This is a genomic window from Heyndrickxia sp. FSL K6-6286 (assembly GCF_038630395.1).
Taxonomy (GTDB): domain Bacteria; phylum Bacillota; class Bacilli; order Bacillales; family Bacillaceae_C; genus Heyndrickxia; species Heyndrickxia oleronia.
In genome coordinates this window covers 3,692,384-3,923,069 of record NZ_CP152029.1, presented here as the reverse complement: position 1 = coordinate 3,923,069, position 230,686 = coordinate 3,692,384, and the positions used below count along the sequence as shown (strand labels likewise).

Genomic DNA, 230,686 nt, shown 5'->3' with positions numbered 1-230,686 from the left:
AGTGCCTAAAACCAATATAATATATGCAATGTAAGCACTCTAAAGGGTCTTCTTTGTCATATATGTAGAAATATTTATAATATCCTGTTCTATTTGTTAGTTTTTTCTGTAAAAAAACCTTAGCATGATATAGTTAAATATTACCTGTTTTTAACTGTGCTTTAATATCACCTTGAATATTTTAGAATTCAAATTCATATAGATCAATAACTAGAAAGGTTAGTAGTTTTTAGATGATTAAACTGATTTTTCCCACAACTAAAGAAATAACCATTGCAGAGATTTTTTCACTATTTCTGAAGATTGTTGGATTTTTTTTACATTCACCAGTGCATAGTGCAAAAACATCTATCTAATCTTCAAGATAGATAGATGTTTTGTTAATCCAGAACCAATAAATATATTTATAAATCTTAAGCCTGTGAATAAAGGTGCCGATCCCATTCTCCAAATATCTTAAGAGAAGAATCATGCTATAAAATAAGAAAATAGTAATAGTAGAGGAGAATTAAGAATAGACCATTCTTTCAAAAAGGGATGGTCTGTTTTTAATTCTATTTAGAGTTTGCAAAGAGTCAACAAATTGTCAGAAACCTATATTTAACAAGTGAAGTTTAATTTATGCTTCGAACGTTATTCAATTTTTATAAATAGGAATTAGGTCCTATTCACATATTTTTGGGAAAAATATACATTAATAGTAATAGAACATTTTAAATTATCTGAGTAATGCGAAAGACGTTGTTTGTATTTGTGTAATTATATAATAAATTTTTTCATAGGATGATTTCTCCTGTTGTTACGAAACTTCATTATTCGTTTTACATTAAATAAGATTTAATACTAGAAAAAGATTTTGTACTTAAAGATACGTTAGATTCCCACTGCTACAAACATAAGATTTTCAAGAACTTACTACATTACATTAAGACTTCTATTTAATATCGAATAGTGAAGGTATATTAAGTTCGTATGAATTAGCTAATGTTTGAAAATCTATGTGAAATCTTAGATGGACTACTTTAATAACATTTAGTTATATATGGATATTTTAACTTAAAAATACGCCATTGGTTACTTATGTCTATTAAATGGTATTTATTTGATATTAAGGGATTTTAAGGGAGGTGACGATAATGTGATAAATTAAACCAACATCAAATAAGAAAATTATTTGAATCAAGGAAACTGTTCAAAGTTACAAAGGTTTCGCAATGGACTTTTCAAAGGCTATTAGGTAATTGGATTAAAAGAATATGAAAGTCATTGGTTGGAACGCTCTATAATGGACCCAAGAAACTAGACACGAAATGAGGAGATGTTAAAGTAGGTTTATGAAAAGAAATCGATACACACCAGAGTTTAAAGCTCAAATCGTGCTAGAGGTCCTAAAGGAAGAAAAGACCATGAATGAAATCGCTTCATCTCATGGAATTCACGTCAATCAAATTAGACAATGGAGGAATGCATTTCTTGATCAAATGCCTTCGATCTTCGCTAAAGAAAATAAAAAAGCGGATCAAATGAAGGCGGAATATGAAAATCAAATTGAAAACCTCTACGCTGAGGTTGGCCGTTTAACCACGCAATTGTCGTGGCTTAAAAAAAAATCTGGAATCAAGGAGTAGGGCCGAGCGTATTCAAATGATTGATTGGGATGATAAAGAGCTGCCAATCACTACCCAGGCTCAGCTGCTTGGGCTCAATCGTACTAGCTTGTATTATAAGCCAGTCGAGCCTTCTCCTGAGGAAATATTTATCAAGCACAAGATTGATGAAATTTATACCAAGCATCCCTATTTTGGGTCTAGGCGAATTACTGTTGTTCTAAACAACAATGGAATAAATATTAATCGCAAGGCTGTACAACGTCATATGCGGGAAATGGGCATTGCAGGGATTTCTCCCGGCCCTAACCTTAGTAAACGCAATCTTGAGCACCGGATCTATCCGTATCTTCTTAGAAATTTGGCCATTAGCCACCCTAACCACGTCTGGGGAATCGATATTACCTACATTCGCCTCCAACGAGGCTGGATGTATCTTGTAGCTCTGATAGACTGGTATTCTCGCTTTGTCGTTAGCTGGGAGCTAGACCAAACACTAGAGATTGACTTTGTCTTGGAGGCAGTGAAACGGGCTCTGTCGGTAGGACAGCCAGAGATCTTAAATAGTGATCAGGGTAGCCATTTTACCAGTCCCCAATATACCGGATTACTGCTGGATAAGGACATCCGAATTAGCATGGACGGCAAAGGAAGAGCCCTTGATAATATTGTTACAGAGAGGTTATGGAGAACGATTAAATATGAGGAGGTTTACTTAAAAGATTACGAGAGTCCAAGAGAAGCAAGGAAAGAGATTAACAATTTTATCCACTTCTATAACTATGAACGCCCTCACCAATCGATTGGCTATAAACCCCCCGCCTCCGTTTATGGCCTCGGAGTGATTCATCCATAAGGGATGATACTTCTCAGGGAAGAACCTGTCAAGGGTATGGCTAGCCCTCGCTCCGCTCGCCCTTGACAGAACCTCCCCTGAGAAGGAAAAATAGAGTAGGATGAATCACTCGCAAAAAAATGTGCACCTACCACCCCCCTAGCCCCAGTGAGCACCTCTAGCTCCTATAAAGCAGATATCCATAATGGATTCTGACCCACCTTAAAAAATTTAAATTAGTGTCTTGACGAAGGGGTCCACTTTACTCTCCTAGAATTATCATTTGTTTAAGTGATGACAGTAGTAGCTTTGTGGGTGTAGGTACTGTTAAGGAAAAATATTTCAACCATCATAGAATTTAAAGATCAGGAGCTAAAAATTGATTTATATCAATACTAATTGGCATCAGTATTTATTCACCCTAAAGTAATTTTAAGGAGGTGAAAAAATGGCCGAAATTAACAAACCACCATCAACTAAGAAATTATTTGAATCAATAGATGCAATTCAAAATGAACAAAAGTTTGGTAATGGAGTTTTCACAGGCTATCAAGAAGTTGGGTTAAATGGAGATGATGGACATTGGTGGGACGACATAATAATCCTTCTTTGCACAAAAGTTGGTAGTAGTAGCTCTGGGGGTGGAGGCGCTGCTCAGGCGGAAAAGGTCACTCAATATGGAAATTGAAAGAACAAAAAAATAGAAATTGAATTGAAATCATTACAAATTGATAATTGGTTTCTGTAACCGTAATTACTTTTTTAGGAGGTTAATTTATGGCTGAAATTAATAAACCACCATCAACAAAGAAATTATATGAATCAATGGATACAGTTCAAAATGAACAAAAGTTTGGCAATGGAGTTTTCACAGGTTATCAAGAAATTGGACTAAAAGATGAAGATGGGCCTTGGTGGGAACACCTACCCGGAATTATTGTTTGTATAAGTGTTGGTAGTAGTAGCTGTGGGAGTGGAGGTTCTGCTCAGGCAGAAAAGTTAATGAACTAGGAAATATAAGCACAAGAATTAGAAATTTGATTGATTTCATTATTAATTGGTAAATGGGGATATTCGTCCTAAAGTACTTGAGGAGGTGAGAAAATGGCCGAAATTAACAAACCGCCATCAACTAAGAAATTATTTGAATCTATGGATACAATTCAAAATGAACAAAAGTTTGGCAATGGAGTTTTCACAGGCTATCAAGAAATTGGACTAAAAGAAGATAATTGGTGGGAAGACATTCCTATAATCCTTCTTTGTGCAAAAATTGGTAGTAGTAGCTCTGGGGGTGGAGGTGCTGCTCAGGTGGAGAAAGTAAAGGGTGCATAGTACTCAAGTATGGTAAGTTGGTAAGTTACAAGATAACTTACCATACTTAATTAATAATTCTATTGATATATTAACCTTAAAAAAATTTACTTGTTAGAAAGTAATACTTTATGGTGGGAGGCGATTGTGTTGTTAACTATAAAAAAGGAAGAAACATATGTAGTTGAAAATTTTATTTTTCATAAAATTGACTCTGATTCAGTGATAGTACAAAATAAGCACGGAATTGTAAAAATTACCCAAAAAAGTATGATTCACCTTATTGAATTACTCGATAAATTATATAATGTGCAATTGGATGAATCTTACTTCTCAAACTTTTTTAATGAAGATACGGAGGATGCTATCAAGTTTCTATTGAATTACAAGATTATAAGTAAAGTTAAGGAAATGAATTTTAATGTAACAAAAATAAAATTTTACTCAAATCATAAAGGTTTAACTGAAAGTGTTCAATACTTATTAAAAGAAAATTCAAAACAGATAGAAGTAGTTATGCAAATAGATGAAGTTGAATTTGATGAAAGTGATTTGGTAATGGTTTTTCTTAATCCATACGATAAAAAATTAGCTCAGTATATTGTGGATAAAATTAAGAATTCTAATTCTATTTTAATGATGAGTTATGTATATCATAATAAGTTTTTTGTAGATTCATTATATCGAAAAAGTTGGAGAAATCCATGTCATTTTTGCCATATTGGTCATATCGAGTCACAGTTAAGGGTTGATGAAACAGGCAAGTTGACATACCAACACTTAATTGATCTAATCTATCAAGAAGATTCTAGCTTTAAGGTGGAAACACCACTTGGACCAATAGAAATTGTAAATATTTTATCAGTTATTTTAAATCAATTAGATAGATTTATTATTCGAGAAAGCGGTATGGTTTTATTTAGTAATGAATCATTACAAGATATTAATAACTGTATCATGATGGATCTTATTACTAGGCAGAAATCAAATGATACAGGAATTTTTTGGGAGTTGTGTGATTGCTATGAGTAAAATAAAGACTGATAAATCTGTTCATTGGGATCGCTATTTAGATAATATTTTAGATGAAAACGTGTTAAATAAGGTGCTTAGATTCCATCAAAGTGCATCAATTATTACTAATGGTAGCAAACTTATGCCATATAACAGAGAAATATTTGCTTGGTTAGATAATATAGAATATACAGATATTATTCCTAATTTTTATTTGGATGAAATTAAAGTAGATGTAGAAAAAGTAAAATTTCAACATAGTTATTCTTCCTTTAATATAGATAGGAAAATGTCAAAGGAGTTGCTTCTAAAAATTATATACCTTGCTTACGGCCGCAGTGTGGATAGTGGTTCTAAAAGATACCCTTCAGCTGGAGCAATTTATCCTGTTATGCCGGTTATCTATATTTTGGATAACAATATTGTAGAAGGATTGGATAATTCAAGGGGATGCTATGTTTTTGATACCTATAAAATGTCCTTAAAAAGAATTAAAAGGTGGGAAGATGACGAGTTTGAAGAATTTTTGTCAGTTGTAAATTCAACAAGTTCTGATATTAAATCTAACTTCCTGATTGGTTATGCAATTAACATAAAAAGGGCTATTGCGAAATATAAGGAAAGAGGCTACAGACATGCTTTAATTGAGATTGGGTTGATGGTACAGTCGTTAAGAGAGACGTTAATTGATATGAATGAAGATCTGGGAGAACTATGTTGGTCTTCCTTTGATGATAATGCGTCAGCTTATCTATCTGGGTTGAATCCAAAAAACTTTCCTATTGGCTTATTCCAATGGTTTGGCTATATTGAGGATCAGATAAATGATGCATATTGAAAGGAAGTCTTTATTATTTAACATACCGGTCAGTAATTTTAATATTGATCAAATCTATAGCAGTTATGCCTATATTGGAAATTTTAAAATAGGGAATAAAATTGGACCGAGCGGTACAAATGCAATTAGCAATAATAAAAATATTTCATTAAAAAAATGCTTTTCAGAATCACTTGAAAGACGAGCGCTAATGCTTGGGGGAAAAAGAGATAACGGAACGAATATAGTTAAAACATTTGACTTAATATCTGGAGAAATAAGTCAATTACCATATGAATATACAACGTATAGGATCGACAAACCGTACTGTATAGATACTACTGGAACAGCAGCACATATTGATAATAGATATGCAACTAAAAAAGCTTTATTAGAACTTATTGAAAAAAATTCGTTGTTTCTATTCTGGTACGGACGAAGAGGCTATTTATTGGAAGAAATCTTTTACAAAAAACATACCATTTATCAAAGACTTATAAAAGAAGATTTGGATGTTAGGATTTTTATTAATACAGATTTTTATCCCATTAAAGTTATTATAGCGGTTGTAATTAAGGATGGCCTCATTTTATCTGGTGGCGTTGGTTCAAGTTTACATATTTATGAATGTATTAATTCTGCACTGGAAGAGGCATATTTGTTGAAATGGCAAAATATTTATGTTGATTTTATTCATCAAAACCATAAATATAAAAGAAATTTAGACATGAATTATCATCGTTTATGTCTAGACCACTTGAATTCTATACAAGAATATTATAGTTTCTCAGATTTAGATAAAAATATAAATATAAATGCAGATGAAATAGAAATGAAAACTATCTTATCTGGAATACCGGAGTGGATAAAAAGTATACATGTTATATATTTAGACAGCAATTTTAAAAGAATAAAAATAGTAAAAGTCTTTTCAAAATATCTTAATAATCACATACCAATAAAAAGTAGAATTGATTTATCGATTCCAATAAATGTGAATTTTCTAGGTTTAACGGAAAAAGATATTAATAATATCCCTGACTGTATCATTGTTTAGGGAAGGAGGGTTATTAATGATTTTAAAAAACTATCCTAAAGGAGTACCATTTTTAGGAAAAATGTTCATTGTAGATCGTTCAGATTATTTAGAACAGGGAACGCAATCATGTTTAAATTCACCTAACTACCCAAATGAAACAGGACATAATTTTCATTATAATTTAGATAATGTTATAAAATCTTCAATTGGTGAATGGATTGAAAGAAGTTCACTATACCGTTTAGATAAAAAGGGTTCAAAAACCAGTGCTTTTAGTTTGATTGATGGTTCGGAAATAGAAGTAGAAAGCGAAAAAATTTATTTTGCTAATTTAGATTTGTTTAATGATACTTGTGGAATTGCCTCTCACACTATTTCAGATAATGCAATATATAATGCATATATGGAGTTCTATGAAAGACAGTGTTTAACTTTTACATGGTTAACTAAAAGTTGCGGAAGGAATATCGAGGTCAAACATATTTCCGACCCGATATTGAGAAAGCTATTATCTAAAATATATTACTTTGTTGATGACATATATTTAATCGATATTTCATTACATTCTGACATACATACTATAATTGGGATAGGAATTGGAAAATATTATAAAACCATTGGCCTAAAAGCTGACTTTGATATAAATAATGCTTTGGTTGGAGCTTTAACAGAGATGATACAAGGATTTGGAAACAGTTGGACTAAATATAATTTGGATAAAAGAGAAACAAACGCAGATAATTCTAATAGTAAAATAGGTGATATTTATAGTGATTTTTATAACTCTTTCACTCCAACTGATTTTTTTAATGAATGGTCTTTCTTATTATTGACGGATGGAATTTCAGTTAATATAAATGATAAACACCATTCAAAGAAGAACCTATCATTTTCTGAAAAAATTACCATTATTAGTAGGGATTTAAACTTAGAACCGTATTGCGCTATGATTCCTTGTTTTTATGATGGTTTTCATACAAAAATTGTAAAGGTCTTTGCACTAAACGGATATCCGCATATGTTTCCTGTTTTATATGCAGAGGAACAAACTTGTCTAAAATTTAACACAGATGTATCCGAATTTCCAAATGCCTATAGACAAATTCCATTTCCATAGTCCTAATTATTTTTATAATTTTTTTTAACATAGGAGGGGATTAAAACGAAAAAGGTATTTTTAAGCAATGGAATCAGGGTAATCTTGGATCCAGTTGAAAGTGTAAAAACTACATCGATAGGAGTTTTCTTTTCAATGGGTTCAAAATTTGAAGAATATAGTCAAAATGGAATTTCACATTTTATTGAGCACATGCTATTTAGAACAAATAAATTTTATGAGAGTTCACAAGCTGTAGAAATAGTTGAAAGTATTGGTGGGAAAATAAATGCATTTACCACCAAGGAATATGTATGTGTTTATTCAAAAGTTCTTTCTGAAAATACAGGAAAATTAATTCAAGTATTATTTAATTTAATTATGTATCCAAGCTTTGAGGATCGAGATATTGAATCTGAGAAAAAAATTATCACTAATGAGATTCATTATTATGAAGATAGATATAATGAAAGATGTCAAAATAATCTAATTGAAGCTTCTTGGAAAGGTCATCCTCTTTCTCAACGTATTCTAGGTACAGTTGAATCTATTGGTGACTTTAATAACAAGACCCTAGCAGAATATTATAATTCAAATCTCTGTGGAGATAGAATAGTTATTTCTATTTCAGGTCTAATAGAAAAGAATTTATTAAATAGTTTGGAAAAATACTTTTCAAGAATTTGCTCAAAAGCAAAGTATGAACAGAAGGAAATTGAAAAAATAAGTTTTAAACCAAAATATATTAAGGAATCAAAAAGTCTGAAACAACACTATTTATCTATTGGATATCAATGTTTCTCTTATTCGAGTAAAAAAATAGTCCCGTTTTTAATTTTGCATACTATATTTGGTTCAGGGTTTTCATCGATTTTGTATAAAGCTCTAAGAAAGGATAAGGAATTGATATATTCCGTTGGAACATTGCCATTAATATATAAAGAGGGGGGGATATTTTTAATTAATACCTCAAGTCCTTCATTACATTCGATTCATATGTTAATAGGGGAAATTAAAAAAGTGATTGAAGAGCTCAAAAAAAATGGTATTAATTTAAATGAACTGCTAAAAGCAAAATCAATGATTAAAAGTCAATATGCTTTTAGCTTGGAAAGCATTGATTCAAGGATGATGGAATTAGGAAAAATCGAAGTGTTGGATATCTCTAAGAACAATGATTTTTACAAAACCCCCAATCAAATTGACGACATATTCCAGTTAATTGAGAAAATTACAGTAGATAATATTAATGAAGTCCTTTTTGAACTTTTTTCAAAAGAACCATCCGTTTCAATAATTGAGGGAATAACATAATTTTATTTAAACTACGTAATATTCTATGGATTGAAAGGATGAAATTATGAAAAAGACATACGGTTTTTTTATACTATATTTGAAAATACTAATGTCGGAAAAGTTGGCTTTGGTTTGGTCAATTATACTTCCGGTTGTGATCGCTGTTTTATATCAAAAAAGTATGCTGGATTCAGTATCTACGAATGAAGATTTAATACAATATTTTAGCAGGTTTTGGGTGTTTATATTATTTAGTTGTTTTGTTAATGGAATTGGACTTCAACTTGCAAGATTACGAGAACAAGGACTGCTAAAAACTTATACATTTATTGCTGGTAATAAATATCCAATTGTTTTTGGAACAATTCTTACTCAAATTGTATTTTGCTTAGTCAGTTTATTAATTTTTACTATTATTATTTTAATTATTTATGGTGTATTTGAATGGAAAATTTTCCTTTTACCAATAATTCTTCTTCTTGTATCTCTACCCTTTAGTTTATTGGTACTATTTTTGGCGAATTTACCTTTTCAATATAACAATTTTTCTGTCATAGTTAACTTCCTGACATACCCCTTGTTTATATTGTCAATAATCTCACAAGGTGGTTCCTTAATTGAATTACTAAATCCTTTTTATGTGCTTTTTGAATGGCTTTCGTATATTAGTGGGTTATTGAATGTAACAGAATATAAAAATATTAATTATAATGCAGTTATTACGTTAGGGATATATACATTAGTTGGTTATTTTTCTTTGAAGAAATTAAATCTTTTATCTGTTGTTCAAAGGTAAGTACTATACTGAAAAGGGAGGTATTATATGGAAGTCAAGAACCTCAAATATAAATATAATAAGTCAAATAAATATACATTAGAAGATGTTTCTTTTACTTTAAAAAAGGATAAATTAAACGTTCTTGTTGGCTTAAATGGGAGCGGTAAAACAACACTTTTTGATTGTATTACTGGAGTATTAAAGCCAGAAAGTGGTATTATTACTCTTCCTGACGTAAATAATATTATGTATTTGACGCAAACAATATTCTTTTCGTTTCTTATCAAAGGAAAGGATTTGGCATCTTTTATTCTACAATTGGATGTAAGACCATTAACCAATAGTAAAGATTTTTTCTATAAAGATCTATCTGAGAGAGAAAAGGAACTGTTTGATCATTTGTGGGATATGAAATTGGGTAAAATGTCATTTGGGGAGAGAAAATGGCTCTTTATTACTTTACTAAGTATTATTGATCGCAAAGTCTATATCTTTGATGAACCAACTAGTGGGGTGGATCCATCATCTAGAAGAAAGATATTTAGGAAGATTAAGAGATTGATTGATGATGGAAAAGTTTGTATTATCTCTACACATCAATTACAAGATTTAATGCATATTGATTGCCATTTAATTATGCTTCATTGCGGTAGAATTGTTTTTGAAGGAGATTATAAGGAATGGCTTAAAAGTTATAATACTACTGATCCTGATGAAGTCTTCGAATTAATGATATCAGAAATTCCCGATAAAGTTCCTTCGGTTTATCCGCAGAAATAGACATTTTTTGTGAAATTCAAATACTTCAATGGAGTTTAATATTTTTAAATAATGTTAGGGTTGATATGAACTTTATGGCATTAAGCGACTTTCAGGGAGGAATGGAATTAACATCGTTATAAAAAATAGCTCTTGATGTTTATAGAACACTACCGGTAACTATCAAATTATTCTTGATATAAAACGGAACCAGTTATTAACATTGGCCATATGGTGTGGATTCTTACAATAACTATAGAGAATGGATGTGATATGCTCGTTAGAAATAGTTCCAAATCTAAACAACCCTTGTTATTCTATATTAAATGATGAACAAAGGAGCTACTAAGTCACTTGAGGCTAGGACAAAACTAGCTTCAAATAGTAATAAAGGTTAATTTGAGAGAATGATATGCTCCCAATAAGGTAGACAGATGAAATAATTAAAATCTGTTTTACTTTATAGGGGTTTTTTTATGGCTAAGAAGGAGACTTATTCTGCCCAAGAAAAATATGAACTTATTTTAGCTTTTGATTCTAGGAAGTTACCTGCACGTGATTTTAAGCTTCATCATGGTGTAGCCCCATTTACTGTTTATAAATGGAAATATCAATATGAAACATATGGAATAGAAGGGTTTCAAAAAGCCAAGGGCTGGAAACATTACTCGGAAGAACTTAAATTGGCAGCTATTCAAGATTACCTTTCAGGGAATTACTCGTTAATGGAAGTCATTCGTAAGTATGAAATATCAAATGACTCAGTATTAGAAAATTGGATAAAGATTTATAATTGTCATAGAGAATTTAAAGGGACGAGGAAAAGGACGGAAAACTCTATGACCAAAGGTAGATCCACAAAACTAGAAGAAAGAATCGAAATCGTAAAGCACTGTATCGAAAATGGAAAAGATTATAATCAGACTGCTCAAAAGTTTAACGTGTATTACCAACAGATGTATCAGTGGGTAAAAAAGTACATGGAAAATGGACAAGACGGTCTTGAGGATAAGCGTGGCCGTCGTTAGGAAGAAAAAGAGCTTACTCCTGAAGAAAAAATCCAACGGAACATGAAACAATTAGAACAAGAAAATGAACGTTTACGCGCGGAGATTTCGTTCTTAAAAAAGTTAGAGTAACTCGAAAGGAGGCGTCGTCATTAAACCAAGTACGCTTAACAGAAACTTACACCGTTATTCAAGAACTTCATCAAGAAGAGAATTTCTCCGTTTTACTATTATGCGAGATTGCTAGAGTTTCAAGATCTGCGTATTATAAATGGCTTCATCGTCTTCCCTCTCAAAACGAAAAGCTAAATGAAAACATCCTGACAGAGATGAAAAGACTACACGAGGAGTTAAAGGGGATTCTGGGATATCGTCGAATGACTTTGCATATTAGATGATTATTTGATATGCAAATTAATCGAAAACGAATTTATCGGCTTATGAAAGTAGCTGGCATAGAATCGGTTATTCGATGAAAGCGCAAAAAGTATGTACGTTCCATACCCCAGCACATAGCTGAGAACGTACTGAATCGTGAATTCCAAGCTGAAAAGCCTAACGAGAAATTGGGTTACCGATGTTACCGAAATGAAATACTGCACGTCGCAGAAAGGCTATTTAAGTGCAATTTTAGACTTGTATGACGGTTCCATTGTGAGTTTTGTGTTAGGAAATTCCAACAGTAATCCCCTAGTAATGAAAACATTGGATCAGGCAATTGATAAATCAGCTGGGGCTACTCCATTAATTCATAGTGATCGTGGTTTTCAATATACATCACATGAGTTTAGAAGAAAAACAAAGAAAGCAAAGATGAAACAAAGCATGTCGAGAGTGGGGAAATGTATTGATAACGGTCCTATGGAATCTTTTTGGGGAACATTGAAGTGTGAGAAGTATTACTTAGGTAAATATGAAACATTTGAAGAACTTGAAAAAGCGATTAATGAATACATACATTTTTATAATCATGAGCGTTTACAAAAACGGCTAAACGGCCTAAGCTCTCTAGAATACAGGGCTAAAGCCGCTTAGTAGCTTTTATTTATTTCCACTGTCTACTTGACAGGGGGCAGTAAAGAACTCAAATTAACCTTTTTCTATTTTTCCGTATAGATTCTTCTATTACCTTAGTTGTTGGCCGTGAATTTTCTTAAATTCACGGCCATTAAAACGAGGCCCATTTCGTTTTCCAACTTCAATTTTCCACGTACAGAAAATAGAGTGGAACGCAAATTAGCCTTCAAAAATGCAAAATCTGGTTCCACATCGATTCTGCGTTTTCGCTTATTGCTTTCTTTAGCTCTTGTACATGATGAACGGATTGGACATCCCGAACAGTCTAGCACTCGCAAATCTTGAACCTCCGTTGGAAAAATGTACGGTTAGTTCGAACAGAATAATATTGAAATTCAAGACGTTTCTGATTAGGGCATATATATTTTTTTCTTCATAATACTGCCAGTTATCGGACGTGTATCTGTTGGGTTTGAAAATAAACTATAGGCAAGCTTGAATCGCCCTTGCGTTGCGATTTGTACATTGTAGCCAGCTTTCAATTGTCCCTTTTGCATATAATAATCTTTCATTCTCATAAATGTCTCATCCAGGAATGTTTTAGAATAGGTATTACGAGTGCTACAGATTTCAAAGTACTACGGGTATTTGTGCTACTTCTTAAGGCTCTTCACTCTGGAACGATAAATCAAATATATGAATTATTTTAACAGAACCAACGTACAAGCTCTCATTCCACTAAATAACTATGGTTTGAGCAAAAAGTTTGGATGGCATAATGATCATCTAAATCTTCTATTTAATTTCTTGCTAGACACACATAGTTTCAACAAATACGTTAAAACACCCCATTCTCGTTAGGGCTATCCTCTGGTACTGCTTGTCCTACATCCCACATTTCAACGATTTGGTTATCTTGGAAACGGAAAATATGGATAATAGCCCATCCAAGGTCATCAGGATTTTGTCTCACATGGGAGTGAACGGCAACGGTATCTGCCTCTTCAATGGCCCGTTTGACCTCAAGAATTTTTTGTGGATTATTGGTAGCATCCTCTTCCATCGCGTTCATGAGGGAATCGGCATCGCCACTGAAAAAAGGGTTGTGGTGTAGAAAATTAGGACCTATGTATTTTTGATAGGCTTCGCGAACTTGCCCAGATGCGACAAGTTGTAGAAAATCCACTGCTTTCTCCTTAAAAGTGTAAGTCGGTGTATCGTGCTGTTCAATACTCAATTCAATCATCCTTTCCTTTTATTAATAAATTAAGTAAAGCTTAAAGGATTTATCTTACTATGTAAATTGTTGATATACATTTTAGATAAGTTTTAGACAGGAATATTGAGAACGTTAGAATTTACTTTATAAGAATCGCCGAATCTTTTACTAAGCAACAAACTATACGAAAACAGCTGTTATAAAAGCAGGAGTAATAAATTTTAATGTAGAAATACATACTGAAAGATTGTAGGTACACCAAATTTGGAGGAAATATAGGAGGATGTTATGGGGAGACTAGTTCATTTCGAAATTCATGTGGATGATATGGAACGGGCGAAGAAGTTTTATGGAGAGGTTTTTGGTTGGAGATTTGAAGATTGGAGCGAGTATGCAGGAATGCCTTATTTCGGGGCTGTGACTGGTGAAGATCATGAGCTTGGCATTAACGGAGCATTGATGAAACGTCAGGGTCCTCCTCCGGAAGCGAACCAGCCTTTAAATGGTTTTGCTTGTACAATGGGAGTGAAGGATTACGATGCTACTGAAGCAAAAATTATGAGTAATGGTGGCAAAGTTGCCATGCCAAAATATGCGTTACCTGGAATGGCATGGCAGGGCTATTATATTGATACGGAAGGGAATATCTTTGGCATCCATCAACCGGATGAGAATGCAAAGTAGTATTCTATAAGAACTAGGTATCCAGTCGTTTTAAATTTAGGGATGTGGAATCAATCTCCATATCCCTTTAGTCTTTTGTATAGCAGAATCTAGACTGGAAAAGTCGGTCGGACAATGGGTCTATATGACCGATGTTTTGCTATCTTATTTGGATTATCCAAATCACAAAACAATCTCCATCACCCTACCTTGGTTTAAATCCGTCACTTTCATAGAGCCATATACCCCTAAATAAAGTCTAGTTTGATCCATATTCGTTCCCAAACTAACATAATAGGCTGACTCTGAACCAAAGTCATAATCGGTTTCAATCACACTAAAATCATTTCCCCTCGTATAGGCTAGAACCCCTTTAACTGGAGGTCGTGCTTCTTCTTTTCGGGCAAGATCAGTGAACACAACGCTTCCTTTTAAATGTGGGATTCCATCTCCCATATAGGCTTGCACACCTGTAAGTGCAGTTCCTGCAAACTTATCGGGGCGAGGATCTTTATGAAAATAACTAGTTAGAGGCTGAAGGCGACTCACTGAGGTATTTACTGCTTCATCGTAATAAGCAATCGTTTTCTCCTTCAAAGTCGGGTCTGTAGAGCAATTCCTTATCGTTGAAGTTGGTAAAACACCTTCCCATCCCCGCCAGCCGAAGTTAATAAATCCTTCATGGTTAAGGGGAGATTTCGTTAAAGCAGCTTGAATGAGGTGAGTAACTGGTATAGGTTTATAATGGACGAAAGAAAAAATCGACTCGACCAAATCCTGTCCGACATTTCCCACATATTTGATATACTGATTCCCAAATCTTTGAAATGATATCCCTGGTATATTGCGAACTCCTTTGGCGATTACGGTAAGGGTTTCTTGAATGGGTACCGGCAGCTCATCAAAGCGTGTGACGACGGGTGGGGTATGGATATTTGTATCCTTATTAACATCGATTTCGATGATTTTACCGAATATCTCCATATCATCCTGACTTAAATTAAATGGATCATAGCCTGCTCCACCATCTCCGTTTGTGAAAACAAGCTTTCCTGTTTCAGGCGAAAAGTTCAAGCTATTCACACCATTATGATTAAAAAACGGTCTTCTCAAGTTCAGCAATGTCCGTCGTTTTTGAGGCTGACGATTTCGTTGCAACACCCATTCTTCTACTGTATCAATATGCTCATACTGGGTCTCTCTATTTATCCACTTTAGGTTTAACGTTCTGGGATCACACGGGTCAGGCTTAAAGGGTTTAGGAAGAGCACCCGGTCCTTGTGTGCCTGCTACCGAATAATGTAGATAAAACAAACCGTTATAATAAAAATGTGGATGAAACGCCAGTCCCAGCAATCCCCGTTCATCATAGCCACGACCTGAAACACCTGGTTCAGAGGAACCTAGTTTGATAACTTGAGGGCGAATATCTAAAAAAGTCCGAATATCGCCGTTTCCTATGTAAAAGATCTCTCCTACCTGGGTTGCGATAAATAATCTTTCCATTGAGTCACCTGGAAGTATAGTCGTTTTCAAAACAGTGGGCAAATTAATCTTACTAATAAGGGGCCGTAAACGAACCTTTACTTTGATCAACTCATTCACATCCTTTCTTATTTCTTTTTTATAAGAATATGATGAGAACGGTTCGACTAGTCAATAAATCATAAAGTTGAAAATATCTTTATTCAGTATTTTGAGTGATTGTTAGAGGAAAATTAAACAAGTGGACGATCACTAGTTTTTAAATCTAGTAACCGTCCACTGGATCCATTATTTATTATGTTGATGGAATCTGAGACTAATCGATAATCTGATGAAGAAATAACAGTCGAGTAACAAAATTTTTATTCCAGGTAGGTGGAGAAGGGTGGTACCTCGTCCTGTATTGGTGTATGGTGAAGCGTAAAATTAACCCGCTGCTCGACACTAATCAGCCACGTTGACACCCATCGCATAATGACTGTTCGGTAAATAGTAAACAACCAGTCTTTTTCCCTTCATATTTTTTTCAAAATAATCTTGGCGTATCCATAGATGGGTAGCTTGAATGGTTACATCTTCAAACATAATTTCATACACCACTCTCGGTCCAGACTCTGGGTTATCATACTCCACCTCTGTCGGGATGCCAACGATCTTTTCAAATTGCTTGTTTTCATAAGCGGCCTTATCTTTATAGATCATTTTCACATTTACCATGAGTTGAGTGGAAGCATAGAAAAAAGCGATGGTGATAAAAACACCTAACAGTTTCCAAATCCAATTGCGGGTCATGAAAATTAATGTGATAAAGATCGAACAGAAAACAAATGTTAAACAAACACCACTAATCAGCTGAATGATCTCATGAACGATCCAATCATTTTTGAAGAAAAATGAAATTCCAAAAATGATAAGCGTCAACATGAAAAATATGAGGCACAGGATCATAAAGAACATGCCAATCCGTTCCCCTAAGGTCTTTACATTATTTATGGTGAACAATCGATTGATAAACTTTGGTTTCATCGCTTTCACCCTTTCATTGAAAAACTAGATAGCAATTATACGTTCCATTTGCAAAAAGGTTTTAAACAATTCACGATGATGGTCCAAGCTTTTTTAAATCCTTCTAACTAATCCAAAGAAGCAGAAGAAACGTCCCCTACCACGTTTTGCCGCTTTCTTTTCTGAGTTTCCACATTCTATCTGTCCATTCTTTTACCTTTTTATCGATTTCACTGGCTCTGTCATTGATTTCGGTATATTTTTCTTGAGATAGTTGGGAAGCAATATTTCGTAGTTGTTCGTTTCTTTCCGATTTCCAATCTCGGAGGGTGGAGGATGTTTCCGAATCGATCCACTGGTTTTCCTCCATTAACTGGATGGCTTGCGTAAACCTATCATTTTCTCGTGATATCACATTTTTCAAAGGTTCACTTAGCGTATCAACTCGTTTTTGTTCGCTAAAATTTCCCATGGACCAGGAGCCTTTGTAAATGACCATGCAAGATCACCCGCGGAAGGTAGCCATTGTGTTTCTATTGTTTTGCTTAAGTCATTGGGATTATTAGCAGAATAATACTTGCCGTTTCCTGCTTCTGCGACTTTCTTTAATTGATCTTCTGATTTTGAATCTACATCAAAGCCGATAATGTTTACTTTATACTCACTATTTTCAGATGCGAATGCTTCCGCTTCTTTGACCGGATTTCCTTCACAAGTTTCTGCACCGTCACTGACGATATAAATGGTCGTATCAGCATCATAGGCCTTAGACATTTCCTTCGCTTTCTTTATCGCACCTGCAAGTGGTGTCCAGCCTTTCGCTTGAAAGGAATTTACTGCTGTGAAAAACGTTTTTTCGTCGTATTTTCCCATCGTATATTTCTCTTCAATTGCACTGCATGATTTTTTCATATCTTTATCAGCTGAACTCCCAACATGACCATATACAATGAGAGAAACTTCACTGGATTGACCAATAGTTTTCGCAAAACGTTTGACTGCATCTTTAGCAATTTCCATCTTCATTTTGCCGCCAACCTGTTGCAGCATACTTGAGCTCGCATCCAGTAATATGATTGCTTTTGAGCTTTTCGTTTCCCCAGCTTCTGTATTAATCGTCTTCTCTGGTTCCGGCAAATCCGGATATTCAAAGTTAGGTGTAAATGCTTCTACCGGTTCAATAACATCCTTATAATAGGGACTTCCAAGTAAATAGATCAGCCCTTTTTTTAGCATTTCCGGGTCCTTCGTTTCTTTAGTTAATAACTTTAATTGGTCGGTCAGCTTCTCCTTTTGTTCACTGTCCATTTCGGTCGGGAACAATGCCGTTTCTTTTGTTTCTTGTTCCTTCGTCGTATCCTTTACTAAGATTCCAGCTTTCTGCTCCTTTAAAGCCGCTATTGTCGAGTCCAACTGAATATCGTTTAGGTTTGATTGCCAATTATTTTCCTCTTTCTTTTGTGTCGCTGATGCCTTTTCTGTCTTTTTGGAATCAGTGTTTTCTTTATTGGCGACTTTTTCACCCTGGCAGCCAACAAGCAGCAAAAGAACGATGATTAAAATTCCTAACAGCTTTTTCATATCCCCACTCCTCTGTAAGCAAAAAGTATTAGATTGTAGCCCTAATAATTTGTGGATTATACTATATCTTCCAATTATAACGAATTACTTTTCCTATTTTTTCTTATAATTAAAAATTCCAACTTAATACCTATGAGACTAGTAAGAAGGTACTGTTTGAGTCGTAGAGAAAACATATGTGAAACGAAATCCCAATCTAATCTTGTATACAAAACGAGTGGTGGAAATTTAATATCTGGCGGGACAGAACAAGACTAAAATATTTGGATCATTTTCGTATTACGTGAAGGAAAAAATTCTTGTGAGGTGGAAAACAGTAGAGAGGATTATGAAAGTAATATCGATTCCCTAAGATCTTTACATTATTTATGGTAAACAATCGATTGATATACTTTGGTTTCATCGCTCTCACTCTTCCTATGAAAAACTAGATAATATTTATCCGTTCCATTTACAAAAGGTTTTAGTATTCACGATGGTGGTCAAAGCTTTTTTACATCCTTGCAACGAATCCAAAGAAGCAGAAGAACCGTCCCCATGCTTGCAATTCCAAATCCACTATTGGTATGATTATTTTTCCCAAGTCGAGCGTTTGAATATTTAATTTATAAAGGAGAGGATTGAATGAAGCAGGAATTTATTGAGTTAATTAATGCAAGGGAAAACAATTTGAAAAATATCGATGTGCAGATTCCTAAAGGGAAAATTACTATTTTTACAGGAGTATCTGGTTCAGGAAAGTCATCGATTGTTTTTGATACGATTGCTCAAGAAGCAGGGCGTCAATTAAATGAGACTTTTAGTAGCTTTGCACGTCAGTTTCTACCCAAATACAGTAGGCCAGAGGTTGATGAAATCAATAATCTCTCTACTGCGATTGTAGTTGATCAAAAACGTCTAGGTGGAAATGCGCGGTCTACACTTGGAACGGCGACAGATATTAATTCCTTGATGAGATTGCTTTTTTCCCGTTTTGCCGAACCAGCTATCGGGTATGCAAATGCCTATTCTTTTAATGATCCTAGTGGTATGTGTCCGAAATGCGAAGGAATTGGAAAAATTATTACATTAAACACGGATGCTGCGCTGGATATGGAAAAGTCTCTAAACGAAGGAGCCATTCTACTATCGGGTTTTGCACCGGGTACTTGGCAATGGAAAGCTTATGCTGAATCTGGCTTTTTCGACAAAGATAAAAAATTAAAAGACTATACAAAAGAAGAATTCGATCAATTGGTCTATGCAGAGCCACAAAAAGTAAAGTTAAATTACATGGGTAATGAAATGAACGCAACTTACCAGGGCATAGCAGTAAAATTTATGCAGCAAAATGTAAATAGAGAAAAAGAGACAACGAAAGCTGCCGCGAAGAAACTGAAAGATTATGCAATCACCTGTACATGTCCCTCCTGTGAAGGCACTCGATATAACGAGAAAGTGATGTCTTCGAAAATAAATGGCTATTCCATATATGATCTAACAGCCATGCAGTTGGATGAGTTAATGAAGATTCTACTAGAGATAGATGAACCTAATGCTAAACCGATTATAGCTGGTATTGTAGAACGGTTAAAAAGCCTGTGTGATATCGGATTAAGTTATTTGACTCTCATTAGGGAAACGCCAACCTTATCTGGTGGTGAGTCGCAAAGGGGAAAAATGGTGAAATATTTGTCTAGCAACTTAACAGGGTTAATGTACATATTTGATGAACCAAGCACAGGACTTCACCCACGCGATGTTTATCGATTAAATGAATTGCTTGTCAAGTTACGTGACAAGGGCAATACCGTTTTAGTTGTGGAGCATGACCCGGATGTTATACAAATTGCAGACTATATCATTGATGTAGGACCGAACGCGGGCTCTGGTGGAGGCAATATTATGTATAGTGGCAGTTACCAGGGTTTACTGTCTTCTGATACATTAACAGCCAAGTATTTAAGCAGCAAAACGGAAATCAATGCAAAACCAAGATCGGTTTCTGATTTTCTGGAAAGTAGAAAAAGCAGCCTTCATAATTTGAAAAACGTCAGCCTTCGCATCCCAAAAGGGGTTTTCACTGCTGTTACTGGAGTAGCGGGATCTGGTAAAAGTACGCTTGTCAATGAAGTCTTTGCGAAAGATTTTCCAGAGGCCATTCGCATTGACCAAAGCCCGGTCCATGCTAATATTCGCTCGAATCCAGCAACCTTTTCCGGCATTATGGATGCCATACGCAAGGCATTTTCAGATGCCAATAATGTAGAAAGCGGATTATTTAGCTATAATTCAAAGGGTGCCTGTGAAACTTGTGGGGGAACTGGAACTGTACAGCTCAATCTATCCTTTATGGATGTCATGGAAGTAGAATGCAGCGATTGTAATGGCAGCCGTTTCAAGCAGGATGTGCTCCAATACTTATATAAGGGGAAGAATATTGTAGAAATCATGGAGATGTCCGTCGCTGAAGCTTTAGATTTCTTCGAAGTAAAAAGCATTCAAACCAAGCTGAAAAGCATGAACACAGTGGGTCTAGGATATCTGTCATTAGGACAGCCACTCAACACATTATCCGGTGGTGAATGTCAAAGACTGAAACTAGCAAAGGAACTGAACACAAAGGGGAACATATATATACTTGATGAACCAACTACAGGATTGCATATGTCAGATGTCTCTAACATTCTGCGTATTATTAATAAACTAGTTGATAAAGGGAATACAGTGGTAGTCATTGAACATCATCTAGACGTCATCCGCAATTGTGATTGGATCATAGATTTAGGTCCAGATGGTGGTACGGCTGGTGGAGAAATCCTATACGAAGGTCCACCAATGGGCATCCTGGATTGTGAGAGATCAGTAACGTCGAAGTATCTATAAGAAGTAATTGGACGGGTTCTTGTCCTTCCATTATGGAAGCAAGAATGCCGTCTGTTTTGCTTAGAGTTTATTAGATAAGAGTGACACATCAAAATAAACATAGATCTCTGAAAACACCCATAATTTCTCTATGCCCCTACGTATGAAAGTATTTTCAAACTCCTCAAGAAAGAAATGTTCTTAATAATTAAGAAGGAATCATAGGCAAAAAGCACTCAATTTTTAAATGAGTGTTTTTTGCATACTAGTTGGTAATAAATGAACTTAATAAATACCTACCTTCCTTTTGTGAAAACTGAAAAACGATTTCAGAATTGTTTTGGGCGAACCCGACTGTTATAACATCATCTTCTAAATGATGAAACCTGTATTCAAAATGATCGTAATCAATAGATTGTAAGAAAGCTTGTTCATGAGCATCATCAAATATAAAAGTGTTCCTCTTCTGATTAATAGTCACATTCGAGTTCTTTATTGTTTCAAGATAGTTATAGTCTTTATTTATCATAGCTTGTATGATTTTAAAAGAGAGATTCATCGTTTCTCTCAATTGTTCAGAAGTAAGAGCTGGTCTTTCCTCTAGTTGTTTTTTTAGTTCTTTATTTTCTTGAGCTAATACCTCTGAGTTACTTTCAATAGGACTATTGGTTGGTTGGGGGGCATTCCCTTCAACAGCGTCCTTATTAGAGCAACCTACTAAAACGAATAATAGAGTAAAAGCAATGATTATTTGTTTCACGATACACTTCCCTCCTTAAAAGGGATTTTAACATAATGAATATTTAAAATCTTCAATATTTTTTCAAAGAAACAGAAATAAACATAAAGGCATAACTGATATTATGCTTCAACTATCCACTTTGATTAGAGATAGACCTTAATGAAATTTTGTTTTTTCCATAGGCTAATCCACTAATTTTTTTGAAGCAAATGATAATCAATTAGATCTATTCCGCAGAAGAATGTGGATAGGTCTTTTTTACGTCCTTCCTCATGTAGAAAAGTTATTTAAGCTTATGAAGCGATGAAACTAGTGTTTTAAATTTGATTGAACTAAATGCTCTATTTTTTGCTATATTAAATATAGAATACTGGGAGGGACAAACAGATGAACGAAACAAATAAAGATTTGGATTTTTTAACTGAGGTATAGAAAAGAATTTCAGAGAGATCGAAAATTTCTTCCGCAATTTCACCCGAGGAAGTTATTGATTTATTTCATGATACGTTAGAAGGTTTAACGGATGTCAAAATTATTGAAACCCCTGTTTTTCTTCCATTCAATATAGAAAGAGAAGATGAACTTTTTGTTGCACGATGCCATGCATATAAGTTATATAGAGGTCAAGGGCTTACAGAAGAGGAAGCTATTCAAAATTTAAAGGATGAAATTGAAAATTACTACAGAGTTGTTTTAAGATCTGAGAAGATGTCAAAAATTGAAGAGATGATTAAAAACGTTTTTCCAAAAGATAATTTTTAGGTGGTAGGGCTGACTGCCATAGTTCAAAAAGTCAATATTAATTTTACATCTCTAGTCAAAAGGACAGTTGGGACTCTTTTGTCATCTTTCTATGAAACTAGCAGTTAAGCTCGCATCTACATTAGAAATAATAAACCACCTAATGCATTTTTTTTGCTGATCACGAGACTATTTGGTTATTGCTGAAAAAAGCAAACCCTTCTTTCATTAAGATTCGCGTGAATATCGACTAACAACAATTTATATTTATGCTTAATTTTTTTGTGGTAATCGTATTTCTAACTTCCTTAATCCCATATATTAACGGAGTTCAAGAACGCGCATCACTTCCTGAAAGCAAAGGTTTCTGAAGAATTAGTTATTACACTATCGGTCTGAAAATTAATGAGCAATTAAAATTATTTGATTATGATAGGAAATTATCTTTTTAAGATAAAAGGAGTTATAGATGATGTTAGCGAAAATAAAAAAAATAAAGTTAAATAAAGAAGGAAAAAATCCTGTATATAAAGTAATTCTTGAATGCCCTGCGGGAAAAGAGCTATACATACACTTTGATTATTCATATTCTACAAATAATTATTGGCCGTTAGAAGTAAATTATGATGGTAAGCATAAAGGTGCCAAATTAGCATGGTATACACAAGATGTTGAACATACAACCGTTGAAAAATTTCTAGAAACAATAGCCAGAAAAATAAATAAAAAATATGGATTCGAATTGAAAAAGTAGCCTAGTATAAACAACCGCTATTAACTAGGAGGTATATAGATGCAGACTGACGTGGGTGAATATATTGTAGGTGCCTATTTAAAAAGTATAAAAAAATGTGATTTTGTTGACTATAATATACGTATTCCTGGTGGAGGGCTAAAAGGCTTATCGGAGCTCGATGTAGTAGGTCTAAATTATAATACGAAAACAGCCTATCTATGTGAAGTAACTACACATATTAGAGGATTACTCTATGGAGATAATAAGAAAACTGTACAAAAAATTAGGCAAAAACATGAAGTACAAAAGGAATATGCATACACTATATTAAAAGATTTTCATAACATAGTATTTATGTTATGGTCACCATATGTACCAAATGGCTATATAACAGACCATTTGAAGGAAATAGAGACATTAGAATTGGTTATTAATAAAGATTATACCGCCTGTATTAACGAGATGAGAGTTATAGCTTCAAAGAATACAAATGATTTAGGTAATCCGTTTCTAAGAACTTTACAAATTTTAGAACATTTAAGGTGAAAAAGTTTAAATGCTCACAAACCCAGTTAAAACTATGGTCCGTGAGCATTTTTTATATTCAAGGTAATAACCAACCAAAACAAAACAAATCCTATCTACTAAACAACCCCAAAATCAACTTCTCAACCAACACAGGAGTCCGCACAAACACACTTTCCTTATGCAATCTCTCAGATAATTTATATGCTTCCTTACTAAAAGCTCCCACATTAAAAACCTGCGCTCTAAGTTTTTTCATGTCCTCAAAGGGAATAAAGTATCCATCTCCCCAAATCGGTGTGTTTTTCTCGTAACTTGTCCATCCATCGTTTTGGTCAGTATAGTTGACATAGCTAAGATCACATATTCCATTAAAATAGTTAACGGGCTTTAGTGGAATATTCATTTGCTCGGTCATTTCTGACAACAATTGAAACTTGAAGTAGTGCTCATCACTTGAATAATAATAGAATCCGGATATTGATTAAATACATTAGAAAACAAAAAAATATATGAACTATATGGTAAAATAGGTACATGAAATAAATTTCTGATAATTTAGTCATTTTGTAATCAGCCTATCGTTAAATAATTAAAAAATTGAGTTGAAGAAATGGTTATTACAATGAAATCATTATAGCCAAGTCAAAACTAAATAGGGTAGTTAAGAATTTCTTTATAAGAATAATTTCAAGGCGGGGAGTTCATATGAAATTAGTCCTTAGCAGAAAAGGGTTTGATTCCGGTAGTGGAGGATGTTTCTCTCCATATAACCACGACACAGGAAAATATATATGGTTTCCAATACCGGAAAAGGTAAATAGTTATTCAAATCAAATTCGATATACGGATATACTCGTAAAAAGTGAATATATTGATGGTTTTGGAGGTTCGAATCTAAGTGAAGTTTATAGCAGTTTAAAAGGAACGGACCATGTAAAGCTACGGAAAAATGAGTATGCTTCCATTTACGATGGTGAATTATTTGCTCATTTCGATCCAATGTTGGGATTACCACCTTGGATCGAAAAGAGTGAAAATTGTAAAATCGGTAAAGGATTTGGACAATTTAATGCTGCACCTCACTTAGAGAAGCAAAATGTTAAGGAAGGATCTATTTTTTTATTCTTTGGTGGTTTTCAGTCAACATCAAATAAAAAAATATCCGGGCATTATATATATGGCTGGTTAAAAATAAAGAAGAGAATAGAAAGTTATAAGGAATGTAAAGAAATAATTGAAGAATATAACTTGCAACACCATCCTCACATCACTGAGGCTGCTTTTGAAAGAAATCAGAAAAATTTCATTTTTATACCAGATCAATGGTTATTTGAGGATTTAGGGATACCAGGCTGTGGTTACTTTGCAACTCTTAACGATCATTTATTACTTTCCAATAGTAAAGAAATGAACGTGGCCACCTGGAAACTGCCAAATTTCTATTATAAAAATCTTACACAGGTTCATCAAAATACTTGGAATTACTTACCGGATGGATCATGTACAGTGAAAACAGGGATTGGGCAAGAATTTGTTACACCGCTGTCAGAAAAAGGAGAAGTCTGGTTGAGAGAACTTTTCCTGAAAAATCAAAATAATATTTTCCCCAATGAAACGCTTGGTGCAAATGGGAGGATAAATAAATTAGATTTTCAAGAATATTTAACACAGAAACATATGCTTAAAATAGGAGAGAAGAAGTTAAAGCCTATTTCAGTAAAACAATATATAAATAGACTAGAAAATATGCGTAGACTTGGAATATATAATGAGGAACAACAGATTGATTCTACTTTAGAAACAAAGATTAAAGAACAGTATAAGGATTGGAAAACATATGTGAAGACGATTGAGCATTATTTATCTTTTAAATCTATTAGTCAATAAGAAAACAAAATAGGGGAGAGAAAAATGGCTAAATTCTTTATTCCATCTCGAGGTCCTCTTTCGTGGAGAGACTCTCTTGCAGATCCAGACAAACAATGGAAAAAGGGGTATTCAGCTTATGAATTAGCTCATTGTTGGGAAGAAGCTACTAATCTTCCTTCTTGCGTGGATACGATTTTTAAACAGTGCGAGTTTCCTTTGTTCCACGATGTGGAAGTATTATTAGCATTCCCTGAGTATAAGGTACCTTTACCTGGTGGAAATGCAAGCTCGCAAAATGATCTTTATGTACTTGCGAAGTCTAAAAATGAATTATTAACGATTATGGTGGAAGGAAAAGTTTCAGAGCCCTTTGGGAAAACTGTTGAAAATTGGTTAGGTAAGAATCCTAGTGATGGTAAACAAAAAAGATTAGAATCCTTACTTAATATACTGGGGTTACATAAAGAAAGTGTAGGTAATATAAGATACCAATTACTACATAGAGCATCATCAACAGTGCTTGAAGCAAGGAAAGTAAATGCTCGTCAATCTCTTATGCTTGTTCATTCATTTAGCGAAACTAGAAAATGGTTTGAAGACTATATAAACTTTGTAAAACTGTTTAATTTTTCGCCGAATAAGGATGGAATTGTTGGTCCAGTAGAATTGAATGAAGTAAATTTGTATTTTGGATGGGTAACAGGTGAAAAAACAAAAAAAAGAATGGAAGCATTTTTAGAATAAGTACCCATTAAAAGATTTCTATTATTATTTATGTTTATGCTTCACATAAAGTAAAAAAATTAGAGAAAATGTGTTAAAAGTATAGTGTTTGAAACACATTATAAGAGAATAGTAGAGAAAATGTGTCTCAAGTATAGTGTTTGAAACACATAAAGTGAGAATATCGGAGAAAATGTGTCTCAAGTATAGTGTTTGAAACACATAAAGTGAGTATATCGGAGAAAATGTGTTTCAAGTATAGTGATTGAAACACATTATAAGAGAATAGTAGAGAAAATGTGTTTCAAGTATAGTGTTTGAAACACATTATAAGAGAATAATAGAGAAAATGTGTCTCAAGGATAGTGTTTGAAACACGTAAAGTGAGAATATCGGAGAAAATGTGTCTCAAGTATAGCGATTGAAACACATAAAGCGAAAATATCGGAGAAAATGTGTCTCAGGTATAGCGGTTGAAACACATAAAGCGAAAATATTGAAGAAAATGTGTTTCAGGTATAGTGATTGAAACGAAAAATACAAAAAATTGCAGAAATCCTTTTCTAAGAACTTTACAAATTCTAAAACATTTAATTTGAAAAAGTTTAAATGCTCACAAACCAAAACCAAGGCCTGTGAGCATTTTTTATTTCCATCCAAATCCTAACTACCAAACAACCCCAAAATCAATTTCTCAACCAACACAGGAGTCCGCACAAACGCACTTTCCTTATGCAATCTCTCAGATAATTGATGTGCATCCTTACCAAAAGCACCCACATTAAGCACTGGCGCTCTAAGCTTTTTCATGTCCTCAAAGGGAATAAAGTATCCATCTCCCCAAATCGGTGTGTTTTTCTCGTAACTTGTCCATCCATCGTTTTGGTCAGTATAGTTGACATAGCTAAGATCACATATTCCATTAAAATAGTTAACGGGCTTTAGTGGAATATTCATTTGCTCGGTCATTTCTGATAACAATTGAACGGCTTTTTGAATCAATGGGTCGTCTGATGAATTAACCGCTGGGTAATACGGTGGCGTGAATAAGAGTATGACCGCTGGTGCTAATTCCTGACAATTGTGCATGAGTTGATCGGCAACAAAGAAGGATTGATCCCGTTCATCTAACTCATCCATTTGTAAAGCTTTCGAATGAATGGCATCAACAAATGAATCGCCAAACTTATCGCGGGCATAGGATTCAAGCTGTTCAAAACGCAATACACGCACATCACCAATCCCTTGGATGTTTTCTTGCTTACAAAGGGCACGGTAGTTTTCATTGCAGCGGGCGACCGCATCTTTGGCTATCTGCTCAAACCGATCCATAATGTCCTTCGCTGAGCGCTGCATCATAAAGACATTATAGAGTGCTTGGGCACGGGCTGGGGTTTGCGTAGAGTATGATAGTTTTAAATCCTTTTGTTGTAGTGAGACAGGCAGTGGTGTTTTTTCACCTAAATGCTCTTCCTGGAATAGGGGGTTCCATTCCATTTGTTGATTGAAATAAGCGGCAATATAGTTGGCAGTCATGCCTTTTAATGGTTCACCGACATGTGTTTCCTTGCCGTAAAATAAGGCGGACGGCATGATTTTTCCGATGGTTCCTGTATAAATATAATAGTTCTCATCCTCTGGATTTTGGGAAAAGGAGGATTCACTATTTAAGAATAACTGATAGACAAGACCGTGTTCTTCACTTAGATTCACCAATTTTTTTACGGCAGCACGCATACCTGATGAATTGACTTCTTCGTCAGGAACCGTAACGAGCAAGAGATTTATCGGCCATTCCTCGGCAATGGCTTTTTCGATCAGTCCCATATGAATGGCTAGACCAATTTTCATATCCATCGTTCCACGCCCAAATACATACTCACCTGATTCTAAATCCTTCACGGCATTTTTGGATAAGCGATCCTTATTCAGCTTGAGTGCTTCCGTCAATTGAAGAGGCTTCCGACAAATCGGCTGTAGTTGCCCATATTCTTCTGTTTCAACGGTATCAAAATGACTAATAAGAACCACCGTATCTGAAGCATGTTCATGTTTATAAAGGGCAGTTAAAAAAGAGCGTCCTTTATCAATCGGATCTAATGTTAGATAATCAGCGTGTTCGCTGAAATATGGCAGATGACTCATCTTTTCATGCAATTTTATCGAGAAGTTTTTTTCACCTTCTGACAAGGTTTCACTTTCCCAACCGACAAGCTCATAAAGCAAGCTTTCTAAATCTATTGGTGAGTTCCATAATAATTTGCTCATGGGAATCTCCTTTCTGCTAGATTACTAGTTAAAATCGTAAGGATAGGCAGCTTAACCCGCCATTTTTTTATAGAATTTAATCATTCGTAATATAAAAATCATTCTGAATATATTCATCTTACCAAGAACTTGTAAATAAATAAATATGCTTGAAGATCCCTTTATTCACGCTTGCTAACAAAACTGAAAAAATATCAAGTATTACTATTTTCTCGTCTGACCAGTATAATCAGGGATGGGAGATGAGATTAATGAATAAAAAAGACATCACAAGTATCCGAAATCAATTTAAATTAAATAGTAGATATATCAATATTCGAGAAATATTTAATGTATATGTAAAGAAAGAAACCGGAGAGATTTATCATCAGGTTTGCCAGCCATTTGAAATGCTAGAGCAGGAAGAACAAGAGTTATTTTTAACCAACTTTAAGAAGGTTTTGACTGGTGGACTTGACTCCAAGCTGTTTGAACTGAAATTTCGCCGAGATGAGGAAGAGAGCACACAAATGACTCTTTTCAATGGATTGCATGCTACATCTACGGATGAATGGAACGAAAAAATGCTCCAAATCGTAGAGAAAATGTTTGCCCATGCCAAGTATGAATTTGATACGGTAGTAACGTTTATCCGCGGTGAGTATCAAAAGGCAACAAGGAAGCGAAATATGGAATCAGAGGAAGGCGGGGATGACGAGGTATATTCCAGTCAGTTTGTCCTTTGCAGTCTCAATAAAACCGATCAGCCGAAAAAAGCGTTGCTTTTTGACTATATTGAAAAAGAATTTAAAGCCAATAATGCTGTGGATCCGATTATTAATTTAGCTGCTCCATTAGCTGGTTTTCTGTTTCCTGCCTTTAATGATAATTCAGCTGATGTGAATCATATTCTTTATAATGGTGGAAAAGCGAATCAACCGAGTGAAATTTTTATCGTGGATGTTCTCCAATGTGAAGAGATCATTACAGCGGTTGAAGAAAAGGACAGCTTCGACCAAATTTTAAAGATAGTAGTAGGAGACGAAGTGGATTCTAAGGTCATTTCGAATGTCTATGAGGAAATTGATAAGATCGTACAGGAAAGTCAAGAAAATGAAGAAAATGAAGAAAGTGAACCTCCTAAACTGGATTCCAAGGGCATCGAACGAATTTTAGAGGCTAGCGGTGTTGAAAATGTAAGCTCAGACAAAGTCGAGCATGCCTTCAAAAGTGTTGTATTTGATGAAAAACACGAAATCAAAGCAAGCAGCGTCATTCCAAAATCAATTAAAATTGAAACGAAAATTGCCAACGTAACCATTAACCCGAAAGACCTCAAAAATCTTAAGTATATTACCTATAATGGAAAGAAGTGCTTAGTATTAGAGGTTGATGAAGAAGTCGTTGTCGAAGGATTTCGATTGGAATCTGGAGAGCTTTAAGGGGACGGTTCTTCTGCTTCCTTCACTTTTTTTAAAAGAAAACTGTTAATAATATTTGCGAAAATAAGACCGGCGACGATCACCGGGTTCCAATCGAAGGTGAACTTAGTGATAGATGAATTGATGTTATATTTAAAAATGTAAATAGTATAGGATAGAACAATAATATACTTATAGTATAGTAATATGCTATATCATAGGGGGCATATGATGAAGCAGCTCTATATAAAGCAAAAGGTATTCAGTTTAAGTGGGAAATTTACAGTAAAGGATGAGCAGGAAAAGGACGTTTATTACGTGGAGGGAAGTTTTATGAAAGTTCCTAAGACTTTCTCCATTTTCAATACAACAAAAGATGAAATTGCGCTCATTACGAAAAAGGTGTTTAGCTTCTTGCCAAAGTTTTTTGTTGAGGTGAATGGTCAAGAGGTGTTAACGATTAAGAAGGAGCTTTCTTTCCTTAAAGCACGCTATACGATTGATTCTACAGGCATTGAAGTACTTGGTAATTGGTGGGAAATGGATTTCCAGGTTTTACAGCATGGTGAACTGGTCGGTAAAGTAAGCAAGGAATGGTTTACTTGGGGCGATAGCTACAAAGTGCAAATATTGAATGATGAGATGGAAGCCATCATGATTGCCCTCGTTGTCGCAATTGATTGTGTGAAGGCTGATGATAATGCCGCTTCCTCGGTAATTACGCCTTAATGTAGGGATGAATGATATCTCATAATTAAAATTACTTCAGAAAAGCAGGGAAATGATGAACGGATTCCCTGCTTTTTATTATCTGTTTCCTGTGTAGCCTATTTAACTCATCGTGCCTTAAAAGGCTATTTTCACATAATTTTCAACAGAGGATTAGAACGATTTTTCATGGCCGTCCTTCAAAGTGTTGTTTCATTAAGGGTATTTTGAATAATTAAACATTAAGGTGTCGAAAAAAAGATGGACTTTATACCCATCCTTCTTTTTTATTTATTTGCTAGAATATACTTCATGGAGTTTTACTTTAATCAACTAAAGTGAAATTAGATAAAATAATGAAGGTGAAAACATGGATACTCGCACATTAGAAAATTGGATTTTTTCCTTTAATTATAAGAGCTTAATCATTATTGCAGCAGTTGTAATTGGAATGTTACTATTGCGATGGATTATTCTTACGATTCTCAAAAGGCTTCCCAAACATCATGCTGTATTGAGAAGTATAGTAAATTGGTTTACCTTTTATGGAACCTTGGTATTTTTGCTCCTTTACTTTTCAAAAGCAAAATGGATGTTTGCCGTGATATTTAAATTCGGTAAAGTGGATGTAACGCTATTCTTAATTATTGTGGCCGTTTTAATTATTACTTTGGCTAGTCGACTTTCAAAAATTTCTACAAATGTTTTATTGCCGGGAATATACAATCGATACCATTTAGATAAAGGTACGAGATATACATTTGACCGAGTTGTGCATTATTCCATTATGATTATTGCCATTATTGTCAGCTTAACGACAGTTGGGATCAATCTAAGTGCATTAACTGTGTTTGCAGGCATGATCAGTGTTGGAATTGGGTTTGGACTTCAAAACCCTCCAACTTTATCTCTGGGGTTATTATCTTGTTTGAACGACCTATAAAAGTCGGGGATCGCGTTCTTATCGATAACATTATAGGAGACGTTGAAAAAATTAATATGCGGGCGACAGTTATTAAAACAGGGACCAATGAACATATTATTGTACCGAATTCATACTTTTTAGGAGAAAAGGTGGTTAATCGTTCGTTTAGTGATCCAAAAATTCGACTAACCATACCGTTTAATGTTGCATACGGAACAGATGTAGAAAAATTAAGAGATATGCTCATGGAGATTGCAAGAGAGGAAAGCTTAGTGTCACCGGCAGTTTTAATGGATCCGGAACCATCTGTGAGTTTTGTAGGCTTTGGAGATTTCTGTCTGAATTTCGAATTATCGATAATGATATCTGATTATAATCAGCTTGGGACAATAAAAAGTAATATAAACTTTAGAATAAATAAGCTGTTTATGGAAAGGAAAATAGAATTTCCATACCCGCAACAGAATTTGCATATAAAAAGTATCGATAGAGAGATAGAGAACAATTACATTTTTTAATAAAAAATACTATTAAAGACTTGTGGATTTTTGAATCATTGAAATTGGTGAGGCAAAAGTCAAAGAAAGCATCAAAACAATAAAATTGCCGAATGATGGATCTTATGAGCCCACCTCGTAATAGTATAAAAAAATGAAAAAGTATGCCCCTTGGTAAAATTTAATCGCCTAACGGGACATACTTTTTCTTATGAGAAAAAGGAAGCGGGAGAACCGTCCCCATGCTTAAATGGAAAAACAAAGGACATACTAAGATTATCTTTTTTAGTGGGAGGATATTAAGATGAGTACAAATGAGAATATCTTATCTATCTTCGCCTTAGGTGGCTTGAATGAAATCGGAAAAAACATGTATGCAATTGAATATGCAGACGATATTGTAATTATCGATTGTGGCAACAAGTTTCCCGATGAGAGTTTATTAGGAATTGATTTGATTATTCCTGATCTGTCTTACTTAATCGAAAATAAAGATAGGGTAAAGGCTTTACTTGTCACACATGGTCATGAAGATCATATCGGAGGAATTCCGTTCTTCCTGAAAAAATTAAATGTACCTGTTTATGCAACACGCTTCACGCTAGGATTAATTGAACTCAAATTAAAAGAACATAAAATTTTAAGAGAAAGCAAACTGGTAGAAATCAACGCAAGCTCGAAATTGGAATTCGGAAATATAAGTGTGGAATTTTTTAAAGTGACTCATAGTATTCCTGATTGCTTAGGCATCATCTTTCACACACCAGAGGGGAATATTGTACATACCGGTGACTTTAAGTTTGATTTAACACCTGAGAAAAGTGATGAGCGTTCAGATATTCATAGGATGGCTGAAATCGGTAATGAGGGAGTATTGCTTTTATTGTCCGAGAGTACAAATGCTGAACGTCCCGGCTTAACTCCATCTGAACAAATGGTATCGGATCATGTGGAGGCAGCTTTCATAAAAGCGGAACGGAAGATTATTATTTCTACATTTGCTTCCAATGTTAGTCGTGTTCAACAGGTTATAAATGCCGCCTATAAAACCAATCGAAAACTTGCGTTGCTCGGAAGAAGTATGGTGAATGTAGTAGATATTGCGATGAAACGAGGGTACTTAACCGTTCCGGATGGAATGTTAATCGACCAAAATGAAATAAATGAACTGCCTCCTGAAAAGGTCGCTATTTTATGCACGGGAAGCCAAGGGGAACCATTGGCTGCACTTGCCCGTTTGTCGACGGGGAATTTTCGCGGTGTCGAAGTGTTGCCAAAAGATACGGTGATTCTTGCTGCCGGCCCAATCCCTGGGAATGAAAAAGGGATAACAAGTATTGTAGATAATTTTTATGCAATAGGAGCTAGGGTGATTTATGGATCAGGAAGTACATCTGGTATGCATGTTTCCGGTCATGGATATCAAGAAGATTTAAAATTAATGCTGACATTAATGAAACCAAAATATTTTATCCCGATTCATGGTGAACTTAGAATGCTGCACCATCACCGTTTATTAGCTGAATCCGTTGGTGTCGAACAGGGAAACACATTTATCATTAATAATGGCGATGTTGTTGATATTGAAAATGGTGTACCGCGCCAAACCCGCCAAATACCCGTTGGCAACACATATGTTGACGGTGGAGATGTTGGGAATGTAGGAGATTTTGTGCTGCGAGACCGTAAGCAGTTTGCAGAGGACGGCATGCTCATCGTCGTTTTAACGATAAGCAAAGCAGACGGAAAACTGCTATCCGAACCAGAAACAATCTCCCGTGGATTTATGGACGGTGGTTTCTCAGAACTCCGAAAAAAAGTGAATCAACTTACTACCAAAACGGTGAATGAGCTACAAGCAGAAAACCGCAACGAACGAAAAGTAATGAAAAGAGAGCTGAAAAAATCCATTCAGCAACATATATTCAACCAATTGAAGAAAAAACCAATGGTTGTTCCAATTATTATTGAAATATAAGGGGATAGTTACCGAGGATGGAGCCTGGGTGGGATTCGGTAAGCAAAGAGTTGGAAAGGTTACCGAGGGAGGATCGGTGACGAGGTTCGGGTAACGAAAGCCCCGGTAGGGTTACCGAAGTAGGCTCTGTGATGAGATCCGGGTAACCAAAACCCCGGAAAGGTTACCGAAGTAGGCTCCGTGGCTAGATCCAGGTAACGAAAGCTCTAGAATAGTTACCGAGGAAGGAGCCGCGACGAGATCCGGGTAACGAAAGCTCCGGAAAGGTTACCGAAGTGGGCTCTGTGACGAGATCCGGGTAACCAAAGCTCTGGAAAGGTTACCGAGAAGGGAGCCGCGATAAGATCTGGGTAACCAAAACCCCTGAAAGGTTACCGAAATTAGATCTGTGATGAGATCCAGGTAACCAAAGCCCTGGAAAGGTTACCGAAGTAGACTCTGTGATGAGATCCGGGTAACCAAAACCCCGAAAAGGTTACCGAGCAGGGATCCGAAACGAGATCCAGGTAACCAAAGCTCTAGAATAGTTACCGATGTAGGATCCACGACGAGATCCGGGTAACCAAATCCCTGGAATAGTTACCCAAATAGGGTTCCCAGCCTCAACCCGGTAATCATTGCTCCCGAATAGTTCCCCCAAAAAACCAAAAAGGGTAACAAAACTCTTATTGCGTATTTTTGTTTTTTCTAACATAATGGGCCGATCTACCGTGACCCTGGAGAGTATAGTTTTCAGTAAGGATCCTGCGAATCATTTTTTTAGAGTGGATGATTTCACACCATTCGTAAATGCCATTAGTGGTAATTTTACGATCGGAAAAAAGCAATTGGAATTCGTCAATGCTACGTAAGATGGCCATTTCAGACCCCTCCTTTGTACCACATTTTTCACAAGTTAATTCCTTTAAGTTTAGTGCCTTCATAAAAGACGAGCACTTAATACAAGTTATGCCCTTTTTCAACTGTTCAAATGTGTATTCGGGAATATGATGAAAGGTAGTTTCCTCTATATGAAGGGATAGGAGCTTTTTTGCAATGTTTTCATGTCTATCAGTTAGTTTCAAAGATTTTGCCTTAAGATCATCAATAAAATGTTTAAGCTGTGGGTGGAAAATAATAGGTACTTTCATAGGAGCTTGATATAGAAAGAAATGGGGGTTAACAAAAACGAGATACGCTTTGATTGGCAGTTGAAAACCGAGAGATTGCAATAGTCGTCGAAGCAGAGATTCACTTCTTTTTAGTTGGAGAAGTGGATTTTTAATTTCCTTACCTGATAGTAAGTACCAATTATCGTCTTTAAAATAATGATCTCTCTCATTGTTTTTTATTTCAAATAAATAAATTTCCTCTTTTGCAATGACTAGTGAGTCAATTTGAAAAGTAGTATTTTGATATTCAAAAAGTAGATCTGGAATGATGAGGAGGTATTCAGAAGATTTCCCTATCATCGCATCAAATTTTTTCTCCCCTTCAAACCCTTTTTCAAGATAATGATAATTATTCTTGTCCTTTGCTGATAAAGAAGTTCTTGAGTTTAAAAGTTTTAACATCTTTAATTCAGTCGGTTCTTTACGGATTTTAATGATAAATCCCTCCATCCTAATAGTTATTTAATACGATTTTATGAAATATTTCCTTTACTGACAATAGAAAAATGAATATTTTGATTTTTTACTACATAAGAACTTTTAGGATTTTAAGTATGAATGGACGCTTTTTCAAAAAAGGAAAGCGTCCATTTTTTTTACAGGTAAATATATTAACGATGATTGACCCCTTTCAATCATTATCAAGGTCACGGTCAAGAAATGAACTCTTTTTATGTTCCTTTATCCCTAATTTCTCCTTTATTTCAGCTAATTCTCTGACGATAATTTGAGTATTTAACCAGGCTGCAATGGAAGCAAAAACAGCCACAATAATAGCAATAATAAATATAGTATTCATGATCAAATTTCAGTCACCTCACCTACGATCTCTCTATTCATCTTACCATGGGTTCCCACTTAATATCCTATCACTTTGTTAAAGTTCATAAAGGTATTTCCGTCGTGTGCGAAGAAGAACTAGTTTGATAAAACTTTTAAAAATATCTTGTAACTTTTCCATCATCTCAAACGATAAATAGATGAAAACAACAGAAATTGAGGGGGGAACGATTTGTTTGATCATGAAAATGTCGAGGAACAGATTGATAAGATCTATAATCTCCATTATTTGGATGTGTATCGATTTCTTATATGTTTTTCAGGAAACCAGAATGATGCAGAGGATTTAACACAGGAAGTGTTTATTCGTGTCCTAAATAATTTATCGAACAAGGTCCGAATTACCAACCTAAAAACATGGATATTTTCAATTGCCAAGTATGTTGCGATTGACCATTATCGAAAAAAAAGATTTTCTTCTCTCTTTACCGATGGATTTTTTAAACAAATCGCCTCAACCGAAAAGGACCCCCATCAAATAATTGAACAAAATGAAACGAAACAGCTTGTTCACACAGCCATTTCAAGCTTAAAACCAAACTATCGAGCGATAGTCATACTAAGAGGGATTAACGAATGTTCAATAAAAGAGACAGCTGAAATTTTGCAATGTAGTGAGTCGAAGGTAAAAGTCGATTACCACCGTGCATTGAAGGAACTAAGGAAAAAATTAAACATGGATGCAGAGGAGGTTATGGGCAATGCAAACTGATAAAGATCTATTCGAACTAATAAAAGAAACATATCCACTCAATCCTAGAGAGGAATTTGTTTCAGCTACTTCAAAAAAACTCAGACAAAGCGCAAGAATGCAAAATAATAAACGAAGGATGAAACTATTTTCATATGTTTCAAGTAGTATTGCAATATGTGCAATTGCTCTTACATGTTTCTTTATTTATGGAGGTAAAGATACCGAGCAAGAGGGAATATTCTCCTCTATAGCTACGAAAAAAGACCCTATAATTTATATCTATCAAACACATAATTTTGAATCCTTTTTCACTAAATCGAATAGGAATGATCCGGCCGATGCCTTACACGAAACGGACAATATCACATTAGTAGGTGAAAAATTAAGCCAGTCCTTAATAAAGAAGGGGATTCCAACGATCCATGATAAAACAAATATTATGGGTATTCTCAAAGAAAAAGGCTTATCCTTTAATGACTCGTACACCATCTCAAGAGAGCCATTAAAATCTAACTTGGAAAAAAATAAAAGCTTGAAAATGGTTTTTGATATACACAGAGATTCACGAAAACGAAATGAAACGACGATTGAAATTAACGGAAAAGAATACGCTAAAACAGTGCTTGTTGTATCCCGCTCAAGTGCTAAATATGAGGAGAATTTAAAATTTGCTCAACTTCTCGATGAAAAAATTAATGGGAAATTTCCTGATTTATCAAGAGGAGTGGTTGTAAAAGACATTGCAACAAGCCAGAATACGTATAACCAGGACCTCTTTGGAAACTCCGTATTACTAGAAATAGGAGGAGTGGAAAACACATTGCAGGAGGAATATAGAACAGTGGATGTTCTCGCGGAAGTAATTGAAGAGCTTCTTAAGGAAAAAGAAATATAATTAACTCTAAAGCGCAAACCTGAATAGTGCGACTAATATTCAGGTTTTTTCACAATGAATAGCTTTTTTAATTATTCCCCATTTGTTATGATAAACAAGGAATATTTTGTAAATAGAGAAAATTTGAGAGAAGTGAACAAATTGAACAGACCCAATTTATTTAACTATGCAACGAGCGAACTTTCACAGGATGCTTTTTTGTGCTGGCTGTTGGAATGGGGCAATCCACAATATAAAGATGTGGATGAAAAGTTGCATTTGACTGCGTTACAATTTATTACTGAAATTTTTACAAAGCATGGGATGCAGATGGTGGAAATTGATCGTATCGAAATCATTAGACAGCAATCTAAGATTGATGTGCTAGCCGTAATTAATCATGAGATTTATATTTTAATAGAAGATAAAACATATACAAAAGAACATTCCGATCAACTAAATCGTTATCGAAAGACATTATATGATGAAGGAAAAGATAAACAGCTACCTATTTATTATAAAATAGGAAACCAAGGAAATTATGAAATAGTAAAAAATGCGGGATTCGAATTATTCGGAAGAAAAGAAATGCTAACTATATTGGAAACCGGGATTCAAGGTGGGACGAGTAATCCGATATTGGTCGATTATTATGAGCACCTTAAAAATATTGATGCTCAGCATGAAAGTTATCAAAAACAACCGCTAGCTACATGGGGATTTTTATCATGGCATGGCTTTTACTCCAAATTACAAGAAGAAGGGATTCATGGTCATTGGGATTACGTTGCAAATCCACGGGGTGGCTTTAATGGATTTTGGTGGCATTGGAAGGATGCTGATTCATGCAGAGTTTATTTACAGCTTGAAAATGAAAAGCTATGCTGCAAGATTCAAGTCAAAGATAAAAGTAAGCGCTCAGAACTAAGATCCTTCTGGTCTAAAATCATTTTAGAGCATTGCAATAAATTGGAGCTCTCTTTTATTAAACCAGAACGTTTCGGTAATGGAGAATTCATGACGGTTGCTATTTTAGATGAATACAGAACAATTGATAAGAATGGAATGATTGATTTACAGCAAACATTGGCAACCTTAAAGAAAGCTGAAACAATGTTGGATGACATCGTCAGTCATTCGTCCATGTTGGTGGTAAATAAATAGAATTTCAAAAATAAAGAGCTGTCCTTCATCTTCATGACAGCTCTTTTCCTTAATAATTTGTCACAGAATGCCCTTGAGAACGAAATCGGGGTAATCAAAGCCGTAAAATGGTTACCAAGAGAGGCCCTAATTCGTAATCCGGGTAACTAAAGTCGTGTAATAGTTACCGAGAGAAGCCCCAAGTCATGATCCGGGAAACCAAAGCCCAGTAAAGGTAACCGAGAGAGGCCCAAATCGTGATTCGGGTAACCAAAGCCGTGTAAAGGTAACCGAGAGAGGCCCCAAGTCATAATCTGGGTAACCAAGCCCAGTAAAGGTAACCGAGAAAGGCCCCAAGTCGCGATTCAGGTAACCAAAACCCTATAAAGGTTACCGAAGAGGAAGCCCCGACGAGAGTAGGGTAACCAAAGCCTAGTAAAGGTAACCGAAAGAGGCCCCAAGTCATAATCTGGGTAACCAAAGCCCAGTAAAGGTAACCGAAAGAGACTCCACGCCGCGATCCAGGTAACCAAAGCCGTGTGAAGGTAACCGAGAGAGGCCCCAAGTCATAATCTGGGTAACCAAAGCCCAGTAAAGGTAACCGAAAGAGACTCCACGCCGCGATCCAGGTAACTAAAACCTAGTAAAGGTAACCGAGAAAGGCCCCAAGTCATGATCCAGGTAACCAAAACCCAGTAAAGGTAACCGAAAGAGACTCCATGCCGCGATCCAGGTAACCAAAACCCAGTAAAGGTTACCGAAAGAGACTCCATGCCGCGATCCAGGTAACCAAAACCGTGTAATAGTTACCGAGAGAAGCACCAAATCATGATCCGGGAAACCAAAGCCCAGTAAAGGTAACCAAGAGAGGCCCCAAGTCATAATCTGGGTAACCAAAGCCCAGTAAAGGTTACCGAAAGAGGCACCAATTCGTGATTCAGGTAACCAAAACCCCGCAATGATTACCGAGAACACAACCTAAACACAATCCCGCTAATCATAGCTCTAATATAGTTACACCACTCATCCCCCAGCAAGCAACAAGTCACTTTTTACGTTCCGTCAGCAAATGAATAAAGTTTTCAGCGGCGCTTGAAAGATAATGATTTTTCAACCAGATGAGGCCAGTGGAGGTATTGAAATTGTCGTCCACAATTTTGGTCGCTTGGATATGGTTGTTTTTATTTAGCTTAATGACGGTTTCCGGAACAATCGATGCACCGAAATCAGCAGCGACTTGGTCTAATAAAAGCGAGATGTCTGAGCATTCGGAGACAATTTTCGGATGGAGCTGATTCCTAGAAAAGGCCTCCAAAATCAAATAATGTACACCCAATCCTTCTGTACTAGGTAAAATGAGTGGGAAATTTACCACTTCTTCAAGTGTCACTTCATGCTTGAATGTCTTCTGTTTTGTTGATGTAATCAAGTAAAAGGGCTCTGTATCAAGATGAAAAACGGTGAAGTCATCTAACTCAAGCGGTAATCGGATGATTGCCAATTCGACTGACCGATCCCTTACTAATTTACACAGATGAGAGGATTCATTCTGTTGAATTTTATAGGTCACCTTTGGATATAGTTGTTGGAAATCTTGCAGAATAGTAGATAAACCAACATAGGAAAAGGTATTTATCCCTAAGGTTAGTCTTCCGTTTACACCATTTCCCACTTCCTTTACTTCCATTTTTGCTTCTTCCATTAATTGAGTGACCTGTAAGGCATACTTATATAAGGCTTTGCCAGCCTCAGTGACTTCTAAATATTTTCCGCTGCGTTCCACTAATTTAGATCCGAGCTCTTCCTCCATGGCTTTTAAATGTTGACTTAAAGGAGGTTGGGAAATATGGAGTCTTACTGCAGCAGCTGAAATTTTCCTTTCCTCTACAATCGCTATAAAATAACGCAGCTGTCTGATATCCACTTCATAAAACACTCCTTCTATTATATGAAAAACTTAAGTAAAATTAATTTTTTTTATATTTTTAATATAGATATTCCCATGTTAGCATATTTGTATAGGAGGAAAAAGGATAATGAGATATTATCGATTCTTGGTTCTTTTAATGGTAGTTTTACTTGCAGCCTGTCATTCGATACCCGATTCCCCACAAAGTCAACAGAAAAAAACGGTGTTGAAAAAGGAGGAGATTCCATTGAATCAGCAACTCATTGCATCAGCTGAGAAGGGGGAAACAGAAAAAATTCTTAGATTGCTAGAGGACGGTGCGGATATTAATGCAATTGATGAGCGTGGGCGTACAGCTGTAGTTGCAGCAACTTATAACAATCGCATTGAAACGGTAAAGGCACTGATTCAAAAAAAGGCGGATATCAATATTCGTGACAATCAGTTAAATAATGTGCTTCTTTATGCTGGGGCAGAAGGCATGCTTGACATTGTAAAGCTAGCATTAGAGGCTGGAGCGGATACAAAACTGACGAATCGATATGGAGGGACGGCTCTTATCCCTGCTTCTGAACGGGGGCATGTTGATGTGGTGGAGGAGCTACTGACTCACTCGGATATTGATGTTAACCATATCAACAATTTGCATTGGACAGCACTATTGGAAGCAGTCATTTTAGGGGATGGCGGCGAAAAACATCAAAAAATTGTACAGCTATTAGTTGAACATGGGGCAGATGTGAAGATTGGTGATCGCGAGGGAATAACAGCTTTGGAACATGCTCAAAATAGAGGGTTTCATAAAATAGCAAAGTTATTGCAGGACGTGGAAGCATAGTAAGCGAAGTATTCTTAATTTATAGAAAAATATTCATCTAGATAAAAACAGAAAGCTAATTTTGAGGTGATAAAAATGGATTTTGTTAAACATACAATTGATTTAGCACGTAAAAATGTAGAAGAGGGTGGGAGACCATTCGCCACAGTCATCGTACGAGATGGGGAAATTATTGCAGAAAGTCCCAACTTAGTTGCGCAAACACATGATCCGACGGCACACGCTGAAATACTACGATTAGAGAAGCATGTAGGAAATTAGAAACTGAGCATCTAGTTGATTGTGATATTTATATTCTAGCAAGCCCATGTCCGATGTGCTTAGGTTCTCTCTACTACTGTAGTCCTAAACAAGTAATCTATATAACAACACGTGAGGATTATGCTCCTTATTATAAGGATGATCGTAAATACTTTGAATTAGAAACCTTCTATGATGAGTACGCCAAACCTATCGAAGAACGTAGATTACCAATGATTCAACAAAAAGATGATGAGAGTATTAAAGTGTATCAACGGTGGAGCGAATTAAATAATAAATAATTGGTCATTGTGATTGGACCGAATAGCGAAGGGGGAAAGAGAATGGCAGCTTTAGAGTTTTGGTTATCAAATGTGAAATTAGAAACAGGTTACTATTTTGAAAATGGTACAGTGACAGGAACAGAAACAGCAGATTTCCATATAAAAGTTGAAGACGGAAAAATAAAGGAAATGATTTTAGCCGAAAAACCATTGGTAACTAATTTACCAATATATGACGCCAATCATTATTTGATGCTTCCATCTTTTAGGGACATGCATATCCATATTGATAAGACATACTATGGTGGTCCATGGAAAGCGCCAAGTATTCCAACAAAGGGGATTATAACTAGATTGGAGGAAGAGCAGGAATTACTTCCTCGTTTATTGCCTGTTGCAAAGGAAAGGGCAGAAAAGCTACTCGATTTACTTTTACATTCTGGATCAACCTATGTCCGTACTCATTGTAATATTGATCCTGTCATTGGGTTGAAAAATTTAGAAGCAACCTTACAAGCGATAGAAACGTTTAAAGGTAAGGCTGATGTTGAAATTGTAGCTTTTCCACAGCATGGATTATTGCGAAGCAAGTCTGTATCGCTAGTAAGAGAAGCATTGCGGAGCGGGGCCTCCTTAGTTGGTGGCGTAGATCCTGCATCGATTGATGAGAATATTGAAAAATCATTACATACGGTAATGGATCTTGCTGTAGAGGCAAATGCCAATATTGATCTTCATATCCATGATCCGGGACATCTCGGTATTTTTACGTTTAAGCGATTAGCCGCTTTGACGGAGGAAGCAGGATGGCAAGGAAGAGTGACTATTAGTCATGCATTAGCAATCGCCGATATTTCCATTAAAGAAGCAACTGAAATGGCGGAAATCCTCGCACAACAAGGAATTTCAATTACATCGTCTGTTCCAATTGGTAGAACGATTCCAATCCCGCTTTTGCATGAAAAGGGTGTAGATATTTCTCTTGGTGATGATAGTATTACCGATCATTGGTCCCCTTTTGGAAAAGGAGATAGTTTAGAAAAGGCTGGAACCTTAGCTCAGCGTTTTGGTTTAAGTGACGAACGGTCACTTGGACAAACTCTTACCTATATTACAGGGGGCAAAACTCCTTTGAATAAAAGTGGGGAACGCATTTGGCCGAATATTGGTGATGAAGCTGATCTTGTGTTCGTTGATGCAAGCTGTTTAGCTGAGGCAGTTGCTAGGAGAGCGAAGAGAATCGCCGTTTTAAATAAAGGTAATCTCGTTGCAGGTGAACTTTCAACTTTGAAATAGAGAGGAATGATGATGAATGAGTTCGACTTTTTGGCTAACTAATGTCCGATTAGAAAGTGGGTACGATGTCGACCAAGGTGTCATAACAGGGACAAAAACTGAATGTAATCATCTATTAATCAAAGAAGGGAAAATTGCAAAAATCCTTCCTTCAACTGAAGTGATAACAGACAATTTGCCGAAAAAAGATGTGAAGCAGCAATTGGTATTGCCTTCATTTATCGAAAAGCATTGTCACCTAGATAAAACATTGCTTAGTGATCGTTGGCGAGCAGTCACACCAGTAAAAAATATTTTTGAACGATTAGAAATTGAAAAAACTACACTTCCAAACTTGGAAACGACTACTCAAGAACGTGCAGAATCCTTATTGAATATCTACCAGCAGTCTGGAGTAACGCATGTGCGCACACATGTAGATATTTATCCTGAGGTGGGGTTGAAAAATTTAGAAGAGGTTCAGAAGGCCTTGCAATCGTTTGAAGGCAAGCTCAGCTATGAAATTGTTGCATTTCCACAGCATGGTTTATTAAGAACAAAGGCAAAAGACTTAGTCCGGGAAGCGGTACGACAAGGAGCAAGCTTAGTCGGTGGTGTAGATCCCGCGACGGTTGATGGTGATATTGAAGCCTCTTTACAAGAAATGGTGGAGATCGCTGTTGAAGGCAATGCGGGCATCGACTTGCATTTGCACGATGCCGACCATTTAGGTATCTTTACGATGAAAAGATTAGCCCAATTAACGAAAGAAGCTGGTTTACAAGGGAAAGTATCGATAAGTCATGCATTTGGACTCGGGGATATTTCAGTAGCTCAGGCAGAAGCGATGGCTGACATCTTATCTGATGCAGGGATCACGATTATTACGAGTGTCCCACTCGGTAGAAAGTTTCCTCCTGTTCAATTATTGCACAGGAAAGGGGTAGAGGTTGCTGTCGGATGTGATAATATTTTCGATGTTTGGTCCCCATTTGGAAATGGAGATATTTTAGAACGAGCAAGCCGTCTAGCGGAAATCTCAGGATGGGTAAATGAACAATCCTTAGCACAAACACTTTCTTTTATCACAGGTGGGAAAACACAGCTTAATGATCAAGGTGAACAAATTTGGCCGAAGATAGGAGACGATGCTGATCTAGTCGTCGTTGATGCTACATGTTCTGCTGAAACCATTGCGAGACGATCGAAGCGAGTAGCAACGATATTCCAAGGAGAAATCGTATCCGGAACTTTGTGATAAAGGAAGATTAACGATTTGAGCGAAAAACTGAAGATGATATCATCTTCAGTTTTTTTTTAGGATGGCACAACAAAGACTTTATGCAGGACAAAAACTAAATATGAGGATATTGTTAAAGAAGAGGTGGAAATACCATTGTTCGTATATGGGCTGTTAGGAAATACCATTAATGACGTGGTATAATAATTGTACAGCTATACGGCAGGGTGGCAGTGGCAATCCCCAATGAAAGGGGGTGCTGCTGTTGATTACTATAAAAGACGCACTAGAGCTTATGATTGCATTCGCTTCTTTAATCGTCGCAGTGATCATGGTTACACAAAAAAAGTAACCCACCCTCGCCTGGCAAAGTGAGATAGTGAGTTACTTTTATTTCTTACATTCTTACACGATGCCACTGCACTTCTTGCAGTATGCTGTGCGAAAGGTACTGGTTGCAGCCAGTGCCTTTTTATTATTTTTATTTATACTTATATTATACCTATTTTTAAAAAGATTAACAATAAAGACTACGAACCCTTTATGGTTTTTATGTGAAATAGGTTAACAGGAATGAACAAAATTTTTTTAATTAGAAAATATACAAAATGCCATACTTCTATTAAAATATGCACAGCACCTAAAGGAATGGGGAAGATGAATAATATACTTGGAAAGTCTCGAAAAGAATGCTTGAGAAAACTTTCATGATCTTTCGCTCTCAACCCAGAATGAAAATGGGTTCTCTGTCCCATAATGTAGATACCACAAACAGTGAGTATATGACGTAGCTCTTATTGGTGGTCTTACCCTGTTGAGAAAACTGTTGGAATGAATTTGGTGCACAACCCATTGTTAGCTCTCTCAATTTCGAGAGATGACTACGAACAGAAAAATGTTTAATTTCAAATTCATTCCACTGTTTGTGGAATATTTTCAGAAGGTGGAGTGAAATGGAAACATTGCACAAACGATGTGCAGGCCTAGATGTTCATTCGGAAACAATAGTTGCCTGTGTCATTCTTGGAGAATCAGAAACTGACTTGATTAAGGAGACCGAAACATTTCCTACTTTGACGAAGGATCTGTTTCATCTTCTTAAATGGCTTGAGGAGAAGGAAGTAACCCACATCGCAATGGAAAGTACAGGCGTCTACTGGAAACCTGTATACAATATCTTGGAGGATTTCTTTGATATTACTTTGGCAAATGCTCAAAGGATTAAAAATGTCCCTGGAAGGAAAACAGATGTTTCGGATGCTGAATGGATTGCTAAATTATTAAGACATGGCTTAATAGAGAAAAGTTTTGTCCCTCCCGAAGACTTTCGAAATTTGAGAGATTTGACTCGCCTCAGAAAAAAATGGATTGGACACATGACATCCGAAAAAAACCGAATCCAAAAGGTACTAGAGTCCTCAAACATCAAATTAAGCACAGTTATTTCAGATATATTTGGAGTATCAGGACGAAAACTATTGGAACAACTGATGAATGAAGGTTATATCGATCAAGAAGATGTCGAACAAAAGATACATGGAAGAATGGCCCATAAAAAGCAATTGATTACCGACTCACTATTTGGAACATTAAATGATCACCAGCTATTTCTTATTAAGCAATCTTGGATGCACATTGTTAATTTAGAAGAATTAATATTAGATATCGAGAAAAGAATCGACGTCATTTTATCCAACTATCAGGAGGAAGTACAGCTTCTGGTTACAATGCCGGGAATTAAGAAAGACACGGCAGCTGTTATCATTGCGGAAATAGGAGTAGATATGGGACAATTTCCAACCTCCAAACATCTTGCATCATGGGCAGGATTGTCGCCCGGAAATCACGAAAGTGCTGGAAGGAAAAAAAACACTAAAACGGTTAAAGGAAATCCTCATATTAAATCTGCATTGTGTGAGGCTGCGTGGGCTGTTTCAAGAAGTCGGAATCAAAGATTAGGAATCAAATATTGGTCACTAGCTGCAAGAAGGGGAAAGAAAAAAGCACTCGTTGCCATCGGACATCGAATGCTAACTATTGTCTATCATATGCTTCAGAATAAGGAACCCTACCATGAGTCAACTTAAATTAGCATTATAGACAAACAACAGAAAAGTTAAACGAGAAACCGAAAAATTCGGTAGCTCTGCTTTCCTATTGCCCAAATTAAATTATTTATAGCTTGCACAATTTTAATCAAGTTTAAACTTAATAAATTATTCTTAAAGGCGGAGTTTTATTTTCACAGAAAAGAGCCTACCGAAGAAATTAAGATTTTGAAAGGGAAACGTATTTAGATGGGAAATATTATAGCTTATTTAATTGGTGCTTTTTTTATCATTTTAGGCTTAACATACAGTAAAACATACCATGAAAATAAATTATCTAAGGAAATTGGACAGATAAATAGCTCTTCTGGCTCTGTTATTGGTGATATTATAGCCAGTATTGGATTATTTTTAATAGGTTTATTACCTTGGTTCATATTTAAAGGGATTTTCATTATAATAGGGATAATAATAATAGTATTTGGCTATTTAAGTGCTTAATTTTTCTAGGTGAGATCTAGACTGTTGAGTAATACTCTGCAGTCTTTTCTAATTTTAACGTAAATAGTAGGGTCCTAATAAAGAACTGTACTAACAATTAATAAACTAGAGAGAGAAGAAGGGATATTGTGAAAGAAGTTTTTGCAGGTATATTTGTATTTATTGTAGGTATAGCCTTACTATGGTTCGGAATTTTTTATGTTAATACTAAGAACTATAAAGAACCAGATGACGGTATGAATTATTTACTGAAACTAACTCCACTACCGAAAATAATAAATTATTGGCTTGCAAAATTTTTAATTTTACTTGCTGGATTTTTGCTTGTTTTTTCTTGTATCTATGGAGTGATTCAAAATTTTTAATACTAGTTTTTGTATCAACTCGCAATGCGTTAATATGTATTTAGTTGATTTTTTAATTTTGAAAAGGATTTGAGAATTTTGATTGATTTTTTATATGACTTTACCGGAATATTGATGTCAATTTTGTTTTTATATATACTCACAAATATATTTGATAAACTATTAGGATTACAATATATAACTTCTACACTTGGATTGTTTAAACTAAATAATGCGGAAGTTAAATTATTATCCAAAGCTTTATCCAGTAGGAGATATAGAAAACATACTAGGGATATAGAGTATATGTTGGGAATAAGATATATACAATTGCGAATGCCACATAAAGCAATAGAACATCTTAATAAAGCATTTTTGAATTACGAAAAAAATTTTATTTTTAATAAAAATTTCGAATTAGTTTTAGATCTCTACATTGATTTAAATAAGATTGAAGAGGGTAAAAAGATCTACCAAATATTTAAAAATCAAATTAGTTATGATAGGAAATTTATTCCTTTAATAGAAAAATACTCTTTGATTTTTGATGATAATCAAATTCAATCATAATATATTCCCAGATAATTATAATTATCGTTGATGAATATTACTTATGAATGCCAAAATAATTGATATTACGAATAATATAAAAAATATTATAAATTATATTAAAAAGTTATAAAATTGTATTACGGAAACTAACCTAGTTAGTTTATAAAATGTGCTGTGTTTTAGTATTAAATTATCAATTTTTCCGTTTATACTTAATACAAATAAATAACAACGAGAACAGGGGATAGACTATGATTATTAGAAAGGTAAAAAAAGAGGACTTATCACAAATACTTGATATCTATAATCAAGGGATACAAGATCGAATTGCAACTCTTGAGGTGGATCCGAAGGACCAAGAGTATATTCAAATCTGGTATGAAAATCATCAAGGAAGATATATAGCTATAGTTGCTGAGAATCATCAAAGTGAAATTACAGGATGGGCATGTATAAGTTCTTATAATAGTAGAAAAGCGTATTATGGGGTAGGGGAAATATCGGTGTATATACATAAAGATTATAGAGGACAAAAAATTGGGCAACAACTTTTAAAAGAACTTGAAATCCAAGCAATAAATAATAAATTTCATAAACTAGTATTATTTACTTTTCCATTTAATGTTCTTGGCCAAGGTCTTTATCATAAAATGGGATATCGTGAAGTAGGAGTTTTTAGAAACCAAGGAATAATCGATGGGCATTTTGTAGATGTTATGGCTATGGAAAAACTGATAAATTGAATTTTTTAACTTAAATAATAAATCAAATTTTTTTGTTTAATATTCTTGACTCACAAAAATTTAAAAGATATGATTATTACATCAAATAAAATTGATTTAAGAAGGGGAAGAGATGGATAAAGAAATTTTAATAAAAGATATATCAATGGAACGTGTTTTTGAAAAATATGAATCAAAGTTTAAAGCACTTGCTGATAAAAAGCGACTTCAAATTATGAATATTTTAACTCAAAAAGGCGAAATGTGTGTGTGTGATCTAGCGCCCTTAATGGAAATGACGCAATCAAAACTTTCCTATCATTTAAAAATATTATTAGATGCTCAACTTATTTTGAAGGAAACTAGAGGAACCTGGAGCTTTTATCAATTAAATATAGATGAAGTTAATGCTTTACTTTCGCCAGAATTATGTTGCTTATTCCGTCCAACTTGTTGATGTAATATTACTTACATCATTTTTGTTTAAATAATACATCAAAAAAATTTGATTATAGGAGATGAATGGAAAATGATAATTGATATTGAATTGCTTGCAAGGTTAAAAATAGAAGAATATGAAAGAATGGTTCAACACAAAAGAAATGATTTAGTTGAAGGTAATAAGAGTAAGGGCTTTTTAACTTATTTTTTTAATAAAAGACAAACAAATAATGATCAAAATTATTGCTGTGCTTAATTATGTATAATAAATCAAAAAAAATTGATTAATAAACAAAATAGGAGGGTTATTTAAATGAAAACCATTGAGATTAAAGTTAAATCAAATTGTTGTCAAACAAACACTAACAAATCATTAGAAGAGAAAAAGGATACCACTCACCTACCAATTGCTATAATTGGAGCCGGTCCAGTCGGTCTTGCTGCTGCAGCACATCTTACAAAATATAATCAGCCTTTCATTATACTTGAGTCTGGTCCACAAGTTGGTGAAAATATTACTACATGGGGACATGTCCGTTTATTTTCTCCTTGGGAATACAATATTGATAAAGTTGCTAAAGGACTACTTGTTAATAATGGATGGAGCGAACCTAAATTAAATGAATTGCCTACTGGAAATGAGTTGGTAGAAAAATATTTAAAACCTTTATCTAATACTCCAGAAATTAAAGATGTGCTACACCTTAATACTCGAGTTTTATCTATTAGTCGAAAAAATATTGATAAAATGAAAACAGCTAATCGGAATAGTCTCCCTTTTGTTCTATACACTGAGCAAAATGGTACGTTCAAATTATTTGAAGCACGCGCGATTATTGATGCTTCTGGGACCTGGGGAAATCCTAATCCAGCAAATTCTAGTGGGGTATGGTTAAAGGATGAAGAAGCGATTCATGAACAAATTTTTTATGGCATTCCTGATATTCTAGGGAAAGATAAAAATCGTTACTTAAGTAAGCGAATCGCTGTTATTGGAAGTGGTCACTCAGCAATCAATTCATTACTTGAACTGGCTACACTTAAAGAACAAAATTCAGAAATAGAAATTTTATGGGTTATGCGAAAACAACGTGTTGAGGATGCTTATGGTGGAGAAAATTTAGATGCACTTGAGGCTAGAGGTAAACTAGGAAGTAGAATACATCGATTAGTCGATTCTGAGGTAGTCAAAGTTATTACACCTTTTAGAACTCAATATATAAAAGGAGATAATGGGAAGATCAATTTGATTGGGGATAAAAATGGTGAAATGGACACTATTTCAAATATAGATGAATTAATTGTCAATACAGGTAACCGTCCAGACTTTTCAATTTTAAGTGAAGTACGAACAGATATTGATACTGCAACAGAAAGTATCTCTGCACTTGCTCCACTCATCGATCCTAATATCCATAGTTGTGGAACTGTACGTCCTCATGGAGAGAAAGAATTACGTCAACCAGAGAAGGATTTTTACATTGTTGGTGCAAAGAGTTATGGTCGAGCTCCAACCTTCTTGATGGCGACAGGATATGAACAAGTACGATCAGTAGTAGCTTATCTTGCAGGGGATATTGCAGCATCCGAAAAAGTAGAATTAAAATTACCAGAAACAGGTGTATGTAGTACAAATGTAAATACTAGTGATACATGCAGTACTGGAGGATGTTGCTCATAAATTTATAGCCGGAATGATTACCCGCTTTACACTAGTAAAAATAAAAGAAAGACAGTCCTATGAAAAAGTGTTCATCCCTAAAATTAGTCCGATTACCTTAATCGCATTGTTATTTACGATTATTGTGATGTTCTCCTTAAAAGGAGATATGATTGTTGCTTTACCTTAAATGTAAAAATAAGGTGCAGGTTTGATTGAAGAAGGGAGATAAGGAATAAGTATTGAAATATATTTATATAGAATGGTTATAGGGAGGGTAAATAATTGATTACATTTGCACCAATAATGATTTTGCTTATATATCTTTTGATTTTTGGTTTTATAGCCTATTTTTTAATCAACGTATTGCAATTCATGAGAAGGAAGAACCACAATGATGGATTACTTCTTCAAAAGATTGATGATCTCTCAAAAAAAATAGATGAACTAAAAAAGAATTAATAATTTAATAACACTATACAACAATCAGGCGCTTATCTTTAACAAAAAGGCGTCTTTTTGCGTGTATGACAGATTTAAGCTTTTGATTAACATGTTAAAGTTCTATCAAATCTAAAATAATATATCGGGTACAACTTTAATGTTTTCACCTTGGGTAAACCCCCTTAATTCCATTAAAAAGAGTCGCTCGTATGATAAGATCAAACCAAAAATATCTGGCTAACCTTATAATCGAACGGGGGCAGTAACCTAATAAGAAATAAAATAATAAATTTAAAATTTCCTATCCTCACTTTTTCTAATAAAGAGTGAGGAATTTTATTTTCAAAATGCTCTTCAACACCCTGAGAATAAGCTTTGAACACTAGAAAAATGGCAACCTACAGAAGATTGTGCTTAGTCTATCCCGCAGTCTGAAATCGTCCATTCAATTTTTTTTTTAGCGTGCCTCTAAACAGTATCATTTTTTGACATGATTAGAAGTTATTCTATAACCATCAAGTGATGAAGAAAAGTCATTTGAAAAAATTTAAAAAAGAGGATGGTTTTGAAGATGACAAATTATACGCTAGAAGAAAAAGATAGCTTTACCGTTACGGGTTTTGGTACAGAGCTTAAGAGCGATTATACTGACTTTGTTGGTATTAACAAGGAAAAATCAGACTTTTGGCAGACTGTCAGTCAAGATGGAACGCTTGACAGTTTAAAAGCCGTAGCCACCAATGACTACATTTTTGCGGTGAACGAAGCAGTGAACAACAAGATGATGTATTATGCTGGCGTCATGACAGAGGATTCGGTTCCCGAAGCTTCGAGAGTTATCCAATTTCCTAAGGGGGAATACCTAGTTGTGAAAGGGGAGGGAAGGACAGCTGAAGAATTGAATAATATGCTTGTTGGGATTGCCTTTGGTCAGGTCTTGCCGGAAGCAAAGAACTTTGCCTATGTTGGTGGGCCAAATGCAACGGTTGAGATGGGGCAGAAAAACGGCTTAGTTATTGGTGAAATGTGGATTCCTGTTGTTAGGAAATAAGAGATAGAAGGAGAGATGGAAATGTCTTATACCGTTGATTTTAAAAATGTGTCTACAGTTGGTTTAGAGTCTTCACCTGTTGCAGAAACGCTCGCTGGTTTACGTGCGAATGAAGCCCGTTACTTTATGAACAAATATAAGCATGAATTTACCGTTGTACCAGGAAGTGAAAGCGAGGAGACCCTTGATTATGTGAACCGAATTTTGAAGGAAGAACGTGATATTGAATTTGCGGCCAAACCATTAGAAACATCGCGTTTTCAAGTAGAAAATATCCAATTTACCTACGTCATTTATGAGGATGGTCTTGTCCTAAATGTCATGTACACAGTAAATGATCCTAAGAAGCGGGCCGTTGGTTTTAAGCTTTCTGAGGGGATGGAGGTACCAAAGGAATTAGAAGGGAAATTTAAGTTTGCTAGGCAGAAGTCTAAATTAGCTGGAACAATTCGAGGTTCGTTTTTTGTGATCAAAGGAGAATATTAAAGAAGGCATAAGTCGTGTAGGAAGAGTCTAGCATTTTTTGTATTAAATCATCCAATATCATCATTGAACTTAGTGAAAGCTATTTTCTCTATAGGTAAAAAATTGCTTTCATTAGCTTGCAAACCCAATAGATGCGGCTATTTTCCTTAGTTACTTCTACTCTGCTAATGGGGGGTAACCCCTTTTCTACTATCTGAAGAGTAAATGATAACAATAGATCGATCAGGTCAAATTGAAGAATAGCTTTGCAAAATAGGAAAAGACGTGTAAGAACAAATGGTATTTCATTTTAAAATCAATGATTAAAGGAAGGGATCAAAGGATGAAAACAAAAGGAAAAATGATTGCTTATTGGACAGTTACTTCACTACTTGTATTTGCTATTATGCTAAGTGGTATCGGGCAACTCATGCAATTTGGGGGAAACGTCGAGTTAGTGACGAATCTAGGTTACCCATTATACATTTTGACTATTCTCGGGATATGGAAAGTACTCGGTGCCATCGCACTCCTCATGCCTGGTTTTCCTCGTCTGAAAGAATGGGCTCACGCTGGTATCTTCTTTTTAATGACTGGTGCAGCTCTATCACATGTGTTAGCTAATGATTATGGTGATTACGGTTTTAATATTATTCTTCCTCTTTCATATGCCGCACTCAACATCGCTTCATGGCTACTGAGACCACAAGGCCGAATTTTAGGAAGTTTGCATGGAAATACTGAAAAACATGCAAAAATGCAACGTTTAGCATTCAAAAAAATTAATGCATAGAGAGTATTATCGATTAGAAATTGAGTGAATACGTTACAGCATGATTTCGCATCTAAAACTATTGAAAGATAGAATCTATATAACAGCTTTATGGTACTCCTCCTATACATCATTTCATATCGAAGTAAAGGAAATATTCATGTTAGAATAAATGGTGAAAAGATAATTTTGTGAAGATTTTCACTAAAAATCGGGCGTTAATTAATAGGGATTAACGCCTTTTTATCGAATAAAAAAGAGCCCCACATATATTAAGCGAATGATTTAGCATGTTGAAACTTTTTGCACCAAGAACTATTGATCAGTAGAAATCTTTTTGCCACTACTGTAAATAAGACAGGAAACTTCAATTAGTCATTCATTTAGTAGAATAAAATAAAATCCATAGTTACCCCCTCTTATCTTGTGTGGTTTTTGAACAATTTCAATTCCTTCCTCCACTAAGTGATTATATATTTTTTTACTTCATTAGAAGATTCCACCAAGAATCTCATAGGCCCCTTTTACAAAAACAGCCTTCCTAAAATACGCTTGACACTTCATGTGTATGAACCATATAATACATACAGCAAGTGTATTAACTGGATAATACATATATTCTTGTCATTCATGTAAAAATGAACCAATACTGCATCCATAGAAGATCATTTAATAAAATTTATCAGTTTATGATTAGGGCAGACGTTCCATCGTTTTGTACGATGAAAATCTAAATAAATAATCGAAGGAGCTAATAAACAAAAATGATGAGTGCTAAATTAAGAAAACTTATCTTTGCAGGAACCATTTTATATACCATTCTAATTTTATATTTTCTTTTTCTCGCTTTTAATAGATTAGAACATGCAACCAATTATGGATATGAATTCTTACTAATTCCAGAATCTCCACCACTTACTTTTCCAAGACTATCTTTTGGATGGATATACGACTTAGGAAATATTGCTGCTTTTATTCCTTTCGGAGTTTTCATTCCTCTATTATATCGTGTAAGTTTTAAGAAATTCATTTCCATTTTTGTCTTGATTATTCTCGTCCTGGAAACACTACAGTCCTTAACTTTTCTTGGTACCTTTGATGTAGATGATGTAATTTCTAATACATTAGGTGCAGCGATAGGATTTTTTGCCTATAAAGTAGGATTTTCTTCTAAAGTTACTTTAAAAAAACTCATGCTTTCAATATTATCTATATGTGTATTTCTCATTGGAATAATGGTCATCTCTGAAACGATCAACTTTGCTTTAAAGAAAAGAGAAAGCCCCATTCAAGCATTAAATGATGTGAAAGAAATGACAGGAAATCTACCTATGATTGAAAATCTTCAAAGTTTCACTGTTGCAGGAAAAATAATCGAACCTAAAATGAACGTATATACCAGTAAAGGTAAAAATAACACCAAATATTTCTATATCTTGGGAAACAAAAAGGATGTAACCTTATATTCCTATTTCGGATTTTCAGATAATGACGATCCCAATGGTGAAGTGACGATAATCGCGGACGGAAACGTGAGAGCTCAATATGATGGGGAAAATTTCAAAACAGAAGTTACGCTAATCATACCATTTGAAAAGGTAAATAAGATTACGATTATCGTATCCGGAAACGCTAAACTGTGGGATGTTGGTTTCAGTGAAATGAAGCATTGGTGGGAATAAAGGGCAAACCGTTTACAAGGATTCTATGTATCTTCCAAAATAGGGTGGGACACGGGGCCTGACCCCGTGTCCCACCCGTGTGAAACCTAAAGCTCTTGTTAATCGTATTATCAATAATACATAGTTCTATATTCAATCATAGATGTTTTGCTAGTTTGCTTGAAACACAGCAGAGAGTAGAAAGTAGGAGGATCAATGATTATTAATAAGGTAGTAAACAATCAGTTTCATTCGGTTATTTCACATGTGAAAAATACTTCTACGATTTTAGATTGTTCAGGTTCAAGTATGATGATCATTCATAAGGATCAGATTGTAGCGGAGGAATATTGGGGGAGTCATTCTACATCACGTCATGCACGTCCGATTCAAGAGGATTCACAATTTCATGTGGCATCTGTGCGGAAAAGTTATATTGGTTTTGCTGTAGCTTATGCTGTCCAGAATGGGTATATTAAATCGATTGATGATGCGGTAACTACCTATTTAAAAGACATCAATCCTGAACTTTTAGGAGAAACAACGATTCGACATTTACTCACCCATACACATGGTTTGACGACGAATGATGGGAAAATCCTACGAGAATTTGCTCCGGGACAAAGCTGGGCCTATCGCGATATTAATATCGATTTCTTAACACAAATTGTAAAAATAACAACGGGAAAAACGGTCGCTCAGATATTAGACGAACAGGTATTTACCTCATTAGGATTTAAGGAAACGGGATGGCATGACGAACCGAAGGAGCAGTTAGTAGAGGTCATGCGACAAGCAAATGATAAATTTTGGTCGACGATTAAGGGAACGGATGGAGATCAAAAGAATATGTATGTCTCCACGAGAGAGCTTGCTTATTGGGGATATGTACATTTGAAACAAGGGTTCATTAATGGAAAACAAGTCGTACCAGCGGATATCCTAAAGCTTGCTACTACGCTCCAAAGTCCAATATTACTCGATAAGGATCTTCCTCAAAACGGATTTTTATGGTTTGTGAAGGAGTTGCCTGCTGCGAAAACAGAAATTGGCCATCTTGTACCAAAGGGCTCTTATCAAATATTAGGTTATACGAATGTAGCATTATTAGTCATTCCAGAACATGATGTAGTGGCCGTTCGAATGTTTAATCGTTACGGTTCAACACCGACCTATGATTATTTATCTGACATTCGAGCATTTGGCGATACGGTGATGGGCTGTTTATAGAAGCTTCAAATAATATGAGATTACAAGTGAGGTACGGTTAATACGATGAATACATATGAATATAAAACGATTAAAATTGAGAGTAAAGGATTTTTCAAAACGACCATGGAAAATGATCAATTATTGAATGAATATGGTGCAGAAGGATGGATGATCGTTTCATCGTTTGCGGAGCAAATTAATGGTATTACCAGTGCTGTCTATTATACATTCATGAGAGAGAAAGAGGCCAATTAAGTCTGGTTCTTTTTTACGATATAAAAAACATATAAAAGGAGAGTTATTCACGAAAAATAACTCTCTTTTTATATATCCTAATCAAAATAAAACAAATCCTCGAATTTCTTATCCAGTGCAATACATAGGATTAATGCCAACTTTGCTGTAGGACTGAATTGACCAGTTTCGATGGCACTAATCGTTTGCCGAGAAACACCGACCAGTTTAGCTAAATCTCCTTGTGATAGGCTTTTTTCTGCTCTGGCAACTTTTAATCTATTCTTTAATATTAACTTTTCATCCATCTCTTTAAATCACACCAATCACATAGGCTGTGGCGAATCCAATTGTTGCGACTGCTCCCACAATCGCATTAATAAGGAAGAATTTTTTATTTGGTATTCTTTTATATTTATAAAATGATATGACTGTAAGATTGGCTGTCAAAATAGAAAGCATATCTGTTACGGGTTGATTCATAAACATTTTGAAGAAGAGATAGATAAATACTACTACAAGTATCCCTATCATTCCTTGATAAGCAGAATCATCATCTATTTTCCGTTCTCTTTCGTCCATATTTTCATTTTCAAGTCGGCTTTTCATTAAAATTTCCTCTTTTTTCAATTAAAGCAACTCCTTTCCTTATATAAGGAGAATATCATATACATTTCCATATGTAAAGAAAACTTGTCATTTTATATATAAAACTTTACACAATTTCTATAAAACTTGTCGATTATAATAAGAAAAACCGAATGTAAAAGAATTACATTCGGTTTTTATCTGTTATCTATTATTAAATGCGTAACAATTCTATTTCCGTTTTCAAACGAACCATCTCTACGACAATCGATCTTCCTATTTTGCCTGAAGCATTTGTTTTCCCTTATGAAGGCAAATCTGTATTCATTTCCTTCGTCTCTTGCTTTTGACTCATTTTCCGATAAACAAGTGCAAGCATCATTGCTGGAACGGTACAAACAATCATGCCGATAAAGGCGTATCTTGGCTCGATTTCATATAAATAGCCACCGAAGATTGTAAATACGGCAGTACTCCAGCTTAGAGCGAGAGCGGAATAAATCCCTTGTGCCTTCGTAATCTGTTCATGTGGAATATTCTTGATTAAGTATTTCATAAATGCATAATGCCCCATTGCAAATGAGCAGGCATGTAATGTTTGCGCAAGACAAAAGACAATGACGTTTGGAAAGGCAAATAATAAGATCCAGCGGATGGTTGAACCGAGTGCAGCCAAGGCCAGTAAGGAGCTGACTGAAAGCTTATGAAACGCTTTATCTGCTCTTGAAAAGAAAATAATTTCTGCGATAACCGCGATATTAATAATGACACCAATTAAATATTTGGGTGCATGGAGTTCCTGTAAATATATATAGCCATAATTATAATAAGAGGCATGGGCAGCTTGTAATAAAATAACGACTAAAAGTACTAAAGCAAAATGTTTGATCGTAAATAATTTCAGCATGCCACCTTGATTCGTTTTATCCACTTTTGGTTTTACTGTCAGCACATCAGGTGCACGCAATAAGCTGAGATACACTAACACCATTGTACCAAGTAACATCATCCATAAAATCACTTGATCCCCAAGTGCCCCAGTAAAGACAGTTAAAATCAAGCCCGCTATGACAAACCCAATCGATCCCCAAGAACGACTCTTTCCATAATGTTTCAATTGATTATGTTGAACAAGAATCCCTGCTGCACTATCTAATGCAGGCATCAGAGCAGGGTAACAAAAATGGAAGAGTAGGGTGATCACAAGTAAACTAGTAAAGGAATTGGCTGGGATATAACATAGAATCGAAATTAATGTTGCAATTCCCATTCCATTTAATAAGGTTTTACTACTAAATTTCCCTGATAAATAAGGAAATGCTAGTAGAGTAGAAAGGCCTCTTGCTAACAGTCCCAGGCTCATAATCAAGCTGGCTTGTGATACTGTCATCCCTTTGGCATTAATCAACCAACCTGTCCAGTAAGGTAGAAAAATCCCCCATGTCATAAAGAAAGTAAAAAACTGTCGACTCATCCAGCGTTGTATATTCATTCTTTTTCCCTCCGTTGATTGCATGATATCATGAAGAACCGTACAATAATGTGAGAAATCTCATATTTTAGAGGTGGATCATGGAAATTTATAAACAGGAAAAAAGACAGCATTATATTGAAACCTATTCGATTGCCCATCTATTTTCTTTTCCCATTGCTGAATATATACAAGTCCATGAATACAAGCGTGGCGAATGGATTATTAAAGAAGGAACGCGTCCTGATTATTTATTTTATGTCATTGAGGGAAAAGCAAAAATTTATGTAACCCATCAAAATGGCAAGACTTCCTTACTTAATTTTATCAATGTCCATGATTTTATTGGGGAAATGGAGCTTTTAAATGAGGTGTACTATTCAAAAGGAATTCAAACCTCTACAACGACCATTTGCTTTGCCATTCCTTTTCAAAGCTGTCGCACAAAGCTATTAGAAGATGTGACTTTTCTTCGCGAACTTTCTATGTTTTTAAGTGCAAAGGCAACCCGAATCGCGGCAAAGTATTCACATAGCCTCGCTTTTCCATTGGAAAATCGGCTGGCAGATTTCATTTTGCAAACGGCAGATCATGATGTATATAAGGAAAAGCATGTGACTGTATGTGATTTTTTAGGCGTATCCTATCGCCATTTATTGTATGTTTTTGCACAATTTTGTGAGAAAGGATTTTTAAAAAAGGAAGGAACGAGCTACCGGATAAAACGGCAGGATGAACTAAGTAGACTTGCTGAAATGCTAAAAAATGAGTAGAAATAGGATAAAAAATAGCCTAGGTCACATGAATAGGACATAGGCGAAAGTGAAGAGGGATTAAATAATCGTATAATATGGTTCATAGCGCGGGTTTGTATAATAAGGTGGTCTATTGCCAATCATCGGCAGTAACCATGAGTGATCCATATAGTGCATTGTGACTTTCTCATTCGATTGATTGATCAGAAGATCCTTTACTTGCATATGAAATTCAAATTGCAATGGTTTCCCCTCCTTTTTTTTATACGTATGATTTTTAGAATGGTTTTGAGCAAGTCTTTTCTCGAGGTACTAGACATGCACATGTATATTAGCCTATTCATACTGTATCGAAGAAGAAGTTCATGTAGGAGGTTGTCAATTTGAATCAGGAAGAAAAGCCAAATGAGGAGAGAAATCAACAGGAAATTGATGGAAAACTCGCAGAAATGAGAGCATTACAGCAATGGTTTAAAGAGAATCAAATTACTTATCCATACCCCTTGTATCCGAATTATGGGAAAATCACTCGCTATGAAGAGGTACCATTGAGTAATCCTGAACAACGTCAGCTTCGTCAGCCTGGTCTCGAGGATCTTATGGTGCCAAAACCAATTATTGAGAATCCTAATTACAAAGGCAGCGGTAAATTGAAGGGGAAGGTAGCTCTAATCACTGGAGGGGATAGTGGAATCGGAGCGGCAGCAGCCATCGCCTTTGCAAAAGAAGGGGCAAACGTCGCTATTGCATACTTAGAAGAACATGAGGATGCGAATCGAACACGAGCAAGAATTGAACAATTAGGTCAGCAATGTTTACTTTTGCCTGGAGATGTAAAAGAAAAAGCGCATTGTGTAGAAATCGTCGAGAAAACAGTTCAGACCTTTGGCGGGCTCGATATTCTTTGTAATAATGTTGGGATTCAATTTCAGCAAAATCATTTATTGGATATTACAGATGAACAGTTTGATGAGACCTTTAAAGTAAATTTCTACTCGCATTTTTATACAACTAAAGCTGCTCTGCCACATCTTAAACCTGGAAGTTCAATTATTGGTACAACTTCTGTCGTCACTTATGCTGGCGAACCACTTTTAATCGATTATTCCGCGACAAAAGGAGCAATTGTCGGCTGGACACGATCCCTTGCGAAAAGTCTTGCTGATCAAGGAATACGGGTCAATGCGGTTGCACCGGGGAGAATTTGGACACCTTTGATTCCTGCAAGCTTCTCATCGGATATGAACGCTTTACACGGGAATAATCTGTTCAAACGGATTGGCCAGCCATTCGAATTAGCTCCAACCTATGTATATCTTGCCTCAGATGACTCACGTTTGGTGACGGGGCAGGTGCTGCATGTTGATGGTGGGGAATCGACTCATTCATAAATAGGATGTTAAAATTATTGGAATTTTGTTATAATTATTGGAATAGAACTGTAGAAAAAGTCCTTTTTGAAGGGCTTATTTTTTTAACTAGAAGGGAGGAGGAATAAAATTTGGATTGGAAAAAATATGCTATTATTGTTCCACCGGCTGTTCTTCTAACAATTATTTTAGCCTTTAGTTTACCTCTTGGTTTGAAACCGTACACACTTGCTATCCCTTTGATCTCTTGGGGAATTTATTATACTTGGATTCACATTGAGAAGCAGAGAAAAAGTGAGGATACTGGAGGTAAATAAAATAGATAATATATTTTTTTAGAAGCATATCATGTACTTTTTTAAGTCTCATTCTTTATTCACTCGAGACTTATTTTTAAGTGTTTTAGTTTACAGAATTTCCATCACCTTTGTCCTAATATCTTTTTATAATGGAAGAACGCTGATCCAAAAGTAGATGGAATCAGCGTTTTTAGCTCCTATTCTAAAGGTATCTTGATCTCTTGTTCTTTTAATACTTTTAGTTTAGGAGGGATACGTGTTACTATGGTCAATGGTTCATTTTTATCTATTGCATTAAACTCTTGTACATACTTATTTTGCTTGATTCGTTCTGGGTATCCTTTCTTTTCACTTGTTAAGTTAGTCCCTGCTTTATCTTCCAACCATAAACCGTTGTTTTGGAAATGGCCGTCATACGGAAAATCACTTACTACTTCGAAGAATAATAATGTTTTATCCTCAGAGTATTTTACATCTGTAATTATAATTTTGCCCATTTCACCTTGATCCAGTGTTATTGGTAAATGATCTAGATGTAAGGATTCTTTAATCCATTCCGGTTCTTTATTTGTAATTGGAAAAAGATAGGGACTAATCGTTAGATATTTCGAACGCTCCTCTAAAGGTGAAAAGCGATATTCCATATGCATCACGAATTTTCCATCCTTATCATTACCTGAACCAGACGCGCTCAATTGGGTAAGTGATTCCCCTTTATCATTTAATAAATTAAATTGTAGGAGACTATTATCAATCATTTGTGGATCTTCTCCTGTGGGTATCGTCCGATCAATTGATACTTTTATTCCTGCAGGGCCAAGTTTAATCGTTTTCACCGTTATTTTTGTATATTTATATTCTTTCGTTTGATTTGATTTAATTGTTTTTACTTTTTCTTTAGATTTGGTTACTGGTATTTCAAAATTCCAATTGCCTTTTACCTCGCCAATATTGTGCAACCTCATTCCTAAATTAAATGAATCTGGTAGATCATCCATTCCTTCAATATTAATGACCCCTGCGTATTGATTACTTGATATAAATTCTCCACTTCGATTATCTGCAAAATTGACCTTTTCTCCGTTAACCTTTAATTCAAATTCTCCAAGCTCATCTCTTTTCTCAGGGAATTCTTGTATATAGCTTATTGACAAGCGTGTGCCATCAAAAAAGATATCTTTTAAGGTTATACTTATATTTTGATCTGTAACTGTCTTTTCGATTTTCTCAGATAAGCCTTTTTTGCTTGCAATGTTAAGTCCTTTATCACCTATAAATTCAAATACAGAATTTAATACAGGAATAGATGAGAGTACCTTCGCCATAGCTGGTGAGACAAAAGCAGAACTAATAAGTAAACAAATGGAAAATACAGCAATTCCAATGAAAGGGTATATTTTTTTGATTTTCTTTTTTTTCTTCTGTTGTGCTTTTTTTATAGCAGCATCAATTGTTAGATTAAGCTTATCATGAGGGACGTTAATTTCATCAATCGAGTCTTTTATATTTGGAATATGATTATTCATTAATGCATTCCTCCTTTAGCAGGACCTTCAATTGGTTGATTGCTCGATGAATATTGGTTTTCACCGTTCCTTCAGGGCATTCCAGAAATTCAGAAATTTGTTTAACTGATAGATCTTTATAGTATCTAAGAATAAGAACGGTCTTATATTTTTCATTCATCTGATGAATAGCGTGGAGTAAATCTAATTTATCAGAGGAATCTAATTTCTGAGTGGATTCAATTTTCTCTAGTGTGTCCTGCTCAATTGGGATGATTTTATTTTTATACTTGATGTAATCTAAAGCTGTATTGATTAAAATTCTTGTAATCCATGTTGGGAAATAGGAAGGTTCTTTTACTTTATTAATTGAAATATAAGCTTTATAAATTGTTTCTTGAACAATGTCCAAGGCATCATTTTCATTTTTTACATAAGTGAAAGCTATTCGATACAGTTTTTCTTTTTCTTTATGAAGAAGATTTAAAAATGCTTGTTCATCGCCTTTTTGTGCCTTTTTTACTAAATTGAACTGGAACATATTCACACTCCTTTCCTTCATTCATTAGTTAGACTGACCGCTCTGTCATTTCGTTTCAAAGAAAACCGCAAAAATAAGTTATTGCCTTTGCTTTTATACTTTGCTTCTATTTATGAATGAAAAAAATATATAATTTAACAAAGGAACATAAAAAAGTTTTTGATAACTAATGAAATTTTTGCAAACGAATTATAAATGTTTTGTGAACATCATACCTTTCCATTAATTAGGTATTTACAACAGCATTTTAGAGGTGTTATGTTATTGCTTGTCGACCGAAAGTAAAACTGAAATAAGGTGGGATTTTCTAATGGCACTCCTTGAAGAAATGAGTACGTTAACCACAACAAATACTGAATTCATTTGGAAGAAAAATAAAATAGTAATTGAGAATGGTTATTTAACAACAAGTGGTGTGATAAATAATATCCGTGTTCCATTGAACGCGATTGAGACCGTTGTATGGTCTATAAATCCTGCGAAGCCGACACTTTCCCCTTGCTTAAAAATCATTGGTAAAGGGATTGTACTTGCTGAAATTCAAATTGGAATTGATATTATCAATGATGTTCAAGATTGGATTTTAACAAAAAGTAACGGTTAAGGAAATGACATTCGCGTACTTCGCGAATAGCAAGAGGCTGTCTCAATTGAACGTGTTAGACACTTTCGAGACAGCCTCTGATGGAAGCATGAGGTCTTTTATTCATCCTTATGATTTATTTTCTTTTTTACTCGTCGCCATACAATATAACTAATGCCTCCTATAAGTGCTAAGATAGCGAGAATCGGAATATTCCCAATGATCAGGATAAATAAGCCTGAAAAGAAAGCAGCGATATAATTTATACTGTTCATAAATTGCTTTTTCGTTTGATCCCATGTATTTTGCTTATCATTATCAAATCCTGGAACGACGACTGTTTTCTCAAATAGATTAATGGTAACTGTAGATAAGCTTGTTTGATTTTCTAAATACTTCATTTGACCTTGAATCGTTTCGATTTCCTCTTGGACTTTAGCTAATTCATTTGAGATTTCCAATAATGTTTTGGTGTCCTTCGCCTCATTCATAAATGTGGTTAATCGTTTTTCTACTAATTGCTTTGCTTTTAATCGTGATGTTAAATCTACATATTCCTCGGTTACATCCTGTCCAGAAATGTTTTGATTCTCTGTTTTTACTCCTAGCTTTTTCACTTTATTTAAAAAGGAATGAAATTGTTCCTGGGGGATTCTAATGGTTAAAGAGCTATCTTTACGTTCCTCGGTGTTTTGACTCATATTTTGTTCAACAATATACCCACCCAATTGTTTCACCATTTGCGTAATTTGTTCCTGTACTTGAGTGATTTTTTTTACTTCCATATCAAGAGTGGCATTATAAATGACCATCCTTGATTGTGAACTGGCAGTAGCTTGCTTATCTTCCGTCGTTTCTTCAATTTTGCCCTCCTCTGTAGAATGATTGAGGGTCATTTTTTCAGTAGCCTCATAGTTTGCTGAGTCACTACTCTTGGATGATTCACTATTACTACTACATGCAGCTAAAAAAATCATTGCCAAGAAAAGTAGAACCATTCCCTTCCATAATCGTTTCATCTTATCACATCCTTATAAAATACTGATTCGTTACTTTATTTGACGTATATATGACAAATAAGTTACATATATGAAATCCCAAAAATTTGGGGTGATAAGTTTCATTTCATTCCCTGCTTTGCTATTCTGTAAATAATAAATATGGGAAGGAATGGATAAATGAACAAAAAACTCATTACTTTCATTTCAATCGTATCAGTCATTTCAGCGTTTATTTGTCTATTAGGAATTGGTTGGGTATTGCAGGATCAATGGTCTGAAGCGAAAAACATCGACACGGCCAATCAAATCCCAACGAAAAGCGTTCCGGAAGCAAAAGATAATCAGCATCTAAATATCACCGCATTAGGAGATTCCTTAACAAGGGGAACAGGGGATCCAGAAGGCAAAGGATATATTGGGTATATGATTGATGAATTGAAGGATAAAACAAAGCAAAAAATCCTTCTGACAAATAGTGCGATCAAAGGCCAAACTTCCTCACAACTCCTGAACCAACTTGGGCAAACTGAAATTCAACGTCAAATTAAGAATGCAGATCTTATCCTATTGACTATAGGAGGAAATGACCTTTTTCAAGGGGGAGAGGCATTATTAGAATTAAATGGCGAAATGGATGTGCAATCGGAAAAGCCCTATCTCAAAAATCTAAAACAAATCTATACTAAGCTACGTTCATTAAATAAACATGCGACGATTTTTCATATAGGTCTATATAATCCATTTATTGAGATGGAGGAATCAAAGCAAACTTCTGAGTATGTCCGACAGTGGAATTTTGCTAGTGCGGAATTTGCGGCCAATTATCAAAAAATTGTGTATGTACCAACATTTGATCTCTTCGAATTGAATGTCAATGATTATTTATTTAGCGATAAATTTCATCCCAATGCAGCGGGTTATCAATTAATAGGTGAACGAGTTGCGAGCTTGATTAATTTTAGTGAGGGGAAATCAAAATGAAACAGGTTCCTGCCCTTCAGGTGAAGGATTTACGTAAAACGATAGGAAAGAAAGCGATTATTAAAGGTTTAAGCTTTGATGTATGGCCCGGCGAGGTGTTTGGTTTCCTCGGTCCAAATGGAGCAGGTAAGACAACGACTATTCGTATGTTAGTCGGTTTAATTAAACCTACTTCCGGATCGATCTATATTTCTGGAAGGAGTGTTCAATCAGATTTTAAGCATGCGATGAAAAACTTAGGCTGCATTGTTGAAAATCCTGAATTATATCCTTATTTATCTGGTTGGGAAAACCTCGAATATTTTGCAAGAATGGACCCTTCGATTCCAATCGAACGTTTACATAGGGTAACAGAGATGGTAGGTCTAACTAATCGAATTCATGATAGGGTGAAAACCTATTCTCTTGGAATGCGCCAACGATTAGGGATTGCTCAAGCTTTACTTGGAAATCCTAAATTATTAATTTTGGACGAGCCAACGAATGGGCTAGATCCAGCAGGGATTAGGGAGATGAGAGAATTCATTCGCTTTCTTGCCGAAGAAGAGGGACTAAGTGTCCTCGTATCCTCCCATTTATTGAGTGAAATTCAATTATTATGTGATCGGGTAGCGATTATTACAAGTGGAGAAATTATCCGAATTGATACCGTAGAAGCACTGCTTTCGGAAAAGGAACGGGTCATTTGGAAGGTAGAACCACGTGAGAGAGCTAAAATGCTACTAGAGGAAGAGACAACCGTGAAGGAAGGAAGCGAGGATCAATTAGTTACTCCCCTGAACGAAGAGAAAATTGCTGATTGGAATCGAAAGCTGGTCGAGGCAGGGGTTCAAGTAATGGAAATGAAAACAGTCCTTCCTGCTTTGGAGGATCTATTCCTAGAATTGACGGGGGGAAACTCGATTGATTAATTTAATTTTCAATGAGCAATTAAAGCTCTTTCGTAAAAAACGTCTCTTTGTGATTATTTTAATTGTTGCGTGTCTCGTCCCGATTTTTACCTATGCACAATATAAAGATGTAAAAACGGCACAAAAAAAGATGGGGACTAGCGATTGGCGGGTTCAACTGCAACAAGAAATCGTGGATATCCAAAATCGTCTTACCTCAAGTAGACTGCCAGAGGATTATGAAAAGTATTTCAAAATTAGACTGGCTCAGCAACAATATTATCTGGATCACAATATAAATCCCAATGCACCAGGGGCACCATCCTTTATGCGTGTTTTTGTAGATAATGCGATTGGTCTTCTGCTTCCATTATTAGTTATGGTCATCGCTGCTGATCTAGTTTCTTCTGAAGCAAGCGGGGGAACGATTAAATTACTGCTGACACGGCCAGTGAAACGATGGCAAATCTTATTGAGTAAATATATTGCGTTAATTTATTCTATCTCCTTTATCATTCTTTGTGTGGCACTGCTTACCTATCTGATGTCAGGAGTGGTCTTTGGCTATAGTGGCTGGAACATGCCGATGTTAACAGGGTTTTCTACAAACGGTTCCGAGTTGACGACCACAAATGTCCATACCATCCCGCAATGGAAATATATCATTATGGAATTTGGTTTAGCATGGTTTGTCAGTATTGTTGTTGGCAGCTTAACCTTTATGTTATCCGTTCTTTTACGGAGTACAGCGGCTGTGATGGGGATTATGTTATCTGCACTTATTGCCGGGGCAATCTTAGTTAATATGGTTTCATCATGGGAAAGTGCGAAATATTTATTTATGGTTAATCTTCAATTAACGAATTATGTAAATGGTTCAAGTCCACCAATCGAGGGGATGACATTAGGATTTTCCATGGCTGTTTTATTAGTATGGTTGATCCTATCATTAATTACTTCGTTTGTTGTTTTTACGAAAAGAGATGTATATTAGTATAGTGAAAAAACAAAATGTAGATTGGATGAAAAAATGAAAAAAGAACTGACTATTAAAGTGAAATCGAAATTTGTGAATAAATACAAAAATGGCTATCCCTTAATTATGAAGGACGCCTTAATCAATCAAAATGAACTGGATGAAGAAGGAACGATCATTAAGCTTGTGGACGACAAGAACAGGTTTATTGCCAAAGGGTATTATGGTAGACAAAATAAAGGGTATGGTTGGATTTTGAGTCAAAAAGAAAATGCCCAGTTTGATCAGCGCTTTTTCGAAAACAAGCTGAAAATGGCCATTCAGAGAAGAGAGGCGTATTATAACAGCTCCGATACAACCGCTTTCCGAGTATTTAATGGGGAAGGGGATGGCATAGGCGGAATAACGATTGAAAATTTTGATGGGTATTATTTAATCAATTGGTATAGCAAAGGGATCTACCAATTTCGTGAAGAAATCATCCAATCACTAACGAATTTAGTTGACTATAAAGGAATTTATCAAAAGAAAAGATTCGATACGAAGGGAAAATATATTGAAGAGGATGATTTTGTAACCGGTGAACGAGGACAATTTCCAATTCTCGTTAAGGAAAATGGTGTGCAATTTGCCATCTATTTAAATGAGAGCGCCATGGTCGGTGTCTTTTTGGATCAAAGAGAGGTAAGGAAAACCATTCGAGATAAGTATGCTGAAGGGAAGAAAGTATTAAATACCTTCTCCTATACAGGTGCTTTTTCGGTCTTTGCTGCATTAGGTGGAGCCACAAAGACGACAAGTGTCGACTTAGCCAATCGCAGCTTAAATAAAACCATCGAACAATTTAGTATCAATGGAATTGACCATGAGGCACAAGATATCATTGTAGAAGATGTCTTTAACTATTTTAAATACGCTGTAAGAAAGCAGCTCTCATTCGATATGGTCATCCTTGACCCACCAAGCTTTGCTCGATCAAAGAAATATGTATTTAGTGCGGAAAAAGATTATAAGAACCTATTAAAAGAGGCGATTGCGATCACAGAAGATCATGGAATTATTGTTGCTTCTACCAATTGCAGCACCTTCGGAATGGGCAAATTTAAAGGATTTATCGACACAGCCTTTAAAGAATCAGGAAAGAAATATAAATTGATGGAGGAATTCTCCCTTCCTGATGATTTCCGAACAATCAAGGAATTCCCAGAAGGCGATTACCTTAAAGTGGTATTTATTAAAAAGCTTCCTTAATTAGGCTTAAAGAAGAAAGGCGGTTTATTAGGTGAGAAATTACTTAGTAGACCGCCTTCTTTCTATGTGAACTTCAGTTATTAGTACATATTTATTGTCTACAGTATCTTGAAAGAAAATCACCATTTTCAGTTTCCTCACGTTGGCCATGCTCCACCAATAAAAGAAACAATTTTCTATGTAAATCCTTATATGAACTTTTTTCTTTCACATGAAAATACACAATAGAGCATTGGTATGCAAATTGTTTCTTTTTAGGAAGGTTTAGAAGTTTTGTACTGAAAAACAAAAAAATGAAATTAAATGAAAAAAATATTGTAAAAATGATAATAAAAGTATTAATATGAAAATAAATAATATTGAATTATAAAAATATTAAAAGAATTAATACATAGAAGGGATGCGGGATTGATGAATTTTAAAGGATACGATAAAAACTTTAGCCTGGTCGACAAAGTAGCGATAGTTACGGGTGGTGCAAATGGAATTGGAAAAGCTGTTTCGGAATTATATTTAGAAAAAGGGGCAAAAGTTGCTGTTTTTGATTTGAATCCCAATGTGGAGAAAATTGCAAGGGAAATGAGTACACAACATGCAATTGGTGTGCAATGTGATGTTACGGAAAATGAAAGTATGGAAAGTGCGATTCAGAAGGTAAAAGATCATTTTAAAAAGATTGATATTTTAGTTAACTGTGCAGGTATCGCATTACTAGATGATGCGGAAAACATATCTGATGAATACTGGCAAAAAACAATCGATCTTAATTTAACAGGTTCATTTAAAATGTGTCAAAAAGTTGGTAGGGTAATGATCGAGCAAGATAGTGGAGGAAAGATTATCAATCTAGCATCTCAAGCAGCTCTTATTGCATTAGACAATCATGTCGCATATGCAGCAAGTAAGGCGGGAATTCTAGGGATGACTAAAGTTCTCGCTTATGAATGGGCACAATATAACATTAATGTTAATGCGATTTCACCAACTGTAATATTAACTGAATTAGGGAAAAAAGCCTGGGCTGGTGAGAAAGGAGAAAAAGCAAAAAAAGAAATCCCTCTCGGACGTTTCGGATATCCTGAGGAAGTTGCTGCCATTGCCTTATTTTTGGCAAGTGATGCAACAAATTTAATTACAGGAGAAAATATTGTTATAGACGGAGGTAATACGATTAAATAGTATGAGTTAGTAAAATGGCTGCTAGCTAGACTAGCAGTCATTTTTTTTAAAAGGTTTACAAGTTTAAACATTAAAATTAAAAGATATTACTTAAAGATTGTAATGAAATTTAATCTGCAACAACGATTTCTATATTGTATGCTTCTAATTTTTTTGAAAAATCTTCACTGACTGGTTTATCAGTTATTAATTTATCAATTTGATTTAATTTAGCTAATACAGCACTTGAAGATTTCTCAATTTTGGATGAATCAACAATAGCAATTACTTTTGCTGCACGTTTCACTATTTCTTTTTTTAGTTCTACTTCATACAAATTAAAATCTTCTAATCCTTTTTCTGCAGTAAATCCATTTGCAGAGGTAAACATAATATCGATATTAATATTATCTAAAATATTGATACCTAATGTTCCTTCAATGGAAGTGGATTTTGCTGTTACTACGCCACCGATAACAATTACCGTTATATCCGGGTTATCCTTAAGCTCTAGTGCTGCTTGAAGCCCAGTAGTGACAATAGTTAAGCGAATGGGTTTATGTTTAATAAAACGCGCTAATTCTAATGCTGTCGAGCTTGCATCAAGCAAAATACATTGCTTTTCTTCTATTAATTCAAACGCTTTTTCTGCGATTTTTATTTTTTCTTGTTTATTTTTCTTTTCACGTACCGAAAAACTAGTTTCATTCTCTATTTCTTCATTAAGGACAGCACCGCCATGCGTTCTAGCTAATAGCCCGTCTTTCTCCATCTTACTAAGATCTGTTCGTAAGGTTGCCTCAGAAACCCCTATGTCATTGGCTAATTCCTTTACTGATATTCTTTTTTTATCACGTAGAATTTCAATGATTTTGCTTCTTCTTTCATAAGCAAACATTTTCATAACCATGCTTTTTCTCCTTACTATATAGTACTATTATTAATCTTATTTCATTTATAATTTTTTAGCAATAATTATTCTATTTCTTTCATTTGTTGTCGTTTTTCGTGCGATAAACACATATAAATAATTAAAAATGAAAAATATTGATAATCTTATTGACAAAACACAAGAAAACGATAAAATAATAATAAATATTGAAAACGATTTCAAAAAAAGGGGTACATCTTTAAGGAAATTAATATACAAGTAATCGTTTTTAAGTAGATTTGTTAATTTTATAGATACAAAAGTATGAAGAAAATAGAAAAGGAGAATTGAAAAATGACTAAAACAATTGAAATGGATCATGTACAATCACAAGCTGTTCCTGAAACAATGAAGGCGGTAGTTGCATATGCACCAGAAGATTATAGATTTGAAGTAGTTCAAACTCCTGTACTAGAAAATGATAAGGAAATAATTATTAAAGTTGAAGCATGTGGAATTTGTGCGGGAGATGTGAAAGCTTATTATGGAGCTCCTAGTTTTTGGGGAGATGATAAGCAACCAGCTTATATCAAAGCCCCTATGATTCCTGGTCACGAATTTATTGGAAGAATTGTTCAAAAGGGTGATGCTGTAACCGATTTTGAAATTGGTGATCGTGTTATCTCGGAGCAAATAGTTCCTTGTTGGGAATGCCGTTTCTGCAAGAGAGGTCAATATTGGATGTGTGAAAAACATGATCTTTATGGCTTCCAAAATAATGTCAATGGTGGAATGGCTGAATATATGAAATTTACAAAAGAAGCAATTAATTTTAAAGTCCCTGAGGAGTTACCGATTGAAAAAGCTATATTAATAGAGCCTTATGCATGTAGCCTTCATGCTGTTCAACGTGCGCAAGTCCAACTAGGGGATGTCGTCGTATTGTCGGGTGCTGGAACATTAGGATTAGGTATGATTGGCGCACTGAAAAAATCTGGACCTGCCAAGTTAGTGGTATTGGATTTAAAAGAAGATCGTTTAGAGCTTGCAAAACAGTTTGGAGCGGATATTGTTCTGAACCCAAGTAAGGTAGATGTTGTAAAAGAAATTAAAGAAATGACGGATGGATACGGCTGTGATATCTATATTGAAGCAACAGGTCATCCTAAATCAGTAGAGCAAGGGCTTCATGCAATCAGAAAGCTTGGTCGATTTATTGAATTTAGCGTCTTTGGTGAACCAGTCACAGTTGATTGGAGCATTATTAGTGATCGCAAGGAGTTAGATTTACTAGGCTCCCATTTAGGACCTTACTGCTATCCTTTAGTTATAGAAGGAATTTCAAACGGAGATTTTCCAACAGAAGGTGTAGTTACTCACCAATTAAGCCTAGAAGAATATCAAAAAGGATTTGAACTGATGAAAAAAGGTGATAAATCCTTAAAAGTCATATTAAAACCGTAATCCTCGAAAACAAAGGGAAGGGATGGGAGTATATGTCGGATTTAACTAAAGGGAATAGTTTTTTGGATAAGGTAGGAATGCCTTCACATTTAATTTGGGGCTATGTTGGTGTTCTTATCTTTATGATGGGAGATGGCTTAGAGTTAGCATGGATTAGTCCTTATCTCGTTGACCAAGGCATGACCGTTCAGCAAACGGCATTACTTACAACTGCTTATGGTGTAACGATTGCAATCGCCGCATGGTTTTCAGGGGTCTTGGTTGAGGCGATTGGACCGAGAAGAACAATGCTGATAGGGACAGTTCTATATATTATCGGTCAAATTCTATTTGTCGGAATTGCTATACCACAGCTTCATTATGGATTGATGATTCCTACCTATGCATTAAGAGGGTTTGGTTATCCTTTATTTGCTTATTCATTTCTAGTTTGGATTACATATCGAACACCTCAACATCAATTAGGGAAAGCCGTTGGATGGTTCTGGTTTGTTTTTACTGGTGGATTAAGTGTACTTGGATCCTATTTCTCAAGTTGGTCCATAAAAGCAGTTGGCTATATTCCAACACTATGGTTTGCTATTGTTTGGGTAGCTTTAGGGGCATTTTTGGCGATTGTTGTGAATCGCGATAAAATAAGCATAGAAGAAAAGATCAATCAAACCTCAAAGGGTTCTAAATACAAAGAATTATTAAATGGAATTACCATTGTTAAAAGAGAACCTAAAGTTGGGATTGCAGGGATTGTGCGTGTAATCAATCAAGCATCACAATACGCATTTCCATTATTTTTACCACTTTATTTACAAGATCAAGGTATTAGTATTACCGTGTGGTTAAATATTTGGGGAACGATTTTTATTTCAAATATTGCTTTTAATCTCATCTTTGGTTTTGTTGGTGACAAGTTTGGCTGGAGAAATACAGTTACTTGGTTTGGTGCAGTAGGATGTGGTGTTTTCACCTTAATGTTATTTTACACCCCACAACTATTTTCAGGAAATGTGTTTTTAGTTGGTATGATCGGTATGCTATGGGGTGCTTGCTTAGCAGGTTTTGTTCCACTTTCAGCTTTAACACCTTCTCTAGTTGGTGAAGGAGATAAAGGGGCAGCAATGTCTATCTTAAATCTTGGTGCTGGATTATGTGTGTTTGTAGGTCCTGCATTAGTTGCTCTTTTCTTTGACGCAGTCAATACCAAAGGAATTATTTGGATACTGAGTGGTTTATATTTAATAGCTGCAATATTAACTAGATTTTTAAAGCTTCCTGAAGAAAAGAAAGAAAATATGGAGCAAGTAACAAAAGAATCAATTGTTTAATAAATCTATGATTTAGTAGAAAAAAGGCAAATAAACGTTCTTTTGGGATAGCGTTTACATGCTATGTTAAGATGGTATCATTCATCAAAAAAAACCTAAAAGGAGTAAAAATAAGAATGAAAAAACTTATTAATAATCCAAATAATGTTGTTGAAGAAATGATTGAAGGATATGTTAAGGCTCATTCAGATTATATCTGTCAATTACCTGAAAATAAAAGAGCTCTAGTTACTAATAGAAAAACGAGAGATGGAAAGGTTGGCATCTTAATCGGTGGAGGATCAGGACATGAACCAGGTTTTATGGGGTATGTAGGTGAAGGAATGGCCGATGGTGTTGCAGTTGGTAATATCTTTGCTTCACCTTCACCTGACCCAATCTTGGCAGTCACCAAAGCAATTGATAAAGGGGCAGGAGTGGTTTATTTATATGGAAATTACGCCGGTGATGTGATGAATTTTGGAATGGCTGCAGAAATGGCGGATTTAGAGGAAGATATTCAAGTAGGAGTGGCTTTAGCATCAGATGATGTTGCATCCGCACCAAAAGAGGAAAAAGAAAAACGACGTGGGATTGCAGGTGAATTTTTTATCTATAAAGTTGCTGGAGCAGCGGCAGACTTTGGTTATAATTTAGAAGAAGTTGTACGAATTGCAAAAAAAGCGAATGAAAATACACGTTCCATGGGAGTGGGGCTGACTCCTTGTTCCTTACCTCAAACTGGGAAACCCAGCTTTGAAATTGGGGAAAATGAAATGGAAATTGGATTAGGACATCACGGAGAGCCAGGAATTGAAAAAGGTCCACTTGAAACCGCGGATAAAGTTGCAGAACGTCTAGTAAATGATATTTTATCAGATATTGAGATTAATAAAGGTGACCAAGTGGCTGTTCTTGTAAATGGTCTAGGATCTACACCAAGAATGGAACTATATATTGTATATAGAAAAGTTGAACAGATGTTAAGTGAAAAAGGAATTGGAATTTATCGTTCATATGTAGGAGATTACATTACTTCACTTGAAATGGGTGGCTGTTCAGTAACTTTATTAAAGCTTGATGATGAGTTGAAAAAAACAATTGATCATCCTGTTGACTGCCCAATGTTTGTGCAACGTTAGGAGTGAAACAATGAGAATTTCAGCGAAAGAATTAATAGAATATTTTAAAATTGTGGTTGTGACAATGGAAAGAGAAAAGGATTATCTTTGTGAGCTTGACCGTAAGCTAGGCGATGGCGATCATGGGGTAACGATGTCAATTGGTTGGCAAGCAGTAAATGAAAAGTTGGAAAATGAGTTAGCAGATGAGGAAGACTGTTCAAAAATAAGTTTAGTCGTTGGAAAAACTTTTCTAAGTGCTGTGGGGTCATCGGTTGGCCCCTTGTATGCAACAGGGTTCTTGAGAGGTGCTAAGGCTGTTAAAAATAAAACTGTTCTTAATCATCAGGATTTAGCAGAATATTGGATTGCTTTTGCTAAAGGAATTAAAGAGCGTGGCCAAGCAGAAGTGGGAGATAAAACAATGGTGGATACCCTTGAACCATTCGTACAAGTGTTGGAAGCTAAATTTAAACAAACTCAGGATTTATTAAGCTCTTTTGCAGAAGCTGTTTCCAAAGCTAAAGAAGGGATGAAATCTACAAAAGAACTTGTTTCTAAAAGGGGACGTTCTAGCCGACTGGGAAATAGATCTGTTGGTGCACAAGATCCTGGTGCAACATCAGCTTATTTGATTTTATCAACTTTTCTGGGTTATATTGAAGATCTTTCTTCAAAAGCAAGTTAAGAGTAATCGGAATGAATGGAAATTAAAAAAATAATAAGGAATCAGAGAGAATTATTTTCTGATTTCTTTTTTTTACTCAAAATAAAAATAAATGAAAAATAATAAAAATAAACGAAAATAAAAGTTGAAAAACAATAATTAGTGTATTAAAATGAAAGCGTGATTAATAGGAGGAATCGGTTGTATGAAAATCGGAATCGGTAGTGATCATAATGGCTATGAGTTTAAAGAGGCGATTAAACAGTTTTTAGAGGGATCAGAACATGAAATTGTGGACTATGGTTGTCATTCTTGTGAAGCAGTTGACTATCCGGATGTTGCGTTTGAAGTTTCACAGGCAATTAGTGAGCAAAAGATTGACCGTGGAATATTAATTTGTGGTACAGGTATTGGCGTATGTATTGCAGCAAATAAATATCCTGGTATCCGAGCAGCACTAGCTCATGATGTGTATTCAGCAGAAAGAGCGCAATTAAGTAATAATGCACAAATTATTACGATGGGTGCTCAAATCATTGGGGTAGAAGTTGGAAAAAAAGTTGTTAATGCCTATATACATTCGAATTGGGCTGAAGGATCAAAGCGAAAAGTGGATAAAATTATTGCAAAAGAGCAACAATTTATAAACCAAAATTATAAGGATGTTGTAGATGGAGTAAAGTGTGATTGTTAAAACTAAAGGGGTGGTATTATGCATTCTTTGTTATTAGATTTTCTCAAAGTAACAGAAGAGGCTGCTATTTCAGCAATCCCATGGATTGGTAGTGGAGATAAAATTGCAGCTGATGGAGCTGCTACAAATACGATGAGACAGCGTTTAAATCAAATGATGATGCATGGAACAATTGTTATTGGTGAAGGAGAAATTGATGAGGCTCCGATGCTGTATATTGGTGAAACAGTTGGTAAAGGAGCTGGACCTGAAATTGATATCGCTGTTGATCCAATAGAGGGAACGACCCCAACAGTAAATGGACAAAGTAATGCGATAACAGTCATTGCAGCTGGACCTAAAGGATCATTGCTTCATGCACCAGATATGTATATGAAAAAGCTGGTAGTAGGGCCAAAAGCAAAAGGACAAATAGATATTGAAGCACCGCTGCAAGATAATTTAAATGCAGTTGCAAAAGCGAATGAGAAAAAAATAACTGAATTAAACATTCTTGTTCAGGATAGACCTAGACACCAGGAAATGATTGATGAAATTAGAAAGATTGGCGCAAAAGTACATCTGTTTCGTGATGGAGACGTAATTTACACTGCAGGCGCCTGTTTACAAGAGTTAAATATTGATATGTTTTTAGGCATCGGCGGAGCTCCAGAAGGAGTACTAGGAGCAGTAGCCGTTCAATGTTTAGGTGGTGAAATGCAGGCAAAGTTGTTACCACGTAGTGAGGTAGAAGTTAAAAGATGTATAGAGATGGGGTTAACTAATCCGGAGATACCGCTCAGACATGAACAAATCGTTCGTTCCAATGATTGTATGTTTGTTGCTACAGGGATCACAGATAATCTATTTTTAAATGGGATAAAAAAAGAAAAAGGAAAATATATCACCCATTCTATTTTAATGCATGGAAAAGATAGGCAACTAAGATATATAGAAAGTCGTTATGATGCTCCTGTTTCAGAAGTGATTTGATACATTAATAGGGAGGAATTAAATTGGAATTTTTCTTAGACACAGCCAATATTGATGAGATCAAACGTATTATTCGTTTGGGGCTAGTAGATGGTATCACAACGAATCCAACCATTATAGCGAAGGAAAATAGAGATTTTGAAGAAGTAATTAAAGAGATTTGTAGTCTAGTAGCTGGTCCTGTTAGTGCAGAAGTGATAGGACTTACAGTATCAGAGATGGTAAAAGAGGCACGGGAAGTAGCAACATGGGCCCCGAATGTTGTTGTAAAAATTCCAATGACAGAAGCAGGAATAGAGGCAGTGCATATTTTATCAAAAGAAGGAATTAAAACAAATGTAACGTTAATCTTCTCTGTTGCACAAGGATTAATGGCAGCAAAGGCGGGGGCAACATACATCAGTCCATTTGTAGGAAGAATCGATGATATGGGTGAAGATGGCATTGTTTTAATTCAAAAGTTAAAACAGGCCTTAAATAACTATCATTATGAATCTAAGATAATAACAGCAAGTATACGAACAATCGGTCATTTAGAAAAAGCAGCAATCGCTGGAGCTGATATTGCTACTATTCCTGGTACACTTTTACCAAAGTTATGGGAACACCCTTTGACAGATAAAGGAATCAAACAATTTCTTGATGATTGGAAAAAGGTTCCGAAGAAAAATCAAGCATTAGACGAAGGGGGACTGTAAAAATTGGTCACAACTGCTACTTCAATCGAACTACTATCAATTAATACTATTCGTACATTGGCAATTGACGCAATTGAAAAAGCAAATTCAGGTCATCCAGGTTTACCAATGGGTGCTGCCCCGATGGCTTATACTTTATGGACGGAATTTTTGAAACATAATCCAACACATTCGAAATGGTTTAATCGCGATCGATTTGTTTTGTCTGCGGGGCATGGATCAATGCTGTTATATAGTTTACTTCATTTATCTGGTTATCAAGTGACATTAGATGACTTAAAGAATTTCCGTCAATGGGGTTCTAATACTCCAGGCCATCCAGAAGTACATCATACCGATGGAGTTGAAACTACGACAGGACCTCTTGGTCAAGGAATTGCTACAGCAGTTGGGATGGCAATAGCTGAAGTTCATTTAGCTGCTATGTTCAATAAGAAGTCTTATCCTATAATTGATCACTATACCTACGCATTAGTAGGCGACGGGGATTTAATGGAAGGAATTTCACATGAAACGGCTTCACTTGCGGGACATCTTGGATTAGGAAAATTAATTGTGTTATATGATTCAAATGATATCTCACTCGATGGTGATTTGAATATGTCCTTCTCAGAAGATATTGATCAACGCTTTCAAGCCTATGGGTGGCAAGTATTGCGTGTTGAAGATGGTAATGATGTCCTAGCTTTAAAAGAAGCCATAAAGGAAGCAAAGCAAAATATTGAACAACCAACATTAATTGAAGTGAAAACGATTATTGGTTATGGTTCACCGAATAAATCCAATTCATCCGCTTCTCATGGAGCCCCACTCGGAGAAAATGAAGTAAATTTAACTAAACAATATTATGATTGGCCGTATGAGCCTTTCCATGTACCTGAAGAAGTTTATGAAGATTTTAACCAAAAGGTGATCAAAAAAGGAGTACAAGAAGAAGAAGAGTGGAATAAGCTTTTTGCGGAATATAAGGAAGTCTATCCGAAAGATGCGAATGAATTAGAAATAGCAATCAATGGGGAGCTACCTTCAAACTGGAATAAAAACCTTCCTTTATATAGCCCTGGAGAAACCCTAGCTACTCGTGATTCCTCTGGGCAAGTATTAAATGCAATTGCAAAGGCGTTTCCAAAGAATTTTTTTGGTGGAAGTGCAGATTTAGCTGGCTCAAATAAAACGACAATAACAAACAGTACAGATTTTTCACGTATGAACTATCAAGGGAAAAATATTTGGTTTGGTGTTAGAGAATTTGCCATGGCGGCAGCTTTAAATGGGATGGCATTGCATGGTGGATTAAAAGTATTCGGGGGAACATTTTTCGTTTTTAGCGATTATTTGCGCCCCGCTATCAGATTATCTGCTCTAATGAAATTACCTGTTACTTATGTTCTGACTCATGATTCAATCGCAGTAGGAGAAGATGGTCCAACACATGAACCTGTTGAGCACTTAGCATCATTTCGCTGTATGCCTGACTTAAGTTTAATACGTCCTGCCGATGCAAATGAAACGCAAGCTGCATGGAGATTAGCTATAGAATCAACTAATAAACCAACATTGTTAGTTTTAACGAGACAAGGGCTACCTACATTAGAAGAAACAAAGGAAAATGCGTATGAAGGTGTAAAAAAAGGAGCCTATATTGTAAAAGAAAGTGAAAAAGAAATTCCGGATGCATTGATTCTTGCAACCGGATCTGAGGTACAGCTGGCTATTCGAGCACAACAAGAATTACGTAATAAGGAGATAGACGTTCGTATTATTAGTATGCCATCATGGGATCGCTTTGAGGAGCAGGATCAAACCTATAAAGACCAGGTACTTTCTCCAAAAGTAAAAAAACGATTAGCAATTGAAATGGGATCTTCCTTTGGATGGGAACGTTATGTAGGAGACGAAGGAAAAATACTAGGAATCAATACATTTGGTGCCTCAGGAAATGGTGATAAGTTAATAGAAGAATTTGGATTTACCGTAAGCAATGTAGTAAAGATGGTTGAAGAACTAGTATAAGTATTTGGAGTTGGTAAACTGCATCTCTATATGAGAGGTGCAGTTTTTTAGTAACAATGAATAATTTATCAAAACGATTAAGATAAATACCGATTATTTAAGTGATTAATGATATTACTTTACTATATAATCTTTCTGCCTCATTCCCCGCTTTCATTTGAAGAGTAGTAATATTTGTAAGTAATTTAATGGAGTGATTGTCTATAGTATCTGACTCAATGATAGAGCTTGATGCCAGTTTCATTAGCTTCGGTACTTCCCAATTGCTGTGTAAAGCAAATGATGTACAAAATCCGTATCTAGGTAATACAATATCCCCTTTCCAACCAGTATCCTGAAGTCCTTCAATATAGTTGGTAAATAGGAGGTCTTGAAAATATTCTGCTTTTTCAATCGGAATATCTTGTTGGCTTAAGGCAATTCCATATAATTTTCCCAAATCCTCTCCTAATCCAGAAATACTCAGAAACTGCCAGTCTATTAAAGTTAAACCTCTGTGAATGAATATGTTTTGTTTACTTAAATCTTGGTGTGCAAGAACACGAGGTAATTTATTAATGGCATGAAGATGCTTATGTATATTTTCATTTAAGTGTAGATAAGAATGATAGATGTTTCGAAGACTAGCAAATCCTTGAATGGTTGGATAATAGGTCATTGGATTAATCGAATACTTTTTACAACTATTCACCTAAGAATGTAACCAATTACGGCATATCCATGAATATTCAGGAAGTGTTTTACTAGAAAAATATGCTCCATTAAACATCCCTAAATGTCGTGCAATAAAAGCGAGATTTTCTTCAGACCATATTTTGTTATTCTCTTCTTTTATTTCTTCCATCCAAATCCAAATAGAACCATTCGCTTTTTCCTCAACTTTATAGCATTGAGGGGTATAAATAAAATCAGGAAGATGGGATAACAATTGTGACTGGTTAACCAATGCCTCTCTTTTCCAATAGTTATGATGTTGTGGATCATCTTTATCTGAATGCTCAGTTCTTATTATCTTTAGAATGAGTGACCAAGGGATACTGCTTCCTTGATCATTGAATGTCCCATAAATACGAAAAATACCTTCCGTTGTAAAATTAAGTGAAACAGATTGAATCGATTCAATTTTCCAATCATGCAGGTTATTAACTTGTTTATTTATCATTTGTGAAACACATTCATGTAGTGTATGTAAGTTTAGTGCTGATTGAATTTCTGAAAATAATTGGCTCATTAGACACCTCGATATTAAAAAGTTCGAATGTATACCTTCTTCTATGATTTTGGTTATTTTTCCTTCACATAATTATTATGAGGGGATAAAAAGAGTGCATTAATCCTTACGAGATTAATGCACCCTATCACTAACATAAATATACAATATCATTTCTCCTGTCGATAAAACGCAACCGTAGCTTCAGCCATCCTAAGAATCTGTTGATGCAGCTCTTTAGGTTCAATCACTTTCATTTGATCGGAGAATCCTAGTATATATCCTTTAGCATCCTCTTCAGTATGGAATGAAAGTTCGACAGGGATCCATCCATTTTTATTTTTATTGTTCATCTTTATAAGTTGAACGAAGCGGTCTGTAAATTGTAGCCTTGGTAGGATTGATGGTGTAACTTCTACCACTACAGTATATGTTGGTAGGTTTTCAACAAAAGCCTTTGTTGAAGATTTCCAGTAATGGGCAAGATCGAAATCCGTTGGTCTTTTAAATTTTTCGTTAATAGGCATCGCAGCTTTTATTCGTGAAACCCTATAGTTTCGAATTTCATTATTTTCTTTAGCCGCTATAAAGTACCAGCGACTTCCCTTGGCAACAAGTCCTAATGGATGGACAATTCGTTCGTTTGTTATTCCGTCTGCACGTTCATATTCCATCAATAATTTATTTTCTTCCCATATCGCTTTTTTCAGGACTTCGAAGGTCACCATTTTTTCCTTCCGCTCTCGCCATGTACTTGTATCAATATGAATGCGGTTCCATATGTCTTTAGCATTTTTTCGATAACTTTCTGGAAGAGAGGCTAGTAGTTTATTTCTCGCTTCCTCTGAAGTGCGATGTAAACCGAGGTCTTCGAGAAATTGATGCGAAGGAGAGAGAAATAATGCGCGAATTTCTGCTTCCTTTAGCCCTGTTAAATTTGTTCGATAGCCCTCTAGTAATGACCATCCACCATTTTTTCCTCGTTCTGCAAACACCGGTATTCCTGTACTGCTTAAGGCTTCCATATCGCGATAGATGGTTCGCTCCGAAACCTCTAATTTCTCAGATAGTTCTTTAGCTGTCATTTGCACATGCGTTTGTAACAGCAAAAGAATGGATATTAATCGATCTCCTCTCATCCCAACTCACCTTTTTTTAAGATTTATTATGTTTTATTTAAGGAAATATGACAAAGGTTGTCAAGAATGAACCTTTATAATGAGGACATCTAGTTAAGAAAGGAATGGGAAATATGAATAATTTAAAAGGTAAAGTTGCGCTTGTAACGGGAGGCAGTAGGGGAGCTGGACGGGGGATTGCAATTGAATTAGGAAAGGCTGGAGCAACAGTTTATGTGACAGGGCGTAGTACGCAAGGTAATTCGACAAATGCATGGCCAGGAACCATTGATGACACCGTTTCAGAAATAGAGGCTCATGGGGGAACAGGAATCGCGATTCGCTGTGATCATACAAATGATACGGAAACTGAATCAGTCATCAACCAAATACGCAAGGAACAAGGGAAATTAGATATTTTGATTAATAATGTATGGGGAGCACATGATCTAGGGGTAGATGCTAAGCCATTTTGGGAGCTGCCGTTGAAACATTGGGATACGATGTTTACTGCTGGTGTGCGTGCACAGTTAGCCACTAATCATTTCGCCATCCCATTGCTCCGTGAGAATCGACAAGCCCTTATCGTCCACACTACATTTTGGGACGATCATAAATATACGGGACAGTTTTATTACGATTTAGCTAAAAATTCATTAGTTCGCATGGCTTATGGACTGTCAATAGAATTAAAACAAGACAATATTGCTGTTCTCGCAGTCTCACCTGGATTCATGAGAACAGAGCTTGTGTTAAAACATCATCATGTAGCTGAGGAAAATTGGCAGGAATCTGAGGAATTAAAGGATTCAGAAACCCCTCATTATATTGGCCGTGCAATTACCCATTTAGCTAGTGATACCAATGTAATAGAAAAGAGCGGAAACGTTTATAGAGTGGGAGATTTAGCAAAGGAATATAATTTTACAGATATCGACGGTCGCTTTATCCCGCCATTTAAATTATAGAAGGTACTCGTTTTATATAACATAAAGGGAATCGCTTTAAATGTGGGCGTTTCCCTTATTCATTTTGTTCTACCAATGGTTTTCTGTTTTTTTTTAAAACAATGACACCGATTATTGAAAGGATTAAAAGGATCGTTCCTAAAATGAAAAAGAGTAGCGATAAAACATGCCTTTCTCCCCAATGATTGTATGCTTGTAAATAACTGTTAAGGATCGTAAGGAAAGAGATTGTTAGATAGAATTTGGATGTATTTTTAAACAAGTGAAAAACTCCCTTCTTACATAATTTTACCATAAATAAACATTCAATCATTGTGATTATTGCGAAAAATTATCTTGACCTTCAAGTTACTTTAACGTTTATCTTAAAGAAAGGGAGGATTAATCATGGAGGAATTAATGACAATACAAGCATTCTCTGAAAGGACAGGAATCTCTAAAAGTGCTTTACGTTACTATGAAACGCAGCATTTATTATCACCTAAAAGAAAACTTGAAAATGGATATCGCTATTATTCGGAAGACCAGATTGAAGTGGTCAAGTTTATTTCTAGCTTAAGGCTAGTTGGAATTTCTATAAAGGAAATTCAGCTTTATATTAGTGGGAATGAGGAGAAGCGCCAACAAATGATGACGAGGTGGATTCAGTCATTAAAGCAAAAGCAGGAATTACTAAATGTCAGTCTACGCTATTTAGAAGGCCAACATGAAAATGAAGCTGTTTATTTAATAGAAAGAAAGGAAGAAATGATTGTTTGGTTTGGTGCAGAATCAGAGGTTGGTCAGTTTGGCACATATTTTCGAGAACGAGGCAAAGAACTATCAAAGAATAATATACGATTCAAAAGTGGCTATCTTCGTTATTTATCAGGGATGAATTCCATTAAGGCAGAAATTGGCTTTGGTTTATCAAAAGCGATCAGTCTATCTGTTTTGCCTGAAGGGGCACAAATTGAACATATGCCACCCTGTCTTTGTATTGCTCAAAGCTTTAACTCATCGATTTCACAAATTAAAGAGGGGTATAGAAATTTAATCAGATTTGCAGTTGACCATAACTGGATACCAACAGGTCCCATATTAGAATGGTATCGCGGTGAGGAGCTAAACGATCTTGATTTAATTATGCCAGTTACAAAATTCAAAGGAGGATAAAGGATGAATGAACCAAAGGAGTTAGTCGTTAAAATTGTAGAGCTAACGGGGAGTAACTATGAAATAGGAAGATTACAGGGTCAGCAATTGAAGCAGGAATTAAACTGGAATGGAACAACTCAAAACATGACGAAAAATCCGGACTTCAATTGTTTCCAGGCAAGGGAAAAGTTAAATAAAGTACATCCAAACATACTTGAAGAAATATACGGATTGGCCGATGGGCTGGGTATCGATAGAAATACAGCAATAGAATGGTATAGTGGCTATAATGTCATATTTCCTGAGATGGGTTGTACTACATTAGTATCTGATTCCTTTTACGTCCGTAACTATGATTTCAATGATCAATTGTACGATGCGCGGCTTGTCCTAATGAATCCTATTAAAGGGTATGCAAGTATAGGCTTTAGTCAACAAATCATTGGCCGATTAGACGGTATGAATGAAAAAGGGCTTGTGATAGGCTTACATTTTGTTAATCAAATGTATAAAGAAGAAGGATTTATCGCTACAACCATCGTTCGAATGATATTAGACCAATGCGCAACAACTGATGAAGCGATTCAATTAATCAAAGATATTCCGCATGGATATTGTTACAACTATTCGATTACAGATAAACAGGGGAAAAGTGCAATTGTTGAGGCTTCACCACAGAAACAAATAGTGAAGTTTGCTACCCCTCTGGTTTGTACGAATCATTTTGAGTCAGAAACATTAAAGGAAAAAAATAGGGAGACCATCCAAGGTTCACTTGATCGAAAAGATTACCTACTAAAATTAATTAAACAGAGGTTAACGCCTTTATCAGCCTACCATTCTTTTAACGGTAACCATTCAAAATTATTTTTCCATCATTATAAAGAATATTTTGGAACACTGCATACCGTTGTGTATTTACCAAACAAATTAGAGGTAATCGTCGGAATTGGTTGCGATTCCGACCCACTGACAATCTCTTTAAAGGATTGGATGGCCGGAAAAACAATGGTTCCTAAAGCAATAAAGGGGAATATTTATACAAATTAATCGTGTTATTTTTTGTTTGCAGTAGGATTTTCTTTGTAAAGGACGAAGCTTGTAAATGTTATGCCAATCTCGGTTAAAAAGAGTAGGAATATTCCGAAACCATTTCGATCCTTAATCGTCTAATTGAAAAGAGATAAAAATGAGGTGGGGAAATTTTGATAGAGGAAATAAATGAGGAGTCCGATTTTTTGACCTCTTTAATGCTGACGTATGGAGAGGAGATAAAGAGATTAGTTTATTCTTATTTAAAAGATTGGGTGCTAACAGAGGATGTAACGCAAGATGTATTTGTCACCATCTATTTAAAGCTGGATTCCTTTCAAGGAAACTCGGATATAAAGACATGGATATATCGAATTGCGATTAATAAATGCAAGGATAAGCTTAAATCTTGGAAGTATAAAAAACTCTTTTTAACGAATCAATTCTTCTCATTAATTGAAACAAAAACTCCTGAATTTTATGTAATCGATGGTCAGCAAAAGGATAAAGTTGTTCAAACCATTTTTAATTTGCCGATCAAATATCGAGAAGTAATCATTTTATACTATTATAAAGAATTAAAAATAAATGAAATTAGCAGCTTACTAGGCCTCTCTCCCTCAGGTGTAAAAACAAGATTATTAAGGGCAAAGAAAACATTAGAAAAGGAATTTGGAGGGCTGTGGGATGAGAAGTGAAGAATTAAAAGAGCAAATTGATAAATATATTAGTACAGAATCAGTCTTTACTGAAAAAGATCGGGCTCAAGTGTATCAAAAAATCCAAAGGAATAAAAAGCCAAGCAAAAAGATTAGGTTGCTGCCCGCTTTTACGATTTTACTGCTTATTAGTTTCGGCGCAATTAGTTTCTCTTTAATGAATCACGAGTCTCCACGCGTTGCGATGGAAGAAAAGAAAAAACCTCCTGTTATTAAAGAGGAATTTACTCTATCTAATGAAGAAAATATTGCTTATCAATTGTTTCTTAAGGATTTGAATGAGGTTCATTTAAAAGATTTGAGTCCGATTAGTATTGCGAAGCTATATGTAAAAGCTGAAATTGACCAACAATATTACGCCGTCTATGCATTATATACAGACCGTAAAGAACATATTCAGTGGACAAAAGAAGAAGACCGAGCCATACCTAAAGAAGATCGAGGTACGAAGGAAACTCTTATAAAAAAATTTAAAAACATTGGAAAAGGAACATTTATACAAACGAGTGATGATCAAGGATATATCTCCTTCCAAGGCCCAGATGGTGAACTTGGCTTTCAAATGATTAAAGATGACGATGGAATCTGGAATGTTGCTTTTCAGCCTATACAATAAAAAAAAGGGTAAATAGCGGACCGTGAGTCCGTTATTTTAATGAAGAATCGGTATATTGCTCCTTCATGGTAACAACCGGTCTCTTAGGTTACCGTGTACAGGTGATTTCCTCCTTCCGGGTAATCAAATGCTCTCTTAGGTTACCAACCCCATGCAAAATTCCCCCATCCGGTAATCAACCGCCCTCTTTAGTTCCCGAGCGCAGTCAAAATTCCTCACCAGGGTAATCAATCGCCCTCTTTAGTTCCCGACGCAAGCCAAAATCCTCCTCCAGAGTAACCAATCGCCCTCTTTAGTTCCCGAACGCAGGCAAATTACACCCACAGGGTAATCAACCGCCCGCTTAGGTTCCCGTGCCCAGTCAAAATTGCCGTCCAGGGTAATCAACCGCCCGCTTAGGTTCCCGCCCCCAGTCAAAATTGCCGTCCAGGGTAATCAACCGCCCTCTTTAGTTCCCGCCCCCAGTCAAAATTCCCCACCAGGGTAACCAACCACACTCTTTAGTTACCGATCACAGGCATTTTTCTCCATCCCGGTAACCAAACCCTCCCTTAGGTTCCCGAACCCCCGGAATTTCTTCCTTCTCGGTAATTAACCGCACCCTTAAGTTCCCGCCCCCAGTCAAAATCCTCCTCCAGAGTAACCAACCACACTCTTTAGTTACCGAACACAGACATTTTTCTCCATCCCGGTAACCAAACCCTCCCTTAGGTTCCCGAACCCCCGGAATTTCTTCCTTCTCGGTAATCAACCGCACCCTTAGGTTCCCGCCCCCAGTCAAAATTCTCCACCAGGGTAATCAATCGCTTTCTTTAGTTCCCAAACCCCCCGCAAACCCCATCAACATTATCCAAGCACCAGCAACATAAAAAAATATATCAAAATGGAACGTGATCCTCTAAGTAACCACCAATAAGAATGGTGACCCGCATCATAAAGGCTGATATACTTATGAACTAAGGAGTCCACGCGTGCTCGAAATTTTGATAGAACAAGGGTGATCAACAGAGTACCGAAGACTTGATTAGAACATTCAAAAAATGATTTGAATGCTAAATAAGATAAAGGAAAATAGTAAATGATGACCAGAACAAAAGAGGATCATGCAGCCAGCCAAGAAACGTTCTACAAGACATACAAATAAAAAGCAAAGATTATACTTATTAATATTCAACCATTGGAAATCTTATTTTCTTGACCCATCAGGAAACTTAGTATAAACTTGCTTTACATTATAATGATTCTAATTTAAAAGAGGAGAAAGCTATGATTTCATCGGAAGTTAAACATCTTCTTATCGATAAAATGAAACTAATTTCACTTTCAGATAAAAATATTTGCTTAGTTGGACCAATTAATCTTCCTGTTCAGCTAGATCAGCAGGTTGTCCATTTTAAGTGGTATACATGGCTCGCTGTAGAAGAACATGTATCAAAGGATGAAATTTTAGATTCCTTACCTAATTTGGATTTAGCATCCATGCAACAATGTTCAGTTCTTGTTTACGGTGATATCCAAGATGCTGAAAAAGCGTTAGTGCGCATGCACAGTATTTGCCATACGGGTGATATATTCGGTAGCAAACGATGTGATTGTGGGTATCAATTACGTACATCCATGCAAATGATTGTAGAAAATGGCAGTGGTGCCTTATTCTATCTTGCGAATCATGAAGGAAGAGGGATTGGATTATTCTCTAAATCCTTTGCTTACTTATTGCAGCAAGAAGGTTATGATACGGTTGAGGCAAATCTTGCACTTGGATTTACAGATGATAGCCGTTCATATGATGAGGCGATTTCAGTATTACAATCCATTCGTTCAAAACCAGTTACCTTAATTACTAATAATCCTAAGAAACTTGCTGCACTAAAGGAATCTGGACTTTTAGCTGATGAACATATCCCTCTATGGGGAGATAAATCGGAATACAATGAGTTTTATTTAGAAACAAAGGTTAATAAGTCAGGTCATATACCTGAAAAGGAACCGATCGGAAGATAAGTGGTTTTAAAGGGAGGGTGGTATTGTACTCTCCCTTTAATACTAGTTACTAAATAGGTCGACAATAATTTTTTATAAAAACACTTGAAAAATGTTGTAGAAATTTGTATAATAAAAAAGTCGATTAGAGATATAAAATATATTTCATATTGCGGGTGTAGTTTAGTGGTAAAACTACAGCCTTCCAAGCTGTTGTCGTGGGTTCGATTCCCATCACCCGCTCCATACATAATATTTTGAATAACGCAGTGTTTCGTTTTCCAAGAAGAACGGGGTATTGCGTTTTTTTATTTGTTTACTACAAAGGAAGGAGGAGCGTACATGAATATCTCTCAGCTGAAGCAAGAAATCATTTCCTATAGTAAGGTGATTGGGATTGATAAAATAGGTTTTACCACTGCGGACACCTTTACTGAAATGAAAAATCGATTAATTCGACAACAGGAGCTCGGGTATCAATCGGGATTTGAAGAAAAAGATATTGAAAAACGTGTAAATCCTTCCTTGATTTTTGATCAACCAAAATCAATTATTGCGATTGCTCTTGCTTATCCTTCAAAGATGTCTGAGTCACCACAAGGGAAAAAAGGGGACAGACGAGGCATTTTTTGTCGAGCGTCTTGGGGCGTCGATTATCATACCATTTTACGAGAAAAGTTGAAGCAATTAGAGGAATTTATTTTGGAGAAGGTACCAGAGGCCAGATTTAAATCAATGGTTGATACGGGTGAATTAGTTGATCGTGCAGTAGCACAAAGAGCAGGGATCGGCTGGAGCGGGAAAAATTGCTCCATTATTACACCGGAGTTTGGTTCCTATGTGTACTTGGGAGAAATGATCACCAATCTACCATTTGAGCCAGATGAACCGATGGAAGATCAGTGTGGATCCTGTAATAAATGTATTGATGTCTGTCCAACAGGTGCTTTAGTCCAAGGAGGACAACTGAATGCGCAGCGCTGCATCGCCTTTTTAACACAAACGAAGGGATTTCTTGAAGAAGAATTTCGCGATAAATTAGGTAATCGTATCTATGGATGTGATACCTGTCAGACAATATGCCCTAAAAATAAAGGAATGGATTTTCATTTCCATGAAGAGATGGAGCCTGATCCTGAGTTAGCCAAACCAAGATTAACCCCATTATTAACGATTAGTAATCGTGAATTTAAGGATAATTTTGGGGAAATGTCTGGCTCATGGAGAGGGAAAAAGCCGATTCAAAGAAATGCCATTATTGCATTAGCCCATTTTAAAGAACAATCCTCGGTTCCAGAACTTATTCAGGTGCTAAATGAGGATCCTCGTCCTGTTATACGTGGCACAGCCGCATGGGCATTGGGGAAAATTGGTGGAGAAGATGCTTCTATGGCATTAGAGCATTCAAATGAAAAAGAAACAGACCCGGATGTTTTAAATGAAATTGAAAAAGCAATACGCAAAACAAAAGGCGAAGTATAACAATAAATATAAAAACGCTTGGAAAGGTATTACCCCTAAAATTAACTTTAAAGGGGCAGTACCAACTCCAAGCGTTTTTTTGTTAAACAATATTAGATGCTTATCCTCGCTTTTTTAAAAAACTAAAAAACAACAAAAGAAACAAGATCACAAGCGTAGTATAAAACGATACGGAGCGATACCAAACATTCTTGAACACCACCCAAAAACTCGTTCCACCTAGGTCTGGCGGTAAAGTAGAATAAATTGCTACTTCAAAAAAGAAAATTCCAAGGGAAAACAAGAATATTGGAAGAAGTAAAATCCATACCATTAATTTGAATTTCATAAAAAGCCCCCTTTTTAAGTGGGAATTTTTTAAAACTAACATTATATTTCAATTTATTTTCTATTTTTATCATGTTACTTCAAGAAAATGGAATTATATAGTATAACTATACTTTGCTTTTTTTGTTTTGAAAAGGCTCCTCTTTCATATGTATTAATTAGAGGAGGGAAGCAAATGAAGGATCAAATCAAGGCGCACGTAAAATGGCAGGTTGAAGCCTATGTGAAAAGTAAAAAGGACCATGAAAATGAACACATAATAAAAAAGATCGAATCGTTTCAAAATAGGAATGCAGAAATTGTAAAGGTTATGGCAAATACAACGATAACGGATAGAAAACAGGAAGATGATCACACGTATGTCCATTATGATGTTCACATGCAATATTTAATTAAACAGAAAGACAAGATGTATATGGAGGAGAAGCTGGAACATCACCTGGCCTCTTTTTATAAGGATAAACTATATGAAAGCCGAGAGTTAAATCAGGAAGACATCATTTTGAACCAGCGACAGATAGAAGCTGAATTAGAGGAAAATGATGATATGCCAAGGATTTCCTACCGATATGATCGTTTGAAAGCCGTTCAATATGCCGAAAAATGGTGGAATTCATATAATCCTGCATACAAAAAATTTGAAGTGGACTGTACGAATTATATTTCTCAATGTCTTCATGCAGGAGGTGCACCGATGCGTGGATATCCGAATAAAAGCAAAGGCTGGTGGATGAGGAGTAATAATTGGAGCTATAGCTGGAGCGTTGCTAATTCCTTACGAATCTATCTAGCTTCTTCGACAGCTGGTTTACAGGCAAGAGAAGTCGGATCTCCACATGAATTAATGCTTGGGGACGTGATTTGTTACGACTTCCAGGGAGATGGCCGTTTTGATCATAATACCATTGTAACCGGGAAAGACGCTTTGGGCATGCCTCTCGTAAATGCACATACTTCGAATAGTCGGATGCGCTACTGGGCATATGAGGATTCCACAGCGTACACACCAAATATTCAATATAAATTTTTTACCATTGTAGATAATCCTTAATCAAAAGGAACTTATGCTATAATGGATAAGGTTATAGTTCAATAATGAGGTGAAACAATCGTGGCAATACATGTCGTACTTTATCAACCAGAAATCCCAGCAAATACAGGGAATATTGCGCGAACATGCGCAGCAACGGATACGAAACTACATTTAATCAAACCTCTTGGTTTTTCAACAGATGATAAAATGCTTAAACGTGCCGGTCTTGATTACTGGCATCATGTAAATATTACTTATTATGACTCATTGGATGAGTTTTTTAGTAAAAATGAAAATGGGGAATTCTTCTACATTGAAACCTTTGGCGAGAAACCACATTCTGCTTTTGATTATAGTGATGTGAATAAAGAATATTATTTTATGTTCGGTAAGGAAACGACGGGTTTGCCAAAGGATTTGCTAGTTAATAATAAGGATCATTTTTTACGAATTCCAATGAATGATAATGTTCGTTCATTAAATCTATCGAATACTGCTGCCATCTTAGTGTATGAGGCATTAAGACAACAAGGCTATCCTCATTTAAAATAATAAAAAAATCTTCCAAACAGGAAGATTTTTTTATTTGGCTTCAATTATTTATTTGTTCCTGGCTTATCATCATATCCAGCAGTAAAAATAGCTGCTAAAAATGCAATTGAAACAGCTATAATAACCCAAGTTCCCATAGTTATGTAAGCCTCCTTCAAAATTATTGCAGTACTAATTTTTATTATAGCCCAATTTATATTTTATGTGAACATCCCTCATTTGTTTTTCATGAACAACTAATGGTAAATCATCGAATTCATATTTTCCCAGGAATGCATTTCTTGTTTTTATATCATGTTCCAAAAGGTTTGAGCATAAAGTATATTAATCGTCCTTCAACAAGTGACAAGGGGAGGTACTCATGGATATTTTAAAAAAACTAGAACATTACCGAGAAGAAGAGGAAAAGCTTCGTTGGGAAGGTACTTTTGGAGAATATTTGGAATTATTGAAAGAGAAGCCTTGGGTTGCACAGTCGGCACATTCCCGTGTTTACAATATGATAAAAGATGCAGGAATAGAAGAAGTAGATGGGAAGAAAAAATATCAGTTTTTTAGTAATCAACTATTCGGTTTGGAGGCAGCCCTTGAAAAATTAGTTGAAGAATACTTTCACCCTTCAGCCAAACGCTTAGATGTCCGTAAGCGTGTTTTATTATTAATGGGTCCTGTTAGTGGCGGGAAATCAACTTTAGTGACGATGTTAAAAAGAGGTCTCGAGGCATATACACGTACTGAAAATGGAGCGATTTATGCGATAAAAGGCTGTCCAATGCATGAGGATCCTTTACATCTGATCCCTAATCATTTACGCGATGATTTTTACAAAGAATATGGTATACGTGTCGAAGGGAATCTTTCGCCATTAAACATGTTGAGGCTTGAGGAAGAATACGGTGGACGAATAGAAGATGTCATCGTTCAACGAATCTTTTTCTCTGAAGATCGCCGCGTAGGAATTGGAACATTCAGCCCATCTGATCCGAAATCACAGGATATCGCTGATTTAACTGGAAGTATTGATTTTTCAACGATTGCTGAATATGGTTCGGAATCTGACCCACGTGCCTATCGATTCGATGGTGAATTAAATAAAGCGAACCGTGGTTTGATGGAATTCCAAGAAATGCTAAAATGCGATGAAAAATTCCTTTGGCATTTACTTTCCCTGACACAGGAAGGAAATTTTAAAGCTGGAAGGTTTGCATTGATTAGTGCGGATGAACTAATCGTCGCACATACGAACGAAACGGAGTATCGTTCATTTATATCAAATAAGAAAAACGAGGCGCTACATTCACGGATCATTGTAATGCCTGTTCCGTATAACTTAAAAGTTTCCCAAGAAGAAAAAATCTATGAAAAGATGATCAATGAAAGTGATGTGGCAGAGGTTCATATTGCTCCTCATACATTGAAAATTGCGGCGATGTTCTCGATCCTCACTCGGTTAAAGGAACCAAAAAGAGGGGACATCGATCTAATTAAGAAAATGAGATTATATGATGGAGAAAGTGTGGAAGGATTTAATTCTGCCGATATCGATGAATTGAAAAAAGAATTTCAGGAAGAAGGTATGAGTGGAATTGATCCAAGATATGTCATTAATCGCATATCTTCAACGATCATTAGGAAGGAAGTATCTTCTATCAATGCGCTGGATGTTCTTCGGTCATTAAAAGAGGGCCTAGATCAGCACCCATCTATTACTTCTGAACTGAAAGAAAAATATTTAAACTTTATTTCCTTGGCAAGAAAGGAATATGATGAGATTGCCAAAAAAGAAGTACAAAAAGCATTTGTCTATTCCTATGAAGAGTCTGCCAAAACATTAATGGATAATTATTTAGATAATGTCGAAGCTTATTGTAATAAAGCGAAGCTTCATGATCCTTTAACAGGCGAAGAAATAAACCCAGATGAAAAGCTGATGAGATCAATTGAAGAACAAATTGGGATTTCTGAAAATGCTAAAAAGGCCTTTCGCGAAGAAATTCTTATCCGTATTTCAGCATATGCCCGTAAAGGAAGACGCTTTGACTATAATTCACATGATCGCCTACGTGAAGCCATTCAAAAGAAACTTTTTGCCGATTTAAAGGATGTAGTTAAAATTACGACATCCTCGAAAACTCCAGATGAACAGCAATTGAAAAAGATTAATGAAGTGGTTGCTCGTCTTATTGATGAACATGGCTATAATTCGACATCAGCAAATGAGCTATTACGATATGTTGGTAGCTTGTTAAATCGATAATCCAATTTAAACATCTTCCCCCTCCTTGTAGAGGGGGATTTTATTTGGGTAAATGGATGATGGTGAATTGAAAATAATCCCTTTTGCATAGGACTAAAGTCTTAAAAATATTTTTTGGAAGCAATTTTCTTGGAAAAATTGAAAGATTGTTGGAAAACAATAGCGAATTTTGTCGATATAGAGAGTGTACTTGATAAAATCTTTAGATTAATTAAATAGGGGGGAGTAAATTTGTTTAGGAAATTTTCACTAAAAGGAAAAATGTCATTGTTCATCTCCGTGATCGTTTTAATTATGTTTGCGATAACAACGACATTGAATATTCTTGAGCTATCCACTCAATTAAAAAATGACTTAAAAAAGGAGCTTAAAAGTGTTGGGATTTTGACGACAAATTCTATCGATCGTGAGGATATCCAGTATTTAACTACAAATAGTAGTGGAAGTGACGAAATTTTTAAGAAAACGCAAGAAAAACTTGATGACATTATGGAAAAACAAGGGGTTATGAGCTGGAGCTATATTTGGAAAATGAATGGTGACAGTGTGGTTCCAATTGCTTTTACAAAAAATCTGGATGAAATTTATAAAGCAGGCGAAAATTTCACTGATTTAGCAGATATTCATTTGAAAGCAGCAACAAAAGCAATGGAAACCAATCAACCGGTTGTGACGAAAATCTTTGATGATCCATTCGGTACTTGGGAAACGGTTTTTACACCAATTGTTGATGAAAATAATAATCCAATTGCTGTGTTGGGCGTAGATTATTCAGCCGATTATATTAATAATATTATTCAAAAATCACTGATTAAAGAAATTGCTATTGCGATCATCGGAATTATCATACTTATCATCGTTATTTACTTCTCTATCCGCAAATTATTAAAACCGCTTGATAAAGTTATTTCAGTGGCAAATAACGTAGCAGAAGGAAATCTTTCTGACAGTAATCTAGACTTAAATCGAAAAGATGAAATCGGTGTTCTTTCGAATTCGATTCAATCGATGATCGATAGTTTAAGAAACCTTATTCATAATATTAAATTGACTTCGGAACATCTTGCTGCATCATCTGAGGAGCTCTCTGCAACTGCATCAGAAGGGTATCATTTCTCAAAAAAAGTTTCAGATGAAATTAAGGATGTCGTGAGTAGTACAAATAATACCTTACTGATTATGGAAGAAAGTGCACAGGCAATGACGGAATCGTCCGATGGCATTTATAAAATTGCCCAATCTTCATCTGTTGTGTCTGAGGTTTCACAGGAGACATTACAGCAAGCTGAAGAAGGAAATAAAGCAATCAAAAATGTAGTCGATCAAATGGAGAAAATCAATAATTCTGTCACTCATCTTTCTCATGCAATTAAACAGCTTGGTGTAAGTTCAGGTGAGATTGGTAGCATCGTTAATATCATTACTGAGATTGCCGATCAAACGAATTTACTTGCATTGAATGCAGCAATCGAAGCAGCTCGTGCAGGTGAACATGGTAGAGGATTTGCTGTAGTTGCTGAAGAGGTTCGGAAGCTAGCAGAGCAATCAGCACAATCTGCTCAACAAATTCATGAGCTAATCAATGAAATACAGAAGGATACGGAAAGCTCGATTTCGGTTATGGAACAAGGAAAAGAAGATGTTCAATACGGAATTGAATTGACGAAAGAAGCAGGAAATTCCTTCGAAGAAATTTTGACATCGACTAGAAATGTAGCGAGTCAAATACAAGAGGTTTCCGCAGCATCTGAACAAGTTTCGGCGACAACAGAAGAAGTATCTGCATCTGTAGAACAGCTAAAAGAATATACAGTTACCTCAGCTGATAATTTAGGAAATGTTTCAATATCCAGTGAAGAACAAGCAGCCTCTATTGAAGAAATCAGTAGAGCCACTCATTCACTAAGCGAAAAAGCAGAGGAACTTCAGCAGTTAGTTAGCAGTTTTAAACTATAAGGAAGTTTAGCTTTAGTAAAAGGCAGTTTTAGTATCTTTGAAAGCTTTACCTAAATAAGCAACAATTTTAGAAAAGAGCCTAGTAAAAAGGGGAGTTAGCAGTGAGATTACAGGGAAAGAATGTCCTTATAACAGGATCGAGTAAAGGGATCGGGAGAGCGATTGCTCTTGAGATGGCAAAAAACGGGGCAAATGTACTCATTAATCACTTTAATGATGCGGCAAATGCTATACAGGTACAACAGGAAGCTGAGAGCTATGGTGGAAAAGCATTTGTTTTTGAGGCAGATGTATCATCATCTGATAAGGTGGAAGAAATGTTCCGATTTTTTGATGAAAAGCTTGGGTCGATCGACATTTTAGTAAATAATGCCGGAATTGCAGAAGGCGTTCCTTTTACAGAAATGACAGATGGGCAATGGGATCGAATGATTAAAGTTCATTTATATGGATATTTCCATAATGCAAGGGCGGCAGCTCAACGTATGAAGAAGAAAAATTCAGGGAAGATCATTAATATTTCCTCTGACTTAGGAAGCCTAGGATGTGAAGAATTTGTTCATTACTCCGCGGCAAAAGGCGGAATTAATGCTTTTACAAAAGCGTTAGCGAGAGAGCTAGCTCCTGACATTCTTGTCAATGCTGTTGCTCCAAGTGGAACATGGACGGACATATTAAAAGATTTTGGTGACAATTATCCTGAAGAGGAAGCATCAAAATATCCATTAAAACGTCTAGCCCAACCAGAAGAAATCGCGAAAAGTGTGTTGTTTTTAGCGAGTGAAGATGCAAATTTCTATACTGGGCAAATCATTAGTCCCAATGGCGGAATCGTCATGAACGGATAATCTACATGGTTAGAATGGAAGGGTGTCTATAAAAGGGAGCCTAAATTCTTTCATATAGATCCCCTTTCGGCTATTAAAATAATTAGGAGTTTATGTATGATAAATATCATTGTTTTTCTATTATATTTAATCTTTATTTACTATATAGGATTTAAAGGCTATCAAAGAATTAAAACGGCAGAAGATTTAATTGTAGCAGGCTGGAGTATGCCGATGTTTGTTGTAACAGGAAGCTTAATAGCGGCCCTGCTTGCGGCTCCATTCTTTTTTGCTGCAGTAGGATCTGGTTATACTACAGGTGGTTTTGAAGGTACAGCGACGATGGCAGGACTTGGTACATGTATGATTCTTGGCGCCTTAATATGGACAAAGCCATTAAGACGTCTTAAAGGCTGGACAATTGCGGATTATTATGGATTACGTTATAACAGCAAAAAATTAGGCGCCTTTACTGGGATCGTTATGTCAGTAGCATTTGGTTTTTTTAATGCTGGTGCATTAACAGTTGGCGGAACCTATATCATCCAATCCATTTTTTCTATTGATTTTTTACCAGCTGCACTCATATTTGTCTTTTTAACAGTTCTTTATTCAGTTATTGGTGGACTATGGGCGGTTGCCTATACAGAAATTGTTCAAGGCTTTTTTGCGATTGTTGGAATACTTGGGATCGCAATCGTAGTCTTTTTCCAATATGATAATTTTACATTTAACCCTGATTGGTGGAATGTAAATGAATTATTCCAAAAAGGCGGCGCTGGTTTCTGGTCCCTTTATTTAGTACTAGCATTAGGAGATATTCCGGCTGCAGATTTAGGGCAACGGGTGGCGGCGGCAAAAAATCCGCGAATTGCTTATAAAAGTATGATTATTGCAGGAATCGTTGTTGTACTCATTAGTTGGATCCCTGGAATGCTTGGTGAAGCGTTCCGTCATGTTTTTCCACATAGTGATAATCCTGAAATGCTGATGCTTGCATTTGCGGAAGGCTATTTCCCTCCAGTCGTATCTGCCATATTTTTGACGGCTATGGCTGCAATGGGGATGTCTACGCTGGCGGCGTGCTACGTAGCTACTTCAGGAATTATAACGAAAAATATTTATTTGGACTTTATTAATAAAAACCCAAATCCAAAAACATTATTGCGCTTCTCTAGAGGAGCCATCGTTTTAAGCTCTTTGCTTGGGTTAACATTAGCATTAGGCTTTCAAAAGGTTATTGATTTAGCCTATTTAGCATGGGATATTGTTTTTGTTACGATATTCTGGCCAATCGTGCTTGGGCCATTCACCAAAAGAGTAAGTACACCAGCGGTTTGGACAAGTATTTTAGTAGGTCTCATCTACTATGTTCTGACATCTATTTTCGGTGTACCTGGACCTGAGAGTCATTCAGAAGGATTCCTTGGATTACTATCAGATCTTTGGAAAATGCCAGGCTTTTCTGGTGTCGTAATTTCAGGTATTACGATTGCGATTGTAAGCTTGATCATTCCACCTACGAAGGACGTTGTAGAAATGCATCGTATTGAACGCGACAAGTCTCGAGATGATGGAGAGGTAACCGAGCAAGAAGCGCATATTGCTGGATAGGTAGACCGATAAAAATAGAATAGCATGATTGACAAGACCCCTAAGATAACAGTTTTTCTTAGGGGTCTTCTTTTAAGCTTTTTGCTCAAATTTTGTTCATGTTTTCACTAAAAATAGGTTAAAACCGACAAGCTCTTTGATTCAACTGAGATGCAAACTTTATAGGATCGTTGACCCCTTTAAATGGAAAAGTCAGCAGTAGAGCTTTGACAAAAGCCTTTAAAAAATCAAAAAAAATTTAGCTAGTGCATGGCCGATGAGTAAAGGAAATGGATGAAAAAGGCTTGTCCAATGTTTTAGGTGTTTCCATTATTCTGATTATTTTATTGTAAATAATTTCGATTTTTTGCATAGTATAGAGTAATCCAAATTTATCTCTCTATTTCTACACACAGCCAACATATTGTATGTAGGGAAAATGAATTTGGTGCATGATTTAAAAAAATTGCAGGAGGGGAAAAGAGATGACTGAGTCAGAACACCAACAGTTTGTTATTTCAAGTGAAGATTGGTCCCTCCACCGAAAAGGACATGATGATCAAAAACGGCATCAAGAAAAAGTCCAGGAAGCCATTCGTAATAACTTACCCGATCTGATAACCGAAGAAAGCATCATTATGTCAGATGGCCGTGATGTGGTCAAAATTCCGATCCGATCATTGGATGAATACAAAATCCGTTATAATTATGATAAGAATAAACATGTCGGCCAGGGTGATGGCGAAAGTAAGGTGGGTGACGTTGTTGCACGCGATGGCGCGCCACAAAAGGGACCCGGAAAAGGCGATGGCGCAGGAGATCAGCCAGGGGATGACTATTATGAAGCTGAAGTATCATTAATGGAATTGGAGGAAGCATTATTTAAGCAATTAGAATTGCCAAACCTTCAAAGGAAAGAGCAGGATTTAAATACGATTGAGGATATTGAATTTAATGATGTACGAAAAACAGGATTAATGGGAAATATCGATAAAAAACGAACGATGATGACAGCCTTCAAGAGGAATGCAATAAGCGGAAAACCTAGTTTCCACCCGATTTATCAAGAGGATCTAAAATTTAGAACATGGAATGAAATTCAAAAACCAGAATCAAAGGCCGTTGTCCTTGCAATGATGGATACGAGCGGATCGATGGGAGTATGGGAAAAATACATGACTCGCAGCTTCTTTTTCTGGATGACGCGCTTTTTACGTACGAAGTATGAGACCGTCGATATCGAATTTATTGCCCATCACACGGAAGCTAAAGTAGTATCCGAAGAAGACTTTTTCTCCAAAGGTGAAAGTGGAGGTACTATTTGTTCATCTGCCTATCGGAAAGCCATAAGTCTCATTGAAGAAAAATATGAACCATCCCGCTACAATATTTATCCGTTCCACTTTTCAGACGGTGATAACTTAACCTCTGATAATCCACGCTGTATCAAACTAGTTGAAGAGCTAATGAAGGTTTCGAATATGTTCGGCTACGGTGAGGTGAATCAATACAACCGCCACTCAACATTAATGACCGCCTATAAAAATATTAAGAATGAAAAATTCCGTTATTATATTCTAAAGCAAAAATCAGACGTATTTCATGCGATGAAGAGCTTTTTTACGAAGGAACAAGAGGAAAAGGTTTTTAGTTAATTTTCAACTGCTCTCCAATGCAAATTGGGGAGTTGTTTTATTGCCTGTTATAATGAACATAAAATTATCACGCTAATTTCATGTAGGTAATCGTTTATGTTTGCCATGCACGTAACAAGTAAATATAGAATTTATTCAACTATCCATTGGGTATTTTAGCTACTTTTTTAGATGTAAATGTATGTTATGGTCTACATTGACAATTTACAAAGGTAGTGCCACTACAATCTTCCCCTGTTCGGGAATCCACATATTTATAACCCGTTGCAGGTGCTTCCGCACATTTATTAATATTAAGATAACAAAATGTTCTTTTAATAGTTGATGAACATATTACATATGCTGGAGAAATACCCATCAATTTTGAAAATAGCTTGGACATGAAATCACCTCATATAAAAATTTGGTTACCCAATGGATAGTTGAGTAAATTTCACATTATACTACTGATCTAGTTAGAAACGTTTTCATTTGAAGCGGGATAGGCGTTCTTAATAGTATTTTTCGATTTTTATCTATATAAATAAAAGATGGTAAAAACGAAATCTCGAACGTTTCAAATAGCTCGGCGTTACCCTGTAAAACTACAAAATTCTCATTATACAAATCTATGATTTTGTTTAACTGGTTCTTATCACTTTCACCACAAATTACAGCAAAATTTTGGTTTAGTCCTTTCATTTCAATCAAAAATTCTTCTAAATAGGACTCACAATAACCACATTGTGAATCGATAAAGGCAAGCGTTATTCCATTGTCTAAAATATCGGTTAATGTATAACTTTTTTGATTGATAGAGGGTAGTTTAAAGTTTGGTGCAATAATTAATGAGTTCTCAAAAGTGTTTTCATGAGAATCTTCTTTTTGTATCATCTTTTCTTTGGCTTTCTTGGGATATAACATGACAAAGCAAATGATGAACATAATGATTGATAAAAGGATTAAGCTAATCAACATGAAAGAAATCAAAATGATACCTCCAGCTTCAAGTGTTATAAATGATGATCCTATGTAAAAGGATTCTTATGATGAGAACAAATATAAAAGTTTTCGAAGTAATCAATAGTATAGATCACAACTGAAAATGGTATATAAAATTTATTCAACTATCCATTGATCCATTTAATGTTTGATATTAACTATGTTATTAGGAAAAAGAACGATTACGGTCTACATTGACAGTTTGCAAAGTAAGTAGGACTACAATCTTCACCCGTTCGGGAATCGACATATTTATAACCCGTAGCAGGTGCCTCTGCACATTGATTAATATTTAGGTAACAAAATGTTCTTTTAATAGTGCTTGAGCAAATTGGATAGGCGGAAGTTCCCATTAATTTTGAAAAAAATTTTGACATAAGATCACCTCATATAGAATTATTGGAGATCAATGGATAGTTGATCAAATTTTACATTGCACTTCTAATCTTGAAAGAAGTGTATTTTTTTATGTCATTGGTGTCTTTAAGTGTGATTTAGGATCTTTTCAATTAAGAAAAGAATCAGGGTTTATAAATTTTCTACCGTCTTCCATAAGCAGTTGAAGTTAGGATTTTATTTAGTGAAAACTAAGTGTAGTAGTTGGAAAGATTTATGTTAGAGATTTTTTTAATTAAAGACGCTTTTTCAATGTTTTCATTTGCGTATGAAGTGATCATTCTAGAAGTGTGATTAAGATAATTGAAGAAATAATCTAGAAAAATTTTCTGATGATTCATAGGAGTATCTGAAGAAGTAAAGTGGACCCCTTCGTCAAGACACTAATTTAAATTTTTTAAGGTGGGTCAGAATCCATTATGGATATCTGCTTTATAGGAGCTAGAGGTGCTCACTGGGGCTAGGGGGGTGGTAGGTGCACATTTTTTTGCGAGTGATTCATCCTACTCTATTTTTCCTTCTCAGGGGAGGTTCTGTCAAGGGCGAGCGGAGCGAGGGCTAGCCATACCCTTGACAGGTTCTTCCCTGAGAAGTATCATCCCTTATGGATGAATCACTCCGAGGCCATAAACGGAGGCGGGGGGTTTATAGCCAATCGATTGGTGAGGGCGTTCATAGTTATAGAAGTGGATAAAATTGTTAATCTCTTTCCTTGCTTCTCTTGGACTCTCGTAATCTTTTAAGTAAACCTCCTCATATTTAATCGTTCTCCATAACCTCTCTGTAACAATATTATCAAGGGCTCTTCCTTTGCCGTCCATGCTAATTCGGATGTCCTTATCCAGCAGTAATCCGGTATATTGGGGACTGGTAAAATGGCTACCCTGATCACTATTTAAGATCTCTGGCTGTCCTACCGACAGAGCCCGTTTCACTGCCTCCAAGACAAAGTCAATCTCTAGTGTTTGGTCTAGCTCCCAGCTAACGACAAAGCGAGAATACCAGTCTATCAGAGCTACAAGATACATCCAGCCTCGTTGGAGGCGAATGTAGGTAATATCGATTCCCCAGACGTGGTTAGGGTGGCTAATGGCCAAATTTCTAAGAAGATACGGATAGATCCGGTGCTCAAGATTGCGTTTACTAAGGTTAGGGCCGGGAGAAATCCCTGCAATGCCCATTTCCCGCATATGACGTTGTACAGCCTTGCGATTAATATTTATTCCATTGTTGTTTAGAACAACAGTAATTCGCCTAGACCCAAAATAGGGATGCTTGGTATAAATTTCATCAATCTTGTGCTTGATAAATATTTCCTCAGGAGAAGGCTCGACTGGCTTATAATACAAGCTAGTACGATTGAGCCCAAGCAGCTGAGCCTGGGTAGTGATTGGCAGCTCTTTATCATCCCAATCAATCATTTGAATACGCTCGGCCCTACTCCTTGATTCCAGATTTTTTTTTAAGCCACGACAATTGCGTGGTTAAACGGCCAACCTCAGCGTAGAGGTTTTCAATTTGATTTTCATATTCCGCCTTCATTTGATCCGCTTTTTTATTTTCTTTAGCGAAGATCGAAGGCATTTGATCAAGAAATGCATTCCTCCATTGTCTAATTTGATTGACGTGAATTCCATGAGATGAAGCGATTTCATTCATGGTCTTTTCTTCCTTTAGGACCTCTAGCACGATTTGAGCTTTAAACTCTGGTGTGTATCGATTTCTTTTCATAAACCTACTTTAACATCTCCTCATTTCGTGTCTAGTTTCTTGGGTCCATTATAAAGTATCATAGGCTTGCATAATACTAGAAATAGAAATATATTAACTTATTTTCTAGTTTTTGGACAATTAACAATTACTATGTTATTGTTTATTCTAAATAATGTAAATATACAGAATATTAAGAGGGGGAAATAATAGTTTGCAAATTTTTCTTGGACTGTTTAAGGGGATTGGATTTTCATACAAATTAGTCTGGGTAAATAATAAGTCATATTTATTTTTTATGGCATTTATTAAAGTAATTACAGGATTAATACCTGTTACACTTATCTATTTAACTCAAAAATTGATTAATGAAGTAGTTGGACTTTTTTCAAAAGAGAGTTCATATAGCCGTGTAATTTTCTTATTTTCCTTACAAATTGGTATTATTCTTTTTTCCTATTTTTTACAATATTTATCAATCATCAATGAAAAAAAAGTAACTATAGTAATTGGAAAAATTATCAATATATCTATTTTTGAAAAAATTAATCAAATTTCCTTTATTAACTTTGAAAAACCTGCAACTTATAACAAAATTCAAAGATTGAGTAGTAATCAATCCAGTGTCTTGAATGTTGTAGAAGAATCATCAAGTTTTATAAGAGACTTAATTACAGTGTCTTCGATCCTATTTTTTTTAATCGCACAGCACTGGGCATTCATACTCATTCTTTTTGTTGGTATTCTTCCTCTTTTTTTTATTGAGATGAGTTATGGCAATAAAAGATTTGAACTGGCAAAATTTTTAACTCCCTTTGGAAGACTTGAATCTTATATCGCAGGTTTGCTAAATAACCGTGATTCACTCAAGGAAATTAAATTATTTGGAACTGGGAAATATCTTATTAGCAAATGGGAGGAGAATTATCAGTTATTTGCAAAAAATGAACTTTCTCTGCTGAAAAAACAGGGGATTTTCACTTTTATCGCGCAATTTTTATTAATCACTACCTATGCATTATCAGGATTACTAGTACTGCTCCTAATCTCTTCAGGGAAATTACTTGTTGGAAGTTTTGTATCCGTTTTACAAGCCGTGCAAAATATTCAAGAATCTTTAAGTAATATCTCAAGAAATATAGCAAAAATCTATGAGAGTAGTTTGTTTATTGAAGAGTATCGAGAGTTTATGGAAATGGAGGAGATGAATGAAGGTCATCATGGATCAGTCATTAATCATATTGAAGCCATTCAAATAAGAGATTTAGCTTTTACTTATCCAGATGAATTGAAACCTGCTATTCAAAATATTTCTATAGATATTCCATTGGGAAAGAAAATTGCCATTATCGGTGAAAATGGTTCTGGAAAAACAACATTAACTAAATGTATTTCAGGATTATATGAAGTAAGTACGGGAATGATTTCGATAAATGGAATGGATATGAATCAGATTAATAAAAACTCATTTCATAAAAAAATCTCTGTCCTTTTTCAGGATTATGAAAAATACAATTTTACTGTAAAGGAGAATATAGGATTTGGAAATATAAATAACATCGAGAATGCTGAAGAAATTCAATTGGCAGCTATTCGGACAGGTATTCATTCGAAAGTGGAAAAATTTCCAAAACAGTATGAAACTATATTAGGAAGGCTTTTTGATGGAGGACTTGAACTCTCAGGAGGCCAATGGCAGAAATTAGCTTTATCAAGATCATTATTTAGGGAAACAGATCTAATTATTCTGGATGAACCGACTTCAAGTTTAGACCCAATCTCTGAAATAGAAATATTACAGCAATTGTTTAAACAAACGCCAGATAAATCAATGATTTTTATCACTCATAGACTTGGAACAGCGTATTTGGCCGACGAAATTCTTGTTATGAAAAACGGAGAAATTATTGAGCGTGGCAGTCATTCAGATTTATTAAGTTATAGAGGGCAGTATTACGAAATGTACACATCGCAATCACAACTTTATGAGAAGGAAGGTTTGGTTTTGTGAGTTACATAGTCTACATGATTCAAGTCACTCTAGCATTCCTATTTATAACAACGGCATTTGATAAAATAAAAAACTGGAATAAACACAAAATATCCATTTTTCAATATAAACTCTTACCTAAACGTTTCATCACTTATTTTTTGTTTTTAATGGTTGTTTCGGAATTAATGATTGCCATTTTATTTTACTTTTTTTCAGTAAATATATTTAGTGTTTCGCTCTTAACTGTAATTATATTAATTTATACTTCTGCCGTTGTCATCAATCTGATCCGGGGGAATACGGAGATAAATTGTGGTTGTGGAAGCTTTTTAGAGAATCAAGAGCTAAATTACGGAATAGTGATAAGAAATATGTTTATTATAGGTTTTGCATTTATTCCTTTTTTTAATGATTCACCATTAATCATTAACTTCTTTTTCAAACTGTTTTTTAGTCTATGTTCAGTTAATGTACTGATATTTATTGCAATAATAAAGGAAACTAGATTGTTTGTAGTTCATTCAAAGAGAATATATAAAGTGATTGAATGATAGGAGGAATCAACTTGTCCACAATTTATAATATCTCATTGATTACGCTCATTATACTTTCTTTAGGACAACTAGTATTAATTTTTTTCCTTGCTAGATATATAGGAGCATTTATCCGTAAAATCGAAAGTGTTAATGGCATAAAAATTGGTACACTTCAGCTTGATCAAATTGCTCCTGCTTTTAGAGAATATAATCATAAGGGAGAGAAAGTAATATCAACTGAATTATTTAGTAATCATAGTACTTTATTGCTATTTATTAATACAAATTGTCCAACTTGTAAATCATTATTACCTGAGTTAAGAAATATAAAACGACATTACTCTATTAATTTAGTTTTAGTAAATACGGATGAACAGCATGAGGATAATCTCATAGTCAACCATGTTAGTGAAGACATGATTTATTTGCGCTCAAATAAATTGATGAGGCTCTATTCGATTACAACGGTGCCTTACGGAATACTAATAAATGAAGATAAGAAAATAGAGCAAATAAGCGAGATGAAAAATAGCAATAGTCTTTGGAATTTGCTATTAAATGTAGATAGAAAAGTATCGTGATTTTAAGGTTAATGACACTTTTAAAGAAGTAGAAGTTTTACTTGATAAATAGTGTAACTGCCATTTCTGGGATTACACTTATATGTTACCCAAAAACAGGAGCCCGTATTGTACTCGTTCTTTAGGAGGTTTATTTTTATGAGTAATGGGAATGATTTTACAAAATTTATTTCTCAATTTCCAAATGCAACTAAATTCTATTTTTACTTTAATGATGGTGTAGAAGTTTTATGTAAAATAGATACAATGTATGAAACAGATAATGGTTTGGAGATTGGAGACCCGTTATATGAAGAATATTACGCTGCAGCTGTTGAAATAATTGAAGTAATGAAAAATAATAATGAAATGAACTTGTTTAAGGTTGGACAGCTTATAGAAGTTTCTAATAAAAATTCTCCTCAATGGATAAAAAGCTTGGATAGTAAAGTTATTTGGTCAAGATAGTTGCTAAGAGTAATTTAGAAATGAATGAAGTAATGAAAATATAGTTTCATGAATAGAGATATTCCTATAATTTATTAGAAGGGTTATATTACCATAATATAACTCTTTTTTTGGCCATAAAAATGGAAATTAACCTAATTAAAAATACATCTAGGAGAATATAATAAAGTACACAAATAATGAGGGAATTGGTGATTCTTGTTGCAGATCGTTATGCTGAACCGTATCATAAGTAAATAAAGTTTTTTCGAAAAAAATAACAGCACCTTCTAATCGAATGGAGAGGGGCTGTTTTATTATTTGTATGACTTTGTAGCAGGATGTATCTTCATATCGTGTCTTCAACTATGTATCCAGAGAATAATCGAATACAATTTTTAGAAAATGAGCTTAAAAAAACAAAAAGCATGAAATTAGCGGAATGATGTTGAATAAAAGGTAACATTAACTATTTCAAATAAATCTTCATCCCTCTCGTTTCATCGTTACAGATTTGTTCAGTTTAATTGCTAAATCATTGGATGCACTATTCATATATTGTAATACAAGATTATACACATCGGATGAAACCGTTCCTAATCCTGGTGCCATATTTTCAATTAAATCATTTTGTTGATCCTCGGAAAGAGATTCATAAAAAAGTCCAGCTTGTGTAAAATCATCGTGTTTTTCAAGGTCAGATCGTTGAAGAATACCTTCAACCAATCGACCATTACCGCTAGTAACTAAATCACCTGGCCACCAATCTGCCTGGTTGTTTACTGGGACATTTCGGAAATCTGAACCAATACGATTACGTTGAGAATCCCAGTAAACATTGGCACGTCCTTGTAACATTTTATCATCGGATAATTCAACACCATTCAGTAAATTCGATGGTGAAAAGGCCGCTTTTTCAACTTGCTCCATGTAGTTATCTGGATTTTTGTTTAATACCATGCGACCGACAGGATGAAACGGAAATTGTTGCTGATCCCAAATCTTCGTAGCGTCTAATGGATCGTATGGAAGTCCTGTCGCTTTATCTGGATCAATCACTTGGACATACAATCCATATTCTACTTGTTCTCCTCTTTCAATCGCATTATATAAATCCTGCCCAGCAATATCAGGATTTTCCCCTGCTAATTTCACTGCTTCATCATTCCGAATGTACTGCTGACCCGCCAGTGGTGACCAAGTATACTTAACATAATGTCGCTTTCCTTCAGCATTTTTCCAAACATACGTGTTTACACTAAAACCAGGTAAATGACGCAGACTTTTAACTGTACCTAGATTAGAGTATACAAGAAGTGTAAATAATAACGACTCAGGTGCTCTTGCAACAAAATTCCAGTAACGGCTTGGGTTTATTAAGTTGTTTTTTGGTGAAGGAAGAAATGCCTTAATTGCTTCAGGGAAACGAATGGTATCACGTACAGAAAATACTGGAATGTGGTTACAAATAAGATCAAAAATGCCCTCTTCTGTATAAAATTTTGTGGAAAAGCCCCGTACATTTCTTGATGTATCAGGTGTTCCTTTGGTGCTGACGGCAAGTGAGAACCGTACAAATACTGGCACCCTTGTTCCTGGCTGTTGTAAAAATGAAAGGGATGTATAATTTGACATAGAATATAACGTTTCAAATTGACCAAAAGCACCCCATCCCTTAACGTGCACGGGTCTTTCTTTAATCTTTTCATGAATAAATGTTTGTAATGTTTCATGTTCAATATTATCTTGTTTTAATATTGGTCCCCGTTTACCCACAGTTTGAGAGTGGAGTTTAGCTGGAAGGTCTATATTCCATTGATAGGTACTTCTTAGTGCTTGTTTTTGCTGAGGATGATTCTGTTCTGGATAGTTTTCTCGCGGATTTGTATCTTGATTATCCATACACATTCTCCTCCCATCATTTTAGTCTAATTTCAATGAATTATATGGGAGAATGTCGATACTTAGACCAACGAACATTATGCGGGGCAGCTTAGATCCATTTCGCTGAATCGTACCAAGTTCTTTCGATTATTGAATTTTCCTCATTAAGTGGAATAGTTGAAAGGAGTCTTTAGGTGCGCTTTTCATAATTGATTATTTATCTAAGAAAGCATCTAAAGTTTTATTATAAAGATTTAAATCATTTCACAATTTTTTTGCCAGTTGGGAGTTTTTATTTTTGGATGGTAAGCAAGAGGGTTAATTGATTTTCCTGCATAAAATATAACCAGTATAATTTTTTTAAAACAAAATGTTTGATTTATTTTATTTTAGCGATATAATAAGCACTAATTAAATAGTATCCTTCGGGGCAGGGTGAAATTCCCTACCGGCGGTGATGAAACAGTCATGTTTCTTAGTCCGTGACCCGGTTAACATTTGTTAAACGGTGGATCTGGTGCAACTCCAGAGCCGACAGTTATAGTCTGGATGGGAGAAGGAAAAAAGAAATTGGGTAAGTTCGAAAAGTCTTTCCCTTTCTTTGTTGATGATTGGAAAATAAGGTTTTTTTGCTGTGGGCAAAACCTTTATTTGCTATACATAAATAAGGATAGGAAAGGTTTCATATATACCTTTATTTTTCTATTCTCATTTTTAAACCCTGAAGAATCATTCTTCAGGGTTTTTTATTTGTCCCGTTGTATGACATCAAATACTTTTTGTAAGGAGAATGTAGAATGAATGATCATTATTATATGAAACTCGCCCTTAACCTTGCAATGAGTACAAATGGACAAACGACACCAAATCCTGCAGTAGGTGCGGTAATCCTGAAAAATAATCAAATTGTGGGAATGGGTGCTCACTTGAAGGCGGGGGAGCCGCATGCTGAGGTACATGCGATTCGCATGGCAGGAGATCATGCGAAAGGGGCTACGATGTATGTCACTTTAGAGCCTTGTTGTCATTTTGGTAAAACTCCACCTTGTGCAGATTTAGTGATTAAATCTGGAGTGAAAAGGGTGGTCATCGCAATGGCTGATCCGAATCCAAAGATTTCAGGTAAAGGGATTGAGCGGCTTCAAGATGCAGGGTTACAGGTTGAAGTTGGCGTGTTAAGCGAAGATGCGAGCCAAATCAATCAGGTGTTCACACATTTTATTCAAACAGGACTACCTTTTGTCACTTTGAAGTCCGCCATTAGTCTGGATGGAAAAATAGCTACAAAAGAAGGCAAAAGCAAGTGGATTACAAGTAGTGAGGCGCGGGAGGATGTTCATTATTTTAGGCATACTCATGATGCTATTCTTGTTGGGGTTAACACGATTATTAAAGATAATCCGAGTTTAACAACAAGGCAAGCAGGTGGAGGAAAAAGCCCAGTCAGATTTGTTTTAGATACAAATTTACGGACTCCGATTGATTCGAAAATTGTTTCTGATGGACTGGTAGAAACATGGATTGTCACCGGTTCAAATGTAAAAAAAGAAGAGATGGATTTATATAAAAATAGAAATGTTCATTTGATCCAGATGGATTCTCCAACGATAGAGATAAAGCCGTTGCTAAAAAAGATAGCAGAGATGGGCATAACATCACTATTTGTTGAGGGAGGAGCCGAAGTCCTTGGTAGCTTCCTAAAGGAGCGGGCATTTCAACAAGTGATTACGTATATTGCACCTAAACTAATTGGAGGCCGAATGGCACCCACTTCATTTGCTGGCGAGGGAGTATCTGAAATACATGAGGCGTTGGATCTAGAGATTAATGAAGTGAAGAAAATAGGTAGCGATATTCGAATCATCTCAAAAGCTATGTAAGGAGGTGGCAACATTTGTTTACTGGAATTATTGAGGAAATAGGAATGATTAGGAGCATGAGAAAGTCGGGTCATGCGATGAAATTAGAGATTACAGCTAAAAAGATTATAGAGGATATGCATATCGGAGATAGTATTTCTGTCAATGGAGTCTGTTTAACGGTGACAACTTTTACGAAAGAAAGCTTCCATCTGGATGTAATGCCCGAAACGTTTCAGTCGACTAGCCTAGTAGGGCTGAAGCAAGGTTCGAAGGTGAATTTGGAACGTGCCATGGCTGCTAATGGTAGATTTGGGGGTCATTTCGTCTCAGGACATGTAGATGAAACAGGAATGATTAAGCGAATCTGGCAAGCGGATAATGCTCGCTATTATGAGATTGAAACAACTAAAGAACGATTGAAATACATCATTCATAAAGGATCTGTTGCCATAGACGGAACAAGCCTTACTGTATTTGAAATACACGATCAATCCTTTGTTATTTCTTTAATCCCTCACACCTTATCAGAAACGATTTTGTCTGAAAAGAAAATCGGAGATGTGGTAAATATTGAGTGCGATATGCTAGGCAAGTATATGGAGCATTTCCTTCATTTTCGTGATTCGAACCATTCTAGGAAAACAATGATTACGAATGAAATGTTAAAAGAAAATGGGTTTATATAAGGAGGAGAAATCATGTTTGATTCCATTGAAGAAGCATTAGATGAGCTAAGGGCAGGAAAAGTGATCATCGTTTGTGATGATGAGGATCGAGAAAATGAAGGAGACTTTGTCGCTCTAGCTGAAAAGGCAACTCCTGATGTGATTAACTTTATGATTACACAGGGTAAAGGACTAGTTTGTGCTCCCGTCGATGAAAAAATAGCTAATCGTCTCGAATTAGCACCGATGACCACAGATAACACAGACCATTTTGGTACTGCCTTTACTATCAGTGTTGATCACAACTCTACAACTACTGGGATTTCTGCATATGAACGATCAACGACGATTAGAGAGCTTAGTAACAGTACCTCGGTGTCCAGCGATTTTAAACGTCCTGGTCATATCTTTCCATTAATTGCGAAGGAAGGTGGCGTCTTAACAAGACCGGGACATACGGAAGCAGCCGTTGATTTTGCAAAGCTCGCAGGTGCTTCACCAGCTGGTGTAATTTGTGAGGTCATAAATGAAGATGGCACGATGGCAAGGGTACAGGAATTGCGTAAGATAGCGGATGAATTTCAATTGAAATTGGTAACGATTCACGACCTGATTCGTTATCGAAAAGAAATAGAAAGCAATATCCGCGTAAAATAAACAACATTAGGAGGAATAAAAATGAGCTATACATTTGAAGGGAATTTAGTTGGAACAGGATTGAAAGTTGGTATTGTAGTAGGAAGATTTAATGAATTTATCACAGGTAAATTATTAGGGGGTGCTTTAGACGCATTAAAAAGACATGGGGTGGATGAAGAAGATATTCAAATAGCATGGGTGCCAGGTGCATTTGAAATTCCATTCATTGCACAAAAAATGGCTAAATCAAATAAATATGATGCGATCATCACTCTCGGAACGGTAATAAGAGGATCAACCCCACACTTTGATTATGTTTGTAATGAAGCAGCCAAAGGCATAGCAGCCATTTCATTAAATACAGGAATCCCAGTCATATTCGGTGTCTTAACAACAGATACAATCGAACAAGCCATCGAACGAGCTGGAACAAAAGCAGGAAACAAAGGCTGGGACGCAGCCGTCTCCGCCATCGAAATGGCAAACCTATCCAAAATAATAGAATAACCATTTAAGGGGGTCAGACCCCACATGAAATATGGTGATTAGATCAAGCTTTTCGAATCTAAACATTGTATTTTGGGGTCTGACCCCCTTTTTTAAATTTAGAAATTGCTAAAAGTGATTATTTAGTTGAAGTAGACTATTATTGGTGCGTAAAAGAACGAGAACAGCTTAGTCAAAGGTTGGTCCAATATTTGAACCGGTTTATTCTAATCAATAAAACTGATTATCAATCAAAAGATTTTAATTGTTAATTTATAAATTTATAGCCTGTCTATCAATAAAAGTCGAAAATTGTAACTTCTTTGTCACCATTTATTCCCTGGTAAATTTTATACTCTATATAACAAATATATTACATCAGGGGGGACGGTGCATAAAGATGAAGAAGAAGTTAAATAGGAGAGGGAAAATTAGTTTAATTGGTTTGGTTATGCTAGTTTCTTTCGTAATAATCGGTTTTAAGATTCATAGTCAACAAGTTTCAGATCCAACAGCAAAAGCAGCAGAAGTCGTTGCAAAGTCTCAATCTCAAAATGAAGATTCAGTCGAAGAAGAGCATAAACTAGTAAAAAAGGTCGAAAAAAGTCAAAAGGCAAATCAACCAGTTAAAAAAGAGCAAGAGAAAAAGCAGGAGAAAGAAATAGTAGATACGAAGACAGAACAAGAAAAGAAAGAATCGACTACTCAAGAGCAAAAACAAGTAGCGAAGAATCCGGAAAAAGAGAAGAAACAAGAAGAAGCAGATACTTCATCGAAAAACGAAACGTCCTCCGCATCCGTTGATAAGAAGAATAATATAATCAATCCAACTCTCCCATTAGTAAAACCTTCTGAAGGTAAAGTGGTGTATTTAACATTTGATGATGGTCCCTCAAATAGAATGGGAGATTTAATGAATATATTAGATCAATATCAAGCTGAAGCTACATTCTTTTGGTTGGAACCAAATATGAGGAGATTTCCTACAGAGGTACAAAATGCCATTCAACGTGGGTTCTCAATCGGTCTACATGGTGTTACACATGATGTGAAGAAAATATATGTATCTAAGGATACAGTAGTTAGTGAAATGGTTACAGCCAATCAAACTTTAGAAAAACTAGCCGGAATCACTACTCATCTTATCAGAACTCCCTACGGAAGCCATCCATATATGAAGCCAGAATATAAAACAGCAGTACATAATCAAGGCTTTATTTTATGGGATTGGAATGTAGACAGTAGAGATTGGAAGTATCGGGATAGCCGATATGTCAATGATGTCATTCAACAAGTTGAAAACTTAGTGGCAAAGAATATCCCTCCTGTTATTCTTATGCATGACCGCACGGAGACGATCAATCATTTGCCTGAACTATTAAACTACTTGAAAAATCAAGGATATACCTTTAAGAAACTTGAACAAGAGAACATGCCTGTTCAGTTTTAGCAGGGTTAAAACAATACATGTAACAGATAGAATGATCTCCATTTCATCAGGGATCATTCTTTTTTTTTGATAGGCTCTTTTCTCAAACTTTGTAGTTGAAATAAAGTTTGAATCAATAAGCGCTACCCGAAGCGAGCGGTAGATTACCCTGAAGGGAGAAAAAGTGAGTGTAAGGTAACGAAAACGAATGATAGATTACCGTGAAGGGTAAAAATGTGTGTGCAAGGTAACAAAAGTGAGCGATAGATTACCGAAAAGGAGAAAAATGTGTGTGCAGGGTAACGAAAGTGAGCGATAGATTACCATGAGGAAGGAAAAAGCGTGTGCAAGGTAACAAAAGGGAGCAAATGATTACCGTAGATGGGGAAAAAGCGAGTGCAGGGTAACGAAAGGGAACGATAGATTACCGTAAAAGGTAAAAATGTGTGTGCAAGGTAACAAAAGGGAACGATAGATTACCGTGAAGAAGAAAAAAGCGTGCCCAAGGTAACCAAAGCGAGTGTTTGATCACGTGAAGGATGAAAATACCGATTCATACACCCTTTTGCTAAAAATCACTTTTGATATTCCAATAGAAAACAACTAAGTACTGTATCGTAAAATTGGAGTAGATGCATGTTAAATGTTTATGGTAAAATTTATACTTATATATTTGAAGGTTCATATGATTGAAAGGGGAAGGAGGAGATGAATATGGAAAAGGAACTTATCCATTCACCATCGATGGCTAAGTCACGCAGATTATGGATCGCTTTTGTATTAGGTGCCCTTTCTGCCTTCGGTCCACTATCGATAGATATGTATTTACCAGCATTGCCTAAGCTCACCGAAGAACTACATACGAATACATCGGTTGCACAGCTTAGTTTAACTGCTTGCCTCATCGGGTTGGCGCTTGGTCAGCTTTTAGTTGGTCCTTTAAGTGATGTTCGTGGACGAAAGAAGCCGTTATTAATCGCACTTATTTTATATTCTGTAGCATCTATTCTTTGCGCTTACAGTACATCAATCTGGATGCTCATTTTCTTACGTTTTATTCAAGGGGCAACTGGCGCAGCCGGAATTGTTATTTCTCGAGCGTCGGTAAGAGATATGTATTCCGGCACTGAACTTACGAAATTTTTCGCTTTATTAATGCTTGTTAATGGGGCTGCTCCAATTCTTGCACCGATTGCTGGAGGACAGCTGCTTCATTTTGTTACGTGGCGTGGAGTCTTTTTTGTTCTTTTTGTCATCGGAATTTTAATGTGGTTAGCGGTTTCCTTTGGATTAAAAGAAACATTACCACGTGAAAGGCGATCACCAGGAGGATTAAAACAAACATTCTCCACTTTTCATCTAATCATAACTGATCGACAGTTTATGGGCTATGCCTTCTCACAAGGGCTTGTATCCGCAGCAATGTTTGGATATATTTCTGGATCACCATTTGTTTTACAAGATATATTTGGGGTTTCACCGCAAATGTTTAGTGTTATTTTTGCGATTAATGGTGTGGGAATTATTATTGCTTCTCAATTGACTGGCCGCCTAGCTGGCAGAGTTTCAGAGCTAAAGCTGTTTATTATCGGGATTAGCTTATGTGCAATAGGTGGTGTCATCTTACTACTCGTTGTTCTTCTGGATGCTGGGTTATATGCGGTTATTCCATCATTGTTTATTGTTGTATCCAGTGTGGGGATGGTTGGTACAACATCCTTTTCATTAGCTATGCAAAATCAAAGTGAAACTGCTGGAAGTGCCTCGGCAATCCTTGGCTTATTACCTTTTATTCTTGGAGCGATTGTCGCACCACTTGTAGGACTAGGTGGAAGCCATACTGCAGTGCCAATGGCCATTGTGATAGCAGGATGTGGAATAGGAGCGGTACTCGTCTATCTTTTCCTCAATAACAAAAAATAATGATTTTCATTTCAGAGACAAAGTTCAGAAAAGGAGCTTTGTCTTCTTATGCTCTTTTCTCAAACATTATTATTCATTAGGTAAAGTTAAACTAAAAAATATAGGTTGAAGAACGCGAGCCTCCTTCAGTCCACTGAGAAAAGAGCTACACAATATATAAGAACACTGATCCCCTTTATATGCTGTAAAAGCCGGCAGTAGGGCTTTTACCAAGGTCTTTATGGAAGGAAAATCATTACCCGGTCTTTCGTATTCCTACGTTTTACACTCTACAACATTTCAGCAAAATTCATCCCCCGCCATATATCCTAAGTCATACATCCAAGATTAGGATGGAAAATGCGCACTTCCAATTTCACTCTACCGTATGCTAATGAACAATTCCTATTCAAACATCTCAATAAAATATTTGGCGCTTTTCGTTAAATAACGGTCCTTGCTCCAGATTAATGCAGATTCAGCCATGATCTCGGTATCACTTATAGACAGAACCCGTATATTGGTAGTTTGAAAGGATAGTAGTGAATATTTAGGGATGATTGTCGCCCCGACTCCTTTCGAAACGAGGGAGAGAATCATTGTCACATCCGGGCATTCACAAACAATATTTGGCTCAAAGCCATGTCGTCTACATTCATTTAAAATTAATTCATATTGTCCTAAACCTTTAATTCGATGCAAGAGTAGTAATGGAATGTCTTTTAGGAGACTCATAGAAATGGATGCCTGCTCTTTATTGACCCATTCCTTAGGAAAAACAGCGACATAAGGATCCTTTGATAAGTGTCGATAGGAAAAATCACTTAATTCCATCGGTAAGCGGATCACGCCTAAATCGATTTCATTATTTTTTATCTGTTCACCAATGACAAATGAATCTCCCTCTCTTAAATGAATCTTGACGAGTGGATATTTTTTTAGGAAGGCTTGTATTCTTTCAGGAAAGTATGAAAAGCATGATTTTGATGCTCCTAGGGCAAGAACTCCTCTTAATCCCTCTTCCGTTTCCTTTACCTCATTAATCGTGTTTTCCAGTTGTTGAATCAGCTTTTGTGCTTGTTGATATAGGACTTTTCCGGGATTAGTAAGCTCCAATATTTTCCCGTTTCGTTCGAATAATTTGACTCCTAATTCCTCCTCTAAAAGCTTTAATTGGTGACTTAAAGGAGGTTGGGACATATGAAGTTTCTTGGCTGCACGAGTGATTTGCCCTTCTTCAACGATGGTTGAAAAATATTGTAATTGGCGAATATCCATTCTAGGCCTCCTTACATTCATTTTGCTGAGCATTCCTCATCTAAGAAGAAAGGAAGAACTGATGCATATTATTTTTGTATGAAAAACAAATATTTTAAATATTTTAAATATATTTTAACACATGTTACATTCGATATGTAAGTGCTTTCATTTTAAAAGGCTCTATTCTCAAACATTGTTGCTGGTAAGTAAGAAAATCGCTACACGATTCATTTCACTGTGAAAAGAATGGCGATCTCCATAAGGACTGGTGTAAAAGCGAGCACTTGGCTTTTTAAAAGCAACAATCGATCTGAAAACAGCCTTTAAAAAACATGAAATGATAAGGAGTGTGTATAAATGACAATGCTTGATGATGCAAAACAAAAACTAAGAGGATCCATAGCGCCGATCGTTACCCCTTTTCATCATGATTATACAATTGATATTTCTTCCTTTGAAAATCTTATAGATTGGCATATTGCTAGTGGCACACATGCTATTTCAGTTACAGGAACAACAGGTGAACCGAGTTCATTGACCATTGAAGAGCGCGTTCGTGTAATGGAAACGGCTAAAAAGAAAATAAATGGCAGAGTTCCCTTTGCACCAGGTACAGGCTCAACCAATCATCAAGAAACCCTATATTTAACGAAAACAGCACAGGAAATGGGTGCTGATGCAGCCCTTGTAATTGTCCCCTACTATAATAAGCCATCACAACATGCCCTATATAAGCATTTTAAAGCAGTGGCAGACTCAGTAGATATACCGATCATTGTGTATAACATCCCCGGAAGAACAGCAACGAATCTCCATGTCGATACACTTGCCAGACTTAGTGAAGATTGTCCGAATATTATCGGTGTAAAAGAATCAAATAAAGACTTTGAACATGTCAATCGTGTGTTATTGAAATGCGGTCGGGATTTTCTCCTTTACTCCGGTATTGAATTACTTTGTTATCCGATGCTGGCAATTGGCGGAGCAGGTCATATTAGTGCAACAGCCAATGTGGTTCCGAAAAAAATAGCAGATTTGTACAACACATGGAAGGCTGGTGAAATAGATAAAGCTTTAGATCTTCATTTTGATTTAATGGAACTAAATGATGTTCTTTTTAAGGATACCAACCCAGCCCCACTTAAAGCAGCACTTGGAATGATGGGGAAAATCGAACCGGTATTACGGATGCCGATGGATTTGCCAACTCAGGAGCTACAAAATGAAATTCGTGACATTTTAAAACAGCATGTAGCGTTATCTGATGAGATAACTACCAATTAAGTGCCTAAGGAAGGTGTGAATGTTTCCATGAAAGATATTCAGTTATATATAAATGGCGAATTTGTAAATGCGACATCAGGAAAAACCTTTGAAAATATCAATCCTTTTACAAATGAAATCATTAACCATGTGGCAGAAGGAGATGTTGCAGATGTTGAAAAAGCAGTTGCAGCGGCGAACCGTGCATTTCATGGGGAATGGGGTCAGTTAAAGGTTAGTGAGCGTCTGAAATATATCCATAAAATTGCCGACCTTATTGATCAACATATAGAAGAGATTGCTCCTTTAGAATCATTGGATACAGGACTTCCAATCAGCCAAACAAAAAATATGGTAGCACGAGCTGCACAGAACTTTCGTTTTTATGCAGAAATGGTATCGAACCGTTTAGTTGGTGAGGCGTACCAGGTAGATGGAGAATTTATTAATTATACCATTCATAAGCCTGTTGGTGTTGCCGGTCTAATTACACCATGGAATGCACCGTTCATGCTTGAAACATGGAAAATTGCACCGGCATTAGCAACGGGAAATACGGTTGTATTAAAGCCTGGTGAATGGTCCCCAATAACAGCCAATCGTTTGGCCGAAATCATTGATAAGGCAGAGCTTCCGAAAGGGGTATTCAATGTTGTTCATGGTTTTGGAGAAACTGCGGGTGCCGGACTTGTTGCCCATCCCGATGTGAAGCTGATTTCATTTACCGGGGAAACAACCACTGGCTCGGAAATTATTAAAAACGGTGCAGATACATTGAAACGTGTATCCGCAGAACTAGGTGGGAAATCACCAATTATTGTTTTTGATGATGCCGATTTCGAACGGGCACTAGATGCGGCAACATGGGGGATCTTTTCCTTCAATGGTGAGAGATGTACAGCAAATTCAAGATTATTTATTCAGGAATCAATCTATGAAAAATTTGTTGATGCATTAAAAGAAAGAATTCCAAATATTGTTGTCGGCGATCCATTAGATCCGCAAACGGAAGTAGGACCGCTTATTCATGTCGAGCATTTTAATAATGTAAAGAAATATATCCAGATTGCAAAAGAAGAAGGAGCAGAGCTGTATAGTGGTGAGGTTCCATCTGCGTTTGAAAAAGGTAATTTTGTCCCTCCAACATTGCTTCTCAATGTAAAAAATCAGATGAAGGTTGCCCAAGAGGAAATTTTCGGACCTGTGATGGCAGTGATGAAATTTAAGGATGAAGAAGAAGTCATCAAGCTTGCCAATGATACAAAATACGGTTTGGCAGGGTATGTATGGACGAATGATTTAAAGCGAGGACACCGTGTGGCTCAAGCCGTTGATGCAGGTATGCTTTGGATTAATTCACAAAATGTTCGTGACCTAAGGATTCCCTTTGGCGGAAGTAAATATAGTGGAATGGGACGTGAAGGTGGACATTATGCCTTTGACTTTTATACAGAAACACAGGTCATACATGTCGCTTTAAGTGACCATCATATTCCACAATTTGGAAAAAAGAAATCATAAAGGAGGAATGATATATGCCAGCAAAAACAGGAAAGCAATATATCGAACGTTTACAAAAAGCAAATAACAATGTTTATATACATGGGGAAAGGGTGAAGGATGTAACGGCGCACCCTGCCTTTAAAAATGTCATCCAATCGATGGCGAAGCTATATGATCTTCAATATGAAAAGGCCGATAAAATGCTTTACACCTCTCCTAGCAGTGGGGAACAAGTAGGAATGACCTTCCTGCAGCCAAAAAGTATTGATGATTTAATCGCTAGACGTGAAGCAATAACAGAGTGGGCAAAGGTATCAGGAGGAATGATGGGACGTTCCCCAGACTATTTAAATGCTGAAGTGATGGCAATGGGAGCAGCCTATGATTTCTTTTCCGAAGGGGATCCACTCCTTGTAGAAAATGCGAAAAATTACTATGAATATGCTAGGGAAAATGATATTAGCTTAACACATACATTAATCCACCCACAAGTAAATCGTGCCAAGGCACAGCACGAGCAAAAGGATGCCAATGTGGCACTACATCTAGTAGAGAAAAATAAAGATGGAATTATTGTGGATGGAATCCGACTTCTTGCGACACAGGGTGGAATCACCGATGAGATTCTCGTTTTCCCTTCTACAGTAAAAAAAGCAGGAGAGTTAGATGATCCTTATTCGCTTGCCTTTGCCATTCCTAATAATACTCCAGGTCTAAAGTTTATTAGCCGAGAGTCATTTGATTACGGTAAAAATCAATGGGATCATCCGCTTTCCTCACGTTTTGAAGAAGGGGATGCGATCGTTTCCTTCGAAAATGTGTTTGTTCCATGGAATCGTGTATTCGTTTGTGGAAATTCTTCTATTTGTAATCGGACGTTTAGGGAAACGAATGCAGTTGTCCATATGGCTCATCAAGTTGTAGCGAAGAACATTGTGAAAACGGAGTTCTTATTAGGGTTAGCACTTTCAGTCATGGATGCTATTGGGATTGATCAATTTCAGCATGTACAGGATAAAGGAACAGAAATCATGCTTACCCTCGAAACGATGCGCAGTCATCTTTATCGTGCAGAACACAATGCAAAGCTTGATAAATGGGGAATCATGACGCCGGATTATGCTGCCTTAGATGCAGCACGGAATTGGTATCCACGAGTATATCCTCGTCTCGTAGAGATTTTACGAATATTGGGGGCTTCCGGTTTGATGGGGATTCCGACACAAGCAGATTTTCAAAATGAAGATATTGGTCAGTTAATCCATCGAGGACTACAAGGAAAAAATTTAGAAGGATATGAACGTGTACAACTGTTCCGCTTAGCATGGGATATGACAATGAGTGCATTTGGTAACAGACAAATGCATTATGAATACTACTTCTTTGGTGATCCGATTCGGATGGGAATGACGTATTTTGAAGGGTACGAAAAAGAGTCCTATAAAGAAATCATTAAGGATTTTTTAGGGCAAGTCGATTCTGGGAAATCTAGCTTTTTAAATGTGTAGAAGAGGGGGTATATGGGGTGGGTTTTAATATTATTCGTGCGGCAAGAGCCATACTGAATGTCACAAATCTAGAAGAATCAAGGCGCTTTTATGTAAATGCCCTTGGCTTTGTTGAAACGGAAAGTGACGACGAGACAATTTATTTACGTGGACTCGAAGAACATATCCATCATAGTCTAGTACTGAAAAAGAGTGATAAACCAAGTGTGGAGGTTATTAGTTATAAAGTATATTCGGAAGCAGATCTTGATTCATTAGACCGTTTTTTCAATGAAAAAGGGTTCCCAACAAAATGGGTGGAAGCGGGAACACAAAAGGCTTTGGGGAGAGCATTGCGAGTTCAGGATATTTCTGGTCTTCCGATTGAGTTTTTCGCAACAATGGACACGGTGGACCGTTATCTTCAACGCTTTGATTTATATAGAGGGGCTAAGGTTCAACGAATCGATCATTTTAATTGTGCAGTAAGAGATGTAGAGAAAGCATACAATTTTTATATAGATGAACTAGGATTTTCTTGTTCAGAGTATACAACCGCAGACGATGAAAAAATATGGGCTGCATGGCTACACCGGAAGCCAACTGTCCATGATGTGGCATTTATGAACGGTGTGGGCCCACGTTTACATCATATCGGTTTTTGGTTAAGTGATCCAATGAGTGTGATTCATACGTGTGATGTTCTTGCATCACTTGGGTATGGGGCAAATATTGAAAGAGGACCAGGTAGACACGGTTTATCGAATGCGTTTTTCCTTTATTTGCGTGATCCTGATGGTCATCGCATTGAATTATACAATGGGGATTATTTAACAAGTGACCCTGATTTTAAACCAGTGAAATGGGATCTGGATGACCCGATGCGCCAAACCTTCTGGGGACACGCAGCGCCTGATTGCTGGTTTAATGAAGCATCAAATGTTCTAGATGTGCATACAGGAAAGCTTGTCACAACAAGTGATCCACTATTAGAGAAGAAAAAACCGACAATTATCATCTAGGTGGTGGGAAATTGAAAATCATAAAATATAAGCTTCTAGGTAGGCAGCAGCTCCAGGAATTTAATATGGAGGATCATGATCCATTGCAAAAGAACAATACTCCACCATTTGATGTTCCAGTAACTGGAATGATTTATGGAGCACTGCTTAATTATAAGGGAGAAGTTGAAGCGATTAGTGAGACATTGCATCAGGAGCCCTATAAGGCTCCACCGAAGGCACCGATTTTATATATAAAACCTGAAAACACAAAGATTGCTCATAAAATGCCTATCCCCCTTCCTGTAAATGTTACGGAATTACAAGTAGGTGCGGCACTCGGGATTGTGATTGGTAAAACGGCATCAAAAGTGAGTGTTGAAGAAGCCTTTGATTTTATTGATGGTTACACTATTGTAAATGATATTAGTATTCCACATGAGAGTGTCTATCGTCCGGCAATTAGTCAAAAGGCAAGAGATGGATTTTGTCCGGTTGGTCCTTATATTGTTGAAAAGCATTCATCGATTCAACCAGATCTTCTTAAGATTCAAGTGTTTATTAATAATGAACTTTGCCAGGAAAATTCAACCGCTAATTTGATTCGTCCTGTTGCACAGTTACTGTCAGAAATAACAAGTTTTATGACACTTGACCCAGGTGATGTCGTATTAGTAGGTGTTCCGGAACATCCGCCATTGGTGAAGGCTGGTGACCACATCAGAATTGAAATTGAGCAAATTGGCGTATTGGAAAATCAAGTAGTAAGGGAAGAAGAGTTAAGATTGGGGGTGAGCCCTTGAAAACAGCTAGAGTTGCCTATAAGGGTAGGGTATATGAGGCTGTAGAAAAGGATGGGAAATTACAATTAAACGATCATCGTCTTATTTCTATGGATGAAGTAGTCTGGTTACCCCCTGTTATCCCTCGAACCATTTTTGCGTTAGGGCTTAATTATGCCGATCATGCCCAAGAACTAGATTTTAACGCACCGAGCGAACCGTTAGTATTTTTAAAGGGACCCAATACATTGATTGGACATCAAGGTCAAACAAAACGACCTAAAGATGTAGACTTTATGCACTATGAATGTGAATTAGTTGTTGTGATTGGAAAAGTTGCTCGGAATGTAACAAGTGAAGAGGCGTATCAATATGTAAAGGGCTATACCATTGCCAATGATTATGCGATTCGTGATTACTTAGAAAATTACTATCGTCCAAATTTACGAGTAAAAAATCGTGATACGTGCACACCAATCGGTCCATGGTTAGTAGATGCAGGGGATATTAAAGATCCTATGAATCTTACTTTACGTACCTATGTAAATGGTGAATTGACTCAAGAAGGTTCAACGAGCCAAATGATCTTTAGTATTCCATTTTTAATCGAGTATTTGAGTAGCTTTATGACGTTAAGCCCTGGAGATATGATTCTAACTGGCACCCCAAAGGGAGCAGTAGACACAAAGATTGGAGATGAAGTCATTACAGAAATTGAAGGAATTGGGCGTCTACTAAGTACAATTGTGGAGGACGATGGATAATAGGAGGAGTGTACGTGCCGCATATTATTGTAGAATATACGGATAACATAAAAGAAGAAGCTAGAATAGCAGTGCTTTTACACAAAATGAATCAGGTATTAATCTCCAGAGGCGATGTTTTTCCGATCGGAGGGATTCGCTCAAGAGCTATTGAATTACATGATTATGTTGTAGCGGACGGCAAGCATGATGATGCATTTGTACACACATGCTTAAAAATAGGTGCAGGAAGATCAGTTGAGGATAAGAAATCAACTTGTGATGAGCTCTTTGACGTAATGACATCCCATTTTTCGGCGATTTATGAAAAGAGATATCTTGCGTTGTCATTAGAGCTTATTGAATTCAGTGAAGCAGGAACATATAAGCTAAATAATATTCATAAAAGGTATAAAAAGTAAGCAAAAGAAGGAGGGAAAGAGATGGATGATCGACTATTTCGCAATGCAATGGGGAAATTTGCAACAGGTGTAACGGTCATTACAACAGCAGTCAATGGTGATGTTCATGGAATGACTGCCAATGCATTTATGTCTGTTTCACTGAATCCGAAGCTTATTCTCATATCCATTGGAAATCGTGCAAATATGAAGAATTTAATTGATCAATCAAAGAAATTTGCCGTAAATATATTAGCCAAAGAACAAAAAGATGCTTCGCAATATTTTGCGGGGCAGCTAAATGACCGAAGAGAAATCGAATTTCGCTGGAATAATGATATACCCATTCTTCCTAACTCAATCACAAATATCGTTTGTGACCTATACGCGTCTTACCCAGCAGGTGACCACACACTCTATATCGGAGAAGTCAAGGACATCGTCATGAACGAAGGCAAACCACTCACATTCTATGAAGGGAACTACGCTTCAATCAGTTAAGGGGTCTGACCCCACTTTGTCATTTCTAGAACGAATAAAGCTTATTCGTACTGGATTTTGCATTGTGGGGTCTGACCCCCCTTTTTGATTTACAAGTAAGTATAAGAACAGGTCCTTGGTTAATTATAAGTAGGAGAATGTGAATTGAGGATGGTTTGAATGCGGAATATAGTTCAACTTTACATAACAGATTTGAAGCGGATTGTAACCAATTGGGCGGCGTTGATTATTATTCTTGCGCTTATTGCCTTACCTTCTTTATATGCATGGTTCAATATCCAAGCCTCCTGGGACCCGTATGGAAATACGAAAGGAATTCCTGTGGCGATAACGAATGAGGATGTTGGTACGCAATTACAGGGGCAAACGGTAAATGTGGGAGATTTAATCGTTCAGTCCCTGAAAAAAAATAAAAAACTAGGCTGGACCTTTGTTGATAAGAAGAAAGCCTTAGATATGGTCAAACACGGTGATGCCTATGCGAGTATTCTTATCCCAAAGGATTTCTCGAAAAAAATGACCTCTATTCTGGAAGAGAACCCTGAAAAACCGGTAATTACTTATACTGTAAATGAAAAAATAAATGCAATTGCCCCAAAAATAACATCTACAGGTGCGACAGGTATCGTTCAGCAAATAAGTGAAGAATTCATTAAGACGGTTAGTAAAACGATATTTTCCATATTTAATGAATTGGGAATTGAGCTTGAAAAGGATCTTCCAGATATTAAAAACATGAAAAATCTCATATTTCGCTTAGAGAATGACATTCCGAAAATTAATCAAATCGTTAATACGGCACTTAATGATATAAATACAGCTGGCGAGCTAGAAACAAAGGTACGAAGCAACCTGCCAATCATTAAAAACGTCGCAAATAAAGGGGTACAATTGACCAATGAGTTGAGCGATTTTATCAATAAAAATAAGGAAGCGGTTCAAAACATTATTCCGATCATAAAAGGGAATATTGATCAACTAAGGGAACTAGCAGACACAAAATCTCAAATCCAATCGATTTTGCAAAATTACCAAAACAATCCTGACGAAGCCAATGCTGCTTTATCAGAAATAAATACTAGACTAAATCGAGGGGTCATTGTCATTGATTACACCACTGGGCTTTTAGAAAAATTGAATGCACAGTCGGATCAAAAACGCCTATCCATATTTATCAATCAATTAACAAAATTAAAAAGCGATCTCCAATCTGAAATCGCCTTAAATAATCAAATTATTACTTCAAAAACAGTAGCAGATCATGTAAAAAAACGTCTTGATGACGTATCTAATCTAGCTTCTTCTAAAATTGCAGATATACATGCAAATTTCGAAAGTCAATATGTTCCTGCCATTCGAAGGACAATGGACGATGGAATGGTTGTATTAGAAGGGACAAAAAAAGTGTTGACCGATGCACAAAATAGTATGCCTGATGTTGAACGAATACTGAAGGACGCATCGAAAGGAATTTCTACGGGAAAGCAAACGATTGTGAAGCTGAAGAAAGATCTTCCGGCAGTTGAAAAGAAAATAAGGGAGATTGCCCATCGAATTCGAGAATTTGATAAAAAGGCAGATATCAATGAGATTATTCGTTTCTTAAAGCATAATGTCAATAAGGAAAGTGAGTTTTTAAAGAATCCGATTTTACTGAAAGAGCATAAGCTTTTCCCCATCCCTAACTATGGATCAGGCATGACTCCTTTTTTTACTACCCTTTCATTATGGGTGGGAGCAATGCTCTTGATTTCGTTATTAACGGTGGAGGTCGAGAATGATCAATTAAAAAGCTATCAAGTATATTTTGGACGCTTATTTACATTTTTAACGATTGCTATTCTTCAGTCCTTGATTGCAACTTTAGGGGATATGTATTTACTTCATACCTATGTAGCGGACAAGCCTTGGTTTGTACTTTTTGGCGTTGTCAATAGCATCATATTTATGGTAATGGTGTATACCTTTGTTTCGGTTTTTGGAAATGTTGGGAAGGCTCTTGGGATTGTGCTTCTTGTTTTACAGATTTCTGGTTCTGGAGGAACCTTTCCAATACAAGTTGCACCAAGGTTTTTTCAGCTGATCAATCCTTATCTACCCTTTACCTATTCCATTAGTTTGATGAGGGAGGCAACAGGGGGGATCTTGTGGGATATCGTTCAGAAGGATGTAATCATCCTGTCGATCTTTTTAATTGTTTCTGTTTTTATCGGTGTTACGTTGAAAAAATTCATTAATCAAGCAAGTGAAAAAATGATAAAAAAGGTAAAAGAAAGTGGTTTAATCCATTAAGTACGTATATTAAATAAATAAAATCCGCATATTTACAAATATGCAAATAGGATGTTATATTCATCTCAGTGAAATAACTTTTTTGATATAGTAATTTATGGTTGCTATCGGAAAGAATAACCAATGCATAAATTGGATGAAACCCAGTGTTTTAAGCTTATTTTAGTTTTTGTTCCAATAAATAAGCAATTATGAAATTTTCCAATTTTGTTTTTTCTAAATATTTTATTGACGATTTAATTGTTTTTTAATTATGATAATTATACTGAAATAATATTTAACCTGCTAGGGGGAAAAACAAATGGATGCAGCGGTGAACAAACAACTTGAATCCAAGCAATCAAAAAAGCACCCACCTGGATTATACTTGTTATTCATGACAGAGATGTGGGAACGTTTTAGTTATTATGGAATGAGAGCAATTCTTGTTTTATATTTAACCAAATCACTTGTTAATGGTGGTTTAGGAATGAATGAAAGTACAGCCCTTGCATTATATGGATTTTTTACAGGTGCTGTTTATTTTACACCATTAATTGGTGGATGGTTATCTGATAGATTTTTAGGGCAAAGACGTGCTGTTACTATCGGTGGAATCATCATGGCAATCGGAAATATTGTTCTTTTTGCCCATCAAAGCTATGGAGCAGTATACACAGGATTAATTTTATTAATCGTCGGTAATGGATTTTTTAAACCGAATATTTCAACCATTGTCGGTGAGCTGTATGATCCAAAAGATAAACGTCGTGATGCGGCATTTACGATTTTCTATATGGGGATTAATGTAGGAGCATTCTTCTCTCCATTAATCATCGGATTTATTACTGATAAGTGGTTCGCGGTACATGCGAATGGCGTCATTGAATATGGCTATAAATATGGATTCCTTGCTTCAGCTATCGGAATGATTATTGGTCAAATTTTATTTAATTCTTTAGGAAATCGTTTCTTAGGCGATATCGGTAAAAAGCCTGTTGGAAAACCACAAGTTTCTTCAGTCGGAGCAGTTGAAAAACAACAATTAACGAAAACTGAAAAAAATAGAATGAAGGTTATCTTTATTTTAGCTGCCTTTGTTGTCTTCTTCTGGGCAGGGTTTGAACAAGCTGGTGGAGCATTAAGTATTTATACAGATAAATTTGTTGATCGTACACTATTTGGTTGGGAAATACCAACATCATGGTTCCAATCGGTTAACCCGTTATTTATTGTTTTATTAGCACCACTTGTATCGCTTCTTTGGGTAAAATTATCGAATCGTAAGCGTGGGGATCTTCCAGTTCCAACAAAAATGGCGTTCGGTATGATGCTATTAGGAATTGGGTATATCATTTTAATATTTGCTGTTATGCAAACCGGAAGTAATGAGCATCATATTACGACTAAGGCGAATATCTTGTTTATTGTATTTACTTATCTTTTCCATACCATTGGTGAATTGTTCTTATCACCTGTAGGGTTATCTTTTGTAAGTAAGTATGCACCAATTAAATTTGCCTCTTTACTAATGGCAGTATGGATGGCAAGTTCATTCGTTGCAAACATTATTGCAGGTCAATTAGGTTCATTTACAAGTAAATTGGGCTATCTTGAAGTGTTTTCTGTCATTGGAATTGTCGTAATTATTTTAGGACTTATTCTTCTTTCAGTTTCCAGAAAACTTGTGAAAATGTTAGCTGACGACCAAACAATAGAAAAGACGAATCAAGAAAACGAAGAAGATATTTCAGATGGAGTATTAAGACCAAACTAAACAAAAAAGAGTGTAGGAAAAAATTCTGCACTCTTTTTTTTACACACCCATTTCAGACTATAGAGAAATTTCAGAAAACCAATTGACTTTGCAAAATTGATTCGTTATTCTGAATATATATGACGAAATTATGTATCTACGCTAATATTACGTCATATAATGAAATGGAATAATCTATATCATTTATTTGTGTTAAAGGGGGTTCCTTATGATTGAATCTGCAGATCGATCAATGATCCAGCATCAGCAGCTTCTTGATTTAAAAAAAACGATTAAGAAAGTATACCATCAAGTGCCCTTCTACCAAGAAAAGTTTCTTGAACATCATATAGCACCCCACGATATTCAAACATTAGAAGACATTCGAAAACTTCCGTTTACAACGAAGAAAGACCTCCGTGACCAATACCCATTTGGACTATTTGCAGTTAAACAAGACGAATTAATAAGACTTCATGCGTCAAGTGGTACGAGTGGGAAACCGACAGTCGTTGGTTATACCAAACAAGATATTGCTGATTGGTCCTCTATAGTAGCTAGGGCGATTAAAACCGCAGGGGGAAGTCCAGGGGATATTCTTCAAAATGCCTATGGATACGGCTTGTTTACTGGAGGTTTAGGTTTGCATTATGGTGGAGAGGAATTAGGAGTTGTGGTCATCCCGATATCAGGTGGGAATACAGAAAGACAAATTAATCTCATCGAGGACCTTAAACCGACCATTATTTGTTCGACCCCATCCTATGCCTTAAATATTGGGGAGAAAATGCGTGAACTAGGATTGGACCCACGTAAGTCCTCTTTAAAAATAGGAATATTTGGAGCGGAGCCATGGTCTGAAGAAATGCGAAGCAAGCTTGAAGAATTATTCGATATTAGAGCTTGTGATATCTATGGTTTAAGCGAAGTAGTTGGTCCTGGTGTTGCGATAGAATGCTATGAGGCACAAAACGGACTACATATTGCAGAGGATCACTTTTTTGTCGAAGTAATTAATCCAGAAACACTTGAGCCAGTGCCTGAAGGGGAAGAGGGTGAATTGGTTTTTACTAGCTTAAAAAAGGAAGCGCTTCCAATTATCCGCTATCGTTCGGGTGATATCGCATCGATTACAACGGAAAAATGCATTTGCGGTCGTACATCGGCACGAATGTCACGCATTAAGGGGCGAATTGACGATATGCTAATACTCCGAGGAGTAAATGTCTTTCCGTCAGAAATTGAACATCATTTAATTCAAATAAAAGAAATCGTACCACATTATCAAATATATCTTCATAGAATATCCTCATTAGATGAAGCACATCTTCACGTAGAAATTAAAGAAGAGATTTACAAAGAAGTTTCCCAGAATCTCGAACATCCAATGATTAAAACACTTCAAGCAGAAATTTATAGAAAACTAAAATCCAATTGTTTAGTATCCATGAAAATCATTATTCATCCCCCTAAACATATTCCAAGATCTGAGGGGAAAGCCATTCGAATTGTAGACCAACGCTTACAAAAGCAAAATAGTTAGTTGAATTCAAACGAATGGACGATCTATTGGTGGGCAAAAAAAGAGTGTCTAACTAGATATATCTTCAAGGAAGGAGATCATTATGAGTTTTGTTGATCTAAAACAAATGACAGAAGAAGAAAAGCATGAGCAATTCATGGAAAGAATTAATCGCGGGGAGAAAATCGAAGCGGATGATTGGATGCCGGATGATTATCGAATGGTCTTAATCAAATTAATCTCCATGCATGGAATTAGTGAAATTATGGGAGCGTTGCCTGAGAAGGAATGGGTACCTAAAGCCCCTTCATTAAGGAAGAAGCTTGGAATCATGGCGAAGGTACAGGACGAGATGGGGCATGGGCAATTGCTGCTTCGGGTCGTCGAGGATCTACTGGAGCCACTAGGGAAAAATCGTGCAGATATTATGGAAGACCTCTTCACCGGACGATTAAAGTTTCACAATGTTTTTCATATGGAGGCACCAACATGGGCGGATGCTGGAATGATTGCCTGGCTTGTTGACGGTGCAGCAATTATGACACAGACAAATATGCTGCAAGCATCCTACGGTCCATACGCAAGAGCGTTGCATAGGATCTGTGCCGAGGAAGTCTTCCATGCTCAACACGGTGAGTCTATTATTATGGCATTAGCCGAAGGAACAGAGCTGCAAAGAAAAATGCTTCAGGAATCGTTAAATCGCTGGTGGGATTCACTACTCATGTTTTTTGGGCCAGCAACAGCACAAACTACCGGCTCATCGAAACAGGATTTAACCATTAAATATAAAATTCGTTCGAAAACAAATGAACAACTGCGCCAAGACTTTTTTTCAAAATATGTGCCGCGGGTACTTGCACTAGGTCTAAAACTTCCAGATGAGACAATGTACTACGACAAAGAAAAAGAAGAGTGGGTGTATCAGCAGCCTGACTGGAATGAATTTAAAAAGATTATTTCCAATAACGGTCCAAAATCAGCAGAACGATTGCAGCTTCGGAAAATTGCCTATGAGAATAATGCATGGGTACGTGAAGCATTGTAAGGGGTGATAAAAATGACAGAATCAAAGGATTTTTATGAAGTATATGAAGTGTTTAGTAGGAGAACATTTAAATCGGATATGCAGCATCAATTTAGTTTGCTTGCTCCCAATCAAGAAATGGCATTTGTTATGGCACAAGAAAATTTTATGAGAAGGGAGCCAGCAGTGGATATTTGGGTAGTAAAGCGGTCCGATATTCGTAAATTAATGCCAGAAGAACGAGCATCTCTTTCGAGAATAGATAATAAGGACTATCGTTTAACGAAAGGATATGGCTATCTAAAAAAGAAATGGCGTCAGTATGAACAACAGGTATTAGATGAGAAAGAAATTATGTCTTGGGGAGGGGTGCAACGTGGGTCAACTGAACGTAAATGAAAATCAAGAATACAAACAGTTAGTAATCGAGCTTTTATATCAACTTGCTGATGATGATTTTATCCTTGCGTTTCGTGGTTCGGAATGGCTTGGTTTAGCTCCTCATATTGAAGAAGATATCGCCTATGCATCGATTAATCAAGATACGATGGGGCATGCGGTGATGTACTACGAACTATTAGAAGCCCTTGGTGAAGGACCAGCTGATCTTCTTGCACATGGTCGGAAAGCAGAACATCGAAAAAACGCGATATTATTAGAAATGGCGAATGGTACAGGAACCTATTTAGAAAATCCTAAATACGATTGGGCTTTTGCCGTTGTTCGTCATTATTTCTATGATATTTATAAAAAATTAAAACTTGAATCTTTAAAGCAATCAAGCTATGAACCTTTAGCACAAGCAGCGACGAAAATGAAAATGGAGCAATACTATCATATCATGCATTGGAAGGTTTGGTTTAACCAGCTTTGTTTAAGTGGTGGGGAAGCAAAAACAAGAATGCATGCAGCTATACAGCAGGTTTGGAATGAATTTGCTGGAGTGCTGACCTATGGAAAACACAGTCTCCAAATGTCCCAATATGGGCTCATTGAAGAAGAGAGTCTTTTCAAGAAACGCTGGGAGGAAGAAATGCGAAGGGTTTTTGAAGACGTAGCCATTTCCTATCCTGGAGATCCGAAAATGCAAAAGGGGAATGGAAGGGAAGGAGTGCATACGGACGATTTAATTCAAGCTCTAGCAACATTAAGTGAAGTGTATCACCTTGATCCACAAGCAACTTGGTAGGAGAGTGACAGAGATTGAATGAATTACTGCTGAAAATAGAACATTGCTTACGCAGCGTTAAGGACCCTGAAATTCCATCGGTAAGTGTCATGGACTTGGGGATGATTGAAGAGATAAATGTATCAGATGATTCCATTGTGCACATTAAGGCACTGCCAACCTTTCTCGGTTGTCCTGCCTTAGAAATCATTAAAAAAAATATGATCGACGCTGTTTCAGCTATTGATGCTGTTAGCGATGTAAATGTGGAATTTATTTATCATCCACCCTGGACATCTGATCGGGTGACCGATGATGGAAAGGAAAAGCTAAAGCAATTTGGGATTGCTCCACCACCAGAATTTGATGCCCAAAATCATGAATGGAAAGTGGAATGCCCTTATTGCGGATCTCATTATACGACTATGGAGAATTTATTTGGACCAACTGCATGTCGTAGCATTTTATATTGTAAATCATGCAAAAACCCATTTGAAGCAATGAAACCAATATCAAATTTAATGTAACTGGAAGGAGTAATGACCATGTATAAAATGATCGCTTTATTTAAGAAACCAGAGGACACAGCAAGCTTCGATGACTATTATTTCAACACACATATGCCGCTAACGAATAAAATTCCTGGCCTAGAAAAGGTAGAGATAACGAAGATGTCAGGTTCAAGTCCCTATTATTTGATGTGTGTGATGTATTACGCGAGTAAGGAAGCCTTTAAGGAAGCATCTAAAACTCCTGAATCGAAGGCATCGGGAAAAGATGTGATGGAGTTTGCCGGTGACTTAGTTACATTCATGTTTGGTGAAGATGTGAATGACTAATTATGAATATATTCAGGTAGACCAAGAGGAAAGCATAGGTATTATTCGTTTAAACCGTCCAAAGGTTTTAAATGCGCTAAATCGAAAAATGGTATCTGAGATTGTTCAATCCATGCGAGAAATGGATCGTAATGATAGCGTTCGGGTCATCATTTTATATGGAAATGGAAAGTCGTTCGCTGCTGGAGCAGATATTAGTGAAATGGCTCAAGATGATTCGATCCATCTTGAATTATTAAATCAATTTGCCGAGTGGGATGATCTAGCACATATAAAAAAGCCAATAATCGGTGCCGTTCATGGCTTTGCTTTAGGTGGAGGCTTCGAGTTAGCGCTTGTATGTGATTTGCTATTTGCTTCGGAGGATGCGAAATTCGGCTTTCCAGAAATTAATTTAGCCGTCATGCCAGGTGCTGGTGGAACTCAGCGGCTAACAAAATTAATGGGGAAAACAAAGGCATTAGAATGGCTTTGGTCTGGAGAAATGATGACAGCAGAAACAGCTGAGGCATGGGGAATCATTAATCGCCGCTATCCACAGGAAATTTTGGTTGAAGAAACATTGAAATACGCTAGGAATTTAGCAAATAAACCAGCATTGTCCGTTCGTTTTATTAAAGAAGCCGTTTATAAAGCTGTTGATTATTCCTTATATGAGGGGATGCAATATGAACGGAAAAATTTCTCACTATTATTCTCTTCCGATGATCAAAAAGAAGGAATGAAGGCATTTGTTGAAAAAAGAAAACCTAATTTCAAAGGGCGCTAGGGGGGGATCAAATGTACGAAACGATTGAATTTGAAGTAAAAAATCATGTCGCATGGGTAACATTAAATCGGCCGGAAAAGCTGAATGCATTTAATGAACAGATGAAAATAGAGATAAAAGAGTCCTTAAAAAAGGCAGCTGCAGATACAGATGTTCGTTGTATCGTCATTACTGGAAATGGAAGGGCATTTTGTTCGGGTCAGGATTTACAATCGGTCAATGAAGATACGGATTATGGAGAGCATTTAAGAAAATATTATAATCCGATGATTCAACAAATGGCGGCCATTGAAAAACCAATTATTGCGGCAATTAATGGCACTGCTGCCGGAGCAGGTTTAAGTCTTGCGCTTGCCTGCGATTTTCGACTAGCACATGAAAAATCAAGCTTTATCGAAGCCTTTATTCACGTAGGATTAGTTCCTGACTCAGGAAACATGTACTATCTTCCGAGAATTGTTGGCCATGCAAAAGCATTAGAATTGGCTATATTAGGAGAGAAGATTTCCGCAGCAGAAGCGAAGGATATAGGCTTGGTTACACAGGTCATCCCTCATGATAAGTGGAATGAAGATGTGACAGCCTTTGCTGAAAAATTAGCTCATATGCCAACAAAGGCAATTGGCTTAATAAAGCGCTATTTTAATCAAAGCTGGGATTCTAATTTGCAGGAAGTATTAGGAAAAGAAGCATATGCACAAAAAATAGCAGGCAGCTCATATGATCACCGAGAGGGAATAGCCGCATTCTTAGAAAAAAGGAAACCTCTTTTTCTAGGAAAATAGGATGTGGGGATGATGAAATTGGTACAAAATATTGTCGTAATCGGTTCAGGAGTGATGGGCAGAGGGATTGCCTATGTTGCAGCAGTATCAGGCTTTTCGGTTCAGTTATGTGATATCAATGAACAATCATTAATTTCAGCTAAAGAAGAAATCGCAAAAATATTTCATAAAGGGATAAAGCGCAATAAAATAACCGAGGAAGAAAAGAACGCGGCGGAGGAAAGGTTACATTATACAAATAATATGGATCAATCAGTTAGCCATGCCGATTTAATTATCGAGGCCGTTCCGGAAAAAATAGAAATAAAGAAAAGTATATTTGAAGCGATTGATCGATTGGCTCCATCCCACTGTCTGTTCGCTACTAATACATCTACGATGAGCCCAACAGAAATAGGCTCTTTTACAAAACGGCCACAAAAAGTCATCGCAATGCATTTTTTTAATCCGGTCCACAAGATGCCATTAGTTGAAATCATTAAAGGGCTAGAAACGGATGAGCATACGGTGAATGTCATTCAAGAGACCGCCAAAAGAATGAAAAAAGAAACAGTAGTTGTTAATGAGTTTCCAGGCTTCGTCACTAGTAGAATCAGTGCATTGGTAGGAAATGAGGCCTTTTATATGTTACAGGAGGGGATTGGATCACCGGAAGATATTGATAAAGCGATCAAATTAGGTCTGAACTATCCAATGGGTCCATTCGAATTGGGAGATTTAGTCGGATTGGATACAAGGTTAAATAATCTTCAATATCTACATAAAACATTAGGCGAAAAATATCGACCTGCTCCTCTTCTCGTACAATATGTAAAAGCTGGGCGATTGGGAAGAAAGACAGGAAAGGGTGTATATGATTACACAGCTAGGGGTGATTCCTAATGAATAATGTCGTGATTGTAGATGCGGTAAGAACGCCGATAGGTAGATATAAAGGAGTATTAAAAAATGTTAGACCAGATGATCTCGGCGCCATTGTAATAAAAGCATTAATAGAAAGAAACCCATTACTTTCCACCTCAGAAATTGAAGAGGTCGTTTTAGGAAATGCCAATCAAGCGGGGGAGGATAATCGCAATGTAGCAAGAATGGCGACCTTACTTGCAGGTTTACCAGTGGAGACTGCAGCAACGACCATTAATCGCCTCTGTGGATCGGGGCTTGATGCTGTAAATTATGCAGCACGGGCGATCGCAATGGGCGAGGGTGAGATTTATATAGCTGGTGGGACAGAAAGTATGACTAGAGCTCCTCTTGTCACGGCAAAACCAAATGCTGAGTTTCCAAGAGGGAATATGGAATTATTCGATACAACCATTGGCTGGCGTTTTATCAATCCGAAATTGCAAGAAATGTATGGAACAGACTCCATGCCTGAAACGGCTGAAAATGTGGCAAAGCGATTTTCTATTACAAGAGAAGAGCAGGATCAATTTGCCTTTCAAAGTCAAATGAAGGCAAAAAAAGCAATGGAGCTCGGATTGTTTAGCGAGGAAATTATCCCTGTTTCGGTAGTGGATCGAAAGGGCAATGTGACCATTGTTGATACCGATGAACACCCGAGAGCAAATACCACGTTGGAAGGATTAGCAAAATTAAAGCCTATCTTTCCGGAAGGTACGGTAACTGCAGGAAATGCATCGGGAATTAATGATGGGGCTTCGGCTTTATTATTAATGAGTGAAAAAAAGGCAATGGAGCTCGGCTTAACCCCATTAGTAGAGTATAAAGCATCAGCTGTAGCTGGATTAGAACCGGCTGTTATGGGCTTAGGACCGATATATGCAACGAAAAAACTATTAAAGCGCATTGGTATGACAACAAAGGATATTGGTTTAGTGGAAATCAATGAAGCCTTTGCTTCCCAATCACTTGAATGTATAAAACAATTAGAGCTTGATCCTAATATAGTCAATGTAAATGGTGGTGCGATTGCATTTGGCCATCCATTAGGAGCTAGTGGTGCAAGAATTTTAACGACATTAATTTATGAAATGAAACGAAAAAGAACTGAGGTCGGTTTAGCAACAATGTGTATTGGTGTTGGCCAAGGCATTGCTACAATTATCGAGAATATCTGAGGATTGTCTACGCTTCGGCCTCTAAAAAAAGGTAGGTACTTCTAATGAAGGGCAACTTGAATACACGTTCAATGATCTTCACCATCTTTGGAGATTATATACGACATTATGGCAATGAAATATGGATAGGAAGCCTTATTCAATTACTAAAAGAATTTGGTCATAATGAGCAATCAGTTAGAGCAGCAATGTCAAGAATGAATAAACAGGGCTGGGTAGAGGCGCGAAAAATAGGCAATAAAAGCTATTATTATTTGACCCCTCGTGGTGACGATCGTATGGATGAGGCAGCCACCCGAATTTATAAATTAAAGCAAGAGAAATGGAATGGGAAATGGACGATGCTCACGTATTCGATTCCCGAAGATAAGCGCTCGATACGAGATGAGCTAAGAAAGGAACTCGTGTGGAGTGGCTTTGGACCAATCGCTAATAGCTGTTGGATTTCCCCGAACCCATTAATCAAACAGGTGCATTCACTTGTTGATAAATATGACATTAGCAATTATGTACATGTATTTATAACGGAGTATAAAGGTCCGCATGAAAACCAAAGGCTTATCCAGGAATGCTGGGATATTGAGGAAATCAATGCCCAATATAAACGATTTATTGATCGTTATCACCCAAAATATGAGACGGTCAAAAAACGAATTCAAACTGGTAATATGTCCCCCGCTGATTGTTTCGTAGAACGGACAAAGCTTGTCCATGAATATCGAAAATTTTTATTTATCGATCCTGGTTTACCTGAAGAACTGCTTCCAAAAAAATGGCTAGGAAATCAAGCAGCACTGCTGTTTTCTGATTATCATAAGGAACTGGCTGTACCTGCAGGTCAATTTTTTGAATCCATCTTCAAAAAGGAAAATCAACTACATCGTAAAAATAAATCATTTGATATTTTACAGCATCCATTAATTCTAGAAGAATCGGGGGAACGCTTATGAATCGACTAACAAAAAAACTGGGAATTGAACTTCCAGTCATTCAAGGCGGAATGGGCAATATTAGTAATGCTGAGCTAGCTGTGGCGATTTCAAATGCGGGTGGTCTAGGCACTATTGGAGTAGGCACAATGAATCCAGATGAAGTAGAAAAACTGATTCAGAGAATTCAACACTTAACAAAGAAGCCCTTTGCTCTGAATCTCCCCATTAATGTGAATCCAAATATACGGGAAATGCTAGACCTAGTCTGGAAATATTCAATACCGATTATCTCTTTATCTGCAGGAAATCCAGCTCCCTACATCCCGTTATTACATTCACATGATGTGACGGTAATGGTAGTAACAGGATCTGTCAAGCATGCGGTGAAGGCAGAGAAAGCGGGAGCAGATGTCATTGTTGCAGAAGGGTATGAGGCAGCAGGAATTAATTCCCCATTTGAAACAACCACCCTAACACTGATCCCCCAAGTGGTGGACGCTGTAACTATTCCTGTCGTTGCTGCAGGAGGTATTGCTGATGGGCGCGGATTACTGGCTGCTTTGTCCCTAGGTGCTGAAGGTGTACAAATGGGGACTCGATTTATAGCCACAAAGGAAGCTCCTTTTTCTAACAAGTATAAACGCAAGATCATCGAAGCAGAGGATCATAGTACTTTTATCATTGGTCGCAATCACGGGAAGATACGTAGAGTATTAAAAGGGAATTATGCTATAAACCTATCGAATACGGAAACTGAACTTTCAGATGACCAATTCAATGAGGCAACAAGTGAAAAGTATCATCTAATCGGAGCCCTTGAAGGTGATGAGAATCATGGTTTTATGAATAGCGGACAAATTGCTGGGCTGATTCATCATGAACCTACGGTGGCTGAACTCCTTGAAGAAATGATGGATGATTGTCGAAAAAGATTGAAAAACATAGGAAATCTACTGGAGGATTAAGCAGGAACAAAGTCCTTTCATGCAGAAATATCATGGGAGGATCGATTTGTGTAGAAATTTTGGAATATTGGAACTTTTGGAATTACAAATTTTTCACAAGATCCTTCATGAAAAAAATAGAAAGGAGGATAAGGAAGAAACACTGCAACAATCTTTGATAATGAACTTATTTCATAGGGGGAAATGGAATGAAAATTAGTTGGAAAAAGAGTGCGATGATTTTGTTCAGTGCCTTTTTATTAGCTTCCTGCGGTGCTCAAGGTGAAAAGAAAACGACCGGTGGGGAAGGAGCAAGTGGAGATTCCGAAAAAACAGAGAAAACGTATAAAATTGGTGTAACCCAATATGTCGAGCATCCTTCATTAGATGCAGCATTTGAAGGCTTTAAAAAGGCAATTGAAGAATCAGGATTAAAAGTTGAGTATGATACACAAAATGCTCAAGCAGATAATAGCTTGAACACAACCATTGCAAATAATTTAGTAAGCTCCAATGTTGATCTCATCTTTGCTAATGCAACGCCAAGTGCCCAGGCAGTAGCAAGTGCCACAAAAGATATTCCTATCATTTTTACTTCAGTGACAGACCCAGTAGGTGCTGAGCTAATTACATCTATGGATCAGCCTGGCGCAAATGTTACAGGAACGATTGATACCCATCCAGATGCAATTCCAAACACACTAAAGTTTATGAAAGAACAACTAAATATGAAAAAAATCGGCATGGTCTTCAATTCCGGTGAACAAAATTCACGTGCCCAAGTAGATATCGTTAAAAAACTGGCCGAAGAGCAAGGTGTAAAGATTGAAGAAGCTCCAGTTGCGACCTCAGCAGATGTAAAGCAAGCAACAGAATCATTAGTAGGAAAAGTTGATGGCTACTATATTATAACAGATAACACGGTTGTATCTGCCTTAGAATCCGTCATCTCTGTAGCAAATGATAATAAGCTACCTGTTATGGTCGGCGAATTTGACAGTGTCGAACGAGGTGGACTAGGTGCATATGGCTTTGAATATTTTGATATTGGCTACGAAGCAGGGCAGATGGCTGTGAAAATCTTAAAGGATGGAAAGAAACCATCAGAACTACCGGCACAGCCACCGCAAAATTTAAAACTAGTCATTAATAAAAAAGCGGCAGAAGCAGCTGGCATCCAAATCAAGGATGAGTGGGGCGCAGAATTTAGTGAGTAATTAGGAGATGATTCAATGTTTGCAACTATTTTTGGTTCAGTAGAGCAAGGAATCATCTATGCCATCATGGCACTTGGAGTGTATCTTTCATTCCGAGTGCTTGATTTTCCAGACCTAACGGTAGATGGAAGCTTTGTTACAGGAAGTTCTGTGGCAGCAACGATGATTGTTTTAGGTTACAATCCAATTCTCGCAACCATCGCTGCCGTTGTTGCAGGGTTTATTGCAGGATGCATCACAGGAATTTTACATACAAAGGGTAAAATTAATCCATTATTGTCTGGAATCTTGATGATGATTGCTCTCTATTCTATCAATCTACGAATAATGGGAATGTCTTCAGAAACATCTGTAGGTAGACCAAATATCCCCTTATTAAATTCAGAAACAATTATGACAAAGTTTACGCAATTTTGGCAGCAGCTAGGGATCGACCAGTGGTTAAATCAACTGCTTAGTTATACTGGTATTCAATACTTGCCGAAAACCTGGGGAATCGTAGTATTGATGATTATTGTTACTTTTATTATTAAATGGATTCTTGATCGTTTTTTACAAACAGAAGTTGGCCTTGCATTAAGAGCAACTGGTGATAATCAACGAATGATCAGAAGCTTTTCAGCGAATACCGATTCTTTAATCATTCTTGGATTGGGGATATCGAATGCATTCGTTGCTTTATCTGGTGCACTTATTGCCCAGTATGGGAAATTTTCTGATGTTAATTTAGGGATTGGGATGATTATTATCGGTCTTGCTTCCGTTATTATTGGTGAAGCAATATTTGGAACAAAGACCGTTTTTCGAACGACTTTAGCCGTTATTATTGGGGCCATTATCTATCGGGTCATTCTCGGATTAGCTCTAAGAATCAAAATACTCGATACAGGGGACATGAAATTAATTACCGCCATTATTGTTACTCTTGCCTTAGTAATCCCTAAAATTCTTGAAAGACAAAGAGAAAAGCGACGCAAGGCAAGGAGATTTTCAGAGCGGTTCACGCATACTGCTGGAAAAAAGGAGGGAGATCAAATTGCTCCGCCTAGAACAGATTAATAAGGTTTTTAATGAAGCAACTCCAGATGAAAAAGTCGCGTTAGATCAAATTAATTTAACCCTAGAAAAAGGGGATTTTGTCACTGTTATTGGGAGTAATGGTGCGGGGAAATCAACATTAATGAATATGATTTCTGGTGTCCTAACTCCTGATATAGGAACGGTCAAAATTGATGATAAAGATGTAACGAGATTACCAGAATACAAGCGCTCAAAACTAATTGGTAGAGTATTCCAAGATCCGATGGCTGGAACAGCACCAACGATGACGATTGAGGAAAATCTAGCCATGGCTTATTCACGAAACAAATCACGTTCACTTAGAAAAGGAGTTGATAAAAAACGAAGGGAGTTTTTTAAAGAATCATTAAAATCCTTGCATCTTAATTTAGAGAACCGCCTAAATGCGAAGGTTGGACTTTTATCTGGGGGAGAACGTCAAGCTCTATCTTTATTAATGGCGACGTTTACTCAGCCTTCTATTCTACTTTTAGATGAACATACAGCTGCCCTTGATCCTTCACGTGCAAAATTAATCACAGATCTTACGAAGGAATTAGTAAAAAAGGATCAATTGACCACGCTAATGGTTACCCATAATATGCAACAGGCCCTTGATCTAGGGAATCGCTTAATCATGATGGATAAAGGGCAAATCATTCTTGAAGTAAGGGAGGAAGAGAAAAAGGACTTGACCATCGAACAACTATTAAAGGAATTCCAGAAAATTCGTGGTGAAAGTATCATAAGTGACAGAACCCTTTTATCAATCGATTAACTAATTATTAAAGGCTGATAGTAAAAGCCCAACTGCTGGCTTTTACACCCAATAAAGGGATTAGCGGTGTTGATTGCTCTTTTACTCTGAGAAATAAATGGTGTAGCAGACTTCAACCGAAATTTATTAGCTAAAAACTTTCATTTAATAGCAACGATGTTTGAGAAAAGAGCTTTATTGTAGAACGACTAAGAGGAGGGATGAAATGAAGGCTGGAATGGAAGTAGGCCAGACGGCAACCATTGAATTCGAGGTGACACCAGATATGTTTGCTGGATTTGAGGGGAATGTAGTTCATCGAGCATATTCAACGGTCTCAATGGTTTACCATATGGAATGGGCTTCAAGGCAAATCATCCTTCCCTTTCTGGAGGAGCATGAGGAAGGGATGGGGGGAGCGGTAAGTATCAAGCATATCGCTCCTACAACAGATGGAACAAAGGTTAGGGTAAAAGCAACATTGACCGAAATAAAAAATAATATAGTGATCACGCGAACAGAAGCTTGGAATGAAAAAGGTTTGATTGGTCATGGGGAGGTCAAACAAGCAATTTTACCAAAGGAAAAAATTATTCAAATGATCGCTGATTCAAAACAGGATAAGGAATAAGCAATAAACTTCTAGAGAGGAGAGCTTCGCAAATGGACTTTTTTACGAAAATGAATGAGCATGAACAAGTGATTATCTGTAATGATCCGAAAACCGGATTAAAAGCTATAATTGCTATACATAATACGACCCTTGGCCCTGCAACTGGGGGCTGTCGAATGTATCCGTATAAAACATTCGAGCATGCATTAAATGATGCGCTAAGACTTTCCAAAGGAATGACTTATAAATGTGCTGCTGCTGATGTTGATTTTGGTGGGGGGAAAACCGTCATTATCGGGGATCCAGCAAAGGATAAAACCCCGGAATTATTTCGTTCATTAGGACAATATATTGATTCCTTAAATGGTCGCTATTACACGGGGACTGATATGGGAACCACCCCAGAGGACTTCGTCCATGCGATGAAAGAAACAAATTGCATTGTAGGTATTCCTGAAGAATATGGCGGTAGTGGCGATTCTTCAGTTCCCACTGCACAAGGTGTTGTTTATGGATTAAAAGCGACCAATCAAGTATTGTTTGGTTCAAATGACATTGGTGAAAAAACATATGCCATTCAAGGACTTGGTAAAGTCGGATTTAAGGTGGCAGAAACCTTACTTGAGGAGGGGGCTTCACTTTATGTGACAGATATTAATTCAGACGCCATTCAGCAATTATTACATCGTTCTCAGGAAATTGGAAACAACCAAATAAAAGTCGTTCAAGGAAACGATATTTATGGTGTTGAGGCAGATGTATTTGTCCCATGTGCACTTGGGGGAATTATTAATGATGATACGATCGATGTATTAAAAGTAAAAGCAGTGGTTGGATCTGCAAATAATCAGCTCCTTGAAGACCATCATGGAGATATCCTAAAGCAAAAGAATATTGTCTATGCGCCAGATTATATTGTAAATGCAGGAGGACTCATTCAAGTATCAGATGAATTATATGGTCCAAATAAAAAGCGTGTGATGAATAAAACAAAAGCTATTTATAATTCTTTGATTGAGGTGTATCGCCACTCTGAGCAAAAAGGCATTTCAACTGTTGATGCAGCAAACCATTTTTGTGAGGAAAGAATGGAGGCAAGAAAACATCGAAATAGCTTCTTCTCACATCATAAACGTCCAAAATGGGAAATTAGACATTAAGACAAACAGGAGGGATTAGTTTGGAGATGTTTAAAAGGATCCAATACCTTGATGAAAATGGGAATCTATTAAACAATGATATTTCGAAAGCGCTTACAACAAGCTTTGTTCAGTCATTATATGAAAAATTAATTCTTGTAAGATCCTTTGACCGCAAAGCGATTAGCCTTCAAAGGCAAGGACGATTAGGAACCTATGCCCCTTTTGAAGGACAGGAGGCTGCTCAAGTGGGCAGTGCTCTAGCGTTACAAGCTGATGATTGGCTTTTTCCCACGTATCGTGATCATGCCGCAACGATCACCTTTGGACATTCATTAAAAACGATTCTTTTATATTGGAATGGAAGAGTAGAGGGATGTATCCCACCAGAGGGTAAAAAGATTTTTCCGCCAGCTGTACCGATTGCTACACAATTGCCACATGCCACAGGGGCTGCATTAGCAGAAAAAAGAAAGGGAACGAAAAATGCTGCGATTGTTTACTTCGGCGACGGGGCTACATCTGAAGGTGACTTTCATGAAGGATTAAATTTTGCAAGTGTGTTTAAAGCACCTGTCGTGTTTTTTAATCAAAACAATCAGTTTGCCATATCGGTTCCAATTGAGAAACAAATGAATTCAGAAACGATTGCTCAAAAATCTGTTGCTTATAGTATTCCAGGAGTACGACTAGATGGAAATGATATTTTTGCCGTCTATTTTGAAACTAAAAAAGCATTAGATCGTGCAAGAGAAGGGGATGGCCCAACACTAATAGAGGCTGTCACATGGCGTTATGGAGCCCATACAACAGCAGATGATCCAACCAAATATCGGAATCAAGATGAAAGTGAAAGAAAAAGAGCGACAACCGATCCAATATCACGATTAGAAAAATACATGAAAAATCAGGGGATATGGGAGGATGCTTGGCAGGAGTCCATTATAACTAAAGCTACGCAAAAAATTGAACAGGCGATTGAAGAAATGGAGGCATATCCACCACCCAATGTAGATGATTTATTTGATCATGTATTTGCCGTGCCAACCTGGACCATTAAAGAGCAAAAGGATCAATATTATGAATTTTTGCGAGGTGTGAATCAATGAGTACGATAACAGCAAAAACGCAAAAGCTATCCATCGTTCAAGCAGTCACAGACGGGCTCCGCACTGTTATGAAGGAACAAGAAGAAGTCCTTGTTTTAGGAGAAGATGTAGGGAAAAATGGTGGAGTATTTCGCGCCACCGAAGGACTTCAAGAACAGTTTGGTCCTGATCGGGTGATAGATACACCATTAAGTGAGTCAGGTATCGTAGGAACAGCCATTGGTCTCGCCATCAATGGATTTTTGCCGGTAGTAGAAATGCAATTTCTCGGATTTATCTATCCTGCCTATGAACAAATCATGACACACGCGACTCGGATACGAATGAGAACATTAAGTCATTTCCATGTTCCATTAGTTATTCGAGCACCTTATGGGGCAGGTGTGAAAGCACCGGAAATTCATTCTGACAGTGTCGAGGCTTTGTTTACACATATGCCGGGAATAAAGGTTGTTTGTCCTTCCAATCCATATGATGCAAAAGGGCTTTTAATAGCGAGTATAGATGACCCAGACCCAGTTCTTTTTCTAGAGCCGATGCGATCTTATCGTGCCTTTAAAGATGAGGTTCCTACTGACAGATATACAGTCGAAATAGGAAAAGCGAGTCTAGTTGAGGAAGGAACAGATCTCACATTGATTGCTTGGGGAGCAATGGTGCCATTGGCTGTAAAGGCTGCACAAAAAGTAAGAGAGCAGAATATTTATTGTGATGTCCTTGACTTGCGGACATTGTATCCACTCGATAAGGAAATGATTGCAGAATCCGTACAAAAGACAGGTAGAGCTGTTATTGTGCATGAGGCTCATGCAACAAGTGGGTTAGGTACGGATATTATTGCACTGATTCAAGATACCTCATTTCTGTACTTGAAATCTCCTATCCAAAGAGTGACAGGATTTGATGTGCCTGTACCATTTTACACATTAGAACAACACTATTTGCCTAATGAAGATCGAATTATTGAGGCGATTCATAAAGCGATTCAATTTTAATTAGAATTCTAGATAAAGTAGGTGATAGCGTGATCGAAGTAAAGCTTCATGATATCGGTGAAGGAATGACAGAAGGAGAGATATTAACATACTTTGTCAAGGTCGGCGATCAGGTACTACCGGATCAACCATTAGTTGAAGTTCAAACAGATAAAATGACCGCTGAGCTCCCATCGCCAACAGCGGGAATAGTTAAAGAAATTCTCGTCACTGAAGGAACAAATGTGGAGGTGGGGACGACACTACTAATCATAGAATCTTCAGGAACGAAAGCCCTGCAACAAAAGGTTGAAAACACTCCTATAAATAGAAACAGTATGACGATAAAAAAAGTAGATCGTGATAATGGTCCTAAGCGATTGATATTAGCAGCACCATATACACGGAAAATTGCACGAGAATTAGGAATTGATATAGAGAAGATTAATGGGACCGGGCCAGCAGGCAGAGTGACTGATGAGGATGTATATCGTTATGTCAATCAGCCGGAGCCGGTTGAGGAAAACAAAAATGATATACAACCAACTATAGCTGAAGTCGAAGAAATTCCTTTTAATGGTCGAAGGAAGCAAATTGCATCACTTATGAGTAAGTCTCTGTATACAATTCCCCACGTTACTCATTTTGAAGAAGTCGATATGACGAACTTATTAGACAGCAAAAAACAATTAAATGAAGCCGGAGTCAATATATCGGTGGCAGCCTTTTTTATTAAGGCCATTCAACTAAGCTTAGCTAAATATCCTATCTTCAATTCAGTATTAGATGAAGAAAAGGGAGTGATTAAGCTAAAAAAGGAATATAACATCGGTATTGCCGTTGATGCAAAAGAGGGTCTGATTGTGCCAGTCATTCGTCATGTGGAGCAGAAAACATTGAGCGTTATTCATGCAGAAATGAAGGATTATATTGAAAAGGCGCAAAATAATACACTTACAAAACATGATATTTCGGATGGGACTTTTACAATTAGTAATGTTGGTCCATTAGGAGGGATTGGTGCGACACCAATCATTAATTATCCTCAAACATCATTAATCGCCTTCCATAAAACCAAAAAGAAACCAGTCGTCGTCAATGATGAAATTGTCATTAGAAGTATTATGAATCTTTCGATGTCCTTTGATCATCGGGTCGCCGATGGAGCGACAGCCGTGGGGTTCACCAATTATTTTGTTCAATTACTCGAGCAACCTACGAGAATGCTATTGGAGTTGAGATAAGATGGTCGTTGGAGAAATTGCCCAGGAAAAGGAAGTTGTTGTCATTGGCGGAGGACCAGGGGGATATACCGCAGCTATACGGGCTGCGCAATTAGGAAAAGATGTATTGTTAATTGAACAAACTCACTTAGGTGGTGTGTGTTTAAATGAAGGATGTATTCCATCTAAGACGTTTGTCCATGCTGCGAAACAGGCGAACAGATGGGGGCATTTACAAGAGATTGGTTATCAATTTGAAGTGAATCATTTTCAGTTTGAAACCTATCAATCTTATAAAGAAAAAATAGTGGGTCAGTTACGGTCGGGTGTTGAAGCATTATGTAAGGCGAACAAGATCGAAGTGATGTACGGTCATGCCTCATTCATTTCTGAAAATAAACTTGGAATTGAAAATGGGCATCATTTTGAAGTAGTTAATTTCGAACAGGCGATTATTGCAACAGGTGCGAAACCGGTATACTCTCTGGAAAGTGAAACCTATCAGTTAAATTCAAGGCAATTATTTAATTTGCAGCAATTGCCGAAAGAGCTTATTCTAATTGGTTCGAATTATATTGTTTTAGAGGCTGCCTTCGCCTATAAAGCATTAGGTACAAAAGTTACGATGATAATGGAAGAGCATAAAGGATTCTCTTTCGACCAAGAAATAGAAAAAGAATTACGAAGGCAGATGAAAAAAAGAAATATTACTTTTTATTCTGGTGTGAAAAATGTGGAGATTGCAGAAAACGAAAATGGAGTAGAATGTTCTTTTGTCAGTGAAAAAAATGAGCGGACGCTCATTTCAGCAGAGCTGTTTTATAAGGAAGAAGGATATGTTGGGAATATAGAAGAATTGGGCCTTGAACGATTAGGGGTCTCTGTCGATCAACAACAATTTATCATTTGCGATGATCAAGGACGAACCAATATACCAAATCTATTTGCCGTTGGAGATGTAACAGGAGGACCATTTTTCGCAACAAAGGCCATCAAACAAGGAAAGGTTACTGCTGAAATCCTTTGTGGAAAGCCGAGCGAATTAGATTTCACCTGGATGCCCGAAGTCATTCACACTCAGCCACCGATTGCCACTGTAGGTATGACTGAAGAGGCAGCGAAGTCTGCAGGATATTCAGTAATAACTGGCACATACCCTCTTCTTGGAAATGGCTATGCCATGTTCTCAGGAAATCGGGACGGATTAGTGAAGGTTATTATTGAAAAAGAATCCCAGCGCTTATTAGGTATGCATATGATCGGTGAAGGAGCGATTGAACTAATATCGACTGCAGTGATTAGTGGAGAAATGGTCGCAAGAGATGAAGATTTGATCTTTCCAACGTATGCGCACCCAAGCTTGAATGAAGGAATTCTGGAAGCGATGGAGGATACCTTAGGGTTTGCAATTCATAAAGCTCCCAAAAAGGGGAAAAAGGTACTTAATAGATAGAGAAAGTACTAATGGGTTTATTATTGGCTTTTCCTCCTCCATGCTAAACAAAATGGCGCTGGCTCTTCTAATAGGCTGTTTTTTTAAGGAGTATATTCGATCATGATCCTATTTATATGGACTAAGCTTTTCTTTATAGGATACTGAACAACCTTATAAAATGATTAAAAAGTCTCTAGTATCGTGATATGCTAGAGGCTTTTTTTAGTGATAGAGTCCAAAGGGTTTACTATTATTTTTCTTTGAAAGAATCGACAAGCCAGAAACCATAGATAGAGAGACAAGCCTGGTTCAAGATTTCAAAATAAAGAGCATGTTTATCCAATCATTACATAGAGATTATGTGAAGGTAAAAGAGAAAAAAGGTAGTTACACCTCAGGTCTGAGCAAGAAATCAGACTTAAGGGGCTGAAGATAAATCTAATTATTATGTATAGTCTGAATATATGAGGAATCCTTTGTAAAATAAATGGGAGTGCATGTTTATATGGAATCAAATTCATCGTGGTAGAGAGGAGCTCGATAGAGGGACGGAAGAAAAAATAGCTATTGAATGATCCGGAAGGAGAAGAAACGATGTTTTTGAAAATGGTTAAAAATGATTTCATCAGAAACAAAATTGCCACGCTAGCAGTATTTGTTTTTATCACGCTAGCAGTGATATTGGCAGCCAGTTCCATCAATAATATTGCTAATTTAATTCAGTCGATGAAGGAACTGCAGGAACGCGCAGTACCAGCTGACATAACACAAATGCACTCCGGAGAATTTGACCAGCTAGAAATTGATCGATTTACAGAAGGACAACGTAAGAATATAGCGATGCAGGAAACGATGGTTCTTCTGACTTTTGATGGAAGTAATATTGTGTTTGGTGAAAACCAAACAATGGCTGACACAGTACAGGATATTTCCTTTGTTGTCCAGAATCAACAATTTGACTTTATATTGGACCTCAATAATAAAAAGTTGGCTATAAAGGAAGGGGAAGTGGCGGTTCCCATCTATTTCATGCAGCAATATGATTTAAAAATCGGTGAGACGATTACAGTAAAAAATGGAAATTATAAGAAGAGTTTTGTTATTTCAGATTTTGCAAGGGATTATGAAATGAACTCTTCTCTTACGTCTTCGAAACGGTTTGTTCTAAATCAGGCTGATTATGATGAAATGCGCAGAATGCTGGCAGGGGAACTGGAATATTTAATTCAATTCAAACTAAATGAAAATGGAGATGTGCAAGCTGTACAGACAGCTTATATCGAAGCAGGTCTTCCGGCAAACGGTCCTACAGTCGGAGGGAAAATTTTTCTACTATTTAATGCTTTATCAGATACAGCCGTTGCAATGGTAATTATCCTTATCAGTATTCTCCTGATTATTATCGCTTCACTATGTATCAGACTTACCTTTTTAGCAACAATTGATGAAGACTTAAGAGAAATCGGAGTTATGAAAGCAATCGGAATATCGAAAAAGGATATTAAGAAAGTATATCTTAACAAATACAGAGTCATGTCAGTAATTGCTGGGATCCTAGGCTATCTACTTTCCTTTGCTACGGTTAATCTGTTTAACAGTAATATGAAACTGTATTTGTCCTCGGATTTATCAGGAAATTTAAAATATGTACTATCTCTTATCGCTCCAATATTCGTCTATTTCATGATTGTGATGTACTGCAAAAAGGTACTGAAAAGAATGGATAAAATTTCTGCGGTGGAAGCAATACGTTCCGATATTATGGAGCGTGGAAAGAATCGAAAATACCGGTTTTCATTACTTAAGAATAATGTTCTAAGTACTAACATTTACATGGGAATGAGGGATGTATGGAAGCGATTCAAAATATACCGTTTACTGTTATTCATATTTATTGTTTGTACATTTATAGTAATTCTTCCTTTAACTATGTATAACACTATGAACTCTCCAACGTTTTCTACCTATATGGGAATCGGAAAATCTGATATGAGAATCGATCTTCGAAGGACAGACCGTATTACAGCGGATTTTAAACAGTTGCAGGAAGAGCTGAAGAATGATTCTGACATTGAAAAATATGCAGCGTATATTACTAGCTCCTACCAGATTAAAAATGCAGAAGGCTCTTGGGATTATATTAATATTGAAACAGGGGATTTTTCCGTATTTCCATTAAAATATCTGGAAGGAAGAGCACCTGAAAGTGAAGGAGAGATCTCCCTTTCCTATGCAAATGCATCAAAAGACGAATTAAATAAGAAAATAGGAGACCAGGTAACAGTAAAAGCTGGAGGGACTGAAAAAAATTTAATAGTAACTGGTATTTATCAAGATATTACAAATGGAGGAAAAACAGCAAAAGCGGATACCAGTTTCGGTATAAATAAAGATGCCGTTCTATGGTATATCGTAAGCATTGATCTAATCGAAGGCGTTGATATACCTAGTAAGATGGCATACTACCAGAATACGTATGATTCTGCGCAAGTGAATGATATCAAGGAATATACACAGCAAACTCTTGGAAATATCATAGATCAAATGAGTACGATTGTAGTAGGTGCAATCATTATTGCAGTCATCATTAGTGTATTAATTACCTCGTTATTTCTGCGGATGTTATTGTCTAAGGACATGTCTCAGATTGCCATTATGCGATGTGTTGGGCTAACTTCCAAACATATTTGTCAGCAATATATGGCAGGAACCATGTTGGTGCTAGTATTGGGAATCATCTTTGGGGTTATTGCCTCAAACTATTTAGGAGAGCTATTAGTAAACATGGCGATGTCCTCTATGGGTGCTGCAAAAATTGAATTGGTTAATATTGTCTGGCAGACTTGGTTGCTATGTCCGCTGGCACTGATTGCAATAGTTGGAATGACTATTTACATGTCCTGCAGGATAGCTATAAAAGAAGATTTGTCTGTAATTTTAAGAAGATAGAAATAGGATAAAGGGTTCTTGCCTGTCAAGGTATCCAATGAAATCAGGGAGCGGAACACGATATATACCTATTGAATGAAAAGTTCGGGTGGGAGGAATAAAGATGAGTGCAATATTGGAAGCAGGAAAAATGAATAAAAAGGTTGAATTAGGCAAGGGGAATCGGCTTCATATTTTAAAGGATATAAGCTTAAAGATAGATGAAGGTGAATTTGTATCGGTTATGGGGCCATCTGGGAGCGGAAAATCAACACTGCTTTATAATATAAGTGGGATGGATAGAATTACTTCCGGAAGTGTGAAATTTAAAAATCGTGATATTGCTAGACTAAAAGAAGAGGAACTAGCACGGGTTCGATTAAATCATATGGGGTTTATTTTTCAAGATATTCATCTATTAAAAAATTTGTCACTGATAGATAATGTTATGTTCCCTGCTCTTGTATCAAAAGATGCGGATAAAAAGGCAACATATCGAAAAGCAAAAATGTTAATGGAAATGACAGGAATTGATAGGATTGCTAATAATACGATTATCCAGGCATCTGGAGGGCAACTCCAGAGAGTCGCAATTTGCAGAGCATTAATCAATGATCCGGACATCCTATTTGGCGATGAACCGACCGGAGCATTAGATTCCAAATCAACAGCAGAAATCATGACCATACTTGCGGATATTAATAAAAAAGGGACAACCATCCTGATCGTTACCCATGATGTAAAGGTCGCAGCTAAAACGGAAAGAGTGTTATTTATGATGGATGGCAATATTGTGGCACAGAAGAAAATGCTTAAATACAATGTCCAGCATGAGAATAGTAAGAAAAGAGAAGAAAGTCTTATGAAATGGTTAGTCGATAACGGGTTTTAGTAAAATAAGTATTTAGTAAATGTCTTAAATATCCCATTAAAGGATTATTAGAATTAGATGGCGTTTCGTACTATTTTTCAGAAGAAAATGATTAAAACGATATAAAGATTTCTTTCATGATAGCCCTAAAAAGACTCTATATCTTTTTGGGTCTTTTTTATATCTTTCAATCTTTGAATACAAATTACATTCGATTATGTGAAAAAAACTGAGTGTAACTATTTTTTTAGTAAACTAACAATTCCATGTTTTAACCACTATTTCCAGTATTTTGGGACGTAAAAAATGTCAATATACTATAGGAGAATATTTTTTGTATTATTTATGAATAAATATTGTCTAGTTTGTGAATTAGTGAACAAAACAATTTTAAAATCTTATAAATTGCAGTACACTATTCGAGTACCATTTTTGAGTATAGATATTCGATCAAGTGACGAATATGTCATTTTCTTATTTTACTTTGTGAAATATTATACATATTTCTTGAATTGGAAGGAGAGGAAACGAATGAGAGCAAAAAAACTACCATGGAAAATAGTGTCTTTGGTTCTACTATCATCTATTTTTCTATTAAGTGGATGTGATACTAGTAAAATTGCAGTTTTAAATCCACAAGGACCAGTTGCACAAAAACAATATGATTTAATTGTTTACTCTTTCTGGTTAATGATGATTATTCTAGTTGTTGTTTTAGGACTATTTATTTTTATGGTTTATAAATATCGGGAAAAACGCTTAGCAGCAGATTATATGCCACCAGATCAACACGGGAATACGTGGCTTGAAATCATTTGGACTGCTATACCAATTGTCATTATTATTGCTGTAGCTATTCCAACTGTTAAAGCAAACTATCAATTAGAAGATATCCCAAAGGGGTATGAAGACAAGAAGCCGATCGTCATCAATGTGACTTCAGCAGATTGGAAATGGATATTTAGTTATCCAGAACAAGGAATTGAAACAGTCAACTATGTAAATATTCCTGAGGATACTCCTGTTAAGTTTCAATTAACATCAGCAGGAACAATGGCTTCATTTTGGGTGCCTGAGTTAGGTGGTCAAAAATATACGATGCCAAATCACTCAATGGAATTAATCCTTTTAGCTGATAAACCAGGTTCTTACCTAGGAAGAAATGCCAACTTTAATGGTGAAGGCTTTGCCCATATGGACTTTGAAGTTCTATCACAGACACAAAAGGACTTTGATCAATGGGTAAAAGATGTGAAAAATAGTGCTCCAGCTTTAACAAAGGCTGATTACAATAAAATTCTAAAACCTGGTGTCGTAGGTCGTATGACGTATACAGGTACACATTTGCCATGGGTGAAAACACCACATCAGCACGGAATGATGGAGAAAAAAGAAACCAATCAAGAACATGATATGAAAGACATGGACATGGATATGGATGGTATGGACATGTCAGAACATCAACATTAAGAAGATTGGAGGAGAAAATATATGAAGCTAGATGAATTTTTCGTCACAGGTGAACCGATTATATATGTGACCGAAGCTGGTATAGCCCTAGCAATGATCGGTATCATTTTTTATCTAACCTATTTTAAAAAATGGAAATGGCTTTGGACAAACTGGCTAACTACCGTTGATCATAAAAAAATCGGTGTAATGTATGTTCTAGTTGCGGTATTAATGCTATTCCGCGGCGGTGTCGATGCCTTAATGATGAGGGCACAGCTTACCGCACCGAATTTAAAATTACTTGACGCTAATCACTACGATGGGATCTTTACGACTCATGGTACAATAATGATTTTATTTATGGCGATGCCATTTTTAATGGGACTCATTAATATTGCGGTTCCTCTTCAACTGGGCGCACGTGATGTTGCGTATCCAATGCTTAATGCATTCAGTTTCTGGACGTTTGCAGCAGGTTGTGCATTATTTAATATTTCTTTCATTATTGGAGGATCTCCTACAGCTGGATGGACTTCTTACTTCCCATTAGCGGGAACAGAGTTTAGTCCTGAAGTAGGTAATAACTATTACGCAGTAGCCTTGCAGATTGCTGGTATTGGTACATTAATTACCGGTATCAACTTCTTAGTGACCATTCTTAAGATGAGAACTAAAGGAATGTCACTAATGAAAATGCCAATGTTTGTTTGGTCTGTATTAATCATGTGTGTCATTATTATCTTTGCATTCCCAGTATTGACTGTTGCATTAGGTTTAATGACATTTGACCGATTATTTGGTTCACACTTCTTTACGATGGCATCTGGCGGTATGCCGATGTTATGGAGTAACTTATTCTGGATATGGGGACATCCTGAAGTATATATCGTTCTATTACCGTCCCTAGGTATTTACTCAGAGATTATAAGTACATTTGCGAAGAAACGATTATTTGGTTATAAATCAATGGTCTTTTCAATGTTAGCAATTGCATTATTTAGTTATTTCACATGGGTTCACCATTTCTTTACAATGGGGAATACCGCAGTAGTGAACTCGTTCTTCTCTATTTCAACGATGCTCATTGCGATACCAACAGGTGTAAAATTATTTAACTGGCTCTTTACAATGTATAAAGGAAAACTTAAATTAACATCAGCAATGCTTTGGTCACTTGCCTTCATTCCGAACTTTTTAATCGGTGGGGTAACCGGAGTTATGCTTGCAATGGCGGCAGCAGATTATCAATATCATAATAGTTATTTCTTAATAGCTCACTTCCATTACACATTAATTCCAGGTGTAGCCTTCGCATGTTTTGCTGGATTACATTATTGGTATCCAAAAATGTTTGGTCATATGTTAAACGAAAAACTTGGAAAAATTACATTCTGGTTCTGGATGGTTGGATTTAACGTATGTTTCTTACCACAATTTGTACTAGGTTTAAAAGGTATGACACGTCGTATGTACACATATCAAGATGGTCTTGGTTGGACAGGCTTAAACGTTGTTTCTACCATCGGTGGTGTATTAATGGGTATCGGATTCCTAGTACTTGTATGGAATATCATTTACAGCCTTAAACATGGTGAACGTGATGTAACAGGTGATCCATGGGATGGTCGTACATTAGAATGGGCAACACCAACTCCAGTCCCACATTATAATTTTGCAGTGGCACCAGAAGTGAAAGATATTGATGCTTATTGGGATATGAAACAAAACAAAACACCTCTTTATAAGAAAGAGGAAGTTAAACCGATCCACATGCCTAGTAACACCGCTATGCCATTTATTTCGGCTGTAGGCTTCGGTATTGGTGGTTTTGGTCTCGTCTTCTCTTGGTGGTGGATGGCCATTATCGGATTAATCATTATTTTAGGCTGTTTAGCATGGCGCTCCCTAGATCGTGATGAAGGATACCATGTTGAAGTTGATGAAATTTTAAGTACTGAACTTGCAGCAAGGGGTGAAAAATGATGAGTAGTGAACATTTAGACACGTCTTTGCCGTTAGAATATCAAACTGAACAAAGCAGATTAAATATATTTGGTTTTTGGATTTTCTTAGGTGCAGAGATCGCATTATTTGCGACTCTCTTCGCTACTTATTTTGTTCTTTCAGGGGCTACTGCAGGTGGTCCTGATCAATTAGAATTATTTAAGATCAAAGATGTAATGACCGAAACAATTCTCCTTTTAGTAAGTAGTTTCACATGTGGTCTCGCTATTTTTTCAATGCGAAATAATAATAAAAAGGGACTACTCCTTTGGTTTATTGTGACACTTCTTTTGGGAGCAGGGTTCATTTATTTTGAACTTCATGAGTTTATTGATTATGTCCACGAAGGAGCAACATTACAAACAAGTGGATTTCTATCAGGGTTCTTTGTTTTACTAGGTACCCATGGTCTGCACGTATCAATGGGGATTCTTTGGGGAATTCTTCTCATTTATCAACTAGTAAAAAGAGGATTAACACCTGTAACTTCAAGGAAATTTTTCATTATCAGTCTTTACTGGCATTTCCTTGACGTTGTTTGGATCTTTATCTTTACATTTGTTTATTTAGGAGGGCTGATTAAGTAATGGGACAACATCATTCAAAATATCCAATTGGACATATTGTTGGCTTCTTTTTATCATTAGTCATGACGATTGCGGCAATGATTGTTGCATTGCATACTAATCTTCCTAAATCAACGATTATGAGCATTATCGGTATTCTCGCCTTCCTACAAGCTGGAATGCAGCTATTCATGTTCATGCACATTAAAGAAAGTGAAAACTCTAAAGTTCAAGTTGGGAACATTATATACAGTATCATCATTGCCCTTACCATTGTATTAGGTTCCATTTGGGTAATGCATAACTAAAAGAAAAAACGTCCATGTCCGAGTGACATGGGCGTTTTTTTGTTGAATGCAGGTGGGGGGAGACGAATAAAATTTAATCTCAAGAATTTAAAGGAAATAATAAAAGTTTTATAGAATCATTTAGAAAGTTCGCGTTTAAAGGGAGGGATTTCTGAATGGCAAAATTGATTTATCATACTGCAATTACACTTGACAATTTTATTGCGGATTCGAATGGAGTAGCTGACGATTCTATATTTTTAAACGAGGGTGATCATAGTACAGATTTCATATCAGATATTCAGCAATATGATGCGGTACTAATGGGTGGGAAAACATATGAATACGGCTTTCAATTCGGTCTTAAGCCGGGTGAGCCTAGCCCTTATGAGTTGAAGCATTATATTTTCTCAAACACAATGCAATTTGAATCAAACGATAAAGTCAAATTAATTAAAAATAACGCGGTAAGCTTTATACAAGATCTTAAAATGAAGGAAGATGGAAAGTTGTGGCTCTGTGGTGGAGGGAAATTGGCGGGTTCATTAATTGAACATCAACTTATTGATCAATTAGTCTTAAAGATTAACCCTGTAATGATTGGCACGGGGATACCTTTATTTGGCAATGTTAAACTACGTTTGAATTTGGATTTAGTTGACATAAAACAATATTCGAACGGTGTCCTTAAATCAACGTATAATATCATCTATTCTTAGCAATAAAGGTGAAAATCAAGTGTGGATGGATCTCTTATTATTATAATATACGAGGAGTATGAAGATGGAATTACAGACAGAAAGACTTAAAATCGTACCTTGCACAGATGAATTATTATCAACGATTTCAACAGAAGAATACGAAATAGGCCCTCATATAACGATGTTTTTGGAGAAACTTAGAGAGGATTCTACTCAATTAGGTTGGGGTGTATGGCTAGTTATCATTAAAGAAAACAATACGATTATTGGTGATATTGGATTTAAGGGCAAACCTAATTCAGAAAATACGGTTGAAGTAGGATATGGAATTATACCTTCAGCACAAAACAAAGGTTATGCAACTGAAGCCGTAAAAGAAATTATTAATTGGGCGTTTACAAATGATGATGTTGATAGAGTAGTAGCTGAGTGCCTACATGATAATATTCCATCCATTAAAGTGATAGAAAAGTTGAATATGAATAAAATTGGAACAGTGAATGATATGTTAAAATGGGAATTAAAAAAGAGAAGATGAGCTCCTATTAATCATTTTGATACTAGACTATTTTTTATCGAAATTAATAGGGAGTGTTTGAAGTCCTATATTGTCTCCAGACGGTAAATAATCTCTCATTTTTTTATAAGAAAATCAAATTATCAACTAAACTTATATAAGACAGGGGCGCTTTTCTTTAGTAAGAATGCGTCTTTTGATATGTCCATACACAAAAATTGTGAAGACTAAGATCTTTAATGTCGCTATTGAACAAAACTGTGCATTAATTCGGGCTTGTTAAATAAGAGTAAATAGCTAATAAGTAAATAATAATATGACCCAGAGCCCAAATTTGAAATACAAACATTATGCAACCTTTTTCACTTTTTAAGAAAATTAGTCCTCCAAGAGCTAGTATTACAGTGATGATATATAAAGGGCTATAAGCTAGTTGAGCTAATAAAGTTGTCATTGGTTGTTCTGCTAAGTCAGTCATGATTCCTCCAAATTAGATTAGATAAAATCAACTAATTTTATCAGAGATTTATTATAAGTAACCAGAGGAAATCCTTGGAAGATCGAAATGCATATTTCGAAGATTATATGCAATAAAGAAAACTGTATTTTGTTGAACTAAAGGGGCAGTTTAGCATTCCTGTAGATCGTTAAATATCAGGTTTGAAAAAAATAGAGCTCCTCAGTAAGATACGAGTATGAGACCAATCAAACTCAAGTCTTAAGGAGGAGCCTTACTATGAATTTTAAAATGCAGAACAAACAAAATCAACTAATAGAAAGAATTTCCGATACTCATCTAATTGTTGGGGTGGATATCGCTCAACAATTTCACGTTGCACGTGCAGTTAACTACCGTGGCATCATTGTCGGTGATCCTCTCACATTTGAAAATAATGAAGAGGGTTTTGTGAAACTATTAAACTGGATGCAAGATTTACAAAAACTTAAACACTTAAATTCAGAAATAGTAGGAATGGAGCCTACAGGCCATTATTGGATTAACCTATCTAAGTGGTTATTTGATAAAGGAATTGAGGTAGTTACTGTCAATCCTCACTCAGTAAAAAGGAATAAAGAGAATCGTGATAATACTCAATCAAAGAGTGATAAAAAAGATGCGCTAGTGATCGCAGATATGGTCAAAAATGGCTACTATTCTTTCGTTCGCCCATCATCTGAATCATTTGAGAAACTCAGAGTCCTTATGTCTAATCGTGATGTGATTGTAAAACGTCTCGTCATGGCCGTTAATCAAATTAATCGATGGGTAGATGTTGTGTTTCCAGAGTTAAGACACGTATTTAAAGATGTTTCGTGCAAAGGAGCCATTGCCACCCTTCGGCTGTTCCCCACTCCAAAAGAGATCTCTTCCATGACTTCACTCGATATCATGGCGGGGTGGAAGTCATTAATGAAAAGACAACCTGGTCCCCAAAAAGCTCAATTACTCATCAAATTAGCAAAATCCTCTATTGGAACTGGACAAGCACTCGATGCATATAAGTTCCACTTAGAACAATTACTAGAAGAATATGATCTCGCTGTAAAACAACTCGAAAGAGTGGAAAAACAAGTAAAAGAAGTGCTTAACCAAATCTCATTTGCCAGGAAACTACTTGCGATGAAAGGAATAAGTGATATTTCTTTAGCTGGAATATTAGGTGAGGCCGGTGATCTGAGTGGATTTTCTCACGGAAACTCTTTATTACGACACGCTGGATTACATCTAGCTGAGGCGAGTTCAGGTAAATGGAAAGGTAAAATTGTGCTCTCTAAACGTGGTAGATCGAGATTAAGACGCTTCCTCTACTTAGCCACAATGAGCCTAGTGATGAATAATCCTGAGTTTAAAGCCATCCATTCCCATAATGTGAAGGTAAAGAAGATGAAGAAAATGAAATCAATCATGAAACTAATAGGAAAACTCGCAAGGATATTTGTGGGAATAGCACGACGAAACGAATCATACTGTCCAAGTAAGGTTCAGGTTCAGGAATCCATTCACTTAGCTGCCTAAACCGAAGGTTCAAAAGTTGAAGATGCATCTAATAAACTAGTTAACTTTATTTTGAATGTTGTCTTATTCGTAGGATTTCAAATATGTACGGAGTACCAGGTTTCTTAAACAAAAGGGCACTGTGACCCATCAGTTTAGCATAACTGGCCTCCACCCCTTGGAAAGGCATGACGAAGGAATGAGAGGGCAATTGACCCGTTGAGACATGGGAGGGAAAGCCTCCAGGGGCGGCGTGGAGATGTACATTATATGGTAAAATATGGAGTGGTAGCTGGCTCCTTTATTTAACTATGCCTTCACGAAGCCTAAATTATCAGAACTCATTTCAATTTCCCGTAAATCCAATTACAAGGGTTATGAATTCCTGCGAATAAGTGAGCATTCGAGAGATATTCGTATCAAACTGAGGGAGTTTAAAATTTATTTTTAACTTGTGTTAACAATCGGGTATAAAACGGAATAAACTAAGTAATTTGGGAATGTATTCGAATAGTGTATATACCCGGATTTTGATTTGGACTACATCTAGGGTTTTTAAATCGATTAGTCCATAGCCTGATGTATTAATTCAGACAAAAAGTTTACGTTCAGATAATCTTCTCTAGGTAAAAGTAGGATTCTATTTAACTTGACAAGGTGACAAAAATTTTTTATCTTATATACATACCTACGGAATGTATGAAAGGAAGAAGTAATAGTGGCAAGGAATAAGTATCCCGAAGAAACACTTAAACAAATTCTGAGCGTTTCACTAAACTTGTTTATAAAAAAAGGCTATGAGAACACCTCTATACAAGATATCACAGATGGACTTGGTGGGCTTACAAAGGGAGCAATTTATCATCATTTCAAGTCAAAGGAAGATATCATGGTGGCGGTTCTTAATCAACTATACAAAGATGTAGAAGATAAATTGGTTGCAGTCCGAGATGACAAGGGACTAAACGGTCTGGAGAAACTTCGTCAAATAATTCGAGTCTCCTTAAATCATGATCCTGCACAACTGGAGATGATGTCAACTGCGCCAAATCTCTTGGAAAATCCAAAAATATTGGTAGCCCAACTTAAAAGCGTAATCGAAGATTCTGTCCCTAATTATATACAGCCTATCATTGAACAGGGAGTGATTGATGGGTCTATCAAAACAGATTATCCTTTGGAGCTTAGTGAGATGGTGATGCTTCTCAGTAACCTATGGCTAAGCCCAATGATTTTCGAAGCTCCCCCTGAGAATATGCTTCGCAGATGTCGGTTTTTCATGGAATTATTAAATGGAATAGGCATTGATCTGTTAGATGAGCAAATGGTGGAGCAATATGAGAAGTTTTATCGTTTATACAGTGAAAAGTATTAAAAGCTAATTTAAGTATATATTTTTGTTACATCTGCTTATTAAGCAGATTTTTTTTCAAGAATATTCATACCTTCGGTTGGTATTAAAAATACAAGAAGGAAATCGCTATGAAAAATTCAACGGAAACATTCAATTTGGATCACTGGCAAATGAGATTGGATAGTCTACGAACGATCTACAATGTACCGGGAGCATCACTGGCGATACTCGTAAATGGGGAAATTCACGAGTTAGCAAGCGGATTACTGCACAGGGGGACAGGCGTAGAAGCTACTACCGATTCCTTGTTCCAGATTGGTTCAATTTCTAAAGTGTTTACAGCTACACTGGTGATGCAGCTGATAGATTCGGGTGAGTTAGATTTAGACGAAACAGTGAAGGATGTACTACCAGAGTTTGCTATTCCAGGTACCGAAGCGATAACGATCCGTCAATTACTAAGCCATGCTAGCGGACTGACTAGCGATTTTACAATAGATACTGGGCGAGGCGATGACTGTCTAGCACGTTACATCGAAGCCTGTAAAGAACTAAGGCTGGAAAGCTCTCCCGGGACTGTCGTTTCTTATAGTAGTGTGGGATACAATGTTTTAGGACGCATCATCGAGGTCGTGACAGGCCAAACTTGGGACGATGCCCTAAGAGATCGGCTCCTCGTTCCTCTTGGTCTCTACAGCACGGTGACGCTGCCAGAGGAAGTGTTGAAGTTTCGGGCTGCGATGGGACACTTAGATAGCGGTGATAGAAAAAATCTGATACCAGCCCCATTCTGGAATCTATTGCCGCGCTCGTCTGGCCCCAGTGGTGGAGCGTTATGCGCAACAGCTGCCGACCTCATCCGGTTTGCCCAGATACATCTTAATGGCGGCTTAGCATCGGACGGTTCCCGTGTGTTAACTTCTAAGAGTGTCAACGACATGCAACGTCTAGTTGCTGAAACTCCTGACAAGTGGACATCTCGCAACGAAGGATGGGGACTAGGTTGGATGATATATGACTGGTACGATACTCATGTAATTGGACATGACGGTGCCACAATAGGGCAAAATGCGTATTTGCGTATAATTCCCGGATGCGAAGTGGTTGTTTCCTTAATGACCAACGGTGGGAGTACAGATCTACTTCAATCAATCCTTTTTCGAGAATTGTTCGAAGAACTAGTCAGTGTGAGAATGCCGAACGCAGTCTTTGAACCAGCTCCTAATCCGCCCACTGTTGATATAACTCCTTTCGTTGGTGTTTACAAGCGTCAAGGATTAACCTTGACAGTCACGGAACATAACGGAACACTGCAATTGCTATACGAAATCTCCGACGGCAGGCAAACCCCCCCTCCACCTATGGAAATCGAGCTTATACCTGTATCGGAGACAGTGTTTGCTGGGGCGGGAGCCGGTCAGAAATGGATACCTGTAATTTTTTCCACATTGACGGACGGTTCAGTATATTGTTACATCGGTATGCGTGCAGCGCAGAAGATCTCTCATATAGAGCAATAAGAACAGAGGATTAAAGATAAGATATTGATTTTATATTTAGGGTAGTCAGTATGAAAAGTCGGTGTAATTGAACAGTAAGCAGTATGATAGGCTTACCAGCTAAATGAAACTATATCTTCTACAATCGGGAGCAAAGGTCCACTAATCTTCTTCAATTAAAGGGAGCGTTTATTAAGGAACGCGTTTTTACATGTATTGAGTCAATTAAATGAAGTATTGTAAAAATTATTTTGATTCTGAAAACAGTGTGTTATTATAACTATAACTATTAATTGGAGGTGCTGTTTATCATGTCCGCAGCAATGTTTAAGATGGGGCATAACACATTAAAGGGGATTATCGCCTAACTAGCCCCTAAACTGCGATTCCCCTTTAAGTTAATGGGGCATTCAAATGAAAGAAACAAAATTGTCTTTTGTACACAAATTAATTTCTGAACAATTTCCTAATTGGGCAGATCTCCCTATTAATCGATTTAATTCAAGTGGAACGGATAACATAATTTATAGACTCGGTAAAAATATGGCTGTTAGACTTCCTTCCAACGAAGGTGGATCTTTACAGATTAAAAAGGAGTATCAATGGCTGCCGTTCATTGAAAAGCACCTACCGGTTTCTGTACCTACACCGATAGCGTTGGGTAACCCGATTGAAGAATATCCTTGGCATTGGTCTGTTTATAAATGGATTGATGGCGAAGACACGATTACGGGAAAAATGGATGATCCATATCAGGTGGCTATTGACTTAGGTCAAAGTGTGAAAGTTTTACAGAGAATAGATCCATCAGGTGGACCGACACCAGGGGATCATAATTTCTGGCGTGGAGTTCCTCTTGCAATGAGGGATGAGTATGTTCGAGAGGCTATTGCAAATTTACAAAATGATATTGATACTAACTTAGCAACATTAGCGTGGGAGGCTGCACTAAAGGCACCAATTTGGGGAAAGGATCCAGTATGGATCCATGGAGATCTCTTAGCGGGGAATCTGCTTATCAATCAAGGCAGGTTATGTGCAATCATCGATTTTGGCGGGCTTGGTATTGGAGACCCTGCATGTGACTGGTTATTTGCTTGGAGTCTGCTTTCAGTAAAAACCCGTGAAAAATTGCGTAAAGAACTATCGGTTGATGAGGCAACCTGGGAACGCGGACGAGGTTGGGCACTCTCAGTAGGGCTTATCGCTCTTCCGTATTACAAAATCAGTAATCCTGTGTTCGCTGGTATTGCCAGACGCTTAATTGAAGAAGCTCTTGAGGATTACAAAAAAGGAGTATAAAGATAAAGAAAAGAAAGCCAAAGTGAAAACAGGGCTTTCTTTTCTTTATCCCAAATAAGACGTTCCGGGATTATTTAATATATCAAGAGAATTAAAAGGGATATGGAAAACGTTATTTTTTATACTTATTCCAGACAAAGGGATTTTACTGAAATAAATCCACTCATAAATATAGTAATCGGGAACGATAGTTGAATAAGCAACTTTTCTTTTTCAACTAACGGGTGCTTTTGTAAAAGAAGAAATGGCTGCGGCAATTCCCTTTTCTGATTGTGCTAAAAGGGCAGGATAGTTGAACAAGAAAATATTTGGTAGAATTCAATTAGAAGACCTTTGAAGAAAGGGGTTAATATATGATATTGGTGAGTTCCTGCTTAGCAGGGTTAGATGTGAGATATAATGGGACCAATTGTTTAAATGATAAAATAAGAAAATTGGTTGAAGAAAATAAAGCTATTACAATATGTCCAGAATTACTTGGTGGGTTTTCAACGCCTAGAGAACCAGCTGAGATAATTGGTGGAAACGGAGAAGATGTACTGGATGGAAATGCTAAGGTGGTTGAAAAATCAGGTAAAGATGTTACCCAACTTTACATAAAAGGAGCATATTCTACGCTAAAACAAGCTAAAAAATTAAATGCGACTTTGGTGGTTCTAAAGGAAAATAGCCCATCTTGCGGAAGTTTAACCATATATAACGGTGAATTTACAGGACAAAAAATTATGGGGATGGGAGTCACTTCAGCTCTACTAAAAAGAAATGGAATAAAAGTAATTTCAGAAGAACTATTTGCAGCTACTCTTTAGTTCCTGACTAATATTGGTATATTAATATTGTTTGTTTTATAGAGTTTGTGAAATATTGTACTTAAACAAAAGGTGGCACGAGTTGAAGATCAAGTGATGGTCACAGCTCTTTTTTCTTACTCAACTAACGGGGTAGCTTAATTGAACAATTGTTATTAGCTTTTTTCCGCAATCGGGCCAGATTGTTGTATAACATTTTAATCTCAAGTGAATCTTGTAAATGACTATCATTCTATAACAATAGGAGAGACAATGATGATTCAATCAATAGTTCATATCGCATTAGTAGTAAGAGAGTATGATGAAGCAATAGAGTTTTATACAAAAAAGCTAAATTTTGAATTAGTCGAAGATATTTATCAACCAGAACAAAACAAACGCTGGGTAGTGGTGTCTCCACCTGGTTCAGTAGGAACCACAATTTTATTAGCTAAAGCATCTAAACCTGAGCAGGAAGCCTTTATTGGTAATCAGTCGGGCGGTAGAGTTTTTCTTTTCTTAAATACTGATGATTTTTGGCGAGATTATAACGATATGAAATCAAAAGGAATTGAATTTGAGAGAGAACCAAAAGAGCAATCATATGGAATAGTTGCAGTGTTTAAGGATTTATATGGGAATTTATGGGATTTGTTGCAACTAAATGTTGATCACCCCATTGCTCAAAGAATTAAGTAGAATAAACTGGAGCTTTCTTAAATGCTGGAAAGCTCTTTTCTTATTGAGGAAAGTGGTGCAACTCCCGTAAAAAGAACTGTTTGTTGTGAAGAAAAAAACTTAAACTATAGGGAGCTTTTAGTTAATAGAAATTTATTGGTTATAAGGTTTATATCATATTTTAGTTATTCTATTAAACCAGCTAATTGAAGCAGATTGTTATTCAACAATCGGGCGCAATTCTGTGCTCTTTCTTTATGTTAAGGACCAAATTGTTAAGGCTTATTGGGATTGTAAGTATATGGTATTATTCTTGGTGGTGATCATTGTGACTCAAGAAGAAGAAAAAGAGCAGGAAAGGATTAATAAAATGGTCAAGCGGGTAAAAAAAACTATGATTATTTTTGTTATTATCTTTGTGATTGCTATTTGTTCTCTTTTATTCTATGGAATGAAGAAAGTAAATTATTCATTATTTAAACAACTAGATAGCATTGTTTTAGAAGATTCACCCAACCATATTAATCAAATTCATATACAGGTTCGTGGTTCTAACCTATTTACATTTAATGCACCAGTTAGAATCTATTATGGAAAAGTAGGGAATTTAGATAAATATAAAGAGTATTTTATACAAAACAGAGGTGCAACTCTTTATCCGGATAATTTCACCATTCAATGGGATGGTGATGAACATGTGGAGATAATCATTCATGGTGATGAGCAAGAAGATGAAAAAGTAAAAATAAATTTTCAGTAGTGAATTTGGTAAGTTCGTATACGTATAAAGTTAAACATAGACTTATATTGATAATGGGACATTACTCTTCAAATAGTGAAAAAGGTGAAATTGAGCGAATTCAAATTCACTTTTTTTATTTTGCATGTTAAACAACTGATAATATAATACTGCTCTACGGGTGCTTTACTACAATAAGTGGTAAAGCACTTTCTATTCAACTAAAGGGGCAGTTAGTGAAAGAAGGAATTTTATAGAAATTATAAGAATACATAAGTAATTAAGTTAAGTTTATAAGGGGATGGTTTAATGGCTTATGTCTATACTTTATTCGTTATTTTGGTAATTGGATACGTAGTTTATCGAATCTATAAGAAGAACTCATCATCGTCAAATCGATATACACCATATGATGACATAACAATGGGAAACAAAATCGATGTGAAACATGATAGTCCAATAGAAGACACTAAGCACATTATCCAATACGATGAAAAAGTGGAGAATGATAAAACTGTCTAATTCTTAAGTTATATAGTGTTATATTTAGCCGAGGATGCGATTCTCTATAGTGAATCGCTTTTTCTTTTCGTGCTATAGGGGCAGAAGAATTGAAGAGAGGGGAGAGGTTTATGAATAGGAAACTACTATCTATTTTCACGATGTTTTTACTGTTAAGCATAAGTGTTTGGGGATGTTCTTCAAATGAAACACAATCGTTAGAAGCGAGGTTCAAAGATATTATGAATGAGAACGAAATCCCTTTTAATTCTATTTGGCATTTTGAAATTAAGGACAATGTAATCATTGTCTTCTATGAAGAAGAGCAAACATTAAATTTAGGATTTATAGAAAACAAACAAGATAATGAATGGAAATGGGTAACAGGTTCAGGTTCTATTGACATTCAAGATGGTGGCTATATAGCAACAGCCGAAATGGGTTTACCATTTTATATTACTGCAGTTGTTAATAGTGATGAAAATACTAAAGAAGTTGTTGTTCAAGATGAAATTGCAAAGCTAGTACAAGTAAGTCCTCAAAAAAAGGTATGGTTTGCATTTACTGAAAAGCCAGCAAATGGAATAGATATTAAGGAAATGAAATAATCCTTCTTAAACTAAGGGGGACAGGTTTGTTTAATAAGTTATAAACAAATTATGGAACTAATATCTCATTTTTCCGTATTACTATATATATTATTTGGATATGGCGGAAGGAGGAGAAACGGATGAAGCTCTGGTGGGTTGCAAATGTTTTTTGGTTAGTAATTTTCTCGATACTTGCTATCATTATCGGAACAAGACATGTAGATGGAGCCGGGGTTGTTCAAACTCCTGAAATAAGAATTATTACATTTATAATTTTAGGTGTTGCATTTGTGTTTATTCTTATCATACAACTAATCTGGTTTTATTTTGTTCGTAAACGAATATGACGATCATAGACATCCTTTTTCTATCCTAATGGATAAAAAGAGTTAGCGTTGGTGTATATCTTATGTACCCTATATTGCGAATTATGGAAATGATGTTTGGAATGTTTTTGGCCATGTGTGGAGGTGGCTTGGCTTAGGAGAGGAATAAAAAAAATGATTGAATTACGAAAAATAACGGGGGATAACATAGATGAAATAATAGCACTTAAAGTTGAAGAAAACCAGGAAGACTTCATAGAAACTACTAACCTCAGAAGCTTTGCAGACGCTCATATGTTGAACGCAGACGGGATACCAGCGAATCCTATTTCTGTTTATGTCGATGGAGTTGCGGTTGGATTTTTGATGTACATTTATGATACGTTGGACCATGAATCATTTGAAAATGAAGTTTTTTACGGGAAGAAGAGCTATTTTATATGGCATATTATGATTGATAAAAGTTATCAGGGGAAAGGATATGGCAAACTTGCCTTTGAAAAAATGTTGATGGATATTGAAACTATGCCATATGGGGAAGCAGAATATGTAAGCCTCTTTTATAGAATAAGTAATGTCAAAGCTAAAACATTATACGCTTCATTTGGTTTTGTAGATACAGGCATTATTCAGGATAATTCGATGTTGGCAATTAAAAATCTAGATGAGAAAATAACAAAATCCATAGTAGAAAGGATATCTCGGAAAGAAATGTAAGCTTTCAACGTCTCGACCCATAATAAAAACAAATATCCAGAAGCTTGAGTAAAGAAAGCGTCTTTTTCCTACACAAAAATTTGTAAAGATTATCACTTGAATTATAGGGGCCAGGTTTGTTGAAGATTGGTTTTTAACTTTTGTTCAGCACACGAGGCATATAGGTAATCATTCATTTATGCACCAAAACCAGTGACCGTAACACAAATAGTATAAACTTTAAGGTGAAGATAGTGGATAATATGAAAGATGTTGCTATGTAAATATAGCTAAATGACCGGAAAAGAGAAGTCCGGTCATTTTTTTATATGATTTTAAGTTGATTAAATAGAATGTCCGAAAAATGTATGCAATCTTGAAAGAACCCTCTTTTCGCCCATTACCTTCATAATATCAAACAAATCAGGTGTATTAGTTCTGTTAGTTAGAGCGACCCTAATTACCATCGCTACATCACCAACATGTCCTTTGTAATTGTTAGGATTGGCCTTATATTCTTTCATATCCTTTGCAAATCCGAGCTCATCTGCAAGTACTTTAATATTATGGAACCAAGTATCCTTTTCATTAGTAAAACTATAAGTTTTGCTGAAACCTAGTACTATTTCTTTCGCAATATCAAAACTTACATTTGTTGGTAACTTATAGCCACTCAATATATCCTTTTCAAACAATTCATCATAAAAGAAAGCAATCATTGGCTTTACATCTGACCACTTTGAATAGTCCTTTCTTGGTTTCTCAATTGTTCTACCTATATTTAGAATGTCTACTGTGTATTCCTTATACTTGTCTATTAAAGTATTAAACTCAGAATCAAATTCCTCTGACCAATCATATAAATAATCAAATACTTGTTTACCAGTGAGCCTAGAGATAACATCCCTGCTAACATCATCCAGTTTGTTCATATCTAATAAAGCACCACTGGCATTCATTTTACCAGGATTGATAAAAAAGTCTCTAAATGTTTTATTAGGGTTTGTCATCTTCCATTCTTCAAAGTCAGAATTGATGAGATTCATGAAGTATTCACTTAGTGCCATTCCTGGATACCCTTGTTCTCTGTAATACTCAGCGGTACCATCAAGATCCTTTCGTTTACTAAATTTCCGCTTAGAAGCTCCAACTTGCTTCATGATTGGAGCAATATGACCGTATTTGGGTATTCTAAAACCTAAGGTTTCAAACAACTGTATATGGATCGGCACTGAAGAAAGCCATTCATCGCCCCTAATAACATGGGTTGTACCCATCAAGTAGTCATCTATGGCATGAGCAAAGTGATATGTTGGTAAACCATCCGTTTTCATAATAACAATATCTTGGTCATTTTCAGGTAACTCAATCTCGCCTTTTACTAAATCATGGTACCGTATTCTTCTATCTGATGAACCCGAAGATTTAAGTCTAATAACAAATGGTTGACCATTTAAAATCTCTTCCTGTGCTTGTTGAAATGATATATCCCGATGTTTCGCCCACCTGCCATAATAACCTGTTGTGACTTTTAAGTCTTGTTGACTTATTCTTATTTTTTGTAAATCATCCGTATCACAGAAGCAAGGATATGCTAAACCATTTCTGACTAAATGCTTAATAAATACCTTATAGATTTGTATCCGTGAGCTTTGTTTATAGGGTCCGTAATCCCCCATATCGTCACCTGAAAAGGTAGGTCCTTCATCGAAACGAATCCCGAAGTATAACAATGAATTAATAATGTTTTCGATGCTACCTTTAATTTCACGTTTTTTATCTGTGTCTTCAATACGCAAGAAAAAGACTCCATTACTTTGATGGGCTAATCTTTCCGATACTAAAGTTGCGTATAGCCCACCAATATTCAACGAACCCGTTGGACTCGGTGCAAAACGTGTCACCATAGCATATGAAGACAAATTTCTTGGCGGATATAGTGAATATATATCAGCCGGTAACTGTTTAACATCTGGAAATAATAGTTCTGCCATGCATTCATTTGACATGTCATATCCCCCTATAGATTAAAAATAAAGGCTGTATTCGTATAGTTTGTTGCTTTTGTAAAAGCCCAACTACAGGCTTTTACACCCAATAAAGGATTCAGCGATTCTTATGGAGTTTGCAGCACTTTTCTCAGTAAAATGAAAGGTGTAGTCGTGTTCAGTCGATAGTTATTAGTTAAAACTTTACTTAAATTGCAACAATGTTTGAGAAAAGAGCCAAAATAAAAAGCCCTTCATCCTGCTAAGGACGAAAGGCATACTTCCGCGTTACCACCTAAATTGGTTAAAAACCCGCTCATTATGCAGCTCATAATTACTTTACTGCACATTTCCTTAACGGGATTTCCCGGTTGACTTACTCCGATTTTTCAGTCAACTGCTCCAAGGCTTCTTTCATTAAGCTCGAATGCCCAATCTCACCAGCATGGGCTCTCTATGATTCGAGTGATTAATTACTCTTCCTCTTCACTGCATTTTACAATATGTGGATATATTTAGTGGTACATTAATACATTTTTTTTAAGCTGTCAACATCTAATTTGGACTTAAAGGACGACATCTTTAGAACTTTCCGTTGGTTGGTGACTGTGGAAAGTAGAGGCTAAGAGATGCAAGTGAAGAGAGGAAGAACTGTATGAAAAGTTAATCTTATTGATATTTTATATTATTAATAGAATAATTATTTTTGCCATCTTTATTTATTGTTGTCCAAAATATTGACTCAAATCCAGTTTTTCGTGCAGGCGTGTTACTGTGCAATTGTTTTTATTTAAACTAAGGGGCATTTTAGTTTTACAAGAATTAATAAGAAGTATTAAGATTTCTTTATTGACTAATCAGTCCGAAATGAATAAAATAATATTCTGAAAGGAGGTTAGAATATCCAATGGCTAGAAATAAAGAATTTGATCCATCTATTGTGCTACATAAATCTATGGAGATTTTTGGACATTATGGCTACGAAGGCACTTCGCTTCAAAATTTATTAGAAGGTTTAGGAATAGCACGTCAAAGTTTATATGACACTTATGGTACAAAAAGGGATCTGTTTATTTCTGCAGTAAAACAATATATAAATGGAAAAACTGCTGTTGTAATATCATATTTGGAGCGTCCTGGGTCAGTAAAAAAGGCTATTAGTGAAATTTTCTATGAGGGAATAAACGTCTTAAAGGATGATGCAAGGCGTAAAGAATGCTTTATTATGGATAGTGCAATCGCTCAAATACCCCATGATTTGGAAATATCAGAGTTTTTTAACCATGATTTAAAACGGTTAGAAGAAGCTTTTTATAAAGCTTTAGTACGTGGTCAAGAACAGGGGGAAATTGGGAAGAAAAAAAAAGTTGAAGATGCATCTAATAAACTAGTTAACTTTATTTTGAATGTTGTCTTATTCGTAGGATTTCAAATATGTACGGAGTACCAGGTTTCTTAAACAAAAGGGCACTGTGACCCATCAGTTTAGCATAACTGGCCTCCACCCCTTGGAAAGGCATGACGAAGGAATGAGAGGGCAATTGACCCGTTGAGATATGGGAGGGAAAGCCTCCAGGGGCGGCGTGGAGATGTACATTATATGGTAAAATATGGAGTGGTAGCTGGCTCCTTTATTTAACTATGCCTTCACGAAGCCTAAATTATCAGAACTCATTTCAATTTTCCGTAAATCCAATTACAAGGGTTATGAATTCCTGCGAATAAGTGAGCATTCGAGAGATATTCGTATCAAACTGAGGGAGTTTAAAAAGGTAATTCTATTCTTATAGAGAATAATTAATATAATAATTAATTGGTAATAGAGGTGCGCTATGAATAATCAAATATATGTTAATTGGGATGGAAACAAAGTTAGTCTTAAATGGTTGCCCCATAAAAAAATAAACGAAAATAATTTAGTTACAAGTGTTCATGGTTACTGTTTTATGGATGGGAAAATTTTATTAGTACATGTTAAAGATCGAGGCTTTAATGCTCCTGGTGGACATATTGAGTTACATGAAGATCCAGAGAAAGCTCTACTTAGGGAGATATATGAAGAAGGATATGTAACAGGAACTATTAAGTATCTTGGCGCTATCGAAGTAAATCATAAAGAAAATGAAAACTTTATACATAATGGTCCGTATCCTTTGATAGGTTATCAGTTGTTTTATAGAGTAGATATAAAAAAAATATTTCCTTTTCTTCGAGAAAACGAAACTATTACACGAATTTGGGTAGAACCTGAAGAAATTCAATACGTTTTAAATGATCATGAGCTATCTATTCATATAATAAACGAGGCTTTAAAAGTTTCTAATTCTTAATTAATATAGTGCAGTACAAGGAGAAAAAAGTATATGACTTTTTGTAGAAAAGGAGAAGAATAGTTAAAGCAGAAGTTGGATTTTGTGTGAAAGGTGGTAAAGCATTATGATTGGAGTGTTCTTAGACCGTGATGGAACAATTGGTGGAGATGGTGGAGGAATTCACCCACTAGAATTTCGTCTTTACACATATTCAGCTAAAGCAATTAACCTTCTTAATAAAAAAGGATTAAAGGTTTTTCTTTTTACTAACCAGAGTTGGATAGGGATGGGGAAGTTTACTGAAAAGACTTTTCTTCAGGGGTGTAAAGAGTTAGGGAAAGAATTAGAGAATAATAATGCTTATTTAGATGGAATTTATTATTGCCCACATAAAGTAGAGGATAATTGTAATTGTCGTAAACCTCAAACTACTTTATTGGAGAAGGCTAAAATAGAAAATAATTTGAACTTAAGCAAGTGTTATATTATTGGAGATAGATTAAGTGATATGTTTTCAGCCGAAAATGTTGGTGCAAAAAAGGTATTAGTTAAAACTGGAAGAGGTTTGGAGTCCTTCAAAGAGTTATCAAACGGAACTTCAGAAAGGTTGAAGGTCAATTATGTTGCCGACAACGTGTTAACTGCGGTTGAATGGATACTAACTGACTTAAAGTAGTTAAAAATTAGGTGTTTTTCCTATTCAACTAAAGGGGCAAGTTGAAAAAGAGTAATACTAATTGGGATATTTTTCTTAATTTGCTTTTATAGAAAATTTGTTATTGTAAGGATAAGTACGAATTTTAATCAGGATCGGGTGATAATAAAGAAGAAACAGGGTGGTTAAGTGAAGAAATAAATTTTGTAGTTTATAAAAATCGAACTAATTTACCTGTTGAACGAGTATTTATTATTGGTGAGCAATTCTTATTACTTAGAGAGGATTCATTTAGGAGTGTAAAGTTTGAGAATATTCAAGGTTTTAATTTGATTAGAGAAGGTTAATATAAAAATACAGGGCTGTATGGTCTAATACAACACATGCAGCCCTCTTCAAATGGCGTTTAAACGCCGTTGAATGCCTTGTAAGCAATTTTAAGGTGTATTTAGTAGAATATTGCCAATATTGCCGAAAAAACTTAAACGCTTATACGGGCTTTTTCGAGTTGTAGCTTTAAAATAAAGTTTGAACAAAAACACCTCGTAAATCCTTACACTAAGATTAATAGGAAGCGTTCATTTTGAAAAAGGATTAATCAATATGGATGCTTCTTTAGCATTTTTTAGCTTGCTTATTATAAAAAAGTTTGATCATTTTCTACAGCATTACTTCATAAACGCGCCCGATTGTGGAATATCGTTTTTAGCTAAAGTCTTTGTTATGATTGTTTTGTATATCTTATAAGTCCTTGTTGTACAAAGCTTCCCGTTAGTCGAACATCATTCATATATACTCGCAGCAAATAGGGTTAGAGCTATAATCTTCCAAGATGGTTGCTCGGAAAGTATTGGAGTATCATATAAATTATATTCATCCATCTCATTAAAACAAGCTTCCAGCGCTTCTAAGTAATCTTCAAGCGTTATATTCTTCCACTCGCCCTTATTAATTTGTAAATCCATTCTCAATTGATTTATAAATTTAATTAAATCTTCTGGACTCTTTACTTCATCCGCCATTTCATATATTTCCATCTTTAAACCACCCTTTTTTAATAATCTTCATCAAAAGACTAGGTATTTCCTTCTTACATTACCCTACATAGTTAGTTGGACAGCAACATTTTTTTCGAAATCTTCAAATAATCATCTCAACCTCCCTACTATCACCACGATTTAGTATTTTTTATAACCTAATACTAACATTAACATAGAATAAATTGGTTTTGTTTGATAATATTATTTTATTAAATGGACCTTTAATAGCGAAAAGCGCATTCCTTATTAAAAAAATGCGCCCGATTGTGGAATAAGAAAACTGCATTCCATACAGGTTTTTTATCAAACTTTATTATAAATGATCGAACTTAATTATAAATTAACACGAGTTTTTTTGATAATCTTCATTAGCGAATATAATACTTGTGTGTTCAAAACCACACTTATACTTATACTTGCAAGTGTTTTTGTTAAAAAAAATAAAATACCGCCTATCTTTTGAACTGCACCCTGTCAAGTAGACAGTATAAAAAAATAAAATTAGGCAATGGCCTTAGTTCGATATTCTATCGGGCTAAGGCCATTAAATTTGGCTTGTAAACGGTCTTGATTATAAAACTTTATATAATCTTTGATATCCTTTTGAAGCTCCTCAAAGGATTGATAATGATGAAGATAATATCTTTCTACTTTCAAAGTCCCCCAGAATGATTCCATGCATCCATTATCAATACATTTTCCTACTCTAGACATACTGTGGATAAGATGGTTTTTTTCGATTATCCTTTTAAATCCATTTGATGTATATTGAAAGCCACGGTCACTATGAATTAAACGTTGCTCATCATGTAAAGGATTCTTCGTTAAGGCACCTTTGATGGTTTTAAAGACTAAATTATTATCATTTCGATGTCCCAATACAAAGGATACGATAGAATTGTCATACAGGTCTAAAATAGCGCTTAGATAGGCCTTTTGACCATTCCCATATTTTAATTCTGTTATATCAGTTACCCATTTTACATTTGGGTGTACTGCCGTAAATTCTCGGTTCAAGATATTCTCTTCCACGTTATTATCAGATGGGCGATGATCCCATTTCTTTTTCCGTCGTATCTTTGATTGTAGGCCAACTAATCGCATTAAACGATGAATTCGTTTTGTGTTATAATGCTTATTCATTTTCCGATTGAGATTCATGGTAATACGTCGATAACCGTATATTCCATCCACCTTTTGATAAATCGCTTTAATTTCTTTAAGTAATCCGCGATTTTCGCGTTCCTGATCCGTTTCCTTTCGATTGACCCATTTATAGTATGAAGACCGATTGGTATGACTTATTGTACAAAGGAGCTGAATAGGGTAATTCATTCTTTCATTTAATTCCCGTATTGCACAATAAGCGACTTCATTCCGAACCTTGCTTAGTACCGCCTTCTTTCGATTTCCTCCAACTTTTTTAAAAAAGCATTTTCAGCTTCCAATCGATAATTTTTTGCTTCTAATTCCTTAATCTTTATCCTTAATTTCTCTTGTTCTGACATTTCTTCTTGAGGTTTCTTTCTTCCACGGTGATCCCGTAGGGACTCTGGTCCATCTGCTTCATATTTTTTTGTCCAACTGTATATTTGCTGGTAGCTAATTTGGAATTTCTTCATGACAGCTGAATAGTCATGGCCATTCTTTATACAAAAATGAACTGCCTCCACTTTCTCCTGGAAAGACAATTTTCTAGAATGAATCATAAGGGATTCCCCCTGACTTGTTTGTCTCGTTTCCTTATGATTATTATAGTTCTTTATCCAACCCCTGAGGGCGCCACGGCTCACTTTATGCCTTCTACATATTTCCAACATGGAATAATCACCAGATATATAGTCTTGAATTGCCCTTAATCTTATTTCATCCGAGTATTGTTTCCATCTGCGTGATTCCTTTAAACCATCAATACCATATAATTCATATTTATCTTTCCAGCTATGGAGTGTGGATTTAGATATTTTATATTCTTTTATCAAACTGCTGGGGCTCATTTCCCCCTCTATGTATTTCATTAAAATTTGATATTTCTCCTCGGTAGAATATTTACTTCTTTTTGACATAAAAAATCCCCCTAGAGTAACGACAGATTTTTGTTTTTTCATCTGTCCACTTTAAGGGGAGCATATCATTTTTTGGATAGACGGTTATTTTTTATTCTGTGGTTTTTACATTATTTTCGTTTTCAAAAATCAATGGTCTAAGAACCGATTGCATCTAGTGAAAAAATCATAACGATAATGCCTAGGACAAATTGAATTAAAATAATTATTACTGAAACTTAAAGGTCAACAATTTTAACAAAGCATAAATCGTGAATCTCAAATGCTTAGGACAGTTCTCATAAATGTTCTCATAACAATTCACTCCTTTACAGCTCCATTTCGTCTCTTTGCCTTTCCCTTCTGTTTTCTTGATCTCTAGCTGTTTCTTTGCTAGCCATTTTTTTTACGATATTCAAATCAGACACTGTTTGCACACTATTCCTTGTATCGTCAATATCGATTCGGTCTGGTACACCGTCATTGTCTAAATCCCTTTCTTTAGTTCTTTGTAAATAGCTTTCCCTCACCGATAAAATTTGCTTTTCGAAACTTTTAATTTTTCATATAACTTTTCCAAGCTCATTGGAACTCTATCGTTTTCCCTGTGCATATCTGTGCGATCCACAAATGTATGAAGTTTAAGACAAATTGTGAAAGATTCTTCGAGTTTGTCGATCCAGTCATCAGCAACAATAAAATGTAAAGATGGAAGTGAAAATTCTGCACGTTTTTTCTTACCTTGTTTTACGATAGACATAAATAAAACCTCCTGTGAACTACTGCCGTAGAAGTTCACAAAAAGGTTTAAATACACTCTAAGCCATATAATAAGCAACGCTATTGAAAATATACTCAAGACCTTTTTGGATTAGCGAAATAAACCCTACCTATGCTCCAAAAATTATCTATAAAGACATAAATAAAGACCAAGAAAAAGAGTTAATCATAATCTTGACAAAAGGTTATGGTACAGGTGTCTTATGGCAGGATGTTTATGTTTTTGACACGATGGATCATCGTTTAGACGTAAACGAAGTGATTGTTGACAATCCTTTAGCAATTATTCATAAGAAAGTTAAAACTAAATTAACTGCACTAAAAAAAATCTTTTTGGAAGCATTATTGATTACGAAGTGAGAGACAATCAACTAATTGTAAGCGTTTCTGCACAAATTTCTCCTGCAAATTTTATTGGAAGTGTTGTAATTATTTATGAGTATCGAGACAAAATGTATTAAATTTCAATCTTGCAGTTAAATTTGTGAAGAAATGTTCTTAAACTAACGGGGGCATTACTGAAACAATGGTAATGCTTTTTCTTATTGAAGTAGAGGGGGAGGTTAGTGGAAGAAGGATTTTTATTAATTATGGTGAAATATGTAATTAGGTAAAATCTAAGAAGTAGATTTAAATACTATAAAAAATGATTTGTAGAATAAATTTAAGGGAGGAGAGCTAACTTGGAAATCACAACAGAAAGATTAATAATTAGACCTTTTAAGAGTGCTGATTTACAAGATGTATTTGCTATTTATAATAATGATGATACATGTAAGTTCCTATTACATAATAAGTGGACTCATGAAGATATGCAGAAAAGATTTAATAAGAAGTTAGCAAACAATGTACTCACTAAAGAGTCAATGTTAAGTTTGGCAGTTATATACAAGACTAAAGTAGTTGGTGATCTATCCGTATGGTATACAGACATGAAAGACACTGTTGAGATTGGTTATAGTTTTTCAAATGAAGTAGCTGGGAGAGGTTTGGCAACAGAAGCAGTAAGTAGTTTAGTATTTAAATTATTTGATGAATTTAATGTACATCGTATACAAGCTAATCTTGATGCACGGAATACAGCTTCACAAAAATTGTGTGAACGAATAGGCATGAGAAAAGAAGCCCATTTCATTCAAGATTTTTGGAATAAAAATGAATGGACAGATAGTATTGTATATGGAATGTTACCCTCTGACTTGTAGTAATAGACTTAGTTATTTTATAGAACTAACTGGGGCAAGAGTTGAAGATCCAGCTGCCAAATTGGTGGCATTTTCTTATTTGACTAACGAGGCAGTTTAGCTTTATAACGACCTAGAACTTTATGGTATTATATAGTAATTATATATTTATAGGGGATTTTAAAAAAGGAATTTTAAGAATGACGCTTAAAGATAGATTTTATACAGAAATTTAGGAGGAGAGAAATATGCAAAAGGTTATTGATGGAATTAATTATTGGATAAAAAGATTACCAGAAGAGTACAAATCCATGTCTGAAAAAGAAATTTCTAATCGACCATTACCAAATAAGTGGTCCAAAAAAGAGATTTTAGGACATCTTTGTGACTCTGCGATAAATAATATTGAAAGCTTTATAAAAATTCAATACGAAGAACCATTGTATGTTATTCAATCGTATAATCAAAACCATTGGGTAATAGTTCAGAATTATCAAGATAGATCACTTGATGAAATAATAAACCTTTTTCAAGCATTAAATAAGCAAGTTGTTAATATTGTTAAGAATATTCCTAACGAAAAGCTATCCAACCTTTGCGACATAGGAAATAATCAGTATCAGACCCTAGAGTGGCTTATAAAAGATTATCTTGAACATCTGGAACACCATATCCACAAACAAATCTTAATTGAAAATAGATTATATGGGCAGAATTAAACATCATTATCATAAATTACTATATTTAATGTTATAAATCAGTGTTTTTCTGAAACTTCCCCTAAATAGATAAGTTGGAACTAATTATTGGCGTTTACGATTTTAAATCAATGAAGAGCAGTGAATTAATTAATTTTCTTGTATATAAGCTAACGGGTGATTTAATGAATTAAGGAACTGTGATCGCAGTTCTTTTTTTTATGCTGCTAAAGGGGCAGGTTAGTTGAAGAAGGAAATTATCTATTTATTATTGAATTAACAAAGGAGATTGATTTATTCAGACAGGATATTTTTGGAGGAGATAATTTGGAGTTAATATTTATTAGACACGGACAAGGTGAACATACATTAAACTTACCAAAAAGTTTACAGAACCCTGACCCAGCATTAACTAAAGAAGGAATTATTCAAGCTAAGTCACTTAGAAACCAATTTCCCTTATCAGATAAAGATGTATTAATAATCAGTCCTATAAGAAGAACTCTTCAGACAGCATTAATATGTAGTGAGGGTATAAATTGCCGGAAAATAGTAAGCCCTTTGGTATCTCCTAGAATGTTTCCTCAAAATCCAGAGTGGAATCCACTTCCTTGTGATGAAATTTTGAAAAAAGAAATGATAAAAGATGAATTTCCAGGATTCGTAATCGATGAAGACTTGCCGATTAATTTATGGATAAAGGGTATAAATACCCTACCAGAATCCGAGTTTAATTCATTAGCAGACAATTTCCTTATTTGGTGCAAACAACTTGGGAAAAAGAGGATATATATTATATCTCACGATGGAACAATTACTTCATATAGACAGTTTATTACTCGTGGAAAACTATCAAGAAAAGACTTTCCTAAAGAAACAGGTTGGTTTAAGATTGATTGTTAATCTTAAACTAAAGGGGCAGTTTAGTTCAATAAGAAAAACAAAAAATACCGCTCAAAAATCCAGACAATGAAAAGTATTTAAAATTATATATTACCTCTTTACAGCATGGATAAAATAGACTGTCTCAAAAGCACATAAATAATCTGTACGATCTCTAAAGAAAAGTTCCTGTATTGCATAAGGTGTCAAATGTTCATAAATAAGCAAACCTGATTCTTATAACATGGTTTAAATTTTGTTATTTGTGAAATTGGATTTCATCGATTCGCCACTTGCAGAAGCCATTTTAACCATATTTTCAACTCTATTAGACATGCCTTTTTCTTCTTAGAGTGTTTCATCTGCATAGTCAAAAACTATAGAGCTTCCCGATGGGACTTTAGCAAATAAATGTTTAATCAGCTTGAGTTTTCATCTCGAATTGAGATAGAACAGTATACGGCTTTTTTTACGAAAAAGGAGGTTAGTGTAATAAAAGAAGTGTTTTTTAATAACATATAAAATGTTATTTTTATAAAAAGCGTTGGGAGAGTGGCTAAGCATGATAAAATATCCAATTTTAGAAAAAGGTGCAACAATAGGAGTAACTGCACCATCCTCTGGAGTCCCAAGTGAATTACATCACTTGTTGAAATCTGCATTCAAAAGTGTGGAAAAGAAAGGTTTTAACTTCATCTGCGGAGAAACTGCTTGGACACAAGATAAGGAAAAGTCTGCATCTGCTAAAAAGCGTGCAGAAGAGTTCAATAAAATGATGCTTAGTGATAATATTCAACTTATTATTCCTCCTTGGGGCGGAGAGCTACTTATTGAGACACTTGAATATATTGACTTTGAAAATATAAAAAGTAAGTGGATATTAGGTTATTCTGATATAAGTCTGCTACTGTTAGCAATTACATTGAAAACGGGTACTGCTACAGCACACGGAACCAACTTAGTGGATTTAAGAGGAGAGTATTCTGATGATACGACGGCAATGTGGCGAACAGTATTGTCTACCAAAATGAATGAATCAATTCTCCAACATTCATCAGAAAAATATCAAAAAGAATGGCAACCTGATAACCCTACTCCTTATATTTTCAATCTAACAGAACAAACTTACTGGAAATCAACTGTAAACGAAAAAGTTAAGATACAGGGGCGATTACTTGGTGGTTGTATTGATATAATTAGGCATCTGATTGGTACACCATATGGGAATGTACAAAATTTTAAAGAGAATTATATTGAAGGAGATTCTGTTATTTGGTATCTCGAAAATTTGCAGTTATCGCCAACTGAATTGCGTAGGACCCTCGTGCAAATGAAATTAGCAGGTTGGTTTGAGGATTGTAGTGGCATTATGTTTGGGAGAAGTCCAGCAAATCCAGCTGTTACAAATTATACAGTTGAAGATGTTTATAAAGAACTTTCTAAAGAGCTACAAATTCCTATTCTGTACGATATTGATTGCGGTCATGTTCCACCACAAATGACTTTTATAAATGGAGCATTCGCTGAAGTTGAATCAGATAATGGTCAAGGTACTGTGTTACAAACTTTTAAATAAAATTATAGATGTGTTCTTTAATGATTTTTTTGTAATGAATTTGCGTATTCTTAGGTAATGTTCAAACAGACCAAGAAGACTATGAAATGTTTCATAATTGGGTTGAGACAAAGCTATATCGTACCGATATAGAACTAAATATAGTTAAACCTTATTAAACTAACGGGGGCGATACTTCAATAAAGAGGTATCGCATTTTATTAAACTAACGGAGCAGGATAATTGAATAACAAGAGAAAGTTTAAACAATGAAAATAGCCGGGTTTATATCGACTAATTTTTAATAGTATCATCTGAAATAGTTTTTAATATATTGTTCTTCTCTTTTTGTAATTTTAGAAAATATATCAGATACCAAATTACAAATACTATAGGAATTAAGTAAGTTAAAATAATAAGAAGAATCATCTAATCTAAAGTAGTCCTCCGTGTTTTTAGGTAATGCTGTATTACATTATGTAATTATATCTTGATAGTGCGTTCAAGTATTCCTAAACCTTATTCTGAAGGTATTGATTAAGATGACTAATCCCTTTAGATCTCTATGAAATTATATTATCTTGATATGAAACTTGTTCTGGTTGTACAATTTCATATTCACCTTCTGCATACTCTTGCTCCGCATAATGGCTTCCCCATTGACAGAGCTCCTGCAAGATAGGTTTAAGAGATTCTCCAAGTTCAGTGGATGAATATTCAACCTTCGGGGGTACTTGATTATACATCTTTCTGCTCACAAGTCCACTGGCTTCAAGCTCTCTAAGTGTTTGAATAAGCATCTTCTGAGTTATATTTGGGATAATGCGCTTTAATTCACTCGTTCTCTTTGGTCCATTCATTAAAAAGTATAATACAAGGCCTTTCCATTTTCCGCCAATAACTTCCTTTGTCACTTCAAACCCACAACTAAATTTTTTCATGTCTAAAGCTCTCCATTCCACATTTATTACTTTTTAGTTACTATATCACAAAAAAGTGGGTACTTCCGATAATGTGCTTAGTGAAGGATACTATATCTTGTAAGTTGTTCTTCAAGTACTTAAGGTACTAGACATAAAATAAAATTAATTCTAAAGGAGTGTTAAGTATGGGAAAATTTGAAGGTAAAATAGCGCTTGTAACGGGTGGAACTAGTGGGATTGGTCTTGCTACAGCACAAAAATTTGTAAACGAAGGTGCATATGTTTATATCACGGGACGTAGACAAAACGAACTTGATAAAGCTGTTACCCAAATTGGCAAGAACGTAACCGGTGTTCAAGGTGATATTTCTAAGCTTGAAGACTTAGACAAACTATATGACATTATAAAGCAGGAAAAAGGTAAGTTGGACATTCTTTTTGCTAATGCAGGCATCGGCAACTTCCTTCCATTAGGTGAAATTACTGAAGAGCAGGTTGATAGAACGTTCGACATTAACGTTAAAGGAACCATCTTTACTGTTCAAAAAGCGTTATCACTATTCCCGGACAAAGTAGGTTCTATTATTGTAACAGGCTCTACTGCTGGATCAATTGGCAACCCAGCGTTTAGTGTATATGGAGCATCTAAAGCAGCATTAAGAGCACTAGTTCGCAACTGGATTCTTGACCTAAAAGGTACTGAAATCCGTGTAAATGTGGTTAGTCCAGGAGCTATTCTTACACCTGCATACGATGAGCTTTTTGGTGATGCACTTGAAGAAGTAATGGAAAATAGCAAAAATACTGTTCCAGCTGGAAAAGTTGGGACACCTGAAGAAGTAGCAAACGCTGTATCTTTCCTTGCTTCAGACGAAAGCAGTTACTTGACGGGGGTTGAATTGTTCGTAGATGGCGGGCTAGCACAGGTATAATTTCACTGTGCAGAGATTACAAATAGTCCCTAAAAAAAGGTTAATGGGGATTTACTTGAAGAAGTCGTATAAAAAAGTCGTTTCCTTAAAGGATAGGGAATTCGACTTTTTTTATGTTTGAATTTGCTTAACGTTGTAAATTCGCATTTTCCTGGGGCTACCACTAAATGACCTGTAAAAAAGATTACTTTGTGAATAAATGTACTTAAAGTAACGGGGGCTTTTGTAAAAGAAGAGATGGCTGCGGCAATTCCCTTTTCTTATTGTGCTAAAGGGGCAGTTTAGTGCCTTACCTTTTTCTAACGAATTATAAAAGTATTCAAAATAAGGGAGGATTTATAATGTGTGGGATGATGAGATTTGATTAACCAAATAATTCCATATGTAATCTTATTTGGAGTTACGGGCTCAGGCTTGGTTGCGGGAGTGTTTTTCGCATTTTCTTCATTTGTTATGAAAGCACTTGCTCGGCTACCGGATGAGCATGGAGTTGCTCCGATGCAGTCAATTAATGTAGTGGTACTAAACCGATCTTTTTTAACTGTATTTTTGGGAACAGCTTTAGTTACTATACTACTTATAACCCATTCTATTTTTAATTGGGAAGATACAAATGCCATTCTTTTATTTGCTGGAAGTTTGTTTTATTTTGTTGGCAGTTTTTTAGTCACGATTGTACGGAATGTTCCTCTAAATGATGCATTAGCTCGTGTAGATACTAAAGAAGGAGAAAGTTTAACTTTATGGAAAGATTATCTGTCAAAATGGACGATATGGAATCACATTCGAACTATAGCAAGTTTTGTAGCGATGGTATTATTTATTCTAGCACTGCAATGAGCTGACTGGGGATTTAAGTTAAAAAAAGGTGTTGTTGCGGCAGCTTTTTTCTTATTCCACTAACGGGTGCGTTAATCCAAGAAGGATTACGCACCTTTTTTGTTGAATTCCTTATTAAACAAACATACAGGTAAGTTGAAGAGTGTCATTTAACTTATGTTCAACATTCCGACCATATTGAGAGTATTTTGTTGATGACAAGAAAACAGAATGAGTGACGCAAGGAATACTTTGTTACGGGGGTACTTATGAAAACTCACTATTATTTAGGTTGGTTTAACAATTCATTTCCAGAGAAACTGGGCAGGCTGTTACAGGAGGATATAACTGAGAGAAATTCGCTTGCTATGATTAGCTCGAATCCTTCTATTTATGAAGATGATGGTGCTACTGAACGCTCGTGGCTTGACCAAGCTGGCATTATGTTTGATGAATATCATTTAATTAATTATCGTGTAGAGAAGGAAGATGCCCAAAAGATAATTCAAAATGCTTCAGTCATTTTCTTGTTGGGTGGAAATACCCATAAACAAAATGGTTTTTTGCGTGAATATGAGTTATCGGATTTGATTAAAAAAAGCAGTGCCATTGTGATGGGAGCAAGCGCTGGTGCAATCAACATGTCCGCTAAATGGTTATGCTCGAAAAACTTTGGATATAAAGTCGAAATGAACGCTGTTTATGAAGGAATCGGTCTTGACAATTTTTCCGTTCTGTCACATTTTGATCTTGAAAATAGCATTGCAATAGTTCAAAGCGAACTATCACTCTTATCGGAAGAAATAAATATTTATGCTTTTAACAAAGATTGCGCTGTACGTGTAAAGGGAGACAAAATCGACGTTTTTGGCAATGTTTTATTAATTTCCCACTCAATGCTTCAGAAATTGGATGAGACGCTCTAATTATATAAATTTATTTCTTTATGCAAGGCATATTTTATATTTAGTGAAGGAGAACTATGTAAACTATGATTGTCCTGCAAGCATAGTTGTGCAGAACGGTTTACTGCAATCGGGCGCAAGTGTGTTGAATGTGCGTCTCTTTTTTCTTATTCAACAAAAGGGTAGTTATTTAAAGAAGGTATTAACAAAGGATTAAACGAATATTCCTTAATAACCGTAGAGTATTGGGGGAATAAAATGAAAACGTATCTCGAAGAAATAACGAAAGATGTGTATGCTTTTTTAGTTTGGGATGCATCCTGGGACTCATATAATAACTGCTACTTGTTGCTCGATGACAATGATATTTTGCTTATTGACTCAGGAAAAGAAGAACATTCTCGCTTCCTGTTCTCGGCCCTAAATAGTAAAGGGATTTCTAATAGTGATGTAACCCACTTTATTGCCACACACGGTCATAAGGACCATATTGGGGGAATTCAACACTTAGGAGAAGTAGACGGATTTATTCATAAGAAAGATTTAGAATTGGTACCCAAAAATCTTAGACACAAACTAAAGATGAATCTCCCCGATAACGGTTTAACAGCAGGCAATTTAGAATGTGTTCTCCTTGGACACCATACAAAAGGTTCTGTCTTACTATATCATCGTAAAAGCAGAGCGTTATTTTGTGGAGACCATATTTGCTTTTTTGGAGAATCTTTAAACGATAATAAAGTTGTAGATGTAGGTACTCTTGAAAGAGAAAAGTTTAAGCAGTTTGTGTCTGATTGGTCCCAAAACGAAGAAATGAAAAGAGAACATCATTTTCATTTATTTATCGATGGTTTAAGGGCTATTAACAAATTTGATGTTGAATATTTATGTACGGGACACGGCACGATCTTAAAAGGAAATATAAATAGATTTATTTCGGATTTACTCAAATTTGAATAGTAAAATCAAAGATTCCTTATTCACTAAACAGGTGTAAAAAATAAAGTAAACTAAATGTGGTTAAATTATTACATCCAAAAACTTCAGTGGATTCTCCGTTAAATAGGAAAATCCATTAAAGTTTTAAATTAAATAAAAGAAAAACATAATCAATAAACAAATTAATTTTCCATATTCCCTAATTGCTTAGATGTATCACAAAAACAAATCGTCTTTGTCAATCTAAATGGCTCCAATCGCTGTTTGTTTTTGATGTGTTTCTTTAAAAAAGCTTGATAGGCAACTGTTTCAAACCACGAATAACAAGGCTTTGTCTCCATTCAAGTTCATTCAGTTCAGCTGCAAGGCTAAGATTTGGGTATTCTTCTAGCAAAACGCGTAGGGCTATCTCGCCTTCAAGCCTGGCAAGAGGTGCACCTAGACAATAGTGGATGCCTTTTCCAAACGCAAGATGTGGACTTTTTTCCCTTGTAATGTCGAGGGTACTGGGATCCGAAAACGCAGCTGGATCATGATCCGCTGACGCAAGAGACACAATGACATGGTCCCCTTTCTCAACCTGCTGCCCCATAAAGGTAAAGGACTCCTTCGCCCAACGGTCTGTACTGAACTCAACTGGACCATTAAATCGTAGCAATTCTTCGATGGCTTGTGCTACAAGGGAATGGTCTTCTTTTAGCAATGCAAGCTGGTCTTGGTGTGTAAGCAGCGCCAGTAAACCATTGGCAATTAGATTCACAGTCGTTTCATGTCCTGCCACAATTAGAAGCATAACGACACCATACAATTCACTTACAGTTAAACGGTCTCCTCCTTCCTCAGCTTGAACTAAATCAGACAGCAAATCCTCCTTAGGAGATTCACGCTTTTTTTCAATCATTTTCTCCAGATAAGCCATAAATTCCACCATAGCCTCATCATATCTAGGACTATCACTAATCTCCACTATTACATTGGACCAGCGCTGGAAATCAAGACGATCTTCAGACGGGATGCCAAGCAATTCACAGATGACTCTAATTGGAATCGGAAACGCATATTCTTCAATAAAGTCAACCGTTTCTTTGTTTCTCATGAGCCATGCTTGTTCTCTTGCAATATCCTCAATGCGCCCTCTTAACATCTCAATCCTTTTGGGCGTAAAGCCACTTTGTACAAGGCTGCGTAGGCGGCGATGGTCAGGTGGATCAACAAAAAGCATGCTTTGAGTTATTGGAGGCAGATTTTCGTCTGTCACTTCATCAGGGAAGACTGTCCGCATATCTTTTATAAACCTCGGATCTTTTAACACGGCTACCGCTGCTTCATACGTAAAAGCCATCCATGAATAATGGTGTCCTTCGTTAAACATCTTCACTTTTGCAAAAGGTTGGTGTGGTCGGATTTTATTGTAATAATCATAAGGATTTTGGTGAAACTCCTGCGAAAACAAATCAAGCGATTTAGTATCCATGCGTGCTATACTCCCTTTCTAAATCATGTCTTTTTATCATATATTCGCGTTTACATATTCTTTTCCTGCAATCATGGCTGGAAAAACTAGTATTAAATATATTCTTCATTTAAAAACTAATTCCCGGGAATCTTGTGTTCAACGTTCAGGGTAGTGAAGAAGGATAATCCAATTGGGAGGTTGAACTAATATAAAGAAACTAGGTATTACTTAGGAAACAAACGGGAAGGTGCCGATAATGAACTATGAGATAATTAAAGCGAGTTTGGATAATTCGGAAACATTAACAAACCTAATGCAATTCTATATTTATGACTTTTCAGAGTTTATTGAAGCACACGTTGAAGAAAATGGGAAATTTGGGGATTATCCTTTACAAGCCTATTGGAAAGAAGAGAATCATTTTGCATATTTAGTTAGATTCAACGGAAATTACGCAGGTTTTGTCTTAGTTAAATGGATAAAAACAGACACTAAATCATACTTTTCGATTGCTGAATTCTTTATTATGAAAAAATATAGAAGAACTGGATTAGGTAAATCAGTTGCAAAAGATATATTCCGCTTACACAAGGGCAATTGGGAGGTTTTTCAAATTTCGAAAAATGTACCAGCACAATTATTTTGGAAGAATGTAATAAATGAATATACAGACGGACAATTTACTGAACAATTAAAGGATGGGAAAAGAATATCTCAAAAGTTTATCAGTTAATATAAAAGCCGCAAAAATTACATAGTCTAATATGTATCACTTAAAGTCACACGGGCAAGAGGTAAAGAAGATATGGTCGCTGTGGCGATCTTTTTTTTGTTCCACTAACATTGGGAGAATAGTGGTGTAAGCATATCGTTGAAATATCCCCTATATAATTTATTCCTAAAAAGGGGAATTCTGTTAAGATGGAATGGCCAAATTACAAATTGGGGAGGGTTTTTTATAATTGAGATTTGTTGATGATTTAGCAGGTGCTATATTTGATATTTTTAAATTTATTGTAAGGTCGATTAGCTATTTACTTGCAGGGATGATCATTGTCGCTGTTCCAATGTATATGATAGCTTGGGTATTTGGTTTATTTCAGTATTCATACCAGGGCGATGCTTCGCTAAAGATACCAATAAATATGTGCTGGACGGCAACCAAGTGATAAGTTCATTAATATAAAGTTTTCATCAGCTTTATTCGCTGGAATATCAAAGATGTTATTTTGTATATCTTTTTAATTCAAAAAATTTCTATTTGAAAAATAGATGAAAATCAATGAATTCGAAGACATTAATCAAGTATTTGAAGTTGCTAAGATTTGTAAATTCCTACAAAAAGGGACAGGGCCCAAATGAAAACGGGTACTGTCCTTTTGATATAGATGATTAATTTTTACCAGAAATTGCATAAATTTCGAATTGAATTTAAATAAATTTTATTCTTGTTTTGATTATTTTTCGTAAATTTATGTTTAATTATTTATTGATAAACAATGGATAATTCGTTAATATATGAAACATACAAAATAATATTTACTAATTAATATTGAGGGGTTGCGAAATGGCGTTTATTCTGGACGATTACGATAAGGCAATATTAAGGGAATTGCAGGAAGATGCATCGATATCCAATCTAAATTTATCAAAGAAAATTGGACTTTCACCATCTGCTTGCCTTTCAAGAACAAAAAACTTGGTGGAAGCGGGTATTATTCAAAAGTTTACGACGATTGTCGATGAGAAAAAACTAGGAATTGAAGTCACAGCATTAGCTCTCATTAATTTATCACCTTTAAATAGGGAAACAATTCATTCATTTATAGAGGATATAAACAAATATCCGCAGGTTCAAGAGTGTTACACACTAACAGGAAGCCATGACTTTATGCTTAAGATAGTAGCAAAGGATATGGAGAGTTACCGGAATTTTATCATTGATTCATTAATGGAGAATCCTGCAATTAATGGAGTTGACACAAGCATGGTAATGAGTACAGAAAAAAGGACGGTCAGTGTGCCAATTGATGAAGTTTAGGAGGTAACTACTTTGAATGCAAACAAAGAATCTTTAGATGTAAATCCGGTTAGGATATCCAAGCAAATAAAAAATAGAAATCAAATATGGATTGCCTTTCGAACGGCTTTCCCATATACACTCCCGATTTTTGCAGGATTTGTCTTTTTGGGGGCTGCTTATGGAATCTTTATGAATTCATTGGGCTTTACTGCGATTTACCCGATTTTGATGAGTTTGTTAATATTTGCAGGTTCAATGGAATTTGTGGCAGCAAATTTATTGCTTATGTCTTTCAATCCGATAAATGCATTACTACTAACATTAATGGTTAATGCACGACATTTGTTTTACGGCATATCAATGCTAGATAAATATGGGGGAGCGGGAAAGAAAAAGTGGTATATGATATTTGGGCTCTGCGACGAATCTTTTGCAATCAATAGTACAATTAATGTACCAAAGGACGTAGATAAAAACTGGGTTATGTTTTTTGTCACACTATTCAATCAATTTTATTGGGTATTAGGTGCAACCTTAGGTGCTATTTTTGGATCTTTTATTAAGTTCAATACGGATGGACTTGAATTTGTCATGACTGCACTGTTTGTCGTTATCTTTATTGAACAATGGATGAAGGAAGAAAAACATATAAGTTCACTTGTAGGTTTAGGAGCTTCAATTGTCTGTTTAATTGTTTTTGGTGGAAACAATTTCATTATCCCTGCCATGATAGCAATTTTGGGGCTACTGACTCTGTCTAAAAAGTCATTGGAGAAAGTTGAGGTTGAAGCTAAATGACAATGAATATAACTCAACAAATTATTATTGTTGCCATGGTGGTTTTCGGTACAATGCTTACAAGGTTTGTTCCATTCATCGTTTTTCCATCGGGAAAAAACACACCGAAGTACATACAATACTTGGGCAAAGTGCTACCATCATCGGTATTCGGGCTTTTGGTCATTTATAGTTTAAAGGATGTAAGAATATTATCTGGAAGTCATGGTATCCCTGAATTATTAGGAGTGATTACTGTTGTAATTCTTCATTTTTGGAAGAAAAATATGTTCCTCTCGATAGCTGGAGGAACGATTATTTACATGTTATTGGTGCAAATGGTCTTTTAAATATTGCAAAATCTAGTAAAGGGGTGGATTTTTGTGAAAGAGAAAATTGATGAGTATCAAATTTATAAAAAACACTACGAACAAATTTATAACCAAGTGAAAAATGATCCATATGCTCAATCCTTAGGCATTAAGTTAACAAAATTTGAGGCAGGATTTGCAGAAGCAACCCTAGATGTGCAAAGCCATATGGTAAATGCATACGGAACGGTTCATGGGGCAATTATGTATGCGTTGGCCGATCATGCATTTTCGGTAGCCTGTAATGCATATGGAAAAACTTCGGTAGGACTATCGACGCCCCTTCAGTTTATGGAATCGGCAAAACCTGGAGACAAGATAGTCGCACGTGCAACGGAAGTAAGAAGAAACTTTCGTACCGGATTCTATAGAATTGAGATTTTTCATGAAGAAAAACTAATCGCTATAATGGAGGCAGTTTCTTACCGAAAGGATCAATTATTTTATTGATATTGATCAACAAGAATAAAAGTGGTACAAGTTTTAGGTACTCATTATTGTTCATACCTCTTAAAAAAATTATGAGATATTCATTTAAACAAGAGTGTGGGAGCTGATTGATAGAAAATCGTCAGCTTTTTTGTTATTTAAAAACGGTGAAAAAATTTACTTAATGCAAATTTGATCTCCAAGAAGGATTTGATTGCCCTTTTGGGTATGTACTAACGGACAGTAAATAAAATAAGGAGAAAGTATAAAATAGTAGTGAGGTGGTGAAAGGAGTATGGAGAAATTCAATCCATATAATAAAGCGCTAATGCAGGAACCAAATGAAGTAGTAATATTTTCGCAAATACCTATTATATTTTGGATTTTTTTGATGTATATAGGGGCATTAATACTGCAAAATATTCAACACCCCATGCTTATTCATAGTTTAATTTTCAGTTTAATTATAGTAATACATGCATTCCTATATTTTTTTTCCCGTTTATTTAATAATAATAAGTATTGGTTTTACTTTTTGGCTCAGGAGTGTATATTGTTTATTTCAGCTTTTCTATTACCTAAAGGGTCTCCAGTTGTATTAATTGGATTACTACCAGTTTTAATAGCACAAAGTATTATTATTCTAAAAAGTAAAATAAAAGTTATATTATTTTTTATGCTATCTTATGGTTTATATTGCATTGCTATCACTATAAATTATGGGGCAAGTGAGCTACCAATTTTTATTCCTATATTCTTCTTAATTTTACTGATAGTAATTTTCTATACGCTTAGCTATAACCGGCAAGTTAGTGCAAAAGAGCGTATGGAGTTTTATTTACAACAGTTAGGACTAGCATACCAAAAAGTTGAGGAACTAACTTTAGTAAATGAAAGACAACGAATGGCTAGAGATTTACACGATACATTAGCCCAAGGTTTGGCAGGACTGATTATGCAATTAGAAGCAGTTAATGTACATATAAAAAATGGAAATATTTCTAGATCGAATGAAATTGTCGTCAGTTCGATGCAACAGGCAAGAGAAACGTTAAAAGATGCTAGAACAGTGATTGATAATTTGAGAACAGAGACATTAGAGTATATTGATTTCCATTCAGCTGTGTTAGATGAAATAAAAAAATTTGAAGAAATAACAGGTATACATGTAGAACAGGAAATTAAACCTGTTCATTCTTTACCTAATTTATCAATGGAATATGGTATATATATAATCCGTGAATCCCTAACTAATATAATGAAACATTCTCAGGCAAAAAAGGTACAGATTAAGATTGAACAACAAGGTGGAAAGTTATATATGGAAGTTTCTGATAACGGAATCGGTTTTTCTACAAAAAATATTGGAAAACAAACGGGTAAATTTGGACTTTTAGGCTTACAAGAACGTATAAGGTTAGTTGGAGGCACATTGACAATAGAAAGTACGCCAGGAAAAGGGACCAAATTGTTTATTACTGTTCCTATTTGATACAGGGGGTATAACATTTGAACTATAAAATATTAATTGTTGATGATCATTTAGTTGTTAGGGAAGGGCTAAAATTAATTTTAGAGACCAATAAATTGTTTCAGGTTATAGGTGAAGCAGATAATGGAAAAGTAGCCTTAGAAATGATTGATAATGCAAAACCAGATATTATTTTACTGGATTTAAATATGCCTATTATGAGTGGATTAGATACTTTAAAAATAATGAATAAACAAGGTATTACTATTCCAGTTATTATATTAACTACATATAATGAAGATGAATTAATGGTTACAGGAATGGAGTTAGGAGCTAAAGGGTTCTTATTAAAAGATACAAGTAGAGAAAATTTATTTAGAACGTTAGAATCTGCAATCAGAGGTGAAACTCTTTTACAGCCTGAGTTAATGGAAAAACTATTAAAATTCAAGGAGAAAAAATTTAATAATCATACTCAACTATCTAATCCTTTAACAGAGAAAGAATTATTCATACTGCAAGCAGTTGCTAAAGGTTATAAAAGCAAAGCAATTGCTTTTGATATGGGGATTGCTGAACGTACTGTTAAAGCCCATTTAACCAATATTTACAATAAACTTGGTGTTAACTCTCGTGCAGAAGCTGTTGCTATTGCTTTAGATCAAGGTTTATTCCGTTTAGTAGATAAATAAAAACTATGCCCGAACGTACATATGTAACTTGCCCATATGTACGATTTTTTTTTTTGCCTAGTTCATTATTATTAAAATGTAATAAACGACTGAATTAATTCGAAGGGAGTTAAGTATGGCGAAGTATCTATATAAACTAGGGAAATGGGCAGTTAGACATAGAAAGAAAGTTATAGGTGGAACAATAGGTATTCTCCTTATTATTGGAATCATAGCATTAAGTTTAGGTCCTTCCTTTAGTGAGGATATGTCTATACCGGGTACAGAATCCGCCAAGGCAGGCAAAATTTTGGAGAAGGAATTTCAAACTTCCAAAAAACCAGCACCAGGTACCGTAAATCTAGTACTAAAGGCACCGAATAACCAAACGTTAGAAACTAAAGAAGTAGCAGATATCATCAATAAAACAATTGATAAGATAAAAAAAGATAAATCGGTAGTCTCTGTTGCTACTCCTGCAGAATTAGGCAATTACAATAAAAATAAACAAATTGGTTATGCTGTTGTGACATATGATGTACCTGCAGGTAACGTAACAGATAGATCAAAAGAAATAATATTGCAAAGTATTAAAAATACAAGAGATGCAGGTATTCAAACTGAGATAGCAGGTACAGTTGCTTTTTCTGAATTAGAGATAGGTGGAATAACAGAAGTAATTGGGGTAGTAATTGCTTTCGTCATTCTTGCAATAACTTTTACTTCCTTTTTGGCAGCAGGTATGCCAATTATTACTGCTGTAGTAGGTTTAGGAGTAGGAATTTTATCTATACTCATAGGAACCAATTATTTGGATATCCCATCATTTGCTCTTTCATTAGCTGCTATGTTAGGACTTGCCGTTGGGATTGATTATGCTTTATTCATTATCTCAAGATTCCGGCAAGAACTTTCAAAAGGACATAGTCTACAGGAAACAGTGGCTATTGCAACTGGAACTGCAGGTAGTGCAGTTGTTTTTGCTGGTGTAACCGTAATTGTTGCTTTAGTAGGTTTAGCAGTTGCAAAAATTCCCTTTTTAACTATGATGGGGCTCTCTGCAGCAGTTTGTGTATTCTTTGCCATTTTAATAGCGATAATTTTTGTACCAGCTATTTTAGGACTTCTTGGTCATAAAATTGGACCTTCTAGAGAAAATAAATTATTGGCGATATTATCCAATAAAAAGGAAGTAAAAGAATCAAGTAAATGGGGAAATTTTGTAACAAAAAGGCCTTGGACAGTTACTATTTTAGGGGTCTTAATTCTTGTAATGGTGTGTATTCCATTCTTTCATATGCAACTAGGTCTTCCTGACAATGGAACCAAATCAAAAGAAACAACAGAAAGAAGAGCATATGATTTACTCACAGAAGCATATGGTCCTGGATACCACTCCTCATTGGTCGTTTTAGCAAAAACAGATAAAAATAGCGGAGATATTAAACAGAAAATCAATGTGGTAACAGAAGAATTAGGTGCATTAGCAAATGTAAAAAATGTAAGTCCACCAATTCCAAATAAATCAGGAAATACCTATATGATTTCAATTACTCCCAAAACCGGTCCAGATGATATACAAACGACCAATTTAGTACACTCAATAAGGAAATTATCAGATTCACTAACTAGTAAAGATCAAATAGAATTGTTAGTTACTGGATCAACTGCAGTAAACATAGACATATCTGAAAAATTGAATGACGCATTGCCATTATTCGCTACTCTTATTGTGGGGTTTGCATTTGTTCTGTTAGTCATAGTATTCAGATCTATTCTGGTCCCATTAAAGGCTGTTTTAGGTTTCTTGCTATCACTAGGAGCAACTTTAGGGTTTGTTGTATATGTAATTCAAGATGGAAATTTGATAAATTTATTTGGTTTTCCTACATCAAGTCCTGTCCTAGCCTTTTTACCTGTTATTGTTATAGGGATATTATTTGGTCTAGCAATGGACTATGAGGTTTTCTTGGTTAGTAGAATGCGAGAAGAGTTTACACATTCAAAAGATGCAAAAAAGGCTATATTAGCAGGATTAAAAGATAGTGGAGGAGTAGTGACAGCAGCAGGTCTTATAATGATATCTGTGTTCTCAGGATTTATGCTGGCTCCCGATCCAATCATTAAATCAATGGGATTCGCACTAACTTTTGGAATTGTTTTTGATGCTTTTATTGTAAGGATGGCATTAGTACCAGCTGTAATGACATTAATGGGAAAAGCAGCATGGTACTTGCCAAGTTGGCTAGATAAACTTCTACCAAATATTGATATTGAAGGTACTACAATACAAACAGAGGTAGATGAAAGGTACAAAAATAATAAAAAGAAAATTCCAACACGGATAAAGACAGAGTTCATGAATAAAGTAATTCAATAAGAAAAACAATAACACTACGTAATTCCATATTCCATCAAGGAGACCCGATAAATAAGATATCGGGTTTTTCTTTAATGAAAAAGAAGCGATAAAAATTGAGGGAGATTAGGGTGCACTGGCAATCGCATTTGATATTTACTATAAATGTATTTATGCTAGAATACAAAACTTAAAGCCATTTTGCAATATAATATGGCTTTTTAAATGAAAAACTTGTAAATCAAGGAACTGACTTTATAAACCTTGCTTCAGTATTATAGTTTATTATTTGTTAATAAACTCCTTCTCATATATCATTTGTGCCATCTTTAGTTATGTTTTTTAGAAAGGGTGAGACAATTGTTTAAAAAACTTAGGCAATATCGTAATGTTTCAGTGTTCAAAGCGCTTCTAATTTAGAAAAATTAATTAGAAGCGAGGAATATTAATATGGAAAAACAAAAAATCTTTAATCAATCATTTCTATTTTTATTTATTAGTAACTTTTTGGTATTTATCGGGTTTGAAATGCTGCTGCCTATTTTACCGGCCTATTTGTTAAGCATGAATGCATCTTCCAGTCAAGTAGGTCTAATGACAACATTATTTACACTAGGCGCTGTTCTTATTAGACCTTTTGTAGGGTACTATTTAATTGATAACCAGCGGAAAGGTCTTGCCATTCTTGCAAGTGTAGCTTTATTGATTATTACAGCGCTATATCCTTTTCTTACTATTATTTGGCTTTTGCTAGTGTTACGGCTTTTTCATGGCGCAGCATGGGGAGTATCAACCACAGCCAATAGTACAATGGTAGTCGATTTAATTCCAAAGAAACGATTAGGAGAGGGGATGGGGTATTTTTCTATTTCAACAACGGTCGGTGCTATCATTGCTCCGAGTGTAGGGATCCTTATCTATGACTCTTTTTCTTTTAATATTTTAATTTGGTCATCCGTAGTACTCAGTCTATTAGCAGCAATTGGACTTCAATTTGTCTATTCACCTACTCCTGTTAAAAATGATAGGCAACCATTTCAATTTTTTGACGCGATTTTTGAAAAAGACGCTTGGTTCCCAGCATTATTAACGGTTATAACAACACTTGGTTTTGGAGCGATCATTACTTTTTTAGTTCTTTTTGGAAAACAAAAGGGATTAGATCATATTTTTCTATTCTTTCTTATCAATGCGACTGTCTCAACTTTACTACGTCCATTTATAGGAAAATGGTATGATAAAAAAGGACCTTGGTCGATCATCATTGTATCAGCAGTTTTAGGATTTTTGTCACTTGTCATGCTGTCTTATACGACAAATAATGCTTGTCTTATTATTGCAGCGATTTTGTTTGGAGCCGGGTATGGAACGGTTATGCCTTGTTTACAAACATGGACGGTTCAAAAGGTAAGTGAAGAAAAAAGTGGCGTTGCCAACGCAACTTTTCTTTCCAGTTTTGATGTTGGTGTTGGATTGAGTGCGTTAGTCTTAGGAATTGTCGCTGAATGGTTTAGTATAGATATGATTTTCCGGATGGTTAGTTTAAGTTTTATTTTTGTTGCTATTTTAGTCTATAAGGACTTTTTAAAAGAAAAAAAGGAATAAAGATACGCAAAACACATCCACTTCTATGTTTATAGAGGTGGATGTGTTTTGTTATAGGAATAGGTACTAATAAATAATGGGATAGCTTAGTTCAACTAGGAATACTGGCTAAGCTAGCTAATACCTCTACTAGAACGTCAATTTAATAGATAAAAACTTCTTTAAAAGGATTAGAACTAAAATTGTCGAATTACTATTATAACGAAATCTATTAGGAGGAAAGATATGCAGGACTTATCAGGCAAAGTGATTCTTATAACGGGAGCAAGCTCAGGAATTGGACGTGCTACAGCCGAATTACTCGCATCTAAAGGTGCAAAGGTCATTGTTAACTATCGTTCCAATGAAAAAAGTGCCTTAGAGGTGGTACAGTGTATTCAAGAAAATGGTGGAGAGGCGATAGCGATTCAAGCTGATGTCACAAATAAAGATCAAGTGAATGCAATGGTTGACCGTGCTCTAGCATCCTTTGGTACAATTGACGTTTTAATTAATAATGCAGCTGGGGGCATCCGACAAAGTACATTTATGGAGGCAAGTGAAGAATTGTGGGAAGAAGCATATAGACTAAATATTATTAGTGTTCTTCTGTGTTCACAAGCTGTCTTAAAGCATATGATCCCAAGAAAAAAAGGGAAGATTATTAATATATCTTCAACAGCTGCTCGCATCGGAGGCGCTGGCGAAAGCATTCATTACGATTCTACTAAGGGAGCTTTAAATACTATGACTATTGGAATGTCCAGAGAACTAATCGAATATGGAATTATTGTAAACGGAGTAGCCCCTGGAGTGGTTGAAACACCTTTTCATGAAAAATTTGCTCCTGATGATGATCGTCTTACTCGTATGTCTTCTACTATACCTATTAAACGAATAGCCAAACCGATAGAAATAGCTGAAAGCATAGCTTTTCTTTCGTCTGATGCTTCAAATTATATATTGGGCGAAATCATCAATGTTAGTGGTGGAAGGTAACTAAAAAAAGGGCTACAGCAACAGAACTCCTTCTGTATTACTAAACCAAGGGACCAGGTCAGTGAAGGAATTTTCACCTTATTACTTGAATATATCTAGAAAAAGACTGTTGATGGGGGTATCTTTATGGGATTAGTTGCAATCTATACGGTCGGTAGGTTAAATCACCCCTATGACCACCCTATCTCTCGCGAATTTTATGAAATGGGATATAAAGTCATGCGTCAGGCATCTTTATCAGGGAATATGATAGAAGAGTTTTCAGCAGAAGGAGTGCCTTTCCCTGAAGAAGCTAAAGGGGATGGCTACCCTGTTTTGACCCTAACCGTATGGAAAAGCCTTCAATCTTTATATCAGTTTGCCTATTCAGGGAGGCATAGCCAAGCGTTGCGTAGTAGACGCAGATGGATGGAGCCTTATCAAGAGAAACACCTATCATATGTAGTGTGGTGGACAGAGAAGGTGAAAGATGTTTCTTGGGAGGAGGCATTCAAGAGATATAACTATTATAAACAAAATGGGTCTACTCCTTTTGCATTTGATTTTAAGCAGGCATTTGATGAACAAGGAGAGACAATCTCAATGAAGTAAAATGAATATTCGGAAAAGCTTTTAGAGGTAACTTGTATAACGTTTTACAATAAATAGTAATTCTTTTACAGATTCTGAATGAAATTATTCGATAAATTGCAGGGAAAACGAGATCAGTCATAGTATTCTGGTGCCATTTTTTATCTTATTTACCGAGCTGGAAATCCCCCGAAATCGACTGAAATGGCTGAATATCGGAGGATTTGGGTGGCCCCTTGAAACGATTCTTAATTGATAAACAAAATTTAACTTTCTAAGACGTTAATCTGGATTAGTTTCCCGCCTTGTAAAAAGCTCAACAATGCATATACTGGACAAGTATACCTTTACGTCTACTATACTTCTACTCGTATAATGATCAATCTTAATGCCTAAGCTACATCTTGACTACTTTTAACATTTGTCGAATGGCTCCAAGATGATAGGCTGAATGAGCTAAAGAAGATAACACCTCATTAGCCAGTAGTTCATTCCATTCAATAGCGTCAATCGATTCTAACAGTGTTACGTATTCATTTCGCAATTCTACCTGAATTCGGTTCCATTGCTGTTCATCTACTGAATGAATTTCCCAACTCTTTTCCCAATCCATTTTCGGTTGTTTCCCATTTTTTATGATTTCATTGGTTCCCCACATGTGATAGCGAATGTGATCGGTATGTGCAGCTAATGTTGTTCCCTGAACGGATATGGAGGCTTGGTCGCAAGACATTCCCTCTATTACACCGAAAATTCCAGAATTCGGTTCAAAACTTGTGAACCAACTTCCTTTTACAGGCACTGGGGGTCCTTTGAATGTTTCCTTTACCATCGTTTTAACCGAGTTTCTTAATGTTTCACTCATTTTTAGCCCCTCCAAAAAATATTTTTTATGCCTACGTACAACCGCTAATTGCAGGTCAAATATAAGTCGATTCGCACCACCTCTTTTCGTGTTCCTTCCACTCTTCAATCAAATTCTTCCACCATTCATGTTGAGACTGTCTTTGTTACTATCTATCTAAAAAACACTTCAAGTTTTAGGAGATTTTATATTCATTCAAGTGCTCCCCTCAAAAAACGTCAATAATTGATTTTCCCTTAGTGGGTGCCATCCTTTGCGAACCATGTTAAAAATACGTTTACAAAATGACTTTTGAGTGAAATTAGTACATTGTTCTTCAATATATATAACCCTCTATAATTGTTTTGATGGTTATATTATGATGTGGTTGATTCTAACTGTCAATAACTTTTATAATGGTTATAGAAAAAATCAAAGTTATATAGCCCGGACTGTCAAAATACTGATGGTAAGACAAGGAGAAGTCACATGTCTGATATAAATAAAGATGTACACAAGCATGCTTTGCTCGGCGGACGTTTGTGTTTGGATTTTGCCAATACAGTAAGTTGGCATGATAGCAGTGAGAAATCACAGGAGTTGCTGACGAGTTATGAGAAGCTGGTAAACTGGAGTTTACAAGTCGATATTATTAACAAACAACAATCAGTTTCACTACTAAAAAAAGCAGAAAATCGACCTTCTGAGGCAGAGGAGGTTCTCCAAAAAGCTATTGAACTGCGGGAATCGATTTTCCGTATTTTTAGTCTAGTATCAAACAATGAAAAACCAGCCACTAAAGATCTTTCTATTTTGAATGAGGCCTTAGGCAATGCTTACGCGATGATACGAGTGGTGCCTAGTGAAAATAAATTTTCCTTGGAATTTTTTAATTGTGAAGAAAGATTAGACGGAATGCTTCCACCAATTATTCAATCGGCAATAGACATTCTTACATCTGAAAAAGAACTTAGTAGAGTGAAAAAGTGTGAAGGGTATCCATGTGGTTGGCTGTTTTTGGACACAAGCCGTAATCGTAGCAGACGCTGGTGTTCGATGGCAGACTGCGGGAATCGTGCAAAAGCAAATCGATTTTATCATAATAAAAAATAATAGCTTCTAAGATGGGCTTTACCTAACCTTCATGTCATCAATAAATTAATATTCTTAAATAAGAGAGCGTCTTTTTATAAAGCCTCACATTTAAAAGATTAGATCTGGTTAGGAACGAAAAAGCGATTGAAAAAACCTCAAGAAATTTAATGATGTGAAGTAATATCATTTTGGCTGCATTCCTTAGCAAGGGATGCTTTTTTCTATTGATGGAAAGGAGCCGTTTAGTGCACGTATTCATGGTGATATAATTAGGAAAATGCGGATAAAAGGTGGTTGATTGAAATCCGGAAATTACATGCAGGATATGGTCTAGACCCTAATGGATTTATCGTAAGCGATGTGAGTAGAGACAAAATTGATGATGCCTATATGACTTGCATTCAAGAATCTGTCGAGCGTCTTAAACGTTTATTTCATCAACAATTGCATAGTGTTTATGTGTACGGCAGTGTCGCCAGAGGGGAAGCGATTGTAAAAAAATCAGATTTAGACCTTATCGCTATGTTTGAAACCAAACTGAGTTCTATTCAGTTGTCTGAATTAAAGCAGCTTGCTGGAGAACTATCTCAAAATTACCGTTCTTTAGTTCGTGATGTCGGTATTGCTGTAGCTGATTACGACTATACGGTTGACCCCACAAATTATTATGAAAATGCTTTTCTTAAGGAACTCTGTGTTTGTGTGTATGGAGAGGATATGGGAGAAAGATTTGGTCCGTATAAACTAACATCAGAGATAGCAATCCGTTTTAATGGTGATATTTATGAAGCTCTTAATCGGGCGTTAAAAAAGTTAGAAACTTCTTCTAAAGAAGATTTTAGAACAATTACACAAGCCTTTGCTCGTAAACTTATCCGAACCTATTATTCAATGGTCATGGTACGTTCTCAAATTTGGACGACACGACTTCACGAACAGTCTGAAGTATTTATTCACCACTTCCCGAAAAAAGAATCCATTATTCGTACTCTACTAAATTGGATAGATGAGCCGCCGACAAACCAAGAGGCTGTCTATGAGTTGTTCAAGAGTGAGGGTGACTGGGCTAGTGCAAACTTTTCAAATGAGGCAAAAATCCGTTATTAAACGAAAGGGCAGTTTAGTTGAAGAAGGATTTCCTTTTTTTTTATCGAAAAGAATATAAATCAGACTCTAATTAGAATAGTTTCCTAAAAAGGATACTGAAAGGATTGCACTTAATTAATGGATATTAGAAAACCAAATGATTCGGAACTCAAAAGGATTTTATCACTTTCTCCACAAGCTGTATTTGATGGGACGTTAGGTGAAGTAAGACCCACTAATCAAAAAATTGAACAACTTATTGAACCACTCTTAAAGAAGGGAAACTATTACTTAATCGCAACAGAAAACAATACGTTAATGGGGTGGATTCTAATAGGGGCAAGCAAAGATCAATTTACTGATAAGATCAATGGATTTATTTATGAGCTATTTGTTTTAGAAGAATTTAGAGGGAAAGGAATTTCCAAAATGTTAATGAGAACAGCTATTGATTATCTGAAACAAGATGGATATTCAGAAGTCCGTTTAAGTGCATTTGCAGGTAATCAAGCAATTAAACTGTATGAAAAGTTTGGATTTAACATCAGAACAATTACAATGAGTTTGCCAATATAAATAACTCTAACTCTGCATTAACAGGAGCGCTACTCCAATATTGGTTTTGAAAAAAATGCTAGAATTTAAGAGAAAGAGTAATCAACAGGCACTAATAAGTAACTTAGTAGAAGGTGATTTCATGAGTTCTTTAAAAGGAAAGAAGATTTTGATAACAAGTGGAGGAACACTTGAAAAATGGGATAATGTCAGAGGACATACTAATTTAGCAAAGGGCACAATTGGGTGTTATTTAGCTGAAGAAGCGTTGAATAAAGAAGCAGAGATTATATATTTACATGGTTATTTTGCTAAACTTCCTGAAAATCGTAGGAAAATGCGTTTAATTCAATTTGAGGGTATATATGATTTAGGTGAAAAAATCAAAAATATCGTCCAATCTGAAAATATCGATATTGTAATTATGGCAGCAGCTGGTTCAGATTGGGTTGTTGATAAAGTATTAGATCAACGAGGAAATCCAATTTTAGAATCAGGAAAAATGTCTAGTGATGAACCTCCAATCATTCATTTTAAAAAAGCACCGAAAGTATTATCGCAAATAAAAAAATGGAATCCAAACTTATTACTTGTCGGATTTAAGTTAGAACATACAGATGATCTTAATTACTTATTAGATAGGGCAAATCTTCGGATGACTGCTTCCAATGCTGAATTTATGGTTGCTAATAAAACAGGTTCACTATATGGCGAGGAAGCAGAACATTATATTGTTTCAAAATTTCAAGCACCCAAAAAATATAGTAGTAAAAATGAGACAGCGGCGGGTTTAATTCATTTGCTTGAATATTATATAAACTAACTATTTACTTCCATTAAAGAGGGTATTCCAGGCTGCCGACTGTGTTAATGGTTTAGCTAACGTCAATCAGTTATCTTAAGCAGAATAATACTGTACGCTTTAATGAAATAACAATATGCTGTCAAAGCAGCTAAGGGATTGGGAGCCATAGTAAATAAATTTATGAGTCGATATGATAACAAAATATTGCTAAGAGGTTAAAAAAATTGGTAATAGTTTGTATAAGGATTTATCACCTGAACATAAAATAAAAAGGAATGGGACAACGGAACCGTCCCTCTGTCCGAGAGGAGAAATGATGAAGACAAGGTATGTTAATTTGAATGATGTGTCGAATAAGAAAACGTTTCGGGATATACGTAAGTGGCAGAAGGAAAGACGAAGTAAAGAGAAGGATTTAACTGAAAATATACCACAATGTTCAAATAAAAGGATCAAAGAAATTAAGGAAAATCGAAGTCGAACTTCTTATACCTGGATTGGACATTCTACTTTTTTGCTTCAACTTGATGGACTTAATATACTTACTGATCCAGTATGGGCGAAGCGAATGGGTTTTCAAAAGCGATTAACTGAACCAGGAATTCCGTTGGAGGATTTGCCAGAAATCGATGTTGTGGTCATTTCACATGGTCATTATGACCATCTTGATTTTCCAACATTGAAAAAACTAAAAGGTAATCCATACTATTTTGTTCCTATTGGAATGAAATCTCTGTTTATAAAAAAAGGTTATCAAAATGTAAGAGAAATGAGCTGGTGGGAATCGTTTGAATATGAAGGGATCAGAATCCACTTTGTACCAGCTCAGCACTGGACAAGAAGGTCGCTTAACGATATGAATACTTCCCATTGGGGTGGGTGGATATTTCAAACTACCAGTAAAACATTTTATTTTGTAGGGGATACAGGATACTTCTCAGGTTTTAAGGAAATAGCTGCACGTTTTATGATTGATATCGTATTTATGCCAATTGGTGCTTATGAACCGGAATGGTTTATGGCAGACTCGCATATTTCTCCAGAAGATAGTGTGAAGGCATTTATTGAACTAGAGGCGAAGCAATTTGTTCCTATGCATTATGGTGCTTATCGATTGGCAGATGACACAGGTCCCGAAGCCTTAGAGCGTTTACTGCGTGAATGGAAAAAATGCCAACTGCCAAAGGAGCAATTGAAGGTTTTATCAATAGGAGAAACCGTGATGTAATTAATTTGAAAAATGGTTTTGAATGAATGTTAATAAAACCATAACTACAAATACAAAAAATAATCAACAGCCATTCATATCCAAATTTGTTGAAATCTAATGGAGAGTTGCCCAACATTAATCCATATTCTAAGCATTGACATTTTCTTATTTTATTTTTACAATAGTTTTATGACTTTAGAACAATTGAGTGATGACCAAAGAGTTAGAATATTTAACGCTTTAGCAGATGAGAAAAGGATCAACATCATCCGAATATTATCTCAGCAAGATACACGCCCGCGATGCTCGGATATTGGTAGGAGGCTAGAAATAAGCAAATCAAATGGTTCTTATCATTTGAAAATCTTATCCGAAGCGAACCTGGTGCATATCGAAAAAGAAGGGGTAACAAAATATGTTTCTTTAAATAAAGAGACATTTAAACAATACTTACCCGGATTTTTGGCTACGTTATAAGGTAGCCAAATTTTTTTCTTCATTAGTTCTAAAGTTTTATGACTATTAAACAAAGGAGAGCTTAAACTAAGATGAATAAACTTATAGGTACATTATGTTTAATTGTACTGGCAGGTGTAATGAATTCAATATTATTTAATGTAACGTTGGAAGATATGGCTATTGATTTAAAAGTGAATAGTTCTGCAATAAGTTGGATCGTTATTGCTTACACGCTGGTCACAACATTTGGTTCGGTTATATACAGTAAGCTTGCTTCTTATTTTCAAATTAAAAAGTTGTTGTTAATAGGAGTAACATTATTTACTTTAGGTTCTTTAATAGGATTTTATTCTAGCATCTTTACTGTGGTCTTGATAGGCCGTATTATTCAAGCAATGGGAGGCAGCTCATTTATCGCTCTATCCATGATTACAGCTACACAATATATTCCTTTACCTAAACGGAATGTTGCTCTTACCCTGATAGGTGGGTGTTTATCTTTAGGTTCTGGTTTAGGTTTCTTAATAGGTGGAATATTTGCTTTTACATGGGGCTGGCACTCTTTGTTTTTGCCAATGAGTCTAACATTCCTAATAACAATTGGTATTTATTTCTTATTTCCTTCTGGATATGCAAGCAAAGAAAGGATAACAGAGCCCTTTGATATCCTAGGAATGTTCTACTTGGTCATATTTGTCACTTTTTTCATTTTAGGTGTAAAACTGAATATCTACCTACTTTTTCTATGTATAATCTCAGTATTTTTATTAGGATTACATAGTAAAAATAAAAAAATTGTTTTATTAGTTGATCCATCCGTATTTAGAAATTATTCTTACAATAGATTGATTTTAATTAGCTTTATTAATAATGCAGCTATGGTTGCAACTTTGTTTTTATTCCCTACATTGATGAATAGGGCCTTTCACTTATCAGTTATACAGATAGGGTTCATTATTTGTATCGTTGCGATCGTTTCCTTTTTTATCAGCCTAATGATAAGAAAAATAGTTCAGGTTATAAGTAATGGAAAGTCAATGTTTCTCTCTATATTGTTACAATTGCTTGGTTTTTGTATATTAGCGTTTTTTGGCATTCATTCCATTATAATGGCCATATTAGGACTTTTTTTGATTTATTCAAGTTACGGAGCATTAACAGTGATTATAAACCTAGAAATACCACAACATATAAAACCGGAAAAAGCTGCGATGGGATTGGGAATGTACAATCTTATAAATTTTTTAGGTATGTCTTTTGGACCATCCGTTTCAAGTAGGATACTAAGTGTTTACACCAATATTCCCTTTGTACTTCAGTGCTTCGCTGTTTTATTAGTGGTTATATTACTATTAATGTTTACTGGAAGAAAGAATAGCCAACTTTCGTTAAAAAGAAACGTATCCTTAGAAAAGGACTGATGGGGTAGGTTTTTTACGAAGTCTGTAATTCATCTACTCTATTTTTCTGGCTATATATGTTTAAAGGGCATTGAGCAAGGAAGAGTTAATGTTCTTTTTCCACAGTTTACTGGAACTATCGCGGCACATTCCTATAAAAACATGGTTGGATTGTGAATCATTTCACTTACATGAACAGATGCTTTTAAGAGGAAATTTAAATATTTTTAGTTAGAAAAAGGAATGTCTCCAAAATTGAGACATTCCTTTTTCTAAGCGTACAACTTACTTTCAATAAAACACTTTAAAAAAAAAAATGCTATTTTTGCAAAGATAGTCGTTTTGGAATAAATATAGTTGTTTGTCATATTGTGTTAGAAAAGCAATGTAATAGATATATATTTTTTGTCTTAAAATAAGTATGAAGTGGTGATTACATCATGCAAATTTTCTCATGGTTAAAAGGTCTTGTTTTTGGTGCTGTATGTTCAATTGTTACTGCATTCTTATTTATGCTAATCGGACAATCGTGGGCTGGGGGAGTAATCTCATTTTGGGGCGAAAGTTGGTTGCACTTCTCAGTCATCATTCCTTTTGCGATTACATTTGCAGTACTAGGTGGTTATTTCCATCATAGAAAAGACTTATCAAACAAAAAACTTTGGCTGATAAGTCTTATATGTGCGTTTCTAATTACCTTATACAGTGGAACGGTTGGTGCTATTTTTGGTGAAACGATCGTCAGAGGAGGCATGGAAACGATAAACATTGATGGCACATTAGTCTGGGGTACAATCTATGCTTTCGTTTTGCTTCCACTGACTACGCCATTTGCAAGATTACTGATAGGATTCTTTTACCAACTTATTAGAAGATAATCAAAAACGCTAAAAACTGTAACACTTCATTAAGGTTATTTTTATGCACCTCTTAGCAACTGAACGGTTGTCTGATTGGCTTTTTTTACATGTTGAAAGCTCTAGTGTATTCCATGAAATTATTTTTATAGGAATTACAAAAGTCTATTTTAGAAGACAAAAAAAAGGAATCAGTCGAAGCTGATTCCTAAGTGATATTAATGTGGTAAGAAAGCAAGTTGAATGAAAAACAATACGGCAAAGATATAGACTAGTGGATGAATATCTCTCCACTTTCCTTTCACTACTTTTAATATAGGATATGAGATAAATCCTAAAGCAATACCAGTTGCGATACTAGATGTTAATGGCATGCTTAAAATAATTAGGAAAGCAGGAAAGGCTTCATCTATTTCACCCCACTTAATATTGGCTACACTTCCAATCATTAAGCTTCCAACTATAATTAGGGCAGGTGCAGTAATGGCTGATAAACCAGAGACAGCACTGACTAAAGGCCCGAAGAAAGAAGAAATAATGAAAAGGATAGAAACAGTAAGTGTTGTTAGCCCTGTGCGGCCTCCTGCAGCCACTCCTGAGGTAGATTCAACAAATGCACTTGTTGGACTTGTCCCAAACATTGCGCCGATTGTTGTACCTAGAGAGTCAGCTAAGAGGGCTTCTCTCGCGCGAGGCATTGTTTTACCTTTCATCAGTCCTGCTTGTTCAGCAACACCTACCATTGTACCCGTAGTATCAAAAATTGTTACTAATAAAAATGAAAAGACAACTGCATATAAACTATGGTGGAACACATCAGCAAAAGCTGAAATAGGATTGTGAATAATAAACTCTGGTAAATGTGGTAGTCCAACAAATCCTTTGTCAAATGAAAGTTGTCCAGTAAAAAGTGCAATGATCGCAGTAATAATCATTCCGATGAATAATGCACCGTGAATATTCCTAGCCATTAGGATTAATGTAATCGCTAAACCGACGAGAGCTAGAATAGTTAATGGACTGTGTAAGTCACCAAGCTGAACCAAATTGGATTCACTAGCTGTAATAATTCCCGTTTGTCTTAAACCGATAAAAGCGATAAATAATCCAATACCTGCAGTAATCCCATGCTTAAGATTTTCAGGAATGGCTTCAATTAACTTACTTCTAAAAGGGGTTAAAGATAAAATGATAAAAATAATACCTGCAACGAAAACTGCTGAAAAGGCAGTTATATAGTCAATATTTCCATGGCTACCAACTACTGAATAAGCAAAATACGCATTCATTCCCATACCTGGTGCAATGGCAATCGGGTAGTTAGCAAAAAGTGCCATCCATAAAGTCCCAACTACAGCGGCGATAATGGTTGCCATAAATACTTGGTCAAATGGTACTCCTGCATCTGCAAGAATAACAGGGTTTACAACAACAATATATACCATCGTTAAGAAGGTAGTTAAACCGGCAATAAGCTCTGTTTTAACATTTGTGCCGTTTTCTTTCAATTTAAACAGCTTAAGCATAAAATATTTCCTCCAAAAGACGAACGTTTTTAAATACATATTATATATTATTCGTTTATTTAAATTTAAGCAACCATTATTTTAACATTTTTTTAAGAGATAGCAAAGGAAATGCTCTTAAAGATAGCTTTTCCAGAATTATCATAAATTACTTGTCTAAATGGAACAAAAAAAGCAACGAAATGGTTTTCGTTGCTTTCGATCTTACTCATCATTTTTATTTTTTTTAGATAAGCGTCCATTTTTCTTGGCAGCTTCACGAAGAATAAATTCAATGTGACTGTTAACACTGCGAAATTCATCTGCTGCCCATTTTTGGAGTGTTTCATAAAGTTCTGGGTCTATACGCAATGGAAAGCTTTTTTTCTTAGCCATTCATATGCCTCTTTAATATAAAGTTCCTGTATTAATTACTGGTTGTGTAGCTTTATCTGAAACAATAGCAACGAGCAAATTATTGACTAATTGAACCCTACGCTCATCATCTAATTCGATGATATTCCCTTGTTCTAGTTGTTTAATGGCAAGCTGTGCCATACCAACTGCACCTTCAACAATCTTCTGACGTGCGGAGATAATGGCTGACGCTTGTTGGCGTTGGAGCATTGCTTGAGCAATTTCTGTTGAATAGGCTAGATGAGTGAGTCTTGCCTCAATAACCTCTACTCCAGCCACATTTAAACGATCCTGTAGTTCCTTTGAGAGTTCATTCGATACTTCTTCAGCATTGCCTCTTAACGTTAATTCGACATTGTCATACGTATCATAAGGATATTTTGTAGCGACATGACGGATGGCTGTTTCACTTTGAATTTCTACAAATTGCTCATACTGATCAACATCGAATACTGCTTTTGCTGAATCAATTACTTTGAAAACAATAACAGCAGCAATTTCAATCGGATTTCCTTCTACATCATTTACTTTCAATTTTTTGCTATTAAAGTTTCTAACCCTTAAGGAAACTGTTCGTCTTAATGTAAATGGTACGGTTAAAAATAGACCACTTTCACGAATGGTACCAAGGTATTTTCCAAAGAAAGTAACGACACCTGCTTGATTTGGTTGGATAATGGTGATTCCTGACCCAAGTACACCCGCGATCAATACAAATAAAATCGCTAACACTAAATTTTCTTTGAAAAACATGAAAACTGCTAGCCCTAAAAGCACGATGATCAATAAAACGGCTAAAAAGCCATTAAGTTGAAATACTTTTTTCTCTTTCATTATTAATCCCCCTTAAAAAATCATATCTTAATCATATTATTATGATATCACTTTTGTATAATAATGTAAATAATTTAGAATAGAAATACAAAAAAACTTCGCCCATAGTTTAATGCGAAGTTAAAAATAAGTGATGAGAATAATTTAATTTTGTTGTTATCTGTTGTTTTATACATTTGTCCTACAATTATAAAATACTGTTTAAAACAAGATAAATTAAACCAGACAAAGTTGCCGAAATAGGTAATGTAATGACCCATGTAATAACCATTCTTTTTGCCGTATCCCACTTAACACCTTTAATTCTGTGTGCTGATCCAACACCTAGAATGGAAGAGGAGATAACATGAGTTGTACTTACTGGTAGGTGAATAAAAGTTGCACCAAAGATAATAAATGCTGAACTTAAATCAGCTGCTACCCCATTGATTGGTCTAATTTTCATAATTTTTCCGCCAACAGTTTTTATGATTTTCCAGCCACCGATGGATGTACCTAATCCCATCGCCGTTGCACAGGATACTTGAACCCAAAAAGGAATATCAGATGATGAAGCATAGCCATTAGCGATTAACGCCATTGTAATGATTCCCATTGCCTTTTGAGCATCGTTTGTCCCATGGGTATATGATTGTAAAGCAGCCGTAAAAATTTGAACCAGACGGAATCGCTTATTGGTTTGTGCCAAATTGAAATTTTTGAATACAACTTTAAATATGCTATAAACAATGAAACCTATAGCAAAAGCTATAATTGGAGATAAAATAAGTGCCTCTAAAATATTCAAAAATCCCTTGTAATTTAATGAAGCAAAACCTGCAGCGGCAATAGCTGCACCTGCGATAGAACCGATAATTGCATGAGAAGAGCTGCTTGGTATACCGAAATACCAAGTAAGTAAATTCCATATAATCGCTGCGAGCAACGCCGATAAAATAACTACGGAACCATTTGGTAATGTAAACGGATCAACAATATCCTTCGTAATTGTTTTTGCGACACCTGTAAATGTCATCGCACCTACAAAGTTCATTATTGCTGCCATGATGATGGCATGTCTAGGCTTTAATGCCTTTGTTGACACAGCCGTAGCAATCGCATTCGCAGTATCATGAAATCCGTTGATGAAATCAAATGCCAGAGCGCAAACAACGATTAATATAGTAATAAGTAAAAAACTATCCATATAAAAAGACTCCTTATGCGTTCTTCATAATAATGGTTTCTAGAATGTTTGCAACACTTTGGCAATAATCAGCAATTTCTTCGAGATCCTCATATACTTCTTTGTATTTAATTAAACGAATAGGATCCTTTTCATTTTTGAAAAGTTCTTTAATAGACTCTCTTAATACATCATCACACATGGACTCATACTCTTTAATTTTGATTGCATGTGGTCGCATACTAGGGAGTTTCTTACTAAACATAAGCTCGATAGCTTTATCAATTTCAACGGTACAATTTCTAATTGCATCAACGAATTTATACATATAGTCATCAGCGGCAGTGATATTATACACTTCAAAAATATACGCACAGTGCTCTAATCCGTCTAAAATATCATCGAGACTATTCGTTAGTGTTAATAAATCTTCCCTTTCAATTGGAGTAATAAATGTATCATTTAACTCCAAAATCATTTGATGAACGTATGTATCGCCTTGTGATTCATATTCTTTCATTTTTTGGGCGAAGATTTTTAAATCACTTGTACTATTCAGTTTATAGTCCGCGAAATAATTCATACTTTCTCTTAAATTCGTAGAGATTTCCCCTAATAAAACTGCAAATTTGTCCTTCTTGTTCTTAAATACCATAGAGAGCCTCCTAAAAGCTTTGTATTATCAAACGTATTTATTTTATATGATTTTGTGAAAAGATTAAAGAAATATGTCGATTTTTTTTGTGTATTCGCTTACAATTATGTCTATTTTATATCCTCATGTTTTCTTTAGTTTTCACAGTTTTTCTATAAATATCTGAGGATTTTTGCTTATTTGGAACTATTATTCGACAAATTTCGATTAAATATTAATTTTTTCTTGAGGTTGAGATTTATTAAGTCGAGGTATTAGGAGAATTAGTTATTCTTTAATGGAGCAAAATAAGTGAATGATGATCTATTCATCAACTTAGAGAAATTTCGGAAGGGATGCAGACAACTATGACAAATGTAAATTTAGCAATCGTATATTATAGCTCAACTGGAACGAATTATCAGCTTTCAAAGTGGGCTGAAGAAGCAGCAAAAGAAGCTGGAGCAGAAGTAAAAGTATTAAAGGTCGAGGAATTAGCACCTCCCGCTGCCATTGAATCGAATCCAGCATGGAAGAAACATGTCGAGGAAACACAACATGTTCCAGTGGCGACTCAAGCTGATTTAGAATGGGCAGATGCAATTATTTTTAGCGCACCTACTCGTTTTGGAAATATTCCTTCACAAATGAAGCAATTTTTAGATACATTAGGTGGATTTTGGGCGCAAGGAAAGACGGTAAATAAAGTAGTCAGTGCAATGGCATCAGCTGGGAATGTAAATGGAGGACAAGAACAAACCATCCATACAATCTATACGTCAATGATGCATTGGGGTGCAATCATTGTCGCACCAGGTTATACGGATGAATCGATCTATAAAGCAGGTGGTAATCCTTACGGAACAACTGTAACTGTAACAGAAAAAGGAATTGTGGAAGATGCAGAAGCAGCCGTAAAGCATCAAGCAAAACGTACAGTTCAAGTGGCAGAATGGGTAAAAGCTGGTTTGCAATAAAAAAATTAGCTGAAAATCTCCTACACATCGTAGGGGATTTTTTTATTGTCAAATAATTAAAAATAGAGTAAAATATCAGTAATATAAAATACTCCTGACCTGTACTACCATTCAGGCAATCCGGGGTATATTTCTTTTCTTTGTAATTATTTTCAAACTGTAAAATCTGTTCACATTTCTCACCGAAATGCATCCAACAGGTTATGAACCAGTTTTCCACCTATGGGGGAGGACTGGTTTTTTATTGTGTTTATTTAAGGCTCTTTCTCAAACATTGTTGCTATTTAAGGAAAGTTTTAACTATTAAATATCGACTGAGGATCGGTACACGTATCATTTTACTGAGAAAGAGCCAATCTCCATAAGGACCTCTAAAATCCTTTATTGGGAGTAAAAGCCGGCAGTTGGGCTTTTACAAAAGCAACAAACGATACGAAAACAGCCTTATTTAAAAAATGGTTCTGTTTTTAAACATTCAGTAGTATTTTTTACTCAATTTACTAAAAAAGTGATCTTAAAAGAAGGGGTGAATAAAACTGACTGAGACGTTAAGTGGAATTAGGGTTCTGGATTTAACGAGAGTTCTAGCTGGACCATTATGTACGATGATTTTAGGTGATCTAGGGGCAGAGGTTATTAAAGTTGAGGCACCAGGCGGTAGTGATGATACAAGAAATTGGGGACCGCCATTCAAAAATGGAGTGAGTGCGTATTATTTATGTGCCAATCGAAATAAAAAGAGTATCACTGTCGATCTCAAATCTGAACAAGGAAAGGAAATTATTAAAACTCTTGTAAAAGAATGTGATGTGGTCATCCATAATTTTAAAACCGGAACGATGGAACGCTTAGGTTTAGACTATGAAATATTAGCAAAGATCAACCCAAAAATCGTGTACTGTTCAATAACTGGCTTTGGAGAGACGGGTCCATATAAGGATTTGGCTGGGTATGATTATATCATTCAAGCAATGTCTGGTTTAATGAGCATTACAGGTGATGAAGGGTCAGGTCCGCAAAAGGTTGGCGTTGCCATAACTGATATTTTAACTGGATTATATGCTTGTATCGGTATACAGGCGGCTCTTTTAGAAAGAAATCAGTCAGGAACAGGGCAAAAGCTGGATCTCTCACTTTTTGATGCGGGAGTCAGTGCTTTAGTGAATATTGCAAGCAATTATTTAATGTCTGAAAAAATACCTGGCCTTATAGGGAATTCACATGCCAATATTGTTCCTTACCAAACATTTGATACCTCAAATGGGAAAATGGTGATTGCGGTAGGAAATGACCGCCAATTCAAAAAATTTGTAGATATATTAGGACTAGAATATTTATCGGAATCTCCACGCTTTCAAACGAATGCAAAGCGTGTCGAACATCGCCAAGAATTAATTCCAATTTTACAAAAAATACTGCTATCAAAACCTACTGAATATTGGCAAGAGCATTGCCAGCAACATGGGATTCCTTGTGGACCGATTAATACCATCGATAAGGTTTTTAATGATCCACAAGTTCGCGCAAGGGAAATGATGATTGAAACTAAGCATCCACAGGCAGGTGACATAAAGCTAGTTGGAAGTCCACTTAAATTATCAAAAACACCAATTAAAATAAAATATCCCCCGCCTTTAGTAGGCGAGCATAATGATGAAATCTTCAAAGACCTGGGTTATTCACAAAATAAATAGGAGAGTGAGAATAAATGAATTTTGATTTTTCCGAAGAACAAATAATGTTGCGTGAGACTGTAAGAAGTTTTGTTGATAAAGAAATCATACCTTTTATAGGAGAATGGGACTCAAAAGGAATATTCGAACCAAGCATTATGAAACGATTAGCCGAGCTAGGTTTAATGGGGGTATGTATTCCTGAAGCCTATGGTGGAAGTGGGATGGATTATAATGCATTGGCGATAGTATGTGAGGAGCTGGAAAGAGGGGATACAGCATATCGTACGGCTGTTTCCGTGCATACGGGTTTAAACAGCTTAACTTTACTTCAATGGGGGACCGAGGAACAAAAGCAAAAATACTTAACCCCTCAAGCTAAAGGAATAAAGGTCGGTGCCTTTGGATTAACTGAACCAGGTGCAGGATCAGATGTAGCAGCATTAAATACGACTGCTATAAAAGATGGTGATGATTATATTTTAAATGGTCAAAAGACATGGATTTCTTTATGCGATGTAGCTGATCATTTTCTTGTTTTTGCCTATACTGATAAAAGTAAGAAGCACCACGGGATATCAGCCTTTATTGTTGAAAGAACCATGCCAGGTTTTTCTTCAAAAGCGATAAAAAATAAACACGGCATCCGAGCTGGGAATACAGGCGAAATCTTTTTTGATCAAGTAAGAGTACCGAAGGAAAATCTTCTTGGTCAAGAAGGAGAAGGGTTTAAAATCGCAATGTCTGCCTTAGATAATGGACGATTTACAGTAGCAGCTGGCGCGTGTGGATTAATCATGGCTTCATTGGAGGAAAGTGTGAAATATTGCCATGAACGAAAAACTTTTGGAAAGGAAATAGGCAGACACCAGCTTGTTCAGCAAATGATTGCCAAAATGGAAGCTGGACTTCAAATGAGCCGCCTACTAGTCTATCGGGTAGGTGAACTCAAAAATAAAGGTGTCCGCAATACACGCGAAACTTCATTAGCAAAGTGGCAAGCCTGTGACTTTGCCAATAAAGCCGCTGACGACGCGGTACAGATTCATGGAGCCTATGGATACTCAGATGAATATCCTGTAGCAAGATTTTTAAGAAATTCTAAGGCACCTGTGATTTATGAAGGAACTCGAGAGATTCATACAATTATGCAGGCAGAATATGTGTTAGGATATCGCCAGGATAAGCCATTAAGTAAAATGCTTCCATCATGGCCATTTGCAGTAGATAACAACTTGGTTGAGAAATAATGACAGAGAACCTTTTTTATTCACTGAAAAAAAGTGCTGTAAAGTATTAAAGCTGTTAGAAGGGCTCTTACAAAAGCAATAAAATTGAAAAGAGGTCTGTATAAAACTAAGTAGTTCAGATACTGTGGAGAAAATGTAAAAAAACAGATGAAATAACATACTAAAACATAGTATGCTTAGCAACAGAAATAACAGCACAAATAGCAAACAGAGACGCTTGGATTTTAATATCCAAGCGTTTTGTTTTCATATTGTCTTGTTAAACTAAGCACCTGTTGTCCAACAAAAAATATTTAATGTGTACTTTCATAGTATTGTTATATCAATATGGAAAAAGTGGGTTCATCGAAGGTCATTATATTATCTTCTGAAAAACCAAATTTTAAATAAAATAATTTGCCTGCTTCATTTTCAGGATTAACCGTTAAATTCAGACGATTACAAGAAGGATGGTTATTTTTAATATGTCTGATTAATTCATTTAATGCTTTTGAACCCAATCCGTTTCTTTGAAATCTTTTATCTATGAAAAAATGAAACAGCCAGTAATCGTCTTTACTATCTGGTGTAAAATGCAGATTGAAAAAGCCTACAATCTCATTTTTATTGTAAATTCCATATGGCTCTACCACTTTTCCACCTGGTCTTATATATGCTTTAGCAAGAGCAATAGCAACGGGTGGATTAATAGATGCAACAAATTTATGTTGTTCTTCAAAGACGGATAATTCAAGTGCTTCTCGCCAATTGTCTGAACTTATTAATTTAATGTATATTTCTGACATACTACACCTCATTAATTTTTACTCAGTTTTTTAACCAAAACTGTTTTGTTAATGTACAAATTCAACAAAAAAAGCGTGCAATCCTTCTTAGACTGACCTGCTTCTTTTAGAAAACTATTTCACAATCTCAGTTATTTTTTTACATAAAATCTCAATTACCTACTTGGTTTATGATAATCAACATAACAAATAGCGTGCGCATTAACATAATAATTAACTGTTGACAATAGCTGTTGTCATTATGTTATTGGGGTTGGGATTTTGTAAGCTATTTTAATGTTAATATTCAATAATTATTGGTATATAAAGGAAAAGAAGAGACCAAATCATTTGCGATTTGGTCTGCTAATTAGCATGCTATTTCGTATGTTTCTCCACAAAATCGGAACTATCTAATACAAAACAGCCTCTTTTATTAACTATTCTGTTTATTTTTTTCACAAGTAAGTAAATATTGCTTATGTAAATCTTTTAATGCGGAAGTTAATGCATTGTAGGCTTTTCCAAAATAACAATTTTTTAAAGTATCTAAAGGAGCTTCGATCCCGTCTTTAAGGCTATAGCCCTTTAACAAATGGGAAATGAAATCACGTCCGTGTTCGGTCGCTAATGTGCATGTAGCTTCAACAATGACCCCGTACTTTCGATCGATTTCAGCGGTAATTGTTAAGGTTTCATAAATACTTTTTGCTGCCATTCCGGCAGGTAGCTTCGCATGACCAGCAATGAAATATGTGTTCATTATATCCCTCATTTGATGAAAAATTTTGAAAAGTCTATTTAGAGTTATTATACAATAAAAGGGCTTATCAAAAAAGTAAAGGGGTTTTGCCCCTTTACTAATTAACGCGTTTTATGTATGCTTCAAATATCTCTGGTTGATCATTGAATGGTGCGATGCATTTGACTTTTTCTTCTGTAAATGGGTGGAGAAAGCTCAATTCTCTAGCATGTAGGGCTTGTCTAGGGAAAAGCGGCTTCCCACCGTATAATAAATCTCCGACTAATGGGTGACCAATATGGCTTAAATGAACTCTAATTTGATGGGTTCTACCTGTATCTAATGAACACTGTATGAATGACATTTTTTCTTTCATAAATTTTTGTATGACTAACACCCTTGTTTGTGCTGATTGCCCTGATTTCGAAACTCTGCGCCGTGTTGCATGGTGACGATCCCGACCGATTGGTTCATTAATCTTGAGGGAAGATGGTTGAATGATCCCATGGACTAACGCATAATAAGTCCTTTTTATCTTTCTTTCATTTAACAAACGGTCCAAAATAGCATGACTTAATGCATGTTTAGCAAATAAAACGGCACCCGAAGTATCTTTGTCAAGTCGATGAATATGACGAACACGCCTTTTCTCTCCTTTTTGCTGCAAGTAAAAGGCAACCCCATTTGCTAGTGTATTTAGCTGTCCTTCGGAATTTGGATGTGTATCCATACCAGCAGGCTTATTAACAACGATTAAATGATCATCTTCAAATAATACGTCAATGGCAAGCTGTTGAGGAATCACGCCATAATCTTCCTCAGTAAATAATGCAATTGATATTTCCGTTCCCAAGGAAAGTGGCTTCGACCAGTTGATAGTTTGATCATCAATTTTTACCAATTTTTCCATTCGCCATTGATGTAATAGTTTCTTAGGTACCTTCCAATTTTCTTTGAAAATAGCTTCTCCAGTAAGGTTTTCCCACTGTTGTGGCACCCTAAATTGAAACCACTTTCCTGATTTATTTATCCACATATTTTTTCCTTTCACATGGTCATAATTACCACAATTTTTTACAGTTTTAATGTGTTATTCTGTAACTAATAATAGCAAGTTTCTTTAAAGTAATACAATAAAAGGGTGGGTCATTTGTGAAGGTCTTATATGCATCAACGGAAGAACAGGAGAAAAAAATAGTAGAATTAATTAATCAACTGTATACACAGATTTTTCCTTTCTACTACGAAGATGAAGAAATTGCTGAATTTAAAAAAATGGGAGTATTACATATAGAACAACTCCATTTTGAAAATTTTAATACCTTAAAAGATGCTTTTCAAGTAATTGCAAGTTTACAAACAATTATTACAATCTTGGAAGAGAAAATGCAAAAACCACTTCATCATTACTACGGAAAACTTTTTAATCGAAATATTGATCTTTTGGAAAAATATGATATATTTTTTCCATTTAATTATTCCATATTTAATCGCAAGGATAAAATATTATTTGATTCATTTTCTATTTATAAAAAAGCTGCAAACGAAATACTCATTTAAAAAAGCTCTTTTTAAATTTGTGAAAAGAGTAAAAAAAGTGGTCTTTTTGAGATGAACCTAAATCTAACGTAGGGGATCATCTCATTTTCGACCACTTTTTTTTAAAGAATGATGTTCATTACTCATTACCTTCATCATTTTTTGTGTGTTTATACACGATGATACTAGAAATAAAAATGAAAATGAATGCTATAAGAGCAAGGAAGGGAATAGTAATAAATCCTAGCCAATTAATATATTCTCCTGTACAAGAGACTGGCCCACAGGAAGGGGCATGTTGACTAAAAATGGAAATCTTCTGTATTGAATAATGATAAAGAGATGTCAGTAAACCAATACCGGATAAGACCGCTACATAAAGGGAAAGCTGAAATTCTTTTCTTACGATTGATATACCGATAAGTATTGTTAATGGATACATAAGTATTCGCTGAAACCAGCAAAGCTCACACGGAACAAAATGGCGAACTTCAGAAAAGTATAAACTTCCTAATGTAGCGACAATGGATACTGTCCATGCGAAATTCCAAAAGAACACTTTACGATTATTTTTCGTTTGCATTGACTAACTCCTTTAATTGACTAGTAATAAAATTATAGTCTTTTTACTTAAAAAAAGGAATAATCAAGTGGCAATTATCGATTTGTTCACAATATGTTCTTAAACAAAAGACTCTTTGCTCAAACATTGTTGCTATTTAAGGAAAGGTGGTACAAATCAGTTGGGATTTTACAAAAGCAACAAACAATACGAAAAAAGCTGAACAAAAAAAGGCCGTTCTAAAAAGCTAGAACGACCCGTTATCAAGTAATTAAATCTGGGTATGGTGAAATGCTTCACTGCTGGTTAAATCTTCTGTGACACCACTCATTTCATTAGCATGGTCAATATATCTAAACAAAGAATAGAGACTGCGTTCAATGACGGTATAGTCATGTGAGAAATGATAGGCGTGGAGAAGATGTTCGATTCGTTTTGAAAGCATATCATCTTTTGTTCGTACCATTAAAATTAATAAATTATCCCATTGTGAACGATGGGTATAATATAAGGCACGATCATAATCAACTTGATTCAAGACTAATCTCCTCCTTTGATGTTCGATTGAACTCAGCAAGTGAAATAGTCACTTAAAGGAGTTATTTGTATTATATGCAGCACATATAGAATATGTCGCTGTAAAACTTGGCGATGGCGATATTTATAACTTGTTTATTTTTGTCATGGATAAATGATGAGAAGTGTTAAAGAAGGTGCTGTTGCTATTTAAGTGAAGTTTTAACAAATAACGATCGGCATGGAAAAAAAGCGACAAAATTTTATACAAACAGCATACGATACGAAAACAGCGTGTAGGAAAAATATGTTATTATAAAGTGAATAATGAGAATACTATCATTCATGCGGAGGAAAAGGATTGAAAACATTTCTTTATCGCTATTTATGGCTGGGAAAAATGCTATCCATTTTTATGGAGATTTTTTATCTTTTTGCTGTTTTTTCATTCGTTTATAAAGAGAGACAATCATTTTTCGATTTGGCCATTATCACATTTTTGATTATGATGGGCAGAAATCTTGGAAATACACTAGCCTCAACCTCATTGCGAATAAATATCGCTTTACTTTTTAGCGCTAAATCCATATTCATTTTAATCGCCTATTATTTATTATCAGAACATTCTTTGTATATCGTTTTACCTACAATGGTCCTATCAGCTATTGATGGTTATATAAAATATCAATCCAACCGACCTTATTTAAGCATTACTAAAAGAGAAGAAATAGCAACTGTTGGTGGATTTCAATCGTTTATTGACCAAATAACGATGATTATTGGATGGCTTCTTTCCATTACTCTATTTGTTCAAGTGAACTCTTTTGGTTTACTAATTATAGCTTGTCTTTTGGGACTTATTTGCTGCCTTATATATAGTAGTAGTCCTAAAAATAAGAATATGATGATGCAAAAAACAGGTGATGTTAAACAACCATTTCATTCGTTTAATAATAGGATTTCTTTCCTATTTATGGTAGATATGATATTCAATGTTGCGTGGGTCTCGTCAATGATCTTTGCTTTTGTAGAAAACCATTTAAAGCAGGGAATAGTTTGGTGGGGGATTTTTAATAGCACCTATATTTTAGGCATGCTAATGGTTCATTTTATAATAAACAAATACCATATGTTTTTTGCATATCGACGTTGGAAAGTCCAATTTTTCTTGACAATACTGACAATATTATTCATTGCTGTTTTTGCTTTTAATGTAAACATTTACCTTTCGTTGTTTTTAATACTTTTCTTTGGCTTTAGTCAACAACTAAAAGAAAAAATCCTCTATACTGAATTAATCAAGCAAATGGATATCCAGACAATATCGAATTTTCATCAAAGGCTAAGTATCCATTCTTCCTTCGTGATATCCGTATGTGTTTTAGGTGCTGGATTGATCGTAGATCATTTTGGTATACAAGCGATCTATCTTATAACAGGGCTAGTTTCATGTCTTTCACTGCCATTCTACATTTCTAAAATGCGTAAACAAGCTGCATGACATCAGGTCATTCAGCTTGTTTATCCTCAGTTCGATTCATAAAAAAACCACTAAAAAATACAATTCCTGAACAAAAAAAGAGGCCCATAGTAAATAACATCCAGCTTAAGGTCAAATCAATGCTTAATTCCATTTTTTTTGCTCCAAATACATAGACAAGTCCTGAAAGTAATGCGATGCTGAAAAATAATGCAAAGGGGCGATTTTTATTTGGATGGTTTTCTTTATACATTTTCCTTGAGCTTCGAACCCCCATTATTGTAGCGACAATTAGGAATAACATGACTCCTATTAATAATATGAATCCCATGAAAATCCTCCATTCTATCGTGAATATTTTATCATATACACGATGCAAAATAGATGAATGATATTAGGCATTTTATCAAACATTAAAAGTAAAACTAAAAAAAGGCGGAAATGAAGGGATGATTAAAATTAAACAATGGATCTTGATCATTTGCATACTTTTATGTGTATTTGTTAATGAACAGGATATTCAAGCAGAATCCTCTTCATTTCAAGTAGCTTTTGTTAGAAATGGGGATTTGTGGACTAAAATTAATAGGGAAGAACAGCAATTAACGAAAGGTGGAGCAGTGACCAACCCTAAATGGTCGTTCGATGGAACCTGGCTTGCATATAAAAAGAAAGATGAGCTTTGGGCCTATCATATGGTTACGAAAAAACACTTTTTACTCTATAAAAGCTCTGCCTCGAACTATCAATGGTCACCAGTCGATAATGTTCTCGCTTTCCAGTATGATGGAACCCTTAACATCATTGATATGAGCAGTAAAAATAAAAGTGTAAGTAATATTTCTGTAGGTATAGGAAATTACTCATGGTCCCCAGACGGTAAAGAATTTTTAGCTTCTTCTACAGCAACTATTCAGCCCACTGGGTGGACAAATGTTGAATTGTACAAAATTCCTATCGATTCTAAGAAAAAAATCGAACATTTTTATACACTGCCAACACAATCGAAGGATTTTTTTGCCATTCAAACAAGTCAGTTTAAGTATTCAGAAGATGGGATGTGGATTGCCTTTTTAGCTATACCTACTGCATCTTGGTCAATGGATGAAAATCGATTATGTATGATTCGGACGGATGGTACGAACTTCATGAATTTAGATTCCATGATTTTGAATGATGCTTGGTTTAAATGGGCGCCCACTAAAAACTTCCTTGCCTATATTTCTGGTGAAGGAAGGATGGCGATTGAGAACAAGCATTTAAAGATAAAGGTCTTGCCAACAATGAAATCTAATTCTACTTATACCCCGAAAGGCTATGTGGATTGGGATTTTACTTGGCATAATCCATCCCTCATAACCATAGCGAGAGCAAAAGAATCGGAGTGGTCTAATAATCCTAGCAAAAGACCTTTACCTTCTTTATATCAAATTGATATAAAGTCCATGCAACAAAATAAAATTACCTCACCGAAGAGCGACTATGGGGATTACCGACCAGAGTATATTTCAAAGGAGAGGAAACTTACATGGTTACGCTCGAATCGACAGACGACAGATATGTGGTTAGCAAATAGCGAAGGAAAGCAAGCAAAAATTTTCATTCAACAGATTGATACGGTACCTGATTATTATGAAAAGAGGAATTGGGATGAGGTCATCGATATCTTTCAAAAATGATTGAGGGGGAGACAAGGTTCTCCTCTTATTTATTTGGTATTCTTTTCCCTGACATTCATATCTTCTAATTTTTTCATTGATTTAAGTGTAAGACGGAAAACTTCACTCTTGTCGGTAAAGAATTCCCTTCTGCTTCTCTTTAAAAAATAATAAATGGAATATAAAAGAAAAGAAACGGATGGTTATAATTCCACTACATGAATAGTCCACCACTTTCATATATTGTGTTAAAGATGGTTTGTAACTTGTGCGCAGTTTTGGACTTTTTTAGCGGTGTCTATTCATGAAGGGAGAATCGAGTATGAGACATGATGATCAAAAATCATTAGAATATGCAATCTCTGAAATAACAGAAATCGCTTCTGGTTTTGGCTTAGATTTTTATCCGATGAGATATGAAATATGTCCTGCAGATATTATTTATACGTTTGGTGCCTATGGAATGCCTACCCGTTTTTCCCATTGGAGCTTTGGAAAACAGTTTTTTAAAATGAAGCTTCATTATGATTTAGGACTTAGCAAGATTTATGAATTGGTGATTAATTCGAATCCGTGCTATGCCTTTTTGCTTGATTCAAATTCTTTAATCCAAAATAAATTAATCGTTGCTCATGTTTTAGCCCATTGTGATTTCTTCAAAAATAATATTCGATTCCAAAATACGAAACGAGATATGGTAGAAAGCATGTCCGCAACAGCAGAAAGAATTCGTGCGTATGAATTAAAATATGGAAAAAAGGAAGTAGAAACCTTTATTGATGCGGTTTTAGCTATTGAAGAACATATCGACCCTTCATTAATGAGACCGAAGCTTGCATGGACCATGGATGATGAAGAGGAATGGGAGGAAGAAGAAAAAAGTACACCATCTCCATATGATGACTTATGGTCATTGGATCAAACAGAAAAAAAATCAGTCAAAAAGAAAAAGAAGAAGAAATTCCCTCCTGCACCTGAGAAGGATATTATGCTGTTTATTGAACAGTATAGTCGTGAACTATCTGACTGGCAAAGGGATATAATGACGATGATTCGTGAAGAAATGCTTTATTTTTGGCCACAGCTAGAAACAAAAATCATGAATGAAGGCTGGGCATCATTCTGGCACCAGCGTATCCTACGTGAAATGGATTTAACGAGTGATGAGGCTATAGAATTTGCTAAATTAAATGCTGGGGTTGTTCAACCATCAAAGACTGGAATCAATCCATATTATTTAGGAGTAAAAATATTTGAAGATATCGAAGAGCGGTGGAATAATCCAACTGAAGAGATGATCAAACGTGGAGAAAAACCAGGTACTGGGCGCGAAAAAATGTTTGAGGTTAGAGAGATTGAAGGCGATATTTCCTTCCTACGCAATTATTTAACAAAGGATCTAGTCATGCGGGAGGATATGTATTTATTCCAAAAGCAAGGTCGGGACTATAAAATAGTAGATAAAGAATGGGAAAAGGTTCGAGATCAGCTCGTAAATATGCGAGTCAATGGTGGCTTCCCCTACATCACAGTTAATGATGGAGATTATATGAGAAATGGAGAATTGTACCTCAAACATTGGTATGAAGGCATTGAATTAGACTTAAAATACTTAGAAAAAGTTCTGCCCTATCTTCATCAACTTTGGGGAAGAACAGTCCATTTAGAATCAGTAGTTGAAAATAAAGAACTATTATTTAGCTATGACGGGCGCACAGTGCAAAGAAAGTATTTATAAGCGGGAGATGAGTGAGTATGGGATTCATACTCACTTTTTTATTGAGAATAGTTAAATAATGTGTTTATTGGTCCATATGTAGTTTTTTTATTCCTATTAAATGGCAAATTATTTTTTTAAAATTTTTAAAAAATTATTGAAAATTAAATTTAATATTGTCTGAATTTATATATAATGAAAGTGATCGAATAATGAGGGGGGTAAGATGAAAAAAGTTAGATTTCAGTTATTTATATTCGGTTTAACAATGTTGTTTTTTCTACTGACTTCTCGATATATGGGGCTACATCCGTCAGGTTATGATTTTACAGCTACAGATACCATGATAGAAGTAAGAAAAGGAATTTTTTCACCTCAGACTGTTCAGGTTAAAATTTCAGATGCTACTGCACTTAGTTTAGCAAAAATTGAAGTAGCCATAATCAATTTACAAAACCATTGGTATTACTATGTATTTATACTCTCATTAATGGTAGCCCTTGTTTTAGGGGTTTTTAATAGTAAATATAGATTTAATTTAAGCTTATTAACCTACTCAAGTTGGTATTTTTTACTATTACTCATTGTAATAGGAGGAGGCTGTTTTATTTTCAATAAGGACATTAGCAATGTCAACGCCCTTTTTCATTCGTTTGATATAATCAAGTAAATCATATTGCCCGTTTGTCCAGTATTTCAGTGTTATTATATTACTCCGATACCATTTAATTTTTAGTACATCCGTAATGAATAGTAAATGTGGACAAAGGAGGTATTATTCCTTTCTTGAATGGATGCAAGATATGAATTTTCTAATCGCTCATGAGGTTACTGATGTACTCCTTATCATATCCAAAAGAAATGGTTCCACATATTAGATTAGAGATGTTTTTGAAACGAAAGACGATATAGAGGAATTTTGGTGTTTGGAATATTTGGTCAAGGAATTACCTGATGAATGTAAGGCCATATTAAACGATTAATAAGATTAGGAGAGACTCGGACAGAAGACGAAATTTACTAGTAAAGTAATTATCCATGAACCAAGATAAAGCAGGCGAAAAAAAATACTTTTGACAATAATGTAGGATTAATGGGGTTTCATATGAAACAAATAACAACATTTTAACCAAAGTTTTAATAAAACTATCTAGAATAATGGTTTTGCTTAGAAGAGGCTGCAAATTTGTGTTTTAATTTTATAGGTAACCAGTTTAGAAGAAGCGATGGCAAAATTCTTTTGACCATCGCTTTTGTGCTTCTTATAGATTAAATTAATCCACTTATTAAACAATAGAGGATTACCAATCAATACCATGTTATATTTTATTTTGGAATTGGAGGTATAAAATGCAAATCAAATTAATCATCGATGAGAAAATTGAAGAAACAGAAATCCAGATTCATGCTAATACTTTTACGGATGAAATTGAACAAATAATGAAGTTTTTAAAGTCCTCAAAAACTGAAGTCATTGATGGGTATTTACAACAGGAGATATACATGTTGAAAATCTCAGATATATTTTTTGTTTATTCAGAAGGGACAAAAGTTTATTTTCAAACAGACGAAGATGAATATGAATCAAAACTTAAGCTATATGAAGTGGAGGAAATTTTAGAAAAGGACTTTGTGCGTGTAAATAAATCAACTCTCGTGAATATATCTAAAATTTCATTTATGAAGATGGAGAAAATCGGCATGATGCAACTCGTAATGGAAAATGGGACGACAGCTCATGTAAGTCGCAAGTATTTAAAAAACCTCAAGAAACGACTGGGAATTGGGAGGGATGGGAAATGAAAAGAAGTTTTCACTATGCACTTCTGGGAGGTCTAATTGGTTTAAGTACCTCTTACATCATCATTACAATTGTATTATTACTAAATCCAAATGAAGTAATGAATGGTTCAAAGCTTTTAGTGGAATGTATTTTAGCAATTGCTCTTGGAGTAGGTTGTGGTCTTATTTCGCTTATTTTTTATTATGATCGATATTCAAGTTTTGTTAAATTAACGATTCATTATGTGGTCATTTTAATCCTTGTGTTAATTTGTGGGGCAATTGGTGATTGGTATGAAAACCCTATCGAACAACCCATTAGTTTTATCCTATTTATTACGATTCAGATTGTCGTTTATATCGTGATTTTTACTGTGATTTATTGGATTGATTTACGAGAGGTAAAAAAAATTAATGAGAAGTTAAAAAGAAGATAATTTTGAGGGTAAAGATTAGGTTAACAAAAGAGAGAGCGTTCAAGGATATTATTTATTTCTAGTTCAAAATCTATCAAAAAAGTTTCAAAAAATGGGAATCACCCATTGATACGAGTAAAATTAGGAGTTTGAAAAATTATGAAAAAATTCTACTGGTTTATCTTCAATTTTTTAATTATTGCAGTAGCTTGTTATGTCGCTGTTCAATATTTTATTATGGACGGAACCCATGCAGGGTTTGTTCAAATGAAATTGATGTTTCTTTCTAAGCTAAGTACATTTTGGTATATCGTGTTATTTATACATGCTGCAACAAGTATAGTGGTGTTGGTAATTGGTCCTTTCACCATATCGAGAAGGTTTAGAGAAAAAAATATCAGTCGCCATCGAATATTGGGTAGGATCTATATGGCTGGCATATTATTCGGTGGTCCGACAGGGTTATATTTATCTTTTTATGCTACTGGAGGATTAGTAGGAAAGACTGGTTTCGGTCTATTATCTATATTCTGGATGATATCAGCATATAATGCATTTAATAGAGTTAAGAATATGCAAATTCAGGAACATCAAAATTGGATGATCAGAAACTATTCTTTAACCTTCGCCGCAGTTACATTAAGAATATGGTTACCTTTATTTGTGTGGCTGTTTGGCTTAGAGAATTTTGAACTTAGTTATGCTGTTATTTCCTGGTTAGCTTGGGTACCAAATCTAATAATGGCAGAGGTGGTTATTAAACAAAATCTACGGAAAAGCCATTATCAGAAGAACAACCATCTTGACATTGTGAAGAAACCTACTTAAATAGTAATGGCATTTCTGTAAGACAAAAACGTTACTAAAGGAGGAGGGGATTTGAAGAACATTATTGAATATTTACTTAGAGATTCACCATTCTGAAGAACGAATACGTGCTTATTAAAGCTCATATAATAATTAATCTTTTCTAGAAATATTCAAGGAGAGAATTGATACATAAAATGAAGATGAATAGTAAGTGGAAGGTTAGGTTGATTTAGGAGGTTCCTTAAGGCGGAGGGGTGTATTGGATGGATAATATTGAATTACTGAATTTAGTTCCTAAGTTTTTAGATTTTTACAATAGAGCAAATGATGAAGACATTAGTGAAAATCAAAGATGGCAATTATGGGAAGAGAATTACAATTTTGCAGCGGTTCCACCTGGGGATGAAGGAAGAAAAATAGCTAGAGATTTATTTCAACATGCCTGGGAAAGATACCACCAGCATATTGATTATTTAAATAGGTGGGAACCAAGCAAAAAGGATATAGAGGCTACTCTAACACGAATTAAATATTTATTAGGATATGATAAAGTAATTGATCTAGTTGTTATTTATTTTGTTGGCTTTTTTGAAAATAATGCTTTTGTTGCTCCATATGATGAAAACAGATTAGCTCTTTGCCTTCCAGTTGAGTCATCTAGCGGATCTATTATTACACTTTCACATGAATTAACACATATTGTACACGCGAAAACAGCGAATTTAACTAGTCAGTGGGAACGTTCAGTAGGTTCTACAATTTTACAAGAAGGATTGGCAACCCAAGTTAGTAAATATATTGTACAAAATGAACCTGATGAAGCTTATATTGAGCATAGAAACGGTTGGCTTAATGAGTGTAAATTACATTAACAGATATGATTAAAGGGATAATACCATATCTTGAAGATTCTTCTTCTGAGGCAATTCATCAGTTTACATTCGGTAATGGAACAACCAATTTAGAAAGAGAAGCCTATTTTGTTGGGTGGGAGATCGTTCGATATCTACTCGAACAAGGAGTATCTTTTAAACAGATGGCTAGCATACAGGAAGAGGATATACCCAATTATTTAAGAGAAATATTAGTAGAGTTAAATCAATGGATAGATTAGGGAATTTGAAATAACGTACTAATCTAATGAAAAATAAGTTTGTATTTATCTCTAAAAAGAACACATTCGTATTAAGGTAGGAACAAATAAAGAAAATATATTTAATGGGGGGAGAGGTCGTGGAACAATGGCTTAATGTCCAAACACTTATCTGGTTATTCCCGATTGCATTTGTTCTACATGACTTGGAAGAAATTATTATGGTTGAGAGGTGGATGGATAAGAACAGACATGTTATCTATGACAAGTTACCAAAAAAAATTGCCGATAAAGTGATTAAACAATTTTCAATGTCTACGGCACAATTTTCCGTTGCCGTATTTGTTATTTTTATTTTTGTAAGTAGTTCAACCTATATGGCAAGTCAATATATTAATGGTGGTCCACTTGGCAATATTTATTTTTTTACTATTATGCTATTAATCTTCTTTATACATGTCTTTACTCATATTGGGCAGTCTATTACTCTTCGGTCCATTACTCCAGGTGTTATAACTTCTATAGTCATAATTTTTCCTTATAGCATAATAATGTTTAATTCATTATTCGAAAATCAATTAATTACTTGGAACACGATTTATGTCAGCTTACCTTTTATTATATTCATTGTTCCTGTTTTGTTTTTTGCTCATTGGCTTGGAAAAAAAGCGATATAGTTTCAACTTAATCAAAGCGCGGCTTGCTTTAAAATTTTTATTCCTAGATGTTTATTTATTGACTTTAATCCACTACATGATAAAGATGTCTATAGGACGTTGAATTTAAGGGGGAGAATATGGAATCTAAGCTAATTATTATACGAGGAAACTCAGGGAGTGGAAAAACAACGACAGCGAAAAATCTTCAAAATGATTTGGGGCATGGAACGCTCTTGGTTTCTCAGGATATTGTTCGACGTGAAATGTTGAAGGTCCATGATAGAGATGGGAACCTCTCAATTGATTTGATTCGCCAAATCACAGAATACGGTAAAGATAGATGTGAGTTTGTTATTGTCGAGGGTATTCTGTATAAACATCGTTATGGTGAAATGTTGAATCACTTAATCCAGTTTTTTAATCAAAAGGCATATACATATTATTTTGATTTATCTTTTGAGGAAACAGTCAAACGTCATAACTCAAGTTCGAAAAAGATGGAATTCGGAGAAGATTCTTTACGCGACTGGTGGACTCCAAATGATTATCTAGGAGTAGATGGAGAAAAGATCTTAACTAATGATATGTCACAAAACGATGTATTGAAATTGATATTAAATCAACTGCAAATGTAGTTATTCTGATTAGGTTATTCATTCGGTTATAGAATAAGATGATTTAATAAGGAAAGTGGCCTAATTAGAAGGGATTTTTTGATTAGGCTTTTATGAATAAGAATTGATTCTCTGGAGCAAAATTAGAGGTCATGTAAAGCAGGGACTAAAATTGTTGAAAATCATATACCTTAGTTATAGATGATGTTAATCGAAGAAAGATTAATGCTTTCTTTGTAGAAATTTTTATGTTCGGAAAATTATTGGTAAACTTGAGAATGATGATAGACTGAATAAAGAAAATAAGCGTGATGGTTACATTTATAAGAGATGAATAGTAAAGAAGGATGTGCAAAGTGATGGATTTCGAAACAGTTATGCAGGAGCTTGAGGATCTCGGGAAGGAACGAACGAAAAAAATCTATATTTCCAACGGTGCGCACGAACCGCTTTTTGGGGTAGCTACAGGTGCTATGAAACCAATGGCAAAGAAAATAAAAATAAATCAACCTCTAGCTGAGAAGCTGTATTCCACCGGTAATTATGATGCGATGTACTTTGCCGGAATTATTGCTGACCCAAAAGCAATGACTGAATCGGATTTTGATCGTTGGATCGATGGAGCATATTTTTA

Annotated in this window: 232 protein-coding genes, 1 tRNA gene, 5 pseudogenes, 1 riboswitch and 1 other annotated feature (1 of these 240 only partly in view); of the genes and pseudogenes, 188 read left to right on the top strand and 50 right to left on the bottom strand. The window is 35.7% G+C overall.

The genetic code is table 11. From position 1 onward, the window contains the following. Positions 1–1,334 precede the first annotated feature (1,334 nt). From MHI39_RS19780 to MHI39_RS19720, 13 genes are all read left to right on the top strand, one after another. Positions 1,335–2,463 (top strand): IS3 family transposase gene (locus MHI39_RS19780; protein WP_152984831.1). Its coding sequence is split into 2 segments (ribosomal slippage): positions 1,335–1,598 and positions 1,600–2,463, totalling 1,128 coding nucleotides; the frame shifts between segments, so codons are not numbered across the junction. Between the two features lie 427 nt (positions 2,464–2,890). Then, on the top strand, positions 2,891–3,130 hold the full coding sequence (locus MHI39_RS19775; RefSeq protein ID WP_180213859.1) for a hypothetical protein: 240 nt from the start codon (positions 2,891–2,893) through the stop codon (positions 3,128–3,130). An 89-nt stretch (positions 3,131–3,219) separates the two neighbouring features. Further along, on the top strand, positions 3,220–3,453 hold the full coding sequence (locus tag MHI39_RS19770; protein ID WP_180213858.1) for a hypothetical protein: 234 nt from the start codon (positions 3,220–3,222) through the stop codon (positions 3,451–3,453). Positions 3,454–3,546: 93 nt separating this feature from the next. Further along, entirely contained in the window at positions 3,547–3,777 is a 231-nt protein-coding gene (locus tag MHI39_RS19765) for a hypothetical protein (protein WP_180213857.1), read from the top strand. A 129-nt stretch (positions 3,778–3,906) separates the two neighbouring features. Further along, positions 3,907–4,788 carry an McbB family protein gene (locus tag MHI39_RS19760; protein WP_180213763.1) on the top strand — a complete coding sequence of 294 codons (882 nt, stop codon included), beginning with the start codon at positions 3,907–3,909 and terminating at the stop codon, positions 4,786–4,788. Further along, positions 4,781–5,608 carry a hypothetical protein gene (locus MHI39_RS19755; RefSeq protein ID WP_180213762.1) on the top strand — a complete coding sequence of 276 codons (828 nt, stop codon included), beginning with the start codon at positions 4,781–4,783 and terminating at the stop codon, positions 5,606–5,608. Before MHI39_RS19760 ends, MHI39_RS19755 begins: the two co-directional genes overlap by 8 nt. Then, positions 5,595–6,644 (top strand): YcaO-like family protein, encoded by a 1,050-nt coding sequence (locus MHI39_RS19750; RefSeq protein ID WP_180213761.1) that lies wholly within the window; start codon positions 5,595–5,597, stop codon positions 6,642–6,644. Before MHI39_RS19755 ends, MHI39_RS19750 begins: the two co-directional genes overlap by 14 nt. 16 nt (positions 6,645–6,660) lie before the next feature. Continuing rightward, complete coding sequence (locus MHI39_RS19745) at positions 6,661–7,743, top strand: YcaO-like family protein (protein ID WP_180213760.1); 1,083 nt, start codon at positions 6,661–6,663, stop codon at positions 7,741–7,743. A gap of 135 nt (positions 7,744–7,878) precedes the next feature. After that, positions 7,879–9,036: a pitrilysin family protein gene (locus tag MHI39_RS19740; RefSeq protein WP_342540012.1), complete on the top strand. Its 1,158-nt coding sequence runs from the start codon at positions 7,879–7,881 to the stop codon at positions 9,034–9,036. A gap of 46 nt (positions 9,037–9,082) precedes the next feature. Then, positions 9,083–9,814, top strand: a complete 732-nt coding sequence (locus tag MHI39_RS19735) for an ABC transporter permease (protein ID WP_180213758.1) — start codon at positions 9,083–9,085, stop codon at positions 9,812–9,814. Between the two features lie 27 nt (positions 9,815–9,841). Then, positions 9,842–10,576 (top strand): AAA family ATPase, encoded by a 735-nt coding sequence (locus MHI39_RS19730; protein ID WP_180213757.1) that lies wholly within the window; start codon positions 9,842–9,844, stop codon positions 10,574–10,576. Between the two features lie 455 nt (positions 10,577–11,031). After that, entirely contained in the window at positions 11,032–11,583 is a 552-nt protein-coding gene (locus tag MHI39_RS19725; RefSeq protein WP_180213756.1) for a helix-turn-helix domain-containing protein, read from the top strand. Between the two features lie 513 nt (positions 11,584–12,096). Further along, positions 12,097–12,597, top strand: a complete 501-nt coding sequence (locus MHI39_RS19720) for an IS3 family transposase (RefSeq protein WP_180213755.1) — start codon at positions 12,097–12,099, stop codon at positions 12,595–12,597. Positions 12,598–12,692: 95 nt separating this feature from the next. Here the strand turns inward: MHI39_RS19720 and MHI39_RS19715 are convergent. Next, positions 12,693–13,196: pseudogene (locus tag MHI39_RS19715) on the bottom strand (transposase); the annotation flags it as partial. 221 nt (positions 13,197–13,417) lie between these two features. Next, a complete protein-coding gene (locus MHI39_RS19710) occupies positions 13,418–13,825 on the bottom strand; it encodes an ester cyclase (protein WP_180213754.1) in 408 nt (135 codons plus the stop codon). A gap of 261 nt (positions 13,826–14,086) precedes the next feature. Here MHI39_RS19710 and MHI39_RS19705 point away from each other — a divergent pair, with 261 nt between their 5' ends. Continuing rightward, positions 14,087–14,482 (top strand): VOC family protein, encoded by a 396-nt coding sequence (locus tag MHI39_RS19705; protein WP_259547160.1) that lies wholly within the window; start codon positions 14,087–14,089, stop codon positions 14,480–14,482. 162 nt (positions 14,483–14,644) lie between these two features. On the opposite strand, the gene MHI39_RS19700 is transcribed toward MHI39_RS19705, so the two are convergent. From MHI39_RS19700 to MHI39_RS19685, 4 genes are all read right to left on the bottom strand, one after another. After that, positions 14,645–16,057 carry a PQQ-dependent sugar dehydrogenase gene (locus tag MHI39_RS19700; protein ID WP_342540011.1) on the bottom strand — a complete coding sequence of 471 codons (1,413 nt, stop codon included), beginning with the start codon at positions 16,055–16,057 and terminating at the stop codon, positions 14,645–14,647. A gap of 333 nt (positions 16,058–16,390) precedes the next feature. Further along, complete coding sequence (locus tag MHI39_RS19695; protein WP_251345524.1) at positions 16,391–16,972, bottom strand: hypothetical protein; 582 nt, start codon at positions 16,970–16,972, stop codon at positions 16,391–16,393. A 136-nt stretch (positions 16,973–17,108) separates the two neighbouring features. Beyond that, positions 17,109–17,375 carry a hypothetical protein gene (locus MHI39_RS19690; RefSeq protein WP_342540010.1) on the bottom strand — a complete coding sequence of 89 codons (267 nt, stop codon included), beginning with the start codon at positions 17,373–17,375 and terminating at the stop codon, positions 17,109–17,111. Positions 17,376–17,383: 8 nt separating this feature from the next. Continuing rightward, complete coding sequence (locus MHI39_RS19685; RefSeq protein ID WP_342540009.1) at positions 17,384–18,532, bottom strand: VWA domain-containing protein; 1,149 nt, start codon at positions 18,530–18,532, stop codon at positions 17,384–17,386. 624 nt (positions 18,533–19,156) lie between these two features. Between MHI39_RS19685 and MHI39_RS19680 the strand changes: the two genes are divergently transcribed. Beyond that, positions 19,157–21,397 (top strand): excinuclease ABC subunit UvrA, encoded by a 2,241-nt coding sequence (locus tag MHI39_RS19680; protein ID WP_342540008.1) that lies wholly within the window; start codon positions 19,157–19,159, stop codon positions 21,395–21,397. A gap of 244 nt (positions 21,398–21,641) precedes the next feature. Here MHI39_RS19680 and MHI39_RS19675 read toward each other — a convergent pair whose 3' ends face one another. Further along, a complete protein-coding gene (locus MHI39_RS19675; RefSeq protein WP_180213748.1) occupies positions 21,642–22,136 on the bottom strand; it encodes a membrane lipoprotein lipid attachment site-containing protein in 495 nt (164 codons plus the stop codon). A 1,195-nt stretch (positions 22,137–23,331) separates the two neighbouring features. Here MHI39_RS19675 and MHI39_RS19670 point away from each other — a divergent pair. The 4 genes from MHI39_RS19670 to MHI39_RS19655 all read left to right on the top strand — a co-directional run bounded on the left by MHI39_RS19670 (position 23,332) and on the right by MHI39_RS19655 (position 26,736). Continuing rightward, on the top strand, positions 23,332–23,613 hold the full coding sequence (locus MHI39_RS19670; RefSeq protein ID WP_180213764.1) for a hypothetical protein: 282 nt from the start codon (positions 23,332–23,334) through the stop codon (positions 23,611–23,613). A 39-nt stretch (positions 23,614–23,652) separates the two neighbouring features. After that, positions 23,653–24,141, top strand: coding sequence for a hypothetical protein (locus MHI39_RS19665; RefSeq protein WP_180213747.1), 489 nt, complete (start codon positions 23,653–23,655; stop codon positions 24,139–24,141). A 687-nt stretch (positions 24,142–24,828) separates the two neighbouring features. After that, entirely contained in the window at positions 24,829–26,010 is a 1,182-nt protein-coding gene (locus MHI39_RS19660; protein ID WP_180213745.1) for a hypothetical protein, read from the top strand. A 24-nt stretch (positions 26,011–26,034) separates the two neighbouring features. Then, positions 26,035–26,736, top strand: coding sequence for a hypothetical protein (locus tag MHI39_RS19655; RefSeq protein ID WP_342540007.1), 702 nt, complete (start codon positions 26,035–26,037; stop codon positions 26,734–26,736). Positions 26,737–27,378: 642 nt separating this feature from the next. On the opposite strand, the gene MHI39_RS19650 is transcribed toward MHI39_RS19655, so the two are convergent. After that, the gene (locus tag MHI39_RS19650) at positions 27,379–28,983 is read right to left on the bottom strand and encodes a M20/M25/M40 family metallo-hydrolase (RefSeq protein WP_180213743.1); all 1,605 of its coding nucleotides are present in this window, start codon (positions 28,981–28,983) and stop codon (positions 27,379–27,381) included. Between the two features lie 251 nt (positions 28,984–29,234). Here MHI39_RS19650 and MHI39_RS19645 point away from each other — a divergent pair, with 251 nt between their 5' ends. The 5 genes from MHI39_RS19645 (at position 29,235) to MHI39_RS19625 (ending at position 34,491) form a co-directional block, all read left to right on the top strand. Continuing rightward, positions 29,235–30,404, top strand: a complete 1,170-nt coding sequence (locus MHI39_RS19645) for a DUF4317 family protein (RefSeq protein WP_180213742.1) — start codon at positions 29,235–29,237, stop codon at positions 30,402–30,404. Positions 30,405–30,614: 210 nt separating this feature from the next. Further along, positions 30,615–31,112, top strand: a complete 498-nt coding sequence (locus MHI39_RS19640; RefSeq protein WP_278892751.1) for an LURP-one-related family protein — start codon at positions 30,615–30,617, stop codon at positions 31,110–31,112. Between the two features lie 349 nt (positions 31,113–31,461). Then, entirely contained in the window at positions 31,462–32,034 is a 573-nt protein-coding gene (locus MHI39_RS19635; RefSeq protein ID WP_342540006.1) for a hypothetical protein, read from the top strand. Beyond that, on the top strand, positions 32,016–32,534 hold the full coding sequence (locus tag MHI39_RS19630) for a mechanosensitive ion channel domain-containing protein (protein ID WP_342540005.1): 519 nt from the start codon (positions 32,016–32,018) through the stop codon (positions 32,532–32,534). Before MHI39_RS19635 ends, MHI39_RS19630 begins: the two co-directional genes overlap by 19 nt. A 283-nt stretch (positions 32,535–32,817) precedes the next feature. Next, complete coding sequence (locus tag MHI39_RS19625) at positions 32,818–34,491, top strand: ribonuclease J (protein WP_078110032.1); 1,674 nt, start codon at positions 32,818–32,820, stop codon at positions 34,489–34,491. 665 nt (positions 34,492–35,156) lie between these two features. On the opposite strand, the gene MHI39_RS19620 is transcribed toward MHI39_RS19625, so the two are convergent. Together MHI39_RS19620 and MHI39_RS19615 are read right to left on the bottom strand one after the other, a co-directional pair. Then, positions 35,157–36,044 (bottom strand): nuclease-related domain-containing protein, encoded by an 888-nt coding sequence (locus MHI39_RS19620; RefSeq protein WP_342540004.1) that lies wholly within the window; start codon positions 36,042–36,044, stop codon positions 35,157–35,159. Positions 36,045–36,273: 229 nt separating this feature from the next. Next, entirely contained in the window at positions 36,274–36,447 is a 174-nt protein-coding gene (locus MHI39_RS19615; RefSeq protein WP_158022225.1) for a hypothetical protein, read from the bottom strand. Between the two features lie 207 nt (positions 36,448–36,654). Here MHI39_RS19615 and MHI39_RS19610 point away from each other — a divergent pair, with 207 nt between their 5' ends. The 3 genes from MHI39_RS19610 (at position 36,655) to MHI39_RS19600 (ending at position 39,214) form a co-directional block, all read left to right on the top strand. Then, positions 36,655–37,194, top strand: coding sequence for an RNA polymerase sigma factor (locus tag MHI39_RS19610; protein ID WP_278892756.1), 540 nt, complete (start codon positions 36,655–36,657; stop codon positions 37,192–37,194). Then, positions 37,184–38,071: a stage II sporulation protein P gene (gene spoIIP, locus MHI39_RS19605; RefSeq protein ID WP_278892758.1), complete on the top strand. Its 888-nt coding sequence runs from the start codon at positions 37,184–37,186 to the stop codon at positions 38,069–38,071. The genes MHI39_RS19610 and spoIIP overlap by 11 nt, the downstream gene beginning before the upstream one ends. 141 nt (positions 38,072–38,212) lie before the next feature. Beyond that, positions 38,213–39,214 carry a PD-(D/E)XK nuclease family protein gene (locus tag MHI39_RS19600; protein WP_259547058.1) on the top strand — a complete coding sequence of 334 codons (1,002 nt, stop codon included), beginning with the start codon at positions 38,213–38,215 and terminating at the stop codon, positions 39,212–39,214. Positions 39,215–40,238: 1,024 nt separating this feature from the next. On the opposite strand, the gene MHI39_RS19595 is transcribed toward MHI39_RS19600, so the two are convergent. Next, a complete protein-coding gene (locus tag MHI39_RS19595; protein ID WP_180213505.1) occupies positions 40,239–41,117 on the bottom strand; it encodes a LysR family transcriptional regulator in 879 nt (292 codons plus the stop codon). Between the two features lie 232 nt (positions 41,118–41,349). Here MHI39_RS19595 and MHI39_RS19590 point away from each other — a divergent pair, with 232 nt between their 5' ends. The 21 genes and pseudogenes from MHI39_RS19590 (at position 41,350) to MHI39_RS19490 (ending at position 57,107) form a co-directional block, all read left to right on the top strand. Continuing rightward, on the top strand, positions 41,350–41,940 hold the full coding sequence (locus tag MHI39_RS19590; protein WP_342541467.1) for an ankyrin repeat domain-containing protein: 591 nt from the start codon (positions 41,350–41,352) through the stop codon (positions 41,938–41,940). Positions 41,941–42,015: 75 nt separating this feature from the next. Continuing rightward, positions 42,016–42,201 carry a deaminase gene (locus MHI39_RS19585; protein WP_257234284.1) on the top strand — a complete coding sequence of 62 codons (186 nt, stop codon included), beginning with the start codon at positions 42,016–42,018 and terminating at the stop codon, positions 42,199–42,201. Continuing rightward, the gene (locus tag MHI39_RS19580) at positions 42,177–42,482 is read left to right on the top strand and encodes a deaminase (RefSeq protein ID WP_321202196.1); all 306 of its coding nucleotides are present in this window, start codon (positions 42,177–42,179) and stop codon (positions 42,480–42,482) included. The genes MHI39_RS19585 and MHI39_RS19580 overlap by 25 nt, the downstream gene beginning before the upstream one ends. Positions 42,483–42,524: 42 nt before the next feature. Continuing rightward, on the top strand, positions 42,525–43,760 hold the full coding sequence (locus tag MHI39_RS19575) for an amidohydrolase family protein (RefSeq protein WP_180213504.1): 1,236 nt from the start codon (positions 42,525–42,527) through the stop codon (positions 43,758–43,760). Positions 43,761–43,776: 16 nt separating this feature from the next. Continuing rightward, positions 43,777–44,997: an amidohydrolase gene (locus MHI39_RS19570; protein ID WP_342540003.1), complete on the top strand. Its 1,221-nt coding sequence runs from the start codon at positions 43,777–43,779 to the stop codon at positions 44,995–44,997. Between the two features lie 277 nt (positions 44,998–45,274). Next, positions 45,275–45,331: a hypothetical protein gene (locus MHI39_RS19565; RefSeq protein WP_235813276.1), complete on the top strand. Its 57-nt coding sequence runs from the start codon at positions 45,275–45,277 to the stop codon at positions 45,329–45,331. A gap of 601 nt (positions 45,332–45,932) precedes the next feature. After that, complete coding sequence (locus MHI39_RS19560; RefSeq protein ID WP_259544790.1) at positions 45,933–47,066, top strand: IS110 family transposase; 1,134 nt, start codon at positions 45,933–45,935, stop codon at positions 47,064–47,066. A gap of 210 nt (positions 47,067–47,276) precedes the next feature. Further along, the gene (locus tag MHI39_RS19555) at positions 47,277–47,528 is read left to right on the top strand and encodes a hypothetical protein (protein ID WP_259547015.1); all 252 of its coding nucleotides are present in this window, start codon (positions 47,277–47,279) and stop codon (positions 47,526–47,528) included. A gap of 128 nt (positions 47,529–47,656) precedes the next feature. After that, on the top strand, positions 47,657–47,893 hold the full coding sequence (locus MHI39_RS19550) for a hypothetical protein (RefSeq protein WP_180213498.1): 237 nt from the start codon (positions 47,657–47,659) through the stop codon (positions 47,891–47,893). A 78-nt stretch (positions 47,894–47,971) separates the two neighbouring features. Beyond that, on the top strand, positions 47,972–48,442 hold the full coding sequence (locus MHI39_RS19545; protein ID WP_180213496.1) for a hypothetical protein: 471 nt from the start codon (positions 47,972–47,974) through the stop codon (positions 48,440–48,442). Positions 48,443–48,675: 233 nt separating this feature from the next. Next, the gene (locus MHI39_RS19540) at positions 48,676–49,167 is read left to right on the top strand and encodes an arsinothricin resistance N-acetyltransferase ArsN1 family A (protein ID WP_058003337.1); all 492 of its coding nucleotides are present in this window, start codon (positions 48,676–48,678) and stop codon (positions 49,165–49,167) included. Positions 49,168–49,312: 145 nt separating this feature from the next. Further along, positions 49,313–49,603 carry a metalloregulator ArsR/SmtB family transcription factor gene (locus tag MHI39_RS19535; protein ID WP_058003430.1) on the top strand — a complete coding sequence of 97 codons (291 nt, stop codon included), beginning with the start codon at positions 49,313–49,315 and terminating at the stop codon, positions 49,601–49,603. 72 nt (positions 49,604–49,675) lie between these two features. Further along, positions 49,676–49,843 carry a hypothetical protein gene (locus MHI39_RS19530; RefSeq protein ID WP_180213494.1) on the top strand — a complete coding sequence of 56 codons (168 nt, stop codon included), beginning with the start codon at positions 49,676–49,678 and terminating at the stop codon, positions 49,841–49,843. Positions 49,844–49,900: 57 nt separating this feature from the next. Next, positions 49,901–51,268 carry an NAD(P)-binding domain-containing protein gene (locus MHI39_RS19525; protein ID WP_180213492.1) on the top strand — a complete coding sequence of 456 codons (1,368 nt, stop codon included), beginning with the start codon at positions 49,901–49,903 and terminating at the stop codon, positions 51,266–51,268. 1 nt (position 51,269) lies between these two features. Next, positions 51,270–51,476 (top strand): annotated as a pseudogene (locus tag MHI39_RS19520) (hypothetical protein); the annotation flags it as partial. A 786-nt stretch (positions 51,477–52,262) separates the two neighbouring features. Then, complete coding sequence (locus tag MHI39_RS19515) at positions 52,263–52,742, top strand: GyrI-like domain-containing protein (protein WP_180213486.1); 480 nt, start codon at positions 52,263–52,265, stop codon at positions 52,740–52,742. A 21-nt stretch (positions 52,743–52,763) separates the two neighbouring features. Further along, on the top strand, positions 52,764–53,228 hold the full coding sequence (locus tag MHI39_RS19510) for a phage tail protein (RefSeq protein WP_180213484.1): 465 nt from the start codon (positions 52,764–52,766) through the stop codon (positions 53,226–53,228). Positions 53,229–53,526: 298 nt separating this feature from the next. After that, the gene (locus tag MHI39_RS19505) at positions 53,527–54,000 is read left to right on the top strand and encodes a DoxX family protein (protein ID WP_259546992.1); all 474 of its coding nucleotides are present in this window, start codon (positions 53,527–53,529) and stop codon (positions 53,998–54,000) included. 743 nt (positions 54,001–54,743) lie between these two features. Next, the gene (locus MHI39_RS19500) at positions 54,744–55,661 is read left to right on the top strand and encodes a VanZ family protein (RefSeq protein WP_257234282.1); all 918 of its coding nucleotides are present in this window, start codon (positions 54,744–54,746) and stop codon (positions 55,659–55,661) included. Positions 55,662–55,856: 195 nt separating this feature from the next. Next, entirely contained in the window at positions 55,857–56,870 is a 1,014-nt protein-coding gene (locus MHI39_RS19495; protein WP_342540002.1) for a serine hydrolase domain-containing protein, read from the top strand. A 45-nt stretch (positions 56,871–56,915) separates the two neighbouring features. After that, complete coding sequence (locus MHI39_RS19490) at positions 56,916–57,107, top strand: DUF4177 domain-containing protein (protein WP_071976763.1); 192 nt, start codon at positions 56,916–56,918, stop codon at positions 57,105–57,107. 77 nt (positions 57,108–57,184) lie between these two features. On the opposite strand, the gene MHI39_RS19485 is transcribed toward MHI39_RS19490, so the two are convergent. The 3 genes from MHI39_RS19485 to MHI39_RS19475 form a co-directional block, all read right to left on the bottom strand. Further along, entirely contained in the window at positions 57,185–57,394 is a 210-nt protein-coding gene (locus tag MHI39_RS19485; RefSeq protein ID WP_058003352.1) for a helix-turn-helix transcriptional regulator, read from the bottom strand. 4 nt (positions 57,395–57,398) lie between these two features. Further along, entirely contained in the window at positions 57,399–57,716 is a 318-nt protein-coding gene (locus tag MHI39_RS19480; RefSeq protein ID WP_058003353.1) for a DUF6442 family protein, read from the bottom strand. 262 nt (positions 57,717–57,978) lie between these two features. Beyond that, positions 57,979–59,166, bottom strand: coding sequence for an MFS transporter (locus MHI39_RS19475; RefSeq protein ID WP_180213469.1), 1,188 nt, complete (start codon positions 59,164–59,166; stop codon positions 57,979–57,981). 80 nt (positions 59,167–59,246) lie between these two features. On the opposite strand from MHI39_RS19475, the gene yeiL reads away from it, so the two are divergent. Further along, entirely contained in the window at positions 59,247–59,918 is a 672-nt protein-coding gene (yeiL, locus tag MHI39_RS19470) for a transcriptional regulator YeiL (protein WP_071976761.1), read from the top strand. Between the two features lie 60 nt (positions 59,919–59,978). Here the strand turns inward: yeiL and MHI39_RS19465 are convergent, their stop codons facing one another. Continuing rightward, positions 59,979–60,143 (bottom strand): hypothetical protein, encoded by a 165-nt coding sequence (locus MHI39_RS19465; protein ID WP_169792984.1) that lies wholly within the window; start codon positions 60,141–60,143, stop codon positions 59,979–59,981. 206 nt (positions 60,144–60,349) lie between these two features. Here MHI39_RS19465 and MHI39_RS19460 point away from each other — a divergent pair, with 206 nt between their 5' ends. Further along, positions 60,350–61,291, top strand: coding sequence for an SDR family oxidoreductase (locus tag MHI39_RS19460; protein WP_342541466.1), 942 nt, complete (start codon positions 60,350–60,352; stop codon positions 61,289–61,291). Positions 61,292–61,401: 110 nt separating this feature from the next. Beyond that, positions 61,402–61,587 (top strand): hypothetical protein, encoded by a 186-nt coding sequence (locus tag MHI39_RS19455; RefSeq protein ID WP_071976760.1) that lies wholly within the window; start codon positions 61,402–61,404, stop codon positions 61,585–61,587. Between the two features lie 179 nt (positions 61,588–61,766). Here MHI39_RS19455 and MHI39_RS19450 read toward each other — a convergent pair whose 3' ends face one another. Together MHI39_RS19450 and MHI39_RS19445 are read right to left on the bottom strand one after the other, a co-directional pair. Continuing rightward, entirely contained in the window at positions 61,767–63,095 is a 1,329-nt protein-coding gene (locus MHI39_RS19450; RefSeq protein WP_342540001.1) for a DUF4179 domain-containing protein, read from the bottom strand. Beyond that, the gene (locus tag MHI39_RS19445; RefSeq protein WP_342540000.1) at positions 63,088–63,615 is read right to left on the bottom strand and encodes a sigma-70 family RNA polymerase sigma factor; all 528 of its coding nucleotides are present in this window, start codon (positions 63,613–63,615) and stop codon (positions 63,088–63,090) included. Before MHI39_RS19445 ends, MHI39_RS19450 begins: the two co-directional genes overlap by 8 nt. Before the next feature lie 310 nt (positions 63,616–63,925). Between MHI39_RS19445 and MHI39_RS19440 the strand changes: the two genes are divergently transcribed. Beyond that, positions 63,926–64,219, top strand: coding sequence for a hypothetical protein (locus MHI39_RS19440; protein WP_058003359.1), 294 nt, complete (start codon positions 63,926–63,928; stop codon positions 64,217–64,219). Positions 64,220–64,317: 98 nt separating this feature from the next. On the opposite strand, the gene MHI39_RS19435 is transcribed toward MHI39_RS19440, so the two are convergent. Further along, entirely contained in the window at positions 64,318–65,217 is a 900-nt protein-coding gene (locus tag MHI39_RS19435) for a DUF4349 domain-containing protein (protein ID WP_058003360.1), read from the bottom strand. 159 nt (positions 65,218–65,376) lie between these two features. Here MHI39_RS19435 and MHI39_RS19430 point away from each other — a divergent pair, with 159 nt between their 5' ends. The 5 genes from MHI39_RS19430 to MHI39_RS19410 all read left to right on the top strand — a co-directional run bounded on the left by MHI39_RS19430 (position 65,377) and on the right by MHI39_RS19410 (position 70,476). Further along, complete coding sequence (locus tag MHI39_RS19430; RefSeq protein ID WP_342539999.1) at positions 65,377–66,180, top strand: SGNH/GDSL hydrolase family protein; 804 nt, start codon at positions 65,377–65,379, stop codon at positions 66,178–66,180. After that, a complete protein-coding gene (locus MHI39_RS19425; RefSeq protein WP_216385504.1) occupies positions 66,177–67,091 on the top strand; it encodes an ABC transporter ATP-binding protein in 915 nt (304 codons plus the stop codon). The genes MHI39_RS19430 and MHI39_RS19425 overlap by 4 nt, the downstream gene beginning before the upstream one ends. Continuing rightward, complete coding sequence (locus tag MHI39_RS19420) at positions 67,084–68,064, top strand: ABC transporter permease subunit (RefSeq protein WP_058003363.1); 981 nt, start codon at positions 67,084–67,086, stop codon at positions 68,062–68,064. Before MHI39_RS19425 ends, MHI39_RS19420 begins: the two co-directional genes overlap by 8 nt. Before the next feature lie 36 nt (positions 68,065–68,100). Continuing rightward, on the top strand, positions 68,101–69,297 hold the full coding sequence (locus MHI39_RS19415; protein WP_342539998.1) for a class I SAM-dependent rRNA methyltransferase: 1,197 nt from the start codon (positions 68,101–68,103) through the stop codon (positions 69,295–69,297). Positions 69,298–69,708: 411 nt separating this feature from the next. Continuing rightward, entirely contained in the window at positions 69,709–70,476 is a 768-nt protein-coding gene (locus tag MHI39_RS19410; RefSeq protein WP_180213510.1) for an SDR family oxidoreductase, read from the top strand. A gap of 109 nt (positions 70,477–70,585) precedes the next feature. On the opposite strand, the gene MHI39_RS19405 is transcribed toward MHI39_RS19410, so the two are convergent. Next, positions 70,586–71,359 (bottom strand): DeoR/GlpR family DNA-binding transcription regulator, encoded by a 774-nt coding sequence (locus tag MHI39_RS19405; protein ID WP_180213508.1) that lies wholly within the window; start codon positions 71,357–71,359, stop codon positions 70,586–70,588. A 321-nt stretch (positions 71,360–71,680) separates the two neighbouring features. Here MHI39_RS19405 and MHI39_RS19400 point away from each other — a divergent pair, with 321 nt between their 5' ends. The 8 genes from MHI39_RS19400 (at position 71,681) to tkt (ending at position 80,256) form a co-directional block, all read left to right on the top strand. Beyond that, the gene (locus MHI39_RS19400; RefSeq protein ID WP_180213464.1) at positions 71,681–72,790 is read left to right on the top strand and encodes an alcohol dehydrogenase catalytic domain-containing protein; all 1,110 of its coding nucleotides are present in this window, start codon (positions 71,681–71,683) and stop codon (positions 72,788–72,790) included. A gap of 32 nt (positions 72,791–72,822) precedes the next feature. Continuing rightward, complete coding sequence (locus MHI39_RS19395; RefSeq protein WP_180213463.1) at positions 72,823–74,112, top strand: MFS transporter; 1,290 nt, start codon at positions 72,823–72,825, stop codon at positions 74,110–74,112. A 116-nt stretch (positions 74,113–74,228) separates the two neighbouring features. Next, positions 74,229–75,233 (top strand): dihydroxyacetone kinase subunit DhaK, encoded by a 1,005-nt coding sequence (locus tag MHI39_RS19390; protein WP_180213462.1) that lies wholly within the window; start codon positions 74,229–74,231, stop codon positions 75,231–75,233. A gap of 10 nt (positions 75,234–75,243) precedes the next feature. Then, a complete protein-coding gene (dhaL, locus tag MHI39_RS19385) occupies positions 75,244–75,900 on the top strand; it encodes a dihydroxyacetone kinase subunit DhaL (protein WP_180213461.1) in 657 nt (218 codons plus the stop codon). Between the two features lie 184 nt (positions 75,901–76,084). Beyond that, positions 76,085–76,573 (top strand): ribose 5-phosphate isomerase B, encoded by a 489-nt coding sequence (rpiB, locus tag MHI39_RS19380; protein ID WP_180213460.1) that lies wholly within the window; start codon positions 76,085–76,087, stop codon positions 76,571–76,573. A gap of 18 nt (positions 76,574–76,591) precedes the next feature. After that, complete coding sequence (gene glpX, locus MHI39_RS19375) at positions 76,592–77,545, top strand: class II fructose-bisphosphatase (RefSeq protein WP_180213459.1); 954 nt, start codon at positions 76,592–76,594, stop codon at positions 77,543–77,545. A gap of 23 nt (positions 77,546–77,568) precedes the next feature. Beyond that, positions 77,569–78,243 carry a fructose-6-phosphate aldolase gene (gene fsa, locus MHI39_RS19370; protein WP_180213458.1) on the top strand — a complete coding sequence of 225 codons (675 nt, stop codon included), beginning with the start codon at positions 77,569–77,571 and terminating at the stop codon, positions 78,241–78,243. Positions 78,244–78,246: 3 nt separating this feature from the next. Further along, entirely contained in the window at positions 78,247–80,256 is a 2,010-nt protein-coding gene (tkt, locus tag MHI39_RS19365; protein ID WP_342539997.1) for a transketolase, read from the top strand. Between the two features lie 97 nt (positions 80,257–80,353). Here tkt and MHI39_RS19360 read toward each other — a convergent pair whose 3' ends face one another. The 3 genes from MHI39_RS19360 to MHI39_RS19350 all read right to left on the bottom strand — a co-directional run bounded on the left by MHI39_RS19360 (position 80,354) and on the right by MHI39_RS19350 (position 82,605). Continuing rightward, the gene (locus MHI39_RS19360) at positions 80,354–80,947 is read right to left on the bottom strand and encodes a phosphotransferase (RefSeq protein WP_342539996.1); all 594 of its coding nucleotides are present in this window, start codon (positions 80,945–80,947) and stop codon (positions 80,354–80,356) included. Then, a complete protein-coding gene (locus MHI39_RS19355; protein ID WP_342539995.1) occupies positions 80,948–81,487 on the bottom strand; it encodes a hypothetical protein in 540 nt (179 codons plus the stop codon). It lies immediately after the preceding gene. A gap of 149 nt (positions 81,488–81,636) precedes the next feature. Further along, the gene (locus MHI39_RS19350) at positions 81,637–82,605 is read right to left on the bottom strand and encodes a YafY family protein (RefSeq protein WP_342539994.1); all 969 of its coding nucleotides are present in this window, start codon (positions 82,603–82,605) and stop codon (positions 81,637–81,639) included. 113 nt (positions 82,606–82,718) lie between these two features. Between MHI39_RS19350 and MHI39_RS19345 the strand changes: the two genes are divergently transcribed. Then, positions 82,719–83,552 carry an SDR family NAD(P)-dependent oxidoreductase gene (locus MHI39_RS19345; protein WP_342539993.1) on the top strand — a complete coding sequence of 278 codons (834 nt, stop codon included), beginning with the start codon at positions 82,719–82,721 and terminating at the stop codon, positions 83,550–83,552. Between the two features lie 55 nt (positions 83,553–83,607). Here the strand turns inward: MHI39_RS19345 and MHI39_RS19340 are convergent, their stop codons facing one another. Next, a complete protein-coding gene (locus tag MHI39_RS19340; protein WP_342539992.1) occupies positions 83,608–83,814 on the bottom strand; it encodes a hypothetical protein in 207 nt (68 codons plus the stop codon). 125 nt (positions 83,815–83,939) lie between these two features. On the opposite strand from MHI39_RS19340, the gene MHI39_RS19335 reads away from it, so the two are divergent. The 14 genes from MHI39_RS19335 (at position 83,940) to yhbH (ending at position 100,721) form a co-directional block, all read left to right on the top strand. Then, entirely contained in the window at positions 83,940–84,707 is a 768-nt protein-coding gene (locus MHI39_RS19335; protein WP_342539991.1) for a MerR family transcriptional regulator, read from the top strand. Positions 84,708–84,710: 3 nt separating this feature from the next. Continuing rightward, entirely contained in the window at positions 84,711–85,739 is a 1,029-nt protein-coding gene (locus MHI39_RS19330) for a C45 family peptidase (RefSeq protein ID WP_342539990.1), read from the top strand. A 155-nt stretch (positions 85,740–85,894) separates the two neighbouring features. Then, positions 85,895–86,419 carry a sigma-70 family RNA polymerase sigma factor gene (locus MHI39_RS19325; protein WP_342539989.1) on the top strand — a complete coding sequence of 175 codons (525 nt, stop codon included), beginning with the start codon at positions 85,895–85,897 and terminating at the stop codon, positions 86,417–86,419. After that, a complete protein-coding gene (locus MHI39_RS19320) occupies positions 86,409–87,056 on the top strand; it encodes a hypothetical protein (RefSeq protein ID WP_342539988.1) in 648 nt (215 codons plus the stop codon). Before MHI39_RS19325 ends, MHI39_RS19320 begins: the two co-directional genes overlap by 11 nt. Positions 87,057–88,322: 1,266 nt before the next feature. Further along, positions 88,323–89,060 (top strand): GTP cyclohydrolase II, encoded by a 738-nt coding sequence (locus tag MHI39_RS19315; protein ID WP_342539987.1) that lies wholly within the window; start codon positions 88,323–88,325, stop codon positions 89,058–89,060. Positions 89,061–89,211: 151 nt separating this feature from the next. Continuing rightward, positions 89,212–89,285 (top strand) — tRNA-Gly (locus MHI39_RS19310). A 96-nt stretch (positions 89,286–89,381) separates the two neighbouring features. After that, positions 89,382–90,521, top strand: coding sequence for a tRNA epoxyqueuosine(34) reductase QueG (gene queG / locus MHI39_RS19305; RefSeq protein WP_071976746.1), 1,140 nt, complete (start codon positions 89,382–89,384; stop codon positions 90,519–90,521). A 502-nt stretch (positions 90,522–91,023) separates the two neighbouring features. Beyond that, on the top strand, positions 91,024–91,899 hold the full coding sequence (locus tag MHI39_RS19300; protein WP_342539986.1) for an amidase domain-containing protein: 876 nt from the start codon (positions 91,024–91,026) through the stop codon (positions 91,897–91,899). A 60-nt stretch (positions 91,900–91,959) separates the two neighbouring features. Then, on the top strand, positions 91,960–92,433 hold the full coding sequence (trmL, locus tag MHI39_RS19295; RefSeq protein ID WP_058003377.1) for a tRNA (uridine(34)/cytosine(34)/5-carboxymethylaminomethyluridine(34)-2'-O)-methyltransferase TrmL: 474 nt from the start codon (positions 91,960–91,962) through the stop codon (positions 92,431–92,433). A 361-nt stretch (positions 92,434–92,794) separates the two neighbouring features. Then, positions 92,795–94,690 carry a PrkA family serine protein kinase gene (locus MHI39_RS19290; protein ID WP_058003378.1) on the top strand — a complete coding sequence of 632 codons (1,896 nt, stop codon included), beginning with the start codon at positions 92,795–92,797 and terminating at the stop codon, positions 94,688–94,690. 231 nt (positions 94,691–94,921) lie between these two features. Beyond that, on the top strand, positions 94,922–96,646 hold the full coding sequence (locus MHI39_RS19285) for a methyl-accepting chemotaxis protein (protein ID WP_342539985.1): 1,725 nt from the start codon (positions 94,922–94,924) through the stop codon (positions 96,644–96,646). A 101-nt stretch (positions 96,647–96,747) separates the two neighbouring features. Then, on the top strand, positions 96,748–97,494 hold the full coding sequence (locus MHI39_RS19280; RefSeq protein ID WP_342539984.1) for a 3-oxoacyl-ACP reductase family protein: 747 nt from the start codon (positions 96,748–96,750) through the stop codon (positions 97,492–97,494). 96 nt (positions 97,495–97,590) lie between these two features. Then, complete coding sequence (locus MHI39_RS19275; RefSeq protein ID WP_078109746.1) at positions 97,591–99,087, top strand: sodium:solute symporter family protein; 1,497 nt, start codon at positions 97,591–97,593, stop codon at positions 99,085–99,087. 464 nt (positions 99,088–99,551) lie between these two features. Then, complete coding sequence (gene yhbH, locus MHI39_RS19270; RefSeq protein WP_058003381.1) at positions 99,552–100,721, top strand: sporulation protein YhbH; 1,170 nt, start codon at positions 99,552–99,554, stop codon at positions 100,719–100,721. Positions 100,722–101,159: 438 nt separating this feature from the next. Here yhbH and MHI39_RS19265 read toward each other — a convergent pair whose 3' ends face one another. The 3 genes from MHI39_RS19265 to MHI39_RS19255 all read right to left on the bottom strand — a co-directional run bounded on the left by MHI39_RS19265 (position 101,160) and on the right by MHI39_RS19255 (position 103,829). Beyond that, positions 101,160–101,690, bottom strand: a complete 531-nt coding sequence (locus MHI39_RS19265) for a redoxin domain-containing protein (protein ID WP_342539983.1) — start codon at positions 101,688–101,690, stop codon at positions 101,160–101,162. A gap of 194 nt (positions 101,691–101,884) precedes the next feature. Beyond that, on the bottom strand, positions 101,885–102,079 hold the full coding sequence (locus MHI39_RS19260) for a hypothetical protein (protein ID WP_342539982.1): 195 nt from the start codon (positions 102,077–102,079) through the stop codon (positions 101,885–101,887). 621 nt (positions 102,080–102,700) lie between these two features. Beyond that, a protein-coding gene (locus MHI39_RS19255; RefSeq protein ID WP_152984831.1) for an IS3 family transposase occupies positions 102,701–103,829 on the bottom strand; the annotation gives its coding sequence in 2 pieces (ribosomal slippage) (positions 102,701–103,564 and positions 103,566–103,829; 1,128 coding nt in all). 193 nt (positions 103,830–104,022) lie between these two features. Between MHI39_RS19255 and MHI39_RS19250 the strand changes: the two genes are divergently transcribed. The 4 genes from MHI39_RS19250 to MHI39_RS19235 all read left to right on the top strand — a co-directional run bounded on the left by MHI39_RS19250 (position 104,023) and on the right by MHI39_RS19235 (position 107,365). After that, the gene (locus tag MHI39_RS19250) at positions 104,023–105,819 is read left to right on the top strand and encodes an ABC transporter ATP-binding protein (RefSeq protein WP_342539981.1); all 1,797 of its coding nucleotides are present in this window, start codon (positions 104,023–104,025) and stop codon (positions 105,817–105,819) included. Further along, a complete protein-coding gene (locus MHI39_RS19245) occupies positions 105,816–106,352 on the top strand; it encodes a MauE/DoxX family redox-associated membrane protein (protein ID WP_342539980.1) in 537 nt (178 codons plus the stop codon). The genes MHI39_RS19250 and MHI39_RS19245 overlap by 4 nt, the downstream gene beginning before the upstream one ends. A 14-nt stretch (positions 106,353–106,366) precedes the next feature. After that, positions 106,367–106,918, top strand: a complete 552-nt coding sequence (locus MHI39_RS19240; RefSeq protein ID WP_342539979.1) for a thioredoxin-like domain-containing protein — start codon at positions 106,367–106,369, stop codon at positions 106,916–106,918. Positions 106,919–107,056: 138 nt separating this feature from the next. Further along, complete coding sequence (locus tag MHI39_RS19235) at positions 107,057–107,365, top strand: hypothetical protein (protein WP_251346321.1); 309 nt, start codon at positions 107,057–107,059, stop codon at positions 107,363–107,365. A 465-nt stretch (positions 107,366–107,830) separates the two neighbouring features. Here the strand turns inward: MHI39_RS19235 and MHI39_RS19230 are convergent, their stop codons facing one another. Continuing rightward, the gene (locus tag MHI39_RS19230; RefSeq protein ID WP_342539978.1) at positions 107,831–109,246 is read right to left on the bottom strand and encodes a catalase; all 1,416 of its coding nucleotides are present in this window, start codon (positions 109,244–109,246) and stop codon (positions 107,831–107,833) included. Positions 109,247–109,645: 399 nt separating this feature from the next. Then, positions 109,646–109,793: riboswitch (FMN riboswitch) on the top strand. A gap of 232 nt (positions 109,794–110,025) precedes the next feature. Between MHI39_RS19230 and ribD the strand changes: the two genes are divergently transcribed. The 6 genes and pseudogenes from ribD to MHI39_RS19200 all read left to right on the top strand — a co-directional run bounded on the left by ribD (position 110,026) and on the right by MHI39_RS19200 (position 116,232). Next, positions 110,026–111,108 carry a bifunctional diaminohydroxyphosphoribosylaminopyrimidine deaminase/5-amino-6-(5-phosphoribosylamino)uracil reductase RibD gene (gene ribD, locus MHI39_RS19225; RefSeq protein ID WP_342539977.1) on the top strand — a complete coding sequence of 361 codons (1,083 nt, stop codon included), beginning with the start codon at positions 110,026–110,028 and terminating at the stop codon, positions 111,106–111,108. Between the two features lie 14 nt (positions 111,109–111,122). Further along, the gene (ribE, locus tag MHI39_RS19220) at positions 111,123–111,776 is read left to right on the top strand and encodes a riboflavin synthase (protein ID WP_278891673.1); all 654 of its coding nucleotides are present in this window, start codon (positions 111,123–111,125) and stop codon (positions 111,774–111,776) included. A 12-nt stretch (positions 111,777–111,788) separates the two neighbouring features. Beyond that, positions 111,789–112,385: pseudogene (ribB, locus tag MHI39_RS19215) on the top strand (3,4-dihydroxy-2-butanone-4-phosphate synthase); the annotation flags it as partial. A 48-nt stretch (positions 112,386–112,433) separates the two neighbouring features. Continuing rightward, complete coding sequence (gene ribE, locus MHI39_RS19210; RefSeq protein WP_342539976.1) at positions 112,434–112,901, top strand: 6,7-dimethyl-8-ribityllumazine synthase; 468 nt, start codon at positions 112,434–112,436, stop codon at positions 112,899–112,901. A 379-nt stretch (positions 112,902–113,280) separates the two neighbouring features. After that, the gene (locus MHI39_RS19205; protein ID WP_342539975.1) at positions 113,281–114,330 is read left to right on the top strand and encodes a polysaccharide deacetylase family protein; all 1,050 of its coding nucleotides are present in this window, start codon (positions 113,281–113,283) and stop codon (positions 114,328–114,330) included. Between the two features lie 687 nt (positions 114,331–115,017). Further along, on the top strand, positions 115,018–116,232 hold the full coding sequence (locus MHI39_RS19200) for a Bcr/CflA family multidrug efflux MFS transporter (protein ID WP_216385538.1): 1,215 nt from the start codon (positions 115,018–115,020) through the stop codon (positions 116,230–116,232). A gap of 384 nt (positions 116,233–116,616) precedes the next feature. Here the strand turns inward: MHI39_RS19200 and MHI39_RS19195 are convergent, their stop codons facing one another. Further along, entirely contained in the window at positions 116,617–117,489 is an 873-nt protein-coding gene (locus tag MHI39_RS19195; protein ID WP_251339295.1) for a LysR family transcriptional regulator, read from the bottom strand. Between the two features lie 339 nt (positions 117,490–117,828). On the opposite strand from MHI39_RS19195, the gene hpaI reads away from it, so the two are divergent. The 39 genes and pseudogenes from hpaI to MHI39_RS19000 all read left to right on the top strand — a co-directional run bounded on the left by hpaI (position 117,829) and on the right by MHI39_RS19000 (position 158,119). Then, positions 117,829–118,755 carry a 2,4-dihydroxyhept-2-ene-1,7-dioic acid aldolase gene (hpaI, locus tag MHI39_RS19190; protein WP_342539974.1) on the top strand — a complete coding sequence of 309 codons (927 nt, stop codon included), beginning with the start codon at positions 117,829–117,831 and terminating at the stop codon, positions 118,753–118,755. Between the two features lie 27 nt (positions 118,756–118,782). Then, positions 118,783–120,255 carry a 5-carboxymethyl-2-hydroxymuconate semialdehyde dehydrogenase gene (gene hpaE, locus MHI39_RS19185; RefSeq protein WP_071976728.1) on the top strand — a complete coding sequence of 491 codons (1,473 nt, stop codon included), beginning with the start codon at positions 118,783–118,785 and terminating at the stop codon, positions 120,253–120,255. Positions 120,256–120,269: 14 nt separating this feature from the next. Beyond that, a complete protein-coding gene (hpaB, locus tag MHI39_RS19180) occupies positions 120,270–121,745 on the top strand; it encodes a 4-hydroxyphenylacetate 3-monooxygenase, oxygenase component (RefSeq protein WP_071976727.1) in 1,476 nt (491 codons plus the stop codon). Positions 121,746–121,762: 17 nt separating this feature from the next. Then, the gene (gene hpaD, locus MHI39_RS19175) at positions 121,763–122,746 is read left to right on the top strand and encodes a 3,4-dihydroxyphenylacetate 2,3-dioxygenase (protein WP_342539973.1); all 984 of its coding nucleotides are present in this window, start codon (positions 121,763–121,765) and stop codon (positions 122,744–122,746) included. An 11-nt stretch (positions 122,747–122,757) separates the two neighbouring features. After that, the gene (locus MHI39_RS19170) at positions 122,758–123,528 is read left to right on the top strand and encodes a fumarylacetoacetate hydrolase family protein (RefSeq protein WP_342539972.1); all 771 of its coding nucleotides are present in this window, start codon (positions 122,758–122,760) and stop codon (positions 123,526–123,528) included. Next, on the top strand, positions 123,525–124,271 hold the full coding sequence (locus MHI39_RS19165) for a fumarylacetoacetate hydrolase family protein (protein ID WP_342539971.1): 747 nt from the start codon (positions 123,525–123,527) through the stop codon (positions 124,269–124,271). The genes MHI39_RS19170 and MHI39_RS19165 overlap by 4 nt, the downstream gene beginning before the upstream one ends. A 14-nt stretch (positions 124,272–124,285) precedes the next feature. After that, positions 124,286–124,672: a 5-carboxymethyl-2-hydroxymuconate Delta-isomerase gene (locus tag MHI39_RS19160; RefSeq protein ID WP_342539970.1), complete on the top strand. Its 387-nt coding sequence runs from the start codon at positions 124,286–124,288 to the stop codon at positions 124,670–124,672. 21 nt (positions 124,673–124,693) lie between these two features. Then, positions 124,694–125,152 carry a flavin reductase family protein gene (locus MHI39_RS19155; protein ID WP_342539969.1) on the top strand — a complete coding sequence of 153 codons (459 nt, stop codon included), beginning with the start codon at positions 124,694–124,696 and terminating at the stop codon, positions 125,150–125,152. 159 nt (positions 125,153–125,311) lie between these two features. Continuing rightward, a complete protein-coding gene (locus MHI39_RS19150) occupies positions 125,312–127,444 on the top strand; it encodes a YhgE/Pip domain-containing protein (RefSeq protein ID WP_342539968.1) in 2,133 nt (710 codons plus the stop codon). A gap of 301 nt (positions 127,445–127,745) precedes the next feature. Then, positions 127,746–129,122, top strand: a pseudogene (locus MHI39_RS19145) (peptide MFS transporter); the annotation flags it as partial. A 286-nt stretch (positions 129,123–129,408) separates the two neighbouring features. After that, positions 129,409–130,722, top strand: coding sequence for a phenylacetate--CoA ligase (locus MHI39_RS19140; protein WP_342539967.1), 1,314 nt, complete (start codon positions 129,409–129,411; stop codon positions 130,720–130,722). 82 nt (positions 130,723–130,804) lie between these two features. Continuing rightward, positions 130,805–131,749 (top strand): 1,2-phenylacetyl-CoA epoxidase subunit PaaA, encoded by a 945-nt coding sequence (gene paaA, locus MHI39_RS19135; protein ID WP_078110400.1) that lies wholly within the window; start codon positions 130,805–130,807, stop codon positions 131,747–131,749. A 12-nt stretch (positions 131,750–131,761) separates the two neighbouring features. After that, entirely contained in the window at positions 131,762–132,127 is a 366-nt protein-coding gene (gene paaB / locus MHI39_RS19130; RefSeq protein ID WP_058003404.1) for a 1,2-phenylacetyl-CoA epoxidase subunit PaaB, read from the top strand. Next, positions 132,105–132,917, top strand: coding sequence for a 1,2-phenylacetyl-CoA epoxidase subunit PaaC (paaC, locus tag MHI39_RS19125; RefSeq protein WP_058003405.1), 813 nt, complete (start codon positions 132,105–132,107; stop codon positions 132,915–132,917). The genes paaB and paaC overlap by 23 nt, the downstream gene beginning before the upstream one ends. A gap of 14 nt (positions 132,918–132,931) precedes the next feature. Further along, positions 132,932–133,423, top strand: a complete 492-nt coding sequence (gene paaD, locus MHI39_RS19120; protein WP_342539966.1) for a 1,2-phenylacetyl-CoA epoxidase subunit PaaD — start codon at positions 132,932–132,934, stop codon at positions 133,421–133,423. An 18-nt stretch (positions 133,424–133,441) separates the two neighbouring features. After that, entirely contained in the window at positions 133,442–133,735 is a 294-nt protein-coding gene (locus MHI39_RS19115) for an EthD family reductase (protein WP_058003406.1), read from the top strand. Further along, positions 133,728–134,504 (top strand): enoyl-CoA hydratase-related protein, encoded by a 777-nt coding sequence (locus MHI39_RS19110; protein WP_342539965.1) that lies wholly within the window; start codon positions 133,728–133,730, stop codon positions 134,502–134,504. The genes MHI39_RS19115 and MHI39_RS19110 overlap by 8 nt, the downstream gene beginning before the upstream one ends. 11 nt (positions 134,505–134,515) lie before the next feature. Further along, positions 134,516–135,289, top strand: coding sequence for an enoyl-CoA hydratase-related protein (locus tag MHI39_RS19105; protein ID WP_058003408.1), 774 nt, complete (start codon positions 134,516–134,518; stop codon positions 135,287–135,289). An 18-nt stretch (positions 135,290–135,307) separates the two neighbouring features. Beyond that, complete coding sequence (locus MHI39_RS19100; protein WP_071976787.1) at positions 135,308–136,171, top strand: 3-hydroxyacyl-CoA dehydrogenase; 864 nt, start codon at positions 135,308–135,310, stop codon at positions 136,169–136,171. Further along, positions 136,171–137,370: an acetyl-CoA C-acyltransferase gene (locus MHI39_RS19095; protein ID WP_342539964.1), complete on the top strand. Its 1,200-nt coding sequence runs from the start codon at positions 136,171–136,173 to the stop codon at positions 137,368–137,370. The genes MHI39_RS19100 and MHI39_RS19095 overlap by 1 nt, the downstream gene beginning before the upstream one ends. Positions 137,371–137,414: 44 nt before the next feature. Next, on the top strand, positions 137,415–138,320 hold the full coding sequence (gene paaX / locus MHI39_RS19090; RefSeq protein ID WP_071976716.1) for a phenylacetic acid degradation operon negative regulatory protein PaaX: 906 nt from the start codon (positions 137,415–137,417) through the stop codon (positions 138,318–138,320). Continuing rightward, positions 138,317–139,267 carry a nitronate monooxygenase gene (locus tag MHI39_RS19085; protein ID WP_071976715.1) on the top strand — a complete coding sequence of 317 codons (951 nt, stop codon included), beginning with the start codon at positions 138,317–138,319 and terminating at the stop codon, positions 139,265–139,267. Before paaX ends, MHI39_RS19085 begins: the two co-directional genes overlap by 4 nt. Positions 139,268–139,455: 188 nt before the next feature. Further along, positions 139,456–140,463: an ABC transporter substrate-binding protein gene (locus MHI39_RS19080; RefSeq protein ID WP_342539963.1), complete on the top strand. Its 1,008-nt coding sequence runs from the start codon at positions 139,456–139,458 to the stop codon at positions 140,461–140,463. A gap of 15 nt (positions 140,464–140,478) precedes the next feature. Further along, positions 140,479–141,522: an ABC transporter permease gene (locus MHI39_RS19075; protein WP_342539962.1), complete on the top strand. Its 1,044-nt coding sequence runs from the start codon at positions 140,479–140,481 to the stop codon at positions 141,520–141,522. Further along, a complete protein-coding gene (locus tag MHI39_RS19070; protein ID WP_058003413.1) occupies positions 141,500–142,300 on the top strand; it encodes an ABC transporter ATP-binding protein in 801 nt (266 codons plus the stop codon). The genes MHI39_RS19075 and MHI39_RS19070 overlap by 23 nt, the downstream gene beginning before the upstream one ends. Positions 142,301–142,505: 205 nt before the next feature. Beyond that, positions 142,506–142,910, top strand: a complete 405-nt coding sequence (locus tag MHI39_RS19065; RefSeq protein WP_058003414.1) for a hypothetical protein — start codon at positions 142,506–142,508, stop codon at positions 142,908–142,910. A gap of 32 nt (positions 142,911–142,942) precedes the next feature. Continuing rightward, entirely contained in the window at positions 142,943–144,052 is a 1,110-nt protein-coding gene (locus MHI39_RS19060; protein ID WP_342539961.1) for a Glu/Leu/Phe/Val dehydrogenase, read from the top strand. 26 nt (positions 144,053–144,078) lie between these two features. Further along, positions 144,079–145,140, top strand: a complete 1,062-nt coding sequence (gene pdhA, locus MHI39_RS19055; RefSeq protein ID WP_341044222.1) for a pyruvate dehydrogenase (acetyl-transferring) E1 component subunit alpha — start codon at positions 144,079–144,081, stop codon at positions 145,138–145,140. Beyond that, complete coding sequence (locus MHI39_RS19050; RefSeq protein ID WP_212945910.1) at positions 145,137–146,135, top strand: alpha-ketoacid dehydrogenase subunit beta; 999 nt, start codon at positions 145,137–145,139, stop codon at positions 146,133–146,135. Before pdhA ends, MHI39_RS19050 begins: the two co-directional genes overlap by 4 nt. A 32-nt stretch (positions 146,136–146,167) precedes the next feature. Continuing rightward, on the top strand, positions 146,168–147,358 hold the full coding sequence (locus MHI39_RS19045) for a dihydrolipoamide acetyltransferase family protein (RefSeq protein WP_342541465.1): 1,191 nt from the start codon (positions 146,168–146,170) through the stop codon (positions 147,356–147,358). 1 nt (position 147,359) lies between these two features. After that, on the top strand, positions 147,360–148,790 hold the full coding sequence (gene lpdA, locus MHI39_RS19040) for a dihydrolipoyl dehydrogenase (protein ID WP_342539960.1): 1,431 nt from the start codon (positions 147,360–147,362) through the stop codon (positions 148,788–148,790). Positions 148,791–149,366: 576 nt separating this feature from the next. Continuing rightward, the gene (locus tag MHI39_RS19035; protein ID WP_342539959.1) at positions 149,367–151,721 is read left to right on the top strand and encodes an ABC transporter permease; all 2,355 of its coding nucleotides are present in this window, start codon (positions 149,367–149,369) and stop codon (positions 151,719–151,721) included. A gap of 103 nt (positions 151,722–151,824) precedes the next feature. Next, positions 151,825–152,592 (top strand): ABC transporter ATP-binding protein, encoded by a 768-nt coding sequence (locus MHI39_RS19030; protein WP_342539958.1) that lies wholly within the window; start codon positions 151,825–151,827, stop codon positions 152,590–152,592. A gap of 510 nt (positions 152,593–153,102) precedes the next feature. Next, positions 153,103–154,041, top strand: coding sequence for a cytochrome aa3 quinol oxidase subunit II (gene qoxA / locus MHI39_RS19025; RefSeq protein WP_058003420.1), 939 nt, complete (start codon positions 153,103–153,105; stop codon positions 154,039–154,041). A 21-nt stretch (positions 154,042–154,062) separates the two neighbouring features. Then, entirely contained in the window at positions 154,063–156,006 is a 1,944-nt protein-coding gene (qoxB, locus tag MHI39_RS19020) for a cytochrome aa3 quinol oxidase subunit I (RefSeq protein ID WP_342539957.1), read from the top strand. Next, the gene (qoxC, locus tag MHI39_RS19015) at positions 156,006–156,614 is read left to right on the top strand and encodes a cytochrome aa3 quinol oxidase subunit III (protein ID WP_212945915.1); all 609 of its coding nucleotides are present in this window, start codon (positions 156,006–156,008) and stop codon (positions 156,612–156,614) included. The genes qoxB and qoxC overlap by 1 nt, the downstream gene beginning before the upstream one ends. After that, entirely contained in the window at positions 156,614–156,901 is a 288-nt protein-coding gene (gene qoxD / locus MHI39_RS19010) for a cytochrome aa3 quinol oxidase subunit IV (protein WP_058003423.1), read from the top strand. The genes qoxC and qoxD overlap by 1 nt, the downstream gene beginning before the upstream one ends. A 155-nt stretch (positions 156,902–157,056) precedes the next feature. After that, a complete protein-coding gene (locus MHI39_RS19005) occupies positions 157,057–157,599 on the top strand; it encodes a dihydrofolate reductase family protein (RefSeq protein ID WP_342539955.1) in 543 nt (180 codons plus the stop codon). 64 nt (positions 157,600–157,663) lie between these two features. Beyond that, positions 157,664–158,119 (top strand): GNAT family N-acetyltransferase, encoded by a 456-nt coding sequence (locus tag MHI39_RS19000; protein ID WP_342539954.1) that lies wholly within the window; start codon positions 157,664–157,666, stop codon positions 158,117–158,119. Positions 158,120–158,363: 244 nt separating this feature from the next. Here MHI39_RS19000 and MHI39_RS18995 read toward each other — a convergent pair whose 3' ends face one another. Then, positions 158,364–158,576: a hypothetical protein gene (locus tag MHI39_RS18995; RefSeq protein ID WP_342539953.1), complete on the bottom strand. Its 213-nt coding sequence runs from the start codon at positions 158,574–158,576 to the stop codon at positions 158,364–158,366. A gap of 258 nt (positions 158,577–158,834) precedes the next feature. Here MHI39_RS18995 and MHI39_RS18990 point away from each other — a divergent pair, with 258 nt between their 5' ends. The 11 genes from MHI39_RS18990 to MHI39_RS18940 all read left to right on the top strand — a co-directional run bounded on the left by MHI39_RS18990 (position 158,835) and on the right by MHI39_RS18940 (position 168,588). Next, positions 158,835–160,115, top strand: coding sequence for an IS110 family transposase (locus MHI39_RS18990; RefSeq protein WP_071977230.1), 1,281 nt, complete (start codon positions 158,835–158,837; stop codon positions 160,113–160,115). 697 nt (positions 160,116–160,812) lie between these two features. Then, the gene (locus MHI39_RS18985; protein ID WP_342539952.1) at positions 160,813–161,469 is read left to right on the top strand and encodes a TetR/AcrR family transcriptional regulator; all 657 of its coding nucleotides are present in this window, start codon (positions 160,813–160,815) and stop codon (positions 161,467–161,469) included. Positions 161,470–161,576: 107 nt separating this feature from the next. Next, positions 161,577–162,968, top strand: a complete 1,392-nt coding sequence (locus tag MHI39_RS18980) for a serine hydrolase domain-containing protein (RefSeq protein ID WP_342539951.1) — start codon at positions 161,577–161,579, stop codon at positions 162,966–162,968. A gap of 393 nt (positions 162,969–163,361) precedes the next feature. Further along, positions 163,362–164,249 (top strand): aminoglycoside phosphotransferase family protein, encoded by an 888-nt coding sequence (locus MHI39_RS18975; protein WP_342539950.1) that lies wholly within the window; start codon positions 163,362–163,364, stop codon positions 164,247–164,249. Positions 164,250–164,602: 353 nt separating this feature from the next. After that, entirely contained in the window at positions 164,603–165,058 is a 456-nt protein-coding gene (locus MHI39_RS18970; RefSeq protein ID WP_342539949.1) for a DUF523 domain-containing protein, read from the top strand. A gap of 255 nt (positions 165,059–165,313) precedes the next feature. Continuing rightward, positions 165,314–165,736, top strand: a complete 423-nt coding sequence (locus tag MHI39_RS18965) for a VOC family protein (protein WP_342539948.1) — start codon at positions 165,314–165,316, stop codon at positions 165,734–165,736. A 307-nt stretch (positions 165,737–166,043) separates the two neighbouring features. Then, positions 166,044–166,475 carry a hypothetical protein gene (locus MHI39_RS18960; protein ID WP_342539947.1) on the top strand — a complete coding sequence of 144 codons (432 nt, stop codon included), beginning with the start codon at positions 166,044–166,046 and terminating at the stop codon, positions 166,473–166,475. A gap of 288 nt (positions 166,476–166,763) precedes the next feature. Continuing rightward, on the top strand, positions 166,764–166,976 hold the full coding sequence (locus MHI39_RS18955; protein WP_071977107.1) for a DUF3951 domain-containing protein: 213 nt from the start codon (positions 166,764–166,766) through the stop codon (positions 166,974–166,976). A gap of 110 nt (positions 166,977–167,086) precedes the next feature. Beyond that, a complete protein-coding gene (locus MHI39_RS18950; protein ID WP_342539946.1) occupies positions 167,087–167,563 on the top strand; it encodes a hypothetical protein in 477 nt (158 codons plus the stop codon). A 122-nt stretch (positions 167,564–167,685) separates the two neighbouring features. Then, positions 167,686–167,892: a DUF3923 family protein gene (locus MHI39_RS18945; protein ID WP_071977109.1), complete on the top strand. Its 207-nt coding sequence runs from the start codon at positions 167,686–167,688 to the stop codon at positions 167,890–167,892. A 153-nt stretch (positions 167,893–168,045) separates the two neighbouring features. Beyond that, entirely contained in the window at positions 168,046–168,588 is a 543-nt protein-coding gene (locus MHI39_RS18940; RefSeq protein WP_342539945.1) for a GNAT family N-acetyltransferase, read from the top strand. Positions 168,589–168,911: 323 nt separating this feature from the next. Here MHI39_RS18940 and gltX read toward each other — a convergent pair whose 3' ends face one another. Then, positions 168,912–170,576: a glutamate--tRNA ligase gene (gene gltX / locus MHI39_RS18935; protein WP_342539944.1), complete on the bottom strand. Its 1,665-nt coding sequence runs from the start codon at positions 170,574–170,576 to the stop codon at positions 168,912–168,914. 240 nt (positions 170,577–170,816) lie between these two features. Then, positions 170,817–171,054, bottom strand: a binding site (T-box leader). A gap of 408 nt (positions 171,055–171,462) precedes the next feature. Here gltX and MHI39_RS18930 point away from each other — a divergent pair. From MHI39_RS18930 to MHI39_RS18920, 3 genes are all read left to right on the top strand, one after another. Further along, positions 171,463–172,014: a TetR/AcrR family transcriptional regulator gene (locus MHI39_RS18930; RefSeq protein WP_342539943.1), complete on the top strand. Its 552-nt coding sequence runs from the start codon at positions 171,463–171,465 to the stop codon at positions 172,012–172,014. 373 nt (positions 172,015–172,387) lie between these two features. Further along, a complete protein-coding gene (locus MHI39_RS18925; RefSeq protein ID WP_342539942.1) occupies positions 172,388–172,885 on the top strand; it encodes an NUDIX domain-containing protein in 498 nt (165 codons plus the stop codon). 106 nt (positions 172,886–172,991) lie between these two features. Next, positions 172,992–173,543: an HAD-IIIA family hydrolase gene (locus tag MHI39_RS18920; protein ID WP_342539941.1), complete on the top strand. Its 552-nt coding sequence runs from the start codon at positions 172,992–172,994 to the stop codon at positions 173,541–173,543. Between the two features lie 761 nt (positions 173,544–174,304). Here the strand turns inward: MHI39_RS18920 and MHI39_RS18915 are convergent. The 5 genes from MHI39_RS18915 to MHI39_RS18895 all read right to left on the bottom strand — a co-directional run bounded on the left by MHI39_RS18915 (position 174,305) and on the right by MHI39_RS18895 (position 177,367). Next, the gene (locus MHI39_RS18915; protein WP_342539940.1) at positions 174,305–174,559 is read right to left on the bottom strand and encodes a hypothetical protein; all 255 of its coding nucleotides are present in this window, start codon (positions 174,557–174,559) and stop codon (positions 174,305–174,307) included. Positions 174,560–175,063: 504 nt separating this feature from the next. After that, a complete protein-coding gene (locus MHI39_RS18910; RefSeq protein WP_139254916.1) occupies positions 175,064–175,918 on the bottom strand; it encodes an IS3 family transposase in 855 nt (284 codons plus the stop codon). A 32-nt stretch (positions 175,919–175,950) separates the two neighbouring features. Next, a complete protein-coding gene (locus MHI39_RS18905; RefSeq protein ID WP_058006963.1) occupies positions 175,951–176,628 on the bottom strand; it encodes a helix-turn-helix domain-containing protein in 678 nt (225 codons plus the stop codon). A gap of 308 nt (positions 176,629–176,936) precedes the next feature. Further along, positions 176,937–177,137: a hypothetical protein gene (locus MHI39_RS18900; RefSeq protein ID WP_342539939.1), complete on the bottom strand. Its 201-nt coding sequence runs from the start codon at positions 177,135–177,137 to the stop codon at positions 176,937–176,939. After that, positions 177,134–177,367 (bottom strand): hypothetical protein, encoded by a 234-nt coding sequence (locus MHI39_RS18895; RefSeq protein ID WP_342539938.1) that lies wholly within the window; start codon positions 177,365–177,367, stop codon positions 177,134–177,136. Before MHI39_RS18895 ends, MHI39_RS18900 begins: the two co-directional genes overlap by 4 nt. 194 nt (positions 177,368–177,561) lie before the next feature. Here MHI39_RS18895 and MHI39_RS18890 point away from each other — a divergent pair, with 194 nt between their 5' ends. From MHI39_RS18890 to MHI39_RS18875, 4 genes are all read left to right on the top strand, one after another. Then, complete coding sequence (locus tag MHI39_RS18890; RefSeq protein WP_342539937.1) at positions 177,562–177,747, top strand: hypothetical protein; 186 nt, start codon at positions 177,562–177,564, stop codon at positions 177,745–177,747. 323 nt (positions 177,748–178,070) lie between these two features. After that, on the top strand, positions 178,071–178,592 hold the full coding sequence (locus MHI39_RS18885) for a GNAT family protein (protein WP_342539936.1): 522 nt from the start codon (positions 178,071–178,073) through the stop codon (positions 178,590–178,592). A 227-nt stretch (positions 178,593–178,819) separates the two neighbouring features. Then, positions 178,820–179,290 (top strand): DinB family protein, encoded by a 471-nt coding sequence (locus tag MHI39_RS18880; RefSeq protein ID WP_216386414.1) that lies wholly within the window; start codon positions 178,820–178,822, stop codon positions 179,288–179,290. 306 nt (positions 179,291–179,596) lie between these two features. After that, complete coding sequence (locus MHI39_RS18875; protein ID WP_251346389.1) at positions 179,597–180,172, top strand: histidine phosphatase family protein; 576 nt, start codon at positions 179,597–179,599, stop codon at positions 180,170–180,172. A 90-nt stretch (positions 180,173–180,262) separates the two neighbouring features. Here the strand turns inward: MHI39_RS18875 and MHI39_RS18870 are convergent. Then, positions 180,263–180,574 (bottom strand): annotated as a pseudogene (locus tag MHI39_RS18870) (SAM-dependent methyltransferase); the annotation flags it as partial. A gap of 139 nt (positions 180,575–180,713) precedes the next feature. On the opposite strand from MHI39_RS18870, the gene MHI39_RS18865 reads away from it, so the two are divergent. Next, on the top strand, positions 180,714–181,727 hold the full coding sequence (locus MHI39_RS18865; RefSeq protein ID WP_058004947.1) for a S66 peptidase family protein: 1,014 nt from the start codon (positions 180,714–180,716) through the stop codon (positions 181,725–181,727). A 542-nt stretch (positions 181,728–182,269) separates the two neighbouring features. Here MHI39_RS18865 and MHI39_RS18860 read toward each other — a convergent pair. Then, a complete protein-coding gene (locus MHI39_RS18860) occupies positions 182,270–182,647 on the bottom strand; it encodes a winged helix-turn-helix transcriptional regulator (RefSeq protein WP_047942800.1) in 378 nt (125 codons plus the stop codon). 167 nt (positions 182,648–182,814) lie between these two features. Between MHI39_RS18860 and MHI39_RS18855 the strand changes: the two genes are divergently transcribed. From MHI39_RS18855 to MHI39_RS18840, 4 genes are all read left to right on the top strand, one after another. Then, positions 182,815–183,561 carry a glucose 1-dehydrogenase gene (locus tag MHI39_RS18855; RefSeq protein WP_342539935.1) on the top strand — a complete coding sequence of 249 codons (747 nt, stop codon included), beginning with the start codon at positions 182,815–182,817 and terminating at the stop codon, positions 183,559–183,561. A gap of 360 nt (positions 183,562–183,921) precedes the next feature. Next, positions 183,922–184,401, top strand: a complete 480-nt coding sequence (locus tag MHI39_RS18850; RefSeq protein WP_251346390.1) for an anthrone oxygenase family protein — start codon at positions 183,922–183,924, stop codon at positions 184,399–184,401. 248 nt (positions 184,402–184,649) lie between these two features. Next, entirely contained in the window at positions 184,650–185,306 is a 657-nt protein-coding gene (locus tag MHI39_RS18845; protein WP_342539934.1) for a Type 1 glutamine amidotransferase-like domain-containing protein, read from the top strand. Between the two features lie 237 nt (positions 185,307–185,543). Next, positions 185,544–186,245 (top strand): MBL fold metallo-hydrolase, encoded by a 702-nt coding sequence (locus MHI39_RS18840; protein ID WP_342539933.1) that lies wholly within the window; start codon positions 185,544–185,546, stop codon positions 186,243–186,245. Positions 186,246–186,507: 262 nt separating this feature from the next. Here MHI39_RS18840 and MHI39_RS18835 read toward each other — a convergent pair whose 3' ends face one another. Then, the gene (locus tag MHI39_RS18835; RefSeq protein ID WP_342539932.1) at positions 186,508–187,698 is read right to left on the bottom strand and encodes a cytochrome P450; all 1,191 of its coding nucleotides are present in this window, start codon (positions 187,696–187,698) and stop codon (positions 186,508–186,510) included. Between the two features lie 238 nt (positions 187,699–187,936). Between MHI39_RS18835 and MHI39_RS18830 the strand changes: the two genes are divergently transcribed. From MHI39_RS18830 to MHI39_RS18775, 12 genes are all read left to right on the top strand, one after another. Continuing rightward, a complete protein-coding gene (locus MHI39_RS18830; RefSeq protein WP_278892253.1) occupies positions 187,937–188,413 on the top strand; it encodes a GNAT family N-acetyltransferase in 477 nt (158 codons plus the stop codon). A gap of 229 nt (positions 188,414–188,642) precedes the next feature. Beyond that, positions 188,643–188,849, top strand: a complete 207-nt coding sequence (locus tag MHI39_RS18825; protein WP_342539931.1) for a hypothetical protein — start codon at positions 188,643–188,645, stop codon at positions 188,847–188,849. Positions 188,850–189,247: 398 nt separating this feature from the next. Next, a complete protein-coding gene (locus MHI39_RS18820) occupies positions 189,248–189,721 on the top strand; it encodes an Lrp/AsnC family transcriptional regulator (RefSeq protein WP_071977126.1) in 474 nt (157 codons plus the stop codon). Between the two features lie 12 nt (positions 189,722–189,733). Further along, positions 189,734–190,501, top strand: coding sequence for an azaleucine resistance protein AzlC (azlC, locus tag MHI39_RS18815; RefSeq protein WP_342539930.1), 768 nt, complete (start codon positions 189,734–189,736; stop codon positions 190,499–190,501). Next, positions 190,498–190,830: a branched-chain amino acid transporter permease gene (locus tag MHI39_RS18810; RefSeq protein WP_078109445.1), complete on the top strand. Its 333-nt coding sequence runs from the start codon at positions 190,498–190,500 to the stop codon at positions 190,828–190,830. Before azlC ends, MHI39_RS18810 begins: the two co-directional genes overlap by 4 nt. 33 nt (positions 190,831–190,863) lie before the next feature. Further along, on the top strand, positions 190,864–191,301 hold the full coding sequence (locus MHI39_RS18805; protein WP_342539929.1) for a hotdog fold thioesterase: 438 nt from the start codon (positions 190,864–190,866) through the stop codon (positions 191,299–191,301). Positions 191,302–191,575: 274 nt separating this feature from the next. After that, positions 191,576–192,772, top strand: coding sequence for a sensor histidine kinase (locus tag MHI39_RS18800; RefSeq protein ID WP_180212723.1), 1,197 nt, complete (start codon positions 191,576–191,578; stop codon positions 192,770–192,772). A 17-nt stretch (positions 192,773–192,789) separates the two neighbouring features. Then, positions 192,790–193,443, top strand: a complete 654-nt coding sequence (locus MHI39_RS18795; protein WP_180212724.1) for a response regulator transcription factor — start codon at positions 192,790–192,792, stop codon at positions 193,441–193,443. A gap of 115 nt (positions 193,444–193,558) precedes the next feature. Further along, complete coding sequence (locus MHI39_RS18790; protein WP_342539928.1) at positions 193,559–195,802, top strand: MMPL family transporter; 2,244 nt, start codon at positions 193,559–193,561, stop codon at positions 195,800–195,802. A 429-nt stretch (positions 195,803–196,231) separates the two neighbouring features. Then, positions 196,232–197,386, top strand: a complete 1,155-nt coding sequence (locus MHI39_RS18785) for an MFS transporter (protein ID WP_342539927.1) — start codon at positions 196,232–196,234, stop codon at positions 197,384–197,386. Positions 197,387–197,611: 225 nt separating this feature from the next. Then, positions 197,612–198,364, top strand: a complete 753-nt coding sequence (locus MHI39_RS18780) for a glucose 1-dehydrogenase (RefSeq protein ID WP_342539926.1) — start codon at positions 197,612–197,614, stop codon at positions 198,362–198,364. 126 nt (positions 198,365–198,490) lie between these two features. Next, on the top strand, positions 198,491–198,955 hold the full coding sequence (locus MHI39_RS18775; protein ID WP_342539925.1) for a DUF3291 domain-containing protein: 465 nt from the start codon (positions 198,491–198,493) through the stop codon (positions 198,953–198,955). Between the two features lie 376 nt (positions 198,956–199,331). On the opposite strand, the gene MHI39_RS18770 is transcribed toward MHI39_RS18775, so the two are convergent. Further along, on the bottom strand, positions 199,332–199,799 hold the full coding sequence (locus MHI39_RS18770) for a hypothetical protein (protein ID WP_342539924.1): 468 nt from the start codon (positions 199,797–199,799) through the stop codon (positions 199,332–199,334). A gap of 468 nt (positions 199,800–200,267) precedes the next feature. On the opposite strand from MHI39_RS18770, the gene MHI39_RS18765 reads away from it, so the two are divergent. The 8 genes from MHI39_RS18765 (at position 200,268) to MHI39_RS18730 (ending at position 207,266) form a co-directional block, all read left to right on the top strand. Then, positions 200,268–200,891, top strand: coding sequence for a CGNR zinc finger domain-containing protein (locus MHI39_RS18765; RefSeq protein WP_216386402.1), 624 nt, complete (start codon positions 200,268–200,270; stop codon positions 200,889–200,891). Positions 200,892–201,167: 276 nt separating this feature from the next. Further along, positions 201,168–201,980, top strand: coding sequence for a nucleotidyltransferase domain-containing protein (locus MHI39_RS18760; RefSeq protein ID WP_342539923.1), 813 nt, complete (start codon positions 201,168–201,170; stop codon positions 201,978–201,980). A 117-nt stretch (positions 201,981–202,097) separates the two neighbouring features. Next, positions 202,098–202,535 carry a GNAT family N-acetyltransferase gene (locus MHI39_RS18755; protein ID WP_071977137.1) on the top strand — a complete coding sequence of 146 codons (438 nt, stop codon included), beginning with the start codon at positions 202,098–202,100 and terminating at the stop codon, positions 202,533–202,535. A 121-nt stretch (positions 202,536–202,656) separates the two neighbouring features. Beyond that, complete coding sequence (locus MHI39_RS18750) at positions 202,657–203,337, top strand: phosphopantothenoylcysteine decarboxylase (RefSeq protein WP_078110490.1); 681 nt, start codon at positions 202,657–202,659, stop codon at positions 203,335–203,337. A gap of 298 nt (positions 203,338–203,635) precedes the next feature. Continuing rightward, on the top strand, positions 203,636–204,547 hold the full coding sequence (locus MHI39_RS18745) for an MBL fold metallo-hydrolase (protein WP_278892264.1): 912 nt from the start codon (positions 203,636–203,638) through the stop codon (positions 204,545–204,547). A 99-nt stretch (positions 204,548–204,646) separates the two neighbouring features. Continuing rightward, the gene (locus tag MHI39_RS18740) at positions 204,647–205,006 is read left to right on the top strand and encodes a metalloregulator ArsR/SmtB family transcription factor (RefSeq protein ID WP_326160701.1); all 360 of its coding nucleotides are present in this window, start codon (positions 204,647–204,649) and stop codon (positions 205,004–205,006) included. Between the two features lie 71 nt (positions 205,007–205,077). Next, on the top strand, positions 205,078–206,409 hold the full coding sequence (locus tag MHI39_RS18735; protein ID WP_342539922.1) for an MFS transporter: 1,332 nt from the start codon (positions 205,078–205,080) through the stop codon (positions 206,407–206,409). A 419-nt stretch (positions 206,410–206,828) separates the two neighbouring features. Next, positions 206,829–207,266 (top strand): hypothetical protein, encoded by a 438-nt coding sequence (locus MHI39_RS18730; protein ID WP_342539921.1) that lies wholly within the window; start codon positions 206,829–206,831, stop codon positions 207,264–207,266. Between the two features lie 197 nt (positions 207,267–207,463). Here MHI39_RS18730 and MHI39_RS18725 read toward each other — a convergent pair whose 3' ends face one another. The 5 genes from MHI39_RS18725 to MHI39_RS18705 form a co-directional block, all read right to left on the bottom strand. Beyond that, positions 207,464–208,762, bottom strand: a complete 1,299-nt coding sequence (locus MHI39_RS18725) for an NCS2 family permease (RefSeq protein ID WP_342541464.1) — start codon at positions 208,760–208,762, stop codon at positions 207,464–207,466. Positions 208,763–208,975: 213 nt separating this feature from the next. Beyond that, entirely contained in the window at positions 208,976–209,146 is a 171-nt protein-coding gene (locus tag MHI39_RS18720; protein WP_065107292.1) for an Arc family DNA-binding protein, read from the bottom strand. Positions 209,147–209,158: 12 nt separating this feature from the next. After that, a complete protein-coding gene (locus tag MHI39_RS18715; RefSeq protein ID WP_251339215.1) occupies positions 209,159–210,001 on the bottom strand; it encodes an SPFH domain-containing protein in 843 nt (280 codons plus the stop codon). Between the two features lie 187 nt (positions 210,002–210,188). Continuing rightward, the gene (locus MHI39_RS18710; RefSeq protein ID WP_058004968.1) at positions 210,189–211,187 is read right to left on the bottom strand and encodes an inorganic phosphate transporter; all 999 of its coding nucleotides are present in this window, start codon (positions 211,185–211,187) and stop codon (positions 210,189–210,191) included. 13 nt (positions 211,188–211,200) lie between these two features. Further along, positions 211,201–211,821 carry a DUF47 domain-containing protein gene (locus MHI39_RS18705; protein WP_058004969.1) on the bottom strand — a complete coding sequence of 207 codons (621 nt, stop codon included), beginning with the start codon at positions 211,819–211,821 and terminating at the stop codon, positions 211,201–211,203. Positions 211,822–212,168: 347 nt separating this feature from the next. On the opposite strand from MHI39_RS18705, the gene wrbA reads away from it, so the two are divergent. From wrbA to MHI39_RS18690, 3 genes are all read left to right on the top strand, one after another. Next, positions 212,169–212,777, top strand: coding sequence for an NAD(P)H:quinone oxidoreductase (gene wrbA, locus MHI39_RS18700; RefSeq protein ID WP_058004970.1), 609 nt, complete (start codon positions 212,169–212,171; stop codon positions 212,775–212,777). A gap of 536 nt (positions 212,778–213,313) precedes the next feature. After that, positions 213,314–214,471 carry a CoA transferase gene (locus MHI39_RS18695; protein ID WP_071977141.1) on the top strand — a complete coding sequence of 386 codons (1,158 nt, stop codon included), beginning with the start codon at positions 213,314–213,316 and terminating at the stop codon, positions 214,469–214,471. Positions 214,472–214,485: 14 nt separating this feature from the next. Beyond that, the gene (locus tag MHI39_RS18690) at positions 214,486–215,700 is read left to right on the top strand and encodes an acyl-CoA dehydrogenase family protein (protein ID WP_342539920.1); all 1,215 of its coding nucleotides are present in this window, start codon (positions 214,486–214,488) and stop codon (positions 215,698–215,700) included. A gap of 317 nt (positions 215,701–216,017) precedes the next feature. Here MHI39_RS18690 and MHI39_RS18685 read toward each other — a convergent pair whose 3' ends face one another. The 3 genes from MHI39_RS18685 to MHI39_RS18675 form a co-directional block, all read right to left on the bottom strand. Continuing rightward, the gene (locus MHI39_RS18685) at positions 216,018–216,485 is read right to left on the bottom strand and encodes a GNAT family N-acetyltransferase (protein ID WP_071977143.1); all 468 of its coding nucleotides are present in this window, start codon (positions 216,483–216,485) and stop codon (positions 216,018–216,020) included. A 415-nt stretch (positions 216,486–216,900) separates the two neighbouring features. Next, on the bottom strand, positions 216,901–217,227 hold the full coding sequence (locus MHI39_RS18680; protein WP_058004973.1) for a DUF3870 domain-containing protein: 327 nt from the start codon (positions 217,225–217,227) through the stop codon (positions 216,901–216,903). Positions 217,228–217,324: 97 nt separating this feature from the next. Beyond that, positions 217,325–218,242, bottom strand: coding sequence for an RluA family pseudouridine synthase (locus MHI39_RS18675; RefSeq protein WP_071977144.1), 918 nt, complete (start codon positions 218,240–218,242; stop codon positions 217,325–217,327). A 116-nt stretch (positions 218,243–218,358) separates the two neighbouring features. Here MHI39_RS18675 and MHI39_RS18670 point away from each other — a divergent pair, with 116 nt between their 5' ends. Continuing rightward, a complete protein-coding gene (locus tag MHI39_RS18670; protein WP_058004975.1) occupies positions 218,359–218,766 on the top strand; it encodes a DUF5365 family protein in 408 nt (135 codons plus the stop codon). 118 nt (positions 218,767–218,884) lie between these two features. On the opposite strand, the gene MHI39_RS18665 is transcribed toward MHI39_RS18670, so the two are convergent. Both MHI39_RS18665 and MHI39_RS18660 read right to left on the bottom strand, forming a co-directional pair. Further along, positions 218,885–219,328 (bottom strand): disulfide oxidoreductase, encoded by a 444-nt coding sequence (locus MHI39_RS18665; RefSeq protein ID WP_180212736.1) that lies wholly within the window; start codon positions 219,326–219,328, stop codon positions 218,885–218,887. A gap of 250 nt (positions 219,329–219,578) precedes the next feature. Then, entirely contained in the window at positions 219,579–219,845 is a 267-nt protein-coding gene (locus MHI39_RS18660; RefSeq protein ID WP_058004977.1) for a YhdB family protein, read from the bottom strand. A 339-nt stretch (positions 219,846–220,184) separates the two neighbouring features. Here MHI39_RS18660 and MHI39_RS18655 point away from each other — a divergent pair, with 339 nt between their 5' ends. Next, on the top strand, positions 220,185–221,324 hold the full coding sequence (locus tag MHI39_RS18655) for a hypothetical protein (protein ID WP_342539919.1): 1,140 nt from the start codon (positions 220,185–220,187) through the stop codon (positions 221,322–221,324). A gap of 7 nt (positions 221,325–221,331) precedes the next feature. Here the strand turns inward: MHI39_RS18655 and MHI39_RS18650 are convergent, their stop codons facing one another. Continuing rightward, positions 221,332–221,634 (bottom strand): hypothetical protein, encoded by a 303-nt coding sequence (locus MHI39_RS18650; protein ID WP_058004979.1) that lies wholly within the window; start codon positions 221,632–221,634, stop codon positions 221,332–221,334. Positions 221,635–221,761: 127 nt separating this feature from the next. Here MHI39_RS18650 and MHI39_RS18645 point away from each other — a divergent pair, with 127 nt between their 5' ends. From MHI39_RS18645 to MHI39_RS18595, 11 genes are all read left to right on the top strand, one after another. Next, positions 221,762–222,982 carry a translocation protein TolB gene (locus MHI39_RS18645; RefSeq protein WP_342541463.1) on the top strand — a complete coding sequence of 407 codons (1,221 nt, stop codon included), beginning with the start codon at positions 221,762–221,764 and terminating at the stop codon, positions 222,980–222,982. Between the two features lie 301 nt (positions 222,983–223,283). Further along, on the top strand, positions 223,284–224,699 hold the full coding sequence (locus MHI39_RS18640; RefSeq protein WP_342539918.1) for a SpoVR family protein: 1,416 nt from the start codon (positions 223,284–223,286) through the stop codon (positions 224,697–224,699). Positions 224,700–224,904: 205 nt separating this feature from the next. Beyond that, positions 224,905–225,348 (top strand): hypothetical protein, encoded by a 444-nt coding sequence (locus MHI39_RS18635; protein WP_342539917.1) that lies wholly within the window; start codon positions 224,905–224,907, stop codon positions 225,346–225,348. Positions 225,349–226,028: 680 nt separating this feature from the next. Beyond that, complete coding sequence (locus MHI39_RS18630; RefSeq protein ID WP_212942641.1) at positions 226,029–226,481, top strand: LytTR family DNA-binding domain-containing protein; 453 nt, start codon at positions 226,029–226,031, stop codon at positions 226,479–226,481. Beyond that, positions 226,478–226,897 (top strand): DUF3021 domain-containing protein, encoded by a 420-nt coding sequence (locus MHI39_RS18625; RefSeq protein WP_212942640.1) that lies wholly within the window; start codon positions 226,478–226,480, stop codon positions 226,895–226,897. Before MHI39_RS18630 ends, MHI39_RS18625 begins: the two co-directional genes overlap by 4 nt. A 138-nt stretch (positions 226,898–227,035) precedes the next feature. After that, the gene (locus MHI39_RS18620) at positions 227,036–227,704 is read left to right on the top strand and encodes a DUF2306 domain-containing protein (protein ID WP_212942638.1); all 669 of its coding nucleotides are present in this window, start codon (positions 227,036–227,038) and stop codon (positions 227,702–227,704) included. Between the two features lie 245 nt (positions 227,705–227,949). Next, positions 227,950–228,558, top strand: coding sequence for a hypothetical protein (locus MHI39_RS18615; RefSeq protein ID WP_341043410.1), 609 nt, complete (start codon positions 227,950–227,952; stop codon positions 228,556–228,558). A 5-nt stretch (positions 228,559–228,563) separates the two neighbouring features. Beyond that, positions 228,564–228,800: a hypothetical protein gene (locus MHI39_RS18610; protein ID WP_341043409.1), complete on the top strand. Its 237-nt coding sequence runs from the start codon at positions 228,564–228,566 to the stop codon at positions 228,798–228,800. Between the two features lie 119 nt (positions 228,801–228,919). Beyond that, positions 228,920–229,456 carry an HXXEE domain-containing protein gene (locus MHI39_RS18605; RefSeq protein ID WP_341043408.1) on the top strand — a complete coding sequence of 179 codons (537 nt, stop codon included), beginning with the start codon at positions 228,920–228,922 and terminating at the stop codon, positions 229,454–229,456. Between the two features lie 119 nt (positions 229,457–229,575). Beyond that, on the top strand, positions 229,576–230,073 hold the full coding sequence (locus MHI39_RS18600; protein WP_341043407.1) for a kinase: 498 nt from the start codon (positions 229,576–229,578) through the stop codon (positions 230,071–230,073). A 338-nt stretch (positions 230,074–230,411) separates the two neighbouring features. Then, on the top strand, positions 230,412–230,686 hold the start of the coding sequence (locus MHI39_RS18595; RefSeq protein ID WP_212942633.1) for a DNA alkylation repair protein. It continues 433 nt past the right edge of the window; the window shows 275 of its 708 coding nt (coding positions 1–275); the start codon lies at positions 230,412–230,414; its stop codon lies beyond the right edge, outside the window.

Bases quoted from the DNA above. Each gene is read 5' to 3' on its own strand.
- MHI39_RS19400 (WP_180213464.1), top strand. From the start codon at position 71,681: ATGACTAAAACAATTGAAATGGATCATGTACAATCACAAGCTGTTCCT.
- MHI39_RS18675 (WP_071977144.1), bottom strand. From the start codon at position 218,242: ATGTGGATAAATAAATCAGGAAAGTGGTTTCAATTTAGGGTGCCACAA.
- MHI39_RS18680 (WP_058004973.1), bottom strand. From the start codon at position 217,227: ATGAACACATATTTCATTGCTGGTCATGCGAAGCTACCTGCCGGAATG.
- MHI39_RS19320 (WP_342539988.1), top strand. From the start codon at position 86,409: ATGAGAAGTGAAGAATTAAAAGAGCAAATTGATAAATATATTAGTACA.
- MHI39_RS19460 (WP_342541466.1), top strand. From the start codon at position 60,350: ATGAGAGCATTACAGCAATGGTTTAAAGAGAATCAAATTACTTATCCA.
- MHI39_RS18990 (WP_071977230.1), top strand. From the start codon at position 158,835: ATGAATTTTAAAATGCAGAACAAACAAAATCAACTAATAGAAAGAATT.
- MHI39_RS19290 (WP_058003378.1), top strand. From the start codon at position 92,795: ATGGATATTTTAAAAAAACTAGAACATTACCGAGAAGAAGAGGAAAAG.
- MHI39_RS18915 (WP_342539940.1), bottom strand. From the start codon at position 174,559: ATGGAAATATATGAAATGGCGGATGAAGTAAAGAGTCCAGAAGATTTA.
- MHI39_RS19005 (WP_342539955.1), top strand. From the start codon at position 157,057: ATGGCAAAATTGATTTATCATACTGCAATTACACTTGACAATTTTATT.
- MHI39_RS19530 (WP_180213494.1), top strand. From the start codon at position 49,676: ATGATAATTGATATTGAATTGCTTGCAAGGTTAAAAATAGAAGAATAT.
- MHI39_RS18940 (WP_342539945.1), top strand. From the start codon at position 168,046: ATGATTGAATTACGAAAAATAACGGGGGATAACATAGATGAAATAATA.
- MHI39_RS18610 (WP_341043409.1), top strand. From the start codon at position 228,564: ATGATTAAAGGGATAATACCATATCTTGAAGATTCTTCTTCTGAGGCA.
- dhaL (WP_180213461.1), top strand. From the start codon at position 75,244: ATGAGAATTTCAGCGAAAGAATTAATAGAATATTTTAAAATTGTGGTT.
- MHI39_RS18615 (WP_341043410.1), top strand. From the start codon at position 227,950: ATGGATAATATTGAATTACTGAATTTAGTTCCTAAGTTTTTAGATTTT.
- MHI39_RS19425 (WP_216385504.1), top strand. From the start codon at position 66,177: ATGAAACAGGTTCCTGCCCTTCAGGTGAAGGATTTACGTAAAACGATA.
- ribD (WP_342539977.1), top strand. From the start codon at position 110,026: ATGAATGATCATTATTATATGAAACTCGCCCTTAACCTTGCAATGAGT.
- MHI39_RS19140 (WP_342539967.1), top strand. From the start codon at position 129,409: ATGATTGAATCTGCAGATCGATCAATGATCCAGCATCAGCAGCTTCTT.
- MHI39_RS18780 (WP_342539926.1), top strand. From the start codon at position 197,612: ATGCAGGACTTATCAGGCAAAGTGATTCTTATAACGGGAGCAAGCTCA.
- MHI39_RS18650 (WP_058004979.1), bottom strand. From the start codon at position 221,634: ATGGGATTCATATTATTAATAGGAGTCATGTTATTCCTAATTGTCGCT.
- MHI39_RS19205 (WP_342539975.1), top strand. From the start codon at position 113,281: ATGAAGAAGAAGTTAAATAGGAGAGGGAAAATTAGTTTAATTGGTTTG.
- MHI39_RS18720 (WP_065107292.1), bottom strand. From the start codon at position 209,146: ATGGCTAAGAAAAAAAGCTTTCCATTGCGTATAGACCCAGAACTTTAT.
- MHI39_RS18950 (WP_342539946.1), top strand. From the start codon at position 167,087: ATGAATAGGAAACTACTATCTATTTTCACGATGTTTTTACTGTTAAGC.
- MHI39_RS18955 (WP_071977107.1), top strand. From the start codon at position 166,764: ATGGCTTATGTCTATACTTTATTCGTTATTTTGGTAATTGGATACGTA.
- wrbA (WP_058004970.1), top strand. From the start codon at position 212,169: ATGACAAATGTAAATTTAGCAATCGTATATTATAGCTCAACTGGAACG.
- MHI39_RS19075 (WP_342539962.1), top strand. From the start codon at position 140,479: ATGTTTGCAACTATTTTTGGTTCAGTAGAGCAAGGAATCATCTATGCC.
- MHI39_RS19000 (WP_342539954.1), top strand. From the start codon at position 157,664: ATGGAATTACAGACAGAAAGACTTAAAATCGTACCTTGCACAGATGAA.
- MHI39_RS18600 (WP_341043407.1), top strand. From the start codon at position 229,576: ATGGAATCTAAGCTAATTATTATACGAGGAAACTCAGGGAGTGGAAAA.
- MHI39_RS18925 (WP_342539942.1), top strand. From the start codon at position 172,388: ATGAATAATCAAATATATGTTAATTGGGATGGAAACAAAGTTAGTCTT.
- MHI39_RS19740 (WP_342540012.1), top strand. From the start codon at position 7,879: ATGGGTTCAAAATTTGAAGAATATAGTCAAAATGGAATTTCACATTTT.
- MHI39_RS18905 (WP_058006963.1), bottom strand. From the start codon at position 176,628: ATGTCAAAAAGAAGTAAATATTCTACCGAGGAGAAATATCAAATTTTA.
- MHI39_RS19660 (WP_180213745.1), top strand. From the start codon at position 24,829: ATGAAATTAGTCCTTAGCAGAAAAGGGTTTGATTCCGGTAGTGGAGGA.
- MHI39_RS19730 (WP_180213757.1), top strand. From the start codon at position 9,842: ATGGAAGTCAAGAACCTCAAATATAAATATAATAAGTCAAATAAATAT.
- MHI39_RS19315 (WP_342539987.1), top strand. From the start codon at position 88,323: ATGATTTCATCGGAAGTTAAACATCTTCTTATCGATAAAATGAAACTA.
- MHI39_RS19745 (WP_180213760.1), top strand. From the start codon at position 6,661: ATGATTTTAAAAAACTATCCTAAAGGAGTACCATTTTTAGGAAAAATG.
- qoxD (WP_058003423.1), top strand. From the start codon at position 156,614: ATGGGACAACATCATTCAAAATATCCAATTGGACATATTGTTGGCTTC.
- MHI39_RS18980 (WP_342539951.1), top strand. From the start codon at position 161,577: ATGAAAAATTCAACGGAAACATTCAATTTGGATCACTGGCAAATGAGA.
- MHI39_RS18640 (WP_342539918.1), top strand. From the start codon at position 223,284: ATGAGACATGATGATCAAAAATCATTAGAATATGCAATCTCTGAAATA.
- MHI39_RS18730 (WP_342539921.1), top strand. From the start codon at position 206,829: ATGCAAATTTTCTCATGGTTAAAAGGTCTTGTTTTTGGTGCTGTATGT.
- MHI39_RS19505 (WP_259546992.1), top strand. From the start codon at position 53,527: ATGATTAAAGGAAGGGATCAAAGGATGAAAACAAAAGGAAAAATGATT.
- MHI39_RS18685 (WP_071977143.1), bottom strand. From the start codon at position 216,485: ATGTCAGAAATATACATTAAATTAATAAGTTCAGACAATTGGCGAGAA.
- MHI39_RS18690 (WP_342539920.1), top strand. From the start codon at position 214,486: ATGAATTTTGATTTTTCCGAAGAACAAATAATGTTGCGTGAGACTGTA.
- gltX (WP_342539944.1), bottom strand. From the start codon at position 170,576: ATGTCAAATGAATGCATGGCAGAACTATTATTTCCAGATGTTAAACAG.
- pdhA (WP_341044222.1), top strand. From the start codon at position 144,079: ATGTTTAAAAGGATCCAATACCTTGATGAAAATGGGAATCTATTAAAC.
- MHI39_RS19500 (WP_257234282.1), top strand. From the start codon at position 54,744: ATGATGAGTGCTAAATTAAGAAAACTTATCTTTGCAGGAACCATTTTA.
- MHI39_RS19095 (WP_342539964.1), top strand. From the start codon at position 136,171: ATGAATAATGTCGTGATTGTAGATGCGGTAAGAACGCCGATAGGTAGA.
- MHI39_RS19575 (WP_180213504.1), top strand. From the start codon at position 42,525: ATGGCAGCTTTAGAGTTTTGGTTATCAAATGTGAAATTAGAAACAGGT.
- MHI39_RS19030 (WP_342539958.1), top strand. From the start codon at position 151,825: ATGAGTGCAATATTGGAAGCAGGAAAAATGAATAAAAAGGTTGAATTA.
- paaB (WP_058003404.1), top strand. From the start codon at position 131,762: ATGACAGAATCAAAGGATTTTTATGAAGTATATGAAGTGTTTAGTAGG.
- MHI39_RS18625 (WP_212942640.1), top strand. From the start codon at position 226,478: ATGAAAAGAAGTTTTCACTATGCACTTCTGGGAGGTCTAATTGGTTTA.
- MHI39_RS18865 (WP_058004947.1), top strand. From the start codon at position 180,714: ATGATAAAATATCCAATTTTAGAAAAAGGTGCAACAATAGGAGTAACT.
- MHI39_RS19395 (WP_180213463.1), top strand. From the start codon at position 72,823: ATGTCGGATTTAACTAAAGGGAATAGTTTTTTGGATAAGGTAGGAATG.
- MHI39_RS18855 (WP_342539935.1), top strand. From the start codon at position 182,815: ATGGGAAAATTTGAAGGTAAAATAGCGCTTGTAACGGGTGGAACTAGT.
- MHI39_RS19475 (WP_180213469.1), bottom strand. From the start codon at position 59,166: ATGAATATACAACGCTGGATGAGTCGACAGTTTTTTACTTTCTTTATG.
- yeiL (WP_071976761.1), top strand. From the start codon at position 59,247: ATGGAAATTTATAAACAGGAAAAAAGACAGCATTATATTGAAACCTAT.
- MHI39_RS19235 (WP_251346321.1), top strand. From the start codon at position 107,057: ATGAGTAATGGGAATGATTTTACAAAATTTATTTCTCAATTTCCAAAT.
- MHI39_RS18630 (WP_212942641.1), top strand. From the start codon at position 226,029: ATGCAAATCAAATTAATCATCGATGAGAAAATTGAAGAAACAGAAATC.
- MHI39_RS19765 (WP_180213857.1), top strand. From the start codon at position 3,547: ATGGCCGAAATTAACAAACCGCCATCAACTAAGAAATTATTTGAATCT.
- MHI39_RS19260 (WP_342539982.1), bottom strand. From the start codon at position 102,079: ATGTCAAAATTTTTTTCAAAATTAATGGGAACTTCCGCCTATCCAATT.
- MHI39_RS19485 (WP_058003352.1), bottom strand. From the start codon at position 57,394: ATGGATGAAAAGTTAATATTAAAGAATAGATTAAAAGTTGCCAGAGCA.
- MHI39_RS18710 (WP_058004968.1), bottom strand. From the start codon at position 211,187: ATGGATAGTTTTTTACTTATTACTATATTAATCGTTGTTTGCGCTCTG.
- MHI39_RS19540 (WP_058003337.1), top strand. From the start codon at position 48,676: ATGATTATTAGAAAGGTAAAAAAAGAGGACTTATCACAAATACTTGAT.
- MHI39_RS19680 (WP_342540008.1), top strand. From the start codon at position 19,157: ATGAAGCAGGAATTTATTGAGTTAATTAATGCAAGGGAAAACAATTTG.
- MHI39_RS18750 (WP_078110490.1), top strand. From the start codon at position 202,657: ATGAGTTCTTTAAAAGGAAAGAAGATTTTGATAACAAGTGGAGGAACA.
- MHI39_RS19560 (WP_259544790.1), top strand. From the start codon at position 45,933: ATGGAAACATTGCACAAACGATGTGCAGGCCTAGATGTTCATTCGGAA.
- glpX (WP_180213459.1), top strand. From the start codon at position 76,592: ATGCATTCTTTGTTATTAGATTTTCTCAAAGTAACAGAAGAGGCTGCT.
- MHI39_RS19490 (WP_071976763.1), top strand. From the start codon at position 56,916: ATGAATACATATGAATATAAAACGATTAAAATTGAGAGTAAAGGATTT.
- MHI39_RS18665 (WP_180212736.1), bottom strand. From the start codon at position 219,328: ATGCAAACGAAAAATAATCGTAAAGTGTTCTTTTGGAATTTCGCATGG.
- MHI39_RS19775 (WP_180213859.1), top strand. From the start codon at position 2,891: ATGGCCGAAATTAACAAACCACCATCAACTAAGAAATTATTTGAATCA.
- rpiB (WP_180213460.1), top strand. From the start codon at position 76,085: ATGAAAATCGGAATCGGTAGTGATCATAATGGCTATGAGTTTAAAGAG.
- MHI39_RS18840 (WP_342539933.1), top strand. From the start codon at position 185,544: ATGAAAACGTATCTCGAAGAAATAACGAAAGATGTGTATGCTTTTTTA.
- MHI39_RS19110 (WP_342539965.1), top strand. From the start codon at position 133,728: ATGACTAATTATGAATATATTCAGGTAGACCAAGAGGAAAGCATAGGT.
- MHI39_RS19450 (WP_342540001.1), bottom strand. From the start codon at position 63,095: ATGAATAATCATATTCCAAATATAAAAGACTCGATTGATGAAATTAAC.
- MHI39_RS18975 (WP_342539950.1), top strand. From the start codon at position 163,362: ATGAAAGAAACAAAATTGTCTTTTGTACACAAATTAATTTCTGAACAA.
- MHI39_RS19665 (WP_180213747.1), top strand. From the start codon at position 23,653: ATGCAGACTGACGTGGGTGAATATATTGTAGGTGCCTATTTAAAAAGT.
- MHI39_RS18620 (WP_212942638.1), top strand. From the start codon at position 227,036: ATGAAAAAATTCTACTGGTTTATCTTCAATTTTTTAATTATTGCAGTA.
- MHI39_RS19230 (WP_342539978.1), bottom strand. From the start codon at position 109,246: ATGGATAATCAAGATACAAATCCGCGAGAAAACTATCCAGAACAGAAT.
- MHI39_RS19150 (WP_342539968.1), top strand. From the start codon at position 125,312: ATGCGGAATATAGTTCAACTTTACATAACAGATTTGAAGCGGATTGTA.
- MHI39_RS18755 (WP_071977137.1), top strand. From the start codon at position 202,098: ATGGATATTAGAAAACCAAATGATTCGGAACTCAAAAGGATTTTATCA.
- MHI39_RS18740 (WP_326160701.1), top strand. From the start codon at position 204,647: ATGGAGAGTTGCCCAACATTAATCCATATTCTAAGCATTGACATTTTC.
- MHI39_RS19525 (WP_180213492.1), top strand. From the start codon at position 49,901: ATGAAAACCATTGAGATTAAAGTTAAATCAAATTGTTGTCAAACAAAC.
- MHI39_RS18785 (WP_342539927.1), top strand. From the start codon at position 196,232: ATGGAAAAACAAAAAATCTTTAATCAATCATTTCTATTTTTATTTATT.
- MHI39_RS19710 (WP_180213754.1), bottom strand. From the start codon at position 13,825: ATGATTGAATTGAGTATTGAACAGCACGATACACCGACTTACACTTTT.
- MHI39_RS19735 (WP_180213758.1), top strand. From the start codon at position 9,083: ATGAAAAAGACATACGGTTTTTTTATACTATATTTGAAAATACTAATG.
- MHI39_RS19405 (WP_180213508.1), bottom strand. From the start codon at position 71,359: ATGAAAATGTTTGCTTATGAAAGAAGAAGCAAAATCATTGAAATTCTA.
- MHI39_RS19655 (WP_342540007.1), top strand. From the start codon at position 26,035: ATGGCTAAATTCTTTATTCCATCTCGAGGTCCTCTTTCGTGGAGAGAC.
- MHI39_RS18920 (WP_342539941.1), top strand. From the start codon at position 172,992: ATGATTGGAGTGTTCTTAGACCGTGATGGAACAATTGGTGGAGATGGT.
- paaX (WP_071976716.1), top strand. From the start codon at position 137,415: ATGAAGGGCAACTTGAATACACGTTCAATGATCTTCACCATCTTTGGA.
- MHI39_RS19350 (WP_342539994.1), bottom strand. From the start codon at position 82,605: ATGAGAGGAGATCGATTAATATCCATTCTTTTGCTGTTACAAACGCAT.
- MHI39_RS19050 (WP_212945910.1), top strand. From the start codon at position 145,137: ATGAGTACGATAACAGCAAAAACGCAAAAGCTATCCATCGTTCAAGCA.
- MHI39_RS19755 (WP_180213762.1), top strand. From the start codon at position 4,781: ATGAGTAAAATAAAGACTGATAAATCTGTTCATTGGGATCGCTATTTA.
- MHI39_RS18715 (WP_251339215.1), bottom strand. From the start codon at position 210,001: ATGAAAGAGAAAAAAGTATTTCAACTTAATGGCTTTTTAGCCGTTTTA.
- MHI39_RS19705 (WP_259547160.1), top strand. From the start codon at position 14,087: ATGGGGAGACTAGTTCATTTCGAAATTCATGTGGATGATATGGAACGG.
- MHI39_RS19510 (WP_180213484.1), top strand. From the start codon at position 52,764: ATGTCTTATACCGTTGATTTTAAAAATGTGTCTACAGTTGGTTTAGAG.
- ribE (WP_342539976.1), top strand. From the start codon at position 112,434: ATGAGCTATACATTTGAAGGGAATTTAGTTGGAACAGGATTGAAAGTT.
- MHI39_RS18945 (WP_071977109.1), top strand. From the start codon at position 167,686: ATGAAGCTCTGGTGGGTTGCAAATGTTTTTTGGTTAGTAATTTTCTCG.
- MHI39_RS19355 (WP_342539995.1), bottom strand. From the start codon at position 81,487: ATGAGCCAATTATTTTCAGAAATTCAATCAGCACTAAACTTACATACA.
- MHI39_RS19415 (WP_342539998.1), top strand. From the start codon at position 68,101: ATGAAAAAAGAACTGACTATTAAAGTGAAATCGAAATTTGTGAATAAA.
- MHI39_RS19345 (WP_342539993.1), top strand. From the start codon at position 82,719: ATGAATAATTTAAAAGGTAAAGTTGCGCTTGTAACGGGAGGCAGTAGG.
- MHI39_RS18820 (WP_071977126.1), top strand. From the start codon at position 189,248: ATGGCGTTTATTCTGGACGATTACGATAAGGCAATATTAAGGGAATTG.
- MHI39_RS18895 (WP_342539938.1), bottom strand. From the start codon at position 177,367: ATGTCTATCGTAAAACAAGGTAAGAAAAAACGTGCAGAATTTTCACTT.
- MHI39_RS19060 (WP_342539961.1), top strand. From the start codon at position 142,943: ATGGACTTTTTTACGAAAATGAATGAGCATGAACAAGTGATTATCTGT.
- MHI39_RS19080 (WP_342539963.1), top strand. From the start codon at position 139,456: ATGAAAATTAGTTGGAAAAAGAGTGCGATGATTTTGTTCAGTGCCTTT.
- MHI39_RS19335 (WP_342539991.1), top strand. From the start codon at position 83,940: ATGGAGGAATTAATGACAATACAAGCATTCTCTGAAAGGACAGGAATC.
- MHI39_RS18775 (WP_342539925.1), top strand. From the start codon at position 198,491: ATGGGATTAGTTGCAATCTATACGGTCGGTAGGTTAAATCACCCCTAT.
- MHI39_RS19440 (WP_058003359.1), top strand. From the start codon at position 63,926: ATGGCACTCCTTGAAGAAATGAGTACGTTAACCACAACAAATACTGAA.
- MHI39_RS19430 (WP_342539999.1), top strand. From the start codon at position 65,377: ATGAACAAAAAACTCATTACTTTCATTTCAATCGTATCAGTCATTTCA.
- MHI39_RS18810 (WP_078109445.1), top strand. From the start codon at position 190,498: ATGACAATGAATATAACTCAACAAATTATTATTGTTGCCATGGTGGTT.
- MHI39_RS19535 (WP_058003430.1), top strand. From the start codon at position 49,313: ATGGAACGTGTTTTTGAAAAATATGAATCAAAGTTTAAAGCACTTGCT.
- MHI39_RS18995 (WP_342539953.1), bottom strand. From the start codon at position 158,576: ATGACTGACTTAGCAGAACAACCAATGACAACTTTATTAGCTCAACTA.
- MHI39_RS19670 (WP_180213764.1), top strand. From the start codon at position 23,332: ATGTTAGCGAAAATAAAAAAAATAAAGTTAAATAAAGAAGGAAAAAAT.
- MHI39_RS18635 (WP_342539917.1), top strand. From the start codon at position 224,905: ATGAAAAAAGTTAGATTTCAGTTATTTATATTCGGTTTAACAATGTTG.
- MHI39_RS18800 (WP_180212723.1), top strand. From the start codon at position 191,576: ATGGAGAAATTCAATCCATATAATAAAGCGCTAATGCAGGAACCAAAT.
- lpdA (WP_342539960.1), top strand. From the start codon at position 147,360: ATGGTCGTTGGAGAAATTGCCCAGGAAAAGGAAGTTGTTGTCATTGGC.
- MHI39_RS18735 (WP_342539922.1), top strand. From the start codon at position 205,078: ATGAATAAACTTATAGGTACATTATGTTTAATTGTACTGGCAGGTGTA.
- MHI39_RS19640 (WP_278892751.1), top strand. From the start codon at position 30,615: ATGAAGCAGCTCTATATAAAGCAAAAGGTATTCAGTTTAAGTGGGAAA.
- MHI39_RS19770 (WP_180213858.1), top strand. From the start codon at position 3,220: ATGGCTGAAATTAATAAACCACCATCAACAAAGAAATTATATGAATCA.
- hpaE (WP_071976728.1), top strand. From the start codon at position 118,783: ATGAAAGATATTCAGTTATATATAAATGGCGAATTTGTAAATGCGACA.
- MHI39_RS19645 (WP_180213742.1), top strand. From the start codon at position 29,235: ATGAATAAAAAAGACATCACAAGTATCCGAAATCAATTTAAATTAAAT.
- MHI39_RS19625 (WP_078110032.1), top strand. From the start codon at position 32,818: ATGAGTACAAATGAGAATATCTTATCTATCTTCGCCTTAGGTGGCTTG.
- MHI39_RS18845 (WP_342539934.1), top strand. From the start codon at position 184,650: ATGAAAACTCACTATTATTTAGGTTGGTTTAACAATTCATTTCCAGAG.
- MHI39_RS19300 (WP_342539986.1), top strand. From the start codon at position 91,024: ATGAAGGATCAAATCAAGGCGCACGTAAAATGGCAGGTTGAAGCCTAT.
- MHI39_RS18770 (WP_342539924.1), bottom strand. From the start codon at position 199,799: ATGAGTGAAACATTAAGAAACTCGGTTAAAACGATGGTAAAGGAAACA.
- qoxA (WP_058003420.1), top strand. From the start codon at position 153,103: ATGAGAGCAAAAAAACTACCATGGAAAATAGTGTCTTTGGTTCTACTA.
- qoxB (WP_342539957.1), top strand. From the start codon at position 154,063: ATGAAGCTAGATGAATTTTTCGTCACAGGTGAACCGATTATATATGTG.
- MHI39_RS18970 (WP_342539949.1), top strand. From the start codon at position 164,603: ATGATATTGGTGAGTTCCTGCTTAGCAGGGTTAGATGTGAGATATAAT.
- MHI39_RS19695 (WP_251345524.1), bottom strand. From the start codon at position 16,972: ATGAAACCAAAGTTTATCAATCGATTGTTCACCATAAATAATGTAAAG.
- hpaB (WP_071976727.1), top strand. From the start codon at position 120,270: ATGCCAGCAAAAACAGGAAAGCAATATATCGAACGTTTACAAAAAGCA.
- MHI39_RS18705 (WP_058004969.1), bottom strand. From the start codon at position 211,821: ATGGTATTTAAGAACAAGAAGGACAAATTTGCAGTTTTATTAGGGGAA.
- MHI39_RS19035 (WP_342539959.1), top strand. From the start codon at position 149,367: ATGTTTTTGAAAATGGTTAAAAATGATTTCATCAGAAACAAAATTGCC.
- MHI39_RS19200 (WP_216385538.1), top strand. From the start codon at position 115,018: ATGAATATGGAAAAGGAACTTATCCATTCACCATCGATGGCTAAGTCA.
- MHI39_RS19275 (WP_078109746.1), top strand. From the start codon at position 97,591: ATGATAAATATCATTGTTTTTCTATTATATTTAATCTTTATTTACTAT.
- MHI39_RS19750 (WP_180213761.1), top strand. From the start codon at position 5,595: ATGATGCATATTGAAAGGAAGTCTTTATTATTTAACATACCGGTCAGT.
- MHI39_RS18835 (WP_342539932.1), bottom strand. From the start codon at position 187,698: ATGGATACTAAATCGCTTGATTTGTTTTCGCAGGAGTTTCACCAAAAT.
- yhbH (WP_058003381.1), top strand. From the start codon at position 99,552: ATGACTGAGTCAGAACACCAACAGTTTGTTATTTCAAGTGAAGATTGG.
- MHI39_RS19585 (WP_257234284.1), top strand. From the start codon at position 42,016: ATGGATTTTGTTAAACATACAATTGATTTAGCACGTAAAAATGTAGAA.
- MHI39_RS19445 (WP_342540000.1), bottom strand. From the start codon at position 63,615: ATGTTCCAGTTCAATTTAGTAAAAAAGGCACAAAAAGGCGATGAACAA.
- MHI39_RS19330 (WP_342539990.1), top strand. From the start codon at position 84,711: ATGAATGAACCAAAGGAGTTAGTCGTTAAAATTGTAGAGCTAACGGGG.
- MHI39_RS19570 (WP_342540003.1), top strand. From the start codon at position 43,777: ATGAGTTCGACTTTTTGGCTAACTAATGTCCGATTAGAAAGTGGGTAC.
- MHI39_RS19435 (WP_058003360.1), bottom strand. From the start codon at position 65,217: ATGAAACGATTATGGAAGGGAATGGTTCTACTTTTCTTGGCAATGATT.
- MHI39_RS19685 (WP_342540009.1), bottom strand. From the start codon at position 18,532: ATGAAAAAGCTGTTAGGAATTTTAATCATCGTTCTTTTGCTGCTTGTT.
- MHI39_RS19115 (WP_058003406.1), top strand. From the start codon at position 133,442: ATGTATAAAATGATCGCTTTATTTAAGAAACCAGAGGACACAGCAAGC.
- spoIIP (WP_278892758.1), top strand. From the start codon at position 37,184: ATGCAAACTGATAAAGATCTATTCGAACTAATAAAAGAAACATATCCA.
- paaA (WP_078110400.1), top strand. From the start codon at position 130,805: ATGAGTTTTGTTGATCTAAAACAAATGACAGAAGAAGAAAAGCATGAG.
- MHI39_RS19155 (WP_342539969.1), top strand. From the start codon at position 124,694: ATGGATGATCGACTATTTCGCAATGCAATGGGGAAATTTGCAACAGGT.
- MHI39_RS19410 (WP_180213510.1), top strand. From the start codon at position 69,709: ATGAATTTTAAAGGATACGATAAAAACTTTAGCCTGGTCGACAAAGTA.
- MHI39_RS19725 (WP_180213756.1), top strand. From the start codon at position 11,032: ATGGCTAAGAAGGAGACTTATTCTGCCCAAGAAAAATATGAACTTATT.
- MHI39_RS19195 (WP_251339295.1), bottom strand. From the start codon at position 117,489: ATGGATATTCGCCAATTACAATATTTTTCAACCATCGTTGAAGAAGGG.
- MHI39_RS19495 (WP_342540002.1), top strand. From the start codon at position 55,857: ATGATTATTAATAAGGTAGTAAACAATCAGTTTCATTCGGTTATTTCA.
- MHI39_RS18860 (WP_047942800.1), bottom strand. From the start codon at position 182,647: ATGAAAAAATTTAGTTGTGGGTTTGAAGTGACAAAGGAAGTTATTGGC.
- MHI39_RS19105 (WP_058003408.1), top strand. From the start codon at position 134,516: ATGTACGAAACGATTGAATTTGAAGTAAAAAATCATGTCGCATGGGTA.
- queG (WP_071976746.1), top strand. From the start codon at position 89,382: ATGAATATCTCTCAGCTGAAGCAAGAAATCATTTCCTATAGTAAGGTG.
- MHI39_RS19620 (WP_342540004.1), bottom strand. From the start codon at position 36,044: ATGTTAAAACTTTTAAACTCAAGAACTTCTTTATCAGCAAAGGACAAG.
- hpaI (WP_342539974.1), top strand. From the start codon at position 117,829: ATGACAATGCTTGATGATGCAAAACAAAAACTAAGAGGATCCATAGCG.
- MHI39_RS18790 (WP_342539928.1), top strand. From the start codon at position 193,559: ATGGCGAAGTATCTATATAAACTAGGGAAATGGGCAGTTAGACATAGA.
- MHI39_RS18965 (WP_342539948.1), top strand. From the start codon at position 165,314: ATGATTCAATCAATAGTTCATATCGCATTAGTAGTAAGAGAGTATGAT.
- MHI39_RS19515 (WP_180213486.1), top strand. From the start codon at position 52,263: ATGACAAATTATACGCTAGAAGAAAAAGATAGCTTTACCGTTACGGGT.
- MHI39_RS19085 (WP_071976715.1), top strand. From the start codon at position 138,317: ATGAATCGACTAACAAAAAAACTGGGAATTGAACTTCCAGTCATTCAA.
- MHI39_RS18745 (WP_278892264.1), top strand. From the start codon at position 203,636: ATGAAGACAAGGTATGTTAATTTGAATGATGTGTCGAATAAGAAAACG.
- MHI39_RS19650 (WP_180213743.1), bottom strand. From the start codon at position 28,983: ATGAGCAAATTATTATGGAACTCACCAATAGATTTAGAAAGCTTGCTT.
- MHI39_RS19390 (WP_180213462.1), top strand. From the start codon at position 74,229: ATGAAAAAACTTATTAATAATCCAAATAATGTTGTTGAAGAAATGATT.
- qoxC (WP_212945915.1), top strand. From the start codon at position 156,006: ATGAGTAGTGAACATTTAGACACGTCTTTGCCGTTAGAATATCAAACT.
- MHI39_RS18830 (WP_278892253.1), top strand. From the start codon at position 187,937: ATGAACTATGAGATAATTAAAGCGAGTTTGGATAATTCGGAAACATTA.
- MHI39_RS18765 (WP_216386402.1), top strand. From the start codon at position 200,268: ATGTCTGATATAAATAAAGATGTACACAAGCATGCTTTGCTCGGCGGA.
- MHI39_RS18930 (WP_342539943.1), top strand. From the start codon at position 171,463: ATGGCTAGAAATAAAGAATTTGATCCATCTATTGTGCTACATAAATCT.
- MHI39_RS18880 (WP_216386414.1), top strand. From the start codon at position 178,820: ATGCAAAAGGTTATTGATGGAATTAATTATTGGATAAAAAGATTACCA.
- MHI39_RS19065 (WP_058003414.1), top strand. From the start codon at position 142,506: ATGAAGGCTGGAATGGAAGTAGGCCAGACGGCAACCATTGAATTCGAG.
- MHI39_RS19635 (WP_342540006.1), top strand. From the start codon at position 31,462: ATGGATACTCGCACATTAGAAAATTGGATTTTTTCCTTTAATTATAAG.
- MHI39_RS19555 (WP_259547015.1), top strand. From the start codon at position 47,277: ATGGGAAATATTATAGCTTATTTAATTGGTGCTTTTTTTATCATTTTA.